177 protein-coding genes, 1 other RNA gene, 3 pseudogenes and 1 other annotated feature are annotated in these 168,200 nt (G+C 37.1%); of the genes and pseudogenes, 134 read left to right on the top strand and 47 right to left on the bottom strand.

Annotated features, from left to right (window positions below):
- Positions 1-235: 235 nt before the first annotated feature.
- The gene (locus tag ACFQ3N_RS19545) at positions 236-1,717 is read right to left on the bottom strand and encodes a glycine betaine uptake BCCT transporter (protein WP_390364772.1); all 1,482 of its coding nucleotides are present in this window, start codon (positions 1,715-1,717) and stop codon (positions 236-238) included.
- A gap of 187 nt (positions 1,718-1,904) precedes the next feature.
- Here ACFQ3N_RS19545 and ACFQ3N_RS19540 point away from each other — a divergent pair, with 187 nt between their 5' ends.
- On the top strand, positions 1,905-3,590 hold the full coding sequence (locus ACFQ3N_RS19540) for a diguanylate cyclase domain-containing protein (RefSeq protein ID WP_390364769.1): 1,686 nt from the start codon (positions 1,905-1,907) through the stop codon (positions 3,588-3,590).
- 58 nt (positions 3,591-3,648) lie between these two features.
- On the opposite strand, the gene ACFQ3N_RS19535 is transcribed toward ACFQ3N_RS19540, so the two are convergent.
- Complete coding sequence (locus ACFQ3N_RS19535; protein ID WP_390364767.1) at positions 3,649-3,786, bottom strand: hypothetical protein; 138 nt, start codon at positions 3,784-3,786, stop codon at positions 3,649-3,651.
- Between the two features lie 73 nt (positions 3,787-3,859).
- On the opposite strand from ACFQ3N_RS19535, the gene ACFQ3N_RS19530 reads away from it, so the two are divergent.
- From ACFQ3N_RS19530 to ACFQ3N_RS19520, 3 genes are all read left to right on the top strand, one after another.
- Positions 3,860-4,510 carry a YczE/YyaS/YitT family protein gene (locus ACFQ3N_RS19530; protein ID WP_390364765.1) on the top strand — a complete coding sequence of 217 codons (651 nt, stop codon included), beginning with the start codon at positions 3,860-3,862 and terminating at the stop codon, positions 4,508-4,510.
- A 38-nt stretch (positions 4,511-4,548) separates the two neighbouring features.
- Entirely contained in the window at positions 4,549-5,499 is a 951-nt protein-coding gene (locus ACFQ3N_RS19525) for a cation diffusion facilitator family transporter (RefSeq protein WP_390364763.1), read from the top strand.
- Between the two features lie 255 nt (positions 5,500-5,754).
- The gene (locus ACFQ3N_RS19520) at positions 5,755-6,420 is read left to right on the top strand and encodes a hypothetical protein (protein WP_390364761.1); all 666 of its coding nucleotides are present in this window, start codon (positions 5,755-5,757) and stop codon (positions 6,418-6,420) included.
- Between the two features lie 88 nt (positions 6,421-6,508).
- On the opposite strand, the gene ACFQ3N_RS19515 is transcribed toward ACFQ3N_RS19520, so the two are convergent.
- A complete protein-coding gene (locus tag ACFQ3N_RS19515) occupies positions 6,509-7,690 on the bottom strand; it encodes a putative glycoside hydrolase (protein WP_390364759.1) in 1,182 nt (393 codons plus the stop codon).
- 75 nt (positions 7,691-7,765) lie between these two features.
- A complete protein-coding gene (locus tag ACFQ3N_RS19510) occupies positions 7,766-7,903 on the bottom strand; it encodes a hypothetical protein (protein ID WP_390364757.1) in 138 nt (45 codons plus the stop codon).
- A 258-nt stretch (positions 7,904-8,161) separates the two neighbouring features.
- Here ACFQ3N_RS19510 and ACFQ3N_RS19505 point away from each other — a divergent pair, with 258 nt between their 5' ends.
- Both ACFQ3N_RS19505 and ACFQ3N_RS19500 read left to right on the top strand, forming a co-directional pair.
- Positions 8,162-9,622 (top strand): SulP family inorganic anion transporter, encoded by a 1,461-nt coding sequence (locus tag ACFQ3N_RS19505; protein ID WP_390364755.1) that lies wholly within the window; start codon positions 8,162-8,164, stop codon positions 9,620-9,622.
- A 48-nt stretch (positions 9,623-9,670) separates the two neighbouring features.
- Positions 9,671-10,087, top strand: coding sequence for a universal stress protein (locus tag ACFQ3N_RS19500; protein ID WP_390364753.1), 417 nt, complete (start codon positions 9,671-9,673; stop codon positions 10,085-10,087).
- Between the two features lie 43 nt (positions 10,088-10,130).
- Here ACFQ3N_RS19500 and ACFQ3N_RS19495 read toward each other — a convergent pair whose 3' ends face one another.
- Positions 10,131-11,246 carry an NAD(P)/FAD-dependent oxidoreductase gene (locus ACFQ3N_RS19495; RefSeq protein ID WP_390364751.1) on the bottom strand — a complete coding sequence of 372 codons (1,116 nt, stop codon included), beginning with the start codon at positions 11,244-11,246 and terminating at the stop codon, positions 10,131-10,133.
- 19 nt (positions 11,247-11,265) lie between these two features.
- Positions 11,266-11,718 (bottom strand): DinB family protein, encoded by a 453-nt coding sequence (locus ACFQ3N_RS19490; RefSeq protein ID WP_390364749.1) that lies wholly within the window; start codon positions 11,716-11,718, stop codon positions 11,266-11,268.
- A gap of 133 nt (positions 11,719-11,851) precedes the next feature.
- Between ACFQ3N_RS19490 and ACFQ3N_RS19485 the strand changes: the two genes are divergently transcribed.
- The 3 genes from ACFQ3N_RS19485 to ACFQ3N_RS19475 all read left to right on the top strand — a co-directional run bounded on the left by ACFQ3N_RS19485 (position 11,852) and on the right by ACFQ3N_RS19475 (position 14,077).
- Positions 11,852-12,409, top strand: a complete 558-nt coding sequence (locus ACFQ3N_RS19485) for a hypothetical protein (RefSeq protein ID WP_390364747.1) — start codon at positions 11,852-11,854, stop codon at positions 12,407-12,409.
- Between the two features lie 85 nt (positions 12,410-12,494).
- A complete protein-coding gene (locus ACFQ3N_RS19480) occupies positions 12,495-13,058 on the top strand; it encodes a hypothetical protein (protein WP_390364745.1) in 564 nt (187 codons plus the stop codon).
- Positions 13,059-13,147: 89 nt separating this feature from the next.
- Complete coding sequence (locus ACFQ3N_RS19475; RefSeq protein ID WP_390364743.1) at positions 13,148-14,077, top strand: manganese-dependent inorganic pyrophosphatase; 930 nt, start codon at positions 13,148-13,150, stop codon at positions 14,075-14,077.
- A 493-nt stretch (positions 14,078-14,570) separates the two neighbouring features.
- Here the strand turns inward: ACFQ3N_RS19475 and ACFQ3N_RS19470 are convergent, their stop codons facing one another.
- Positions 14,571-15,212 carry a DUF3267 domain-containing protein gene (locus tag ACFQ3N_RS19470; protein WP_390364741.1) on the bottom strand — a complete coding sequence of 214 codons (642 nt, stop codon included), beginning with the start codon at positions 15,210-15,212 and terminating at the stop codon, positions 14,571-14,573.
- A gap of 675 nt (positions 15,213-15,887) precedes the next feature.
- Complete coding sequence (locus ACFQ3N_RS19465; RefSeq protein ID WP_390364739.1) at positions 15,888-16,457, bottom strand: TetR/AcrR family transcriptional regulator; 570 nt, start codon at positions 16,455-16,457, stop codon at positions 15,888-15,890.
- 306 nt (positions 16,458-16,763) lie between these two features.
- Here ACFQ3N_RS19465 and ACFQ3N_RS19460 point away from each other — a divergent pair, with 306 nt between their 5' ends.
- From ACFQ3N_RS19460 to ACFQ3N_RS19450, 3 genes and pseudogenes are all read left to right on the top strand, one after another.
- Entirely contained in the window at positions 16,764-17,051 is a 288-nt protein-coding gene (locus tag ACFQ3N_RS19460; RefSeq protein WP_390364737.1) for a hypothetical protein, read from the top strand.
- 81 nt (positions 17,052-17,132) lie between these two features.
- Positions 17,133-18,044: a DsbA family protein gene (locus ACFQ3N_RS19455; protein ID WP_390364790.1), complete on the top strand. Its 912-nt coding sequence runs from the start codon at positions 17,133-17,135 to the stop codon at positions 18,042-18,044.
- Between the two features lie 68 nt (positions 18,045-18,112).
- Positions 18,113-18,363 (top strand): annotated as a pseudogene (locus ACFQ3N_RS19450) (monooxygenase).
- Positions 18,364-19,055: 692 nt separating this feature from the next.
- On the opposite strand, the gene ACFQ3N_RS19445 reads toward ACFQ3N_RS19450, so the two are convergent.
- The 5 genes from ACFQ3N_RS19445 to ACFQ3N_RS19425 form a co-directional block, all read right to left on the bottom strand.
- Complete coding sequence (locus ACFQ3N_RS19445; RefSeq protein WP_390364735.1) at positions 19,056-20,213, bottom strand: YkvI family membrane protein; 1,158 nt, start codon at positions 20,211-20,213, stop codon at positions 19,056-19,058.
- 96 nt (positions 20,214-20,309) lie between these two features.
- Positions 20,310-21,422, bottom strand: a complete 1,113-nt coding sequence (menC, locus tag ACFQ3N_RS19440; protein ID WP_390364788.1) for an o-succinylbenzoate synthase — start codon at positions 21,420-21,422, stop codon at positions 20,310-20,312.
- 43 nt (positions 21,423-21,465) lie between these two features.
- Positions 21,466-22,254 (bottom strand): GNAT family N-acetyltransferase, encoded by a 789-nt coding sequence (locus tag ACFQ3N_RS19435; RefSeq protein ID WP_390364733.1) that lies wholly within the window; start codon positions 22,252-22,254, stop codon positions 21,466-21,468.
- 13 nt (positions 22,255-22,267) lie between these two features.
- Entirely contained in the window at positions 22,268-23,401 is a 1,134-nt protein-coding gene (locus ACFQ3N_RS19430; RefSeq protein ID WP_390364731.1) for a M20 peptidase aminoacylase family protein, read from the bottom strand.
- Positions 23,402-23,426: 25 nt separating this feature from the next.
- The gene (locus ACFQ3N_RS19425) at positions 23,427-24,263 is read right to left on the bottom strand and encodes a MurR/RpiR family transcriptional regulator (RefSeq protein WP_390364729.1); all 837 of its coding nucleotides are present in this window, start codon (positions 24,261-24,263) and stop codon (positions 23,427-23,429) included.
- A gap of 467 nt (positions 24,264-24,730) precedes the next feature.
- Here ACFQ3N_RS19425 and mscL point away from each other — a divergent pair, with 467 nt between their 5' ends.
- From mscL to ACFQ3N_RS19405, 4 genes are all read left to right on the top strand, one after another.
- Complete coding sequence (gene mscL / locus ACFQ3N_RS19420; RefSeq protein WP_390364727.1) at positions 24,731-25,162, top strand: large conductance mechanosensitive channel protein MscL; 432 nt, start codon at positions 24,731-24,733, stop codon at positions 25,160-25,162.
- A 192-nt stretch (positions 25,163-25,354) separates the two neighbouring features.
- Positions 25,355-25,702 (top strand): DUF4260 domain-containing protein, encoded by a 348-nt coding sequence (locus tag ACFQ3N_RS19415; protein WP_390364787.1) that lies wholly within the window; start codon positions 25,355-25,357, stop codon positions 25,700-25,702.
- 139 nt (positions 25,703-25,841) lie between these two features.
- The gene (locus tag ACFQ3N_RS19410; RefSeq protein ID WP_390364725.1) at positions 25,842-26,330 is read left to right on the top strand and encodes a CotD family spore coat protein; all 489 of its coding nucleotides are present in this window, start codon (positions 25,842-25,844) and stop codon (positions 26,328-26,330) included.
- Between the two features lie 212 nt (positions 26,331-26,542).
- Positions 26,543-27,094 carry an SLOG family protein gene (locus ACFQ3N_RS19405; RefSeq protein WP_390364723.1) on the top strand — a complete coding sequence of 184 codons (552 nt, stop codon included), beginning with the start codon at positions 26,543-26,545 and terminating at the stop codon, positions 27,092-27,094.
- Here the strand turns inward: ACFQ3N_RS19405 and ACFQ3N_RS19400 are convergent.
- Entirely contained in the window at positions 27,082-27,261 is a 180-nt protein-coding gene (locus tag ACFQ3N_RS19400; protein WP_390364722.1) for a hypothetical protein, read from the bottom strand. The two genes, ACFQ3N_RS19405 and ACFQ3N_RS19400, sit on opposite strands and share 13 nt — an antisense overlap.
- Positions 27,262-27,599: 338 nt before the next feature.
- Between ACFQ3N_RS19400 and ACFQ3N_RS19395 the strand changes: the two genes are divergently transcribed.
- On the top strand, positions 27,600-27,752 hold the full coding sequence (locus ACFQ3N_RS19395) for a small acid-soluble spore protein P (RefSeq protein WP_390364720.1): 153 nt from the start codon (positions 27,600-27,602) through the stop codon (positions 27,750-27,752).
- Here the strand turns inward: ACFQ3N_RS19395 and ACFQ3N_RS19390 are convergent.
- On the bottom strand, positions 27,740-28,006 hold the full coding sequence (locus ACFQ3N_RS19390) for a hypothetical protein (protein WP_390364718.1): 267 nt from the start codon (positions 28,004-28,006) through the stop codon (positions 27,740-27,742). The two genes, ACFQ3N_RS19395 and ACFQ3N_RS19390, sit on opposite strands and share 13 nt — an antisense overlap.
- 216 nt (positions 28,007-28,222) lie before the next feature.
- Here ACFQ3N_RS19390 and ACFQ3N_RS19385 point away from each other — a divergent pair, with 216 nt between their 5' ends.
- The 14 genes and pseudogenes from ACFQ3N_RS19385 to ACFQ3N_RS19320 form a co-directional block, all read left to right on the top strand.
- On the top strand, positions 28,223-28,891 hold the full coding sequence (locus ACFQ3N_RS19385) for an SIMPL domain-containing protein (RefSeq protein ID WP_390364716.1): 669 nt from the start codon (positions 28,223-28,225) through the stop codon (positions 28,889-28,891).
- An 82-nt stretch (positions 28,892-28,973) separates the two neighbouring features.
- On the top strand, positions 28,974-29,330 hold the full coding sequence (locus ACFQ3N_RS19380; protein ID WP_390364714.1) for a DnaJ family domain-containing protein: 357 nt from the start codon (positions 28,974-28,976) through the stop codon (positions 29,328-29,330).
- A gap of 229 nt (positions 29,331-29,559) precedes the next feature.
- Positions 29,560-30,525, top strand: a complete 966-nt coding sequence (locus tag ACFQ3N_RS19375) for a nuclease-related domain-containing protein (protein ID WP_390364712.1) — start codon at positions 29,560-29,562, stop codon at positions 30,523-30,525.
- A gap of 307 nt (positions 30,526-30,832) precedes the next feature.
- Positions 30,833-31,612, top strand: coding sequence for an ABC transporter ATP-binding protein (locus tag ACFQ3N_RS19370; RefSeq protein WP_390364710.1), 780 nt, complete (start codon positions 30,833-30,835; stop codon positions 31,610-31,612).
- Entirely contained in the window at positions 31,609-33,372 is a 1,764-nt protein-coding gene (locus tag ACFQ3N_RS19365; RefSeq protein WP_390364708.1) for a putative ABC transporter permease subunit, read from the top strand. Before ACFQ3N_RS19370 ends, ACFQ3N_RS19365 begins: the two co-directional genes overlap by 4 nt.
- 20 nt (positions 33,373-33,392) lie before the next feature.
- A complete protein-coding gene (locus ACFQ3N_RS19360) occupies positions 33,393-33,593 on the top strand; it encodes a hypothetical protein (protein WP_390364706.1) in 201 nt (66 codons plus the stop codon).
- A 78-nt stretch (positions 33,594-33,671) separates the two neighbouring features.
- Entirely contained in the window at positions 33,672-34,208 is a 537-nt protein-coding gene (locus tag ACFQ3N_RS19355; RefSeq protein WP_390364704.1) for a GNAT family N-acetyltransferase, read from the top strand.
- Positions 34,208-34,591, top strand: a complete 384-nt coding sequence (locus ACFQ3N_RS19350; RefSeq protein ID WP_390364702.1) for a VOC family protein — start codon at positions 34,208-34,210, stop codon at positions 34,589-34,591. Before ACFQ3N_RS19355 ends, ACFQ3N_RS19350 begins: the two co-directional genes overlap by 1 nt.
- A 4-nt stretch (positions 34,592-34,595) precedes the next feature.
- Complete coding sequence (locus ACFQ3N_RS19345) at positions 34,596-35,000, top strand: VOC family protein (RefSeq protein WP_390364700.1); 405 nt, start codon at positions 34,596-34,598, stop codon at positions 34,998-35,000.
- A gap of 351 nt (positions 35,001-35,351) precedes the next feature.
- Entirely contained in the window at positions 35,352-35,846 is a 495-nt protein-coding gene (locus tag ACFQ3N_RS19340) for an NUDIX hydrolase (RefSeq protein ID WP_390364698.1), read from the top strand.
- Between the two features lie 15 nt (positions 35,847-35,861).
- Positions 35,862-36,332 (top strand): hypothetical protein, encoded by a 471-nt coding sequence (locus ACFQ3N_RS19335; protein ID WP_390364696.1) that lies wholly within the window; start codon positions 35,862-35,864, stop codon positions 36,330-36,332.
- Between the two features lie 405 nt (positions 36,333-36,737).
- Positions 36,738-37,427 carry a hypothetical protein gene (locus ACFQ3N_RS19330; protein WP_390364694.1) on the top strand — a complete coding sequence of 230 codons (690 nt, stop codon included), beginning with the start codon at positions 36,738-36,740 and terminating at the stop codon, positions 37,425-37,427.
- Positions 37,428-37,546: 119 nt separating this feature from the next.
- A complete protein-coding gene (gene safA / locus ACFQ3N_RS19325) occupies positions 37,547-38,146 on the top strand; it encodes a SafA/ExsA family spore coat assembly protein (protein ID WP_390364785.1) in 600 nt (199 codons plus the stop codon).
- 146 nt (positions 38,147-38,292) lie between these two features.
- Positions 38,293-38,470: pseudogene (locus ACFQ3N_RS19320) on the top strand (metallothiol transferase FosB); the annotation flags it as partial.
- 175 nt (positions 38,471-38,645) lie between these two features.
- On the opposite strand, the gene ACFQ3N_RS19315 reads toward ACFQ3N_RS19320, so the two are convergent.
- Complete coding sequence (locus ACFQ3N_RS19315; RefSeq protein WP_390364692.1) at positions 38,646-38,948, bottom strand: class I SAM-dependent methyltransferase; 303 nt, start codon at positions 38,946-38,948, stop codon at positions 38,646-38,648.
- Between the two features lie 126 nt (positions 38,949-39,074).
- On the opposite strand from ACFQ3N_RS19315, the gene ACFQ3N_RS19310 reads away from it, so the two are divergent.
- The 9 genes from ACFQ3N_RS19310 (at position 39,075) to cydC (ending at position 48,104) form a co-directional block, all read left to right on the top strand.
- Positions 39,075-39,974: a DMT family transporter gene (locus tag ACFQ3N_RS19310; RefSeq protein WP_390364690.1), complete on the top strand. Its 900-nt coding sequence runs from the start codon at positions 39,075-39,077 to the stop codon at positions 39,972-39,974.
- Positions 39,975-40,016: 42 nt separating this feature from the next.
- Positions 40,017-40,260: a binding site (T-box leader), on the top strand.
- 32 nt (positions 40,261-40,292) lie between these two features.
- Complete coding sequence (locus tag ACFQ3N_RS19305) at positions 40,293-41,507, top strand: MFS transporter (protein WP_390364783.1); 1,215 nt, start codon at positions 40,293-40,295, stop codon at positions 41,505-41,507.
- A gap of 66 nt (positions 41,508-41,573) precedes the next feature.
- The gene (locus ACFQ3N_RS19300) at positions 41,574-42,098 is read left to right on the top strand and encodes an RNA polymerase sigma factor (RefSeq protein WP_390364688.1); all 525 of its coding nucleotides are present in this window, start codon (positions 41,574-41,576) and stop codon (positions 42,096-42,098) included.
- On the top strand, positions 42,085-42,699 hold the full coding sequence (locus ACFQ3N_RS19295; protein WP_390364686.1) for a hypothetical protein: 615 nt from the start codon (positions 42,085-42,087) through the stop codon (positions 42,697-42,699). Before ACFQ3N_RS19300 ends, ACFQ3N_RS19295 begins: the two co-directional genes overlap by 14 nt.
- A gap of 25 nt (positions 42,700-42,724) precedes the next feature.
- The gene (locus tag ACFQ3N_RS19290; RefSeq protein ID WP_390364684.1) at positions 42,725-42,922 is read left to right on the top strand and encodes a hypothetical protein; all 198 of its coding nucleotides are present in this window, start codon (positions 42,725-42,727) and stop codon (positions 42,920-42,922) included.
- Positions 42,923-42,935: 13 nt separating this feature from the next.
- Positions 42,936-43,319, top strand: coding sequence for a VOC family protein (locus ACFQ3N_RS19285; protein WP_390364681.1), 384 nt, complete (start codon positions 42,936-42,938; stop codon positions 43,317-43,319).
- Positions 43,320-43,557: 238 nt separating this feature from the next.
- Entirely contained in the window at positions 43,558-44,340 is a 783-nt protein-coding gene (locus ACFQ3N_RS19280) for a hypothetical protein (RefSeq protein ID WP_390364679.1), read from the top strand.
- A 318-nt stretch (positions 44,341-44,658) separates the two neighbouring features.
- A complete protein-coding gene (cydD, locus tag ACFQ3N_RS19275) occupies positions 44,659-46,392 on the top strand; it encodes a thiol reductant ABC exporter subunit CydD (RefSeq protein WP_390364677.1) in 1,734 nt (577 codons plus the stop codon).
- On the top strand, positions 46,389-48,104 hold the full coding sequence (cydC, locus tag ACFQ3N_RS19270; protein ID WP_390364675.1) for a thiol reductant ABC exporter subunit CydC: 1,716 nt from the start codon (positions 46,389-46,391) through the stop codon (positions 48,102-48,104). The genes cydD and cydC overlap by 4 nt, the downstream gene beginning before the upstream one ends.
- A gap of 46 nt (positions 48,105-48,150) precedes the next feature.
- Here cydC and cydS read toward each other — a convergent pair whose 3' ends face one another.
- The 3 genes from cydS to ACFQ3N_RS19255 are packed head-to-tail and all read right to left on the bottom strand — an operon-like array spanning position 48,151 to position 50,611.
- Complete coding sequence (gene cydS, locus ACFQ3N_RS19265; protein ID WP_390364673.1) at positions 48,151-48,267, bottom strand: cytochrome bd oxidase small subunit CydS; 117 nt, start codon at positions 48,265-48,267, stop codon at positions 48,151-48,153.
- Positions 48,264-49,310 carry a cytochrome d ubiquinol oxidase subunit II gene (locus ACFQ3N_RS19260; RefSeq protein WP_390364671.1) on the bottom strand — a complete coding sequence of 349 codons (1,047 nt, stop codon included), beginning with the start codon at positions 49,308-49,310 and terminating at the stop codon, positions 48,264-48,266. The genes cydS and ACFQ3N_RS19260 overlap by 4 nt, the downstream gene beginning before the upstream one ends.
- Positions 49,307-50,611 carry a cytochrome ubiquinol oxidase subunit I gene (locus ACFQ3N_RS19255; RefSeq protein ID WP_390364781.1) on the bottom strand — a complete coding sequence of 435 codons (1,305 nt, stop codon included), beginning with the start codon at positions 50,609-50,611 and terminating at the stop codon, positions 49,307-49,309. Before ACFQ3N_RS19255 ends, ACFQ3N_RS19260 begins: the two co-directional genes overlap by 4 nt.
- 338 nt (positions 50,612-50,949) lie before the next feature.
- On the opposite strand from ACFQ3N_RS19255, the gene ACFQ3N_RS19250 reads away from it, so the two are divergent.
- The 5 genes from ACFQ3N_RS19250 to ACFQ3N_RS19230 all read left to right on the top strand — a co-directional run bounded on the left by ACFQ3N_RS19250 (position 50,950) and on the right by ACFQ3N_RS19230 (position 55,820).
- Positions 50,950-51,645, top strand: a complete 696-nt coding sequence (locus tag ACFQ3N_RS19250) for a CBS domain-containing protein (protein ID WP_390364669.1) — start codon at positions 50,950-50,952, stop codon at positions 51,643-51,645.
- Positions 51,646-51,728: 83 nt separating this feature from the next.
- Positions 51,729-53,096: an FAD-binding oxidoreductase gene (locus tag ACFQ3N_RS19245; protein ID WP_390364667.1), complete on the top strand. Its 1,368-nt coding sequence runs from the start codon at positions 51,729-51,731 to the stop codon at positions 53,094-53,096.
- 136 nt (positions 53,097-53,232) lie between these two features.
- Positions 53,233-54,150 (top strand): DUF7916 family protein, encoded by a 918-nt coding sequence (locus ACFQ3N_RS19240; protein ID WP_390364666.1) that lies wholly within the window; start codon positions 53,233-53,235, stop codon positions 54,148-54,150.
- A 292-nt stretch (positions 54,151-54,442) separates the two neighbouring features.
- Entirely contained in the window at positions 54,443-54,727 is a 285-nt protein-coding gene (locus ACFQ3N_RS19235; protein WP_390364664.1) for a hypothetical protein, read from the top strand.
- A 658-nt stretch (positions 54,728-55,385) separates the two neighbouring features.
- Positions 55,386-55,820 (top strand): universal stress protein, encoded by a 435-nt coding sequence (locus ACFQ3N_RS19230; RefSeq protein WP_390364662.1) that lies wholly within the window; start codon positions 55,386-55,388, stop codon positions 55,818-55,820.
- 90 nt (positions 55,821-55,910) lie between these two features.
- Here ACFQ3N_RS19230 and ACFQ3N_RS19225 read toward each other — a convergent pair whose 3' ends face one another.
- Both ACFQ3N_RS19225 and ACFQ3N_RS19220 read right to left on the bottom strand, forming a co-directional pair.
- Entirely contained in the window at positions 55,911-56,093 is a 183-nt protein-coding gene (locus ACFQ3N_RS19225) for a Spo0E family sporulation regulatory protein-aspartic acid phosphatase (protein ID WP_390364660.1), read from the bottom strand.
- 204 nt (positions 56,094-56,297) lie between these two features.
- On the bottom strand, positions 56,298-57,854 hold the full coding sequence (locus ACFQ3N_RS19220; RefSeq protein WP_390364658.1) for an ABC-F family ATP-binding cassette domain-containing protein: 1,557 nt from the start codon (positions 57,852-57,854) through the stop codon (positions 56,298-56,300).
- A gap of 170 nt (positions 57,855-58,024) precedes the next feature.
- Between ACFQ3N_RS19220 and ACFQ3N_RS19215 the strand changes: the two genes are divergently transcribed.
- From ACFQ3N_RS19215 to ACFQ3N_RS19130, 18 genes are all read left to right on the top strand, one after another.
- Positions 58,025-58,492, top strand: a complete 468-nt coding sequence (locus ACFQ3N_RS19215; protein WP_390364656.1) for a MarR family winged helix-turn-helix transcriptional regulator — start codon at positions 58,025-58,027, stop codon at positions 58,490-58,492.
- 22 nt (positions 58,493-58,514) lie between these two features.
- The gene (locus ACFQ3N_RS19210) at positions 58,515-59,492 is read left to right on the top strand and encodes a ring-cleaving dioxygenase (RefSeq protein ID WP_390364655.1); all 978 of its coding nucleotides are present in this window, start codon (positions 58,515-58,517) and stop codon (positions 59,490-59,492) included.
- A gap of 128 nt (positions 59,493-59,620) precedes the next feature.
- The gene (locus tag ACFQ3N_RS19205) at positions 59,621-61,102 is read left to right on the top strand and encodes an alkaline phosphatase family protein (RefSeq protein ID WP_390364653.1); all 1,482 of its coding nucleotides are present in this window, start codon (positions 59,621-59,623) and stop codon (positions 61,100-61,102) included.
- Between the two features lie 167 nt (positions 61,103-61,269).
- Positions 61,270-62,115: a protein-glutamine gamma-glutamyltransferase gene (locus ACFQ3N_RS19200; RefSeq protein WP_390364651.1), complete on the top strand. Its 846-nt coding sequence runs from the start codon at positions 61,270-61,272 to the stop codon at positions 62,113-62,115.
- A gap of 187 nt (positions 62,116-62,302) precedes the next feature.
- Entirely contained in the window at positions 62,303-63,118 is an 816-nt protein-coding gene (locus ACFQ3N_RS19195) for a YitT family protein (protein WP_390364650.1), read from the top strand.
- A 178-nt stretch (positions 63,119-63,296) separates the two neighbouring features.
- Positions 63,297-64,580, top strand: coding sequence for an IS110 family transposase (locus ACFQ3N_RS19190; RefSeq protein WP_390364648.1), 1,284 nt, complete (start codon positions 63,297-63,299; stop codon positions 64,578-64,580).
- Between the two features lie 1,003 nt (positions 64,581-65,583).
- Positions 65,584-66,030, top strand: coding sequence for a c-type cytochrome (locus ACFQ3N_RS19185; protein WP_390364646.1), 447 nt, complete (start codon positions 65,584-65,586; stop codon positions 66,028-66,030).
- An 18-nt stretch (positions 66,031-66,048) separates the two neighbouring features.
- Positions 66,049-67,911, top strand: a complete 1,863-nt coding sequence (gene nosZ, locus ACFQ3N_RS19180) for a Sec-dependent nitrous-oxide reductase (protein ID WP_390364644.1) — start codon at positions 66,049-66,051, stop codon at positions 67,909-67,911.
- A 79-nt stretch (positions 67,912-67,990) separates the two neighbouring features.
- Positions 67,991-68,557, top strand: coding sequence for a hypothetical protein (locus ACFQ3N_RS19175; RefSeq protein WP_390364642.1), 567 nt, complete (start codon positions 67,991-67,993; stop codon positions 68,555-68,557).
- Complete coding sequence (gene nosD, locus ACFQ3N_RS19170) at positions 68,550-69,863, top strand: nitrous oxide reductase family maturation protein NosD (RefSeq protein WP_390364640.1); 1,314 nt, start codon at positions 68,550-68,552, stop codon at positions 69,861-69,863. Before ACFQ3N_RS19175 ends, nosD begins: the two co-directional genes overlap by 8 nt.
- Before the next feature lie 28 nt (positions 69,864-69,891).
- Entirely contained in the window at positions 69,892-70,692 is an 801-nt protein-coding gene (locus ACFQ3N_RS19165; protein ID WP_390364779.1) for an ABC transporter permease, read from the top strand.
- Positions 70,685-71,356, top strand: a complete 672-nt coding sequence (locus ACFQ3N_RS19160) for an ABC transporter ATP-binding protein (RefSeq protein WP_390364638.1) — start codon at positions 70,685-70,687, stop codon at positions 71,354-71,356. The genes ACFQ3N_RS19165 and ACFQ3N_RS19160 overlap by 8 nt, the downstream gene beginning before the upstream one ends.
- Positions 71,353-71,985: a hypothetical protein gene (locus tag ACFQ3N_RS19155; RefSeq protein ID WP_390364636.1), complete on the top strand. Its 633-nt coding sequence runs from the start codon at positions 71,353-71,355 to the stop codon at positions 71,983-71,985. Before ACFQ3N_RS19160 ends, ACFQ3N_RS19155 begins: the two co-directional genes overlap by 4 nt.
- A gap of 363 nt (positions 71,986-72,348) precedes the next feature.
- The gene (locus ACFQ3N_RS19150; RefSeq protein WP_390364635.1) at positions 72,349-73,407 is read left to right on the top strand and encodes an LLM class flavin-dependent oxidoreductase; all 1,059 of its coding nucleotides are present in this window, start codon (positions 72,349-72,351) and stop codon (positions 73,405-73,407) included.
- Between the two features lie 11 nt (positions 73,408-73,418).
- Complete coding sequence (locus ACFQ3N_RS19145; RefSeq protein WP_390364633.1) at positions 73,419-73,985, top strand: NADPH-dependent FMN reductase; 567 nt, start codon at positions 73,419-73,421, stop codon at positions 73,983-73,985.
- Between the two features lie 666 nt (positions 73,986-74,651).
- Positions 74,652-76,469, top strand: coding sequence for a LysM peptidoglycan-binding domain-containing protein (locus ACFQ3N_RS19140; protein ID WP_390364631.1), 1,818 nt, complete (start codon positions 74,652-74,654; stop codon positions 76,467-76,469).
- 935 nt (positions 76,470-77,404) lie between these two features.
- The gene (locus ACFQ3N_RS19135) at positions 77,405-78,979 is read left to right on the top strand and encodes a BCCT family transporter (RefSeq protein ID WP_390364629.1); all 1,575 of its coding nucleotides are present in this window, start codon (positions 77,405-77,407) and stop codon (positions 78,977-78,979) included.
- Positions 78,980-79,139: 160 nt separating this feature from the next.
- The gene (locus ACFQ3N_RS19130) at positions 79,140-80,282 is read left to right on the top strand and encodes a PQQ-dependent sugar dehydrogenase (RefSeq protein WP_390364627.1); all 1,143 of its coding nucleotides are present in this window, start codon (positions 79,140-79,142) and stop codon (positions 80,280-80,282) included.
- Positions 80,283-80,336: 54 nt separating this feature from the next.
- On the opposite strand, the gene ACFQ3N_RS19125 is transcribed toward ACFQ3N_RS19130, so the two are convergent.
- The 4 genes from ACFQ3N_RS19125 to ACFQ3N_RS19110 form a co-directional block, all read right to left on the bottom strand.
- Complete coding sequence (locus ACFQ3N_RS19125) at positions 80,337-82,544, bottom strand: outer membrane protein assembly factor BamB family protein (RefSeq protein WP_390364777.1); 2,208 nt, start codon at positions 82,542-82,544, stop codon at positions 80,337-80,339.
- 379 nt (positions 82,545-82,923) lie between these two features.
- A complete protein-coding gene (locus ACFQ3N_RS19120) occupies positions 82,924-83,406 on the bottom strand; it encodes a YusW family protein (protein WP_390364625.1) in 483 nt (160 codons plus the stop codon).
- A gap of 392 nt (positions 83,407-83,798) precedes the next feature.
- Positions 83,799-84,011, bottom strand: coding sequence for a hypothetical protein (locus ACFQ3N_RS19115; RefSeq protein ID WP_390364623.1), 213 nt, complete (start codon positions 84,009-84,011; stop codon positions 83,799-83,801).
- The gene (locus ACFQ3N_RS19110) at positions 84,011-84,262 is read right to left on the bottom strand and encodes an AbrB/MazE/SpoVT family DNA-binding domain-containing protein (protein ID WP_390364621.1); all 252 of its coding nucleotides are present in this window, start codon (positions 84,260-84,262) and stop codon (positions 84,011-84,013) included. The genes ACFQ3N_RS19115 and ACFQ3N_RS19110 overlap by 1 nt, the downstream gene beginning before the upstream one ends.
- Before the next feature lie 122 nt (positions 84,263-84,384).
- Between ACFQ3N_RS19110 and ACFQ3N_RS19105 the strand changes: the two genes are divergently transcribed.
- Positions 84,385-84,600 carry a bacteriocin immunity protein gene (locus tag ACFQ3N_RS19105; RefSeq protein WP_390364619.1) on the top strand — a complete coding sequence of 72 codons (216 nt, stop codon included), beginning with the start codon at positions 84,385-84,387 and terminating at the stop codon, positions 84,598-84,600.
- A gap of 777 nt (positions 84,601-85,377) precedes the next feature.
- Complete coding sequence (locus ACFQ3N_RS19100; protein ID WP_390364617.1) at positions 85,378-85,911, top strand: lipoprotein; 534 nt, start codon at positions 85,378-85,380, stop codon at positions 85,909-85,911.
- Between the two features lie 339 nt (positions 85,912-86,250).
- Here the strand turns inward: ACFQ3N_RS19100 and ACFQ3N_RS19095 are convergent, their stop codons facing one another.
- Positions 86,251-86,487: a hypothetical protein gene (locus ACFQ3N_RS19095; RefSeq protein WP_390364615.1), complete on the bottom strand. Its 237-nt coding sequence runs from the start codon at positions 86,485-86,487 to the stop codon at positions 86,251-86,253.
- Positions 86,488-86,515: 28 nt separating this feature from the next.
- Positions 86,516-87,127: a flavin reductase family protein gene (locus ACFQ3N_RS19090; protein ID WP_390364614.1), complete on the bottom strand. Its 612-nt coding sequence runs from the start codon at positions 87,125-87,127 to the stop codon at positions 86,516-86,518.
- Between the two features lie 339 nt (positions 87,128-87,466).
- Here ACFQ3N_RS19090 and ACFQ3N_RS19085 point away from each other — a divergent pair, with 339 nt between their 5' ends.
- From ACFQ3N_RS19085 to ACFQ3N_RS18965, 25 genes are all read left to right on the top strand, one after another.
- A complete protein-coding gene (locus ACFQ3N_RS19085) occupies positions 87,467-88,507 on the top strand; it encodes a M14 family zinc carboxypeptidase (protein WP_390364612.1) in 1,041 nt (346 codons plus the stop codon).
- 154 nt (positions 88,508-88,661) lie between these two features.
- Positions 88,662-88,835 carry a hypothetical protein gene (locus ACFQ3N_RS19080; RefSeq protein WP_390364610.1) on the top strand — a complete coding sequence of 58 codons (174 nt, stop codon included), beginning with the start codon at positions 88,662-88,664 and terminating at the stop codon, positions 88,833-88,835.
- 17 nt (positions 88,836-88,852) lie between these two features.
- Positions 88,853-89,227 (top strand): hypothetical protein, encoded by a 375-nt coding sequence (locus ACFQ3N_RS19075; protein ID WP_390364608.1) that lies wholly within the window; start codon positions 88,853-88,855, stop codon positions 89,225-89,227.
- The gene (locus ACFQ3N_RS19070; protein WP_390364606.1) at positions 89,214-89,432 is read left to right on the top strand and encodes a hypothetical protein; all 219 of its coding nucleotides are present in this window, start codon (positions 89,214-89,216) and stop codon (positions 89,430-89,432) included. The genes ACFQ3N_RS19075 and ACFQ3N_RS19070 overlap by 14 nt, the downstream gene beginning before the upstream one ends.
- 217 nt (positions 89,433-89,649) lie before the next feature.
- Positions 89,650-90,687 carry an N-acetyl-gamma-glutamyl-phosphate reductase gene (gene argC / locus ACFQ3N_RS19065; RefSeq protein WP_390364604.1) on the top strand — a complete coding sequence of 346 codons (1,038 nt, stop codon included), beginning with the start codon at positions 89,650-89,652 and terminating at the stop codon, positions 90,685-90,687.
- A 21-nt stretch (positions 90,688-90,708) separates the two neighbouring features.
- The gene (gene argJ, locus ACFQ3N_RS19060) at positions 90,709-91,932 is read left to right on the top strand and encodes a bifunctional ornithine acetyltransferase/N-acetylglutamate synthase (RefSeq protein WP_390364602.1); all 1,224 of its coding nucleotides are present in this window, start codon (positions 90,709-90,711) and stop codon (positions 91,930-91,932) included.
- Complete coding sequence (argB, locus tag ACFQ3N_RS19055) at positions 91,895-92,701, top strand: acetylglutamate kinase (protein ID WP_390364601.1); 807 nt, start codon at positions 91,895-91,897, stop codon at positions 92,699-92,701. Before argJ ends, argB begins: the two co-directional genes overlap by 38 nt.
- On the top strand, positions 92,702-93,865 hold the full coding sequence (locus ACFQ3N_RS19050) for an acetylornithine transaminase (protein WP_390364599.1): 1,164 nt from the start codon (positions 92,702-92,704) through the stop codon (positions 93,863-93,865).
- A 125-nt stretch (positions 93,866-93,990) separates the two neighbouring features.
- Positions 93,991-94,809 (top strand): type II pantothenate kinase, encoded by an 819-nt coding sequence (gene coaW, locus ACFQ3N_RS19045; RefSeq protein ID WP_390364597.1) that lies wholly within the window; start codon positions 93,991-93,993, stop codon positions 94,807-94,809.
- A gap of 243 nt (positions 94,810-95,052) precedes the next feature.
- Complete coding sequence (locus tag ACFQ3N_RS19040; protein ID WP_390364595.1) at positions 95,053-96,672, top strand: PucR family transcriptional regulator; 1,620 nt, start codon at positions 95,053-95,055, stop codon at positions 96,670-96,672.
- Positions 96,673-96,824: 152 nt separating this feature from the next.
- Complete coding sequence (locus tag ACFQ3N_RS19035) at positions 96,825-98,024, top strand: M20 family metallopeptidase (RefSeq protein ID WP_390364593.1); 1,200 nt, start codon at positions 96,825-96,827, stop codon at positions 98,022-98,024.
- Between the two features lie 73 nt (positions 98,025-98,097).
- A complete protein-coding gene (locus ACFQ3N_RS19030) occupies positions 98,098-99,198 on the top strand; it encodes a DctP family TRAP transporter solute-binding subunit (protein WP_390364591.1) in 1,101 nt (366 codons plus the stop codon).
- Positions 99,199-99,266: 68 nt separating this feature from the next.
- On the top strand, positions 99,267-99,749 hold the full coding sequence (locus ACFQ3N_RS19025; RefSeq protein ID WP_390364589.1) for a TRAP transporter small permease: 483 nt from the start codon (positions 99,267-99,269) through the stop codon (positions 99,747-99,749).
- Between the two features lie 5 nt (positions 99,750-99,754).
- Entirely contained in the window at positions 99,755-101,029 is a 1,275-nt protein-coding gene (locus tag ACFQ3N_RS19020) for a TRAP transporter large permease (RefSeq protein ID WP_390364587.1), read from the top strand.
- Between the two features lie 32 nt (positions 101,030-101,061).
- A complete protein-coding gene (locus ACFQ3N_RS19015) occupies positions 101,062-101,382 on the top strand; it encodes a UxaA family hydrolase (protein ID WP_390364585.1) in 321 nt (106 codons plus the stop codon).
- Positions 101,379-102,578 (top strand): UxaA family hydrolase, encoded by a 1,200-nt coding sequence (locus ACFQ3N_RS19010; protein ID WP_390364584.1) that lies wholly within the window; start codon positions 101,379-101,381, stop codon positions 102,576-102,578. Before ACFQ3N_RS19015 ends, ACFQ3N_RS19010 begins: the two co-directional genes overlap by 4 nt.
- A complete protein-coding gene (locus ACFQ3N_RS19005) occupies positions 102,575-103,381 on the top strand; it encodes a sugar phosphate isomerase/epimerase family protein (RefSeq protein ID WP_390364582.1) in 807 nt (268 codons plus the stop codon). The genes ACFQ3N_RS19010 and ACFQ3N_RS19005 overlap by 4 nt, the downstream gene beginning before the upstream one ends.
- A gap of 60 nt (positions 103,382-103,441) precedes the next feature.
- Positions 103,442-104,194 carry a fumarylacetoacetate hydrolase family protein gene (locus ACFQ3N_RS19000; RefSeq protein ID WP_390364581.1) on the top strand — a complete coding sequence of 251 codons (753 nt, stop codon included), beginning with the start codon at positions 103,442-103,444 and terminating at the stop codon, positions 104,192-104,194.
- Positions 104,195-104,617: 423 nt separating this feature from the next.
- On the top strand, positions 104,618-105,226 hold the full coding sequence (locus ACFQ3N_RS18995) for a hypothetical protein (protein ID WP_390364579.1): 609 nt from the start codon (positions 104,618-104,620) through the stop codon (positions 105,224-105,226).
- Between the two features lie 111 nt (positions 105,227-105,337).
- Entirely contained in the window at positions 105,338-105,922 is a 585-nt protein-coding gene (locus ACFQ3N_RS18990; RefSeq protein WP_390364577.1) for a glyoxalase, read from the top strand.
- Positions 105,923-106,170: 248 nt separating this feature from the next.
- The gene (locus ACFQ3N_RS18985) at positions 106,171-106,872 is read left to right on the top strand and encodes a GntR family transcriptional regulator (protein ID WP_390364575.1); all 702 of its coding nucleotides are present in this window, start codon (positions 106,171-106,173) and stop codon (positions 106,870-106,872) included.
- Positions 106,873-106,960: 88 nt separating this feature from the next.
- Positions 106,961-108,160 carry a trans-sulfuration enzyme family protein gene (locus tag ACFQ3N_RS18980; RefSeq protein WP_390364573.1) on the top strand — a complete coding sequence of 400 codons (1,200 nt, stop codon included), beginning with the start codon at positions 106,961-106,963 and terminating at the stop codon, positions 108,158-108,160.
- 320 nt (positions 108,161-108,480) lie between these two features.
- Positions 108,481-109,407 (top strand): DUF4349 domain-containing protein, encoded by a 927-nt coding sequence (locus ACFQ3N_RS18975; protein WP_390364571.1) that lies wholly within the window; start codon positions 108,481-108,483, stop codon positions 109,405-109,407.
- A 154-nt stretch (positions 109,408-109,561) separates the two neighbouring features.
- Positions 109,562-109,891 carry a chaperone CsaA gene (csaA, locus tag ACFQ3N_RS18970; RefSeq protein ID WP_390364569.1) on the top strand — a complete coding sequence of 110 codons (330 nt, stop codon included), beginning with the start codon at positions 109,562-109,564 and terminating at the stop codon, positions 109,889-109,891.
- Between the two features lie 105 nt (positions 109,892-109,996).
- Positions 109,997-110,977, top strand: coding sequence for a DUF3231 family protein (locus ACFQ3N_RS18965; RefSeq protein ID WP_390364567.1), 981 nt, complete (start codon positions 109,997-109,999; stop codon positions 110,975-110,977).
- A 50-nt stretch (positions 110,978-111,027) separates the two neighbouring features.
- Here ACFQ3N_RS18965 and ACFQ3N_RS18960 read toward each other — a convergent pair whose 3' ends face one another.
- The gene (locus tag ACFQ3N_RS18960) at positions 111,028-111,564 is read right to left on the bottom strand and encodes a CBO0543 family protein (protein ID WP_390364565.1); all 537 of its coding nucleotides are present in this window, start codon (positions 111,562-111,564) and stop codon (positions 111,028-111,030) included.
- 138 nt (positions 111,565-111,702) lie between these two features.
- Here ACFQ3N_RS18960 and ACFQ3N_RS18955 point away from each other — a divergent pair, with 138 nt between their 5' ends.
- The 3 genes from ACFQ3N_RS18955 (at position 111,703) to ACFQ3N_RS18945 (ending at position 114,548) form a co-directional block, all read left to right on the top strand.
- Positions 111,703-112,491: a hypothetical protein gene (locus ACFQ3N_RS18955; protein WP_390364563.1), complete on the top strand. Its 789-nt coding sequence runs from the start codon at positions 111,703-111,705 to the stop codon at positions 112,489-112,491.
- A 5-nt stretch (positions 112,492-112,496) separates the two neighbouring features.
- Positions 112,497-112,958: a hypothetical protein gene (locus tag ACFQ3N_RS18950; protein ID WP_390364561.1), complete on the top strand. Its 462-nt coding sequence runs from the start codon at positions 112,497-112,499 to the stop codon at positions 112,956-112,958.
- Positions 112,959-113,135: 177 nt separating this feature from the next.
- Positions 113,136-114,548 carry a DHA2 family efflux MFS transporter permease subunit gene (locus tag ACFQ3N_RS18945; protein ID WP_390364560.1) on the top strand — a complete coding sequence of 471 codons (1,413 nt, stop codon included), beginning with the start codon at positions 113,136-113,138 and terminating at the stop codon, positions 114,546-114,548.
- A gap of 247 nt (positions 114,549-114,795) precedes the next feature.
- Here ACFQ3N_RS18945 and ACFQ3N_RS18940 read toward each other — a convergent pair whose 3' ends face one another.
- On the bottom strand, positions 114,796-115,395 hold the full coding sequence (locus ACFQ3N_RS18940) for a class I SAM-dependent methyltransferase (protein ID WP_390364559.1): 600 nt from the start codon (positions 115,393-115,395) through the stop codon (positions 114,796-114,798).
- 227 nt (positions 115,396-115,622) lie between these two features.
- Here ACFQ3N_RS18940 and ACFQ3N_RS18935 point away from each other — a divergent pair, with 227 nt between their 5' ends.
- Both ACFQ3N_RS18935 and nagE read left to right on the top strand, forming a co-directional pair.
- Positions 115,623-116,114: a PTS sugar transporter subunit IIA gene (locus ACFQ3N_RS18935; RefSeq protein ID WP_390364557.1), complete on the top strand. Its 492-nt coding sequence runs from the start codon at positions 115,623-115,625 to the stop codon at positions 116,112-116,114.
- A gap of 93 nt (positions 116,115-116,207) precedes the next feature.
- Complete coding sequence (gene nagE, locus ACFQ3N_RS18930; protein WP_390364555.1) at positions 116,208-117,656, top strand: N-acetylglucosamine-specific PTS transporter subunit IIBC; 1,449 nt, start codon at positions 116,208-116,210, stop codon at positions 117,654-117,656.
- Between the two features lie 76 nt (positions 117,657-117,732).
- Here nagE and ACFQ3N_RS18925 read toward each other — a convergent pair whose 3' ends face one another.
- From ACFQ3N_RS18925 to ACFQ3N_RS18915, 3 genes are all read right to left on the bottom strand, one after another.
- On the bottom strand, positions 117,733-119,568 hold the full coding sequence (locus ACFQ3N_RS18925) for a bifunctional diguanylate cyclase/phosphohydrolase (protein WP_390364553.1): 1,836 nt from the start codon (positions 119,566-119,568) through the stop codon (positions 117,733-117,735).
- A gap of 191 nt (positions 119,569-119,759) precedes the next feature.
- Positions 119,760-120,332, bottom strand: coding sequence for a DUF5317 domain-containing protein (locus tag ACFQ3N_RS18920; protein WP_390364551.1), 573 nt, complete (start codon positions 120,330-120,332; stop codon positions 119,760-119,762).
- A gap of 154 nt (positions 120,333-120,486) precedes the next feature.
- Positions 120,487-121,251 (bottom strand): NRDE family protein, encoded by a 765-nt coding sequence (locus tag ACFQ3N_RS18915; protein ID WP_390364776.1) that lies wholly within the window; start codon positions 121,249-121,251, stop codon positions 120,487-120,489.
- Between the two features lie 173 nt (positions 121,252-121,424).
- On the opposite strand from ACFQ3N_RS18915, the gene ACFQ3N_RS18910 reads away from it, so the two are divergent.
- Positions 121,425-122,429, top strand: coding sequence for a DUF3231 family protein (locus ACFQ3N_RS18910; RefSeq protein ID WP_390364549.1), 1,005 nt, complete (start codon positions 121,425-121,427; stop codon positions 122,427-122,429).
- Positions 122,430-122,561: 132 nt separating this feature from the next.
- Here the strand turns inward: ACFQ3N_RS18910 and ACFQ3N_RS18905 are convergent, their stop codons facing one another.
- From ACFQ3N_RS18905 to ACFQ3N_RS18895, 3 genes are all read right to left on the bottom strand, one after another.
- Positions 122,562-122,696, bottom strand: coding sequence for a YjcZ family sporulation protein (locus ACFQ3N_RS18905; protein ID WP_390364547.1), 135 nt, complete (start codon positions 122,694-122,696; stop codon positions 122,562-122,564).
- A gap of 71 nt (positions 122,697-122,767) precedes the next feature.
- Entirely contained in the window at positions 122,768-122,872 is a 105-nt protein-coding gene (locus ACFQ3N_RS18900) for a YjcZ family sporulation protein (protein WP_390364545.1), read from the bottom strand.
- Positions 122,873-123,077: 205 nt separating this feature from the next.
- Positions 123,078-123,413, bottom strand: a complete 336-nt coding sequence (locus ACFQ3N_RS18895) for a DUF3889 domain-containing protein (protein WP_390364543.1) — start codon at positions 123,411-123,413, stop codon at positions 123,078-123,080.
- Positions 123,414-123,504: 91 nt separating this feature from the next.
- On the opposite strand from ACFQ3N_RS18895, the gene ACFQ3N_RS18890 reads away from it, so the two are divergent.
- Positions 123,505-124,287: an HAD family hydrolase gene (locus ACFQ3N_RS18890; RefSeq protein ID WP_390364541.1), complete on the top strand. Its 783-nt coding sequence runs from the start codon at positions 123,505-123,507 to the stop codon at positions 124,285-124,287.
- A gap of 214 nt (positions 124,288-124,501) precedes the next feature.
- Here the strand turns inward: ACFQ3N_RS18890 and serA are convergent, their stop codons facing one another.
- The gene (serA, locus tag ACFQ3N_RS18885) at positions 124,502-126,088 is read right to left on the bottom strand and encodes a phosphoglycerate dehydrogenase (protein WP_390364539.1); all 1,587 of its coding nucleotides are present in this window, start codon (positions 126,086-126,088) and stop codon (positions 124,502-124,504) included.
- Between the two features lie 16 nt (positions 126,089-126,104).
- On the bottom strand, positions 126,105-127,253 hold the full coding sequence (locus ACFQ3N_RS18880) for a pyridoxal-phosphate-dependent aminotransferase family protein (protein WP_390364537.1): 1,149 nt from the start codon (positions 127,251-127,253) through the stop codon (positions 126,105-126,107).
- Between the two features lie 190 nt (positions 127,254-127,443).
- On the opposite strand from ACFQ3N_RS18880, the gene ACFQ3N_RS18875 reads away from it, so the two are divergent.
- The 3 genes from ACFQ3N_RS18875 (at position 127,444) to ACFQ3N_RS18865 (ending at position 129,501) form a co-directional block, all read left to right on the top strand.
- The gene (locus ACFQ3N_RS18875) at positions 127,444-128,361 is read left to right on the top strand and encodes an aldo/keto reductase (protein WP_390364535.1); all 918 of its coding nucleotides are present in this window, start codon (positions 127,444-127,446) and stop codon (positions 128,359-128,361) included.
- A gap of 313 nt (positions 128,362-128,674) precedes the next feature.
- Positions 128,675-128,902: a hypothetical protein gene (locus ACFQ3N_RS18870; protein WP_390364533.1), complete on the top strand. Its 228-nt coding sequence runs from the start codon at positions 128,675-128,677 to the stop codon at positions 128,900-128,902.
- 260 nt (positions 128,903-129,162) lie between these two features.
- The gene (locus ACFQ3N_RS18865) at positions 129,163-129,501 is read left to right on the top strand and encodes a small nuclear ribonucleoprotein (RefSeq protein ID WP_390364531.1); all 339 of its coding nucleotides are present in this window, start codon (positions 129,163-129,165) and stop codon (positions 129,499-129,501) included.
- Positions 129,502-129,737: 236 nt separating this feature from the next.
- Here the strand turns inward: ACFQ3N_RS18865 and ACFQ3N_RS18860 are convergent, their stop codons facing one another.
- Positions 129,738-130,046, bottom strand: a complete 309-nt coding sequence (locus ACFQ3N_RS18860; RefSeq protein ID WP_390364529.1) for a hypothetical protein — start codon at positions 130,044-130,046, stop codon at positions 129,738-129,740.
- A 1,195-nt stretch (positions 130,047-131,241) separates the two neighbouring features.
- Between ACFQ3N_RS18860 and ACFQ3N_RS18855 the strand changes: the two genes are divergently transcribed.
- The 13 genes from ACFQ3N_RS18855 (at position 131,242) to ACFQ3N_RS18795 (ending at position 142,300) form a co-directional block, all read left to right on the top strand.
- Positions 131,242-132,036, top strand: a complete 795-nt coding sequence (locus ACFQ3N_RS18855; RefSeq protein WP_390364527.1) for an HAD family hydrolase — start codon at positions 131,242-131,244, stop codon at positions 132,034-132,036.
- Positions 132,037-132,629: 593 nt separating this feature from the next.
- On the top strand, positions 132,630-133,070 hold the full coding sequence (locus ACFQ3N_RS18850; protein WP_390364525.1) for an SgcJ/EcaC family oxidoreductase: 441 nt from the start codon (positions 132,630-132,632) through the stop codon (positions 133,068-133,070).
- Between the two features lie 13 nt (positions 133,071-133,083).
- Positions 133,084-133,698, top strand: a complete 615-nt coding sequence (locus tag ACFQ3N_RS18845) for a 3'-5' exonuclease (RefSeq protein WP_390364523.1) — start codon at positions 133,084-133,086, stop codon at positions 133,696-133,698.
- 29 nt (positions 133,699-133,727) lie between these two features.
- The gene (locus ACFQ3N_RS18840) at positions 133,728-134,327 is read left to right on the top strand and encodes a short chain dehydrogenase (protein ID WP_390364521.1); all 600 of its coding nucleotides are present in this window, start codon (positions 133,728-133,730) and stop codon (positions 134,325-134,327) included.
- Between the two features lie 35 nt (positions 134,328-134,362).
- Entirely contained in the window at positions 134,363-134,581 is a 219-nt protein-coding gene (locus ACFQ3N_RS18835) for a YdbC family protein (RefSeq protein WP_390364519.1), read from the top strand.
- A 175-nt stretch (positions 134,582-134,756) separates the two neighbouring features.
- Complete coding sequence (locus ACFQ3N_RS18830; protein WP_390364517.1) at positions 134,757-135,743, top strand: LacI family DNA-binding transcriptional regulator; 987 nt, start codon at positions 134,757-134,759, stop codon at positions 135,741-135,743.
- A gap of 4 nt (positions 135,744-135,747) precedes the next feature.
- Entirely contained in the window at positions 135,748-136,641 is an 894-nt protein-coding gene (rbsK, locus tag ACFQ3N_RS18825) for a ribokinase (protein WP_390364514.1), read from the top strand.
- Positions 136,641-137,036 (top strand): D-ribose pyranase, encoded by a 396-nt coding sequence (rbsD, locus tag ACFQ3N_RS18820; protein ID WP_390364774.1) that lies wholly within the window; start codon positions 136,641-136,643, stop codon positions 137,034-137,036. Before rbsK ends, rbsD begins: the two co-directional genes overlap by 1 nt.
- Before the next feature lie 18 nt (positions 137,037-137,054).
- Positions 137,055-138,560 (top strand): sugar ABC transporter ATP-binding protein, encoded by a 1,506-nt coding sequence (locus tag ACFQ3N_RS18815; protein WP_390364512.1) that lies wholly within the window; start codon positions 137,055-137,057, stop codon positions 138,558-138,560.
- Positions 138,557-139,492, top strand: a complete 936-nt coding sequence (rbsC, locus tag ACFQ3N_RS18810; RefSeq protein WP_390364510.1) for a ribose ABC transporter permease — start codon at positions 138,557-138,559, stop codon at positions 139,490-139,492. The genes ACFQ3N_RS18815 and rbsC overlap by 4 nt, the downstream gene beginning before the upstream one ends.
- A 66-nt stretch (positions 139,493-139,558) precedes the next feature.
- Entirely contained in the window at positions 139,559-140,500 is a 942-nt protein-coding gene (rbsB, locus tag ACFQ3N_RS18805) for a ribose ABC transporter substrate-binding protein RbsB (RefSeq protein WP_390364508.1), read from the top strand.
- A gap of 321 nt (positions 140,501-140,821) precedes the next feature.
- On the top strand, positions 140,822-141,823 hold the full coding sequence (gene sppA, locus ACFQ3N_RS18800) for a signal peptide peptidase SppA (RefSeq protein ID WP_390364506.1): 1,002 nt from the start codon (positions 140,822-140,824) through the stop codon (positions 141,821-141,823).
- A 12-nt stretch (positions 141,824-141,835) separates the two neighbouring features.
- Positions 141,836-142,300 carry an RDD family protein gene (locus ACFQ3N_RS18795; protein WP_390364504.1) on the top strand — a complete coding sequence of 155 codons (465 nt, stop codon included), beginning with the start codon at positions 141,836-141,838 and terminating at the stop codon, positions 142,298-142,300.
- Positions 142,301-142,414: 114 nt separating this feature from the next.
- Here ACFQ3N_RS18795 and ACFQ3N_RS18790 read toward each other — a convergent pair whose 3' ends face one another.
- Both ACFQ3N_RS18790 and ACFQ3N_RS18785 read right to left on the bottom strand, forming a co-directional pair.
- Positions 142,415-142,918 carry a spore coat protein gene (locus ACFQ3N_RS18790; protein ID WP_390364502.1) on the bottom strand — a complete coding sequence of 168 codons (504 nt, stop codon included), beginning with the start codon at positions 142,916-142,918 and terminating at the stop codon, positions 142,415-142,417.
- A 127-nt stretch (positions 142,919-143,045) separates the two neighbouring features.
- Positions 143,046-143,150 carry a YjcZ family sporulation protein gene (locus ACFQ3N_RS18785; RefSeq protein ID WP_390364500.1) on the bottom strand — a complete coding sequence of 35 codons (105 nt, stop codon included), beginning with the start codon at positions 143,148-143,150 and terminating at the stop codon, positions 143,046-143,048.
- Positions 143,151-144,616: 1,466 nt separating this feature from the next.
- On the opposite strand from ACFQ3N_RS18785, the gene ACFQ3N_RS18780 reads away from it, so the two are divergent.
- The 9 genes from ACFQ3N_RS18780 (at position 144,617) to ACFQ3N_RS18740 (ending at position 153,865) form a co-directional block, all read left to right on the top strand.
- Positions 144,617-144,820 carry a DUF1657 domain-containing protein gene (locus ACFQ3N_RS18780; RefSeq protein WP_390364498.1) on the top strand — a complete coding sequence of 68 codons (204 nt, stop codon included), beginning with the start codon at positions 144,617-144,619 and terminating at the stop codon, positions 144,818-144,820.
- A 243-nt stretch (positions 144,821-145,063) separates the two neighbouring features.
- Positions 145,064-146,668: a fatty acyl-CoA synthetase gene (locus tag ACFQ3N_RS18775; protein ID WP_390364496.1), complete on the top strand. Its 1,605-nt coding sequence runs from the start codon at positions 145,064-145,066 to the stop codon at positions 146,666-146,668.
- Positions 146,669-147,039: 371 nt separating this feature from the next.
- Positions 147,040-147,180 (top strand): small, acid-soluble spore protein L, encoded by a 141-nt coding sequence (gene sspL / locus ACFQ3N_RS18770; protein WP_390364494.1) that lies wholly within the window; start codon positions 147,040-147,042, stop codon positions 147,178-147,180.
- Positions 147,181-147,206: 26 nt separating this feature from the next.
- Positions 147,207-147,458, top strand: a complete 252-nt coding sequence (locus ACFQ3N_RS18765; RefSeq protein ID WP_390364492.1) for a sporulation protein — start codon at positions 147,207-147,209, stop codon at positions 147,456-147,458.
- Between the two features lie 66 nt (positions 147,459-147,524).
- Positions 147,525-147,706, top strand: a non-coding RNA gene (ssrS, locus tag ACFQ3N_RS18760) — 6S RNA.
- A 542-nt stretch (positions 147,707-148,248) separates the two neighbouring features.
- On the top strand, positions 148,249-150,105 hold the full coding sequence (locus ACFQ3N_RS18755; protein ID WP_390364490.1) for a GAF domain-containing sensor histidine kinase: 1,857 nt from the start codon (positions 148,249-148,251) through the stop codon (positions 150,103-150,105).
- A complete protein-coding gene (locus tag ACFQ3N_RS18750) occupies positions 150,080-150,751 on the top strand; it encodes a response regulator (RefSeq protein WP_390364488.1) in 672 nt (223 codons plus the stop codon). Before ACFQ3N_RS18755 ends, ACFQ3N_RS18750 begins: the two co-directional genes overlap by 26 nt.
- Before the next feature lie 150 nt (positions 150,752-150,901).
- The gene (locus ACFQ3N_RS18745; RefSeq protein ID WP_390364486.1) at positions 150,902-153,349 is read left to right on the top strand and encodes a S8 family serine peptidase; all 2,448 of its coding nucleotides are present in this window, start codon (positions 150,902-150,904) and stop codon (positions 153,347-153,349) included.
- A gap of 144 nt (positions 153,350-153,493) precedes the next feature.
- Positions 153,494-153,865: a VOC family protein gene (locus ACFQ3N_RS18740; RefSeq protein ID WP_390364484.1), complete on the top strand. Its 372-nt coding sequence runs from the start codon at positions 153,494-153,496 to the stop codon at positions 153,863-153,865.
- Positions 153,866-153,907: 42 nt separating this feature from the next.
- On the opposite strand, the pseudogene ACFQ3N_RS18735 reads toward ACFQ3N_RS18740, so the two are convergent.
- Together ACFQ3N_RS18735 and ACFQ3N_RS18730 are read right to left on the bottom strand one after the other, a co-directional pair.
- Positions 153,908-154,081, bottom strand: a pseudogene (locus ACFQ3N_RS18735) (DUF4025 domain-containing protein).
- 248 nt (positions 154,082-154,329) lie between these two features.
- Positions 154,330-154,851 (bottom strand): nucleotidyltransferase family protein, encoded by a 522-nt coding sequence (locus ACFQ3N_RS18730; protein ID WP_390364482.1) that lies wholly within the window; start codon positions 154,849-154,851, stop codon positions 154,330-154,332.
- Between the two features lie 177 nt (positions 154,852-155,028).
- On the opposite strand from ACFQ3N_RS18730, the gene ACFQ3N_RS18725 reads away from it, so the two are divergent.
- A complete protein-coding gene (locus tag ACFQ3N_RS18725; RefSeq protein WP_390364480.1) occupies positions 155,029-156,474 on the top strand; it encodes an MDR family MFS transporter in 1,446 nt (481 codons plus the stop codon).
- Between the two features lie 465 nt (positions 156,475-156,939).
- Here ACFQ3N_RS18725 and thrB read toward each other — a convergent pair whose 3' ends face one another.
- The 4 genes from thrB to ACFQ3N_RS18705 all read right to left on the bottom strand — a co-directional run bounded on the left by thrB (position 156,940) and on the right by ACFQ3N_RS18705 (position 161,315).
- Positions 156,940-157,863: a homoserine kinase gene (gene thrB, locus ACFQ3N_RS18720; RefSeq protein ID WP_390364478.1), complete on the bottom strand. Its 924-nt coding sequence runs from the start codon at positions 157,861-157,863 to the stop codon at positions 156,940-156,942.
- Positions 157,860-158,921 (bottom strand): threonine synthase, encoded by a 1,062-nt coding sequence (thrC, locus tag ACFQ3N_RS18715; protein WP_390364476.1) that lies wholly within the window; start codon positions 158,919-158,921, stop codon positions 157,860-157,862. Before thrC ends, thrB begins: the two co-directional genes overlap by 4 nt.
- Entirely contained in the window at positions 158,918-160,219 is a 1,302-nt protein-coding gene (locus tag ACFQ3N_RS18710) for a homoserine dehydrogenase (protein ID WP_390364474.1), read from the bottom strand. Before ACFQ3N_RS18710 ends, thrC begins: the two co-directional genes overlap by 4 nt.
- A gap of 142 nt (positions 160,220-160,361) precedes the next feature.
- Entirely contained in the window at positions 160,362-161,315 is a 954-nt protein-coding gene (locus ACFQ3N_RS18705; protein ID WP_390364472.1) for a DMT family transporter, read from the bottom strand.
- 213 nt (positions 161,316-161,528) lie between these two features.
- Between ACFQ3N_RS18705 and ACFQ3N_RS18700 the strand changes: the two genes are divergently transcribed.
- From ACFQ3N_RS18700 to ACFQ3N_RS18680, 5 genes are all read left to right on the top strand, one after another.
- On the top strand, positions 161,529-162,500 hold the full coding sequence (locus ACFQ3N_RS18700) for a phosphotransferase enzyme family protein (protein ID WP_390364470.1): 972 nt from the start codon (positions 161,529-161,531) through the stop codon (positions 162,498-162,500).
- A gap of 13 nt (positions 162,501-162,513) precedes the next feature.
- On the top strand, positions 162,514-162,870 hold the full coding sequence (locus ACFQ3N_RS18695) for a hypothetical protein (RefSeq protein WP_390364468.1): 357 nt from the start codon (positions 162,514-162,516) through the stop codon (positions 162,868-162,870).
- Between the two features lie 138 nt (positions 162,871-163,008).
- On the top strand, positions 163,009-163,200 hold the full coding sequence (locus ACFQ3N_RS18690) for a hypothetical protein (protein WP_390364466.1): 192 nt from the start codon (positions 163,009-163,011) through the stop codon (positions 163,198-163,200).
- A 234-nt stretch (positions 163,201-163,434) separates the two neighbouring features.
- The gene (locus ACFQ3N_RS18685) at positions 163,435-163,614 is read left to right on the top strand and encodes a hypothetical protein (protein ID WP_390364464.1); all 180 of its coding nucleotides are present in this window, start codon (positions 163,435-163,437) and stop codon (positions 163,612-163,614) included.
- A gap of 41 nt (positions 163,615-163,655) precedes the next feature.
- Complete coding sequence (locus tag ACFQ3N_RS18680) at positions 163,656-164,423, top strand: alpha/beta hydrolase (RefSeq protein WP_390364463.1); 768 nt, start codon at positions 163,656-163,658, stop codon at positions 164,421-164,423.
- 87 nt (positions 164,424-164,510) lie between these two features.
- Here the strand turns inward: ACFQ3N_RS18680 and ACFQ3N_RS18675 are convergent, their stop codons facing one another.
- Positions 164,511-164,846, bottom strand: coding sequence for a DUF3889 domain-containing protein (locus tag ACFQ3N_RS18675; RefSeq protein WP_390364461.1), 336 nt, complete (start codon positions 164,844-164,846; stop codon positions 164,511-164,513).
- A gap of 146 nt (positions 164,847-164,992) precedes the next feature.
- Between ACFQ3N_RS18675 and ACFQ3N_RS18670 the strand changes: the two genes are divergently transcribed.
- The 6 genes from ACFQ3N_RS18670 to ACFQ3N_RS18645 all read left to right on the top strand — a co-directional run bounded on the left by ACFQ3N_RS18670 (position 164,993) and on the right by ACFQ3N_RS18645 (position 168,107).
- Positions 164,993-165,184, top strand: a complete 192-nt coding sequence (locus ACFQ3N_RS18670; RefSeq protein WP_390364459.1) for a hypothetical protein — start codon at positions 164,993-164,995, stop codon at positions 165,182-165,184.
- Positions 165,185-165,196: 12 nt separating this feature from the next.
- Positions 165,197-165,757 carry a sugar O-acetyltransferase gene (locus ACFQ3N_RS18665; protein WP_390364457.1) on the top strand — a complete coding sequence of 187 codons (561 nt, stop codon included), beginning with the start codon at positions 165,197-165,199 and terminating at the stop codon, positions 165,755-165,757.
- Positions 165,758-165,774: 17 nt separating this feature from the next.
- Positions 165,775-166,221 (top strand): hypothetical protein, encoded by a 447-nt coding sequence (locus ACFQ3N_RS18660; RefSeq protein WP_390364455.1) that lies wholly within the window; start codon positions 165,775-165,777, stop codon positions 166,219-166,221.
- A 13-nt stretch (positions 166,222-166,234) separates the two neighbouring features.
- Positions 166,235-166,567 carry a hypothetical protein gene (locus tag ACFQ3N_RS18655; RefSeq protein WP_390364453.1) on the top strand — a complete coding sequence of 111 codons (333 nt, stop codon included), beginning with the start codon at positions 166,235-166,237 and terminating at the stop codon, positions 166,565-166,567.
- Positions 166,568-166,599: 32 nt separating this feature from the next.
- Positions 166,600-167,190 (top strand): histidine phosphatase family protein, encoded by a 591-nt coding sequence (locus ACFQ3N_RS18650; protein ID WP_390364451.1) that lies wholly within the window; start codon positions 166,600-166,602, stop codon positions 167,188-167,190.
- Between the two features lie 230 nt (positions 167,191-167,420).
- Positions 167,421-168,107: a hypothetical protein gene (locus ACFQ3N_RS18645; RefSeq protein WP_390364450.1), complete on the top strand. Its 687-nt coding sequence runs from the start codon at positions 167,421-167,423 to the stop codon at positions 168,105-168,107.
- Positions 168,108-168,200: the final 93 nt, after the last annotated feature.

The raw sequence follows: 168,200 nt of genomic DNA, 5'->3' as shown, positions 1-168,200 counted from the left end.
AAAGCAAAAAGTGCTTAGCTTTAATTTCAGTTTATGCCTTAACTTGGAAGTATGAATAATTCAGGTTTATACTATATGTGAAGACTGTGAAGGAAAAGGAGAGGTAGAGAATAGACTCTTATTCCTTAGCTTTAAAAAGAAATGTCCGACATGTAGTGGAGAAGGAAGAAATGAAAATCAATTAAATACTGATTATTGAATAGGAAAGGAGCTACATTATAACTATGTAGCTCCTTTAATGTATTTTACCTTTATCTTTTCGTAATGTTTTATATAGAGAGTAAATCATAAGTAACATGATAATGGAGAACGGAAATGCTGCTGAAATTAATGCATTCTGTAAAGCTTGAAGGCCGCCTGTATATAAAAGAACTGCAGCTATCGCTGATTGGGCGATGCCCCATACAAACCGAACCATTGTCGGAGGATCTGAGGACCCGTTTGTCGTTTGCATACCTAATACAAAGGTAGCAGAATCAGCTGATGTGATGAAAAATGTACCAATTAGTAATACGGCCAATATAGATAAGATAAAACTAAAGGGAAGTTGATCAAACACTCCAAATAATACTTGTTCATCAGGAAGACTGGCGATATCTGCACCATTGTTTTGTGCTTGAATACCTGTTATACCAAATGTTGAGAACCAGAGGAAACTAACAACAGACGGAACAATTAATACACCTGATAAGAATTCACGAATGGTTCGTCCTTTTGATATTCGGGCAATGAAGATGCCGACAAACGGTGCCCATGCTATCCACCAAGCCCAAAAGAAGACAGTCCAGTTGGTAATCCATTGACGTTCATCATCATTGTTTGGCGAAATACGCACACTTTCTGTAGGCAGACTTTGAATGTATGCCCCGATAGTATCGGTAAAAGAATTTAAAATGTAAAGGGTTGGACCAATAATTAATGTAGCAAAAAAGAGAATACCAGATAGCCCCATATTGGCATTACTTAAGTATTTAATTCCTTTACTAAGGCCTGTGTAGGTGGAAATCATAAACAATACAGTTACAACGAAAATGATAATTAATTGTACCCAAAATTCGTTAGCTATACCAAACAAATAGGAGAAACCACCGTTGATCTGAGTCGCACCAAATCCTAATGTTGTCGCTACACCAACTATGGTTGCAAACACGGCAATGACATCAATTGCTTTTCCCCAGGCTCCATTCATTCGTTCACCAAAAATCGGTTCCAGTGTAGCACTTATTAGTCCAGGTTTATCGTGGCGAAATTTGAAATAAGCGAGCACTAGAGCAACAACTGCATAAATTGCCCAGGCATGAACGCCATAATGAAAGAATGTTATTCGCAATGAATCCTCAAGCGCCTCTGTTGTGCCAGGTTCAGCAAGTGGTGGAGTTTTGATATAGTGAGAAATAGGTGAAGCGGCACCGAAAAACACTAGTCCAATTCCCATGCCTGCACTGAATAACATCGCAAACCAGGTAGGATAGCTAAAATCTGGTTTATCATCAGGCTTGCCAAGCTTGAGTTTCCCATATGGACTGAATATAAGGTATAGGCAGAAGACGACAAACAGTGAAACGATTATTAAATAGTACCAGCCAAAGTGAATGGATATGTAGTTTTGAAGTGCAGCTGAATAGTTTTCAAAACGAACCGGAGCAATAGAACCCCAAACAGATAGAGCTAATGTAAGTGCCAAAGTAATATAAAAAACGGAAGTTACTTTTTTCATATAGGCCCCTCTTTCTGTATGTAGCTACATGAAGTAATACTTCCTTTAGTATTTCTCTAATAGGAAAGATATTATACGCAGTGAAAAAACTAGTAAAAAGGTACTAGAAAACATTTCTAATAAGTATATAATAGAAGTATGAAGATTATTTTTATAAAATTATAAATATTGAAGGGAGGAGTCAAGTGTGGACAGTGATAAAGGATTCTTTCTTAATAAAGTATTGATGAATGGCATAAAAGAAATGGTTTTTGTGATCAGTGTCGATAAAGATTCTAATTTTTTCTATAAATTTCTGAACCAAACAGTCTTGGAAAGAACTATTCTTACTAAAGATGTCATCGGGAAATCCATTCAAGAAGTATATCCAAAAAAAATAGCAGATCATTTAATAGAAAAATATACGGAAGTATTAAAAACTCAAGAAAGTCTCACATATGAAGATATCTATGAATCTTCATACGGCACTAAGCATTCTGAAACAACATTGACTCCTCTTTACGAAGAACAGGATAACGGCGTGTACATTGTTGCATTAGTAAAAGACATAACGAAAAGAAAACTTACAGAATTAAAAATACAACAATCAAGGGATGCTCTAGACATTAACAAACAAAAATATCGTTCCTTGTTTGATTACAATTTGGATGGCATTTTATCTATTGATTTAAATGGTAATATTTTAAATGGTAATAAAGCAGTCGAAACTGTTTTTGGATGTAAAGCAGAGGAATTTATTGATCGTCCATATTCAAAATTGATCACAAGTCAGAACTTAGAAGAAGCAGAACAAAGTTTTAAAGATGCGCTCAATGGCAAGCCAAAAAGCCGGCAACTAACCATACTCCATTCATCTGGTGAAACCATTGAGGTCATCATGAAATTTACTCCTATCATAGTAAATGAAGAAATAGTAGGGATTTATGGAATCTTTAAAGATATAAACGAACAAATAAAATTAGGCAGAAAATATAAGGAAAGTGAGGATCTGTCACGGATTATTACGGAAAACTCAAATGACCTAATCACCATTATTAATAGTGATTATGAAATCGTTTATGTTTCACCATCTTATAAAAAAGTTTTAGCGTTTGATGACACAGAATATATTAGGAATTCCTTTCTTCACAATGTTCACCAAGAGGATGCAAATGCCATACAAGAGTCGTTTGTCACGTCGATTAAAAATCATCAACCATGGAAAGAACAATTTAGACAAATGCACGGAAATGGAGATTGGATCTGGTCAGAGTTACATGGGTCGCCAGTTTATGATGAAAAAGATCGATTTGTCCATATGGTAGTTGTGTCAAGGAATATTACACTGCGTAAAGATTATGAACTAAAGCTTCAGTATATGGCTTACCATGATCCTTTAACTGAACTGCCTAATCGCCGTTTATTTATGGATCAATTAACATTACAGTTACAAAAGGTGATGGAAACAGATGATCGACTAGCTTTGATTATGATGGACTTAGATGAGTTTAAAAAGATAAATGACAAGTTTGGACATGATATGGGTGATAAAGTAATACAGGAATTTGGTAAACGAATTAATGAAATTATTCGTGATGAGGACATGCTGGCAAGACTTGGTGGAGATGAATTTATTGTTTTATTACCCGATATATCCTCAAGTGAAGATGTAGAAGAATTGGCCAAGCGAATCATTGATAATATGAATGAACCGTGGTGTGTAGATGGTCAAGTAGTAGTAACAACGACAAGTATGGGAATTGTCATTTCACCACCACAGAAATCTATAACACCGAATGATATTTGTAAATATGCTGACAAGGCACTTTATAATGCAAAAGAAGATGGTAAGAACAACTATAAAGTGTATGACTTTCAAGAAGTAGAAGCTTAGCCAGTTGAATTGGTTAAGCTTCGTTTTTCGCTTAAATGCCACTATTTAGTAAATGCAATCAGTAATTCATTAGATTAGGAATGATGCTTACTAATAAAATAGCCCACTCTCCTGTTACAATCGACAGAATGGTACAAATAATAGTAGTTATTCCAATAATACTAATTCCCAACATTAAGTTTACATTATCATTCATATTAAAACCTTGCATCTTCTTTTAAAATACTTCAATATAATGTTATTACATACACATTGAAAGAAGGATATATATGTTGATGATGACTCGCTGGTCCTTGTTCTTTTTGGGACTTATGGTATTTAGTTTAGGAATTACTATATCGATAAACGTCCAGCATTTAGGAATACACCCATGGGATGTATTAAATGTAGGACTTTATGAAAAAATAGGATTATCTATAGGTACATGGGCAATCATAATTGGGTTCATATTAATCATCGTTTCCTGGATTCTTGATAAGAGTTACATTAAGCTTGGTACATTTTTCAATGCCGTGCTCATTGGAGTGTTTGTTGATCTTTTTTTATGGCTTGATTTTTTACCTACAGCAAGTCACACGTGGACAGATTACCTCATTATTGTCACAGGAATTGTCATTATGGGTTTTGGCGGAGGCATGTATAATGCTGCAGGCGTTGGATCTGGCCCAAGAGATGGATTTATGTTATCGATTTCTGATAAATTAAATGCGCCAATCAGCAGGGTTCGAATTATTACGGAGAGTTCTGTATTAGTCATTGGTTTACTATTAGGTGGACCAGTTTTTGTATTTACGTTTATTTTTACATTTATTCAAAGTCCTATATTTCAACATTCTTATTACGCGTTTCGTAGATTTATTGATGACTTAGATAAGAAATTTGTCGATAAAGAACTGCCACATTCTAGAGCGAGTAGTTAATAAACCGTTATTAGTAAAATAATTGGGAGGCTAACTAAATGAGCCTGATGGAAAAGATTAAAAAGGGCAATACATCATCTGGGATAGCAGCACTCGGAAATACATTTTTAGTTATCATTAAAGCAATTGCTGCAGGACTTAGTGGAAGTGGTACGATGTTTGCCTCTGCTATGCATTCTTTAGCAGACGCTGTTAACCAGGGATTCGTATTTTTCGGAAGTGTACTGGCAGAGTTCCCATCATCTAAGCGGTTTCCTACTGGTTTTGGTCGTGTCATCAACATCTTTTGTATGGTGGCTGTTATTGTTGTAACTGTGATGGCGTATGAAACAATTATGAAAGGATGGCATTTAATTCAGGACCCGTCTGAAGCTAGTGACTTTCTTTTAAATATAATTGTTCTTATTGCAGCCCTTTTGATTGATGGGTTCATTTTATTTAAAGCAATGAAAGAAATCGCTAAAGAAACACACGCAGATAGCTCGAACGGAGTCATCCTAACCGCTTTTAAAGGTGTTGGAAAAGCATCCCCAGCGACACGACTTGTTTTTTACGAGGATTTAGTTGCAACATCTGGCGCTGTCCTTGCAATGATTGGAATTGTTATGGTTCAATTTTTTGAGATCCTTGTAGCGGACGGAGTCTTCACGATTATCATTGGTTTATTAATGGTTTACGTAGCCTTTCGAGTTGGTTATGACAATATGATTGGACTAATTGGCGTTGCAGCACCTGCAGATGTAGAAAATAAGCTTACTGGTTTGTTATTAGAGGATGAAATGGTTGTAGACATTTATCGCATTCGGATTATCCAGGAAGGCCGTATGTTTCATGTTGAAGGAACCGTTGAACTGAAGAAAGGCTTATCACTAGCGGATGCCGACGATATAAAATTTCGCCTAACCGACAAATTGCTGCGAACACCTGAGGTTGCGGATGTAGTCTTGGGAATTATAGAAGATGACGATAAGGAAAGTTGGAAAGAGTGAGGCAGGACAGGTGTAGCGCCTGTCTTTTTTTGTTGTCTTGATGCGTGAAGGTGGGTTTGATCATCAGAGCGGAAAATCGATCAAGAGCGCTGGGGTCGATTAAGAGAGTGGAAAATCGATCAAGAGCGCTGGGGTCGATTAAGAGAGTGGAAAATCGATCAAGAAAGCTGGGAATCGATCGACAGAGCGGTAAGTCGATCAGCAGAACGGAAAATCGATCGACAGCCCAGAAAATCGATCAAGCAACATCCGAAAATGATCAAGAGCAGTCCGTTTTCGATCAACAGAGTCGAAAATCGATCAAGAAAGCTGGAAATCGATCGACAAAGCGGAAAGTCGATCAGCAGAACGGAAAATCGATCGACAGCCCAGAAAATCGATCAAGCAACATCCGAAAATGATCAAGAGCAGTCCGTTTTCGATCAACAGAGTCGAAAATCGATCAAGAAGCCTGGAAATCGATCGACAGTCCAGAAAGTCGATCAAGCAACATCCGAAAATGATCAAGAGCAGTCCGCTTTCGATCAACAGAGTCGAAAATCGATCAAGAAAGCTGGAAATCGATCGACAAAGCGGAAAGTCGATCATCAGAACGGAAAATCGATCGACAGAGCGGAAAGTCGATCAGCAGAACGGAAAATCGATCGACAGCCCAGAAAATCGATCAAGCAACATCCGAAAATGATCAAGAGCAGTCCGCTTTCGATCAACAGAGTCGAAAATCGATCAAGAAAGCTGGAAATCGATCGACAAAGCGGAAATTCGATCAGCAGAACGGAAAATCGATCGACAGCCCAGAAAATCGATCAAGCAACATCCGAAAATGATCAAGAGCAGTCCGTTTTCGATCAACAGCGCAGGAAATCGATCAAGAGCGTGGAAAATCGATCGACAGCGCCAACATTCGAACAACGATGCTAAAAACTAATCATCAAGTAAGATAACTTTCACCAACATAAAAACGGGCCCATCTAATGGCCCGATTGAAAGTATGCAATTTTACTAAAGGTCACAACGACTCAAAAGTTAGCTTCGTATATTCATTCGATGCATTCCAAATTAAATATTGATTAATACCTTGTTCTTCTAGTGCCTGGATTTGATTTTGTACGTCCGTTTTGGTGTAATCACTTTTGAAATCAAAATCTTGAATCCATGGTCTTATTATTGCTGGCATTTTTCCAGTTGTTTTAAGGTTTTCATTCTTTTGGAGAGCATCTTTCATTGCGTTTGTCATTAAATCATAGGGGTGCTGGTCTGGATTATCTATTCCATAAGAATTCGGTGCATAATGTGATGGGTATGTCATGGGGGAAATATAATCCACGTGCGGTGATATCTTTTCCCATGTTTGTCCGATCCCCATATCATCTTCAGCAGTTGTTACTAGCCCAAAGACATCAGCTGAAACATATATGGGATGTTGCTCCAGTTGCTCTTTGGAAAACTTTAAAAAAGCAGAAATGTTATCATCTTTTTCGATTGCTGCTTTGTTGTCATAGGTTACTTCCTGTTCAACTTTTTTGGCATTTTCGGGGAACCGTACATAATCGTATTGGATTTCATCAAATCCGAAGTCTGCTACCTCCTGAGAAATAGTTGTAACATATTTCCAAACGTCTTTTTTATACGGATCTATCCACTTTACTCCAGTATCATTTTCCCATAAACTTCCATCTTTTCTTTTTAGTGCAAATTCATTCTTTTGTTCTGCTAAGTGTGGATCTTTAAACACGACAACCCTTGCAATTGTATATATGTCTTCCTCTTTCAGGCGTTGTACAAGTTTCTCCATATTTTTTACAGTGAAGTTGCTGTCTGCTCGGTTTTCATTAACCATTTCAATGTTTGAATCATATGTTAGCTTTCCGAAGTCATCTTTCACATCGATAACGACTGCGTTTAAATTAGTCGACTTGATAAGGTCAATAAATGTATTGATATTTTTATCCATTATAGAATATCGGTGAAGGTATATCCCTTTTACATCTCTTTTCTTAGGTTTCTCATCTGTTATATGTTGTTCATCTATTTGTATAAAATTCTTTGGTGATTCAGCAGTAAAATCTCTTTCCTTATGATCTAATTTCACCAATTCATCTTGGCTTTGGATTGTTTTATCCTCAGTTGGCATACATCCAGTAGTAAAAATAATGTTAAGCACTGAAAACAGCAAAATTATTCTTTTCATATTGATTCCACCTTTATCTATAAGGTGTACGTATGAATCAAAAATTATTTTGCCATAATCGGGAAAAAATATTATTTAGTGAAATTGCATGTCTCCTGTATTTTTGTCTATATCATGGTCAATCATGAGGTCTTGTAGCCAAACCCAGCTGAAAATCAAAGCAGCTGTTGTGACGATTACGATTAACAGAACGATAACCTTATTCTTCTGCACAGAAAACACTCCTTATTCTTTATAAGAATAGCGTAGCAAAACAATATAAAGGTGTAAATATTTTTCGGGGTTAACACTACGTTTATGATTAAAACTAGATATTTGAAGAAAAAAAGAGCATTTAAAAGCATGTGAGAAATGACTACGCTTACTCACGGTTTTGTAAAATTCATTTTGTATGGTATGATTCGGTGGTTGTTTACGGATAAGGCTTTATGAGAGCCAAGAAATACTATACTAATAGAAAGAGGTACAACATTGAGAATAAAACAACTTAAGCAAGAATGGTTTGGAAATGTTAGAGGAGATGTGTTGGCAGGAATTGTGGTTGCATTAGCACTAATCCCTGAGGCAATAGCCTTTTCCATTATCGCAGGAGTAGATCCAATGGTTGGACTCTATGCATCGTTTTGTATTGCAATAGTTATTGCATTTGTAGGTGGGCGTCCCGGGATGATTTCAGGAGCAACAGGAGCAATGGCGCTTCTAATGATCACATTAATTGCTGATCATGGATTACAATATCTATTAGCAGCTACAATCTTAACGGGAATAATTCAAATATTATTTGGAGTATTTAAACTAGCAAGTGTTATGAAATTCGTACCACGTTCGGTGATGGTCGGTTTTGTTAATGCATTAGCTATTTTAATTTTCACCTCACAACTTCAGCATTTTGTAGGTGAGACTTGGATTATGTATGCACTAGTAGGCCTAACGCTTGCAATTATATATATTTTACCACGTTTTACAAAAGCAATACCATCAACCCTAGTAGCTATTACTGTGGTAACAGCTATTGCAATTATAGGAAATATTGGAGTTCGGACGGTAGGGGACATGGGAACGTTAACCCAACAGTTGCCTGCATTCTTAATTCCATCTATACCATGGACGTTTGAAACATTAATGATTATTTTCCCATATTCTTTAGCTTTAGCGATTGTGGGATTACTAGAGTCATTGCTTACTGCAAACATTGTTGATGATGCGACTGATACGGAAAGTAATAAAAATAAAGAAAGTCGCGGGCAAGGAATTGCCAATGTCGCGACAGGGTTTTTCGGGGGAATGGCAGGTTGTGCGATGATTGGACAATCTGTTATAAACGTTAAATCTGGTGGTACCGGACGACTGTCTTCCTTAGTCTCAGGTGTGTGCCTCATGTTCTTAATCATCGTATTAGGTAGTGTGGTTGTACAGATCCCAATGGCAGCTTTAGCGGGTGTTATGATCATGGTTTCTATTGGTACATTTGATTGGTCATCAGTACGAAACCTTCACAAACTGCCAAGAACAGATGCAATTGTTATGGTTAGTACTGTTGCAATTGTAATTGTGACGCATGATTTATCCAAAGGTGTTCTTGCAGGTGTATTGCTAAGTGCCATATTCTTTGCAGCTAAAATTTCTAAGGTGAAGGTAACCGAGGAATTGATGTTTAAGGAACAGAAGAAACTTTACCGAGTGGAAGGTCAATTGTTCTTTGCATCTGTTAATGACTTCCCAGCAAAGTTTAATTTTAATGACTCTGTAAAAGAAGTGGAAATTGACTTGTCATATGCCCATTTATGGGATGATTCGGCAGTTGGTGCACTGGATAAAATTGAAATGAAATTTGAACAGAATAATATTGAAGTTCATTATTCCGGTTTAAATGATGCTAGTAAAAAATTAAAGAATAGCATTGGTGGTTTATCTAAAGCCTCTGGGCATTAATGTATGTTAGGATAAAAATATAATGCTAGATTCTTAAGAGGTGAGCTAATGTTTTCAAATATTTTGTTGGCTACAGACGGTTCAGAGCACTCAGTTCGATCTACGAATTATGCACTAGAACTTGCCGAAAAATTTGACGGTAAAATTGAAGTTTTATACGTTGTCGATGGGGATAAGTCAAAGTCTGATGTACTGCACCATGCAAACAAATTTGAAGTTGAAAAAAAACGTAAGGAAAAAATTAAATCGGTGGAGGATTTGCTTAAAGCCTCTGACGTAGAATATGATATTAATATTTTACACGGTGAAGCAGGACCGACAATTGTTTCCTTTGCAAATGAAAACGAGTTTGATTGTGTCGTTATTGGTAGTCGTGGACTAAATAATCTACAAACGTTTATTTTAGGAAGTGTCAGTCATAAAGTAGCGAAACGAGCAGACTGTCCGGTACTAATTGTAAAATAAGAAAAAGGGTGTGCCATTTAATTGGACACCCTTTTTGATTTTTTCATTTTACTGCACCTGCTACATCATAGTTGGAAATATCGATCTCCATTTTCTCATCCAATGCTAGCTTGGCTAGTTCTGAACCAATGTATGGCCCCATTGTCAGGCCTGATGCTCCTAGACCATTTGCTAGAAGTAGACCATTATATCCAGGAAGTGGACCAATTACAGGCAAAAATCCTGGCGTAAATGGACGGAATCCAACTCTCGTCTCGATAACAGTACTCTCAGCTAGTCCTGGAGCAAGTTTAAGAGCCCCAGATAAAATTTCATGAAGCCCACCAGCTGTAACACGCTTATCAAAACCAACGTGATCTTCATGAGTCGACCCGACAATAATTCGATGATCATCGGTTGTTAACATATATTGATTTGTAGGTGGTATGACGACAGGCCATTTAGCAGTATCCAAATCAGGGGCCTGTAAATGCATAATCTGTGCTTTTTGTGGAGTTACATCAAATTCTACCCCTAAGGGTGACAGTAATTCATTCATCCAAGCCCCCGATGTAGCAATTACAGAATCAGCTTTGATCGTTTCATCACCAATTGCTACACCAGTTATTTGAGCCCCAACATGTTCTAGACGAGCACCACCATATTTCATGGTTGCCCCGTGTTTCTGAGCCCCAAGTATCAGTGCATCTCGTAAAGCTCGGCCATCAACACGAGCGCCACCACTAACGTGAACGGAACCGAATCCTTCAGCAAGAAGCGGGAACCTTTTATGCGTTTCTGCTTCGTTTAGGAGTGTGATTTCTCCAATTTCTGGTGCATCTTCCCGGCGTTTTAGCGCTCTTTTTTCCATGTCCACTAATTTTGTTAGGTCCGTATGAAGACTAATCGCACCCACTTGAGAATACCCGGTTTCTGTCTCGCCATCATTCGCAAGTTCCTTAATCAAATCAGGGTATATTCGTGCCCCACCTTTGGCTAACTGGTACCATGCTTTGTTTCGTCGTTGTGATAGCCAAGGGCAGACAATTCCTGCAGCTGCATCTGTTGCTTGGCCTTTATCATTCCGGTCAACTATTACTACATCTGCGCCTCTTTTTGCTAATTGATATGCAGTGGATGCACCTAGGATTCCTGCACCAATTACAATATATTTTTTCATAAATTCATGTCCTCTTTGATTAGTTTTCGTTGACTACTCGTTTCATTGCCTTCATCTGTCCTAGATGCTCTGATTCGTGCTGTAGAATCATACGGAACACGTCACCATATGTTTTGAAATTTCCAAACGGTAATGTATAAGGAAGTGTTTTTTCAAAGAATTCATCTGATAATTGTTTGATCCGCGTTGCTTGTTCTTCTAAATTAGTAACAAGCTCATTTAAAGTTGGAACATCTTCCGACCAATCGGCTGGCTTTGTACCTGTTGCGAAAAGCGTATGGTAATGTTCTGGAATATTAGTTGATTGTGATGGAAATCCAAACAACAATCCTTCAGATGATACTAATACGTGGCCAATATGCCAACGTATGGTATTATTGAAGCTTTCCGGTTGAATATCTACTATTTTTTCATCAAGATTGTTTACAAAGGCTACTAGTGCAATTCTAGTTGAATCAAATTGCTTTAACATAAAATTCCCTCCAATTTATATTGTAATTCAACTATAAGAATATTAAACATAAATGTAAAATTACTTGTTTTACGAAATAAAGGGAAAAGTTTCCTTAATATAGAATTAATAAGGGGGAAAGGAGAGAGAATATATGAATGAAAATGTAGTAGCAAAAATATTATTTACTATTGGTGTTATCCAAATAGGTTTGGGATTGATTTTAGGATTTGCACTAGCAAATGTAAATACTAACCTAAATGGTTACTATCAATCAGTAATGGATTGGTCTTTATTTTTTGGTTGGGCATTTGGTGGATTTGTTTCTGGAATGTTGTTTATTGGATTTTATGAAATAATTAAATTACTTCATAAAATTAATGAAAAAATGCCTGCACCCAATAAAAATTCTACCACAAACAACGCTGCGCGGTACTTGGATACATTTAATCAAGTGAAACAGGAAGAAAGAACAGTCGATTGGAACCTAGGTGAATCAGACAAAGAGAAAGTCAATGAGCTATACGAAACCGAAGATATATTAGAAATTATACCATCACATTTGGAGAATTATTGCTTAGTAAAGCTTCAAAATACACATGGACAATACATAAGCATAGTTGATGTCGGTGGCTTTGGAGCACAGGAAATTCATGACGAGGAAACAAAACGGAGGATTATGGATTGGTATAATGGTAAGAATGAGATATAAATCCGGTGCTGATAATCCCTATACAATAAAATGTATATACATTTTGTTATACTAAAAACAGACAATAACATAAGGAGTGTCTTTTTTGGCTAAAAGAAAGTTTGGAATGGGATGGTTTGGGTGGACAATGATAAGTGTTATCCTAATTACGACTTTAGGTTCATTCTTATTTTTTGTTAATGTATTAGATCTTGATATTAATAACCTGTTTACTGATGACCAACAAGCTAGCGAAGAAACAACTGAAGAGCCTGCATCACAAGAAACGGTAGAAGAAGTGGAAAAGGTCCAGGATACGGTAGGTAAGGATCATGAAGATATTGGAGGATTTGTTTCTGAGATGCATGATTTTTATAATGATACGACTGGTTATGGAGGAATAAGTTCACTAGATTGGAATGAACAAGTAGAACAAGCAAAAACGATCGACCAAAAGCTTCAAGAAGAGATTCCAAATATAACAAGTGACGCTCTCCTAACCGATCTTCAAAATATACAAAATCTCGCTAGTAAAACTGTAGAAGAACAAAAATCAGAAAATGTACGGAATTTGCATCGTTTGTTTCACGACCTTGATATTGCGCTAAATAGCTATAATGGCTATGATAAAATCTGGGGCGTTACAGAAACACTTGAGCAAGTTAATTAAGTAAATTACTATTCAACATTTATACGATTATGGTAATCTTGTAGGTGGATTAGTTTTCATAAACAATTGTATGAGAAGGAGAATGGAACATGGACAAGACATTTATCTTTGGGCATAAAAATCCGGATACGGATACAATTTGTTCAGCTATCGCGTATGCTGACTTGAAAAATAAGTTAGGAATGAACGCTGAACCAGCTAGACTTGGATCAGTTAGTCAGGAAACACAGTACGCATTGGATCAATTCGGGGTAGAAGCTCCTCAGTTTATTGAAAAAGTACCTGAGGATATAAAAAATGTGATTTTGGTAGATCATAATGAATTTCAACAAAGCGTTGAAAACATAAAAGACGTACGAATTATCGAAGTGATTGACCACCACCGTGTATCAAACTTCGAAACAAAAGAACCACTTTATTTTCGTGCAGAGCCTGTTGGATGTACAGCAACTATTCTTAACAAGATGTATAAAGAGAACGGTATAGCCCTTGAAAAGGAAATTGCTGGATTATTAGTATCAGCGATTATATCTGATTCTTTATTATTAAAATCGCCAACATGTACACAAGTTGATATTGATGCGGCGCACGAACTCGCAGAAATAGCAGAAGTTGATCTGGATACATACGGATTGGAAATGCTAAAGGCTGGTGCAGATCTTAGTGATAAAACGGTTGCACAATTACTATCCATGGACGCAAAAGAATTTTCCATGGGTGATAGTAAAGTAGAAATTGCACAAGTTAACACCGTTGATCCAAGTGAAATTTATGCATTTCAGGATGAAGTTGAAACAGAAATCGCACAGATCATTAAAGATAAGGATCTCAAGTTATTCCTATTCGTTGTAACAGATATTTTAAACAACGACTCAGAAGTGCTAGCAAGTGGAGCTGGTGCTGATAAGGTTGAAAAGGCATTTGGTACAACACTTGAAAATAATAGAGCAGTATTAAAAGGTGTTGTTTCCCGTAAAAAACAAATCGTTACAGTATTAACTGAAGAATTCACAAAATAGTCCCTAGTAAGGGTAACGGGTTCCGTTTGCTATCACAAAACACAGAAGTACACTTTAAAATGCAACTAAATTTGTATAACTATTTGTATCGTATTTGTAGTGATATTTATAATTAATAATAAAAAATCTCAGTTCACTGAACTGAGATTTTACTTCTATTTATTTTCAAATGCTTATTTAAACTAAGCCCCCGTTAGCACAATGGAAGTCTTTTAATTATTAGTATGAAAAGAAAAGAAAAATACAAATATAAGAGTAATAACCAGAGCTTGGGCTAAACAAATAACTAAATCATTTTACCAAAGGGACTGACTCCATTTACGACCAGATAAGCTAAATAACCTAGCAATTAAAAAGCTACACAAACAAATACTAAAGAAAGTTATTATAAACCCTATTGTTGTCCCCCTCTAATTGCAAATAAATATGTCGAATAAAATTTAAGTTTCTTCAACTCTTCTACCAGTTACTTTAATAAGTCTGGGCTGTAAACTTAATATGCTGTAGTTTCATTATACTTATCGTTCTGTTTGTATTTCCAATAGGTCTTCGTTCCATTATTTATTAAAACTGTTTCTTTCGGCACTTGTGTTAATAAAAGAATGAGATTTAGTATATCTACAGAAGATGCCATAGAATTAAGTAGTATTAAGGCTTTGAGTGTAGGTGTTAGGATTCCTAAAAGACTTAGTGTGATTGGTAAGAGAATTGATATTATAATAAAAGGAGCCATCGTAACCAGTATATATCTTGATTTGGATATTTTTTCTTCCGTTAGTACATAACCACCAAACAGAGTAAGGCCAATAAATATTTTTTGTGATTTAATGAAGTTGGGAATAAACACCAAATGGAATAGTTCGTGAATAACTAAAAGTAAAAATATCCAGATAATTACACCCAAATTAAGTGTTATTGATATGGAATCAGAGGTTAGACCAAATTCATTTAAAGAAATAGTTGAGAAAGTATTTATCATACCTATGGTAATAAGTGCATTTAAAATCATTAAAGGAATGGATAATAGAATAGACATACCCAAACTTTTAGGCTCCTTCATTGGAAACCATTCGTTTTCAACTAAGTTTAAATGTGTTCTATCATCAGTCTTTGGCATTCTGTTTTGTATTTTCATAAAGGTTCTCCTTTTTATTAACAAATCTACTTAATATAGTTTATCCTTAGTTGAACTATTTTGTTAGTTCGATATCTCCATACTTTAACACTAACATAATATTCCAAATTCACTATTGAATTTTCCGATAAGAAAAGACGATCAAATTGATGATCGCCCTTTTTTAAAAACTCTTACATCCTTGAACGCAAGTAGGAAGGTTAGTTTTAGCTTGAACAAATATAAATGTTTTTCTTACTAAAAAAACAGCTAGTATCGGAATGAATATATAAATTCCTATTGTGAAAACAATTGCATATAGAATTGTATAGCCTATTACTATTAAAATCAGCGAAACTACAAATAAAGCCTTAACAGTTTGCCTGGACACATTCTTAAACCTCTTATTTTGATTTTCGAATTACCTCTTCCTCTTATTGAAATATACTACTGCGTTCACTCAATAAGAGCAGGCGGGAATTCACAATATCTACTTAAACTCTTGTACCAAATAGTTTAAGTGGATTCTTTCACAATGTTATATGCGATGTCACTATTACGAGGATTTAAAACTATATCCGAATCAATTTGTAAACATGCCACCCATTCATACACTGGTTCCAACCTCCACCAAATATTAATACATGAGTAAGAAGTATTTAATGATTTCATTTGCAACATATTTACTTGTACTTGTTAGTTTTTAGAACCAAAATCAATCCCAGACATTATATAAGGAATTGCTAATTTGATAAATTCTTCCGGTGGTATCTTATTACTATTTCTTCTCCATTCTACAGAAGCCCCGTAAATTCCCCAGCTTAATATGACAGCAGTAATTTTTAGAGCTTCATCCTCTTCAGTTTTATTTTGTTTTAACAACATTTTGTAAAAAACGATTTCGAGCTGTTCCCTAATAATACGAGCAATGGTATCTTCGTATCCTCTATGACAACGATTAGATAAAGACTTTTGGAAATTTGTGATTGCTATGAAGATACTAACCAACGCTTCTTCATTTAGTTCGTTATTTTGGTAGTAATCACAATCCAAATTAACTAACAATACTTCTGATAATACCTTTTCCAATAAGTCATATATATCTTCAAAATGGTAATAGAACGTGGCACGATTAATCATAGCCTCTGCTGTAATATCCTTAACGGTAATATCCTTGAATTCTTTTTTACTTGAAAGTTCCATGAAAGAATCCATGATTAATTTATGGGTACGTTGAATTCGGGGATCCGTCTTTGGTTGAGTCATGTTGATCTCCCTCCTACTTTTTAAACACTATCTTCAATTTGTTGTATAAGCAACATTTGCAACAAACTATTGGTGTTGTTGATTTTCATTATGTTATAAAATTTAATTGTAAGCAAATACTTAGCATGCATATCGATGTTTAATAAGCATACTTTGTTATACACATTTTTAGGAGGAATTAAATTGGCTAAAATCCATCGCAGATCAAAGAACAGAGGCTGAATTTGAGTTGGTGGATATTAAAGATTAAACCTTGATGGGTTTGTTTTTGTCACTCCGGGATATAACAAAGCAGTTACTTCTGAGTTGAAAGATGCCATCGATTATCTATATGTTGAGTGGAATAATATAGCTGCAGGAATTGTAAGTTATGGTTCTACTCTTGGAGTTACAGCAGCTAACCATTTGAGATTAATTCTAACTGTACCAAAACTTGCAACGGTAGGAACTCAACCAGCGCTTATTCTTTTTACTGATTTTGAAGAAATGAGAACCTTTAAACCTGCACCATTTCATGAAGAAACCGTTCAAACAATGTTAAATGAGGTCGTAGATTGGTCTACTGGATTGAAAATAATTTCAGGAATGATTTAAAGCAAGGGATAAGAGTTTTGCTTCTTTTTCCTCGCTTATTCTATAGAAATGGGGGGAAATGAATTGAAAAATAATAATAATATGATTTGTGATTTAGAAACAGGTGTATGCGGAGTAGCTGAAGGAGAGGAAATGGAGGTTATTGACTTCAACCAACCAAATAAATTGATTAATCTTTATTATGTGACGGATCCTATCTGTTCTCATTGCTGGGCGATTGAACCTGTACTTCGTCGTTTTGTTGAGCAGTATGGTGATTATTTTAACTTTCATACGGTTATGGGTGGTTTGCTGGAAAAATGGCATGACGGACCAATCGATCCTGCAAACGGCATTTATAAACCAGCTGATGTTGCTGGTCACTGGAGGGAAGTGGGAGAATATTCAAGAATGCCGATTGATGGGACTTTGATGATAGATAATCCAGTTCAGTCCTCCTACCCTCCCTCTCGTGTATTTAAGGTAATTCAAAAAAATCATAATGATGCTTTGGCATTTGAATATTTACGCCGTGCAAGAGAAGCTCTTTTCGCATTCAATCAAAATATTTCAGATGAATCCGTTATGATCGAAATCGTAAATAAAATTGGTCTTGATGGAGAAGCCATTCTAAATGAAGCTGAACAACCAATCGGACAACAATTATTGAATGAAGATTTTGATCTTACTAGAAGCTTAGGTGCCAGAGGTTTTCCTACCATTATCATGACCAATGAGGAAAATAAAGGCGTAAAAATAGTTGGAGGCCGTCCGTTTGAATATTATGTTGAAGGATTAAAACAAGTTTTAAATGTGGAAGAACTGAAGCCAAAACAACAACCATCTTTTTCTACCTTGCTTGAAAAGGAAAAGCTATTGTTTTCGAAGGAAATTGAAGTGATGTACGATGTTGAGAAATTGGATCTTAATGCTTTTATTGAAAAAGAGCTATCACCAAACAGCTATAAAACGAAGGAAATTCTAGGTGAATTATATTTTACAACGACAAAATAACAAGGAGGATGAAAATGGCATACGTATTACAAGTGGATTTTAAAATGCATGGCCCATCCGGAGATTAAATGGCAGATGCCTTTTCTGATTTAGCGAAAAGTATCAACGAAGAAGAAGGCTTTATGTGGAAAATTTGGACAGAAAGTCCCGAAACAAATGAAGCTGGTGGAATTTATATTTTCGAAACAAAAGAAGCAGCTGAAAATATATAGAAATGCATTCTAAAAGATTAGCTGGATTTGGAATATTAGATGTAAATGCAAAGATATTTGCCATTAATTCTAAACTTACTGAGATCACTAAAGGTCCAGTAAAATAAATAAAACTTTATTAACAGGTTTAGTATAATCACTAATCAAAGGGAATTCGAGTAGCTCAATTGCTATTCCTTTTCTATTTAAATCCTATTTCCTTCTTAAACTAAACTGCTTCTTATATACAGTATGGTTTTCCGTCGTCTTCAACGTAAGTAAAGTTACCAAAAATGCTAGATTTGTATCTTTGTAGAAGGATTATATACAGTCAGTATTTATAGTTTTCAACGTTAACAAACATAGGATTTTATTTGGAGAGGTGGGTATGATAGGCTTGGCTGCCTGATGAAACAACGGCTTTTAGCCTTTCAAGACAGATCATGCCCATAGAGGATCCAAGTATACCAGCGGCAAGGAAAGCTCCGGCAGCATTACATCGCACGCAGAAAATTGGTCTGTATTTTCAAGGAGTCTTCGTGTATTTCTGGTGTGTAGCTGTTTTTGCGATACATGGATGACAGCGGGAGGAAAGGTATAGGTGTGATTCTAAAAATGCGTCAGCATGAAGAAGCTCACTGGTGCGCGAAGTGTATTTCCAGAGCGGTAAGTTACGTCAGAGTTTATATCTATTCTCTCAAAAGGCAACAAACTCTACAAAAACAATCTTGTAAAAAAAGTGAGCTGAAAAGAAGCGTCGTTCTATCCTATATTCATCAAAGAACCCTGCACATTAATGTGCAGGGTTCTAATCAAATCTCTATAAATTACTAGCGTCTTCTTTTGCAGGAGTATCTTCCTCACGTTTAAAGAATAGCTTATACACACCAACTGTCAACAACGGTAGGGCAAAAACAGCAATCATCGCATATGCTAAGGCAGTATATCCTACAGCAATCAGATCGATGATTCCAACCTGTGACAGGATCATTGCTAGTACGAGTGTTCCAATTGCGATAATCCCTTTTTGGGCCGCTGTCAGAGACTTATTTGCAAGCTCCTCCATCTGGGATTCCAATCGATCAACAAATGCATGGATCATTCCAGAAGATGTTTCGATTAACGTCCACCCTACTACAATTCCAAAAATGACAATTACCCAAGTTGGAAAATCACTTAACATGACAAGCCAAGGAACTGAAGCACCTAATACATCTTCAGATGGATAATGTCCTAGCAGACTAAAGTAGGTTAAGAACCAAGGGAAAGTCATAAATACACCAGCGATAATACCGGAAATAACTGCTTCCTTACGTGCTTGCTGACGTTCAATCGTAAATAGTGTTGCTGGATAAACAGCCAGGTTATAACCTACATATAGAATCCCACTCCATAATACTATCCAAATAGAGACGTTATCAGGCATGAAACTAGTATCACCAGAGCTTAGAACTGCGGATGCGTCTTCCCATGTAGTTGAAATCACCATAATCGCGAAAATGAGATAACCAAACATTAGTGACAATGTACCAAATGTCTTAAATCGTTCGATAAGTCCTTTACCATAGAAGTTCAATACACCAACTACTGCTGTAATGAGTCCTACTCCAAGCCAATAATTCATACCAAGTGTATTGTTTAAAATTTCACCAGTTGCAGATGCCATGATTGCGATAATTAAGATGGCAAGTAATAAATAGACAATGTCAAATAAAAACCAAAAAGGACCAATAAGTTCTTTTAATAGAGTTCGATAATTGTATGCTTTAAATTTTCGAGCAAACTCAAATGTAAGAATTGCCATGACAGTAAAACCAACGAAGATAGCTAATCCACCAATCCAGCCAAGCGCGCCATACTTTGCACCAAACTCGACAATCTCTCGCCCAGTTGCGAAACCTCCTCCGATTAATACAGATTGTAAAATGATTGCGGGAAGAATGTATCTTCCAAATGCCCCTTCGAATAGGTTCTTCATAAAATATTTCTCCTTTCTAATTTAGGTATATTTTAAACAGAGATATACGTTTTTCTATGAAGTAAGCTTAAGAAGTCATCTCCAAGGAAACCAGTATTAGTTAAAATTAAATGTTTTTACATCCACTGCAAATTTTTCTAATGCTTCATCATCGATATCGTATCCGATTCCTGGTTTATCTGGTACGTTAATGACACCATCTTGCACGACAACTTCAGGCTTTATAATGTCTCTTTCCCAGTATCGTGATGATCCTGCAGTATCCCCGGGCAAAATAAATTGTGGCAACGTGGTTAATGCAATGTTATGTGCTCGTCCTATTCCGGCTTCTAACATGCCACCACACCAAACGGGAATACCATTGTCCTTACAATATTCGTGAATTCGTTTTGCTTCCGTAAGTCCACCGACTCGGCCAATTTTTATATTGATAATTTTGCAGCTGCCAAGCTGAATAGCTTTTCTGGTGTCTGAGAGAGAATGAATACTTTCATCTAAACAGATTGGTGTTTTCATTACTGCTTGCAGCTTGGCATGATCAACAATATCATCGTGTTCAAGTGGCTGTTCGATCATAGTTAAATTCAAATCGTCCAGTTGTTTTAAGTGATCAATATCTTTTAGCGTATATGCGGAATTAGCATCTGCCATAATTGGCGTGTCAGGAAAATGGTTACGTACCTCACGTAATACGTCAATATCCCAGCCAGGTTTGATTTTAATCTTGATTCGTTTATACCCTTTTTGGACGTAATGATCAATAGTCTGGAGTAAATCATCAACAGTAGGCTGGATGCCGATACTGATCCCAACGTCAATTTCAGTCTTTTTACCGCCAAGAGCTTGAGCGAGGGATATGTTTTTCTGTTTCGCATAAAGGTCCCAAACAGCACCTTCCAAAGCAGATTTAGCCATATTATTACGCTTGATTGGAGTGAAAAGTTCAGAGACCTCATCTGGATGCTCAATTTTATTTTCCTGTAATGTTTTAATTAAGAAGTCTTCCATTACATGTAAATTTGTCTGCACGGTTTCCTCGCTGTACCATGGGCTTGTAAACGCTACGGATTCGCCAAAACCACGATTTCCCTCATCATCTACAGCTTCTGTTACAAAGAATTCCTTATCTTGAAATGTGCCAAAGCTTGTTGTGAATGGATCGTTTAGACGCATCTTCAACTTGTGTAATTTTATCTGTTTTATTGGAATAGTCACTGTTATTACCTCCTGATTTTATAGCATATATCCTAAACTATTTTGAAAAATAGTAATAGCTTACATCATTTGAACCATCATGGATAAAATCTTTTGCCTGGTAACCTTCTGAATATAATGCCTGGAAAACCTTGCGTGTCTCATATCGCCAATTTTTTGCGAGCTGTATGTCTTGTTGCTTGATCAATTGGAAATGTGCAGGAACAGTGACAAACCAACCACCCTCATTTTTGGAAAAATTATTTGTGAAGGTATCTGTGACGACAGGGTGATCATTTTCTTTACGTAGTAATAATTTAGCTTCGTCAAAATGGATATCTTTTTTTGTTTGCTCTTTGTCCAGATTCCATTCAATTTTGATGCGGTCTGTAGGTAGTCCTTGGTTTAGCCCATCATCCATTGAACCATAATGATTTTCTTTATAATAAGCTCCATTAGCACCTAGTTTGTGTAAATTCAAATATGCATTAAGGCTTTCAAGTGGATCGAATGTCCACGTAATCTTGGTATAACCCAAACTTTTAGCAATATCGGCCTGTTTGAACTTCATCCGCATTCCGAGTCCACCTTTACGGTACGTGGATATTATTCCCAGCATATGCGAACAAAGATAAGCATTTTTACCGTCAAAGCCAGCAAAGCTATACAGGAAACCGATCATTTTTTCCTCCGTGAAAGCTCCTAAAATAATTCCACCATTATGCAAGGCTGTATGTGTCTGATGAACGGGAGTAGGGGGCATGTCCCATACGGCTTCCTCCACATGTTGCATGTCATGTAATTCGTCCATCGTGGTTAGCCGTCTGATTTCAATTTGCTCTGTCATGGATAAGCCTCCCTTATGCCTGGTTGTATTTTTTAACCGTTTTGATTAACGCATCTGTTACGATTTCAACTGCCGGTGGTATTGCATCGTGGTTAAACGTCATATCTGGATGATGAAGTCCTGGTTGTAGATTACATCCGATCGCAAGCATAGTTGCTTTTACATTAGGTCGTTTGATCGTGTAAAAATGAAAATCATCTCCACCAGTAGTGGTGATCATCGGTTCGAGTTTCTCCTCACCAACACATTCGATGATTGCCTCTCGCATAATCGAACTTGCTTCGTCATTAATTACCGCAGCAGCAACATTTGCACTCATTTTCAAATCCACTTTTACTTCGTGATAATCCGCAAGCATATTACTAATACGTTCCACCTTAGCCATCAAATCATCCATCGCTTCATTGGTTTGGGCACGCAAATCTAATGAAAATGTTGCAGAACCTGGAATGATATTAGCGTTTTTCCCGCCTGCTTGAAAGGATGTCATTTTAACCGAATGTGGAATCATAGGGTCGATATGTATACTGTTAATGTGCTGGAAAAATTCACTCCCCACTTGAATAGCATTTGCGTTTAAATGTGGGCGAGCACCATGGGCGTCTTCTCCGCGAATGGTACCTTCTAGGAATCTAGCTGCACCGTGTTGGATAGCAGGTGCAAATTGCTCATGTTGCAACTCTTGGATTGGTCTTAGGTGCATGCCATATAAAAAGTCGACATCATCAATTATCCCCTCCTCTACAAGAGTTAAAGCTCCATTTCCTTTTTCCTCTGCAGGTTGAAAAATAAACCGGAATGTACCATTGTCTGGATGTCCACCCTCTAACAAGGTTAGTAAAGATCCAATTGCAATAGTCATGTGAGAATCATGTCCACAGGAATGATTTCCCTGAAATGTACCGTTCACTTCCTGCCAAAGTGCATCAATATCTGCTCGTAACCCAACGACTGGTTTCCCTTGACCGACTTCAACCACTAAACCAGTGGAGTTTTTAAAGGTAGACACCCTGCATGCATACTCTTCGAATAAATTTTTAATATATTGGGTTGTTTCATATTCTTCCCAACTAATTTCCGGATGTTCATGTAAATGTCTGAATATATCTGTTAACGTAGGCGTTAATTTTTCAATAGTTGATTTCACGTATAAAAACTCCTTTCAATTGATATTATGGGAAAAAATCCTGTGCTTCAATAGAATCAAAACGTTCAACTCTTTCCTGGAAAGCTTCTGAATTTCGTAATGATATTGTTGAGACAATACTGTTCATTAATGAGAAGACAACAGGTGCAGCATCTAGTGTAGATTTTACATTTAATTGTACAGCTAACGTAAGATCCGAGAATTCTGTTATAGGAGCAAATGGAGAATCCGTGAATGCGATGACGAATGCTCCCTGTTGTTGAGCCAATTTTGCAATATGCACTGTTTCTACCGCATAACGGTGAAATGAAAAAGCTACAAAGACACTACGTTTCGTTAATTCACTGATACGTAGTAACACATCATCAACATTTGGTTGATAAAAACGGGTATTTCCAACTACGAGATCAAGTGCAAACGAGAACCAGCTAGCTAGTGCATGTGATGAGCGGACCCCCGAAATAAGTAACCGATCAGCATTAGCTATTCTAGTAACAGTTTCCTCAAGGTCCTGATCTGCTATTTGTTCTGTTAGTTTTAAAATATTATCCATATCGTTATGCATCATAGCTTTAATGGAGTGGTTATTTTCTGAGCGTTTCGTTTCGGCATAATCACTTAAACTACTTTTTTGAAAAAGATTGAACTGTACATCTTCTTGTAGCGCCTTGTAACCGGAATAACCAAGTGCATGACTAAATCGTATAACAGTTGTTTCACTTACGCCCATTCGTCTGCCAGCCTGGGCTGCCGAATGAATTGCGAAGATTTTTGGGTCATTAAAGACGTAGGTGGAAACCCTTTTAAACGCCTTCGAAAAAGTCGCTTGCTTTTTTTTAATTGAACTAAATATATGTTCCATACAGTCCTCCGCGGAGAAGTCATTTTTTAAGAAAAGAAGTGTTACCTTTATTTTAATATAAATATAAAGTGAATACTTTATTTAAAGAGTACTTTAGCACGTTTTGACTATTTCCGCAATATTAAATTTTTAAATAATTTACTAAAGGCAAATTAGCTAAGCTTGAAAAAATAATATGAGAAAATTTGATACGGTAGGAGGTATATCTTGCCATTGAGTAATTGGGAATTATGAAAGGAAAAATACCTGTTTTGAGTAAAAAGCCAAAGTTTTGGGTGTTTAGGCCAAAGTTATAGAGCAAAAGCCAAAGTTACCGTTCAAAAGCCAAAGTTCACAACACAAAAGCCAAAGTTCACAATTCCGCAACAGAGAATGTACTCCATCAAATTTCACCTTGCCACAAGTGTGCTATTCACCCAATCCATAACATATAAAAATAGTACAACCTATAATAGAGGGTGAGTCTTTTGTGGCCAGATTTTAAAGATTTTGCATTGAAAGGAAACGTAGTCGAACTCGCAGTTGCTGTTATCATCGGGACTGCATTCGGAAAAATTGTGACTTCACTAGTCGAGAATATCATGATGCCATTATTGGGAATCTTAATAGATGGGATTGACTTTACAAACTTAAAATATACCGTCAGAAGAGCAGAAATTTTGTATGGTGAGTTTATCCAGTCAGTATTTGATTTTGTAGTAATAGCCGTATCAATCTTTTTTTTCATACGTCTGATCAATAAGATCAGGGGCGACAAAGAAAAAGAACCTAAGCGTGACGCAAAGGAAGAACTACTTAAAGAAATAAGGGATTTATTAAAAAAACAACATAAAGGAAAAGTACCACAACATAAAAAGAAGGCAATTACGATTAAAATAAGTACGAAAAAGGAGAAATGAGGGAGAAATTTATACCACCGCAATTATTAGAAAACGTGGCTAACTGGCTACTTCATAGGTGGTGATTAAAAAAACAAATCAGGCAAGTAAATAATTGGCTCCGTAACAATGGTAAAAAAATGAGCCTGTTTATTATTCCAAAACATGCTGAGAAAATGATTGTTTGAAATTGGAGGTTAGGTGGTGAATACTATAAATAAAATATTTATACATATAGAAGGGCTGATGGTTTTATTAATAAGCACTTATTTTTATGCTGCTATGGATGCTAGTTGGTTACTTTTTATTCTGTTATTATTCGTACCAGACTTATCAATGCTTGGATACTTATTTAATAATGAAGTGGGTGCCATTATATATAACATTTTTCATTCCTATATTCTTCCCATACTAGTTGTGTTGATCGGGGTAACGTTTATAATTAGTTTTGTACTTATAATAGGATTGATATGGGTCGCTCATATTGGAATGGATAGAATGTTTGGCTATGGTCTGAAATACCCTACAGGTTTTAAAGATACGCATCTCCAACGATTATAAAAGGATTGGTCAGATATCCTATGATAAATCGGGCGCGATAATCATAGTCTTTTTCCTCAAAATAGGTAAATGCATTATACACCCCATAGTCATTTGCCATAGGTTAATAGTGTATCTATTTGAAGAAAGGGGATTATTTATGAGACACCATAGACCAGATTGTGGTCGTCCAAGACCGACAGATCGAGTCGTTTACCCTGTTAGAGAAAATGTTGTTCATAATTGTTTTGAGAATACGGTTGAGCACGTACATCCTTCTCATACGACAGTCATGAATCATCATCTAACTAGAAATAGGCATGTATACCCTCATTCCACTTCTGTTAGAAATACGTTTAACAGTGTTGATGAATATGGAGGATCCTTCCAAACACCTGGGAACGGGCCAGGAAGTCAAGTAGCAGGCGCAACCTCACCAGGATACGGGCCAGGAAGTCAAGTAGCAGGAGCAGCAACACCAGGATACGGACCAGGAAGTCAGGTGGCAGGCGCGACTTCACCAGGATACGGGCCAAGTAACCAAATGGTACCGGGATATGGACCTGGAAGTCAAGTAGCTGGTGCAGCAACACCAGGTTATCCAAGTGCCGGAATGAATCACTGGAAAAAACCAAATAAAGGGTGTTAATCTTAATGAGGAGCTGGCAGAGATCATGCCAGCTTTTTATTAGCAGATAAAAAAGTATAAAACTATCTTATCTGCATAAGTGCAACTAAGGCTTCTGCCATTAAAACTTGCACTCCAGAGCATAAGGGATTCTAAGAAAGCAAAGTACGCTTACTAAGAATCCCTTTAACGATAAGCCAATTTTTCTAACAATAGAAAGGTAACATATAATTATGAAAGTACTGACAATAACAGGATATAAACCAATGGAATTAGGTATTTTTAAAGAGGACGACCATAAGATAACGTTTATTAAAGCTGCGATTCAAAAGAAACTAATAGGTTTTATTGAAGACGGTTTAGAATGGGTCTTGATTTCTGGGCAAATGGGTGTTGAATTGTGGACTGCAGAAGTGATTATCGATTTACAAAAGACGTATGATATCAAATTTGCCATTATGCCGCCATTTGAAAACCAGGAAAGTCGCTGGCCTGAACAGCTTCAGGAAAAGTATCAAAAACTAACGATGGATGCAGATTTTTACAAACCTATTTACCAAGGTGACTATAAAGGAGCCTTTCAATTTAAAGCAAAAAATATGTGGCTTGTCGACAAGAGTGAGGCATGTCTTATTTTATTAGACGATGAAAATCCTGGAAGCAACCGGTTTTTATATGAACAAGCCAAGCAAACTGAAAATTATCCGATTTTTTTAATCACACCTGCAGACTTAGACGATATAGTGGAGGAATTACGCATGTCTGACCCTGATTATTGGGATTGATGACTTTCAGTAATAGAAAAAAGTAGGAATTTATCCTGCTTTATATCCAGACAGTGTTGGTTCATAAACCGAATCAGACAAGGTATCATACCAGCCCTTATAAAAGCTGAATCCACTGGAAAACTTGGTTCAATGTCACCAAACAGGGCAACACCATCTGGAATCACTTAATCTCCTCCATAAGCAATTACTTGTTCTGCATGTTTCAACCCCGTTGTCGTAGTCGGTAGCATCGCTAATATGCTTCTGATGGGTCCGTTGTGTCGCTAGTAAAGAAAATACTTAAAATTAAAGGGATTGTAATAACGAGAATTACTCCTACAATTGACCAAAATTGGTACTTACTCATTAAGAGCCTCCGTTGATACGTTAACTAGTGTATTTAGGGAAGGTAGGGATCATGTAGGCAAGAAATATGATTTACTTAAAATTTATGTAACAAAAATCCAATATGTTTTTTAAAAACGGACAAGCTAACGTGTATCAACGAAAGGGTGGTGTGATTATGGGTGGAAAACCAAAAGGACCTAAACAACAAGAGAACCCCAAGTTACCTAAAAGTCCAGAGCAACCACATGGTGAACCGTTAGATGGGTCACATAAGGTAAAAAATCGAAATCATTCACGACAAAAACATAATCCTGGTCACGATATGTAAAAAAAGGCAGCTGAGGGGCTGCCTTTTTGCTTATTCTTATTCCTCATCAATAACCCGTTCCAACTGTTTCGCTGTAGAAAAGATTCCATAATCACATCACCTTTTTCACCAACCTGTAATGACTGTCTGTACAAATTCTTGATCAAGTTCGTTAATGTTGCTACGCTTACACGACTAAGAATGGTATCCATATCAATTTGTTCAAACGATTGATCTAGTAACTGGTCGACAACCAATACGCTACTTTCCTTCATTTGAGCAATATAGCTTATTTCAACAATCCCTTCATTAGGTTCATCTGTACGAACACCGCCGTTACCTGTTCCGTAACCGAACTAATAACAATAAAAAATGCTTCATGGTGGATATTCCCCTTTATTATCTAGACGACTTTGTAAAAGATACGTTACAAATCAATAGGATCATTTCGTTATAATAGGCATATTATTTACTAAGGTGTAATGAGCTCCATGAAAGGTGGAATGGTTGTGTATTATCCCTATGTACAACAACATAATCGACAGCAATCCGGGATTATGAAGGTTACCGGGAATGGGAGTGTTTCAATTAAACCCCATATCGTTAATATTCAGTTGGAAGTTATAACTGAAAATGATACCCTTAGCCAAGCTCAACAAGAAAACGCTACTATTATGAATCAGGTCATCCAAGCTTTGCTACAGTTAGGAATTAATCGGGAAAATATTCAAACGGTTGGTTACACTATTAATCCTAGATATGATTATCCGGATGGCACTCAGGTTTTCAGAGGGTATGAGGTTAACAATACAATTAATGTAGAGATCACAGACATTAATCAGGCGGGGAACATGATCGATGTCGCAGTTGAAAACGGTGTAAACCGTGTATCGAATATTCAGTTCACGGTTCGAAATCGTGACATGTATTACCAACAAGCGTTACGTGCTGCTCTTGAAAATGCACAGGCCAAAGCACAAACCATTGCTGAGTCGATGCAGCTAAATCTGAATCCTGTCCCGGTTAAAATTTTTGAAAAAGTAAGTGAGGAGCCAATAACCTATAAAACGTTTGCTGCTACGGAACAAAGTATAGCGACACCAATTGAACCAGGCCAGATTATTATCGAAGCAAGAGTCGAAGCCGAATTCCAATATTAAGAGGAGAGAATCGTAAGTGGAGTCACTGTTGCAGGAGTTTTACTCTGAGAATAGAATACTATAGTGATGGGTGGTGCGTCCCATGGCGGACAAAAAAGAAGAATTTGAAGATAAACTACAGTACACAGATCACATGACCGAAATTATTAAGAAAGCGGAAAGAGAAGGACAATTTGATAACCTTCCTGGAAAAGGAAAGCCTCTCAAACTGCGCCAGGATTACCTTAACCCCGCTGAGAAGCAATTATATAAAACAATGAAGGATAATCACGTTTTGCCAAGATGGATAGAATTAGGAAATAAAATTGATAAGTTGAAGGACGACCTCGACAAGTTAGAAGGAAAAGAGAAGCGGAAGTTGATTAAAGAGGTAAATAAAAAGATTAAGGAATATAATTATGCCTGTCCTCCATCTTTGCAACGAAATGTTGTAGAGTAATTAGACCGGATTGGATGGATTTTTAGGCATAAAGCCAAAGTTTATAGTTGGAAGGCCAAAGTAATAATCACACTGGCCAAAGATTAGCAGGAAGTGGCCAAAGTTTACGCTTCAAAAGCCAAAGTTCACAATTAAAGATCACTTATTATTAAAATTTCCCGTGATTTTGCAGGAAATTTTTTTACTATAGCGAATATATATATAAATTAAATAAGAAAGGTAGTGAACCATGGAAGTCAAACCACGCGAAACCCCCGATCAAATGCTACACACCGAAGCGCTCGATAGACGACTAGACGAGAACCACAAATCCAAAAGAAAAGTCCACAAAAAGGCCAAGACCTTACGAAAAGGGTTCCAAGGCGAAGAATCACTCCATTTTATTCTCGGTTTTTTGGAAGAAGATAAGTATCATATACTTCACAATCTCCGTTTAAAAGATGTGTTTGGATTTTTCCAGATCGATACCCTAATTCTCTCAGCACAATTAAATTTAATCACAGAAGTTAAAAATTTTTTTGGAACGATAACCTACGATGGTATGGGCCAAACAATTCGAACAGCAAACGATAAAGAAGAAGGCTTCAAAAACCATGTGGAACAAGTCCGAATGCAGCATCTTCGATTATTGAGATGGCTTCGGCAATTTGATCTCCCACCAATTCCCCTTGAAAAGTTGGTTGTATACAGCGATCCTGGAACAATTATAAAAAACATAACCAACGACCCAGCCATCACCAACACCGTGATCCACAAAGAAAACCTCTTAACAAAAATAAACCAGTTTAATGCTATACACCAATCTAAAATCCTAAGTGATGAACAACTTCGCAAACTATCGTATGAATTGATTGCAGCACATACACCAGAAGATGTTGATGTGATGAAATTATACGAAGTCTCCAAAGATGATATAAAGCCAGGGGTTATCTGTCCATCATGCAATGCAATGCCGATGTCTAGAATATATGGGAAGTGGAAATGTGAACAGTGCGGAACCGAATCCAAAGATGCCCACATTGCTGCGTTAAAAGATTATTGCATATTAATTGGTAATACGATCAATAATCGAGAAGCAAGGGAATTCTTAATGTTGGATTCGATTTATATAACAAAAAAATTATTACAAAAAGAACAATTTACTCAAATTGGTTCAACCAGCGGGCGAAAGTATATACTAGAGTTTCAAAATTGATCAAAAGCCAAAGATTCTAACGAAAAGCTAAAGATTATGCCAAACTGGCCAAAGATCAGCAGGAAGTGGCCAAAGTTTATGGTTCAAAAGCCAAAGTTCACAATTACAACTCCCAAATCATGGATCAGGGCCTGTTCTTAGTAATTTATGCACAATTTCTTTTGAGCTCAACTAGATCCCTACATATTAACAACTCGCTAAATTGGGATTATAACACACCGTCTGCTAGAATATACCAAATCTACCCCATATAGTAAGAATATTTTGTTATAATAGTATAAATAGAGAAATATCAGGGGGAATAAACGTGAGTTCGCCTTCAATCAAGCTAACTGATTTAGCTAAGTCATATCGAAAACAAAAAGCGGTACATAATTTAAATTTAGAAGTAAATAAAGGTGAACTGTTTGGTTTTCTTGGTCCAAATGGTGCGGGTAAAACAACGACTATAAAGATGTTAACTGGGTTACTAGAACCTACTAGTGGAACAGCAGAGGTCAATGGAATCGATATTTGGAAACAACCAATACAGGCAAAAAAGAATATCGCTTATGTTCCAGATCAACCCAATTTATATCCCAAGTTAACGGGATGGGATTATTTGGAGTTTATTGCTTCTGTTTTTCATGTGCCAGAAGAAAAGTTCCAAGCAAAAGCTACTGAGCTGCTAAGTACTTTCAACTTAACAGATCAGGCTGATGATCTAATTGAAAGTTATTCACACGGAATGAAGCAAAAGATTGCGATCTGTGGTGCACTCGTTCATGAGCCGGAAGTGCTGTTCCTAGATGAACCTACTGTGGGCTTGGATCCGAAAAGCGCGAGGAGTCTTAAGAATTTGCTCCGTGAGCTTTGTGATAATGGGATGACTGCGTTTGTATCCACACATATTCTTGAAATCGCGGAACAGATGTGTGATCGTGTTGGGATTATTTTGGATGGAGACATTATCGCGTTAGGTACCATGAATGAACTAAAGAGTACAGATCAGAGCCTGGAGGATATTTTCCTGGAATTAACTGGTGGCGAGGATCAGGAAGCTTTGATTAATGAGATTTCCAAAGCAGATCAAGGTGACGCAAAATGATAAAAGTACTTTTAAGAAATCAGCGGAAAATTCTCATAAACACAGTCGGTTCCCAAAGTAAGAAGAATTACATACGTTATATTTTTACATTTGCTGTAATCTCAGTACTATTATATTTTTTATCCAAAGCTGTATGGTCGGTAGGAGAATCAATCACTCCACCTGTATTAGCCGGAATGCTATCATATGGATTTTTGATGATTATTGGTTTCATTATTTTACTGGGACTTCCGCAAGTATTTAAACATTTATACGCTGCAACCGATTTGGGGTTCCTATTTACCTTACCAATACCTACAAGACATATTTTTTGGGTGAAATATCTGCAGAGTTTTATCGGGATTCCGTTATTGAGTTTCCTCTTTTTTGTCGTTCCTTTATTTATCTATGGAATCCTAATTGGAGCGAATTTAGTATATTATCCCGTAGTAATTCTTGCTCTACTGTCTATAATCATCATCGGGCTTTCCGTTGCGTATTTATTTAATTTAGTTTTAATTCAGATTGTCCCGGCAAGTAAAGCGAATGAATTTATGACTGCAATGAGCGTTTTGTCGGGTATTTTTGTTTATTTAATGTTTATGATTCCGAATATGACAAACGAACGACCACTCAATGAAGTGCTTCTATCTGGACTTCCATTGTTCCCGGAATGGGTGCCAGTTAGTTGGGCAAGTGATGCGATTATTAGTGCTGCAACAGGTTCATTAGACTTGTTTCTGCCACTTGTGATGATCCTTTTGTTAGCTATAATAATCGTAGTCTTTACGGCTTCTTTAGTGGAAAAAGGATTTCGGACGGGCTGGATTCGCCTTAGTGAGGGTGGAGGGAAAAAGAAGAAAAAATCCAAAACGAAGATAACAGAGCATAAGTTACATCATCCAGTCGTCTCTATTGGAAAAAAAGAATGGTATGCGATTAAACGAGATATGCGGGAATGGTTAGTGTTTCTGCCCCTTATATTCTTTTTCGTTTTCGGTATTATGGGATTGTTAACGAGTGGTGCTAATTTAAGTGATTTGCAGGGGCCAAATCAAGTTTCTTGGCCGATTGCACAAGGAGTATTTTTGTTTATCTTTGCTATTTTTAATGGGCAGATGGCAGCATCATCCATTTCAAGAGAAGCATCGTCTTTATGGATATTACGAATTTTACCGTTGTCTGGAATACATATTGCGTTGGGGAAACTATGGATTAGTTGGTTAATTCCATTTGTACTATTAACGGCAGTTGAAATCGGAATCGGAATTTTCCTCGGTTGGACAGCAATCCAATTTGTAACTGGAATTTTAATGAAAGCAATCATAACAGCTGGGATAAGTGGAATAGGGCTGTGGCTTGGAACGATTGGCGCGAAGTATAACCCATCCAATCCTCAGAACAGGCTGAAATTCGGTACATCCATCATTTTATTAGTATTGTCATATGTCTATCTATTTCTCGCGTTTATTCCATATGTTCTATTAATCGTACCAGAGGAAGCGATTTCCTTTACAGCTGAAATAAGTAGCCATGCAGGTGGATTTATAGGAGTAATCGCTAGTATTGTATTCACGCTATTAACCTGGAAAGCGAGCTATCCCATTCTGATAGTGATTTGTGGAATAGTGGTTATGCTCGTCACTTCACTGGGAATAGCCGGTTTATGTACAATTGCTAGTGCTCGTAGAATTGATAGAGGCATCGAAATCGAAATGGTACAGGAATCAAGTTCAAAACCATTATTTAAAAATAAAAAACCAGGTGGAAGTTTGTACTAACTTCTTAAGGAGGAATCATAATGAGCTCATTCGCGTTTGGAGGGGTAATCATGTCACTTTTGTTGTATGCATTAGGATTATTTATTCTATATTTGGTAATTCAAGCAGCAGTAAGAAACGGAATTGATAATTCTGAGGTAGCAAAAATGATGCGTGAGAAATATGGGATCCAGAAGAATGAAGAGAAATTTTACCCAAAGGATGATTTGGATAAAAATTAAGAGGTAAATGGTGACTAATTAGGAAAACCAAGGAATACGGGATTTTTACCGAAATGGCCGTAAAGGAGGACAAACACATTGAAAATCAGAAAAGCTGCACTAACTGATGCTCCACATATCGCCAAAGTACATGTTGATAGCTGGCGTACTACATACAAAGATATTTTTCCACAGGAATATTTAAATAATCTATCATACGAGGAACGGACATCGTTTTTAGAAAAAAGTATACCACAGCAAGATGTATATGTTGCCGAGAATAATCAAGGTGAAATTGTTGGCTTTTCTGTTGGTGGATTAGAAAGAGAAGGGAAACATGAGGGCTATTTGGGAGAGTTATATGCCATTTATATTGTAGAAGAATATCAAGGAAATGGCATTGGCAAAGAGCTTGTAAAACCAGTCGTTGAACAACTTAAGCAGGTAGGGATAAACACGATGCTGATTTGGGTGTTGGAAGATAATGATGCGAGGTACTTCTATGAATCGATCGGTGGTAGGAAAATAGATACGGTTGAAGTGGAGATGGCTGGAGTAAAGGTAAACGAAACAGCCTATGGATGGGATGATTTAAAAAAGCAATTCAGTTTAGAGGAGGAAAGCAGGGATATATAGTGAACGTTAAAGAATTTGGCACTATTTTATTCGTTGAGCGGTATGACCAATGTGTAACGTTTTACCGAGATATACTTAAATTAGAAGTGAGAAACGTAAAGGATAGTTTAGTAACCTTTAACATTTCAAGTGGGTACTTAATGGTTGAAAAAGGTGGATTTGGTTCAGCTAATGAAAAAAATAGACAACAAAATCCGGTAGTGCTAAGGTTTGACGTCGACTCACTTGAGGAATCGATACAAGATTTAGAGGATCGTGGTGTTATTTTTAGCAATAGATACCTTGAATTTGATTGGGGTAAGATAGCCGTATTTCTTGATCCAGACGGTAACCGGATTGAATTAGGTGAAATTAATAAGACAAGTGGATCACACAAGGAGTGAGACAATGCAATTCAATGATTTTTCGACAGCACAAATTAGAATAGCACGTCCAACTGATAAATTTGATGAGGTAATCGATTTTTATGAAAAAGGTCTTGGTCTGAAACGTATAACAGATTTTGCTAATCATGATGGTTACACTGGTGTTATCTTGGGGTTGCCTAATGCTTCTTATCATCTGGAATTCACAAAACATGCCGAGGGAAGTCCGTGCCCAGCACCAACAGAAGATAATTTGTTCGTTTTTTATATACCTGAAATGAATGAGATTACTAACGTTGCAGAACGAATACATAAAATGGGCTACCCTGAAGTGTTACCTGAAAATAATTATTGGAAAGAAAAAGGAATTACAATCGAAGACCCTGATGGCTGGATAATCGTTTTAATGAACACGAACGGTATATAAGATAAGAAAAGAAGTTTTGAAAGATACTCTTTTAGACGATATTAAGCATACAAAAGATATTGAAACGATTATCAAAGGGGGAAGTCTGTATAAACAGGAAGAAATTTTAGAACACATTCCAAGTACGTGGTTTTAAAAGAAAGAGTTGAATCGTTCATCGGTGAGTTTAACACTGAAATCAAAAGTCGGGCGTCGAGTACTATGAATTCACATAAAGAATATGGCATACAAGCATAATTTTGGTAAGAAAAAAATGGAAACTGGTTCGTGGACAGCTATTGCAGTTGCAATAGCACTTGCGCTAGGACTATTTGACACAAGTAAGAAAAAGAAGAAATAAGGGAGAAAAAAATGCTGGCATACACAATTTGTTTCATAAAAAAAGGTGATGAAATTTTAATGTTAAATAGAGAAAAGTCCTCATGGATGGGGATGTGGAACGGCGTTGGAGGAAAAATCGAGAAGAATGAAACTCCGCATGATTGTATTTTACGAGAAATAAAAGAGGAGACTGGAATCCAAGTATCCAAGGTGGATTACAAAGGTCAGGTAACATGGCATGACGGTAAAATATATCTGGGGGGTATGCATACATATATGGTTGAACTTCCTGAAACATACGATTCCAAAGCACCAATTAAGACAGATGAAGGGATCCTTGACTGGAAAAAGGAATCATGGATTTTGGACGAAGAAAACCTTGGAGTCGTTGGTAATATAAAATACTTTCTACCCATTATGCTGAATGATTCTAATGTATATGATCATCAATTTGTATACGAAGGAATGAAAATTGTAGATTATCGTGCAGAAACTTTGAAGGAACAGGTTTTGTCTAACTACTAGAAAGGGGGCAGATCGATGAATCGTAAAAAGATATTACTTGGTGTTGCCGGTCTAGTTTTGTTAATAGTAGTTTCGAGTTTTGTGATGAACGCTGAAAATAAAGAGGACGACAAAGATGTAACGGAACACAACTATACGTATGTAGGAGAAAGCGAGAACTGGACAGCAGAATTCGAATTTGAAGGTAAAGAGACTTTTTATGAGGAAGATGGGACAAATAAATATAATGCTGAACATAATAGTCGCTTTGTCCTAACATATAAAGGTGATCTCAGTGAATTATCTGCATTAGAAAAAATAAGATATGGATACGAAACGCCGTCTAATGCAACTGAGATAGGAACCACATTTGATGAACCCCCTTCAGAGAAAATATTTACGATCAATGATTCAGGTAGTTCGATTGTATATGAAGATTCTGTGATTGAAGCCACCGTCGAATGGGGTGGAGAGAAGGAAACGTTTGAATTGAAAAACGATGATTAATCCCTTGAAAATTTCAAAACGCGGAATAAATGCTTATAAACACGGAATAACCCTTCAAAACCGCGGAATAAACACGTGATATCGCGGAATAAACATGTTAATCGCGGAGTAACCTCACCCAAACGCGGAATAACGGTTGCAATGAATTGATGTAAGAACTCTATTTATTGGAATTAGTGTTGCTGCAACAATACAAGCCCCCGACAACCTAATATTGGATTGACAACTGATGAAATAGCAATGCTTGTGATGTATTGATCAAGTTAAAAGTAGTTCTGGTTTTACTTATCACCAGACTTTACTTTGGGCAACAGGATTATTAGTTGGTTTTATAATGGTACTGTTTGTTGATGATCAATGGCTGTTTTTTCCCTTAGCATTATTTTTTTTTTTAGGAGAGATAACATGAATTTTTTAAAAATACTACTTATACTGTTGGTCATAACCATAGCATTAACAGCTTGTAACAAACCTTCCTTTCTCTGTCCTGGTGAAGCAATTGAATGGGTGGATTTGTTGATGATTGACGGTGTTAAATATTACCAGAGTCGTACAAACGAATATATTCCACTCGATAAAGGAGATTCAATTGGTGAAGTGACGTTTACCATGTCTGACAATGCATGTAGCGATCACGTCATGAAAAATGGCCATGCAGCTTATTTACCTAAAGGAACTACTGTTCATGAAGTGGAGGGATATCCTGCATCTTTCATGGTGTTAGCTAATGACAAGGTCTATTTAGTGGAAGAAAACAAACGCGCTGATACAGTTGAAGAGTTATATCCGATAGCGGACATGGTTAAAAAAATAAGTATCGTGAGCACAATAGATGGAAGTGAATTACATACGTTTTCGATGTCCTCCCAAACAACATTTTTAGATGCATGGATGTCTTTGGAATTAGAGGATAGAGATAAATTATACGATAATGGTTCTTTTGAAGGTGAACAAATGTTTTTGGAAATCCTATTAAAAAACGGAATTTCCATGAGAGTTGTCTACCGGGTCGAATCAAATACGTTCCATTTAGGAGCTATTGGAAACGATGAAATTAAGGCGATTTTGTTGAACGAGAAAACGAACATAGATTAAGGAATGAATGTAATACCTTATTATTTCCAAATTAACTAACATAACTTACACTTCTTTCGGTTAAGCTAAATTCGACGAAAGGAGTGAATGAAATAGTGAGAAAAATGGTCGTTTTTATGATGACGTTGTTAATGTCATTAAGTTTTTTACAACCAATTAACACGAGTGCACAGTCGACGGATACTTATACTGTTCAATGGGGTGACACGTTATGGGAGATATCGAGGAAATATAAAATAGGACTTTCCGAAATTATTAACGCCAATCCTCAATTTAATAATCCCGATTTGATTTACCCTGGTAACAAAGTATATGTTCCGTTAAAACAGGAAGTTAAATCAGTTGAACAGCAGGTAATTCAAATAACGAACCGATATCGATCTGAAAATGGATTATCACCGCTTTCAAATGATTGGCAACTGTCCAGAGTGGCGCGATATAAATCGGCAGATATGCGTGATAAAAGTTATTTCTCACATACATCACCAACTTATGGCTCCCCATTTAAAATGATGAAAGACTTCAATATATCTTATCAAAGGGCAGCTGAAAATATCGCAGCTGGACAACAAACTCCTGAAGATGTTGTCCGTTCCTGGATGAATAGCTCGGGACATAGAAAAAATATTTTAGATGCTAATATGACGCATATTGGTGTTGGTTATGCCGAGGGTGGAAGTTATTCGGTATACTGGACACAAATGTTCATAAGTAAATAAGTTATATGCCTTAGTGGTGCATGGGCTGCTAAGGCATATTTAATGCAACTGCATAACTACAATCGATTCCAAAAAGAAAAATGAGGCAACTATTTTTTATAAAATAATGCCACCTAAAAGTAATCTAGTAATAAGGGGAGAAAGTGATGAAAATTAATCATTTATTATTTCCTGTTTCAGATATAGATAAATCTATTACAGATGTTTTTGATGCTAAACTACTAGTTAAAGGTAAAAATACTGCCTACTTTGATCTGGATGGTATATGGCTGGCACTGCATGTTCCCTCGGAATGAAATTTACAGGTCGTATACACATATGGCATTAGAAGGAGTTAGAAGCCAAAGTTTACAAGCAAAAAGCCAAAGTTTTATATGAAGTGGCCAAAGTTATAGGTGAACAAGCCAAAGTTCACAGTTTAGAAGCCGAAGTTCATAACAATTTGGGCTGTTGAACGGGTTCACCAGCACAATTTCGTCAGAGCTAGAGACTGGAAGGTTCACTGCATCATATTAGAGGATATGTTAGATGCATTGCCGGTTTTGAAATGTAATTGGTCATAGTCATGACAATTTTGCTTTGCTCCCGCAATCATTGCTTCTGAAAAATCTACTCCTGTTATTTCTGGAATTCCTATGTCAGCTAAGGCTTTTGTGTAAATTCCACCACCACAGCCGATATCTACGGCTTGATTTGGACGTTTATAATCAAACAGTTTTTCGATAGTATCGATCCAGCTCTTATCCACAACTCGTCTGGTATATGATTGTTTGTTACAATTGTCGTGAAAATCAACTGGCATTATAATCACTCCTCTTAAATATAAGTGTACTTGTGAGCAGGATATATGAAAAATACTGTTTTTTAATCCAAAGTGATAATAGTATGTTATACACACGGAAGATTCAGATGAAGCATGGGGGTCTTTATGGTTTATCCTTATATATTAATGATTTTTGTGGTTATTTTTTATGCAGGTAATATTTTGATAGGAAAGGCTATTAACGAGTTGCCACCGTTTACGATTGCATTTTTGCGTTTGGTGGTAGCTTTTATTGTATTATTGCCGATCGGTTATAGAAAGGCCTGGCAATATCGTCTCAAATTTTTGGAATACAAGAAGCCATTTTTGGTGATGACGTTAACAGGTGTGACGTTTTTTAACACGATTATTTATGGAGCGCTACAATTTACCACTTCAACCAATGTAGCGGTTATCGAAACAGTTATTCCAGTGGCTACAGTCGCCTTAGGTGCTTTCCTCATAAAAGAGAAACTGCAACCACTTCAACTGGTTGGTATTTTTCTATCGTTATTTGGAGCTTTATGGGTCGTATTAAATGGTAATATAAGTAATCTCGCAACAATGGACTGGAATGTTGGGGACGGGATCATGGTTGGTGCTATTGTGTGCTGGGCAATTTATTCGATCCTGGTAAAACAATACCTTCATTTATTCCCACCATATGCAGCACTACTTGTCATGACGGGTGTTTCCGTTATCGTGTTGTTTCCAATTGTGGTAGCAGAGTGGTTTGTTACAGGTGTTCCTTCATTTGTACCAAGTAATCTCATGGGATTAGCTTATCTAGGAATCTTTCCGTCATTCATTGCATTAATTTTTTATAATCATAGTGTTGAAAAATTAGGTGCATCTCAAGCTGCTGTATTTATAAATTTCCTTCCAGTAGTTACGATGATCGGGGCTTCTATTTGGTTAGGTGAAGAAATGACAGGGATGAAAGTAATTGGTGCATGGACGGTAATCAGTGGTGTTTTATTAACGACGCAGATAAAAGCGAGAGATTACAACAAAGGTCTTTCATAACTAAAACAATTATGGTAATCTATTGTTTAATTAAATTACCGGTAAAAAACAATGAAGAGAAGAGTAGATACGGTTCACTCTTCCAAGAGAACTCCGGGAGCTGAAAAGGAGTATGTATGAGTGTATCGAAGCAAGTCTCTGAGTATTACATTGGAACCTATTAGGGGGTGGTGTGGCAGGAGCTCCTGTTATAGAGCTAGGGTATACAACGTACCTGATAAGTTTAATATAGTGATATATTAATAAACTGGGGTGGCACCACGACACGGCAAAACTCGTCCCCAAGACTTTAGGTCTTGGAGGCGGGTTTTTTTGGCTATAAAAAAGAGGTTGGAATCATGGAAATATCCATCCATTTTATTACTTGGTATTGGTGTCTCAAATGTTGGGGATTGGGTTTATTTAATTGCATTAAATTTAATTGTGCTAGATATGACAGGTTCACCACTCGCTGTTGCTGCACTTTATATACTGAAGCCACTTGCAACAATATGTACAAATGTATGGTCTGGTAGTTTTATAGATCGTTTAAATAAACGTAATCTAATGATTTATCTGGATATTTTTCGAGCCATTATGATTGCTATCCTTCCATCTCTAGCTTCTGTTTGGGCGATTTATGCTCTGGTATTTTTCATTAATATGGCAAGTGCTATATTTGAACCTACATCAATGTCATACATAACAAAATTAATACCAATTGCCGATCGGATACGATTTAACGCATTACGAAGCTTGATTGATTCTGGTGCTTTCTTAATTGGACCAGCGATAGCGGGGGTACTATTTATTATTGGTAATCCTGTTGTTGCGATTTACATCAATGCAATTGCTTTATTTTTATCAGGGAATATAACTTTCTTCATGCCAAACGTTGAAACTGGCATCAAACAGGAGAAAATGTCTCTTGCTATTCTCCGAGAAGACTGGCGTGTTGTTTCCCGTTTTAGTAGCCAACATATCTATGTCATGATTAGTTATTTCCTATTTAGCGGTATGATGGTTATGGCAACAGCGATAGATTCATTGGAAGCAGCATTTGCAAAGGAAGTATTGCACCTTTCTGATGGAAGTTATGGATTCCTCGTCAGTATTGCCGGAGCCGGCATTGTTGTTGGAGCAGTGATAAACACAGCTTTTGTGAAAAAAATATCTCTTAACCTGCTCATTGGTGCAGGATCATTATCTGTTTCACTCGGTTATATTATATACGCCTTTTCAGGTAGCTTTTTTGTAGCAGCAATAGGGTTTTTTATTCTTTCGTTCGCACTTGCTTTTGCAAATACAGGTTTCAATACTTTTTATCAAAACAATATTCCTGTTGAAGTAATGGGCAGAATTGGAAGTGTATATGGGTTTATGGAAGCAATATTAATTGTGATGGTGACATCTCTCATGGGAATAACAGCCCAACTATTTTCGATTCAAACCGTCGTTATTGTGGGAACCCTGATCATGTTTGGTGTGACCACAGCCCTATGTATATTTAGCAACACGAATCTGAAAGTAAAAAAATATAAACTGGTAAAATAAGGTGCAACTTTTAGAAGATTCATCCGTTGTAATAGTTAAGAAGACTTTGGTGGGGAGAGGAAACTTTTGGATCATGAATTTATCAAGAGACAAGTAAATGATTGGTATCATTTATATAATAACGATATTTATCAATATATATTTTTTATGATTGGTGATCATGACCAAGCAAGAGACTTAATGCAGGATACATTCCTTCGAGCGTATAACAATGGTGATTCATTTCAAGGGAATAACGCCAGGGGATGGTTATTTCGGATTGCTAGAAATATAACAATTGATTATATCAGAAAGAGAAAGCCAATTAGTTATATATTGGATACGATGCCAATTATGCATTCAAAGGAAACTACTCCAGAACAAATAGCTTTCTTAAATGAAACTCAAAGGGAGCTATATGACGCAATTGGAAAAATGAAACGTTCCTACCGTGATGTTATCATATTACGAAAAATCAAATCCTTCTCCATTCAAGAGACTGCAACCATTCTTGGATGGAATGAAAGTAAGGTTAAAACTACTTTATTTAGAGGAATAAAAGCTTTAAAGAAGGAACTGGTAAAGGAGGGGTATCAGCATGGAAAAGTTTGACGAAGAGTTTGATCGTGATTTAAGGTCGATGGACAATACCATACGTCTATCTGAAAACGAACAACAGTTAACACTCTCTCGGTTGAATGCAAAAATGAACTCCTCACAACCAAAGAAGGTTTTTGCGTATAAATATTATCTGTCTGCACTGACTGCTTTACTATTGTTTATCGTATTAAGCAGTTATTATATAAGCGAATCGAATCAAGGTGCAACTAATGTCCAACCTGATCCAGTGGTCATTTCCATACCAGAATTAAAAGAGCTCGGACTTACTCTTGAGCAGGAAAGCTCAACATTATGGAATATTACAAATGAAAATGAAGCTATTGTTGGTGAAGTAAGTATAGTAAGTTCAACTGAATATGAAAATAAGGAAAATAAGGAAGCGATATTTGAGAGTAAAGAGTTAACTGATGTTACATACCCAACCACTTTCATTCGCCAACACGTTAAAACAGATAATATTATACAGACTTTTTACTTTTATATGGATGTGGGTGATTCATATTCAAGCCCGTATATTCTCATAAAACTGCATACTCCTTTAGTTGAGGAAGATGATGCCTTTAAGGTCGTTGAAAGTTTTCAATTAGAATAATGATGGAAATGCTAGGGGTGATTTATTGATTTCGGATTTATTTTGGATCATATTTGTAGTTGTACTCATTGTTTTTCTGATTTTCCTCGATAGGCGAAAAACGAAAAGGAATCCACATCAATCTTATCGTGAAAAGACAGAACAGGAGAAAGAAGTAGAAAGACAAATTGCAAAAGAAAAAGGCCGTCGTCCAATGGGCGGTGGTGGTGCTGGTGGATTATGAATGGAGGCTTAACATGAAAATTAAAGTAACAAGTGTATTTGTAGATGATCAAGAAAGAGCGCATCAATTTTATACAGAAGTTCTCGGCTTTATTAAAAAAACAGACATACCTGCAGGAGACTTTAAGTGGCTAACGGTTGTCTCGCCAGAGGATCCAGAAGGTGTTGAGTTGCTACTTGAACCTAATGAAAACCCAGCTGCAAAAACGTACCAAAATACTATTTATGAAGAAGGTATTCCAACCACTTCATTTGCAGTTGATGACATCCAAAAGGAATACGAAAGATTGAAAAATGCAGGTGTGAAATTCACCACAGAACCAACCGAGGTCGGTCCGGTAACATTTGCTATATTTGATGACACGTGTGGGAATCTAATACAAATTTCACAGGTGTAATGACTATAATAAAAAAACCTGGAACTCCATAACGGGAACCGTTTCTATTATTAAACCAGAAATTGAAGTAAGAAAATGTATTTCAATCTTCATAGCAAATTACATCGTAAAGCATTTAGTGAAGCACAAAATCCTATACAATATAGAAATGGTCCAGATATATATACATAATTTTGTATACCCTCCTTGTTATCATTAGAAATGTAGAAGTTAAAAAATAACAAGGAGGCCATTCGAAATGAAGAAGCCATGGTATAAAAAGGTTTGGGTTTGGGTAGTTGCAGTTATAGTCATTATTGCAATAAGTACAGGAGATGCGGAGGAAGAAGCAGAAGCAGGAAATAAGACTGCTGCGGAAACAGATACAGAAGGATCTACTGAAGATGTAACTGAAGAAGACGTATCTCAAGAGCAGACAGAACCAGAGGAAAGTGAAGAAGAGCCAGAGAACGAAGCTGGGGAAGACCAGGAAGAAGTTGTAGAGGAAACACCACAGGAAAAAATGTTTAATCAAGTATTGACGTTAATGGATGAAGGATTAGCGTTTGATACCGGGTCATATGTTAAAGGAGATATTCCAGAAGGTGAATATGCTTTTATTTCATTTGACGGTAGCGGAAAATATTATGGTGAAACAGACAGCGCTGGAAACATTATAGACAATGAGAACTTTGATAGTTTTGGCTATGTGTATGTGCATGATGCGGATAATTTGGAAACACGCGGTGCCCTAATAAGTGTAGAAGCTTTCGATGACTTAGAGGTAAGTGGTGCCAAAGAAATATACGAAAAAATAAATAATGTTGAAGATTATAAGGGATCTGGAATGTATAAAGTCGGATATGATATCGAACCAAATCAATATACTATTGAAAGTATGGGCCAAGGATATGTAGCTGTGTTGTCTGGTCCAATCGGTGATAATGAGATTGTAAATAATGAAATCTTGAACGGCAAGTATAATGTAAATGTGTCCGATGGTCAGTTTTTGCAGATATCGAAGGGCGAAATTTTGGAATAAAACGAAAACTGCACACGATATAGATGGCATACCTTTGTAGTATGCCATTTATTTTTGTAGATAAAAAAGTATAAAACTTTCTTATCTACAAAAGTCCAACTAAGGCTTGGCGATAAGCCAAGGTTTCTAAAGAAATAATGATAGGTAGCAACATCAAGTATGACAGTTATGTTAAGGCAAGTACTGTTTATTTACTGGAAAAACACAATCATGTATACTTATGTGAAAGTATTCACTATTTAATGAGGATTAAACGGTAATAGTTTGTAAATTATAGATCTAAACAGAACTCATCATAGTTTCAGGGGGAACAGAAGTATGATTCAACTTAAAGAAATGGCGATGGCACAGAAAACGAAAGTATATCTTCTCGTTTCTTTTGCTATGCTTAGCGGAATAGTTATTATTGGACAGGCATATTATTTTGTTTCCATTGTCGACCGTATTTTTATTAAAGGTCAGTCATTTCAAGCTATATTACCACTTCTTTATGGGTTAATCGCCGTTCTCCTCGCAAGAGCAGCTCTTCATTATGCTCGTGGAACAGTAGGCGTTAAAATGTCTTCTAAGGTGAAAAGCGATTTACGAAAAGCACTTTTGGATAGGTTTTCAAGGAATCCTGTACAAGCATCTATTCAAGGACAATCTGGACAAAAAGTGAGTGTGATACTGGATGCTGTTGATGGAATAGATGATTACTTTCGCACCTATATTCCTCAGGTAATTCAGACGTCTATTATACCGATTATTATTCTTATCGTCGCTTTTACCCAAAACTTATACACGGGACTCATTATAATTGTGACAGCTCCATTTATTCCTATTTTTATGATCATAATTGGCAAAAAAACAAAAGACAAATCAGAAGAGCAGATGGATAAACTGGCAGCTTTTTCTGCAAAATTTTTAGATACGTTACAAGGGCTTTTAACACTCAAATTATTTGGCAAGGCAGATAAAGAAAAAGATACCATTAAAAAAAGCAGTCTCGGATTTCGGGATGCTACCATGGAAGTATTGAAGATTGCCTTCACCAATTCGTTGATGCTAGAGCTCATTTCGATGCTCAGTATGGGTTTGATTGCTCTCGAGGTTGCGATCAGACTAATCGTATTTCAGGATATTGCCTTTTTCACGGCATTTTTCATGCTGGTGCTCGCTCCGGAGTTTTATACAGCCTTGAAGGAACTTGGTAATGCATTTCATACTGGTAGGGGAAGTATGGGAGCAGCCCGAAAAATCGAAGCAGAGTTGACCGATTTAACTCCGCCTGTAAACTGGGGTGAAGCATCGTTACTTGATGAGGATACTCCACCTGAAATCCAATTAGCTGGTACTGGGTTTGCATACGGGGAAGACACTTTTGCATTAAAAAATATACATGCTAAGGTTCGCCCTTATGAACAAATAGCTATCGTTGGCAGAAGTGGTGCTGGTAAGTCGACCTTATTACATATGATTGCTGGTCTGCTGCCACTTTTAGAAGGAAAAATCCTCATAAATGGCAAACCACTTTTAGAGTACAAGGAAAAAGATTGGTTTGATCAGCTAAGTTACATTTCACAGGATCCTTATCTTTTTTCCGGAACGATTGCTGATAATATTGCAATAGGATCCAAAGAAAATGCTACCCAGAATGATGTGGAGCAAGCTGCTGAAAAAGCAGGAATATCCCGACTGGTGGCATCTCTTAAGGATGGATACGATACTGTAATCGGAGAGGCAGGAAGAGGACTCTCAGGAGGAGAAAAACAAAGGGTTGCTATCGCCAGAGCGTTCTTAAAAAAGCCAACAGTCATCTTATTTGATGAGCCAACAACAGGTCTTGATTTGGAAACAGAACACATTCTTCAAGCCTCCATGAAGGAATTGGCTCAGTCATCAACCATTATTACAGTTGCCCATCGTCTGCACACGATAAAAAATGCTGATAAGATTTTATTTATGGAGAATGGACAACTGGTTGCTTCTGGTACACATGAAAAGTTAATGGATTCAATAGAAACCTATCGCAGCATGGTGACAGTACAGCAAGGAGGGCGAGCGGAATGAAAGATTTAGGTCAAGTAATCAAACTGATTATGATGGAAAAAAGAGATGTCTTTCTATCCGTTTTGTTTGGCGTTATTACGGGGCTTGCTGCTGTTGGCTTATTTGCCTCAAGTGGGTATTTGATTTCAAAGGCCGCACTCGCACCGCCTCTGTATACACTTACTATTGTTATAGCCACCGTTAAACTGCTCGGTTTTACGCGTGCATTTAGCCGTTATGGGGAACGTTTGTTTTCACATCGTGCGACATTTACGATGCTTAGTAATTTACGCGTTTCATTTTATAAAAAAATAGAACCACTCGCACCAAATCTTCTACAGAAATATCGAAGCGGTGATCTGCTCTCGAGAATTGTTGGCGATGTGGAGACATTACAAAACTTCTTTTTACGTGTGGTTTATCCACCGATTGTATTAGTCATCGTCTTTTTAAGCACCATCCTATTTACGATGTTTTATGCTATTGAGATAGCACTGGTTTTGGCTTTAGGCTTAATTTTAACCACATTTGTTGTGCCTTTTCTGTTTACCATGGCACGCAGAAAAGTGGAGTGGAAAATGCGAAAGAGCCGTGGGGATTTTTCAACAGAGGTAACAGAATTTCTTTATGGTTTCCGGGATTTGAAAATTTACCAGCAGTTAGAAGGAAAAAAAGAGCAGTTAGTGGGATACTCGGATGATTATATTACAGAACAGGAACGAGAAGGGGTTCACCAGGTTTATAGTGATTCGGTGAACACGTTTGTGTCACTATTTATTTCCTGGTTGGTCATTGCTGTAGGAGCTTTTTTGGTTACAGAGGGACAGTTGGACGGTATTTTTCTAGCTATGCTCGTTATGATTTCTCTAACCGTGTTTGAAAATGCAGGTTCAATGGCCGTATTTCCAAGTCACCTGGAAGATAGTCGTCTTGCAGCTAAACGTCTTTATTCAGTTGTGGAAAGACCTGGTATCCTTCGTCCTGAAAACGCCAAACAACTTCCAAGTAACCAGCCGTATTCCATAGACGCAAAAGATATCAGTTTTTCCTTTTCAGATGAGCTCCGAAATACAATTAACCAGGCTTCGCTATCATTACCAGCAGGGTCAAACACAGCCATTGTTGGGCCAAGTGGATCTGGTAAATCAACTTTATTCGAGCTTTTTCTGAAAATGCATGAGCTTGAAAAAGGTGAAATCTGTCTTGATGGTATTCCAGCAGATCAACTATCCCAAGAAACCATTTGGGAAAATACAAATGTTGTCCTGCAAAAGAATCACTTCTTCTATGGTACGATTCGTGAAAATTTACTCCTGGCCAGAGAGGAGGCAAGTGATCTGGAAATGGAAGCAGTACTGAGTAACGTTTTGCTCGATCCATTTTCACTCGATGATCCTGTCCTGGAAAAAGGAGAAAACCTATCGGGCGGGGAAAAGCAACGATTAGCTATTGCCAGAGCAATGCTGAAAAATAGTTCCGTCTGGCTGCTTGATGAACCAACATCATCGATTGATGCACTGACAGAAGAAACGATCTATCGTCATCTATTCGAAAAAGCTAAAGACGATACCGTGGTGCTCATCAGTCATCGTTTAACTGGAATGGAGAACATGGATCAGATTATCGTGATGGAACAGGGTGAAATAATCGAAGTAGGTACATTTGAAGAATTGATGGATCTACAAGGGTACTTCTATCAGATGAAACAGATTGAAAAAAGCGTGTTTATGTAAATAAAAAAGGGCAATTCCAACGACTATGGAATGGCCCTTTTCCTATTTAAAAATCTTCTTGTGATTCTACTACTGCACCGTCCTTTAATGCTGCCCAAAACGCAAGTGCAATCGAGCCAATAAGGACGAGTGGGGGAGCAATAAATATAAAAAAGTCATTCATTTTCTCGAGCGCCCTCCTTCATAATTATCTTTCGATTTACCTTTTACGTAATCTTTATCAAATAAAAATAGTCTCATTAACAGATACAACGAAGGTATAAGTAAGGCAAATCCTGCAATGAAGGCAACAATCAGTGAGATTGCCATCGCTTCATTTGTAAAACTGTCATATATCGTCAGAAACGGATAAAGTAGATATGGATAGTGGGAAATACCATATCCATAAAAAGCAAATGCAAATTGCCCAATCAGCATTATAAATGCCAATCCATAGTTTTTCCGTATCCAGATCAGCCAAACGGTACCCATGAATAACAGGAAGGATACGCCGAATATCCACCACAGATCTAATAGTTGAGCGTAGTGTTCCTGGTTGTGGGAGCGTAATTCAAAAATGATTCCTCCTGCAGTAATAATGGTTGGTAGTGACCAAATTAATGCATATTTTCGCAGTAAGTTTGTAGCATCTGTATCACCTGCTTTATTGGCATACCACGTAAGAAAAACTGCGGATATATACAGTACAGCAGCTAGACTGAGTACGACTATACTCCAGGTTAAGGGACTCGTAAACAACTGCAAGTAATCTAACCTAGGCTCTCCATCAACCATCGAAACAAAGCCACCTTCAGATATCGTTAATACAATGGATAAAGAAGCGGGCAAGAATAATCCAGATAAACCGTACATGAACGCATATCCTTTATGACCTTTAGACCCATATGTTTCAAAAGCATAATAGGATCCGCGGATTGCTAGCAGTATAATCGCGATACTCACTGGGACAAGCAGCGTTGTTCCATAATAAAAGGCAGTTTTTGGAAAGAAACCAACGATCCCAACGAAGAAGAATACAAGAAATACATTAGTCACTTCCCATACTGGTGACAAATAACGCTGAATAATCTTTGTTAATATATGTTGTTTTCCGGTGAAGGAGCTGTATGCATTAAAGAATCCTGCTCCAAAGTCAATGGATGCGACAATGACATACCCAAACAGAAATGTCCACAGTACGGCAATTCCTATGATTTCGTAACTCATGTTTCTCCACCACCTTGTTCAGATAGTTCTTTTTCCACTGGGTTGTTGCGGAACATACGTCTTAGAATGACAACAGTACCCACTCCTAGAATGAAGTATAATCCTGCAAATAAGATAAGCATCAAGTCGACGTGTTCACTGGAGGTTGCTGCTTCAGATGTCAACATGATTCCTCTTAGTATCCAGGGCTGGCGACCAAACTCAGCCATCCACCAGCCTGCTTCAATAGCTAGGATAGAAAGTGGTCCACCCAGTACAAGTAGCCAGCGGAAAGGTTTGGTACTTACAAAAGCCCAACCACGTTTGACACCAATCCAGTAGACAAGTGCTAAAGCAACCATGCCCATACCTATGGTGACCATTAAATCGAATAAATAATGAATAAATAATGGTGGGGTTTCATCTTCTGGAAAATCGTTCAATCCGATTATTTCAGCAGAAGGGCTCCCGTGACCAAGTATGCTTAGTGCGTAGGGTATCTTAATAGCATACTGGGCTTCGTTATCTTCATCTAATACCCCGAAAAGAACAAGTGGTGCATAACCTTCTGTTTCAAAATGCCACTCAGCTGCAGCTAATTTTTCCGGTTGATATTCTGCTAAATATTTTCCAGAGAAGTCACCGATTAATGCAGCAGCAATTGCGAAAACAAGTCCGACTTTCATCGTTAAATAGAGGGCTTTTTTATAATAAATATGATTAGACCCCCTCACTAATCGAAAGGAAGCAATAGAAGCAAGGATAAATGCAGATGTCATAAATGCTGTTACAACTACGTGCGACACCTTAGTTGGTGTTGCAGCATTAAACATGGCATAAATTGGATTTACATTCGTAAAAGCTCCATTAGCGAAGTCAAAGCCTTGAGGTGCGTTCATAAATCCATTAACAGTTGTAATGAAAAACGCTGACATAGCAGCACCTATGGCAACAGGGATTAAAAGCATTAAATGCTTCCGTTGATCTTCAAAACGGTCCCATGTATATAAGTAAATCCCGAGGAAAATTGCTTCAAAAAAGAAAGCAAAAACTTCCATAAACAGTGGGAGAGCAATAACATTACCTGCTAATTCCATAAAGTTTGGCCATAATAAAGAGAGTTGAAGACCAATGGCAGTACCAGTTACAACTCCGACAGCAACAGTGACCACAAAACCACGTGCCCATCGCCGAGCCATTAAAATGTAGTGTTCATCATTTTTTTTGATTCCTACCCATTGCGCGATCATGATTAAGAGCGGAATACCAACCCCGACCGTCGCGTAAATAATATGGAAGGAAAGGGTAAGAAGTGTTAACATTCGGCTTGAAAATACGACATCATCGAAAAGCAAAGCCCATCTTCCTCCTTTATTTATAAATGTGCAGAAATGAGCATACGGAATTCTGCGAAAATAGGTTTAAAATCATTTGAGTGACATTTATCACACTATAATGTAATTCTACCCTAAAAAAGTGTCTAAGGAACCTCATATTTATGACAAATTTCTAACGTTTATGTCAATAATGTGTTTAACGGGTTATTTAATCTTAGAGCTAACCATCCCTAATTAAGACTGCCATGTAAATGCAAGTTCTAAAAGTATGCTATTATTATGGTTGTAGTGTACGGATAATATCATTCGGGAGAGATTCTATTATGCACACCAACTCGGAAAAATTTCTGACGACGTTTACGAGAATTGAAAAAGAACTAAAGTCGATGATGAGCCACGAAGATGCTGGTTTCTCAAGAATGGTGAAGATTTTACGTGATTACAATGGCATCGTAAAACGCTATGGTGATGATCTGTTGGAGTTTGCCGCACTACGAAATGCGATTGTACATAATAAAATTGATATGAGTTACGCAATCGCAGAGCCACATGACTCCGTTGTGAAACGAATAGAAGACATTGAAAGAGAATTAACACAGCCAGAAGAAGTAGTACCTTTATTTGCACGGAAAGTGTATACGTTTCAAGAGACGGAAACGTTATCAAGCTTGCTTAGGGTGGTTCATGAAAAAGCATTTTCTAAGTTTCCAATTTATAATGGAGAGGACTTCAAAGGTCTAATTACTCAAAAAGGGATTACTAACTGGATAGCCTCAAACGTCGAAACAGATGAATTACCAACTATGGAAACCACATTAAGTGAGGTATTACGTTTTGAAGAGAGAGGGAATTATAAATTCATTAAAAGCAATACAGCAGTTTTGGAAGCGGTAGCATTTTTTAGAGAGCAAATCGGCAGAGGAATACGTTTGGAAGCATTGCTTATTACGAGTAACGGTCAATCAACCGAAAAGCCTGCAGGAATTATAACGGCATGGGATATCTTAGAAATTCCTTAACGTTATACATTTTAAAACATATAGATTTATTGTAAAATTCATATAAAGACAATTAAACACATGAAGACACGGGGGAGATTTTAATGAAATTATTAGATGAGTTACAAAAAGCTTTAGCTGAAGATCGCGCGACGACCAATGAGACTATATTGGAACAACATAGTACAGATGAATCTTACCATACAGCACATTCACCAGATATAGTTGTTTTTCCAGAAAACACCGAAGAAGTTAGTGCTGTGATGAAGTTAGCTAATACGTATAAAACACCTGTTGTGCCTTACGGAGTAGGATCAAGTCTAGAAGGTAGTGTCATCCCTTATGAGGGTGGAATCGTAATTGATTTTTCATTGATGAATAAAATTTTAGAAATACGGGAGAGTGATTTCCTTGTTAAGGTGCAACCTGGTGTGACCAGATCACAATTAAACAAAGAGCTGAAAAAACACGGATTGTTCTTCACGGTAGACCCAGGAGCGGATGCGACATTAGGAGGTATGGCTGCCACAAATGCGAGTGGAACAACAGCAGTCAAATATGGAATTATGCGTGATCAGGTTCGTGATTTAGAGGTGATCCTAGCAGATGGTTCGGCTATCCATACTGGTAATATGTCTGCGAAATCATCTTCAGGCTATCATTTAAATGGACTTTTTGTTGGTTCTGAGGGAACACTTGGATGCTTTACGGAACTAACACTAAAAGTCTTAGGAATTCCAGAACATATTATGGCTGCCAGAGCTTCGTTTGAAAGTGTGGATGATGCAGTTAATGCGGTAATTGCTATATTGCAAGCAGGAGTACCTGTGGCGCGAGTTGAACTGGTTGATGATCATTCTATTAAGCAAATGAACCTTTTCAGTGATACATCATACAAGGAAGTTCCTACTATATTTCTGGAGCTTCATGGAAATGAGGCAGGCCTTAAACATGATGTAGAGTTTATGAACGAAATTGTTAATGATATGAATTGTAAGGAAATCGAGTTTGAATCAGATACAGCAGCCCGCAATCGACTGTGGGAAGCACGTCACAATGTAGCATACGCCTTTATTCATGGTCATCCAGGCCGGAAACAGATGGTAACTGATGTTTGTTTACCAATCTCAGAACTAGCTGGCGCCATTAAAGATGCTAGAGAAGCGGTTGAGGAGTCTGGCCTTGCCGGTGGGATTGTCGGACACGTCGGAGATGGAAATTATCATATTTTATTAATGATTGATGTAAATCAACCAGAGGAAATCGAAAAAGCTACCAAGGTTAATGAACGAATTGTTAACTATGCTTTAGCAAGAGGTGGTACATGCACAGGTGAACACGGGGTAGGGATCGGCAAACAGAAGTACCAGGAAAAAGAACACGGATCAGCTCTTGGTGTTATGCAAAATATAAAGCAGGCACTGGACCCTGAAGGTTTGTTGAACCCAGGAAAAATCATTAAGAATAAGTGATAAAGAAAGTAATTTGAATAAATGAAACCACTTCGACTGTAAGCTATCGGAGTGGTTTTTCAGCATGTAAGGAATAGTTAAAAATTCTTTCTTAGGAAACAATAAAAGGAATTCGAGTTAAAAAGGAGCGTAATCATTGAAACGTCTACTAAATTGTACAGCCTCAGATTTTCAAAAAATGAATGGATCACAGTTAACTCAAGCGATAGCAGCTTCTGAGGGGAGGACGATGATAGCTGAGGTGGTTTGTACATCAACTCCAATGTATCCTGGTATAACCAATGCGGAATTTGCTGCTGCATTTGGAGCAGATTTAATTCTGTTAAATCTATTTGATGTTAATGATCCCAACATCGAAGGGATTTCCCTTACAGAAACAGAAAACGTAATATCCGAGCTGAAAAAGTGGATTGGTAGACCTATTGGAATCAACCTTGAACCAGTAGATATGGATGCAAATCAAGCAGAAACGTTGGAAAACCTTCCAAAAGGACGTACAGCCCTACCTGATTCGTTGGAAAAAGCAAAACATCTTGATATTGATTTCGTCTGTTTTACAGGTAATCCTAAAACGGGGGTCACGAATGCGGCTATTTTAAAATCAATCGCACATGCTAAGGAGATTTTTCAGGATGAAATCATGATAATTGCCGGAAAAATGCATGGTGCTGGTGTCAAAACGGAGTCTGGAAGTGATATTGTAACTAGTGATGTTGTAACCCAATTTGTCCAATTGGGTGCGGATATTATTCTGCTTCCGTCTGTCGGTAGTGTGCCTGGTGCTACACTTGAAAAAACAGAGGAGTTAGTGCAAGTAGCTCATAACCAGGGTGCCTTAGCATTAACTGCAATTGGAACAAGCCAGGAAGGTGCTGAAAAAGAAACGATACAACAAATGGCGTTACATAATAAAATGGCAGGTGCGGATGCTCACCATATTGGTGATGCTGGTCTTAACGGAATTTCTGTACCTGAAAATATTATGGCGTATTCAATTGCAATTCGTGGAAAGCGTCACACCTATATGCGGATGGCAACATCTGTTAATAGATAGCTGTGTAATTAAAAGTCCTTTTATAGGTAACGGATTCCGCAAACATTAAAAATGTAACGTAAAACGCCCATCAATTTGTATGTTATTTTGATGGGTGTTTTTTGTTGTTGTAGATGTCTTAAATTTGTATACAGGGTATTCTGAATATTCATGTTGAAATATAAGTAGAGGTTGTGAACGATTACACTCAAATTAACTGGCAGGTTTATTCAATAAGAAGTCACAATAGAAATGGGCATTTACTGTAAACTATAATTAGACAAATAAATGTTCAACTTAAAGGAGGGATTACATGAGGAGATATTTGTTTTCGCTATTCTGTATGGTAATAAGTTTGACACTTTTATTAGGGTGTGATTCGGACCAATCTGCTGAAACAACCGGCTGGGAACTTACAATATATGAAACTGTCAACAACCTTGTTGGAGTAACGATGATTGTAAAGGAAGGAACAGTCTCCTCTACTGGATTGACTGTAATAGTTGAGAATAACTCCGACAAGCAATGTGTCTATGGTGAACCATTTTTGTTAGAAAAGAAAATTAAGGGAAAATGTTCCTATTGCCCTAGAAGATAACTACGGATTTAATGTATTGGCTATGATATAAAATGAAAAGAGCAAAATAGTGATTCGTCGAGTATAAGCAAATTACCGTGTAGCAGGCTTACGCATTACCAGCGGAAAAGAAAAATACTGCCTCTCCGCTATTTAGTATAGAAGTAGAAGTTAGAATAGGAGATTTTATATGGAGTGGTGGGCATGATAGCATTGAAAGCGTGAGCCAATATTCCTTGATGCTGGCGGATTGGCTCGTGAATCATCCCGCAGAGTCCCACTATATAGCGAGGAGCCAAAATACTGCACTCAAAAGTGTACCCTTTGGGCTTTTGCTAAAAAGGTATTTATTGCATTAACAGGGGCAATTGCCCAAGGAGAGCAGTCGCTTTTTGTGCAAACGAGGCAGATGATAGCGAACAAATTTTAAGCGGACTTCAGTGCACTTATTTGTGTCAAAAACAGTGATTTTTAAGGTCGAGCGGACACAGGGGACCTTATTTCATGAAAAAACAGTCTATTATTCCTAGAACTGTTACAAATAAGGTCCGCTGAGTCCGACAACAGCGATGAATATACATAATGAAAGAAAATAAGACCCAATGAGTCCGCAAAAAAGATAGGCTGTCTTAATATTCAAGCAGTGAGGTTTCTATTCAAGTAACGGGGTGCTACTTAGTTGAACAAGAAAATTCTCGTTGCTTATGATGGATCTCTTATGAGCAGACATGCGATTCAGGAAGCTAAGAGACAAGCAGCACACGTATCTGAAACAGAAGTTCACGTCATCACCGTTATAAAACCAACGGGTCCAAAAGCCAATGCAGCAGTAGCACGCAGTATTGAAAACGAACTGGCAGATCATTTTCAACCGCAAATGGAAAAAATCATGAAAGAATTTGAAGCAGAAGCGATACCAATTTTCACGCAGGTTATTTTTGATGACACAAACGAAAACGCAGGTGCAAAGCTTTGTGAATATGCAGAAGATAACAAGGTTGACTTAATTGTAGTTGGTAGTCGTGGTCTGGTAAACATTAAAGGGTTGTTTGTTGGAAGTGTGAGTAAAAAAATCCTAAATCACGCGACATGTCCAGTCTTTGTTATTAAATAAATATCTTCAGCTAAAACCAGCTTAACGGGTAAGCTGGTTTTGTGGTGTAATAGGAAAGTTTATGTCTGAATGCAAATTATTGTGGTTTATTTATTCATGTATCAAACTATTATTTACTAAATGTCGATTTAAAAGATCGTCAAGTTGTTGGCTGCAATTTACTGTCCTTTTATCTGCCAATCCATATTTCATACCTAGTTCAATCATTTCATTCTTTTTAAGGGTAATTGCCACTATTAAATCAGATCGTGTTTGTTCTATTACTTGGTACACTTTTTATCTTCCTCTCATTAATTATCAATGTTATAGGTAAATTGTCTCAAAGACAACAACGATATTTATTATGCTTAATTTCATGAAAATATTCAATAGGTTTTCCAAAAGAAGTCAAAAGATTACAAAATACGACATAGTTTTATAATAGTATAAAAGAGAGGGGCTCCGCAATTATATGGCGAAAAGCCCTCTCTCACGCTGTTAAAATACTTTAGTTGTCCAATCCTCACAATTCCAAACATCTGTGACAATGTCCTGATAGAATTCTGGTTCGTGTGAGATTAGAAGTACACTACCTTTATATTCTTTTAGAGCACGTTTTAGCTCTGCTTTTGCATCCACATCCAAGTGGTTAGTAGGCTCATCAAGTACAAGCAAGTTGGTTTCTTTATTAATTAATTTACAAAGACGTACTTTTGCTTTTTCGCCCCCACTTAACACTTTAACTTTACTTTCAATGTGTTTTCTAGTTAGACCACATTGTGCTAAGGACCGACGTACTTCTTGTTGGGTGAAATGGCGGAATTCCTCCCATATTTCTTCAATACAGGTTCTGTCGGTTGTTTCTTTTAATTCTTGTTCAAAGTAACCAATATGCAGGTTTTCACCTAGTTGGACAGAACCAGAAACAGGATTGATTTCACCAAGGATACTGCGTAAAAGAGTCGTTTTCCCGATTCCGTTTGCCCCTGATAATGCAATTTTTTGACCACGCTCCATCTCTAAGTTAAGTGATCTAGAGAGAGGTTCATCGTAACCGATAACAAGGTCCTTCGTTTCGAACAAGTACTTTCCCGGTGTCCGTGATTCCTTGAAGTGAAACCTTGGTTTCGGCTTTTCTGAATCCAGTTCAATGACATCCATTTTATCGAGTTTCTTTTGACGTGAAGTTGCCAATTTGCTCGTTGCCGCATTCGCTTTGTTTTTCGCGACAAAGGTTTTTAAACTAGCGATTTCTTTCTGCTGTTTTTTATAGGCGGACTCTAGTTGTTGTTTTTTCATATCATGTACGCGAAGAAATTCATTGTAATCGCCAGGATAACGTGTAAGCTGTTGATTTTCCATATGATAGATCAGATTTACAACACTATTTAAAAAAGGTATGTCATGCGAGATTAGAATAAAAGCATGATCATATTCAAGCAAATACTTTTTCAGCCATTCGATATGCTCTACGTCTAGATAGTTCGTTGGCTCATCAAGCAGCAAAATATCTGGTTTTTCTAGAAGTAGCTTGGCAAGCAATACTTTTGTACGTTGACCACCACTCAAATCATCAACCTCACGCTCTAATCCAATTTCATCCAGACCAAGGCCATTAGCTATTTCTTCCACTTTAGCGTCAATAGTGTAGAAATCATTGTTAGTTAGCGCTTCTTGAAGTTGACCGGTTTCTTCTAGTAATTCTTCTAATTCCTCAGGTCCGACGTCACCCATTTTCGCAAAAAGTTCGTTCATTTCTGTCTCGATATCAAACAGGTATTGAAATGCAGTTCTTAGAACGTCACGCATTGACATTCCTTCTTTTAAATCGGCATGCTGATCCAAGTAACCAATTCGTACACGTTTGGACCAAGTGATCGTACCCACATCTGGCTCTAGCTTATTCGTGATTATATTCATAAAAGAGGACTTACCTTCTCCGTTAGCACCAATAAGTCCGATATGTTCGCCTTTCAATAAACGAAAAGAAACGTCTTCAAAGATAGCTCTATCCCCGAATCCGTGCGTTAAATTATTAACTGTTAGTAAGCTCATGTAAAAAACACCTTTTCCTTCTGTAAGTTCACTTTTCCTATTATAAAGGTCTTTGACCAAAAGTGATAGTGGGGAAACGTGGATTTTTAAAAGTTGATTTGTTGACACTAGAAATTAAACTGTTATACAATTATCTCGAATTGAAGATATTTGAAAGGGAATGATAATTTTTGGATAAACAGGAAAACCAACAAATAGAAGAAGAATTATCATTAAAGTTATTTATTGTGTTGTCGCACGCCTTACAGTCCATTAAAAAGCGTGTGGAAGAAGACATAAGAAGCTATGGTCTTAATCCTACTGAGTTTGCAGTTCTGGAGTTAATTTATAGTAAAGGGGACCAACCAATCCAAAAAATTGGTGAAAAGGTCTTGATTGCAAGTAGCAGTATTACCTATGTGGTAGATAAATTAGAAAGGAAAAAGCTACTAAAGAGAATACCTTGTCCAACAGACCGACGGATCACTTATGCGGCAATCACTGCAGAGGGAACAAATAAAATGAATGAAATTTTTCCTAAACATAGGGAAGGTATTCATGAAATAGTTGGTGGATTAGATTCTGATGAAAAAGAATCTATAATTCAACAGTTAAAAAAATTAGGATACTATGCCGAAGAACTTTCTGTCGAAAAATAAAAAAATATTGGAGGAAGATAGCATGAACGAATTAAAAGGTTTACATCACGTAACAGCAATTACAAGCAGTGCTGAAAAAATTTATGATTTTTACACCTATGTTTTGGGGGTGCGATTAGTAAAGAAGACTGTTAACCAAGATGATATCCAAACATACCATTTATTTTTCGCAGACGATGTTGGTAGTGCTGGTACAGACATCACGTTTTTTGACTTTCCAGGCATACCAAAAGGTGTACATGGAACAAACGAAATTTCCAAAACATCTTTCCGGGTACCAAGTGACGCAGCATTAGATTATTGGGTGAAACGTTTTGACCGTCTTGAAGTAAAACATACCGGAATAAAACAGCAATTTGATAAGAATACACTTTCATTTGTTGACTTTGATGACCAAAACTACCAATTGATTTCTGATGAGAACAATGAAGGTGTTCCTGCAGGTAAGCCATGGCAAAAAGGGCCAATTCCTTTAGATTATGCCATTACAGGATTAGGGCCAATCTTTGTTCGTGTTTCTGAATTTGATTATTTTAAGGAACTGATGGAAAAAGTATTCCAGTTTAAAGAAAAAGATAAAGAGGATTCTTTTCATTTATTTGAAGTTGGTGAAGGCGGAAACGGGGCACAAGTAGTTGTGGAATATAATGCAATTCTTCCTCAAGCGAGACAAGGTTATGGGACAGTTCACCATGTGGCATTCCGTGCAGCGAACCGTTCAGAATTGGAGGAATGGATAAACCGATTGCAATCCTTCCGTATGCCAAACTCCGGTTATGTAGAACGGTATTATTTTGGATCATTGTACACGAAGGTTACATCACAAATTTTATTTGAAATTGCTACAGATGGCCCAGGATTTATGGAAGATGAACCATATGAAACACTTGGAGAGAAGTTATCATTACCTCCATTTTTAGAATCAAAACGGGAGGAAATTGAGAAAGCAGTTCGCTCCATTGATACAGTACGAAGCACAAAAGAATTTAGTAAAGAATAGTTGAATAGTTTGTTTTGTATGGCATATCGTAATGGATATGCCATTTTCTATGTATATATATGGTTCTAAATCAAAATATAACATAAGAAAAATATGTATATAGGAATATTTCAGTGAGGATGAATGCTATGGTTCAACACACACAATTAAAGAAACCAGTAATTTTATTGAACATCGATTCACTGATGTCCGAACCACTAGAACAGGCGATTCAAATAGGACGAGCTCCAGCCCTACAATTTTTGATGGAAAATGGTAACTATATCTCTAATATGGTTAGTTCGTTTCCAACCATGTCAGTTACGATTGACAGTAGTCTCTTAACAGGTACATATGCAGATAAACACCACATTCCAGGCTTAAACTGGTTTGATGCTTCTGAAAAAGAGATTATTAACTATGGGACTGGTTTTCGGGAAACGTTCAGGTTAGGTATGCGCCGGTCGATCCATAACATGCTCTATCGATTGAATAACGAGCACTTGAGTAATAAAGTGACTACCATCTATGAGGATTTGGCTGAAGCCGGGATTCCTTCTGCTTCGATTAACTCCTTTGTGTATCGTGGTAACACACCAAGAAAACTACGTGTTCCACGACTGCTCAGCACATTGACCCACTTTGAAGACGGCGAGTGGACAAGTGATGCTACATCCATTTTCTCGCTAGGTACTTTTTCGAAGTTAAGGTCGTGGGGTTTCCCAACCCAGGTTGCTGCCGGAAATTATAAATATACAGCTCGGGAGCTTCGACATTTAATACGTAAGAAGAAACTGCCGGAATTTACGTTTTGTATATTTCAGGATATGGATACCCGAGTTCATTTTAGAGGACCGATGGATATAAAAGGTATTGCCAAAATTGATCGGGAAATTCAAAAAATATTAAATATGTACCCAAGCTGGGAAGAAGCACTTAACCAGAATATATGGATGGTTTTGGGAGATAATGGTCATGCTCCAATGGGTTCCAAATACCGTAAGTTCATCATTGATTTACGCAAAATATTAAAGAAAAACCGTATTGCGCGAATTCAACGTCATGTCCACAAAAAGGATCAACTTGTCATATGTGTTAACCAGCGTATGGCTTATATTTATGTGCTGGACAAAAAACTTCCGCTTTCCACTATTACGGAACGATTAAAAAAAGATAAGCGGATCGATATCATTGCCTGGAAAAAAGAAAACGCTATTCATGTCGAATCCGGTATGCGGAAGGGATCTTTAGAATATAGGCCAAATGGAGAATATACCGATGATTATAAACAAACATGGAGTATTGATGGGGAGTGTGAGTTGTTAGATTTGAACGTGACAAATGACCGCAAATTATCCTATGGCGATTATCCAGATGGATTAGCTCGGTTATATAGCGTCTTACATTCTCACTCGGGTCGTATTATTGTCGTTAATGCTAAACCTGGTTGTGAATTTAAAGCCCAATCAACACCATTCCATCTTGGAGGCGCAGCACACGGTTCCTTACACAAACAAGAATCCCTTGTACCGTTAGTAATTGCAGGAACAAGTCTAAAGCCAGAATTTCCTCGTTTTGTCGATATGAAAGAATATATACTCCAGTTGATTTTGGATCAACATAAGGATTAATCCACCTAAGTGAAAAATACATGATATTAAAACTGATAGCCAGGGAAACTTCTTTAGTCAGGAGTTCCTGGCATTTTTACGCCACTATATATAAATTTAACAAGATTTCCAATCTATTCGAATAGGGTAGTAATAAATGCACTAAAATTGTTAGAAAGGGGTAAATAATGATTCAAATAGCAGGAGTACCTTTTCAACAAAGTGATATGTGGCCAGTTGAAAGTACTGGAAAAATGATTGTTCAATTGATGAATGAATCCCCGTTACTATACGCTTATCAATCCGTAAATGAGCTATCATTTGAACTTGTACTACGAGAAAGTATTATGACAAGTGCACAATTGATGAATCAAGGTGATGCAGAGTTTGCAACATTTGAAACATCCCGGTGTAATCCTCAATATTGGCAACTGACCATGTTCGGAGGATTTCAGCTTAAGCCAAACGTAAGACCAGCAGATGCAATCAATGACATATTCCTGAATAGTTCCCTGTATGCATTTGAATGTGCGGGAGCAATGCTCATTACCTATTATCACGCAGTATTACAAAATATTGGTGAATCTTCTTTTAATCAATTATTCTCTAACCTCTTTATATATAGTTGGCATTCTGACCCTGACCTCGGAATACATCTCTCTTTCTCGAACAACTTTCTACCAGGAGATGTGATCTATTTCAAGAATCCAGATTTTGATCCTCAAGCTTCCCAGTGGAGAGGCGAAAATGCTGTTGTTTTAGGAAATGGTCTATATTTTGGTCATGGACTGGGAATATTGACATCCGAGGGAATTATTGAATCACTGAATAGTGTGAGGAAACCAGGTGCAACCAGGTCTGCCTACCTAACAGATACAATAGCAAGACCGTCGTTTAAACGATTACAAAGGGTCTCGATGCAGCGGGATTACGTCTTGAACAAAATCCAATTTGTTATCATTACTCACAATGAAAGCTCCATTTCATATGACCGATATAAGCGTTTCCTAGATCAGATTTATAGGGGTGTTTAAGATCAAAATGCAAATTAAGCAATTAAAGAAGTAACCGCTATCCATTAATTATGGGGCGGTTACTTCTTTTTTCGTCGGTTAAACTATTTACAAGAAATATTTTCAAAACGATATTGACTTTTATTTTAATGACCACTAGAATTCAATAAGTGTTTTTATGAATGTACTGGATTGGAGTGTGATGTACATGTATCACCTATATAAATATGCTGTAATATTTGTATTTTCGATTGTCTTAGGGTTTGCTTTTAACGTATTCTTGCTCCCGCATGAAGTGTTAACAGGTGGAGTAACAGGTCTTGCGATGGTTTTTGGTCTACTTACTCCCTTAAACTCAGGTATTTGGCTTGTCATTTTAAATATCCCTATTTTAATTATTGGCTGGATGAAGTTAGGGAAGGAGTTTATATGGAACAGTATATTTTCTGTTCTTGTTACGTCACTTTCCATGCAGTATATCCCCATCGTTAAGATTACGGATGATGCACTTTTATCTGCTGTTTTCGGAGGAGTTATTGCAGGTATAAGTGTTGGCTTTATTATACGATTCTATGGTTCTACTGGAGGATTTGATGTCATTGGACTTGTTCTTACCCTTAAACGTGATATCCCGTTAGGTGGATTAATTTTCGGATTAAACAGTATTGTTGTGTTTGTATCTGGGTTCATATTTTCCTGGGATCTAGCTTTATATACGATGGCCTCAATCTACATTACCGGAATTCTTATCGACCGTGTCCATACACGGCATATAAAATTAAGTCTAATGGTAATAACAACTCGAGGAGAAGAGGTAAAGAATGAGCTAATTAAAAATCTAATTCGGGGTATTACCGTTATCGATGGGCAAGGCGCTTATTCTAATACTAACAGTAAAGTACTATATACAGTTATTACTCGTTATGAACTGGCGATAGTTAAATCACTGATTACAAGTACCGACCCTAAAGCGTTTGTTAGTATTAGCGAAACGGTTGAGGTTATAGGAAACTTTAGAAGATGAATATCGAAAAGAGGAAGGGTTCGCTACATTAGCGAGCTCTTTTCTTTTTGGCAGATAAGAAAGCATTCCTGTAATAAAGTAAAATGAGGATTGAACAAAAAAAGCCCCCTTGGTATGATACGAGGTGTCCACAGCTGATCAGCAAAAATGGACCCTTAAAAAACCAAGGAGGACTATCATGAATTATAAACAAAATGAAAAGATCTTACAACTAACAGACAAAACATTAATTATTGGAGTTGATATCGCCAAGCAAACTCACGTTGCACGTGCACAGGATTTTCGTGGAGTTCAATTTGGAAAACCATTATACCTTGAAAACTCAATGGAGGGTTTTCAAACGTTCAATCATTGGATGAATGAATTAACTGCCCAGCACAAAAAATCTGATGTTATTATCGGTATGGAGCCAACGGGCCATTACTGGCTGCCATTAGCTTATTGGCTAATGGAAAAGCGACTCAAAGTAGTCGTTGTAAACCCAGCACATGTTAAAAAGTCAAAAGAGTTGGATGACAATTCACCAACCAAAAATGATGTAAAAGATGCCAGAGTCATTTCACGCTTAATCCAAGACGGACGCTATTCTGAACCCCATCTACCAGAAGGGATCTATGCTGAGCTCCGCGAAGGCATGAACATGTATGAGCAATTAATGAAAGACCTTCAGGCCGTACAGGGGCGCGTTCATCAATGGATTGACAGATATTTCCCAGAATATACAACAGTCTTTGCAAAATGGGAAGGACAATCATCGATACAAGTATTAAAAATGGGCATGTTTCCGGATGAAATCGTGGAAACAGATGAAATGACAATACTTACGGAAATCCGTAAAGAGGTTAAAAGAGGAGTTGGATTGAAAAAGGTCCGACAATTAAAGGAGATTGCCCGTCATTCTATCGGTATCCAGGAAGGTAAAACCATGGCAAGGATGAAAATCAACACATTGATGGATCAGTATACCCTCCTTCATGAAAAAATTAGTGAAGTGTGGGAAATGATAGAAGGATTAACAAGCACCATTCCGGGTGTAAAGGAAATGACGGATATTAAAGGGATAGGAGATATCACGATAGCCGCATTCTTGGCAGAAGTAGGTAATTTAAATGATTACAATCATCCAGAACAGATCATTAAGTTAGCAGGGTTAAATCTAAAACTGGCAACGTCAGGAAAATGGAAGGGCAAAACAGTCATTACCAAAAGAGGCCGCCCAAAGTTGCGCGCACTGTTGTTTAAAGTCATTCTGCCATTAGTCAATCATAACCCCGCGTTTAAAGCATTACACGAGTATTTTACGACAAGAAAAGAAAATCCGTTGAAGAAAAAACAATCATTGATTGCACTGTGTTGTAAGTTAATTCGAATTTTGTTTACCGTAGGTAAGAAACAAGTAGCATTTAGTCCAGAAAGAATGTTAAATGATATTCCACATTTTCAATTACAAAGTGCAGCTTAATAACAATGTCACTAGTTTAACGAAGTTTTAAGAAGTTCATTTTATAATAGGATTACCAATAACATCTGAAGCACGGAGCAACCGGCAAATTTTTATACAATCGGGCAATGACCCTGTAAGAAAGCATCGCCGGCCCCCACTTCATGGATAGACCGAACGAAGGAATGTATGCGCAATTGACGCTGTGAGATGTGGGAGGGTTTGTCACCATGAGTATTGTGGGAATAGAAGGTGCGATTATAGCAGTATTAATTTCCATTTTTTTCAAAAAGAGAAGGATGGCTTATTAAGTGCACCCTTCTGCATTAAATTTTGTTCGTATACCAATTAAAGCGTTATTAATAAATCATAAATAAAATAAAATCCTAAGAAAAACAAAGAAAACAAGAGAAAACGTTAGTATGTAGAGGGAGTATAAAACTTCCTTATCTGCATAAGTGCAACTAGGCCATTCGCTATAAAGGCTTGGCGAATGCCAAGTTTTCTAACTAGTTAACTTGAAAGTTATGTATATTTATCCACAAAATCAGCCACGTCTAGCTTCACGTACAGGACAAGGAATGCTTCGACTACGAAACATCGTACGAAGAAAGAGCAAAATTCTTTTTCCCTTTACAATTGAGACATAAGCAGTTCGACACCGTATTATTAAGACATCTACACTACGCAACCAGCTTATACTTGTCGTGTCTTTATAGGGTGCTTCTAGCTTTTATTCACAGTTAGCAACTAAGGCGCACGCCTAAGGGGTGGTGATAAGCAAAGTTTCTAATTTCTTAGTTTCACCTGCCCATTAATCCCTAACCACTAATCCCAATTCAACTCTTAATTACTTCAAAAGTGTGATAGTTGATCACATTTTCACAAACTTCTCACGATCTAGTCACTGAACGTTGATAATCTATTAAAAGCAAAGTGATATAAATCACAGGTAGAGGGATCTATCGGGAATAGGCTAAATATATGAAATAAATACTTCATTTCTAACGAAGGAGGGATCAACATGAAAGTTAATATTCTTATTTTTATAATTGGGTTTATTGCAGCATTTGCTAGTGGATATTTAATTTTTGATGGACCAGAGCAATCGGCAGGATTAACAGCTAGTGAAACACCTTCAGATGCAGAAGAGGAAGAGCAGCAGTATGAAGGAATTGACAGTGCGGATTCTGAAGGTGCCACAACCATTCCTGTTGAAGCAGAAGCATTAGGTCAAAACAATTGCTTATCTTGCCATGCTGTTGAATCACTTGGCGCGGAGGGTGGAACAACTGGTCCAGATTTGTCACAGGCATTTAACGATGTGGAAGGAAAGCACAGGAAGTCATTGGATGAATTTTTACAGGAACCAACATCTGCAGTGATGTCTACAGTTATTGCGGATAATCCTTTAGAAGATGATGAGCGTAAACAAATAATCAAAGCACTACAAGAAGCAGCGGAAAATTAAATAGGAGGTGGCCTTATTATGACTAAAAATCGAATTATATCAGGTGTTTTAGGAGTTATGGCAGGTTTATTGGTAACTGTAATTTTCTTTGCAGATTTTAATCAGTCGGATAATACAGCGAATGCAGATAATAAAAGTAATGCACAAAAGGTCTATGTTGCACCAGGAGAACATGATGATTATTACTTAATGGCTTCAGGTGGTCATTCTGGGCAGTTGTTCGTATATGGATTACCGTCAATGCGATTAATACGACAGGTGCCGGTGTTTAGCCCGGACCCGGCAACTGGTTATGGGTTTGACGACAAAACAAAAGAAATGCTAAATGGATATAAATGGGGAGACTTTCACCATCCATCTATTTCTGAGACAGATGGAGAATATGACGGGCGAGCTCTTTTTGCTACAGATGTTGGGAATAACCGTGCAGCCTATGTGGATTTGGAAACGTTTCATACGACAGACATATTAGAAATCCCCAATATCGCAGGTCCGCACTGTGCGGCATTTGTAACACCAGACTCTGAGTATTTGTTCCTGCCAACGCGTTTTAGTGTTCCGTTGGGAGATGAGTTTACTGGACTGGATGAATATAGCGAGAAGTATAAAGGCGTTATGTCTGCGGTTAAACCAGATTTTGAAAACAATACATTAGAAGTTGCTTATCAAGTGATTTTACCACCTTGGGCATATGATCTTTCTGATGCTGGTAAAGGTGCTTCAGATGGTTGGGGATTCCTCTCAACCTATAATACAGAGGAAGCAACAACTACATTAGAAATTAATGCGTCTAAAAACGACCGTGACTATATCGTAATGTTTGATTGGGAGCAAATTTCTGAGGAAGTCGAAGCTGGAAATTATGAAGAATTAAATGGTACTAAAATGTTTGATCCAATAGAACATCCTGGGTCCGTATACTTAGTTCCTGCTCCTAAATCACCTCATGGAGTTGATGTAACACCTGATGGAGCGCATTTTATTGCAAATGGAAAATTATCACCAACAACTACTATGTTTAGTGTTGAAAAAGCATTTGAAGCAATTAAAAATGAGGATTTTCAAGGGGAAGCACAAGGGTTTCCAGTTCTCACGTATGAAAGTGTAGTCGATAAAGAAGTTGAAGTTGGCCTGGGACCACTTCATACACAGTTTGATGATAAAGGAAATGCATATACTACCCTTTTCATTGATTCACAAGTTGTTAAATGGAACTTAGAATCTGGAAAGGTAGTTGATAAAGAAGAGGTATCCTATTCACCTGGACATCTTGCAGCAGTTGAAGGGGATACTGCTAACCCTGGTGGTAATTGGCTCGTTTCCCTAAATAAAATTGCAAAAGATCAATACCTTTCCGTTGGTCCATCCCATCCAGAAAGCATGGACTTAATTGATATTAGTGGTGAAACAATGGAAGTGGTGGGATCTGCACCATCTCAACCAGAACCACATTACGCTCAAATTATTAATGCAGACAAAATTAAGACAACGGAAGTATTTGAAAAAGATGAAGGTCGTGAGAATGCCGTTTGGAATAAGGAGGATGCACATATTGAGCGAGACGGGGATGACGTTCATGTATATGGAATAGCAATGCGTTCTCAATTTGTTTTTGATGCAAACTCCGAAAGTCCTGATGCTGTAACGGTTAAAGAAGGAGATACAGTTCATTTCCATATTACTAATATTGATAGAGATCAGGATATTACGCATGGCATGGGAATAAATGGATATAATGAAAACTTTGAAATTCAGCCAGGCGAAACGAAGACATTGACAGTTGAAGCGGACGAATCGGGGACGTTCCCAATTTACTGCACCAATTTCTGTTCAGCGCTTCATCAGGAAATGACTGGATACTTACTAGTCGAACCTGAATAAATTTGAATAAAATTCAGAAAGGTGTAGCCACTGGTTGTTTACACCTTTCTAACCATTTAAGAGAGGGAGGGGTGAGGACATGAGACGTATAAGTATCAAGGGAATCATTGGACTTATTGTTTCGGGTGGACTCTTCTTAGCATCGATTTATCTACCGTGGTGGGCATTACGGTTAACCGCCCCGCAGTATAAAGAAGGACTATATATATGGGTCTATCCATATAAACTGGAAGGCGAGATAAACATTATAAATTCGCTGAATCATTATATAGGCATGGAAAATTTCGATGAGGCATCATTTCCGGAACTTGCCTATCTTCCCTATATTATAGGAGTGGTTGCATTAATTACAATGGTTGTTGCGCTCATACGTAGCCGCAAAATTTTAGCCGTTTGGACAGGAATTGTAATGATCCTTGCAGTGGTTGGAATATATGATATTTATCATTGGCTAAGTACATTTGGTAAAAACTTGGATCCAGCTGCTCCGATTGAAATTGAACCATTTATTCCACCAATTATCGGGACAAATCAACTAGCAAACTTTGAAACACTATCCTTTTTTTCATATGGAGCCATACTCGTTGGAACTGCTATATGCCTGTTATTACTTGTTTTATGGATGGGAAAAGAGCGTTATGAATAGAAAATTCGCAGCTGTACTGATTGGGTTATTCATGTTCGTTTTGTTTCCTGTGAGTATTAATGCAGAGGATGCACCTTCGATAAAGCAATTACTTGAAGAAGCTTCGAAAGGTGATGTTATTCAACTGAAAAATCATGTTTATGAAGAGGATGTCTTGATTAACAAAAAAGTAACAATAAAAGGAGCAGATGAAACGGTTATTAAAGGGACAGGAAATGGTGATGTCATAACCCTTTTACAAGATGGAGTCACGTTGGAAAATCTAACAATTACAAACAGTGGGTCGATTTTAGATTATGACTACGCTGGAATAAAGATCCATTCTGATGAAAACAACGTCATAGATAACAAGATTGAAAATAGTCTTCATGGAATTTATTTAAATAAATCTATTGAAAATAATTTGATTGGAAATACAATAACGGGAAATCAGACTATAAATCAATCGCGTCGGGGTAATGGTATCCATCTGTTCCACTCCTCAAGAAATAAAATCAAACAAAACATGATAAATGCAGCAAGAGATGGAATCTACTTTTCATTTGCTGAGCATAACCAAATAGATAGAAATCACATTACGAACAATCGTTACGGGCTTCATTATATGTATTCGGACTACAATGATTTTTTTCAAAATCAATTCTATGAAAATGTTGGTGGAGCGGCCATCATGTACTCGGATTATATTACGTTAAAGGAAAATAAGTTTTATGATCATCACGGACTGCAATCATTCGGAATACTTCTGCAAACAAGCAATGATATAGAATTGACAAACAATCAAATTCATTTTAATCAAAAAGGAATTTTTATGGATCAATCCAATAGAAATGTCATAAAAAAAAATCAAATTACCAATAACCGGATTGGCCTCGATATATGGGCGAGCTCCGTTGATAATACATTTACAAACAATCTTATTTCTCAAAACAATCTCACATATAGCTCAAACGGTGGTCAGGACCGAAATGCATGGAGCGAGAATGGAATTGGAAATGCATGGTCTGACCATAATGTAGTGGATTTAGATCAAAATGGAATCGCTGATAATCCCTTTATTTATGCTCCCTCCTATGGAAAGGTATTATCCGATCAGCCACTAGGTGCGTTGTTTTTGGATAGTCCTGCTTTACGTATATACGAAAAATGGAATCAACTAGTTGGTGTAGAAGACGGAAAACTGAAGGATCCAAACCCAATCCATGTGAAGCAGAAAACGCTATCCTCATTTCTATATGAATTACTGATAATCTTAATAACTGCGGGTTGCTTAGGGGTACTATACAAACGATTTAAACACGTGTAATAACAGAAAAGAGGCGATGGAATTGGTAATGATTTTAAAAGAATGGAAAGAATTTTATCGTAGTTCTCTACTCGTCATGACGTTTGGTCTTGTTGTGCTATTCGCTTGGTTTATTTTATTTCAGTATCGCGGGATGGATGTCCCTGTCTCATTTCGAACAGGCTTAGTACCAATATTTCAAACCTCATTATACTTTTTGCCTCTTTTAGCAACTGTTTATGGCGCTTTTTCCATGGTACTAGAAAAAAGCCAACGGACCTTGCCTATATTGCTGGCTAGAGGTATGACGATTCAGCAATTTGTTTTGCAAAAATTTCTTGCGTTGTTTTCAGCGTTTCTGCCAACAATAGCAACCGCCTATCTCGTTGCTATGATACCTGCAAAATTGGTTTTCGGAAGTATATCCATAAAAGAATTTGCACTTTTTATATTCTCGATAATTCTACTAACAGCTGTTTTTATCGCTATCGGCATTCTACTGGGTGCAATGATTAATCAAAAATTGACTTTAATTGGAGCTATTATCGGAATTTGGTTAGCACTTATTTATTTATTTGATCTTTTTCTCATGTACTGGTTGCCGTCAGTTTCTATGAATGATATAGCGGGATTTTCCATCATTTACTTTTTATCACCAGTGCATGCAGTCCAATATTTTCTGTTTGTGGAACTAAATGTTTATAAGCTTTCTGATTTAAGTGTCATTTACGAACAGTTTACGTTCCAGTCCACGTGGCTCGTTTTAATCAGTAATGTCTTGTTTTGGATTGGGATAGCAATTTGTGGGTCCATCTATGTATTAAAACGAAAGGGTGTCTCTCATGATTAAGATAGAAAATGCGACACAAATGTATCACTCGAACATAATCTTTGAACAAGTTAATTTTACAATTGATCGAGGCGAACGTGTGGCCATTGTTGGAAGAAATGGAGCTGGTAAAACAACTTTACTGCATGCACTAGTCGGCTTTTCCCGGTTAAAAGAAGGTAAGATCTCAATTGATGGAAAAGCTGTTCATCAACCGGCAGCATGGAAAGGAAAGCTCTCTTATTTACCTGAAAAATTTCAGTTATATTTACAGCTTTCTGTGGTGGAAAATGTGCAATATGTTGCTGATACGCTACGCATTCCTAAAAAAGAAGTAGAAGCAGTACTTAGACATACGAACATGTGGGATTACAAGGATAAACGTATTAGCCAAGTATCAAAAGGGATGCTGCAAAGGGTTGGATTAAGTGTCGCCCTTTTAGGAAAACCGGAGTGGGTTGTACTAGATGAGCCAACGTCAGGACTCGACCCTTTTGGAAGAAATGATATTTTGAAAATTATGGAAAATATAGGAACTTCTAACAGAAGCCTTTTATTTACAACCCATCATATGAATGAAGTAAACAAAATCGCTACACATGTTTTATATTTACATGATAAAAAGATTATTAAATTGGACGCAAATACATTTTTAGAACAATTTGAAAGGAGCATCTCATCGTGAAAAAATGGATGGTACTTATTCTATTATCATTTATATTATTTGGATGCACACAGGCTGAGGAAGCAGAAGAGCAGGAAACAGACGTATCAGATGAGCCTCCAGTAACGATAAAAAATATCAATCCTGAAGTAGAAGGGATAGTCGCACAAGTGGATGGTCATGAAATATTAGGCAAAAATATACAGTATGAAATGAAACGTCTTGAATTAATTTCTGTCCTACAGGGAGATGAAAACGAAGAAGAAGCAAGCTCTCCAAACGTAGCATTGCAGGAAATAATTCGAAATCATATGATTCATAAAATTGCCCGTGATGAAAATATTACAGTAGATGAGTCTGAACAACAAAAAAGAGTGGAGGATGTTCGACAGGGTGTTGAATCCAATGATGGATACGCCCGCGTTATGAAAGGAATCGACGAGGAACAATTTTGGTCCAGAGAAGAAGAGAGGTACGAACAGATAGTAGAAGCAGAAAAACTAATTGTAAAATTAATGGAAAATGTTAAAAAAGAGCATCCAAACTATGATGAAAAAGCGCTACGATTTGATGCACAGGAAGATTTGGATGAATTAATCCAACAAGAAGTAGTAGATGCCACAATTGAAATCTATGAAGAGGAAGGGTAAGTCAATCCTAGAAGAAGATTTTCTGTTTATTACAGAAGGTCTTTACTTTTTGGCAGATGAGAAAGTATAAGAACTTTCTTAGTTGCATAAGTGCAAATAGGTTATTCGTAATAAAGGCTTGCACTCCAAAGTATAAGGGCTTCTAAGAAAGCTAAGTACGCTTACCAAGAATCCCTTTAACGAATGCCAAGTTTTCTAAGAATTTTTGAAAGTATAAAGCCTTTCCACCTGCGCAAGCCATGTTTTCTAAAAGCAGTTCTCTTCTTTTATATACATAGCTATTTTATAATAGCAATACGCAGTTAATTGAAACAATCGATATAACTTTATACATAACAATTAATCAGAGAGGTTGAGACATAGATGGAGAAATATCGTATTGATCCAAGTGGAGGAATGGAATTTGGTTTATATACGTTGGGTGATCATATACCTAACCCGATGACGGGGGAACGAATTTCTGCTGGGCAGCGTATTCATGAAATTATTGAATTAGCGCAGCTTGCTGAGCAAGCAGGGATTGATTTTTTTAGTGTAGGGGAAAGCCATCAGGAGTACTTTACGACGCAAGCGCACTCTGTTGTGTTAGCAGCGCTTGCTCAAGCGACGGAGAAAATTAAATTGTCCAGTTCTTCTACCATTATCAGTACCTTGGATCCGGTCCGCGTATATGAGGATTTTGCGACGATTGATTTGATTTCAAAGGGACGTACCGAGATAGTTGCGGGTCGTGCATCAAGAGTAGGGAACTTTGAATTATTAGGCTATAGTCTTCGCGATTATGAAGAATTGTACGAGGAAAAATTAGATTTATTACTAAAAATTAATGAAGAGGAAATTGTTAATTGGAGTGGACAATTCCGTGCACCATTAAATAATGCGAAGGTTCTTCCACGTCCACAAAACGGCTCATTACCAATTTGGCGTGCAGTTGGCGGAACACCTGCTAGTGCCATTAAAGCAGGTAGTGCCGGTGTTCCTATGTTCCTTGCTCATTTAGGTGGACCAGCTACTATTTTCAAACGCTCTATTGATGCATATCGTGAGGCAGCAAGACGCAATGGCTTTGATTCATCGGAACTACCAATTTCAACTGCTGGTTTTTTCTATGCAGCTGAATCAACTCAGCAGGCACAACGTGAAACATATCCTTTTATAAACGAAGGGATGAAATTAACAAACGGGCAAGGGTTCCCGAAACAACACTTTGCACAGGGTGCCGATCCGCGTGATGTTATGAATATCGGTAGTCCACAGCAAATCATAGAAAAAATTCTCTACCAGCATGAGCTATTTGGCCATCAACGCTATATTGCACAAATGGATTTTGGTGGGGTCACATTTAATCATCTAAAGAAAAACATTGATCTGATTGGGGCAGAAATATTACCAGCTATTAAAAAATATACTGCTAAAGACTAGGGGGCATATGTATGAAGATCGTTGGTCTATCCGGTTCTAAAGTCGGATCCAAAACGCGAACAGCTATGAACTATACCATTAAAGCAATCAGTGAAACATATCCAGATGCCGAAACGATATTGATTGATTTAGCCGAGTACGATGTTCAGTTTAGTGATGGTCGAAATTACTTGGAATATGAAGGTGATACCAAATATGTTGCACAGACGATCATGCAAGCGGATGCCATTATAATCGGAACACCGATTTTTCAAGCGTCCATACCAGCAACATTAAAGAATATATTTGATTTGCTACCAGTGAACGCATTTCGCGATAAAATTGTCAGTATGCTTGTAACAGCAGGTTCGCCAAAGCATTACTTAATTGCTGAGCAACAATTAAAACCTATTTTGACATATATGAAAGCAGAAATTGTTCAGACGTACGTATTTATTGAAGAAGAGGATTTCTCTCGAAAAGAAATTATAAATGATGATGTGTTATTCCGAATTGACCGATTAGTTGAAGATACAGTGGTTCTAACAGAAACGTTTACAAACATTCGTGAAGCTAAAGAAGCAGAATACGATTTCTGATAGAGAAGTTGGTTTTCCTTGAAAAAATATATTTATTAAGGTGTTTTCGCACGCATTGATGCTTTTTCATCTTCATAGTTGATATATAATGCGACGTAACTTACCGCTCTGGAAATACACTTCACGCACCTTAGGGCGGCTGGTGAGCTTCTTCATGCTGACGCATTTTTAGAATCTCACCTATGCCTTTCCTTCCGCAGGACAAGGAAAGCTCCGGCAGCATTACATCGCACGCAGAAAATTGGTCTGTATTTTCAAGGAGTCTTCGTGTATTCCGGCTGCTAATATAGTGCTATCTGATAATTAATAGCAGCGTAGCGAGGTGACTCCTGCGGGAACAGCACGTGTTCGAAGACCCCGCTTAGATGCGCCTGCGTCTTCTAGTAACGCTTCGAAGTATGCTTACTCAGCGCAAGGGAACGAAGAAGATGATTCAAGTAGTACCCTGGCTGAGACCGTGCCCGCGGAAAGCATCCGGAGCGGGACGGCGGCAATAGCACAACTTATAGAAATCAACCAAGCGTTACGATGCATTATATATCTATTATCTATAAAAGCAACAAACTTTACGAAAAAGCCTTTATTAAAAACAGACAGGCATTTTTTACATGGTGTAACGATAGGTTGTAAGTAATGCATGGATAATTTGTTTTTGGAGGGGTAATGATGCAAACGTTTTATGTAGTCCGTCCGGGGGATACGGTGTACCAAATCGCAAGACGATGGGAATTGCCAGTTGAATCTGTTATTGATGCTAACAATTTAAGTCCACCATACACGATTTATGTCGGCCAACAGCTTTCTATTCCTCCTGGTGTTGATGTTATTCGGGTCAGACCAGGGGATACAGTTTTTAGGATTGCTCAATCTTTTGGAGTACCAATGTCCGTTATTTTTGAAGCAAACCAGCTTGTGCCTCCTTATATTTTGCAAGCCGGTCAATTGTTGAAAGTTCCTCCTGGTGTCCCTTATTATGTGGTCCAACCCGGGGATACATTGTATCAAATTGCAACCCGGTTTAATGTAGTAACGAGTGGGAGCAGCAATCCTGAGTTGATTCGGGAGGTAAACCAGCTTCCATCTAATACTATTTTTCCAGGGAACAAGTTGATTATACCTTACGCACCGAGCGGGGATTTGGGATTGATAGCCTATACATCAAACCGTGGAGGAAGCTATGATATATGGGTATATGACCCTAGTACAGGTGGGAATAGTCAAATTACAACTGGTTTAGGAGAGTCCATTTCCATTCCATTTTGGTCACCAGACAGTAGTAGAATTGCTTTTGTTGGGAATGATGGAATCTTGTACATTGTTTCGTTAGCTGAAGGTGAAACAGCTCGTATTGATCAGTTTGAGGATGGTTTAGGTGTATATATAAGTTGGTCGCCCGATGGTCTGAAAATAGCTTATAAGAAACAGGATGATATTATCTTGTACGATATCATGACTCACCAGGCTCAAAGAATAAATGAGCCAGGCGCAACAGACGTTCAATGGTTTCCAAGCGGGACGGAACTGCTTTTTCAAGCTCACGATGAATCTGGTGCCAGCCAACTTTTCAACATTCGAACAGATGGAACGAGTATTCGGCAAATCACCCAAAATACTGGTGGAGCGTTTAATACCGTTCGTCTTTCTCCTGATGGATCTTACGTATTGTATACTACTCCAGGGGTCAGCATCTCAATTATTTTCACTATAGAGCTTGCAACTGGAAACGTATCTGAAGTAAGAGGTGGACCACTTGCGAAAAATTACTTCCCAGTATGGTCGCCCGATTCATTGACAATTGCATATAGCGCTACTGCTTTTGAAGATGTTGGCTATTTTTCATTGGTTAGAACAACAGGTAGACAAGGGGATAACGATCGAACCAGAGCAATTTCCGATTGCTTTAGTACTCCTGTTACATGGTCAACCGATAGCCGAAAAATTGCTTATCTTTCAGGTTGTGATCAACAAGGGAAAGCTAGTGAGATGTGGTTATTTGATGTGTTACATTCTGTTCCAATACAATTAATAGAAGGTGTTTCTATTACGTCTTTACAGTGGTCTCCAACACCGATTTCTCTGAAACGAACCACCTATACCAATCATACGTACCATGTTCAATTTCAATATCCAGCACACTGGCGACAAGTAACAGATGAAAGATATGAAGGACCAGATGGTTTCTTCCAAATCTCAGCCATTTCCTCAGAAGAAACGCTTCATACCGTCTGCCAAAACGAGGCACAACACCCACTATTACCATACGGTTCTGAACCTCGCATAACTAAAACACAAATACAAAATCAAGAAGCATGCTTTATTTTCCCGTCAGAGGATCAGCCACAAGAAATGAGAAGTCAATCCGCTCTAATCGTCCGATACCCAATGCCAATTCAAATCGGAGATACAACTTATCAATACTTTATTCTTTGGGCAGATCAGGATCATCTGGATGAAATCAGCGCAACCCTGACGTTTTTGTTGTAAAATTTTAGATAAAAAAAGTAATCTCTATTCATTGATAATGGGGGGGATTGCTTTTTTGTTGGCTGTTTTCGTAAAGATTGATGCTTTTGAGAGAATAGTTATATAATGCGACGTAACTTAAAAACACGATCAGTACTCTGCTACCGCTGCGGAAAAATACTACAGAATAAAAAAGGTCCCCTTGGTGAGACAGCCTATCTTTTCTGTGGACTCATTGGACCTTATTTTCTTTCATTATGTATATTCATCGCTGTTGTCGGACTCAGCGGACCTTATTTGTAACAGTTCTAGGAGTAATAGACTGTTTTTTCATGCAATAAGATCCCCTGAGTCCGCTCGACCTTAAAAATCATTGTTTTGGATACAAATAAGGGCACTGGGGTCCGCTTAAAATTTCTCCGTCCATTATCTACCTCTTTTCACAAGAAGCGATTGCTCTTCTTGTGCCATCCATAAATATTCAGAATACCTTGTAGAATCAAGGGAAACGAAACGATTCCCAATTTATTGGTAAATTTATGTATGCTAATTTGCATCCGGATTTGTAGGTCAAAATGTAGACTGTTACCAAACAAATCGAGGGTACAAATCACACGACAATTATAATGGATTTTAAACAGTAAATTTCTATTATACCAACAAAAAATGCTCATCAAATTTGCATACAACTTGATGGGCATTTTACGTTACATTTTTAATGTTTGTGATAGGAAAAAGACCCCGTTAGCGAAAACAGCCTTTTTTTGAGAACCTACTAGTGCCGATGACGCCACAGGATAAGGAATAATTCTTTGATAACATCGGACGGAGAAAAGGCACTTTCGCTTTTGTTTGTATAATTTTCCATGTTTAGCTTAAGTTTATAACTATAATTACGTGGTAATAAATAATTGTGCTGTTAATTGCAGAAATTAAATGTAATTGGAGGTTCCTTAATGGATAGGAAGGGTAAAGGGTCGAGCAACAAGAAATTAATAGATTACAGAATATTTGCCCCATCGCTACTTATTATTATCGTAATCAGTACACTATTTTCGATGTATGAGGCTAGATCCCTTGAACTGTTGAATAGTATTTTTGATACGATTGTGGAAGTGTTTTCCTGGGGGTATATATGGTATGCAATCATACTGGTTGCCGCTGGTTTATTTCTGTCATTTTCCAAGTATGGAAATGTCGTATTAGGTGATCCAACAGAGAAGCCAAGGTTTACTTTGTTTGAATATTCATCGATTTTAATTGCCATGGGGCTAGGTTCTACGATTATGCGAACTGGGATGATTCAATGGACCTCGGTCGCAGCAGACCCTCCTTTTGGTGTCGAAGCTCAATCAACAGAAGCCTTGTTGTGGGGGAATTCCTACAGTATGTTTTTGTGGAGCTTCCAAGTGTTTGCTATCTTTGTAATGGCTGCACCTGCAATGGGGTATATTCTACACGTTCGAAAAAGACCTTTTATGCGGATATCAGAAGCTTGTCGTACTATTTTTGGAGATGATTTTACAGATGGCTTAGGCGGGAAAATACTAGATGTGACTTTTCTAGTAAGTATACTTACCGGTGCTGCTGTAACCTTAGGGTTAGGGGCGCCAATTGTTACCTATAACTTATCTGAACTATTTAATATCGAGATTACATTCGGATTGACGTTGATTGTAACCATTGTCTGGGTATTTTTATTTTCCATTAGTGCTTATTTAGGCATAGAACGAGGGATAAAGAAATTAAGTACCCTGAATATGTATATTGCCGGAGCGTTTGCCATATTTGTTCTGATAGCAGGTCCTGGTATATTTATTCTTAATTACTTTACAGATACTATTGGATTTTTATTATCGAATTATGTGGATATGTCCCTTTATACAAACTCTTTAGATATAGGGGGAACCAATCATATTAAAAGCTATACGGTATTTTGGTTTGCTTACAGTGCTACATGGGCAATGCTGCACAGTGTATTTGCTGCCAAGATATCCCGTGGCAGGACAATAAAAGAAATGATATTAACTTACCTGTTAGCTCCAACGCTTATTTCCTGGGTAGCAACTGGTGTCCTTGGAGGTCTTGGAGTCCACAGATTTCTTACAGGTGATGTTCCTGTAATGGATATTGTTCAAGAGGATTCAATGGCAGCCATACCGGCAATATTAGCATCTCTGCCATTATCAACGATTGCTATTTCCGTCTTTGTTGTAGTCGCATTGATTTTCTTGACGACAACACTAGATTCGACAACGTATACAATTGCATCTAATACGGGTACAGAAAATATGAGTAAAGCAGAACCTTCCAAATTGTTACGTATTATTGTTGCAGGAATAATCACCGTGATTGCGTTGATCTTAATGAGAATTGGTGGACTAGCTCCACTGGAAGTCCTCTCTGGTCTTATGGGGATACCAATTATTGTCATCCAGTTCCTAACCATTTACGCGGCTAAGAAAATGATGGATGAGGACCAGGCATGGATCAATAATGTGAGGAAAAGTAAAAAGCAGGAAAGTAAATAAATACAATTTATTAAAAGCATGTCGCCATATAAAGGTTGACATGCTTTTTTGACGACAGATTTAATAGGTAACGATAAATTTTTATAAGTGAGAATGGTTTAAATAGGAAGTTAATTGGCCACACTAATGAAGAAAATTCAAAATATTTCGAGGTGGTAATTTGAAAAGATCTATTTATTTTAGTTTACTAGGAATAATTGTACTAGTAGGACTTGTATTTTTAGTTAATACAGGTGATGACAACGGTGAATTGGATGAGGAAGACCAAGATGCGTATCAACAAGAGGCAACGGAAGTAGTAGGAGATATTGTTGAGGTAGTAAGAGCTGATGATGGAAGCATAAATGCGAACAATTTATTTATCCCCTGGACTATTAACAAAAATGGAAGTACGTTTTACATGAGTCAACGTGATGGAATGGTCATCGAAATCGATGGAGACTTCGGTTTGGTTGAGGTTCAGGATGTAGATGTTTCAGAAGAAATTCTACATGAAGGAGAGGGTGGATTTCTTGGGTTTACGCTAGCTCCACATTTTGAAACAACAAATAAGGCGTTTGCTTACCATACGTATCAAAAAGATGGCAAAACCCTGAATCGAATTGTTTCGTTAACCCTTAATGATTCTACCTGGCAAGAAGAGGATGTCCTTCTTGAGAACATTCCTGGTGGAGAAATTAATAATGGTGGAAGACTTCAAGTTGGTCCCGATGGAATGTTATATGCTACAACAGGTGACACTAGCCAACCAGACCTAGCACAGGAATTAGATAGTTTAGCTGGTAAAATATTAAGAATGGATCAAAATGGTGACGTTGCCGAAGATAATCCATTTGAAAATTCTTATGTTTTTTCGTACGGTCATCGGAACCCACAAGGATTTGCCTGGGATGATGAAGGAAATCTCTATAGTTCAGAGCATGGGGAATCTGGTCATGATGAACTTAATCTAATCGAAGCGGGACAAAACTATGGATGGCCTGTAATTCAAGGAGACGAGGAAGCAGATAACATGAAGAATCCAATCCATCATTCAGGTGAAGAAACATGGGCACCTTCAGGAATGGCATACAGTGATGGTGAACTTTATGTTGCATCCTTAGCTGGTTCAAAAATTTTCACGTATGATATTGAAAGTGAAATAGTTGGTGAATTTTTCGGCAATGTCGGAAGGTTACGAGATGTTTTAATCGAGGGTGATGCGTTATTTACGATTACTAATAATCATGATAATCGTGGAGACCCAAATGAAGAAGATGATCGACTAATTCATGTTCCTTTATCAGAAAAAGCTTCAAATTAATAAAAAGGAAGTTGTCCAATCCATTTATCGGACAACTTCCTTTTCTTTTTCATATTATCCGTCTTCTTCAGAAAGACTCATGATATACTCTGTCACAGCTTCAATTTCTTCTTCTGTTAGCTGTCCTTCAAATCCAGGCATACCACCACTGCCTTCTTTAATCTGTTGAATTAACTGTTCTCTATCCATGTTGGTGTTTTGTAAAGTTGGTCCATTATGACCGCCTGCACCTTCTGCACCGTGGCAAGATAAGCAATTATTCTCATACACTTTAACCCCTTCATCTACGGACACTTCACCTTTGTCTTCTTCTTTACCTTGATTGAAATCCATTTCTTCACTTACAGGTGAAGTAATAACGTCTTCTTCTGAAATATCTTCCAGTGATTCAAATTCCCCTTCTAAAGAAAAAGTATATATTTTGTCGCCATGCTGTGTTCCAGCGAGGGAATTACCAGCAGAGAAAATGGAAATATATTGTTTCCCATCGACTTCATAAGTGATTGGTGGCGCATTTGCACCCGCGTCTGTTTTAAACTCCCACACATGCTCACCATTGGTTGCATCGTATGCGATGATTCTTCCATCGTTATGCCCAGTGAAAATCAAGTTTCCAGCTGTTGTTAAAATACCACTATATGCAATGGTATCCCAATCATTTTGCCAAACAATTTTATTGGTTTTAATATCTAATGCAGTCACTGTACCTCGACTTGGTGATTGTTCAACAGGTTGCCATACACTTCCCAACCATTCCTTACCAAGTTCAAATTTATTTTCCTCATCTTCTGCATAATGTGCGTATGAAAAATAATTGTCGTTACCTAACACATAGAAGAGTTCTGTGTTTGGGTTATAGGCAGATGGTGGCCAGTTTGCTCCTCCTTGTGGTGATGGTTTTACGGTGACTGGTTCATCCCAAAAGGGCGTAAAAATATCCCCGTACTTTCCATCAAAATCATCAGGTAAATCTCGTTTTACATCTTCATCTGTAACTCCTTGCGGTACAAAGGCATCCCCGACTGGAAACGGCTGAGTAGGGGAGGTTTTTTGATTTTCATTTTGAGGTACAGGCTTTTCCTCTATACCAATGAGAGGTTCTCCGTTCGTTCGATCCAATATATAAACCCATCCCGTTTTACCTGCTTGAGCAATCCCTTTTTTCATTTCACCTTCCATTTCTACATCAAACAATACAACCGGATTAGCTAGGTCATAATCCCAAATGTCATGATGTATTTCCTGGAAATGCCATTCATATTCCCCAGTATTAGCATTTAAGGCCATGACAGAATCGGAGTATAAATTATCTCCCTCACGATTGCTTCCATCTAAATCAGGGGATGTATTCCCAGTTGCGAAATAAATAAGTCCTAATTCTGGATCAATCGCAGGTGTCTGCCATACAGGTGCTCCACCAGTTAACCAGTTTCTACTATCTTCCGGCCACGTTTCAGATCCTTGTTCACCTGGTGCTGGCAGTGTATAGCTTCTCCAGATTTGCCTGCCAATCTCTGCGTCATATGCTGCTACGTAGCCCCTAATTCCATATTCACCACCTGCGACTCCAGTATATACTTTCCCATCATAGAAAAGTGGAGCACTTGTGATGGTATATCCTTTTTCCCATTCATCAACTACAGTTTCCCATAATACTTCACCTGTTTCTTGATCCAAAGCAACCAGTCTTGCATCTAGCAAAGGAACAAATACTTTGCCATCTCCTAGTGCAACACCTCGGGTTGCCCACCCACAACAAAGCGTGTCCAGGTTTTCGGTGAGTTTAGGCTTGTACTCCCAAATAAATTCTCCTGTCGTTGCATTGATGGCAGTAACATGGTTATCTCCGGTAATATTAAACATCACTCCATCATACACAAGTGGAGTAGATTCACCAGAATATTTGAATTCAAGCCCGGTTCCCATACTAGTAACCCATTCTGCTTTTAAATCGCTGACATTGGAAGTGTCAATCCCTTCCAATGGGGAGTAACGGCCATTGAAAATATTCCCGCCGTTCGTTATCCAATTAACAGATGGTGGTTCAATTAGTTCTTCAGCAGAAAAATTTGGAGCAACTTCACCTGGATATTCCGTATGTTGAACTGAAAAGTGTTCGTTACCATCAGCATCATTTTGTTGTTCAATGTTTGGTTTTTCCTCTGTGTTTTCTTGTGTATCTTGTTCCTCAGGATCCGCCGTGTCATTGCCGGGATTTACGTATTGAATGATAAATAAACCAGCACTGATTATCAGTAACACTCCCAAGACTAATATCCATACATTTTTATTCCGCATATAATACACCTTTCTTTTCATACTAATTATGGATTTCTTCTTTTTAATTTGCCCGTGTATTTGGAAAATAATCTATATAAGGAGGTTGGGAAATATAGGAAGGATTTAAAGGTATAATTAGAAAACTCGGTTTAACGCCAAGCCTTAGTTGTACTTATGTAGATAAGAAGGTTTTCCTATCTACCTTAGAAAACTTGGCTTATCGCCAAGCCTTAATGGCGGAAGCCTTAGTTGCACTTATGCAGATAAGAAAGATTTATACTTTCTTATCTGCAAAAAAAGCATGAAAACAATTGTTTTCATGCCTTGAATTAAATCCTTATTAAGCTAAAAATCCACATCGTTACATTTCATTCATTTTAACTTCATATACTTTTTCTGTTCCATCCTTGAACGTTACTTGTAATTCAGCTTTTAAGAAATCCTCAGGTAGGTTAAACGTTTCTATAGATGTTGCAACAGCTTCCTCATCTGTCATGTCTGGATCCAATTTTAATTCTTTCACAATTGGAAACATAATATCAAAAGCAGCTGGTCCGCGTTCAGTCGTATCGTTAAATGGATTATAATACTCTGATTCCACTAGACCATCATCATTGTGAATTTCGCCTTCAAATTCTGTATCATCATATAAGACATCAAAGTCAATTGAAGAATAGTCCAACTCTTCCATATCTTTTACCATATCATTCATGGTGCTCATAGCTTCCTGACTTTCAACATCTGGATTTGATTTATTCTCGGATGAATCATCTTCCTCACCGTTACAAGCAGCAATAACCATAGCAGACATAAGAAATACAGCAAATAATACTATTTTTTTCATAGATAACACCTCCATAATTTTTCATTATAGTTGGCATTATGTCCTATATATTGGTTATATATTCACATTTTCATAGAAAAGTATGGTATTTTCACAGAGTTGCTGGGGGGAGAAACTTTCATTTTATCGAAAAAGAAAAACAGCATCAGTATCATTACATTAGGTATACCATAATCAAAAGTGTATAGATGAAGTAATAAAAACCTTTTTTCTTTATAAAGAACGTGTTAGAGTTTGATAAAGAACAAACAGTTTAAAAAAGTGATTTTTAGAGGGAGACGGTACAAAGTTGAAGAAGTTATACATGAATTTTTCAAAAGTAAACGAATTGTTAAATGGAAATATATCAATTTACTTAGATTTAGTTCGCGGGATAGCGGCTATTTTAGTAGTTATGGAACATTTAAGTTCAAGGTTATTTGTGGGTTATGGGAAATAGTTGGATAAGCATCACTACCAAACACGGATTGTTTTGGACGGTTAATAGCTGAATCAAGTAGGTTTGGATCTTTTACACCTAATGGTTCATCTGGGGAATATAGACGAATTTGTACCGTATTAATAGCAATCACTTGGTTTGTTGTAAGATAGATGACTTCATCCATTATCTGTTCACTAATCCTTTAAACGCTTTGTCATGCTCATTAATGACATCATTTAAAACATCCATGAATTCTACATCGACACCTTCAGGAAGTTTTACCTGCTCTTTTTTTCTCAGGACAATTTTTCCATCTTTAACTTCCACTTGAACATCATCACCATGTGCTAAGCCGACTTGTTTAAGTAATTCAGTAGGAAGAGTAATTCCAAAACTATTTCCAATCTTAGTAACTTTTCTTTCGAATTGTTCCAAAGGACCACATCCTTGTTATAATTGTTAGAACAATTATAACATATTAAAGTGAGTTAGAAAAAATATGTAGTATGGACTTAAACAAACGGGGGCTATTCTTTAAGAATTAGAGGTGAATTTGATTGAGGAATAGTCTGGATAAAAAAGCTCTAATCAAACTTGTAGAGAAAATATGTAAGGTTGAGGGTACGGAAGAGGAAATTGACAAGATGATTATTCAGTTAGAAAGAAATGTCCCTCATCCAGAAGTAAGTGACCTGATTTTTAATAATGAGGCAGAACTAACTCCAGAAGAAATAATAGAAAAGACATTAAACTATAAGTCAATACTATTTTGATTCCATTTAAGTAAACCAGCTAATAAGTGTTCAGTGCTTATCTTTAATAAGGTAAATTACATCCTTGTTCAATTGAGCAGAATAGTTGAAGAATGTTGATTGAATTTTTTATATGAGGTGGAAAAGTATAAAACGTTTTCTTATTGATTTATATTAACTTGGTACTAACTTTAATTTTCTGGGGATATAAAACTCCTTTAGAAATTAAGAGATTTAATCTATGAAGCCCCACTAGAGCTACTAGCTATATACTCCACGATATTCCCTAATTTTATAGGAATGATATTACGCTTGCCAACTTTGATCGTTCAAGAAGAGTAGTCGCTTCTTGTGTAAACGAGATAGATAATAGACGAGCGAACTTTAAGCGGACTCCAGTGCCCTTATTTGTGTCAAAAACAGTGATTTTTAAGGTTAAGCGGACTCAGGGGATCTTATTGCATAAAAAAACAGTCTATAACTCTGGAACTGTTACAAATAAGGTCTTCTGAGTCCGTCACCACGATAATTATGCATAATGAAAGGAAATAAGGTTCAATGAGTCCGCAGAAAAGATAGGCTGTCTTATGTCCAAGCAGTGTAATTTCTATTTAAGTAATGGGTGCTTTCCTTGAATAGGGAATAGAATTCACTCGCCACTAAAGACGCAGAAGAGTTTAATAAGATATTTTGAGCCAAATAGACCCAAAAGAAAATTGATTGTTTATGACAGAACTTTTTCAGACCCCAATCGTATATACAGTTAAGATATGGTTTTAATACCGAGGAGGTACTATTATGAAAAGAATATTGTTTTTGCTCTTTGCCATATTGTTAGTTAGTGCTTGTTCATCTCAAACAGATGGAGAAGGTGTTTCGTTTCAGGAGCAGGCTGACGATGAATTTGGCACTGATGTATATATCCCCCAACTTGAAGATTATTCTATCACATCGGTAGAAGTACAACACTTACCGCACGATGATAAGGATTTAGTTATTACGTATTCCGAGCAAGAGGGTGAATTGAAAGACGATCAATTTATAAACAAATACGAAAAAAATATGGATACTGATATATTATATGGAATTTATGACGGGGAACCTAATGCTTTCACGGTAACCTACAATGATAGAAGCGGTGGTTCTCAACCAAGTGAAACAAAGTCTTTTAATGGTATTGATGTAGAATATCACGAGGTTAAAAAGTTTCTGTTCGTTTATTTCAAGGTTGAGGAAGGTTCCTATTTAATTGACTTTAATCTAAACGAAGAACTATCTAAAGACAAAGCTTTTGAAATTGTCGATATGATAACTAGCAAAGTGAATCAATAGTATTATACTTGAATAAAAAACAAAAGGTACAAATTTAAACTTGTCCGTATTTAGATATAAGGACGATTACTTTGAAAAAGAAGAAATTTATAATACAGGAATGATTCTTCAGTGGTCTACAATTAGATAGATTTCTTCTTGAAGTAACTGGTGCTTTAGTTTAACAACGGATATTTAGAAAGAAAATGGCTTGGATATTTTTCCAAGCCATTTTTTACCGTGAATTTTACTGTGAATTTAATAGTGAAGGTTATGTGATTATACGTGAGATTTAACTTGTGATTCACTGTTTTGCACCTCACAAGTGAACCCGTTAGTTCCTCATCATGATAGTTATTATCAATTTGCAATTATTTGCTCCATTACTAGAGAAACTACACCTAAAAGTTGTTCGTTTTCGAATGCGCCAAAAGTATAAAAATAATCATCTTTAAACCTATTTTGATATTTTTCTAAGGAATAATCCTTTTCCTCTTCATAAGTAGATGAGAATGCCTCAAGATTTCTTTGTAATGCTTCAAGTCTTAGATTGAAATACTTCTCAGCATCGTTCGGAATTAGTTGTCTAATTTCCATCCATTAATTCCCCTTGAAATTAATATATTTATCTCAATTTTCGTTTGTCTACATGTCTATCCAACTTATATAAATTCTTGGTTTCGGAATACATATTTCCGGCTAACCTTCCAACTGGCTTTAGTTCTGCAATGTTAATTTTATAAGGTTCCATATAGAGTTTATCATCAATTCTAAAGTGAACGACGCGTCCTAATACCATATAGTTCGCACCCACTCCAATGACCTTTTCCAATGTACACTCCATATGGATAGGAGATTCTTTGACAGACATACAATCAATCTTAGCTGCTGGTATTGGAGTTAGCCCTATTTCTTCAAATTCACTAACATCTGGGGCAAAATCAGCAGCGGATTCATGCATTGCCTGAGCGATATCTTCTGTAACTACATTAATCGTAAACTCTTTATGATGTTCAATGTTCACAAGGGTATCCTTTTTTTCACCTTTGTGTTCTCCTAGTGAAAACATAATAATAGGTGGATCACTAGTTACTGCACTAAAGAAACTAAACGGAGCCACATTATGTACACCATATACACTTTTCGTAGAGACAAATGCAATTGGTCGTGGAACAATCATTCCTGTCATTAATTTATATAAATCCTTTGGGTTACAATCTTTAGAACTTATTTCCATTATTCATCCACCTCGTTTGGAAAGGACCAAGTATCGTTTACCAGAATTAATAAGCGAATTTCCTGGTCAGACGCTAATAGATTAATGATAGCATTGTGAATGAGTTATGAGAAATGAAAACGGATACTTTAATAGTGAGTATAAATATTAACACCGTACTAAAATGGTATGATGTCTAATTACCTGTATAAAATGAAATCCGAAATTTTCCTCATACTATCCACTCATAAACAAAATTTTACACATAAGACCTAATCTTCATTTTTAAAATAAATGCAGGGAATTGTCATTTTTTAGTGGAATGAATACATAACTCAAAAAATAGGAGGTTATGTATTCATGAGAAACAAGTTATTAACGCTAACGGTTACCGGAGCATTAGTACTCGGAGGTGTATCCATTTCATCACCAACCGTGAATGCTGTAGGGGAAGGTCCTAACTATGGAGGAAATGAGATGGTTAACAACTCTATCCTTCATACACATGAGGAACTGGTTGATTTCTTGCATAAGCAGGAGGCAAAACAGGATCACATGGAACTTGAAGTCATTGGACAATCAGTACAGGGACGTGATCTGCATTTAGTGAAATACATGCAGGACCCTGAAAATCCTACCATTCTATTTCTTACTCAACAGCACGGAAACGAAGCATTAACAACAGAGGGTGCTTTGGACTTTATTAAACATCTTGGGACTCAGAAGATGAAAGGTGTCCTTGATGGTGTAAATGTATTGGTAGTACCAAGGTTAAATGTGGATGGTGCTATGGGAGATGTTAATTTTTCATTAGATGATTATGTGGGAGACGGCGATTATAATTTAACACGCTATAATGCTGAACAGGTAGATCTGAATCGTGATCATGTTGATAGGATCCAGCCGGAAACAAAAGCATTACATGATAATGTAATGGGCGCCTATGATATCGACTATATGATTGATTTACATCACCAGGGTACACAAAGTGAGCGTGACGGTGATCTTGTATCAGGTTCCATTTTATATCCAACAACGGAAAATGCTGATCCTGATGTAGTTACGAAATCCAAACAATTGGGTGCAGTTGTTTTTGACGCCATTGACTCAAAAGGATGGGGTCATTTAGGTAAATATAACGGAGGATCTGCAGAAACGATTAGCCGTAATGGTATAGCAGTAGAGTATGGTATTTCTACATTGTTGTTTGAAATGCGTGGTATGGCCGACCATTATTATAAACCATACGCACTCGGCCAAAAAAGTAATGGGTATCTAATCAAACAGACAGTTGAAACGTTAGATGCTACTACTAGAGCTATTGCTGATGGATCTGTTAATGAGAAAGATGTATCTTTTTGGGATACCCTTTCTTACCAATCAACCCGGACAACTGAATAACAATTATAATATAAAGTCTCGTTTTGGCTTAAAGCCAAGGCGGGGCTTTTTTAATTTTGTTTTGATGATACTCTTGATGCAGCAGTTAGTGAAACTGGTTCAAGCTCCCTGACTGGGCTTGGATGGTCTGCATTTTTATTTTCAGCATTGGCCATTGTCAAAAGCAAAATTAGGCGGGATTCTTTTAATCGTTTCTGCTATTGGAGGTCTGATTAGTATTTCACTTTTCTATATAATTTCTGCTGTACTAATTGGAATAGCGGGTTTAATGGGGGTATTTAAGAAAGATAAGCCCCAAAATGCTTCAGAGGAAAAGGTTATATTATAAAAAAGGGGAGAATTATGTTGAAAACACTTTATAGTATATTAATGGCTACATTATTGGTAATGATTCTAACAGCTTGCGGTGAATCCGAGGTGCAAGGGGTTGATAACGCAAGTTCAGAAGGAAATAATGGTGCGGAAGCAACTGAAACGGATAATGCTGATGGTGAAGAGCCATCCGAAGAAGAGTCAGTGGAAGCAGAAGATAAAGTATACGGAACTGGTAAAACTGTTTCCATTGATGGTATGGAAATAACAATTGATCGTGCGTCCTGTGGAGAGCAAGGAGAATATACACCAGCGGAAAATGGAAATGTACTGCGTCTAGAAGTTAGCTTTCATAATGCTTCTGCAGAGAGTGGTTTTATAGATGATACCGAGTTTGAATGTTTATAACGCTGAAGGTACTGCGCTTGATAAGTATTTTGGAAGTGATGAAATGGATACAAACATGTTCAATTTCGATTTAAAGGAAGGTAAAAATGCTAGTGGAACGCTAGAATATGATGTGGCTGAATCAGAGTTCTTTGAAGTTTATTATGAGCCATCATTTACGTTGAAACCACAACGCAGAAATAATGTGGGAAATCCAAAGTTCTGATATTAAATAAAAAATGTTAATAAAGTGGAGCATGAGGCCAACATGGTATCATGCTCTCTTTTTTAGTTCAAAGTTAATGTAAATCCACTACTCGTGAACGATATTATTCTAATATTTTAAAAATTACCCCTTGACAGATAAACGCTTTAGGTGAATAATAGTATAAATATACATAAATATTTATTTTTATACATAAACAAGGAAGAGGTGATTCACATTGAAAATAGGAATTGTAGGGGTTACGGGATACGGTGGAATTGAACTATACCGTTTGTTAACAGCTCATCCAGATGTTGAAACAATTTCTCTATATTCCTCGTCACAAGCTGGGGGAACCATTAAAGACATATACAGTCACATGAATACAGTAACGAATCATCGATTACTAGATATTCAGCCTGAACAAATGAAGCGTGAGTTGGATGTCATTTTTCTTGCAGCACCTGCAGGAGTTTCGAGTGAGTTAACACCACAACTTTTAGGTGATAAAGCAAAAGTAATTGATTTGTCTGGAGATCTTCGTCTACACAACAGGAACACGTATTCACAATGGTATAAGAAAGAAGCAGCCCCAGATTCTGTGTTAGCACAAGCGGTGTATGGCCTTCCAGAGTGGAATAAAGAGAATATTGCCTCTGCAGATCTGATAGCCAATCCAGGTTGCTATCCAACTGCTGTTTTGCTTGGTTTAGGGCCATTAATGAGGAGCCACTCTGCTGATCCGAGCTCTATTATTATTGACGCAAAGTCAGGCGTATCAGGAGCAGGGAAGAATCCAAGTGCCATTACACATTTTGGCCATACACAAGAAAATTTTCAAATTTATAAAGTGAATGAGCATCAACATATCCCGGAAATTGAACAACAACTTACCGAGTGGAACGGTGCTGTAACACCTATTACGTTATCGACTCATTTGGTACCCATGACTAGAGGGATTATGGCGACGATGTATATGAAACTTCATGAAGAAATAACACTTCGTCAATTAGTTGAACAATACCAAGCGTATTATCAAGATCAACCGTTTGTTCGAGTTCGTGAAGAGGGAAATTTCCCTTGTACGAAAGATGTGTATGCATCCAATTACTGTGATATCTGTTTAGCATTGGATAATCGAACACGGCGGGTAACGGTAGTATCAGTAATTGATAATTTAATGAAAGGAGCAGCAAGTCAAGCTATTCAGAATATGAATTTAGTATGCGGCTTACGTGAAACAACAGGGCTGGAATATTTACCTGTTTATCCATAATAAAAGAGAGGAGGAAATGGTTTGGTTGAAACAACGAAAACGCAAGTTGAAATCGTAGAAGGAGGTACAGTTTTATCCCCCATTGGTTTTCAAGCAGCAGGTATTCATGGAAGATTGCGGAAAACGAGAAAAGACTTTGGACTATTGGTGAGCGACAAACCTGCTTCAGTTGCTGCTGTTTATACACAGAGTCATTTCCAAGCGCCTCCTCTAAAGGTCACTCAAGCAAGTATTGCCAAACAGCAAAAGCTTCAAGCAATTGTAGTTAACAGCGCTGTTGCTAATGCATGTACCGGTGAGCAAGGTCTATCGAATGCTTATAAAATGAGGGAAATGATATCAAGCCGTTTTGGATTTCCGGAAGAGTATGTTGCTGTGGCATCTACAGGTGTCATCGGAGTTCAGCTTCCAATGGACAAAATTTCTTATGGGTGTAAAACGATTGAACCAACTTCCTTTGGTGCAAGTGATTTTCAACAAGCAATTCTAACGACTGATACATGTGAAAAAGCTACCTGTTATAGGCTTACAGTTGACGGTAAAGTGGTCACAATCGGAGGCACTGCAAAAGGCTCAGGGATGATCCATCCAAATATGGCAACGATGTTAAGTTTTATTACTACTGATGCAACGATTGAATCAGAATACTTACAAGCAGCATTAAGTGTATGTGTCGATAAATCGTTTAACCAGATTACAGTGGATGGTGAAACATCGACCAATGACATGGTACTAACAATGGCAAATGGCAGTGTTGACCATAATCCACTATCTCCGGAGCATCCGGATTGGAACGTTTTTACAGAAGCACTTCAACTCGTCTGTGAAGATTTATCCAAAAAAATAGCAAAAGACGGAGAAGGCGCTACAAAGTTAATTGAAGTAAATGTGAGAGGAGCTAATAGCGTTTCAGATGCACAAATAATAGCAAAGAAAGTTGTTGGTTCAAGCCTTGTAAAGACAGCTGTTTACGGAAAGGACGCTAACTGGGGGAGAATTGTAGGAGCTATTGGGCACGCAGATGCCACGGTTCATCCAGATGATTGTGATATTTATATAGAAGGACAGCTAGTTTTCAGTAAAGGCACCCCATGTTCTTTTTCAGAGGAACAGGCAATAAAGGACTTATCGAAAGAAGAAGTCACGATTGACATTCACTTACATGAAGGTGATGGTATTGGAACGGCGTGGGGGTGCGATTTAACGTATGACTATGTCAAAATTAACGCCAGCTACCGAACCTAGTAAACCTATTATTGTGATTAAGCTTGGTGGTAGTATGATCGACCACCTTACAGATGCATTTTACAAAAGCTTTCATGATCTGCGCTTGCATTTTCACATTATTGTTGTCCATGGCGGAGGACCTTCGATTACATCCATGCTGAAGCGCCTTAATATAAAAAGTGAGTTTCATAACGGTCTCAGAAAAACAACAAAAGAGACCATGGAGGTTGTAAAAATGAGCTTGGCAGGAACAGTCAATGCGCAAATAACTTCAAGGCTTGCCGAACAACATATATATGCAATTGGATTAAAAGGTTCTGATTGTAATATGCTTACAGCTAGATTTGTTGATCAGAATAAACTTGGGTTTGTCGGTGAGGTGGTAAAAGTCGAATTGGATTTTCTCTATCGGTGTATGGAAGCAGGCTATATTCCAGTTATTGCACCACTTGGTAAGACACAGGACGGTCAAACGGTGAATATTAATGCTGATCTTGCAGCATCGGCTATTGCAAAAGGAGTCCTGGCTGAGAAATTATTATTTGTAACGGATGTACCGGGAATCTTACTTCAAGGAGATGTGGTAAACGAGACGACACCACAGGAAGTCCAAGAGCTTATTAATAATGGATCGATTCACGGTGGGATGATTCCAAAAGTCGAGTCAGCAGTATATGCATTGTCTGAGCATTTACAAGAAGTAATGATTGTCAGTGGTAAACGGGCATTAATGGAGGCAAATCGGATGACCGGAACTATAATTAGGAAAGAGAAAGGAATGTGTTGAATGAGTTTGTTTCCAACTTATAAACGATTTCCATTAACCATTGTATCTGGATCTGGCACAACGGTTATAGATAATAAAGGTAAGGAGTACTTAGATTTCGTATCAGGTATCGGTGTATGTAACTTAGGACACCGACCTCCTCACGTCCAAAAAGCGTTGGAAGAACAACTACACAATGTTTGGCATGTATCGAACTTGTACCAAATTCCCATCCAAAACGAGGCCGCCGAACTTCTTACAAGCACAACAAACCTTGACTATGTTTTCTTTTGTAATAGTGGTGCAGAAGCAAATGAAGCTGCCATTAAACTTGCGCGGAAACATACTTTTAAAGAAAAGATTCTAACGTTCAAACAATCTTTCCATGGCCGTACATTTGCAACGATGAGTGCTAGTGGTCAGGAAAAGGTTCATCAAGGATTTGGAACCTTATTGCCGACATTTGAGTATTTACCCTATAATGATACAAAAGCGGTTCAGGATGTTCAAGATGACCAGGTGGCTGCCATTATGGTGGAAGTTATCCAGGGTGAAGGTGGTGTCATCCAAGGAAATAAGGAATTTATGGAAGCAATCGAACAGAAATGTCGAGAGCTCGGTGCATTATTCATTATTGATGAAGTACAAACAGGAATCGGACGTACTGGAAAAGCGTTCGCCTATCAGCATTTTGGACTTGATCCGGATATTATAACTTCAGCAAAGGGACTAGGTAGTGGTTTTCCTGTTGGAGCTATGATTGGTAAGGAAAAGCTTGCTGAAACATTTTCTGCTGGCACACATGGGTCAACATTTGGTGGGAATCCTTTAGCCTCTGCTGCTATTAAAGCGACATTGGAAGTGATTTTTAAACCAGACTTTCTTCAATCAGTTATGGAAAAAGGGTATTTTTTCCAGGAATTGTTAAATGAAAAAATTGGTTCATTATCAGTTGTGAAAGAAATACGTGGGCACGGGCTGATGACCGGGATTGCTATTCATACAGAAGCACTTCCGGTTATTGATGAACTACGAGATCATCATTTGTTAGCGGTACCAGCTGGGCCTTTTGTGGTACGATTACTTCCACCATTAAATGTCTCTTATCAGGAAATGAAACGAGCAGTTGAAATCCTAGCAGAGGTTCTTGATCAGATCACGGACAAGACTATCAATTCAGATTAGAGTTGGTAGTCTTGTTGCATAAAACTAAAAAACTTCTATACTATTAGTAGATACGAATTGATCACTCATCTAGAGAAAATCGACTTAAATTCGTATTAATTCTAATAACTGTGAGGTCAACAAAAATGAATTCAACTAAAATAGGTATCGATGCTGGAGGTACACTAATTAAAGTAGTTTACCTAGAAAACGATACAATTTACTATGAGACATTTGCTGCACATAACTTGGAGGACGTGGTTTCATGGGTTTCTACTAGTTTCGATACCCCTGAAATATGTATCACTGGTGGGAAAAGTAAGGTGCTTGCAGGTAGATTTAAACTTTCTGTGAAAACGATCGTTGAGTTTGATGCAACAAGTAGAGGAATAGAGTTCCTAGCAAATCAACAAGGTCTTGCTTTGGGAAGCGATTTTATTTTTGCTAATATTGGTACTGGGACTTCTATTCATTATATGAATAATGGACAACAGCAACGAATCGGAGGCACTGGTGTTGGTGGTGGAACTTTACTAGGCTTGTCATATCTATTAACTGGAATGAATGACTTTAATGAGATTGTTCAACTCTCCCATACAGGTAATAGAGAATTGATCGACTTAAAAGTAAAAGATATTTTTGAAGGCGATGTTCCTCCTATTTCCGGAGATTTAACCGCTAGTAATTTTGGGAAAATAAATAACCTTTCACATGGTAAACCATCCTCATCTGACATGATTGCTTCTATTATTGGTCTTATTGGTGAAAATGTTGTTTCCATTTGTTCTCAAGTAGCGAGCGGCTATCATACAGACTCGATTGTTTACATAGGTTCGACGTTCCGTTCCAATCCGCTCCTTAAAAGAATTATTGAGGAATATACGACATTAAGAGAAAAGACTCCATTTTTCTTGGAGGATGGCGAATATAGTGGAGCAGTGGGTGCATTGTTAACACTAGATTAAGATTGGAAGGTGGTGTTTTGAGTTGTTGTTTGAAAATGATTAGTAAGTAAAGAAGGATAACACTATCAAAAAACAGAATTAATTTAATACTGAGTCAAACACCTAATTCTAATAATAGTTACTATTCAAGTTTCGCTAAATTATCTTAGTTTATTTCTATTCTTCATTTTAGTAACAAAAATTAAAATGTGACCCCGTTATGCCTAATGTTTTTAATGAATAAAATTTTTTGAGGGGGATAATATGATTGTTAAAATTAAAGATATTCTAAAAATGAGTGAAATGAAGGGAACAACCATATTAGCTGGACAAAATGGATTGGACCGCATTGTTGAGTCAACAACTGTGCTTGATGCTCCTGATGCTATCAAATGGTTAAAAGGAAAGGAGCTAGCTTTCACTTCTACATATCCATTATTAAATTCAGAAGAAAGACTAGATGTGATGATCCAAGAACTAGCTATACGAAATGTTTCAGGACTAGGCGTTAAGTTAAATCGTTATATGAAAAAGCTTCCAGATGAAATGATATCAGCAGCAAATGAATATAACTTTCCTATTATATGTTTACCGAATGAAAAAGCTTGGATTGATTTAATTACACCCATAATGTCTAAAATCCTTAAATTACGGACAAATAGACTAATTCGCTCAGAAGAGGTGAATAAATGTTTCACAAATGCACTTTTAGCTAATACCAGTGTAGAGGATATGCTTAAGCTTCTATACAAATATATAGAAAATCCCTTTTCAATATTTATATTATCTGATAATGAATTGCTGAACTATCCTAGTATGGAAGATAACCAGAATATAAAAGAAATTTTCCATCATTTTGATTATTATTTTGAAAACAAAACTAAAGTAATAAATAGTAAGCATAATATATTTAGGCTATATTTTGATCATATTACTTATATTATTTTTCCTCTTGAAAACAATTTAAAACAAGGTAAATATATCATTATCGAAGAATTTCTCAGAAAATTAAACTTGGAAGATATTGATTGTCTACTACATGCAAAAAACGCATTTCTTATCAAAGATCTAAACCAAAAATCTGAAAGAGAATTTAAAAAGAAAGATATGGATGGATTAATATCGCTGTTAGTATTTCACAAAGAAAATAATGACATACTCCAAATTCAACGAAAAGCTTGGGAGTTGGGGATTGAACTTCAGGACAAGTATTCTCTTATAGTAAGTACTACATCCGATAATAAGTCTTCTAAAAGGATATATGAAATTGTTGATCATTTTGACAAGATAAAACCAAAAGAACATATTATGATTGGTTTAGATAAACAGAACCAATTAATTATTCTACTTCCTATTCAAATTGAGGAAGAGAATGATGACTATAAAAAAGAAATAAATAATCTGTTACATGAAATATCCTCTCAACATGATAATATATCTCTAATTTCAGGAATAAGTCAGATTCACGATATTCAATCATTATCTTTGGCATATAATCAATCTATAAAGTCACTAGAATATGCAATTGACTTCATGGTAACTAAAAGTCATAATCAGTTTTATGACGATTTAGGTATCTACCGCCTCTTCTCAAACCCAATAATGCAAGATGAAGTTCAGAAATTTGTTTATGAACTGTTAACGCCATTAATTGAATATGACAATGAACATCGAAGCGATTTAATACATACTTTACAGATCTTCCTTCATAATAGAGGTAATTATCGTAAAACAGCTAAAGAAATGTTTGTTCATCATAACACAATTAGGTATCGCTTAAACACTATTAATGAATTGATAAAAAGTGATATTCATGAGTACCATACACAGTTACAGTTTAGTATCGCTCTCTTACTTTACCCCCAAAAAGATGATGACTCCTGACACTATGTGTACATGTAATCCAGCGCTTTGTAACAACCATACAAAATTATAGAAGAAAATCTATTTTAATGGTCAATAGTATTATTGTTAAAATTTTGCTAATATTATAAATAATATAAGTAGACTAAATAATCAATCAAAGGCGGATGAACATGATTAATGTAGAGAATTTAAACCTAGAAATTATAAGGCAGTGGATTCAAAAGCATAAACCAATTGAATTATTACAAGAGGCTATCCAATGCGATAGTGTTAATCCACCAGGGAATGTAATGGACTTTGTAAAAATAATACAAAGAACACTTTATTATTATGGAATAGAAACAGAGATTTATAGAAGTAACTTAGAGAAGGCAAATATAGTTGCAAAAGTTAAAGGTAAACATAAAGGCAAACGACTAATATTTAGTGGACATTTAGATACAGTTCCAATTGGTGAGAAAACTTGGGATCATTCGCCTTTTTCAGGGCACATTGAGAACGGAAAAATATATGGTAGAGGGTCTAGTGATATGAAAAGCGGACTAGTTGCTTTTATATATGCGATGATCTTTCTTAAATCTACACAAGCTTTATCAACAGGTGAATTAGTATTTATTGCAACCTTTGATGAAGAGACAGGAAGTTTAGGCGCGCAACAAATGATTAAAGAAGAACAGATCAATGAATTTGATGCGATGATTATTGGTGAGCCAACTGATAATGAAATTGTTACTTCTCATAAAGGTGCGCTATGGGTTAAAGTAGATAGTTTTGGAAAAACCGCACATGGGTCAATGCCAGAATCAGGTGTAAATGCCATAAACGGAATGAAGTCTTTCATCGATGATATTAGTGGAATTTCTCTTTTTAAAGACAATATTGATCAAGACATACTGACAAAGTCTACGATGGCTGTAACAATGATTGAAGGTGGAAGTAACTATAACGTTATACCGGATTACTGTACCTCAACGATTGATTTTCGTACAACACCAGATAAAAAAAACAGCGATATTTTAAACGCATTACATACTTATATATCGAACACAAGTAAAAAAGAAGATACCCCACATATTTCAATTAAACCAATTGTTAATTTAGCACCATTAAACACATTAGATAATACTGAAATAGTGAAAGTGACTAAGGATACTTTTTTTGAAATATACAATATTAATAAAATTACAAAGAGAATGAATTATTTTACAGATGGATCTGTGTTTTCTTCAATTTCTAGAAATATCATTATTCTTGGTCCAGGTGAACCTAGTCAAGCACACCAACCAAACGAATATGTAAATATTAAAAAGTTTAATCAGTCTATAGAATTATATATATCTATTGCAAAGAATTATTTAAAGTCAAGTTAGATACCTAAGGAGGCTTGGTAAGAATAACTTTTATTATTTAAGTTTCAAAAAAAACTGAACGAGGGGGATTAAAATGAAAATGAAAAATTCTAGATTATTATTTATTTCAACTCTACTATTGTTTTTTGGTGTAGCATTAATATTGGCTGGATGTGGATCTGAAGAAACGGAGGGAACAAATTCATCAAATGAATCTGAGGATTCCGGTGCCGAGAAAGAGGCCATAGATAGTAGTACAAATGTTGATACTGAAAAGGATCAGGAACAGTATGTACTAAAAGTTGGTCATGTTTTTGATACTAGTCATGCTTGGAATATTGCATTGGAAGGGTTGGCTGAAGATGTAGCGGAAGCAACAGATGGAAATGTAGAGATTCAAGTATACCCAAGTTCTCAATTAGGTGGGGATCGAGATGTGGCAGAAGGTTTACAATTAGGTACTGTTGAAATGGGGCTTTTTGGAACTGGAGCTTTACAATCTCTTGACAAGCGTATGATTGTTGAGGAGCTCCCATACGCATGGCCTACTAGAGAGCACGCATATGCAGCTGTAGATGGTGAATTAGGAGATGCATTGGCTGATGTACTTTTAGAATATGATATAGGAACACTAAGTTGGTGGGAAAGTGGTTATCGTCATATTACGAATTCGGTAACACCAATTAATTCCCCAAGCGATTTAGAAGGGATTAAATTGCGAGTACCAGAGGCGGAATTAAGAGTAGATACTTTTGAGGAGTTAGGTGCACTACCTACGCCAATGGCATTCTCAGAAGTATTCTATGGACTGCAACAAAATGTAGTACATGGTCAGGAAAATCCATTAGCAACTATTTATACCTCAAAGTTCCATGAAGTACAAGATCATTTAGCACTTTCTGGACATATATGGGGATCTGCGGTTCTAACTATATCTCAACAAACTATGAATGATCTCCCAAGTGAGTATCAAGAAATTCTTATTGAAAAAGCAGAAGTTTGGAAAGAGAAAGAACGCAAAATGATTCAGGAAAGTGATGAAGAAATGCTTGTAAAACTTAAAGAAGAAGGAATGCAGGTCACAGAACCGGATATTAAAGCATTTCAAGAAAAAGTTTCAGTTATTTGGGATCAATATGAAGATGAGTATGGAAAAGAGTTAGTAGATATTGTGAGAAAGTATTCTGAACAATAAATCATTTTATTGTAGATTCCCCATCTAATGATGGGGATCTACACATATTATTGTAAAGGAGTCTCAATGTGAGCAAGGTAAATAAAATTATTCTTAATATTATAAAGTGGATTATTGCTATTATGTTTATTCTATTAACACTTGTTATTTTTGTCCAAATAATTTCAAGATATTTTTTTGAATTTCCACTTGCATGGAGTGAAGAATTAGCTTTAACGTTAATGGTTTGGATAACATTCCTTGGGTCAGCTGTTGTTCTAGAAACTCATGATCATATTACAATAGATTTTCTAGTTGAGAAATTATCAGAACGAATGAAATCTTTGTTACGCTTAATTAACTTTGTTTTACTCTTTGCGCTATTTAGTATATTCGTCTTTGGTGGATGGATAATGATTGAAACTACGAAAAATTCTATAACACCAGGTATGCAAATATCTTCAGCTTGGCTATATGGCGGTGTTTTTACAGGGGGTATTTTACTCTCTATCACTACTCTTCGGCACTTTGTTTCAGAACTTAAAAGATTCGTTTCAATTTCAAAGGGGTGATTCCAATGATGAGTTTAACTCTATTCGGATTATTATTGTTGTTTATATTATTGAATATTCCTATTGCGTTTGCTATTGGACTATCATCCCTAGTGTATGTCTTAGTCAATGACATGAGTTTAGCACTTGTAGCTCAACGGGCGACTATGGGGGTATATTCTTACCCTTTTTTAGCACTTCCGCTATTCGTCTTTGCAGGGGTATTGATGGAACAAGGAGGTATTACTAGGCGATTAATGAGATTTGCTAATGCCTTAATAGGTCACATTAGAGGTGGACTTGCCTCTGTTACGGTTGTTAGTAGTGCACTATTTGGAACAATGTCAGGTTCTGCGCTTGGTGTAACAGCGGCAATAGGATCCATATTAATTCCACAAATGAAAAAATATAATTATCCTTCTCCATTTTCTGCAGCGCTACAAGGGTGTAGTGGTATTTTAGGGTCACTAATTCCACCTAGTTTGACCATGGTAATATTGGGAGCTACAGGTGGTATTTCTATAGGTGGGTTATTAATTGGTGGGTTGATTCCAGGAATTATTTTAACAGTATTACTTGTGATTGTATCTGTTATTATTAGTCGACGTCAGGGATTTGGTAAAGGGGAAAAAGCACCTTTCAGTGAGTTAACAATTTCATTTATTCATTCAATTCCGCCATTATTACTACCGGTAATTATATTAGGAGGGATACTAGGTGGAGTTGTGACTGTAACTGAAGCTGCAGTATTAGCAGTAATTTATGCATTTTTGTTATCTGTTGTTGTTTATAGAGAGTTACCTATAAAAAAAATTCCTCAGACTACGGTACAGGTTACTTTAATTTCGGTTCCAGTACTCATTATCATTGGTATTTCAAACTTATTTGGATGGATAATTACCATAGAACAGGTACCTCAGCATATAACATCCTTTTTTGTTAACGTTGCTCCAAATGAATGGGTTTTCTTGATCTTAATTAGTGCCTTTCTCTTATTCCTAGGTACATTCATGGAGAGTAATGCACTAATTATTATTTTAATACCTATACTAATGCCTGTTGTCATGCATTATGGTATAGACCCAATTCATTTTGGTGTGTTATTTGTAGTTAATTTATGCATAGGTTCAAATACCCCTCCACTTGGGGTTACTCTTATGACAGCATCTAAAATTGGTGGAGTAAATATAATGGAATCTTCAAAAGCAGTCATACCATTTTTAATTGCCATGGTAATTGTGCTGATTTTAACTATATTTATTCCACAATTATCAACGTTTTTGCCTCAGCTATTTTATTAATGTTAACCCATCATAAAAGGAGGAGAATGTAATTGAGTAAAACAGCGATACAGATCAAGGGAAGAGACCAGGTCGCCACTGCAGTGAACAAGTTATTACCACAGGAACAAGTGACAATTACTGGTGTAAATAAGCCGTATTATATAACAGTAAAAAGTACTATACCATTGGCACACAAAATTGCCATTTGTGATATAAAGAAAAATGAAATGATCTATAAATATGGTGAAGAAATAGGTATGGCAACAGAGCAAATCAAAGTCGGTGAGTATGTTCATGTTCATAATTGTTGGGGAACCAAGGCTCGACGTGATACTGCGGAAGTTCAACCAAATGGGGGGATCCAAGAATGAAAATTTCAGGATATCGTAGAGAAGATGGTTCATTTGGTATAAGAAATCACGTTTTGGTTATACCGACTGTATCATGTGTAAATCGAGTTGCAATGGATATAGTCAATAGGACAGAAGCAGTATCTTTTTTACATCCATACGGGTGTACATTTGACGCCGATGAAAACAAAATTACAGATGACACTTTTATTGGACATGGAAAAAATCCAAATGTTGGAGCAGTACTTATTGTTAGTTTAGGTTGTGAAACTGCTTCTGTCTCAAGGATAGTTAAAGAAATCAAGCAAACTGGAAAACCGGTAGAATTTATGATCGTCCAGCTTGCAGGAGGTTCAAGATCGACTACTAAGTTAGGAGTAGAGAAAGTTAATAGTTTACAAGAAAAATTAGGTAAACAGAAAAAAGTAGATGGAGACATGTCAGAAATAATTGTGGCTTTGGAATGTGGCTCCTCAGATGCGTTTTCAGGTATTTCTGCGAATCCAGCTGTGGGTGAAGCTTCAGATCTCATTGTTGAGCAAGGAGGTACAGTGGTTCTCTCAGAAGTGACTGAAATGGTAGGAGCAGAAAATGTACTTTCACGAAGGTCTAGAGATGAAAATATGAAAAAGGATTTATTAGAATTGATTTTGAAGTATGAGATAGAACTTTCTAAAACGACTGAGGATGATAGTGGTGTGTTTATATCCCCAGGAAATATAAAAGGTGGTTTAACGACTATTGAAGAAAAGTCCTTAGGGTGCATATACAAAGCGGGTACAACAACAATTAATCAAATTGTGAAATATGGGGAAAAACCGAGTGAAAAGGGTGTTATTATTATGGATACCCCAGGTTTTGATATTGCCTCTGTTACTGGAAAGGTGGCAGGTGGTGCTCAAATTGTCCTTTTTACGACCGGTAAAGGAACACCAACAGGGTCGCCTATTGCTCCAGTTCTTAAAATAAGTTCGAATAATGAAATATATGACAAATTAAGAGAAGATATCGATATTAGTGCTGGAGATGTCTTAGAAGGTAAGAAAACACTTAAAGAAGTAGGGAAGGAAATCCTAGGACTGATTTTAGATACTGTGAATGGAAAAGAGTCCAAGTCAGAATATTCGCAAATACAGGAGTTTTCCATCCCAAATGTAAGTGTTGTGAAAAAAGAGGCTATTCATGAGGAGCTAGAGAAAAGGAAGAAATCTATATGAAACTAGCATATATGTACGCAACACCTGATGTTAATCATTCAAATGTTACCGCCATACAGGGTGATATGTTTGAAACATTAACTTATATTCAAAAAATAGGTTATTCAGGAGTAGAATTGCTGGTCCGTGACCCTAGGGAAATTAATCAAAATCGATTGAAGGATATCATTTCAGAATTAAATCTTGATGTTCCTGCAATTTGTACCGGTGAAATATATGGTGAAGATAAGATCTCATTTGCAGATAATGATTCAAATATTCGAAAAGAAGCAATTGTTAGAATGAAAGCTACGATGGAAATGGCTAGGGATTTTAATGCAATGGTAAACATTGGTAGGCTTAGAGGTAGATATATTAATGGAATTCCCAAAATACAAACATTGCAATGGATGAAAGAAGCTATTAGTGAATGTGCGCATACCTACCCAGAAGTCCCTATTTTATTAGAGCCTGTAAACAGACAATATGCTAACTGTCTGTTAAATACAAAAGAAACACTAGAATTTGTAGAAGAACTAAATATACCGAGTCTTGGAATGATGCTTGATGTTGTTCATATGCTTTTCGAAGGCGAAAAATTAACTGAGACTTTTCAAATGGCAAAAAATCGCTTTTGGCATTTTCATATTAGTGATTCTGATAGGTATCCACCAGGCTACGGAGACTATGATATTAACATTATTATGAAATTACTAATTAAATCTGGATTTGACAAGTACGTCACAATAGAAAGTTTTCAAAAGCCAAACGCAATGTCGGCAATTAATAGAAGTTACGAAGTATTGGAGCAGCATTTTAACTAAATGTAAGTAGAATAAAATCATAACATACTGTTGAAAACATTTAACTAGGAGGAGAATTCAATGAAAATTGCTTACTATAAGTATAAAGATATTAATAGTTATGGCATTATAAGAGAAAACATTGTTTATCCAGTAATTGGAAACATTTTTAAAGACTTTGATACAGAGTCTGATGGAGTACCAGTGGATGAAGTGAAACTGCTTGCTCCGATCAGGCCAAGAAAGTTAGTTTGTGTAGGGTTAAATTATGAGTTACATGCTAAAGAATCGAAAATGGATATTCCGGATGAACCTATGATATTTATGTGTTCACCGGCTGCTATTATTGGAACTCAAGATACAATTGAATTAGATAATAAAAGTGATTGTATTGATTATGAGGCAGAGTTGGCTATAGTAATTAAAAAAGAAGGGAAAAATATTCTAGCAAGTCAATACCAAGACTACATTTTAGGATACACATGTGGCAATGATGTTTCTAACCGTGATTTACAAAAAAAGGATGGCCAATTTACACGAGCCAAATCTTTTGATACATACAAGCCTCTTGGACCATATATTGAGACAGAACTTAACCCTAATAAATTAGATATTAAACTTTGGCAAAATGGAGAAATGAAGCAGTCTTCAAATACAAGTGACATGATTTTTTCCGTAGATAAAATAATTGAATTTATATCACACATCATGACGTTAGAGCCTGGAGACGTGATATTAACTGGTACCCCTTCTGGCATAGGAAAGTTAGAAAAAGGGGATTTCATCAAAGTTGAAATTGAAAATATTGGTGAATTACTTAATGACGTAAAATAACTGGATATAACTGGAGAAATGCTACCAATATAGTAGCCTAAGATAGAACTAAATCTTTGTTGAAGGTACAGTTAAGAGTACTTAGATCTTTATCCGAATAGTGGAGTAAAAAACTCACTATTCGGTTTCTTTGTGGTTCTCTAAAAAGTCGTTGACTTCTGAATATTTCAGAACAACAAGTTAATAATTGATTTTGAAACTATAAAATCGCTATTGTTAAGTGTATATGAATTTTTTATAAATCTATAGGTAGTTGACCTAATAAAGTGTAAAATCATAAAAAATACAAGATGGTGTATTATTTAGTTATAAGCTAAAGGAAGGCAAAACTAAGAAGCATGACAAGCATTATTTTTGAACATGAATTACACGAAGGGGAATATCGAGACTGCTGGTTAATGGAGTATAAAAGAGGTGTAAGGTTTGGAAAATGAAATGTTGAATAGACAAGATTTATACGAAAAAGTAAAACTGGTTAAAGGGAAAGACTTTTTAACCATCGAAGATACTGAAGAGCTTAACACCGAAGAAATGTTATACCTTATTTCTCATCTTATTACCGATCCGTCTGTGAAAGAAATATCTAGTTTAAATATTCTCGTAAATAGTAAGTTTACCGACAGAGTAGATTTTTACTTGAAGAAAAATGATTTTCAGTTTGATGATGAATTAGTAACGGTTTTTAAGATACTTCAGCTGGATAACACAAGGGACAAAGGTTTTACGTTCAAGTCGTTGCATGAGGTATCAAGAGAAGATTTTATACATATATGGGAACAGACAGAACCAGGTACCGAAGATGAGGGAAGGTTGTTTTATTTTGGCTTGATTCCGTCTGAACGTGGAAAGGGCAAAAGTAAGTTACTTCATTTACAAGCCATACAGATGCTAGAAAGTGACTTGCATGCATCCTTCTACATCGGTTGTACAAGTAAAAATAACACACCCATGTTAAAAACGTTTATGAATAATGGATGTACAGAATTAAAGCGATATAGGGCGTATAAAAGAAAAACTGATATTGTTGGTTAAGAAATAATTGTATGAAAGGATTATAATAAAGTGGAAATAAAAAAAGTCTTCTTGAATACAGATAACCTTGAAAAGATGATACATTTTTACACAAAAACATTATGATTTGATATGGAAGCACATGCTGAAGGCAGGTTCTCCATAGTAGTTGGAAGTAGTGAGTTAGAGTTCGTTCAACGTGATAATGAAGGCTGCTTTTATCATTTCGCTTTTAATTTAGCAATTGGCCATTTTGAAGGAGCTAAGAAATATATTCAAAGTCGTGTTCCGCTAAATATCGAAGACAATAAGGATGAAGTATATTTTGAATATGCTAATGGTCGTGCATTTTACTTTGAGGATCCGTCTAACAATATAGTTGAATTTATTGTTAGAGAAAATTTTAGTGAAGAAATGAAGGGACCTTTCTCCATTAATAATCTATTAAATATAGCCGAAATTAGTTTGACTACTAATGATGTTCGTAAACATGGTAAAAAATTGACTGATCTTGGCATCCCTGAAAGAGACGGGGATGTGGTGGATCCTAACAGTTTAAACTTCATGGGGGAAAATGGGAGTTATTTGTTGTTAGGCCCGACAGGTAGGAAATGGTTGTTTTCCCAACAATTCTCCGTGCCTTATCCTATAACCATTACACTAGGGGATGGAAGGAGAATATGCTTGAATGAAAAAGGAGAATTAGAACTGTCCTGAAGAAATAGTAAACTAAGGGGAAGTCTGACATTAATTCGGTAATAGAGCGGAAATCACTTTTACTAGTGATAACGAAAGCAACTAAATAATTAGAGAAAAATGTTTTTTAAGTGTATTGACAATTCAAAATTTATAAATTAGTATAATGTACACAAACATTGTATACAAATAATGTATACAATGTTTGTGTACATTATTTTTTATACAGATATTATTTATATAAAAATTAAGACAAAGAAGGTAAATCAATGAATAATCAACTTAATCGTACATCATTAAAAGGCGTTTCTGCGAAAGACTATGCTTATTATGAAATTAAGCAACGGATCACAGAAGGAAAGTTGCATCCAGACCAACCTGTTATAGAAGAGGATATATCCTCAAAATTGAAAATCAGTCGTACACCTCTCCGCGGAGCTCTTGAAAGACTTGAATTTGAGAAACTGGTAGTGCGTCAGTCGAATGGAAGACTTAAAATAGCTCCAATTTCGGTAGAGGAGGTTAAAGAAATATTTAAAGTGCGATCCAAGCTAGAAGAAATTGCTGTTATTGAGGCAACTGAAAATGCTACTGACAATGATATTAGAATTTTATCTGAAATTGCTAGTAAGATTATGAATACTTCCAAAGACGGTAACATTGAAGATGTTTTATATTATGGGGCCAAGTTCCACTCCTACATCTATGATTTAAGCGGTAATAAAACTGTAAATAATTTTTTAGCTCAACTAAATGACCATATTCATAGATACCGTCGTTTAGTTCCTAAACAAAGTGTAGAACGGATTATTGAAGAAGGAGAGGAACATCAACTGATTTTAGATTGTATAGCTAATAAAGATACAGAAGGGGCTGAGCTTGCAATGAATAAACATATACAAAAAAGTCTATCCTCAGCCATTACAGCAATTGGTATTTATGAAAATAATAATGATAGCTCCATATGGTGATTAGGATTCAATAAACCACTTTTACTTAAAATGAAATGATTCTATAAAAATAGATAAAAAACATTAACTAGAAGGAGTTCAGCAAGTTATGATGACAAATTGGAAGTTTAACACCCTAGCTGTTCACAGCGAACAGAGCCCAGATGAAAAGTCAGGTGCTGTTTCGCAGCCAATCATACCAGCAGTGGCATATTCCTTTGAGGATGCAGATGCTGCAGTTGCAGTGGTTTCTGGCGAAATAGATGGAAGATATTACGGGAGATATGGTAATCCAACTACAAGAACACTTGAGAAAAAAATGGCAACTTTAGAAGGTGCGGAAGATGCTTTAGGTGTTAGTAGCGGAATGGCAGCAATTAGTATTGCATTGATGGCTCATCTTAGTTCGGGTGATCATGTAGTAGTTACTAAAGACGTATATGGAGGGACTCATAAATTCCTATCTACAATAGCTCCGAGGTATGGAATGGAGCATGACTTTGTGGATTGTACAAGTATGGCGTGTGTTGAAAGCGCTATAAAAGGTAATACACGTGCTGTTTATATTGAAACACCTTCGAACCCGAGTCTTACATTGATTGATATTAAAGCAGTTGCCAAAATTACAAAAAGACATAATATCGCTTTGATTGTAGATAACACGTTTATGACACCTTATTTACAAAAACCATTGGAACTTGGTGCAGACGTTGTTGTTCATAGTGCGACAAAATATTTAAATGGGCATGGAGATGTTGTTGCAGGAATTATTTGTGGTGAAAAGAAAGACATAGATTATATGCGCAAAGATGTAATGGGTGACCTTGGACAAAATCTTAATGCTTGGGAATCATTTTTAATCTTAAGAGGTATAAAAACATTGGGTATACGTTTAGAGAAACATTGTAGAAACGCACAAAAAGTAGCTGAATTTCTTGAGATGCATCCATTTGTTGATAAAGTATATTATCCTGGTTTAGAATCGCATCCACAACATTTGTTGGCAAAACAACAAATGAAAAAAATGGGTGGTATTGTATCCTTTGAAGTTAAAGGAGGTGTACAAGCAGGAAAAGACTTTATTAGTGCATTAAAAATCGCTTTGATATCTTTTAGTCTTGGTGACCCGGAAACTTTAGTGCAGCACCCAGCATCAATGACCCATTCATCCATTCCAGATGATTTACTTGCCGAATTTGGGATTGCAAAAGGATTAATTAGATTGTCTGTAGGGTTGGAAGATGTAGAGGACATAATTTCTGATTTAGAGCAAGCTTTATTGTCAGTTGCTGTTACAGTCAACAAATAATAAGGTTACTTAAACTAATAGGTGAAGTGACAGGGAAATTAGATTTAAGTTGTGGCGATGCTAGATTTGGATACGAATTTATTCAAATTTGTTAGAAGGAAAGGGTTCCCATAAAGGGGAGTGAGTTATTTCAACCTGTTATGTTTCTCGATTTCTACTCGTTGTACTATAAACTTCCATAATCATCACCTCGCTATTTTTCTATATTATTAGAATGAAATATTCAATAATTATAGAATTCCATTTTGTAGATTTTAACACACGTAACTTTTTTCAGTAAATTCCGTCTATATGTTAAAGAGAAGAATGGGGTGGTCAAGGTGAAAAAAGGGTTTCTTATTATGATTTTTATCAGTTTTAGTTTCCTGATGGTAGCTTGTAGTAACGACGAATCAAAAGATAGCGAGGCAAGTTATGATCGTGCTACGGAAGATGGTATGCAGGAGAAAAATAACAATTCGATAGGTGGAACAGATGATTCTGAGCAACAAGAAGCTGATTCCCAAGGTGAGGATGCATCTTCACAAGAAGGTGAAGTTAGTGAAATAGATCGAAAAATAATCTATACTGCTAACCTGCATATTGAAGTAAAAGAATATCAAGAAGCATTAACTGATATTCAGACCCGGGTTTCAGAGCGCGGTGGATACATCGTGGAATCAAATATGCACCAAAGTGACTCTGAAGGTGGCTCAACCAATGGGCAGATAACCGCTCGGATTCCCCAAGCACATTTTCAGGAATTTATTGATTTTGTCGAAGAAGGAAGCAGCAAAGTTTTGGAAAGCTCGAGTACAGGGGAGGACGTGACAGAAGAGTATGTTGATTTGGAATCACGCCTTAAATCAAAACGTGTTGTGGAGGAACGGTTACTTTCTTTTATGGAACAAGCAGAAGAAACGGAGGATCTGTTAACTATTTCTGACGATTTGGCAACCGTCCAGGAAGCGATTGAGGAAGTAACCGGTCGAATGAATTACTTGCAGAATAAAGCCGACTTAGCAACTGTTAGAATCCATATTCAAGAAAAGAATGTAACCATTTCCGGAATGAATGAAGGTGAGTTAAATACCTGGGAAAAAACCAAAGAACAATTTCTAAAAAGTATCAACTTTTTACTTTCCGCTTTTTCAGGCCTCTTCGTCTTCTTTATTGGAAACCTACCAGTCCTTATACTGTTAGGTAGCATTGGTCTGATTTCGATTTTAATAATTAAGAGGGTAAAAAAGCGTAACCAGAGAAATTGAAATAGAGGCACAATTCTTTATTGTTTTAGGACGTCTTCATTACTTAGTTATTAAAGAGTAAGGTATAACAATAAGATAAGGAGATTGAATAATCTTTTATTTTTTAATTCAGTATTGTAAAGTAAAGCTAACAGTAAAATAGGAGGTAGTTGACGTGGCAACAATTGAAGATTTTATGGAACTCGATATGCGTGTAGGTACAGTACTAAAAGCAGAGTCATTTCCGGAAGCTCGTAAACCCGCTATAAAATTGGAAGTCGATTTTGGTGAGTTGGGGGTTAAGCAATCATCAGCTCAAATAACCAAAAGGTATGAACCGGAACAACTAATTGGACGACAAGTGGTTGGAGTCGTAAATTTCCCACCGATGCGAGTTGCAGGATTTAAGTCAGAGGTGTTAGTAATAGGTGGGGTACCAGAACAAGATGACGTGGTACTGTTAAGACCTGATGAGCACGTTGAAAATGGCACACGTATTTCCTGATCATTTGCTTGTAAAAACGTACAGATAATGTGCGTTTTTTTATTGAATACTTCGTTTAATGTGGGGGAATATAACGCAAAACACCCATATTGGAGTGATTTTAATTTGGAAAATACATTAAATACTTCAGAGGTTACAAGTCTTTTTAATTCGTATCTTGGCAATAGCATGGCAGTAGGGGTTACAACATATTTTATTAAGACTGCAGAAGACCCACAAGTTATCTCGGTACTTGAGACTGCTTTGGATGTTGCTATTTTTAATACGCAGGAAGCTAAGAAGTTGTTAAATCAATTTGGACACCCCTCACCAGAAGTATTCACCGATGAAGATATCGATTTTAAAGCACCAGCTCTTTATAAAGATAATGTTATTCTATTTGTAAAATATATACTGGCACAAGATGCTGGACCAATTTATTCGGTTTCCTTTTCAGAATCTACAAGCTATGATGTTCGTCAGTACTACCTGGCCAGTTTAACAAAAACATCACATTTTATGAATGAACTTGTAGGGCTAATGGAGCAAAGAGGACTCTTTCATCCAAAGATATCCGTTCCGGTGCCGGAAAGTATTGGAAAAGTCCGTAAACAATCGTTTGTGGGTGGGTGGCTTTCTGGGGATCGTCCTTTAAATACTGCAGAGATTACCCAACTGGTGACCAACCATAGAAACCTGGAGCTTCAACACGAATTTTTAAGAAGTTTTGCTCAAGTCACTTCTTCAAAAGAATTGAAGGAACATTATAAACGTGGTGAGAAAATCGCTAAAAAGCAGATGGGAATTTTTCAATCTTTACTACAAGCATACAACTTACCTAACTTTCCAACATGGGAAAATGAAATTACAGACAGTACTGTTGCTCCATTTTCAGAACGTATTATGCTATATAAATTATCCGTTTTTGTGGCAGCGACTGTTTCGAGATATGGGACTTCACTAGGAACGATTATGAGAAAAGATATCGGAGTTGATTTTTCTCGATTAATGGCAGAGACAGCTTTATATGGCGAGGATACGTTAAATCTAATGATTAAATATGGCTTTTTAGACGAGTTTCCGATGGCGAAGGTTTTGCCTAAATAATTCGATTCGTGTTTATTTGATAGTAAGAACATACTGAGGAGTATGTTCTTTTATTTTAGAGAAACTTTATCTGCTAGCCATTTAACGAAAATACCAATTACTATATAAAAAGGACCGGAATACCAATGTTCCCAACGTAATTGCAAATACAAGTCGAATTTTATAAACATAGGTTCTACGACAAAAATAGCGAAAATGCTTACCAAGGTAAGCACAAATAAGAATAATCTCCACCGAATGAAGTACTGATATACAAGCATATATCCTACTGGAACAATAGCAAGATCTACTGGTTGAAATTGGTTTGAGAATGGTGTCAGAAGGTAAGGATAGGTCCATAAGGCTAATGAAAGACCGATATCATCCAACAATAATGCAATAAAACTTGTGATAAATCCAACAAATAAAATGGTTTTCACCCTACTTTTATCCACCAGAAATGCCCAAATTATCCATATGGCAATAGTTACACCAATTAAAAACCACCACTGATTAGAAAAAATAACATTCTCAAAATAGTGTTCTATTCGTAATTGGACTAACTTTTCATTAGTTTCTAAAACTTCGTTAAATATGGAAAATATCATAGAGGATGTTCACCTTTCTTAAAGGTACTGAGTAACTATATGTTTTGTTTTGCCATAATAAATATACATTCTAGAATAAACAACACCTATATGGCAAACCTAAAAAGGATTTGAAAATTCATGTAACAGGAGTTATATATGAATAATTATAGTAATAACAACACTGCTAGACGTTATACGGCACATGTAAGTATTCTTGGTACTACTCAACTCCATTTACGAAATCCGTATATTGTTGCATGGTGGAGTGCTGCTTTTCCTGGGTTTGGTCACTTACTTCTTTCAAAATACCTCCGAGGTTTTTCATTATTCATTTGGGAGGTAGTTGTTAATGTACAAGCTAAACTTAATTTAGGAATCGTTTATTCCCTTCAAGGTGATATAGATATGGCCATTAACGTATTAGACACGAGGTGGATTTTACTGTATATGCCAGTATATTTGTTTGGAATTTGGGATAGTTACCGAACAACAGTAGATATGAACAAAGTATACATTCTTGCAGCACGAGAAGAACATCGCTTCAATTCATTTAGTTTAGGTTCAATGGAAATTAATTATTTAGATAAACGAAATCCTGTAATAGCACTAATGTGGTCACTGTTTGTACCAGGTCTTGGACAGCTTTACATACACAGAGTTATTACAGCTTTCTTTGTCATTATTTGGTCTGTTATTTTTTTCTATTTTTCACATATTCTTGAGGCTGTACAGCTTTTTCTCGTAGGAGAAATCCATCAGGCTAACTCCGTTTTAAAACCACAATGGCTTCTTTTCTTACCTTCCATTTACGGTTTTGCTATTTATGACTCCTATATGAATACAGTTGAGAATAATAAACTTTTTGATAAAGAACAACGTCAATTTTTGAAAGAGAATTATCAAGACCCTGATTTTTCATTACTAAAAGGACAAAAAGTGAAGTGATAAATATGCAACTATTCTCAACGTTTGAAAATACCTTATTTTTAGAAATGGCTATTTCAACATTGGAAAAAAAAGGGGTTAAAAAAGAGAATATATATGCCGTTGCACTTGATAATCGAACTGAAGAACGAAATCTGTTTGATAGCATTCACAATTCAGATGGAACATCCATGATCGATATAGGGATAGCCCTTGCAACGGCTTTCTCTGTTATAGGAACAAGTATTGGATTCGAATTGGCTTGGGGGCCAATTTTCTGGGGGATCATGAGTGCGTTTATTGGTTTTGTCTTGGGTGTAGCTATAAGACTGTTTACAGAAAAGGTTCTTAAAAAACAAAAGAGGGTTTTAAGAGGAAAACAATCTGAAGTAATACTAATTGTTGACTGTGATGATAGCCAGGGTGAGCTTGTGGAAAATATTCTATGGGAACATCTTGCTTTAGGAGTCGCAAAAGTTAAAAAGTAGTTTTTAACAATATCTATCTAGGCGCTCACCAATAAAAGGGTTAGCGTCTACTTTTGTCTGAACTAATGCTTTTTCTTTTTGTATTTATCTGTTAAGATGTACTATTGTATTTGTTAGATATAGACGGAAAAATAAGTATAAGACTACGTTTAGGTAAGAAAGAAGGAAGTAAGAAATATGGTTGGAAATAATGATACACCTCAATCGAGGGAAACAATTAATAGAGTACCACTGATGATCGTATTAATTTCAGGGGCGTTTATTGCAATCTTGAATCAGACGCTACTAGGTACCGCACTTCCTCCGATAATGGAAGATTTGAATTTAAATGAAAATACAGTTCAATGGCTGCAATCCATTTTTATGCTTGTTAATGGTATTATGATACCTATTACAGCATTTTTAATTGCTCGGTTTACAACTAGAAGGTTATTTCTTACTGCTATGAGTATATTTGCTTTAGGGACGTTAATTTGTGCCCTCGCACCAAATTTCGCCTTTTTGATGGCGGGAAGAGTCCTTCAAGCTGGCGGTGCAGGTATTATGATGCCATTGATGCAGACAATATTGTTTCTTGTCTTTCCTATTGAAAAAAGGGGAGCAGCAATGGGTATGTTTGGTTTAGTTATTGCCTTCGCGCCGGCAATAGGACCGACATTGTCTGGTTACCTTGTGGAACATTACCCATGGAGAAGCCTATTTTATGTGGTTTTTCCTATTGCTATCATAGATATTATTGTTGCGTATATGATTCTTAAAAATGTTACGAAGCAGACCTTTCCAAGGGTTGATATCTTATCGATCATCCTGTCTACCTTAGGATTTGGTGGTTTGCTATATGGGTTTAGTACTGCTGGTAATGCTGGTTGGTTTAGTGAACATGTTATTATCTCGATGACTGTTGGTGCTATTTCGCTTGTTTGGTTTATCATCAGACAGTTAAAACTTGAACAGCCTATCCTTGAGTTTCGCGTATTTAAAAATAAAATCTTCACATTAACAACTGGCTTAGGTATGGTTGTTTTTATTGCAATGATCGGAGCAGCTGTCGTATTACCATTATTGATGCAAAATTTCTTAGGATTTTCACCAATGGTATCAGGGTTAGCACTATTACCAGGAGCCTTTTTAATGGGGATTATGAATCCAATAACAGGAAGACTGTTTGATAAATTTGGTGCTAGATGGTTGTCCATAATTGGTCTTTCCATCGTAGTTATTACTACCTTTATGTTTACCAACCTAACCATTCAAACTACGTTTACGTATATAGCAACCGTTAACGCGGCAAGAATGCTAGGTATTGCGATGGTTATGATGCCAGTAACAACAGCTGGGTTGAATCAGCTCCAGGATGATTTAATACCACATGGAACAGCCATGAACAATACGATGCGCCAAATAGCAGGAGCAGTTGGAACAGCACTATTAGTAACAGTTATGACAACCAGTGCAATTCCTGATGCAGGTGTAGAAGGACTCATTCATGGGGTTAATGTATCCTTTATCGTTGCAGGTATATTTGCTATCATTGGGCTTATATTAGCTTTCTTTATTAGAAAACCAGAGCCAAGAACGGAAACTTCCTAATAACAAAAACGACTATTTTTAAATAGTCGTTTTTGTTATCGTCTAGGAAATTATAAAATTAGGAGCCTGTGGATAATTTATTTACTGCTTAAGCCACGTCCAGCTCCAGCGCCCGTGCTGTTAGTGGGCTTCCTGATCCTCCTTACGATAAGTCAACATCGAATCGCTACCGCTCTTCGTGTTTCCTTTATCTCATGCGGATAAGTCCAGCCCATACGTCGCTAAACGGGCGCTTGCGCTTTTGTTATTACTTTTTTATAACGGCCTGTATGACATGTCCTAAGCCTGTATGTCTTGATCCTTCATTTCTCTCTGCTTCTCCGTAATAAAAGTGAATGCACGTATAGGGGAGAATCCAACTTAGAACGTCTATTGGGTCATATAAATACTTAAGTGTAGGCGGTCCACCTGTCTTATACATAAGTTGTGCGTCTGAATATACTTCAAAGATTATGTACCCACCTGGTTTTACGGATTCAATCATGCCTTCAATCATAAATTGCTGGTAGGTTTTTGGGATGTGTCCAAATACCATCACTGCTGCATCATATTGATTTGCACCAGCTTTTTCTTTTGTTAAATCAAGCGCAACAGTTTCCACGTTAACACTATTTTTCTTTGCCAACGTCTTTGTTTTTTCAAGGCCAACAGTTGAAAGATCAAAGGCAGTTACATCATGACCAAGTCTTGATAAATAGACGGCATTTCGTCCCTCTCCTTCAGCAAAACAACCAATGTTAGATTGCTCTGGAATTAGATAGCTCATCTTGTTTATAAAGACATTTTCTTCCTCTCCATACACAAAATCATCTTCAGAAAACCTGTTATTCCAATGTTCTTTTGCCATAGTCATAGTCTCCTTTATGGGAAGCGAATACTTACCTTAGCATAAGTATAAATCAAAATGTATAATAGCTAAACTTATTTTTAGGTTAGTCGTATTTTTAAAGACATTATATGGATTATTTGATGGTAATTTTGAACAAATGGGTAACTATAAACGATGAATAGATTAAATGATAAGTGGGTATGAGGTTTATGCTTATATTTTTAGTACGAAGGAGGAATGAATTTATGTTAAAAAATATGTTTAAAAAATCAAACCCAAAATCGGAAATTTACGCCCCGGTTAATGGGAAAATTGTTCCGATAGAGGATGTTCCAGATCCCGTTTTCAGTCAAAAAATGATGGGGGAAGGCATTGCCATTATTCCGAGTGAAGGTAAAGCCTATGCCCCGGTAGATGGGGAGGTTATCCAAATCCCGGATACAAAACATGCAATAGGAATACGCGCAGACGATGGCTCCGAGATTTTGATTCATATTGGCCTGGAGACGGTATCTTTAGATGGACAAGGTTTCAACGTGTTAGTTAATACAGGAGACACTGTTTCTGTGGGGCAACCACTTATGGAGTTTGATTTAGACTATATTAAAAACCACGCATCAGATATTATCACACCTATCGTAATTACCAATAGTAAGGATACAGACAAAAACTATACGATGACAGATGAAAAAGAAGGCAAGATAGGAGAAACAGTAATTATAACTGCTTCTAGTTGATGATGTTGACCTACGTATAGATTAATGGAATATAGGTGATTGTAAAAGGTACATGATTTTATAAAATTACGTTTTAATGAGGAGGAAATCAGCATGATGAAGTACTTGCAAAATCTCGGTCGCTCCTTGATGCTACCTGTAGCGGTATTACCTGCTGCTGCGATTCTAGTTGGTATCGGCAACTGGATTCTTGCATTTGATGAGGAAAATACGATAGCAACGTTCCTGACGAGTGGTGGTACAGCGATAATAGGCAACCTGGCTATTTTGTTTGCAGTCGGTGTTGCAATTGGCATGTCTAGGGAACAAGATGGAGCAGCAGGTTTGAGTGGGCTTGTTGCATTTTTAGTGATAACAACCATACTTTCAACAGATAATGTTGCCAGCTTACAAGGCATAGAAGCAGATAATGTTAATGCAGCTTTTGGAAGTATTGAAAATGTATTTATTGGAATTATTTCCGGTATTGTTGCATCCATTATGTACAATAGATTTAGTGAAGTAAGGTTACCGGATGCTTTGGCTTTCTTTAGTGGAAAGAGGCTTGTTCCGATTATGAGTGCAGGTGCCATGCTCATTGTCTCAGCGATTTTATTCTTTATCTGGCCTGTAATTTATTCAGGACTTGTGGCATTTGGAACAGGAATCATTGACTTAGGTTCAGTTGGCGCAGGTTTATATGGTTTCTTTAACAGGTTACTTATACCTACCGGGTTGCATCATGCGTTGAACTCCGTTTTTTGGTTTGATGTTGCCGGCATTAATGACATAGCAAAATTCTGGGATAGTGAAGGAGAAAAAGGAGTTACCGGACGTTATCTAGCAGGGTTTTTCCCAATCATGATGTTTGGTTTACCAGCAGCAGCATTGGCAATGTTCCACACAGCTAAAACAAAACGTAAAAAACAAGCAGCATCATTAATGATGGCAGCTGGGTTTGCTTCATTCTTTACGGGGGTAACGGAACCACTAGAATTCTCATTCATGTTCTTAGCTCCTGCATTATACGTAGTGCACGCAGCACTTACAGGGCTTTCGTTAATGATAGCTGCTATGTTTCAATGGACAGCTGGGTTTAGCTTTAGCGCAGGGTTTGTTGATTATATTTTAAGTTTGAGTGTACCCATAGCTAATATGCCACTTATGCTGATGGTTCAAGGTCTTGTATTTGCTGTCATATATTACTTCCTGTTCCGTTTCTTAATTCTTAAGTTTAATTTAAAAACGCCAGGACGAGAAGACGATGAAGAAGTTCAAGAAGCGGCTGAAGATACTGTAGAAGATGACGGACAGGATGATCTAGCAGTTATGGCAAAACAAATTTATGAAGGTTTAGGTGGAGATGAGAACGTTACAACAGTAGATAATTGTGTATCCCGTTTAAGACTGGAAGTAGAAGATATGGACGTAGTAGACCAAAATAAAATCAAAGCAACAGGTGTACCAGGTATCAATATTGTTGGAAAAAATAATATACAAGTAGTTGTCGGAACACAAGTCCAATTTGTTGCTGATGAAATAAGAAGATTACGTAAACGGTGATCATTAAAGACTGTGTACAATTAGCATTATAATGAAAGGTAAAAAGCGTGCTGGTTACATAACCAGCACGCTTCGCTTATTCACCAGAAGCGTTTACGGCTAAATCATCTTTGTAATGATTTTCTTTAATCATCTCTATAAATGGTTCGACATATTCTGGATCAAATTGAGTTCCTGCACATCTTCTCAGTTCAACAATAGCCTCATCAAATGTTCTTGTTTTTTGATAGGGCCTTTCAGTGGTCATTGCATCAAATGAATCAACTATACATAGAATTCGGGCCAGTTTTGGAATATTATATCCAGTCAACCCATGTGGGTAACCTTTACCATCAAAACGCTCGTGATGCAATTCTACAAGTGGTTCTAAATCATGTAAATGGGGGTGTTTGGAGATGATCTCTCTTCCCCAAACTACATGGTTTTTGACCATCTGCCACTCATTGTCCGTTAACTTCTCTTTCTTATTCAAAATTTCGCGTGGTATTTCAATTTTTCCAATATCATGAATTAGCGCACCAAGAATTAACGTTTTTCGCTCATAAATAGGTAATTCTAGTTTTAAACTAAATTCAGTCGCATATTGGTATACACGTTTACTATGTTGGTACGTGTACACATCTTTAGCTAAGAAAAAGTTGAGTGGCTGTTCAAGCCTTGCAATATTTTCTTCAATGTCTAATGAATGATCGGTCTTAATGCTTTCATCATAGATTCGAACCTGATTTTTCCCTTGAGCCTTGGCGTAATACATTGCTTGGTCTGCATGATCCAGTAATATAGATTTATCAAACGTACTTTCCGTATCAAACTGCGTTACCCCAGCTGAAAACGAAATACAGCCGTATGGCAGCACTTCTACACCCTCAAAATATGTATCATTTACTTTCTTTCTTAATTTATTGATAATCAAGAATGCCTCATGCTCATCAATACCGGGCATAATATATGTAAATTCTTCTCCACCATATCGTGCAACAAACCATCCATGCTTAATAGAGTCCTGTTTTAACATTTGTGCAATAAATTTTAATAGTTGATCTCCACGATAATGCCCGTACGTATCATTAAACTTTTTAAAATCATCTATATCAATTAGAGCTAGACACAGGAACTGATTAGTTTCTTTAGCCAGTTGACACTGCTCTTCTAATTTATCTTCAAAATAACCATGGTTATATAATCCAGTTAACTGATCTTTAATGGCACGCTTTTGTGCTTCATTATAATATTCATAATGCCTTTTGAAAGTGATCGATAGAAGGACGGCTATTACAAGAAATAAAAACAAACCGAAAACCTGATAATAAAAAATAAGTATACTTAGTACCATTGATATTAATAAATTTAAAGCATAAGAAGGGATTGCCACAACAAACATACTTTTAATTATTTTATTTATTCTTTCCTTGTTATTAATAGAGAAATAAATAGCAACATAGATAGTATTCACGAGCATAAAAATGCTAAGGCTAATAATATATGGGTATAAATTAGTTGGTTCAATTCTTCCGAAATCCCCACCAAATAAAATGAAAAAGTAGTATGCAATAGACAATGCTAATAAGTAATTACTAAAATTACCTATATGCTTGGAAAAATTCCTACCTTTATCATAAACATAATAAAATAAAGAGCTAATTAATAATATAAGTAAGCTAGTGTGAATACCAAATAAAAACAAACTGGATAGAAATAATGATGAGTCCATTGAGAAACCGTGTCCGGTTGGCATTAAACGGATTGTCCAAAAATAAAGGAGAACAGCCCCTCCGCTCATAGAGTAAATAATAATCCAATCATTGTAATCGTAAGTAACTGGACCATTTAGTATATTTAATAGGATCAGTAGAGCTATTATACTTACAGATACTTGGAAAATTATTAATTTGTTCTTTATGACCTTAGACATTAGCACCACAATCTTTCCTCTTTGATGTATGAAAACATAGGAAGAAGCTTGTAAGCTTCTTCCTATGACTCTTCTTTATATCTTCCACCCTGAAGTAAAAGATAAAACTAATGATACAATAATCGCTACATTAAATAATAATGCCTTTTTGTTCATATTTTTTCACCTCCTTTCAATTACAACTTTGAAAGTTAGGCTAATTTTTTTCCCTCTGTCTTTTCTTTACGATGAATAAGCATAACCTTTTGTATAAACAAGAAAACCCCAACATTCATTACAATATCACCAATACTTATAACTTGCTGTCTTGGGTATGGTGGTTGTAGCGGTAAGATATCTCCTAAAAATGGCAAAATAGTAGAATCTGTTAATAAGGCGTGTTTACCTGCTAGCCCACTTTTTAGCATTTCTATGTAATGTGGATCTAGCACTGCTGAAGCTTCTTCTGATACTGGCATTCTTCCGCCATTCACAGCCATAACTAGGAAATTTAAAAATACACCAACCAAAATAATTGTGAAGCCTTCGTGGTGGCGGTTAATCCATAAGAAAAACATCCCAATAATATATACAAACATAAAAAACTGGTTACTTATTGCTCCAACAAAGCCGAAATGATTTTGGGTGAAATATACAAATAGTTGTCCAACTATAAGGATAATAAATACCCAGCCGTATTTAAACTCAATTTCAGCTATTCCCTTTAGGCTTCCGCCCCTTAAGAAACCGATTAATAAGGAAAGAATAATCCCATCGTAAACCAAACATCCCACCTACTTCTGTTTATAAAATCAATAATTGAATTGTAACATATTTTTATGACAAGAAGTGTCAAATTTTAGAATGTTAGTAATATAATGGTTTACGCAATACATTATTTGTAATTGACTTAAAACAGGGATACGCTAGTTAGAAGAATTATTCTATCTGAAACAAAAATCGGTTCTCTTTTGTAAATTCACCTGTTTCATATAAGCGCTCAACAAAGGTCACATGATTATCCCGATCGATGAGTAATACAGTAGATGAACGAGTTCCATATTCAGGTGTTTTAATAAAAAGTGGGGATAAATTTCGCTCGAGGTCTAAACTCACACCTGTTTTAGGTAAGTTCTCTTCTTTGGCTTCTTCAGCATCTGATATGATATCAAATAATGCATCTGTTTCAAGTTCTTCATTTTCCATGAGGTAGTCTATTAGCATTCTCTTTCCTTTTGTCACTTTAGGCCATGGTGTGTTTAGAAAATGGTTACTTAGTCCATGAGTTCCAGGAATAATCTCGGATATAACGTCTTGTATATTATTATAATAGAACATCTGATTTGGATTTCCGACAATAACGTTGAAGCCTACATATTGATCTTTCTTCATTTTTAAAGCACGTAGAAATTCTTCAGGGCCATTGTTTCCTGATAAATAGTTTTTAACAATCTCCCCACGCGAATGTTTACCTGCAGCCATTTGATCTGGATCACGGAAATTTGTTAATGCGGCAATTTTTCCTTGTTTGGTAATTCCAAGCCATGTTCCCATTTGTACTAAATCTCTACCTGCTAGAATATCTGGTTCATTATCCCAGTACTGTGCAGGGGCAGTTGGCCGTTCATAAAATTCATCGCGATTCGCTGCAATAATTAATTTATAGGTTGGATGATCCTGAATTTGAAAATTGATTAAGCACATATCCAATCATTTCCCTTCTGCATACATTATACGAAAAAAGTGATTCGTATATCAAAACATCAACCTTATTATTACAGGCGGACAATATGGAACTTACAGGGATTTATAGTGTTTGTGTTGTATAATATTTCTTATATTTCTCATAATAAGCAATAGAGAATTGGAGGTTTATTATGAAAAAGGAACATAATGTGGAATTATCAGCAGCGGAACTAGCAAATCTATGGGGACAATATCAAAATGATACATTGTCAGTTTGTACCATCAAACACTTTCTGGCTAATATTGAAGATAAAGAGATAAAGAAGATCCTGGAATATGCTTTAGAATTATCAAATAAACATATTCAATTCCTGCACAAACTGTTTTCTGATGAAAAAATGGTAATCCCACAAGGCTTCACAGATGATGATGTTGTTGCACAAGCGCCTCGACTTTTCACAGATGGATTTTATCTTATCTACATACAAAATATGGGTAAGATCGGTATGGATATATACTCCTTAGCGTTAGCAAATTCAGCACGTTTAGATGTTAGTAAATATTTTACCGAGTGCTTGTATTCCTCAGCTGAACTATATAACCGGGCTAGTTCAGTTATGTTGGATAAAGGTATAATGATGAGGGCTCCACAAATTCCTAAATCGAAAAAGGTGGAATTCGTACAAAAGCAGAGTTTCTTAACGGGTTGGTTTAATCGGCGTAGACCGATTAACGCTTTAGAAATCTCACATATATATTTTAATTTATTACGGAACATTTTAGGAGAAGCTTTATTAACTGGGTATAGTCAGGTTGCAAAACTGGAGGAAGTTAGAAAGTATTTAATTCGTGGGAGAGATATTGCTTCTAAACATGTCGAAATATTTAATTCAGTTATGAGTGAAGAACTATTACCTAGTCCTTCTACCTGGATCACCCCACCAACGGATTCAACGGTTGCTCCATTTTCAGATAAACTAATGCTTTATCAGGTAACCAGTCTAAATGGTATTGGAATTGGTCATTATGGGGCAAGTCTTGGAGCAAGTATGAGAAGAGATCTAGCTTCTCACTATACGCGCATTTTAACCGAAATCGCTCAGTATTCCGAAGATGGCATTAACATAATGATTGATCAAGGTTGGTTGGAAAAACCACCGCATTCCGTAGATCGAAATCATTTAGCAAAAGATTAGTGCTTTATTAGAAAACTTGGCTTATCACCAAGCCTTAGTTGTATTTATGCAGTAGGGAATTTTTATACTCCCTAATCTATTAAAAAAACAGGCCCCACAATAAAAAAAGTGGGGCTTAGAGTTACCCCTAAGTTAACAGATAGTTGCACCAACAATAATTAATAAGATAAATAGGACCACGATTAACACAAATGGATCAATTCCTCGTCTAGCAGGAGCAGTATACCCGTGTCCGCATGGACCATAATCGCCTAATCCGTAGTTCATAAACCTCACCTCCTTTTTCTAGGTATTTAAGCAGAATAAAACTTTCCTAAGTCTTTTCGATAAGCCATTTTCTAATATCTAGCTCCAAAACCCCCAGCACCGACGATAATCAGAAGAATAAATAACACTACAATTAACGCGAATCCGCCACCTGCATAACCTGCATATTCACCCATTAACGAACACCTCCATTTATAAGTCTATATAGTATATAATTGAAGCGGAGAAAGGTAAGGGACAATAGCACAGAAACAAGCAATATTTAATAAAGGAAAACATATTAATTTGTCGAGGTGTTTATAATGAAATATCGAGCGAAAACAAAGACTATCTGATAAAATCGAGATAGTCTTTAAACGTTTTATGATTTTGTTTGAAGGGTTAATTTAAATCTTGAATTTCATCAAAATAGACATCAATAAGCTGTTCGGTGTCTGGGTTTACGAGTACATATGTGTGAATGGTTCTTTCCTCTCCACCTTCTGTTTCTAAAGTGAATTCAAAATTATATTGGACTCGTTCATCAGAAATAAACACACTGCCTTCGTATTCATAATCGACTAAATTTAGATCCGGAAACTGTTTACTTGTTTCTTCAACAGCAATTTTCCCCCACTTTGCATATTCGGGTTGCTGAGCATGAATAGTATTGATTGGAAATATCATAAGTAATAAGCCAAAAAAAGCTATTGCTTTTAGTAAGTTCATATGTTTCATGATAGATCCTCCTTTATGTTTTTTATTATAATTCTTCTAAGCCTGAATTTTATACTTATTTTTAGATAATCTCCGAAGGGAAGTTGATAAGATGATTAAAGCAATATTATTTGATCTGGATGACACACTGATTTGGGATAAAAAAAGTGTGAAGGAGGCTTTTAAAGCTACTTGTGAAATTGCTGCGAAAAAGTACGCTATCAATCCGGATAATTTGGAACAAAAGGTTCGGAAAAATGCCCGAGCATTGTACGCTTCTTACGAGACATATTCGTTTACTCAAATGATTGGAATAAATCCTTTTGAAGGCCTGTGGGGTGAATTTTCCAATGACGGTGAACCCTTTCGTAAACTAAAAGAGATTGCTCCTGATTATCAAAGGGAATCCTGGAAAAAAGGGTTAGAGGATTTAGGAGTTAATGATCCGGAATTCGGAGTTGAGTTGGCAAAGACATTTCCGGTTATGCGTAAGAAAATGGCTTTTGTATATGAGGAGACGTATAACGTATTGGATCAGCTAAAAGGAAATTATAACTTATTATTGTTAACAAATGGCTCACCTAGTTTACAACAAACAAAATTAGAGATTACCCCAAAGCTTAGGGGCTATTTTGACCATATTGTTATTTCCGGTGCGTTCGGGAGAGGTAAACCAGACCCAGCAATTTTCGATTATGCACGCGGGCTTCTTTCTGTAGAGAAGGGTGAGATGTTGATGGTGGGCGATAACCTACATACAGATGTTCTCGGTGCATCACGTTCAGGGATTGCGTCTGTCTGGGTTAACCGTGATCAAAAAGATCATAGTGAAGTAGCAGTACCGACATTTGAAATAGCACATTTGGAAGAACTTTTACAAATACTGGAAAGTTAAGCTGTTTTCGAGTAAGAATCTCGGAAGAAATCGGTTGAAATAGCAAAATGACTAGCTGAAGTACCAAATACTGATAAAACTCATAATTACTGATAAACCTTCGAAACTGCTGATAAATCCTAAAATTCGCTGATAAACGCAACAGACCTAATTTGCATGTAACCCAATCTAACGCAAAAGGCGAAATCACTGTGATTCCGCCTTGTTAAATATTCTACAGGTCAATTGCTGTTACATGATATATATCATCAAGCTTTTCCAGTTCATTCATTGCATCTTCGTCTAAATGTTTATCAATTTTCAACAGCATGATTGCCTCGCCACCGATGTCCGCCCGGTCCACTTGCATGGTTGCGATATTAATATCGTGCTGAGCTAAGAGATTTCCCATTCGCCCGATAACACCTGGTTGGTCCTGGTGATGGATGACGACGATATGACCATCAGGTATAACATCCACACTGTATTGATCGACCTTTACGATCCGTGGTCCTAAGCCATTTAATAATGTTCCAGAAACACGGCGGTTTTCCGTTTTTGTTTTTACTTCAACTGTAAGTAAATTAGTAAATCCCCGTGACTTGGAGGTTTTATGTTCGTGTATGGTTATTCCTTTTTTATTAGCTAAGTAAAGAGCATTTACGTCATTTACATGGTCGCCATGATAACGTTTTAACAGTCCTTTAACTGTATTTCTTGTTAATGGAGCTACTTCCATTTCAGATAGGTCACCAGAGTAATAAATATTTACTTCTTCTATAACATCCTGTGTTAAGTGAATGAGAAACGTTCCAAGATTTTCTGCTAAATGAAAATAAGGTTCGATTTTATTCATAATATCAGTTGGAACTGATGGAAAGTTAACCGGGTTTCTCACTAAATCACCTGAAAAAAAGCGAATAACATCCTCACTGACATCAACAGCAACACTTTCCTGTGCCTCGATGGTACTACCGCCAAGGTGTGGAGTAGCAATTACTTCTGGTAAGGTTAAAAGTTTATGGTCTAAAAATGGTTCCTCTTCAAAAACATCCATCGCAGCACCTGCTACCTTTTTCGAAACGATTGCTTCATATAAAGCTTCTTCATCTATAATACCTCCACGGGCACAATTGATAATTTGTACACCAGGCTTCATAAGTTCAAATGCTTCGGCATTAATGAGATGCTTGGTTTCCTTTAATAATGGTGTATGGACCGTGATGAAATCAGCCTCTTTTAACACATCTTGCACGGATCCGTAGCGAATGCCCATTTTATCAGCTTTTTCTTCTGTTAAAAATGGATCATATGCCATGATGTTCATTCGTTGCCCTTTAGCTCTTGAGGCAACTTCTGTACCAATTCTTCCGAGGCCGATAACCCCGAGTGTTTTATTTTTTAACTCAACACCTACATACTTCTTTCGATCCCATTGATGATTTTTAAGGGCATAATAGGCTTGTGGAATCTTTCTGGATAACGCCATAATCATAGCCATTGTATGCTCTGCTGCTGAGTTGGTATTTCCGTTTGGTGCATTAACTACAATGATGCCGTGTTCTGTCGCAGCATCAAGATCAATGTTATCTACCCCAACACCTGCGCGGCCTATAATTTTTAAATTGGCTGCTTTACTGATCAGTTCACGTGTTACTTGTGTTTGACTTCGGACAAGTAACGCGTCAAAATCAACAATTTGTTCTCCTAATACATCTGGTGTTAGGTCGGTCGCAACTTCAAAATGAATAGTTGGTGTAGTTCGAAGTACGTGAAGACCTTCCTCGCTAATTGGATCTGCAATTAATATTTTAAACGTCATTACGGCACCCCTTATTTTAATATCCTAAATATATTTCCTGTGCTGCTTGTGTTCCTTTACCAAGTTCAACTTGTTTACCAATTTTGTGTAAACCGAGTTCTATCACACTGATGGTCTGCAATACGTCTGCTGGTGAGCAATAACCCATGTGCCCAATCCGGAAAATTTCATCTTTCATATGCTGCTGGCCACCTGCTACAACCATTCCGAACTCTTTATAAAGAACATTCCTCAAGTCCTTCACTTGAAAATCGAATGGCTTAATTGCAGTCACGGTAGGAGAAGCAGCTTGATCGTTTGTGAGTAAGGGTATGTCCAGTGCTTTAAATGCAGCACGCGTCATCTGCATCATTTGTGTATGTCTTGTAAAAACTTGTTCAAGACCTTCTTCCTCAACAAGCTGGAGCACCTGTTCTAACCCAAATAATAGGGATCCAGCAGGAGTGAAGGGTGTTGAGTTATTTGCTAACTGATTCCGATATTTTTTAAAATCAAAATAAAAGCGAGGGTGCTCATTCTCTTCAATTACGTTCCATGCACGTTCACTGGCCGCGACAAATGTTAAACCACCAGGGAGCATCATTGCTTTTTGCGAACCTGTTACCAAGAGGTCAATTCCCCATTCATCCATTTTTGTTTCCACACCACCAACACAAGAAACACCGTCCACGATGAATAAAGCTTCCGAGTTGTTATGGACGACCTCAGCTAGCTCCGCAATCGGATTCAAGACACCAGTCGACGTCTCACAAAAGGTAGCAAACACCGCTGTAACTTTTGGGTATTTGTTAAGATATTCTTTTACAGACTCGGGTGTAACGGTTTTTCCCCATTCACTATCATAACGGTGAGTGTTTATTTGATAAGCCTCACAAATATTAACGAATCGTTCACCAAAGGAACCAGTTACAATAACTAATACTTCGTCATCCGGTTTGACGGCGTTGACAACAGCTGTCTCTAAGCCTGCTGTTCCACTTCCTGTCATAACGACAACATCTTGTGCGGTTCCAAATATTGGTTTAAGCTTGGGCTTTATCCGTTGTAGCAAATCTTTTGTCTCAGGAGCCCTGTGTCCAATCATCGGCTGGCTCATAGCACGTTGTACACTTGGAGGGATAGGGGTTGGTCCGGGTATTCTTAAGAGCTGTTGATCAGTTAGCATAATTGTTTCTCCTTCCTAGTATGAAGATAATGCACTCGGTACTTTATAAAATTATTATTTCTCAGCATAGCACACAGTTAGCCTTTGTCAATATATTTTGTCTATTTTAAAAAATGAAAACGCTTTATTGAGTAAGTTATTTTTTTTCAACGTGTTAAACTTGAATTATCATTCAAAAAGAGGTGTTCTTTTGAAAAAAATCAAATTAGGTAATAGTGGTTTGGAAGTAGGAGAAATTTCTTTAGGTTGTATGCGAATTAGTAATCTGCATAAAAAAGATGCTGGATATGTGATTGAAAATGCCATGGAATCAGGAATTGATTTGTTTGATCATGCTGATATTTATGGTGGAGGGAAATCAGAGGAAGTTTTTGCTGATGCGATTGATATGAGTACTTCTATTCGGGAAAAAATGGTTCTGCAGACGAAGTGCGGAATTCGTGATGGCTTTTTTGACTTTTCCAAGGAACATATCTTAGCGTCTGTTGATGGTAGCTTAAAAAGGTTACATACAGATTACATTGATATTTTGTTACTTCATCGGCCAGACGCTTTAGTGGAACCAGCGGAAGTAGCCGAAGCTTTTACGAAACTTAAAGCAAGTGGGAAAGTGCGTTATTTCGGAGTGAGTAATCAAAACCCAATGCAAATCGAACTTTTGAAAAAGCATTTAAAGGAAGACTTGATTGTGAATCAGATGCAATTCAGTCTTATGCATACACCGATGATAGACGCAGGATTAAATGTAAATATGCAACATGATGCAGCAGTTGTGCGCGATATCAATACGATTGAATATGCTAGGTTAAACGACATGACTGTTCAGGCGTGGTCACCGTTTCAATATGGGATGATAAGTGGCCCATTTGTAGGTAATGAGAAGTTTCCAAATGTAAATACTAAATTACAGGAAATTGCTACGAAAAAAGGAGTGACTGATTCTGCGATTGCAATTGCATGGATTTTACGTCACCCAGCAAAAATCCAACCAATTGTTGGCACCATGAATCCACAACGTTTAACAGACATAGTAAAAGCTTCTGATGTAGAATTAACGAGACAAGAATGGTATGAACTCTATCTTGCTGCTGGAAATGAGTTACCGTAATACATGACCAAAAGCTAGAAGCGCCTTGAAAGACACGACTCTGCTTAGGAATCGAGTGTCTAGGCGCTGGCTGATGAAAACGCCACGTCCTTGAAAAAGAAAAGTGCTTTTTCTTCGTGCGATGTTTCGCTGTCGAAGCATTCCTTGTCCTGTACGTCGAAGTTAGACGTGGCTGATTCTGTAGAAAATATACATAACTTTCAAGTTATATGCTTTCTTACTACTAAAAAAGTGGCATTTCCTAACGTGTATGAAACGGAAAATAATACACACAATACAGTGGTATCTTTAATTTTAAAAGGAGGAATAAGGCATGCCACAAAACCAACAAGCTCAAGCATTTCAGCAAATCGAACAAATTGCACAACAATTACAGCAACAGGAGCAACAGAATGCACAGCAACTTCAGCAACAGGCTCAACAACAACCAGGCGGGGCAGCTAACATGGGTCCACAACAACAAATGGCACAAAAAGAGCAAAATGCAGCACAACAGTTACAACAAATTCAACAATTATGTCAGCAAAATATGACTCCGTAATTTAGGGCGAGTCTTATTTTCTTCGGAATTTTTTAACAGAAGTATGAGGCTGAAAAAGATCTAGGTGATCCCAGGAACTTTGCCTGGGGTCATTTTTTTGGCAGGTAAGAAAGTATAAAACTTCCTTATCTGCATAAGTGCAACTAGGCCATTCGCTATAAAGGCTTGGCGAATGCCAAGTTTTCTAAATACTTTTTTCCTAAGTTTGTAACTTACTCCTTCTAGATGAATATCATGATTTTAAAAAGGAGATGAGTTAAATGACCCAAGAAAACTTCACAAGAAATTTAGAAGATGATTGTAGAAGGTACATGTATCATCATGTTGTTTTGACCTTTAGTGATGGTAGTTCTGTAGACGGAATTATTGAAGATGTGGATGGAAATCGTGTTACGGTGCTTGTTGGTGAAGATGTCATGGAACGAGAAGATAATGAATTAGATGATCGGCAGTTTTATGGCTATGGCCGCCCGCGTAGAAGGTTTAGACGCTTTAGACGTCAGTTTTTACCTCTGGCAGCATTAACAGCGTTATCACTACTACCTTATGCGCCATATCCTTATTATTATCCTCCTTACTACCCCTACCCATATTATTAAGTGATCTAAATGAAAGAGCTAGCACAACAGGTAAGGGCTCGGTTACCTATCGAAAAACTCGAAATCACACTATAAAATACATCTAAATTTGCCTATCTAATTGCATCGTATTTGTAGTGGTATTTGTAATTAAAATTAGAAAAATCTCAGTTTACTGAACTGAGATTTTTCTTATATTTATTTATTTTTATTAATTCTTCTTCAACTTAACGAACCCGTTTCTTTAAATTACTCCTCTAAATCCGAATTATTTCTGCTCCTTTTTTTGGTGGGTTAGATTCAAGTACATTTTGATTTTTATCGTAAAATACCTTAACTGTTTGACCTATTTTATATTCACCCTCACCAATACTATACCAAGAGCCATTATTTTCTCTAGCTATCTTCAATATTTCATCTTTGTTCTTCCCTTTAGTAAGTTCTTCTGTATTGTTGGGAATAACAAGAACATCCATCCTTTTGTAACCCTCATCTTGCCTAACAAGGCTAACTATTCCAATGTGCTCATCGTTTTTTTTAGTTCTATCTATTTCTTCATCTTCCATCTCTGCATTTGAATTATCCCCATAGGCAGATGGCAACAATATACTGGTTAATACTAAGATACCTTTTCTTTTAGAAAGGATGTTTCTAAAAGATTGTTGTTTTTGTCACAATGGATATAAACTGCGACGTAACTTTAGGCTTATTTCTAAGAACGCTCGCCATTGCTGCCGTCTGGGATCGCTACGGGCGGATGCTTTCCGCGGGCACGGCCTCAGCCTCCTCTAGAAAACCACTCTGCGGGGTCTTCGGACACGTGCTGTTCCCGCAGGAGTCACCGCCCTCCGCTCACCCTGACTGGTAAGGTGTTTTATTAATACTGATACAGTCCCACGACAGTAACGGAAATAACAGCGGAGGAAATACACGGAGACTCCTTGAAAATACAAACCAATTTTCTGCGTGCGATGTAATGTTGCCCCAGCTTTCCTTGTCCTGCGGGAAAGTGAAGACGCTCCAGACCCCACAGGGAAGCGATTTTTGCGAGCGAGGAGGCTCAGCGCGAGCCACGGAAAGCACAGTATTTTTCCGTAGCGGTAGCGGAGCACTGATCGTGTTTTAAAGTTATGTCGCATTATATATCAACTACGAGGATTAAATAGCAACAAAACTTACGAAATGAGCCTTTATAAAAATTGATAACAAAACTCCAATTATATATCCTAATAAAATTAATTGATCCTTTAACGAAATACATAATATTTTCATCGATATTCGTAGTATGGTAACCGAAGCGTTTCATATATTTACTATAAAAAGCCAATTGCATAATATGTTAAATTTTGTGTGGCTTAGTAGGTGTTTTCTCCACGAACTCTGTAAATATTTTTGAGAACATCCATCAACTAATTCCGCTAGTTTTTTGCTGGGATAACGCCTTCATTAAACACAAAACCTTAGTAACACATTAGTTCCCATGGTTTTAGCGATTACTCTTCTTGCTTTATCTCTTCATCACGATCTCTTTGATTGTTTTTTTCAACATATTATTTTTACACGATTTTTTCCTGTCTTTAATTCAAAAATACTCATCAATAATCCTACTACCAAACATATTGTTGATTATAACCATTATAATAATGCCAACATAAAATTCAGGTAAACATTAAAAAATTCATCTAAACAATACTATCAGTTAATCTTGCCTTTACATTCGGATGATACGATATAATTGATCAAAGGAAAAGAGGAGGCAAAATGAAAATGAATGCGCGCGCAATATTTATTGATATGGATGGAACGTTGCTAACGACTTCGAATGGAATTTCCCGGCGTAATGCTGAAGCAATTTACATGATAATAAATCAAGGAGTCAAAGTTTTTCTTGCAACGGGGCGCCAATATGAAATTACAGCCCCTTACCATGCGGCGCTTGGATTGCAAACTCCGATGATTTGTTTAAACGGAGCTTCTATTCACGATGGACGAACAGGAAAAGCGATTCAGATTAAACCGATCATGTTAAATGAGGAACGATTCCAACATGTGATTAGCGAATACCCTTGCAACGTTCTTGTACACACTACTACCGGGCTTTATTGCAAGCAAATGAGTACAGAAATAGATGACTGGACAAAACAAGGCCGAGTCCCACCAACTTACATCGGTGATTTGAGGAACGCGAACTATCGAGATGTGCTAAAATACAGTATTCGGACAGGTGGCCCTAGCTCGCATCTCTCGAATGTATTTACAGACGAAGGAAATGTCATTGATTGGAATGATGGGTTTGAAATTGTTGCTCATGGGGTTTCAAAATGGTCAGCCATTAAAACGTTACTGAGCGCCTATGGAATTAACCAAAGAGAAGTAGTTACAATAGGGGATGGCCCGAACGATATCCAAATGCTTCGTAATTCCGGAACAGGAGTCGCAATGGCCAACGCTACTCCTAAGGTCAAAGACGCAGCTGACATTGTCACCGGGCATTATCAAAACGACGGCCTTGCTGAATTTATTGAACACTACCTCGTCAATACTTTTATTGTTTAAAGTATGAGAGAGAAGAAAGGAAACACAAATTCACGTAACTGGAATAAGCAGAACCTTGCCGAATCGAAAATACGATTCGGATTTATAATGTTTAAAGGAACTAATTTTCACTGTATTAGTTTATCACATTACGATTTTTTTCTTCCATTAAGCTGCCCTCTTAGTATTCCTGTAGAGCGTTAAGGTTAGGTTTTCAAAAAATCAGCCCCCCCTTGATAAGATGATTATAGACAAACAAGTCAATTTTTAGGAGAAAGCATAATCCATGAATTCAGGACGCATAGATTCCTCAACTAAACTCGGAGAAATTATCTTCTGTAGCAAGTTTAACTACTCCCCGATTCTATACCATAACAATACATTTCCCCATGTACTTAATTCTAGAGTAATATCCATTGATAGTACTGTTGTTCCAAAAGCTGAAAAGACGTGAAAGGAAAGGGAGCAATTGCAAGCCTTCGCTTATCCCCCACACCCAAGGAGCTATTGTTATCTAACAAATAGGTGCACAAATTACACTATCATTTTAATTGATTGTGACAATTTGGTATGATAGGAAGTAGGAACGTTTGGGAAAAAAGGAGGGAAATTCCGTGAAAGATTTAGAAGCCAAGAAGATTAGCGGACTTTATGAAACGTTAATCGATGCATGGAACAAACGTGATGCAAGGAAAATGGCTGAACAGTATACAAAGACTGGGGAATCAATTGGTTTTGATGGAAGCATCATGACGGGAACTGGCGAAATAACCTCACAGCTCAATGAAATATTCAGTCAACATCCAACTCCACCATTTAATTCAAGAATTAAAGATATACGCTTTTTAGGAGAAGACAGTGCTATTTTACGCGCGATTGCAGGCATGATACCTCCTGGGAAGTCAGAACTAGATCCTGAATTGAATGCCCATCAAACACTTGTGGCAGTTAAGGAAAATAGTGAATGGAAAGTGGAACTATTTCAAAACACACCTGCACAATATCATGGAAGACCTGATTTAGTGGAGAGGTTTACCAAGGAATTAACAAGCTAAGGGGACAAAACTTATGAAGAATTTTGTTTCGATTGACTTTGAAACGGCAAATGAAAAACGAAACAGTCCATGCGCTATTGGTGTTGTAATAGCTAACAAAAATGGTATTGTAGATGAGTTTTATAGTTTAATAAATCCTATGATGTATTTTAGTGGGTTTAATACTTCTATACATAATATTAGAGAACATGATGTAAAAGACGCACCAACATTTGCTGAGTTGTGGCCAACGTTAAATAATTATTTATCTAAAAACCTCGTAATTGCCCATAATGCGAGTTTTGATATGAGTGTCATACGTCATACACTCGATTACTTTGATTTGCCCTATCCCGAAATGGAATATCTTTGTACGGCAAATATTTCAAAAAGGGTATGGCCGGATTTAATGAATCATAAACTAAATACGGTAGCAGCTTTTCAGGGGATTACCTTTGAACACCATCATGCCCTGGAGGATGCGCGTGTTGCAGCGCAAATTTTACAGAGAGCTTTTGTAGAGTATGGAACGGATGAAGTGGATGCGTTTATTCAGAAGTGTAATATATCAAAAGGGAAAATCTATGAACGTGGCTATGTTCCTCCGAAAGTGAAGCGAGTTAAACAGAGTAAGAAGCTATATTTGTAGTATACAAAAATAAAGGAGTGGTTTTGACGATGAAGGTACTTATTATAGGTGCAAGTGGAACTATTGGCAAAGCAATTACGAAAGAGTTTGAAAAAAAGCATGACGTTATTCGAGCAGGAAGAAATGGAGCGGATGTTTCAGTTGATAATACGTCCGTTGAAAGTATTATTGAAATGTATGATCAAGTTGGCAAAGTGGATGCTGTTGTAAACGCAGCAGGTGGCGCAAATTTTGCGTCCATTTCAGATTTAACACCTGAATTAAATGAAAAAGGAATTGAAAGCAAATTGAAAGGGCAAATAAATCTGGTTCTTATCGGAAAAGATTATGTAAAAGATGGTGGTAGTTTTACGTTAACTACTGGTGTAATGATGGATGATCCCATTCCATTAGGTGCGTCTGCCGCTATGGCCAATGGTGGGGTGAAGTCCTTTGTAAAAGCAGCTTCCATTGAAATGCCTAGAGGTATCAGGATAAATTGTGTGAGTCCTAATATCGTTCAAGAATCATGGGAGAAATTAGGTGGCTTCTTTGCGGGGTTTGAACCAGTTCCGGCAATCCGTGTAGCACGTGCTTTTGTGAAAAGTGTGGAAGGAGCACAGACCGGTCAGAATTATGAAGTCTATTAACAAGCAATGATAATATTCTAGTTGGAGGAAATAATATGGCTGAATTAAAGTATGAAATAATCAAAACAGTAGCTGTTCTTTCGGAATCACCAAAAGGTTGGACAAAAGAGCTTAACCTAGTAAGTTGGAACGGGCGAGATCCTAAATACGACTTACGTGATTGGGCACCAGGAAAAGAAAAAATGGGAAAAGGTGTAACCCTAACTAAAGAGGACCTCAATCATTTAAAGACGGTGCTGAATGAGATGAATTAAATACCAAAAATGTAAGATTTTTCAACTAGTAATCTGTTGACATATCTATGTAAACGCTTTATCATAAAAATGTAACGGGTTACATGTAGGTATTTCAACGGTCTCTTTTTTATTTTATTTTTTGTGTAACGGGTTACATAAATGCATTAACTACCTAAATAATGGATGTGAATTCATGACGACTATTAAAGATGTTGCCAAACATGCTGAGGTATCTGTTGCGACTGTTTCTCGAGTTCTGAATAATAATGGATATGTAAATTCGGCTACCAAAGAACGAGTCAAACGATCGATCGACCAATTAAATTACCGGCCAAACGATGTAGCACGAAGTCTGTTTAAAGGCCGTTCAAAAATGATTGCTTTATTTGTGCCAGATATCATGAACCCTTATTTCCCTGAGTTAGCTCGAGCGGTAGAGGACGTTACAAATCGTCATGGATATACATTTGTACTTTGCAATACAGACGATGAAATCGAAAAGGAATTAACGTATTTAAATGCGCTTCAGCAAAAGTCTATTGATGGATTCATTATCGTTTCAAGTACGATCACCGAAGAGCATATTGAAAATGTAAATGTTCCCATTATTGCGCTTGACCGAATTTTAAGCGCAAATTTATCATCTGTTACGGTTAACAATCGTGAAGGTGGAAGAGAAGCTACTGAATATCTGAAATCACTAGGATGCTTACGAATTGCACATATTTCCGGTCCAGAGAATGCTAGTAACACAACGGAACGGATGCGAGGATATTTAGATGTAGTGAAGAATGAGGATTGGTTTTTATCCAGCTATGTTGTGTCAGGTGGATATAACTTTGATAAAGCAAAGGAAGTTACTATAAATCTATTAAAAAATAATCCAGAGGTCGATGGTATTTTTGTAGCAAATGACTTGATGGGAGTAGGCGCTATGAAGGCAGCTCAATCATTGGGTATACGCGTACCAGAAGATCTCTCAATTATAGCGTTTGATGGAATTACATTAGGCGAAACCACGAGTCCATCTTTAACAACGATGGCACAACCAATTTATGATATTGGTGCACGTGCTGCCGAAATGCTTATCGAGCAAGTTAATGATAGGGAATTACCAAGAAAGACAGAGGAATTTTCAGTGAAGCTAGTGGAACGACAATCAACAAAAGTAAGGAGCTAATACCATGGGTGAGAAACCAGCCGTTTGTATCGTAGGAAGTATCAATATGGATTTAACGATTACAACGAATAAGATGCCGATGCAAGGTGAAACAGTACTGGGAAATGATTTCGCTACGTATCCTGGTGGGAAAGGTGCCAACCAAGCTGTTGCAGCTGCAAGGCTTGGAGCAAATGTAAATATGATAGGTGCCGTCGGAAACGATTCTTTTGGCAAAACACTCTTAAATCATTTGGGCGCAGAAGGAGTAAATGTTGAGGGAATCATCACAAACACTGATCAACCAACAGGAATAGCAAATATTATTCTTTCGGAAGATGACAATCGAATTATTGTAGCACCTGGAGCAAACAATGGTGTCGTTTCAGCTTTAATTGAAAAGCATCGTGAACTTATTAAACAAAGTGATGTTGTATTGTTACAACTTGAAATACCAATGGAAGCAGTAGTTCATACCTTAAAACTGGCTAATGAATTAAATGTACCAGTTATTGTTAATCCAGCACCATATCAAACGTTGCCAGATGCGTTATTAACTAATGCAGCCTTTTTAACGCCGAATGATATTGAAGTTGAATCCATAAAAAAAGAAACACTTTACGACTCCATTCAAGAAAAACTTATTGTGACACAAGGTGATCAAGGAGTTCAGTTTTTTGATAATGGTAAGAAGCAACATGTGCCTAGTCATCAGGTGGTAGTGAAAGATACAACTGGAGCCGGAGATACATTCAATGGTGCACTTGCAACACAAGTTGGTAAAGGAATTCCACTCAAGCAAGCAGTCGAATTTGCAAATGCAGCAGCAGCTTTATCGATTACGAAATTAGGAGCACAAAGTGGAATGCCACAAAAACAAGCAGTAGAGCAATTTTTACTAGAAAGGTCTGATTCGTGATGAAAAAGACAGGAATGTTAAATCGAGAAATTACAGCAGTTCTTGCAAAACTAGGTCATACAGATTCGATTATTATTGCGGATTGCGGATTGCCAATCCCAGATCAATCAACGTGTATTGATTTATCAATTAGCCTTGGAACACCTAGTTTCACTTCTGTATTGAAAGCGGTATCCGATGATATGGAGATTGAAGAAATAACGCTCGCAAATGAAATAAAACATAGTAATACCACGTTACATGATAATTTGATGGATAACTATTCGGATATACCAATGACCTACATTTCCCATGAAGCATTAAAACAGAAATTGAAAGATGCAAAAGCAATTATCCGAACTGGAGAAGCATCACCATACGCAAATGTCATATTACAATCTGGCGTAATTTTTTAAGTGGAAGAGGTGAGGAAGTTGGGTAAAACACCTTTTGTCGAGATGACAAACATTGATAAATCATTTTCCGGTAATCAAGTATTAAAGAATGTTCATTTTGAAGTGATGCATGGCGAAATTCATGCACTAATGGGGGAAAATGGTGCAGGGAAGTCAACACTTGTGAAAGTTCTGACTGGTATTCACCAAAGGGATAACGGGGTTATTAAAATAGATGGTGAAGAAGTTCATTTCTCTAGTCCAAAGGAAGCGGAAGAAAAAGGGATCGTCGTTATTCATCAAGAGTTAAATATAATTCCGCATCTATCCGTTACAGAGAATATGTTCCTTGGTAAACAGCTTACGTATGGGAAAACGGGTGTTTTAAAACAAAAGGAAATGAAAAATAGAACGGAACAAAGTTTGAAGAAATTAGGGGTTACGAATATACATCCTGATGATACAGCGGGAGATCTTTCGGTTGGGAAGCAGCAAATGATTGAAATTGCTCGTGCTTTAGCAACAAATGCTGAGATGATTGTAATGGACGAGCCAACTGCAGCACTTACTGATCGTGAAATTAGAAATTTATTTAATGTCGTACATGCATTAAGAGATCAAGGTGTAAGTATTATTTATATTTCTCACCGAATGGAAGAAATCTTCGAGATTTGTGATCGTATTACCGTATTACGTGATGGTCAATATATTGGCAATGAATATATAGCAGAAACCTCATTTAAGGAAATTGTAAAAATGATGGTCGGTCGTGAACTTGGTGAACGTTTTCCACCTAAAGATAATTCGATAGGTGATGTTATTTTAGAAGTTGAGAGTCTTACACGCACTGGTTATTTTGACAATATCAGTTTTGAAGTAAGAAAAGGAGAGGTGCTTGGTGTAGCTGGGTTGATGGGTGCTGGGCGAACAGAAATCATGGAGGCTATCTTCGGTTTTCATAAGAAAGATAATGGCATAGTTAAAATAAACGGGAAGCCATTAAATATCAAACATCCTCATGACGCTGTGAAGGCAGGTCTTGGTTATATCACGGAAGATCGAAAAGCAAAAGGATTGGTAATTGACGCATCAATCCGTGAAAATATTTCGCTGACTAATTTGGAACTTGTTTCCAAAAATGGCGTTATTTCTGGTGCAAAGGAAAAAGAACTAGTTGAAAAATTGATTAAACGTCTTCATGTTCGAACCACTGGCGGAGATCAAGAAGTAAAGTCCTTAAGTGGGGGTAATCAACAAAAAGTAGTCATCGCAAAATGGTTAGGCATCCAACCGAAAGTTCTTATATTAGATGAGCCTACACGAGGGGTTGACGTTGGTGCAAAACAGGAAATATACACGATTATGAATGAACTAACCAAAAACGGAGTAGCCATTATTATGATTTCCTCAGAATTACCCGAGGTCTTAGGTGTAAGTGATCGTATTATGGTTATGCATGAGGGGAAAACGACCAGATTCTTAAACCGTGAGGAAGCTACTCAGGAGAAAATTATGACTGCCGCGACAGGAGGAGAAAGAGCATGAAGCGAATAAATATCAATAATTTTGCTAAAATCGGTCCACTTCTTGGTCTGATTGTCATTACGATTATTTTAGGAATTTTAAGTGAGAACTTTTTCACGCTTAATAATATTTTTAATCTACTAAGACAAGTTTCTGTAAACGCGCTAATTGCTTTTGGTATGACGTTTGTTATTTTAACCGCGGGTATTGATTTATCAGTTGGTTCGATTTTGGCATTGGGTAGTGCACTTACTGCTGGTTTGTTAACAAGTGGAATGGATCCGATGTTAGCGGTTTTTGTAGGGTTACTTATTGGACTAGCATTGGGAGCAGTTAACGGGTTAATTATTACAAAAGGAAAAGTTGCTCCATTTATTGCAACACTAGCTACGATGACGATTTATCGCGGGGTAACACTAGTTTATACAGATGGTAGGCCGATTACTGGGCTATCAGATAGCTTTTCATTTGAAATGATCGGTAAAGGATATGTTTTTGGTGTTCCATTTCCCGCTGTACTAATGATAGTTATTTTTCTTATTTTATTCTTTGTGCTCCGCAGTACGGTGTTTGGCCGTCAAGTATACGCTGTTGGTGGTAATGAAGAAGCATCAACCTTATCAGGAATTAAAGCAGACCGTGTGAAGATTTGGGTATATTCCCTTACTGGTATGCTTTCTGTTTTAGCAGGGATTATTATTACGAGTCGTTTGAACTCTGCACAACCAACAGCAGGGAGTATGTATGAGTTGGATGCCATTGCGGCTGTTGTTATTGGTGGAACGAGTTTAGCAGGTGGTCGAGGAAGAATTGTAGGAACATTAATTGGTGCTCTAATTATTGGAGTAATTGACAATGGGCTTAATCTATTGAATGTATCGTCATTCTATCAACAAATTGTTAAAGGTAGCGTTATCGTGTTAGCTGTCTTACTTGATCGCAAATCCAAATAGTTGACTCCGATGTTTTAATAAACATCGTTTCATATATAAATATAAAAATTAAGGGAGGAAATACAGATGAGTAAATGGTTAAAGTTTTTAGGTTTAGTAGCGGTATTGCTACTTGTATTAGGAGCATGTTCTACAGATGCACCCGGATCAGATGAGGAAGAAGGCGAGGATGAAGCTACAGGAGATGAAAGTGTGAAAATTGGACTTTCAATTTCAACACTGAACAACCCTTTCTTTGTAACACTACGTGATGGTGCAGAAGCTGCTGCAGATGAAGCAGGTTATGAAATTACTACTTCTGATGCACAAAATGATGCATCTACACAGCTTAGTGATATTGAAGATTTAATCCAACAAGATATTGATGTTCTATTGGTAAACCCAGTTGACTCGGATGCTGTCGCTTCAGCAATCGAGTTAGCAAATGATGCTGATATCCCAGTTATCACAGTGGATAGAAGTTCAGAAGGCGGAGAAGTTGTTACCCATATAGCTTCCGATAACGTAGCTGGTGGCGAGATGGCAGGAGATTTCATCGCAGAACAACTTAGTGATGAAGGAAATGTAGTTGAATTAGAAGGTATTGCCGGTGCTTCTGCTACACGTGAACGTGGCGAAGGGTTTCATAATGTCGTTGATGCAATTGATGGTATTGAAGTAGTTGCAAATCAATCTGCTAACTTTGACAGAACAGAAGGATTATCTGTAATGGAAAACATTATTCAAAGTACAGGTGATATTCAAGCAGTTTTTGCTCACAATGATGAAATGGCACTTGGTGCAATGGAAGCATTAGCAGGACAAGGTCTGCTAGAAGATGTAATTGTTGTCGGATTCGATGCTACAGATGATGCAGTAGCTGCTGTTGAAGAAGGACGTATGGATGCAACAGTTGCTCAACAACCAGAATTGATTGGACAAAATGCAATAGATGCTGCAGGAAAAATAGCAAATGGTGAATCCGTTGATGAGTTTATTCCTGTTGAATTACAGTTAGTAACCGAATAAACGTAAATTTTTTGATGAATCAGGTTATCCTAAAAGGGTGACCTGATTTTTTTACGAGTAAAGAAAGTATAACTTGAAAGTTTTGTACATTTATCTACAGAATCGGCCACGTCCAGCTCCAGAGCTTAGACACTCGGGGACATTAAGCAGTTCGACTTGGGTGAATTCATCCACACTACGCGACCTGCTTATGCTTGTCGTGTCTTTCAAGGCGCTTCTAGCTTTTGTTCCCGGGATTTTAACTTCGATAAATTCGTAAACAAAAGTAAAATAATGTATTATTTAGGAAGAATATTTTAACAAAAGATGGAGGACATACATATGAACAAGAAACGTTGGGTCGCACTAATTGTTGCAGCAGGGCTATTATTTGCTTCATTGGGTTTTCAGTTTGTAACAAGTGTTGTTACCGCTGACTTTGAATCGTTGTTAAATTTTACAGAGGATGATGGTGATTTTAATGAGAAGGTAATCGAAGAAGGTTCAGGTACCAGTAAAATAGCAGTACTTCACTTAAATGGGGTTATTCAGGACACTACTCCTAGCTCATTAATCAATACGAACTCGTATAACCATAAACGATTTTTGGACATGCTGGATGAAGCTGCAGAAGACCGTAACGTCAACGGAATTATTCTACGCGTGAACACACCTGGTGGAGGTGTTGTGGAAAGTGCAGAAATCCACGATAAAATAGTTGAAGTACAGGAAGAATATGAGAAGCCAGTCTATGTTTCAATGGGGAACACAGCAGCATCAGGCGGGTATTATATTGCTGCTCCAGCTGATAAAATTATTGCTCATAACGCCACACTTACCGGATCGATTGGTGTTATTATGGAAAGCTTTAATTTTGCTGAATTCGCTGATGAACATGGTATTGACTTTAACACGATAAAAAGTGGTGAGTACAAGGATATAATGTCAATGTCACGAGAAATGACAGATGATGAGCGTGATATCTTACAAACCATGATTGATGATATGTATGCTGACTTTGTACAGGTAATTGTCGATGGTCGAAGTATGTCAGAAGATCGTGTGCGAGAACTAGGTGATGGTCGCGTGTATACAGGTGCACAAGCACAAGAGGTAGAACTTGTCGATGAACTTGGTTCGTTAAATGATACCATTGCCATGATGAAAGAAGAACAAGAATTGGGAAATGCACAAGTTATTGAATATGAACGAGGAATGGGTATTGATCAATTCCTTGGCGGATCTATAAAAAGCATGTTTGGTTCTGATTCGGATTTAATTGGCATCAAAGATCTGTTACGGGAAAATAATGCGCCACGTGCGATGTATTTATATTCTAAATAAGGGGGTGTCGTTATGAGTGAAGAGCAAGTTGAATATACTTCAACGCCAACTGCAGACAGACGATATGCAGGGTTTTGGATGCGCTTTTGGGCGTATTTGGCTGATTTAGTTATTGTATTTAGTATAAACGGCATCCTGTTTATTCCGTTTAAATTTATTAATGATGGTGCTAGTTTGGATATTGGATTTTGGACTGTCACCGGAATACTGGGATCTATTGTACTGTATCTTTACTTTTTATTAATGACAAAGTGGCTCGGTCAAACATTAGGGAAAATGATATTTGGCTTAAAAGTAATACGAGAAGATAGAGAGTCATTACAGTGGAGTGATCTTCTTTTCAGAGAAGTAGTAGGAAGATTTATTCACCGAATATTTTTTATAGGTGTGCTTTTGTATGTTTTTGTTGCATTTACCACACATAAGCAAGGCATTCATGACATGATTGGAAGCACACGTGTAGTTTTTGATGAATGAAATAATGTAATGTATGCGGATTATATTGCATAATAGTCAAGTCAACTTTGTCACGAACGCCGCACTAGTATACAAAAGCGTATCCCAGAACAGTATCTGGGATACGCTTAAATATTAATACTTCATTTTTAATGCCATATGGGCATTTTTTATATCGTTTTTTAATAATTTTTCCATATTATAGGATGGGTAAAGTCCTTTTTTATACATATATGCATATACCAACGCGTGCGTTTGAATTGCTTTTTGCAGTTGTTTGGTTAATGTTTCTCTTAAAACTGGTGTGGCTGTTTCAGTGATCGCTATGGCATAGTTACGTACAGCTGTTTTGAAAAAGGCTAATAGGTCACCAGCATAAAATGCGGCACCCACGTTTCTTGTATCAAATTCCTCATCTTCTCTTGGTGCAGATTTAAAAAATTGAAGTAGTTCGGTAATGTTTTGTTCAAGTGCTTTTATGGAATTAACATATAGCGTACGGAGCTCGGCATCTTGAATTTCTCCGACCGATTTTTTCATTTTCATTAATCCAACTGATTGAAATGCCACAAGCTCATGAATTTCCAGTGTTTCGTGATATGCAAGATGATTAGGGTAATTCCTTGAAGACGTATCCATTATTCTCCTCCTCTAAAATTAGTCATTTTCACTATATTCATCCAATGTGTTAATGCTACTGAGAAGGTATAATTTGGGCGCTTTTCTATGTAAATCCCCCACGATAGTGAGGGCTTTCTAATTAAAGTTAGTATCCACCGTAACCGCCGTAAGAAGTACCAACTATAATTAGTAGAATAAACAAAACAACTATTAACGCAAAGCCGCCTCCGCTTGCATATCCTCCACTCATTAGAAACCCTCTCCTTTCAAAATGTTTTGTAAGGCCCTTACCATTTTATATTATGTAAAGAATTATTTTTTTGATTGTACATAGGTCTATAAAACGTTGCAGTATGGCACACAGAAATTCGTGAAAATCTAGTTTTTATATTTTAGACTGTTTCTAAAGATTGTTGTTTTTGTCAAAATAGATGTATGATGCGTCGTAACGCTTGGTTGATTTCTATAAGTTGTGCTATTGCCGCCGTCCGGGATCACTCCGGGAGGGTGCTTTCCGCGGGCACGGTCTCAGCCAGGGTACTACTTGAATCATCTTCTTCGTTCCCTTGCGCTGAGGAAGCATACCTCGAAGCGTTACTAGAAGACGCAGGCGCATCTAAGAGGGGTCTTCGAACACGTGCTGTTCCCGCAGGAGTCACCTCCCTTCGCTCACCCTGACTGGTAAAGCTGCATTATAAGTTTTTTCTCGCTACGCTGCTATTAATTATCAGATAGCACTATATTAGCAGCCGGAATACACGAAGACTCCTTGAAAATACAAACCAATTTTCTGCGTGCGATGTATGATGCCCCAGCTTTCCTTGTCCTGCTAAATTAGTACTGTGGGACCAGTTGATACATAGAAGCAATGGTTTGAATTGCTTCCTGGGGGCGGCTATAAGTGGATAATATCCTTTTTTCGAAGGTAAGGAAAGTATAAAATTTTGGTACTATAAAGTTTCTTGTCAGCAAGAGCCATGTCTAGCTCCAGCGCCCAACCACTCGCGACATAAGCAATCCGTCTTGCGAAAGGAAAAACCACCTTTCTCCAGCCGTTTTGCTTATGCGGTCGTGTCTTTCAGGGCGCTTGCGCTTTTCTTATCATGTATTGCCAAACTTCATAAGCATGTCGATTGCTATTTAAAAATGAATTCTCCTAAAAACTGCGTAAGTCAGGTTTTGCACATTCAACAGCTGATGTCGCATAGTTTTTGGCAGAACTTTTTTGACCTAGATAGGCTAATGATTCCACGGTCGTTTAGTTGTTGTACATTCGTCCTTGGCATAATTCGTTCTCGAGTGCTTGCGTAAATGATTCTAGTTCAGGATTTAGAACATCTGGTGTAAATTTTGAAATATCGGGAGTGGATTGATTTTGAACAAATTCGACTTTTAAATTGTAGTCTTTTAAAGGAAATTGTCTCTGGAGCATTTTCTTTAGTTCCGGATCTTGAGCTATTAATATAACTAGCCATACACGAGACCGTGTTATAACAACCAGAAGAAGTTCACTTAAATCGTTTAATTAATGGGATGCTAATTGCATGGATATCCTCCTTGGTACAAACGGGAGGGATATATATCATTAAGTCAGAGGAAATAGATTCACTAAAAAAATTTTGTGAACGAAATAAGCAATAACCATATTTTTTCATGTAAAAATCCTAATACAAAAACCATTAATGGAAATTATAAAATCGTAGGGAGGTGACGATATTGACAGTAGGAACTAAAATGCAACAAACCATTGCGAGTTGTGAAAGCACTCTTGCCAATCTACACAGCTTTGCATTAGATACTGATGATCAAAACGCAAAGCAAATGTATAAAAACATGGCTCAACAGCAGGAAACTGTACTTAACAACTTAAATGCTCGGTTGCAATACATGCAATCAGAGGAGCCTCAGTATAAACAATAATAGTTAATTTTTTAGTAGATAAGAAAGTATAAAACTTTCTTATCTACATAAGTGCAACTAAGGCATTCTCCATTAAGGCTGGCGATAAGCCAAGTTTTCTAAGAAAAAGATCATCCTTGATGGTCTTTTTTCTATGTTATTTGATTAACTGTTGCGATTTTAGGTTATCTGAAATAAAATAAAAGAAAGAATATTCAGTCCAATGAGTCATCTAAACTATCATTTGGGGAGTGGTAATACAAAATGAACACAGAAGCAAATGTACAAGATGGACTTAACGAAATGTTGAAACGAGCAAGACGGAATACACTTGGAGATTTACTTGCACGGACGCGTGATCGAACGCCTGATAAATTCGCAGTTACGTATGATGGGCAGCGTTTGAATTATGCAGAACTGGATAATTTGGTAAATCAGACGGCCCGTGCATTCCTGGCTGACGGTATGGAAAAGAACGATATGGTCGTTGTAATGTCCAAAAACAGTCTGGATTTTGTTGTCGTGAATTTTGCCCTTGCTCGAATTGGCGCGGTCATGATTCCGATTAATTACATGTTATCTGTTGAAGATGTGCGGTATATTTTGGAGCATGCTGAGGTTAACGGATTTATTGCTTCAGATGAATTTGCGGTAGTTTTGGATCATTCAGCAGGTAGACTTGAAATTAAGCACCGCTATTTGATGGATGTTTTAGGTAGGTATGATGGTGAACTTTCGTCCTGGGTTCCGTTATCACTAGCACGTGAAGGAAAATCTGCTGCTTTTGTTGACGCGGATATTGAAGATGACGATCTAGCACATGTTTTGTATACAAGTGGAACGGAATCACGTCCAAAAGGGGTTATGCTTTCACATAAATCAATCATTAGTGAGTATGTCAGCAGTATTGTGGATGGAAGAATGTCCTCTGATGATGTAGCGATCCATGCGCTTCCGTTATATCATAGTGCACAGCTCCATGTCTTTTTAGGACCGAGTGTGTATGTGGGTTCAAGCGGTATTATTTTAGGTGCCGCTAATCCTGAAGTGATTTTAAAAACAATTGAGGAAGAGGGAGCAACCCAGCTTTTTGCACCACCAACTGTGTGGATCGCGTTGTTAAGACATCCAGATTTTGATAAGCGAAATTTATCAACCCTGGAAAAATGCTATTACGGTGCAGCCATAATGCCAAGAGAGATTTTAAAAGAACTCGCTGAACGTTTACCGAATGCACGATTTTGGAATTTTTATGGACAAACAGAAGTGGCACCACTTGCAACGGCATTACAACCAGAAGATCAATTACGAAAACTTGGTTCAGCAGGTGTGGCCACATTGAATGTACAGACGAAAATTGTTGATGACCAAGATTATGAAGTTGAACGTGGTGAAATAGGAGAGATTGTTCACCGTACACCACATGCGATGAAAGGATATTTACATGACCCGGAAAAAACGGCAGAAGCATTCCGCGGTGGCTGGTTTCACAGTGGTGACTTAGGTGTAATGGATGAAGAAGGCTATATTACTATTATTGACCGAAAAAAAGACATGATCAATACAGGTGGGGTAAACGTATCTAGTCGTGAGGTGGAAGAAACGATCTATCAAATGGATGGCGTATCTGAGGTCGCAGTGATCAGTATCCCTGACGCATACTGGATTGAAGCTGTCACCGCAATTATTGTACCCAAAGAAGGTGCAAGCTTAACAGAAAAGGATGTCATAGAATTTTGCCAAGCACGATTGTCTAAGTTTAAGGCACCAAAACATGTTGACTTTGCCAAAGAGCTACCAAAGAATCCGAGTGGAAAAGTACTGAAGCGCGCACTGAGAGATCAGTATGAGGAAATACCGAAGAAGTAGATAATATTTAATTATAAGTGGGGATGCCATTAAATATGGTATTCCTTTTTTGCTTAGGAAATTAAAAAATTTGGAGCCTGTGGATAATTTATTGACTGTGTAAGCCGCGTCCATCTCCAGCACCCAACGACTAGTGGGCTTCCTGATCCTCCTTACGATAAGTCAACATCGATTCGCTAACGCTCTTCGTGTTTCCTATATCTCATGCGGATTTGGAAGATCGACTAACTTCGCCGCTTTGCGCGGCAACGTCGACCCACCCGCGATGCGCGGGCGCAGCCCATACGTCGTTAAACGGACGCTTACGATTTTGTTCCTTAGTTGGATAAAATACTAAAAAAATAGTAACACTATCTACTGGAGGTGTTTCTATGAGTTCCAAAAATGATAATAGAAATAAACGACGGGTCCAATCAAGTGTTAATCCTCAAGGTTTATCCGAGGATGTCGCTGATCAGCGGCCTAAATCACAATTAGAGGATCGGACGAAAAAGAAGAATACAAAAATATAAGCACATAAACTTTTAGGTGAAAAAGGGTGAGTAGCATCGATTATACATTAGATTACTTACGTGAATCTTTGGCAAATTATATCGATAATGACATGTGCCAGCAGATTTATGGTAAGCTTGATCAGTATAAAAATGAAGGTGAATTTGTAAGAGATTTGGACGAAGAAGAAATTGCATATTTAAATGATGTCGTAAAAAAAGAATTAGATTATGCTAAAAACGTCCAAAATGATGTACGTGTACAAGAGCTAACGGAGGTATATGAATTACTTTTGTAAAAATTTTCTTGTAAGAGTGGGCAAAATTCCCATTGATAATATGGCGATTAGGGTATATGATATAAACATAAGCTACAATGTACGTATTTACTTAAGTTTTAACCTCTAACATATGAATAGGGAGTTTTACATCGAAGCTCTAATGTCGGGCCTCCACGAGAGGAAGACAGGAAGGTTTCTGCAAACACCCACTTTGCGAAGTGGTGGTTTAAAACTTACTATGATAATACGGCAATTGTGGCTGTTTAATATTTAAATGGCAGACCAGCTTCTTATGGAGGCTGGTCTTTTTGTGTAATAATGAAATTATAAATTAGGAGCCTGTGGATAATTTATTGACTGTTTAAGCCACGTCCAGATCCAGCGCCTAGACACTCGGGGACATTAAGCAGTTCGACTTGGTAAAGGCATCCACACTACGCGACCTGCTTATGCTTGTCGTGTCTTTCAAGGCACTTCTAGCTTTTGTTCGCAGGTAAAAAAGTATAAAACTTCCTTATCCGCATAAGTGCAACTGGGCCATTCGCCATAAAGGCTTGGCGAATGCCCAGATTTCTAAATGTTAAGACTACCAAGTTAGTTCTTTAGTACTATCGAAATAGCCCTTTTAGTGAATAGGAATTTCTAGTTTAGTTTGTCAAAATAGTAATACAAACCATCTCGGTTTGGGTCTAGATTGGTTAGTGAGATAGCTCATTCGACTAGTCTAGACTTTTAAATTGTTTAATTATTTGGCGTATTCATAAACTTGGATTAGAATAAACTATATAGTGTGAGAGAGGTGAATTAAATGAATTCACAACAGCTTAGACAGAGGAAAGAGACAAATGCAAAAGTATTTATGGCTATGGTATCAGTCATAGGCCTAATCCTTTTTCTAATACATATATTTCAATTACAATCCCCCCAGGATCCAATTATATTACTATTATTTGTTGTTTTTCTAGCAATTTGCGATTACTATCCGATTCCCGTGTGGAAAGGGAATACAACGATAAATTTTCCAATTATATTTACTTTGTATTTAATCTTTGGGCTTAGTTATACAATTGTCGTATATGGTTTTGTATCTCTTTTGGTGAATGTAATTAATCGAAGGCCAATTCGAATAATCTTTTTTAACCCCGCTCAACTCATTTTAAGTTTCTTTATCTCCGTACAGGTTACACAACTAGTTGAGCCTATAATTTCATTCAATTCCACTATTATGGATGGATTTATTTATTATGGAATTCTTCTTCTGTTTTTTCACTTTTTAAATAATTTAATTGTGGACAGTGTATTATGGTTGCGCCCACAAACCTACCCATTTCAATCATGGAAACAAAAAACATTATCTGAATTAAATAGTGGGTTTATTTCCTTAGGGTATGGATTTATGTTTTTTTTACTTGGTAGTCAGAATCGTGGTGAGATTGATGTCTTTACCTTTTTCTTCTTCTTTTCGCCTCTAGTAGGAATTTCACTATTAAGTGCTGTGATCTTTCGGCTAAGGAGGGAGAAGAACAGACTAAAGGCGCTGTTTTCCATAACTTCTGAGTTAAATACTATGGTACCAACAGAAGATTTCTTAAAAGTTCTGAAAACAAGCTTCCAGGATTTTATTGAAGTTGATGCAGCTGCTTTATGGATTAAGGAAGGTTCCGAATGGAATAACCGGTATGTGCAAGGGGAAGTGAAAAATGTAAGATCATTGTCAAAAGAGGAAATTGTTGAATTAGAAAGAGTCAGTAAACCTGTTTTATATGATAATCGTAAAAATGATATAGGAATTGCTTCAGCATATTTTGAAGCTAACCTAAAGTCGTTTGTGTATATTCCACTTACAATTGAAGGTGAAATCGTTGGGATGTTTATTGTTGCCAGAAGTCGGACTAAAAGCTTTGGAGAAGATGATATTAACTCGACTACAGCAATTGCAAATCAATTAGCAATCATCTTAAAGACAAGAACACTTATTCAAGAAAAGGAAAAACGGATATTACTGGAAGAGAGAAACCGTATAGCAAGGGAGATTCATGATGGTGTTGCACAATCATTGGCTGGAGCCGTAATGAATTTAGAAACAGCTGAAAGGAAATTTCAAGATAAACCAGCTGAAACGTTAAATATCATATCTGGAAGCATCTCAAAACTACGAATCAGCTTAAAAGAAATTCGCCAATCTATCTATGCGCTTCGACCTTATCCTACTGATCGGATTGGTTTAATTCCTGCTATTGAAAAGAAAATAGGAGAAATTAGTAACTATTATGACGTTCAAGTAAAGTTTGAAGTAAGAGGTGATGAAGAAACCTTAAGCTCGATGACGGAAAAAGTGTTATTCGAAGTGTTTCAGGAAAGTATTACAAACAGTATCAAACATAGTGAGACCACAAAAATTGATGTCCTTTTAAGTTATCAGGCCGAACAAATTTTGTTACGAATAAAAGACTATGGTGTTGGTTTTTCGTTATTTCAAGAGATGATTAAAGCAAAGAATACCTCGCATTTCGGAATAATAAACATGAATGAGTCTATCGAGAAGATTAGTGGATCACTGCAAATTGATAGTAATGAAGGAGAAGGAACAGAGATTTCTATAATCATTCCGAAAATGGGATTCGAAGGGGAGAGTGTATATGATAAACGTCATGTTAGTCGATGACCATGCTGTGTTACGTGACGGATTGAAAAATATTATTGAACTTGAGCAGGATATTAAGGTGGTAGGTGAAGCAACTTCTGGAAATGATGCACTAGCTAAAATTAAGGATTTGAACCCTGATATTGTAATCATGGATATCAATTTACCAAATCGAAACGGAATTGAAGTTACGGAGATTTTAAAACAGAAATATCCTGGCATAAAAATATGCATTTTAACCATGTATAGCCACGATGAATATTTTTTGGCATCGATTAGAATAGGTGCAGATGGATACTTGTTAAAAGATTCTCCATCTGAGCAGGTTGTTGAGGCAATTAGAACGATAGCAAACGGGGAATCCGTTATTCATCCCTCCCTGACGAAGAAGTTGTTATCCTTTCATCAACAAAAAAATGAAAACGAATCGGAACAATCAAGTGAATTAAGTGAACGCGAGAAGGATGTTCTGATGTGTTTATTGGAAGGGTTAAGTAATAAACAAATCGCAGAAAAACTTTTTATAAGCGATAAAACGGTAAAAGTCCATGTAAGTAAAATTTTTAAAAAGTTAAATGTAAAAAGCAGGTCACAAGTTATTATTCATGCGGTACAAAATCAACTTATTCCTATTCCTCAAATACGAACAGAGGAAGATGAGAAGTGAATTTAAGTAGTAGTTGATTACTACTTTTGTATGATTATAAGATAGTTCTTTAAATACTGCTTTTACAACCTTTGCTCAATTCAAAATGGGTCTTCTCTGATTCATAATAGAGTTGTATGTTAATTCTATTTAAATTAGGAGGAGAATTACGTGAAGAAACTAATCCAATTTACATTCATGGTAGGTTTATTCGTTTCGCTTTTATTTTATGGCTTAGGTAATGTCGACGCTACAACAAACTCGGTTGCTATTGATCCACAACTAGAAGACGCAATAGCAAACGGTAATTCTGAATTTCAAGTTATTGTGACGTTTCAGGGTGATGAGGAACCAACAACGGAAAATTTAGATCTCTTAGGTGAGCTGGGTATTACGAAAGGAGTTTCTCTTACCTCGTTACCAATGGTTGCTACGATCGTAACAAAAGAACAAGTTGAAGCTCTAAAAGATAGTGATAATGTCCGTTCGGTCTACTTAAATCGTGAACTGAAGTATTTGAACGCAGATTCGACTGATCTAACGGGTGTTAACAAGGTTCGTACGGATGATCAGATGAGAAGTGAAAACGGAGGTCTTCCTGTTTCAGGTGACGGGGTAGGTGTTGTAGTGAATGATAGTGGTGTTGACGGTACGCATCAAGATCACGAATTTGGCAAAAACCTAGTCCAAAATGTAGCGGCTAACGCAAATTTAAATAGCTTAGCACCAGAACTATTGCCAATTACGTATGTAGAGGACGTACCAAATACGGATTCAAATTCAGGACATGGAACGCATGTTGCCGGTACAGTCGGTGGTACTGGTGAAATGTCTGGTGGTAAGTATGAAGGTGTCGCTCCAGGTGCTGATCTTATCGGCTATGGATCTGGTGCAGCGTTATTCATTTTAGATGCTGTTGGTGGATTTGACTATGCGATCACACATCAATCAGAATACGATATTCGTGTCATTACGAACTCTTGGGGTTCATCAGGTGATTTTGACCCGAATGACCCTGTAAATATTGCTAGTAAAAAAGCATTTGACCGTGGAATTACAGTACTGTTTGCTGCTGGGAATTCAGGTCCTGGAGAAGATACACATAATCCATATGCAAAAGCTCCATGGGTAATATCTGTCGCTGCAGGTGAAAAAGATGGTACGTTAGCTGACTTTTCATCCCGTGGTACACAAGGTGTAGGAGGAGATTTTGAAGTAGACGGTGAGTCATGGACTTGGAAAGATGAGCCAGCTGTGACTGCACCAGGTGTGGATATTATTTCTACACGTGTAATTGCTCCTGTTTCATCATTAGCAATTGACCAAGATGCAGAGTTAATTGAAACTGCATATTTACCGTATTATACATCCATGAGTGGAACATCAATGGCTACACCACACGTTGCAGGGATAGTAGCCTTAATGTTAGAAGCAAATCCAGCATTGTCTCCATCAGAGGTGAAGGAAATTTTACAACAAACAGCAACAAATATGCCAGGCTATGAATCCTGGGAAGCTGGTGCAGGATATGTTAATGCATATGCAGCAGTGGATGTAGCTTTTGATACAACGAAAGAATATGGAAGTACCTTAAATATGAACCAAACATTTAATAGTAATGTCGATTCGTCGACAACACGTGAAAATTTTGAGGTGGACTATAATCCATTAACATTAGTTTCAGACAATAGTTATTCTTTTGAAGTGGCAGAAGGAATGGGGAGTGTGGTAGCAAAGGTTGATGGTAAAGGATTACTTGAAGAGACAGGTAATCCCATTAATTTAGTTCTGATTGCTCCAGATGGTACGGAGTATAGCTCAGGTATTAGTGTGTTATTTACATTATATTGGGATCGTACAGTATCCGTAAATGCTCCAATACCAGGTACGTGGACAGCAGAAATCCGTGGCTTAAGAGGTGCTGAGGAGAACCCTCTTGGTGTAGCTTTACCGGAAACAGTTCAAGGAACTTTAGCCTTTACAGAGGTAAGTGGTTATTCTGGATTGGATGATATAAGTGAGGATCCAGCATCTTCTGCTATCCAAATGGGGGTAAAAGAACGATTGTTTGATGGTTATGAAAATGGTAAGTTTATGCCAGAAATGAAGTTAACGCGCGGCGAATTAGCTAAATACTTAGTTATGGGTGCTGGAATTCGCCAGTCCTTGCCAGATGAAGGTTCATCAGCTTATGTTTCTGCTGTATTGGAACAAGGATCAGCATTAAAAGATAAACAGCACGTACAGAATGGCGTTATGTTAGCAGATTCGAATGACGACTTTAAACCGAATCAGAGTGTCACTAGAGCCGAACTTGCGTATTCACTTGTTCAAAGCCTAGGGTTGGAGGATATGGCGCAAAATGTTGAAGGAGATGTAACCGTTCAATATAGGGATGAACGTATTCCTGTAGATGATGCTGGAGATATTCCCAAAGAATTCAAGGGATATGTACAATTAGCGTTAGATTTGAATATTATTAATGCTAATTTCAATGTTGATCAAGGACCTTATGATCTTGAGCCAACAATTACAGCAACGTTCTCACCAGAAAAAGAAGTTAAACGTGGTGATTTTGCTGTAGCAATGACACGTTATTTTAACGCATTTTTTCAATAAGTAATCGCAGACCAGCTTCTTATGGAGGCTGGTCTTTTTGTGTAGGTATAAGTAAAACTTTACATTCATGATATAAAATTAGTATTATACTTTATTGGATTAACCGATTAGAATGTACCTATACTTATCAAGGGAGGAATTGGGATGTCTTTTTTGTACGAAACAGTTGATCATGTGCAGTTGGCAGCGCCCGTTGGTAGTGAGGAATCTGCTCGTAATTTTTATCGTGATGTTTTAGGTTTTGAAGAAGTTGAGAAACCAGAAAAGTTGGCTAAAAATGGTGGCGTGTGGTTTCAATCAGGAACCATTCATATACATATTGGTGTGGAAGAATCCTTTGTTCCTGCTCAAAAAGCTCATCCAGCGATTCGGGTGAAAAATATAGAAGAGTTAAAGCAATATTTAAATGAAAGTAGTGTAACAGTTAAAGTAGATGAACGGCTCCCAGGTGCAAATCGATTTTACGTCTCAGACCCGTTTGGTAATCGAATAGAGTTCTTGGAATGGGCAACATAAAAAAAGGAAAGGGAGAACCTATTGTTGGCTCTCCCGGTTCCACTATTTTAATTTTCGATCTATCGTTCCCTCAAAATAATCATCGGATACCTGTTAGTGTGTTTCGGCCAACCCCTGCTCAATTTGTGTTTTCCCTTTGTAATCGGATACTTCATAATTCTTCTCAGCTACTCTAGCGCTATCTTCAGGATCGACCTTATTACGTTTCTTTGGCATGCTAAACCCTCCATTATAGTGGTTTTTCATTCTTATTATGAACTGATAATGGTTTAACACATCATCCTTTATTTACCAGTACTAGCACTTCACAATACTTTTCCCTGATAGCGGACAGTTGAAACTGTAGAATGAATTAGCCATTCAAAAGGCTGTTTTCGTAAAGCGACTGCCCGGAGTGGAACTCACGACGTTGCTGTTACGTCGCATTATATAGCAATTATGAAGATAAAAAGCAACAATCTGTGCTAAAACAGCCATTCAAAATAACGAACCCTATCCCACCTGCCATCCCATTTCTTAGTACGAATTCGCTCTTCAAAAATTTGCAGACGTTCTTTTGAGGCCAGGATATAAGGTGTTGGTTTTACTATCATATGTAATACATCTTCAACACCATGAGGCGCAGTCAACATCAGATTACCATCATTTTTCAGCTTTATACCTAATGCTGTTGCAGTTTCAGGGAATTTAGAGATCGCATCTACTGTACTGGTGTAGGGTTCCACATTATTTCGTACATGCATTCGTGCCTCGTTTTTTAGTGACCATCGAACACCTGGCAATGTATCATAAAGCTCTTTTTCTAATCGCTTTTCCTCTTGCTCATTCCCATTCGTTTTATCAAAATACACTACATCAATATCAGGTAGAGGAGTTCGTTTTTCAAATCCATGCAGAACATCCCATATTTTAGATCGTACAAACCCTGCACAGATCCACCAATCTGGTAAATCAAGTTCGCGTGCAGTTTTTAATATATCCATCATCCATACGTCTTCCTCTATAGCACTGGTTATATCATTTACGTTTTTAATAAGATTTATCTCCCTTTTTCTGTGGTAGAATAAAAATAATGTAATCACTATGAATAAATGCTATTCTAGATTATGGAAAGCGTCAAACTAAAAAGATTTAAACAGCAAGGTTCAAGGGGATGACTATAAGTGAAACAGGATCAACCAGATATTCAACAGATAAATAAATTTCCAATCGTAGCTGTTTTGCTTTCGGGTGCGTTCTTAGCTATTTTAAATCAAACATTGCTGGCAACCGCAATACCCCCGATTATGGAAGATTTGAATCTTACCGAAAATACAGCCCAATGGTTAACAACGATATTTATGCTAGTGAATGGGATCATGATACCTATCACTGCTTTTTTAATTGAAACATTTACAACAAGAAGACTACTTATAACCGCGATGTCACTATTTGCAGTTGGTACATTGATATGTGCAATTGCTCCGAACTTCTTTATACTAATGACTGGTAGAGTAGTACAAGCTTCAGGAGCAGGTATCATGCTCCCACTAATGATGACGGTGTTCTTTTTAATTTTTCCGATTGAAAAACGCGGGGCAGCAATGGGAATTGTTGGTTTAGTGATTTCATTTGCTCCTGCAATAGGCCCTACACTTTCCGGTTGGGTTGTGGAGCATTATCCATGGCGGGCTATGTTTTATATTATTTTCCCGTTAGCTATTATTGATATCATTTTTGCATATTACGTTATGAAAAATGTAACGACTAGAAGTTTTCCAAAAGTTGATATACTATCGATTTTATTGTCGACATTAGGGTTTGGTGGTTTATTGTATGGGTTTAGTAGTGCAGGTGATAATGGCTGGTCAAGTACTATTGTTGTTCTTTCACTTGTAATAGGAACAATTTCACTTTTAACCTTCATATTGCGTCAATTTAAACTTTTACAACCTATTTTGGAGTTCCGTGTTTTTAAATATAAAACATTTACCATCACAACAGCAATTGGTATGATCGTGTTTATGGCACTAATTGGTGCGGAGACAATTCTTCCTATTTATATGCAAAACATGGCTGGATTTTCTCCTATGGAATCAGGAATGATGATTATGCCAGGGGCTTTATTGATGGGAGTTATGTCGCCATTTACAGGTAGAATTTACGATCGGTATGGTGCGCGCTGGCTTGTTATCGGTGGATTAACGATCATGACAATAACAACCTTCATGTTTACCAATTTAACAATCGATACATCATTAACGTATCTTACTATTGTTTTTGCCATTCGTATGCTTGGAATATCCATGGTGATGATGCCAGCAACTACCGCAGGCTTAAATCAATTACCAACAAGATTAATCGCACACGGTACTGCGATGAATAATACCATGCGCCAGGTTGCTGCATCAATCGGAACAGCCATTTTGGTAACGGTTATGACAGCTTCTGCATTAGATACTGGTTCGAATGCTGATCCCAATAAAATAATTCACGGTGTTAATGTCGCTTTTTATGTGGCGACAGCATTATCAATAATTGCTCTTGTATTGTCTTTTTATATTAAAGGGACGACTCCTGCTGAGGATCGTGCTGAGATGAGTAGATTAGAAGAAGCAGAAATACAGTAGCGTAATTAGGATTTAGGGGAAGCATGTGAGATGAAAAAGCGTTTAACATACGGCTATAGTTCCTTATTCACGGGGATGCCGATGAGCTTATTCCAACAGAAATTGCTGATGCTACTGGTAGAGATAATGAGCTATGATCGTACCAGATGCAGGTCATACGAAAGCATATGATATAGCAACAATAGAGCTTCAAGATCGTTTGCAAGAGTTTATGGATAAAGTTATAGACGAGTAATTTATGTGATTCTCTAAAGTTCACAAAAATAACTGCTATCCCAAATGGGGTAGCAGTTATTTTGTTGATTAGGAGCCTGTGGTAAATTAATAACTTGTTTAAGCCACGTCCAGCTCCGACGTACAGGATAAGGAATACTTCAACAGCGAAACATCGCACGCAGAAAAAGTGTTTCACTTTTTCGAGGAAGTGGCGAACTAAGCCTGTAAGGGCGCTTCTAGCTTTTGTTCTTATTCTGCAGTCATTCTCAATGGCTTTTCGCAATGAGATACCTGAAGTCCGTGGTGGTCAATTTTTAAGGGCGCGATATCATATTGTGGTAGCATTGCCTTCATTTGCGCTGCTATTTGATTTCCTTGCCCTTTTGGAACAAAGGAGATCATCGCTGAACCAGCCCCGCTAATAACTGTTCCATAGGCACCAAGTTTTTTTGCTTCTACTTTAATTTCATCATAATTTGGGATGAGTTCTGCACGATATGGTTCATGGAATAAATCCTTCTCCATCATCCTTCCTGCAAGCAAATAATCTCCTGACACAAAGGCAGCTATCATCATATTACTGATCCCACTTGCTGTTGTAGCATTTTTCCTTGAAAAACTTGCTGGGAGCAAATTTCTAGCTGTTTCTGTACTCATTTTAAAATCAGGTATATATAGGACCACATCCAAATCAAGTGGTGGCATTTCAAAGTAGTCTATTTCTCCATCACCTGTATTAGCAGTAATTAAAAATCCGCCAAATATGATGGGAGCTGCATTATCAGGATGTCCTTCTAGTACAGTAGCGTGGTTCAATTTTTGTTCGAGTGTTAAGGAAAGACTACACAACTGATTTGCAAGCTCAATACCAGCGATAACTGCAGAGGCGCTACTTCCAAGCCCACGTGCTAATGGAATTTCGCTATCTACTTCCACTTTACATGGTGGAAGAACATGATTGTACACCTCAGCAATTTGTTTAGCTGCATGGTAAATAAAGTGATCCTCATAATGTGAAACGAAAGGAAGATGGCTTGAGTGATGCACAAATTCCCATGTTTCTTGTTTTGTTACATGTAGAGATAAATACCTGCTTAAGGCGATGCCTGCTGAATCAAAACCAGGCCCAATGTTTGCTGAACTAGCCGGAATGGTAATGGTGAACATATTCATGTCTTCATCACATCTTCAATATAATTGATAACAGTGTCTTCATCGTTTGGTAGTGATACGGGTTCCACTTTCAATTGGTCAATTGCTGTTTGTGGATCTTTCAATCCATTACCTGTGAGAACAGCTACCACTTTACTTCCTGGCTCAATGACACCTTTTTTGCATTGTTTGATGAGACCAGCAATTGATGCACACGATGCTGGTTCTGCAAAAATACCTTCTTTACGTGTCAGTAGTTGATAGGCTTCTAAAATCTCATCATCTGTAACAGAATCAATGATTCCTGCTGATTCATCTCTAGCGCTAGTAGCAAGATCCCAGCTTGCAGGGTTCCCGATTCGGATTGCTGTTGCAATGGTTTCCGGTTCGTGGAAGACTTTATTTTTCACAATTGCCGCTGCTCCTTCAGCTTCAAATCCGAACATCTTAGGAAGTCCTGTTTTGTTTTCTATGTTATATTCTTTAAAACCTTTCCAGTATGCACTGATGTTTCCGGCGTTTCCAACGGGAATTGCCAGGATATCCGGAGCTGAACCTAGCTGATCACAAACTTCGAAAGCAGCTGTCTTTTGACCCTCAAGCCGATATGGATTCACCGAATTGACTAATGTCACCGGGGCGTTTTCACTTACTCGTTGTACCATTTTCAGGGCATTGTCAAAATTGCCATCAATTTCGACGATCTCCGCACCATATATCATAGCTTGTGCTAGTTTACCCAGAGCTATCTTTCCTTTAGGAATGACAATGATTGCCCGTAATCCAGCTCTTGCTGCGTATGCAGCAGCTGAAGCAGAAGTATTACCAGTAGAAGCACAAATAATCGATTTACTTCCTTCTTCAACTGCTTTTGCAACCGCCATGACCATTCCTCTATCTTTGAATGAACCTGTCGGGTTAGCTCCTTCTACTTTACCGTAAAGTTCTATACCTAACTCTTTTGATAGTTTCTGTAAATGAATAAGTGGTGTATTACCCTCATAAAGCGTTAGCTCTGGTGTTAATTTCGTTACTGGTAAGTAGGATTGATATTTTTTCAGTAACCCTCGCCAAATCATTGATCTGCATCTCCTTCAACTCTATAGTGACTTTTTACTTCTTTTACAACGTCCAGACTTTTAAGTTTTTCTAGCGCTTCTTCAAATTTCAACAAAGATGTTTGATGGGTTACAAATACTATCTCTGCAAGTTCCTCTTTTATGAACGGCGTTTGCAGAATTCGTTCAAAGCTGATATGAAGATTGTTAAACAAAGTTGAGATGGTTGAAAAAGCACCAACTTCATCTTTAACATGTAACCTGAAATAAAATTTACCAAAGGATTCATCAGGAGTTGTTAGCTCTTTTTTGAACAAGGGTTTTATGTGACGTCGACCGTTAACCCCTAACCTGATATTTTTAACGACCGCAACAACATCTGACATAACCGCAGTTGCTGTTGGTAAACTACCAGCTCCTGGCCCATAAAACATGGTTTCTCCTACAGCATCTCCGTATACGTAAACAGCGTTGTACTCATTTTTCACACCGGCCAATGGATGATTTCTGGAAAGAAGTGTGGGCTGCACATGTGCTTCCAATTTATGTTCGTGAATTTGCGCATAACCAATTAACTTCATCATGTAGCCAAGTTTTTTCCCATACTGTAAATCTTCCAATTGAATATCGGAAATTCCACTTACTTCAACATCTTCTAAATCAACGTTCGTGTAAAATGCCAGTCGGGCCAAAATAGCCATTTTTCGTGCTGCATCTAAACCGCCAACATCTGCTGTGGGATCGGCCTCTGCAAAACCAAGTTCTTTTGCTTCCTGAAGCGCACTTTCATAAGATACGCCATCACAATCCATTTTCGTTAAAATATAATTGGTTGTTCCATTAACAATTCCCATTATTTTTTGAATTCTGTCTGAAACAAGTCCTTCTGTTAATCCTCGAAGAATTGGGATACCACCAGCAACACTTGCTTCGTAAAATAAATCACATCCGTTTCGGCTTGCTGCTTCCTGAAGTGCAGGTCCGTGTAAAGCAATTAGATCTTTGTTGGCAGTTACAATATGTTTTTTTGCCTCAAATGCTTTTAATATATGACGGCGAGCTTCTTCAATTCCACCCATAACTTCTACGATGACATCAATATCTGGATCTTGAAGTACGTCATCGGGATTTGTGGTGAGGTATGTATCTCCAATATCAACATTGCGTGCTTTCTCCAGGTCACGCACTAAGGCACTCTTCACATTTACGTTACAGCCTAGTTGATGTGCAAGCTCCTCTTGATGACTTTCAATGAGCTTAATAACCCCGGACCCAACTACTCCTAAACCTAATAAACCGACTGATACATTACTTTCCATGTCCTCACCCCTTGTTGTCCTTTTCAAAAGGACTTTTGTTTAACTGTGATAGACATTATAAACCTGCAAGTAAATTATATCAAGACCTTTTTACAATCTTGTTGAATGTTTTGTAAAGGAAAACGGGCACTTGCGCTTTCGTTTATTCTCCGGATACGTTTCGACACACGGCCAACTTCTTCCGATTTACTAATGAGGAAACAACACTATGCAGAATCATTCCTATAATAACTAGCGTCATTCCGATAAATGAAATGATGCTAGGTATTGGTGTACTTAATAGTAAAATTTCCCCAAATAAAACAAATACGACTTCTCCTGATTGTGTAGCTTCTATACCAGCTAACTTCTGGTTATCATGATTAACTAGTTCTGTTGCATAAAAGAACAATACGGTTGCGATAATACCTGACGAAACAGCAACAATAAAAGTTTGCAGTATTTGATGAGAGTTTGGTAGTTCGTGAGCGGCAATTCCATAAATGGATAGTAAGATCCAAAATGGCATGGAAGCAATGGTCATACCGAGTATCCGTTGAAATGTATTCAACTCTCCATTAACAACTTGCATCATTTTACGATTACCAAGTGGATAGGCAAACGCAGAAATAATTAATGGTACAACGCACAGAACCACACTCATAATTGGCACTGAAGATGCGTGCTCAAACTGCATCACAAATACACCAGCTAGAATAATCATGGAAATAAATACACCCTGCACGGGTATGCGCTGCTTTACTTTTTTGTTTAAAAATGGAACAAGTAATGATCCTGCAATAATCGTTAGCTGAAACGTTGCAGCAACTAGCCAGCCGGGTCCATAAATAGTTGCAAATGTAAGTGGAGCATAAAATAATCCGAAACCAATCGTACTCCAAATGAGCCATGGAAGCGGGTTGTTTTTCAGGTGTGTGATAACCGGTTTAACGTTTCGCTTGTAGCCGACAATGATTAATAACATCGGCAACATAAACATAAATCGTAAAGAAGCACTCCACACCCAGCTTCCACCCTCTAACTCCATAGACCGATTCAAAATAAATGTAACTGAAAAAAATATAGCCGATAATAATCCGATCAAAATAGCTTTCATTATATTTCACCTCACTTTAGCAATAATACCAAAGATTTGGAAAAAGGGTATTTCAATTAGTATAATTAATAATTACCATGAAAGTAATGCACCCTTTCATATAGTAATATCGATTGTCATGTTAGATAGGGGGCATTTTTAAATAAATGAAGGAAAATTGAATTTTATGACGAAAGTCTAGATATAACCATAATTATTTATTTGGAGGAAATAATGGATCCTAATATAATCATAAAACACACCTTAATTGATGCATCATATATACAAAAATTAGTAGTTGATTGTAATATTTCTCCGATTGTTCAATGTGATTTTTTAGCTAGAGGATTAAATGATACCTATATCATAACTACAGAGAATGACATCTACATTTTCAGGTTATACCGACATGGCTGGAGAAATAAATCAGCCATCCTATTTGAGTTAAACGCCATTACCCAGCTGCATGAAAAAGGAGCTAGCGTTTCTTTTCCTTTTAGAAATAATGATGCTGACTATTTGTTTGAAATAGAGGCACCAGAAGGATTGCGCTATGGTGTATTGTTTTCGTATGCAAAAGGTGAACGGCCGCAAATTAATGAAGAAAATTCTAAATCAATTGGGGCCGCACTTGGGAAATTACATAAGCAATCTTCCTCGTTTCATTTAAACTATGAACGTGGATTTGATATAGATATCAATCATCTACTGGACGAACCGGTGTCATACATATCGCCATTAATTAATACGTATTTAGGAAGTGAAGCGGATCAATCGATGAAGGATATTGTCGAGGAAGTCAAGACTGAGCTTTCGACAAAGGAATTAGAAATAGGATTTTGCCATGGAGATTTTCATAATCATAACATGCATATTCATAATGGAGAACTCGAAATATTTGATTTTGATTGTTCTGCTGTGGGTTACCGTGCTTATGATGTTGCGGTATCGTGGTGGAATTTGAAAAATAATTACAGCAGTAAGGAAAAAGAATGTTGGGATGCATTTTTAACTGGCTATCAAGCACAACGTAGTTTGACAGAAGACGATTTACAGAGTTTGCCTCTATTCATAACAGCAAGAAGAATTTGGCTCCTAGGTACCATGACCCAAAATGATGATGTGTGGGGTACGAATTGGGTGAATGAGCGGACACTGGAATTTTTTATTCTACAACTAAAAACCGATAGATTGAAAGAAAGGTAATGGGGAGATCAGTATGAAACGAAATGTAAGTATTTTATTGTTGCTTATTGTGGGCATTGTAGGTGTGTGCATTTTTTTATCTTCAAACACACCTGATGAGCGTGATTTCGTACAATGGTTTGAAGAAAATTATGATATCACATGTCATGATAATGATTGCAGCGTGATTGACAAAAAACTTGAGGATGACGGTGAATCGAAGGAAACTAGATTGGTACGTTCAGAAGGATATTATTCACCAGGTACGTTTACCATGAAAATGAAGCGATTGTACCGTGGTGAGGAGGACCAAGGAGATATATTTTCGATTGAAGTAGAAGGGTTTAACGGTAACTTTGAGGTTATTGAAGAGTCAGAAACTATCGGGTGATTGTTGGAAGGGAAATTCCTTTATGAAACTATAATACTTGTATTTACTAATTACTGACTATTTTTCAGAATTACCATAAATAAAGTGGCAAAAAAAGAAAATAGAGGGGGCTCTTTAGTTATCTAGAAGGAGGAACACATGGTGAATACTTTTAAAAGGGTATTATTTTTGTGTGTAGTTTCGTTATTCCTAACTGGCTGTACTTCACAGTTTGACATCAACGAATCAGATGTTACAGAAATAAGGGTTTCGGAATTTGATGAATTTGGTAGTGTTATTGATGAGGATTATAATTCTTATACTAGTGAAGAAAAAATTGAGATTTTGTAGATGCATTAAATTCGTCTAAGAAAGAAGATGGGGTAGTTGATATAAGACGAGGTGATTTTGATATTAGTATTATTTCTAGTGACGATGACTCAAAAGAATTTCACTTATGGCTCACAGAAAATGGTGATCACGGGACAATTATGAGTGTTCGGGATACGCATACTATTTATACACTGAAGGCAGACTCGGTGGAAAAATTACAAGCTATATTGTTTGATTAACAAGGAGGGAAGTATGGATTATATTTTCAGTGGTTTCATTATATTTGTATTGTTTTTAACGCTAATGAAGATAATCAAAGGGAAAAAGGTGTCAGGTGAAGAAAGCTACACACCTGTCAGTGATATTTATGGAGGTCATGTTAATCATCAATCCAAACAGCCACCAGTAGAAACGACAAGAAGGGCTCGTTAAGAAGAAGTAGATTACTTAACTAATCGAGAGGAGAATGACTAATGAATGAAAACCATCCAGTAATGAAGAATGCTGAGGAATTTTATTTTGCTGGAAATGATGTAGGAGTACTGATTAGTCATGGTTTTACCGGGACAACGCAAAGTATGTTTGATGTGGGAAAGCGTATTGCTGAGGAAGGTTATACGGTTTTGGGCCCAAGACTCACAGGGCATGGCACACATCCTGAAGATATGGAGAGAGCAACATATAAGAATTGGATTGCCGATGTGGAAGCTGGATTAGAAAAGGTAAAAGAATCGTGCTCTACTATTTTTGTTGTTGGGTTATCGATGGGAGGGACTTTGGCGCTTTATCTGGCAGAGAATCATCCTGAAATCACTGGTATTGTGCCGATCAATGCTGCCACTAGTATGCCTGAACTGGGTAAAAACTTTAACGACTTACAAGCGGTGGATATTCGGTTTGTCGATGGAATCGGATCAGATATTAAAATGGAGGGTGTAGAAGAACTTGCCTACCCCCAAACCCCAGTAAAAGCAATGGGGGAAATCCTATCGTTAATGGAAATAGTTAGAGGGAATTTAAAAAACATAACTGCACCAGCACTAATTTTTTCATCAATTGTAGATCATGTTGTACCACCTGAGAACTCCACTGAAATTTACAATGGAATTTCATCGGAGCAAAAATCATTTGTACAGATGGAAAATAGTTATCATGTGGCAACATTGGATAATGACAAAGAATTAATCGCTGAAAAATGCATTCAATTTATACGTGAGCAAGTAAAGTGCGTTTCAACGTAACTAGTAACATTCCGATACTGATAATGTTAGGGTGGGATAAACTTCACTTAGATTATCCCACTTGACGCTATGTTAGCCTTTGGTGAGTTATCTTGAAGTCTCCGTAAATGTAATACTAAGAACCTCCTCTGTGTCTGTATGGAACTCGATGTTTACAAAGACTCCAAATTCTTTATCCTCTCCTTTAAGCCACAACTTGAATTTTTCAATGGTAGAATCCTCTTTTTTCTCAACTCCTCTATGTAGGTAATCGATTATGTCGGCTTCAGGGTATTTTGACTTGGTTTCTTCCGTAGCAAGCTTGCCCCATTTTGCATAGGAAGGAACACCTTGTTCAGCATAAGATTCATGTTGAATGGTCGATATTATAGTAACAGAAACCAGTAAAATAGCTGCAGTAATTGAAAATAGTAAATTTCGCACCCTATTGCCCTCCTTTTGTAGTAGGATGTGTCATATAGGAACTACTATTCAATAACGCATTCATACAAATTGTTGGAGCGTGCAACGTCGATTGACGGCGTGTGAGTTCGATCAACAGCGAAGGATTCGATCGATAGGTTAAAAAATTGATCAAGAACAGTAGGAAATCGATCAACAGGGCAAAGAATCGATCAATAGGTCAAAAAATTGATCAAGAACAGTGGGAAACCGATCAAGAAAAGCCCATTATCGATCAACAGAGTGGTAAATCGATCAACAGGGCAAAGAATCGATCAACAAACCTGGAATATCTTAAAATAATGTACATAAAAGCTTAAAGGAGTTTAATCATGAAAACAGAAAAAGAAAAAATGATAAGTGGTGAGCTGTATAGTCCTGCCGATGCACAATTAGAGGAAGAACGTAATATAGTACGAAATATACTAGCTACGTTAACTAGTCATGAATATGAAACAGATCTGTCCAAGCGCACCGAACTTTTAAAAGAATTATTCGGTACGACAGGAGAAAGTATACTTGTGGAATCTAGTTTCCAGTGTGATTATGGCTACAACATTCATGTCGGTGAAAATTTCTATTGTAATTTTAATTGTGTGATATTAGATGTTTGTGAAGTGAGAATTGGAGACAACTGTTTTATCGCACCAGGAGTACATATATATGCTGCAACGCATCCGATAGATCCACAAGAACGAATTTCAGGGAAAGAGTATGGAAAGCCTGTCACCATTGGTAATAATGTTTGGATTGGCGGTGGATCGATTATCAATCCTGGTATCCATATAGGTGATAATGTAGTTATCGGTTCAGGATCTGTAGTAACAAAAGATGTTCCGGATAATGTGGTGATCGGTGGCAATCCTGCAAAGGTCATAAAGGTAATTGACTAACAAAAAGGAGAACAACGATGACTAAATATAAAAATGAAATAATATTGGTACTAATACCATTTGTTTATGGATTACTAGCCAATTTAACTGACTCAACCCTGTTAACCCCTGTACTTACGCAAATTATTTTTCTGCTTTTCTGGTATTTGGTAGGTGTTAAGTTTGCGAAATTAAATAAAGATAAAATAACAAGCTTTTTATATGGAAATAGTATTTGGGGATTGTCTTTTTTGGTTTTTATATGGCAATTTATCCTATTGGACGATAATAGTAGAAACTTTTTCTTGGCAGGAGTTTCACAGTATTATATGTTTCCATTTATCTGGATAGGTAGAGAATTAACAGTAATGTTTATAGATGTCTATCATGGGACTACTATTATGCTGTTAGCCTATTTAAGTATGCTCGTCATATTCCTGCTAGGGTTTAGTTATGGCTGGATGAAAGAAAAGTTATATTCATGAAGGAGGGGCTGAGATGTTCCGCATCATTACTCAGAATATATTATCTTTTCTAGTTGCGTCTCTTCTGTTTTATTTAATTGTAATCAATGCAGATTTTTTATATCTAATCATTACCGCCCCAGGTATGTTTTTATTGGATCTGTTTGGCATTAATTTTCATGAGTTGGGAGTAATCAGGGTAATCTTACAAATTATTTTTCTAATTATAATTTTCATTTTAACCTACCTATTTATGGTTAAATTTAATGAATGGTTAGAGAAGAATATGTTCAATATTTATTTGTTGCAAGTATGTAGTATCTGGATTTTGTTCGGAATTGTTCATTATTTGTTTTGGTTAAAGTAAAAAATACTAAAATTTTATAGGAGTTAATAGATATGACTACAATTTGTTTGATAAGACATGGGGAAACCGAATGGAACGCCCAAGGGAAAATACAAGGAAGAACGAATACGTCATTAAACACAAGAGGGATTCAACAGGCTGAGGAGTGTAGGGATTTTGTCAAAGATTCTACCTGGGACATCATCATAACAAGTCCGCTTAAGCGTGCCATGCAAACGGCACAGATTATAAACAAATCGTTGAATGTCCCACTCATTGAAATGGAAGATTTTAAAGAACGCTCTTTTGGTGATGCGGAGGGGATGACATTAAAGGAAAGAATGTCAGTTTATCCAAATAAAGTCTATCCAAATGAAGAAAAAATGGGGTCGCTGAACAAACGTGTCATGGCAGGGATCCAAAAAATCAATCAACAATATGGCCAAAGTAAAGTATTGCTTGTTGCACATGGAGCGGTTATAAGTTCTATTCTCTCAAACCTGTCGGAGGGTGAGATAGGAACAGGAAAGACAAAACTAATTAATGCCTGTATAAGCAATATTCATTTTCATGATGATCAATGGCAGGTAAGAGACTATAATCAGGTAACACACCTGTCAGATTATGATGGGAGAGAGAGCTGAAACGGGTGTTTGCTGATAAACTAGTAACATATGCTGATAATATGTAAAATTCGCTGATAAAAGCTTAAAAATGCTGATAAAACTCATTATTTGCTGATAAATACCCAAATTTCGCTGATAAACTAAAACTGAGATCTATAAGGGGGAATTGGTACTACTGGATTTCTCTTTTTCGTATTGATCCAAGGGTTGATGCATAACTAGGATAGGGTGAAAAGGTGGGAAGTGATATGACAAGTCTTATTTATCGAAAAATAATAACTACCTTTGCAACCACAGCCCTCTTCTCCATTGGGTTAGCTTTTCAATATGCAGGTTACTCGCAAATTGGGTATAATCAGGGAAATCAGTTGATGGGCTGGTCTCTTTTCTATGGAATATATGTAGGGGCTATTATTCTAGTTTATGGTAATCTGGTATCGCTCGCTATCGAGTATGTACAACGAAAATGGTTTACACATCTCAATTGGCTTTTCATTTTATTGCATGGAATTTTCGGGTTAGCTAATGGCATATTATTTCAACAATGGGTTTTTGCCCTAATGGGTATGGTAGTGGCATTAACATATGCTTGTATAGATAGATGGATATATAGTAGAGTTTCAAAAGAAAAAAGTATGAAGTTATTTATTCTCATTCCTATTCTCATTTATGTGGTATCATGGGGAATTCTTCAAGTGATCTCACCACCGATGCCACCATTTACAAAGGAAGATGCTGTTGAATTTGCTACTTCTAAAGAAGGAACAGTTATAGACACATTTCCTGATAAAATTGGTGAAAGTTCCGAGGTCATTAACGGTTATCAAGTTAAAAGAGAAACCAGTGTAAAAGAAATAGGAGGTGAAACATATATGGTTACATTTACTGAAACATGGCAGAAAGGAAAGGAAGAAGGCTCATGGATCCTTTCTTAGCAGATAAGAAAGTATAAATCTTTCTTATCTGCATAAGTGCAACTAAGGCTTCCGGAGCGACCGAGCATAGGTCGTGTAATTTAGCAGGTGCGA

Origin of the sequence: Virgibacillus byunsanensis (assembly GCF_042675965.1) — a bacterium.
GTDB classification, from domain to species: domain Bacteria; phylum Bacillota; class Bacilli; order Bacillales; family Amphibacillaceae; genus Virgibacillus_R; species Virgibacillus_R byunsanensis.
Note: the sequence above shows the minus strand (reverse complement) of the source record. Positions and strands in the feature narration are given on the sequence as shown.

Coding starts and splice junctions, on each gene's coding strand:
- ACFQ3N_RS18935 (WP_390364557.1), top strand. CDS start 115,623: ATGTTAAAAAATATGTTTAAAAAATCAAACCCAAAATCGGAAATTTAC.
- ACFQ3N_RS19135 (WP_390364629.1), top strand. CDS start 77,405: ATGGATAGGAAGGGTAAAGGGTCGAGCAACAAGAAATTAATAGATTAC.
- ACFQ3N_RS19160 (WP_390364638.1), top strand. CDS start 70,685: ATGATTAAGATAGAAAATGCGACACAAATGTATCACTCGAACATAATC.
- ACFQ3N_RS19315 (WP_390364692.1), bottom strand. CDS start 38,948: ATGCCAGTTGATTTTCACGACAATTGTAACAAACAATCATATACCAGA.
- ACFQ3N_RS19500 (WP_390364753.1), top strand. CDS start 9,671: ATGTTTTCAAATATTTTGTTGGCTACAGACGGTTCAGAGCACTCAGTT.
- ACFQ3N_RS18855 (WP_390364527.1), top strand. CDS start 131,242: ATGAAAATGAATGCGCGCGCAATATTTATTGATATGGATGGAACGTTG.
- ACFQ3N_RS19525 (WP_390364763.1), top strand. CDS start 4,549: ATGAGCCTGATGGAAAAGATTAAAAAGGGCAATACATCATCTGGGATA.
- ACFQ3N_RS19220 (WP_390364658.1), bottom strand. CDS start 57,854: ATGAGCTTACTAACAGTTAATAATTTAACGCACGGATTCGGGGATAGA.
- ACFQ3N_RS19120 (WP_390364625.1), bottom strand. CDS start 83,406: ATGAAAAAAATAGTATTATTTGCTGTATTTCTTATGTCTGCTATGGTT.
- ACFQ3N_RS18775 (WP_390364496.1), top strand. CDS start 145,064: ATGAACACAGAAGCAAATGTACAAGATGGACTTAACGAAATGTTGAAA.
- ACFQ3N_RS18940 (WP_390364559.1), bottom strand. CDS start 115,395: ATGGCAAAAGAACATTGGAATAACAGGTTTTCTGAAGATGATTTTGTG.
- ACFQ3N_RS19435 (WP_390364733.1), bottom strand. CDS start 22,254: ATGACAGAGCAAATTGAAATCAGACGGCTAACCACGATGGACGAATTA.
- ACFQ3N_RS19485 (WP_390364747.1), top strand. CDS start 11,852: ATGAATGAAAATGTAGTAGCAAAAATATTATTTACTATTGGTGTTATC.
- ACFQ3N_RS19255 (WP_390364781.1), bottom strand. CDS start 50,611: ATGTTAACACTTCTTACCCTTTCCTTCCATATTATTTACGCGACGGTC.
- thrC (WP_390364476.1), bottom strand. CDS start 158,921: ATGATTTGGCGAGGGTTACTGAAAAAATATCAATCCTACTTACCAGTA.
- ACFQ3N_RS18990 (WP_390364577.1), top strand. CDS start 105,338: ATGGAAGCACATGCTGAAGGCAGGTTCTCCATAGTAGTTGGAAGTAGT.
- ACFQ3N_RS19340 (WP_390364698.1), top strand. CDS start 35,352: ATGCTGGCATACACAATTTGTTTCATAAAAAAAGGTGATGAAATTTTA.
- ACFQ3N_RS19365 (WP_390364708.1), top strand. CDS start 31,609: ATGATAAAAGTACTTTTAAGAAATCAGCGGAAAATTCTCATAAACACA.
- ACFQ3N_RS19285 (WP_390364681.1), top strand. CDS start 42,936: ATGAAAATTAAAGTAACAAGTGTATTTGTAGATGATCAAGAAAGAGCG.
- ACFQ3N_RS19000 (WP_390364581.1), top strand. CDS start 103,442: ATGAAAATTGCTTACTATAAGTATAAAGATATTAATAGTTATGGCATT.
- ACFQ3N_RS19030 (WP_390364591.1), top strand. CDS start 98,098: ATGAAAATGAAAAATTCTAGATTATTATTTATTTCAACTCTACTATTG.
- safA (WP_390364785.1), top strand. CDS start 37,547: ATGACGTTGTTAATGTCATTAAGTTTTTTACAACCAATTAACACGAGT.
- ACFQ3N_RS18785 (WP_390364500.1), bottom strand. CDS start 143,150: ATGAGTGGAGGATATGCAAGCGGAGGCGGCTTTGCGTTAATAGTTGTT.
- ACFQ3N_RS19475 (WP_390364743.1), top strand. CDS start 13,148: ATGGACAAGACATTTATCTTTGGGCATAAAAATCCGGATACGGATACA.
- ACFQ3N_RS19345 (WP_390364700.1), top strand. CDS start 34,596: ATGCAATTCAATGATTTTTCGACAGCACAAATTAGAATAGCACGTCCA.
- ACFQ3N_RS19140 (WP_390364631.1), top strand. CDS start 74,652: ATGCAAACGTTTTATGTAGTCCGTCCGGGGGATACGGTGTACCAAATC.
- ACFQ3N_RS19425 (WP_390364729.1), bottom strand. CDS start 24,263: ATGGAACATATATTTAGTTCAATTAAAAAAAAGCAAGCGACTTTTTCG.
- ACFQ3N_RS19280 (WP_390364679.1), top strand. CDS start 43,558: ATGAAGAAGCCATGGTATAAAAAGGTTTGGGTTTGGGTAGTTGCAGTT.
- ACFQ3N_RS18860 (WP_390364529.1), bottom strand. CDS start 130,046: ATGGAAGATGAAGAAATAGATAGAACTAAAAAAAACGATGAGCACATT.
- ACFQ3N_RS19150 (WP_390364635.1), top strand. CDS start 72,349: ATGGAGAAATATCGTATTGATCCAAGTGGAGGAATGGAATTTGGTTTA.
- ACFQ3N_RS18685 (WP_390364464.1), top strand. CDS start 163,435: ATGGATTATATTTTCAGTGGTTTCATTATATTTGTATTGTTTTTAACG.
- cydS (WP_390364673.1), bottom strand. CDS start 48,267: ATGAATGACTTTTTTATATTTATTGCTCCCCCACTCGTCCTTATTGGC.
- ACFQ3N_RS19260 (WP_390364671.1), bottom strand. CDS start 49,310: ATGAGTTACGAAATCATAGGAATTGCCGTACTGTGGACATTTCTGTTT.
- ACFQ3N_RS19190 (WP_390364648.1), top strand. CDS start 63,297: ATGAATTATAAACAAAATGAAAAGATCTTACAACTAACAGACAAAACA.
- ACFQ3N_RS18985 (WP_390364575.1), top strand. CDS start 106,171: ATGAATAATCAACTTAATCGTACATCATTAAAAGGCGTTTCTGCGAAA.
- ACFQ3N_RS19310 (WP_390364690.1), top strand. CDS start 39,075: ATGGTTTATCCTTATATATTAATGATTTTTGTGGTTATTTTTTATGCA.
- ACFQ3N_RS18900 (WP_390364545.1), bottom strand. CDS start 122,872: ATGGGTGAATATGCAGGTTATGCAGGTGGCGGATTCGCGTTAATTGTA.
- ACFQ3N_RS18955 (WP_390364563.1), top strand. CDS start 111,703: ATGAATAATTATAGTAATAACAACACTGCTAGACGTTATACGGCACAT.
- ACFQ3N_RS19200 (WP_390364651.1), top strand. CDS start 61,270: ATGATTCAAATAGCAGGAGTACCTTTTCAACAAAGTGATATGTGGCCA.
- ACFQ3N_RS18890 (WP_390364541.1), top strand. CDS start 123,505: ATGATTAAAGCAATATTATTTGATCTGGATGACACACTGATTTGGGAT.
- ACFQ3N_RS19195 (WP_390364650.1), top strand. CDS start 62,303: ATGTATCACCTATATAAATATGCTGTAATATTTGTATTTTCGATTGTC.
- ACFQ3N_RS18960 (WP_390364565.1), bottom strand. CDS start 111,564: ATGATATTTTCCATATTTAACGAAGTTTTAGAAACTAATGAAAAGTTA.
- ACFQ3N_RS19095 (WP_390364615.1), bottom strand. CDS start 86,487: ATGGAAATTAGACAACTAATTCCGAACGATGCTGAGAAGTATTTCAAT.
- nosZ (WP_390364644.1), top strand. CDS start 66,049: ATGACTAAAAATCGAATTATATCAGGTGTTTTAGGAGTTATGGCAGGT.
- ACFQ3N_RS19085 (WP_390364612.1), top strand. CDS start 87,467: ATGAGAAACAAGTTATTAACGCTAACGGTTACCGGAGCATTAGTACTC.
- ACFQ3N_RS18880 (WP_390364537.1), bottom strand. CDS start 127,253: ATGCTAACTGATCAACAGCTCTTAAGAATACCCGGACCAACCCCTATC.
- ACFQ3N_RS18910 (WP_390364549.1), top strand. CDS start 121,425: ATGAAAAAGGAACATAATGTGGAATTATCAGCAGCGGAACTAGCAAAT.
- ACFQ3N_RS19530 (WP_390364765.1), top strand. CDS start 3,860: ATGTTGATGATGACTCGCTGGTCCTTGTTCTTTTTGGGACTTATGGTA.
- ACFQ3N_RS19115 (WP_390364623.1), bottom strand. CDS start 84,011: ATGGATGAAGTCATCTATCTTACAACAAACCAAGTGATTGCTATTAAT.
- ACFQ3N_RS19250 (WP_390364669.1), top strand. CDS start 50,950: ATGCACACCAACTCGGAAAAATTTCTGACGACGTTTACGAGAATTGAA.
- ACFQ3N_RS19035 (WP_390364593.1), top strand. CDS start 96,825: ATGATTAATGTAGAGAATTTAAACCTAGAAATTATAAGGCAGTGGATT.
- ACFQ3N_RS18690 (WP_390364466.1), top strand. CDS start 163,009: ATGGTGAATACTTTTAAAAGGGTATTATTTTTGTGTGTAGTTTCGTTA.
- ACFQ3N_RS19375 (WP_390364712.1), top strand. CDS start 29,560: ATGGAAGTCAAACCACGCGAAACCCCCGATCAAATGCTACACACCGAA.
- ACFQ3N_RS18895 (WP_390364543.1), bottom strand. CDS start 123,413: ATGAAACATATGAACTTACTAAAAGCAATAGCTTTTTTTGGCTTATTA.
- ACFQ3N_RS19545 (WP_390364772.1), bottom strand. CDS start 1,717: ATGAAAAAAGTAACTTCCGTTTTTTATATTACTTTGGCACTTACATTA.
- ACFQ3N_RS18705 (WP_390364472.1), bottom strand. CDS start 161,315: ATGAAAGCTATTTTGATCGGATTATTATCGGCTATATTTTTTTCAGTT.
- ACFQ3N_RS19010 (WP_390364584.1), top strand. CDS start 101,379: ATGAAAATTTCAGGATATCGTAGAGAAGATGGTTCATTTGGTATAAGA.
- ACFQ3N_RS19390 (WP_390364718.1), bottom strand. CDS start 28,006: ATGAAGGAAAGTAGCGTATTGGTTGTCGACCAGTTACTAGATCAATCG.
- ACFQ3N_RS18700 (WP_390364470.1), top strand. CDS start 161,529: ATGGATCCTAATATAATCATAAAACACACCTTAATTGATGCATCATAT.
- ACFQ3N_RS19395 (WP_390364720.1), top strand. CDS start 27,600: ATGGGTGGAAAACCAAAAGGACCTAAACAACAAGAGAACCCCAAGTTA.
- ACFQ3N_RS18845 (WP_390364523.1), top strand. CDS start 133,084: ATGAAGAATTTTGTTTCGATTGACTTTGAAACGGCAAATGAAAAACGA.
- ACFQ3N_RS19100 (WP_390364617.1), top strand. CDS start 85,378: ATGAAAAGAATATTGTTTTTGCTCTTTGCCATATTGTTAGTTAGTGCT.
- ACFQ3N_RS18750 (WP_390364488.1), top strand. CDS start 150,080: ATGATAAACGTCATGTTAGTCGATGACCATGCTGTGTTACGTGACGGA.
- ACFQ3N_RS19470 (WP_390364741.1), bottom strand. CDS start 15,212: ATGAAAATACAAAACAGAATGCCAAAGACTGATGATAGAACACATTTA.
- serA (WP_390364539.1), bottom strand. CDS start 126,088: ATGACGTTTAAAATATTAATTGCAGATCCAATTAGCGAGGAAGGTCTT.
- ACFQ3N_RS19175 (WP_390364642.1), top strand. CDS start 67,991: ATGAGACGTATAAGTATCAAGGGAATCATTGGACTTATTGTTTCGGGT.
- ACFQ3N_RS19020 (WP_390364587.1), top strand. CDS start 99,755: ATGATGAGTTTAACTCTATTCGGATTATTATTGTTGTTTATATTATTG.
- ACFQ3N_RS18835 (WP_390364519.1), top strand. CDS start 134,363: ATGGCTGAATTAAAGTATGAAATAATCAAAACAGTAGCTGTTCTTTCG.
- rbsC (WP_390364510.1), top strand. CDS start 138,557: ATGAAGCGAATAAATATCAATAATTTTGCTAAAATCGGTCCACTTCTT.
- ACFQ3N_RS19360 (WP_390364706.1), top strand. CDS start 33,393: ATGAGCTCATTCGCGTTTGGAGGGGTAATCATGTCACTTTTGTTGTAT.
- ACFQ3N_RS19245 (WP_390364667.1), top strand. CDS start 51,729: ATGAAATTATTAGATGAGTTACAAAAAGCTTTAGCTGAAGATCGCGCG.
- rbsK (WP_390364514.1), top strand. CDS start 135,748: ATGGGTGAGAAACCAGCCGTTTGTATCGTAGGAAGTATCAATATGGAT.
- ACFQ3N_RS19520 (WP_390364761.1), top strand. CDS start 5,755: ATGATCAAGAGCAGTCCGTTTTCGATCAACAGAGTCGAAAATCGATCA.
- ACFQ3N_RS18740 (WP_390364484.1), top strand. CDS start 153,494: ATGTCTTTTTTGTACGAAACAGTTGATCATGTGCAGTTGGCAGCGCCC.
- ACFQ3N_RS18840 (WP_390364521.1), top strand. CDS start 133,728: ATGAAGGTACTTATTATAGGTGCAAGTGGAACTATTGGCAAAGCAATT.
- ACFQ3N_RS19495 (WP_390364751.1), bottom strand. CDS start 11,246: ATGAAAAAATATATTGTAATTGGTGCAGGAATCCTAGGTGCATCCACT.
- ACFQ3N_RS19005 (WP_390364582.1), top strand. CDS start 102,575: ATGAAACTAGCATATATGTACGCAACACCTGATGTTAATCATTCAAAT.
- ACFQ3N_RS19235 (WP_390364664.1), top strand. CDS start 54,443: ATGAGGAGATATTTGTTTTCGCTATTCTGTATGGTAATAAGTTTGACA.
- ACFQ3N_RS19165 (WP_390364779.1), top strand. CDS start 69,892: ATGATTTTAAAAGAATGGAAAGAATTTTATCGTAGTTCTCTACTCGTC.
- coaW (WP_390364597.1), top strand. CDS start 93,991: ATGAATTCAACTAAAATAGGTATCGATGCTGGAGGTACACTAATTAAA.
- ACFQ3N_RS18945 (WP_390364560.1), top strand. CDS start 113,136: ATGGTTGGAAATAATGATACACCTCAATCGAGGGAAACAATTAATAGA.
- ACFQ3N_RS18980 (WP_390364573.1), top strand. CDS start 106,961: ATGATGACAAATTGGAAGTTTAACACCCTAGCTGTTCACAGCGAACAG.
- ACFQ3N_RS19185 (WP_390364646.1), top strand. CDS start 65,584: ATGAAAGTTAATATTCTTATTTTTATAATTGGGTTTATTGCAGCATTT.
- ACFQ3N_RS18950 (WP_390364561.1), top strand. CDS start 112,497: ATGCAACTATTCTCAACGTTTGAAAATACCTTATTTTTAGAAATGGCT.
- ACFQ3N_RS18790 (WP_390364502.1), bottom strand. CDS start 142,918: ATGGATACGTCTTCAAGGAATTACCCTAATCATCTTGCATATCACGAA.
- rbsD (WP_390364774.1), top strand. CDS start 136,641: ATGAAAAAGACAGGAATGTTAAATCGAGAAATTACAGCAGTTCTTGCA.
- ACFQ3N_RS19050 (WP_390364599.1), top strand. CDS start 92,702: ATGAGTTTGTTTCCAACTTATAAACGATTTCCATTAACCATTGTATCT.
- ACFQ3N_RS18680 (WP_390364463.1), top strand. CDS start 163,656: ATGAATGAAAACCATCCAGTAATGAAGAATGCTGAGGAATTTTATTTT.
- ACFQ3N_RS18710 (WP_390364474.1), bottom strand. CDS start 160,219: ATGGAAAGTAATGTATCAGTCGGTTTATTAGGTTTAGGAGTAGTTGGG.
- cydD (WP_390364677.1), top strand. CDS start 44,659: ATGATTCAACTTAAAGAAATGGCGATGGCACAGAAAACGAAAGTATAT.
- ACFQ3N_RS18645 (WP_390364450.1), top strand. CDS start 167,421: ATGACAAGTCTTATTTATCGAAAAATAATAACTACCTTTGCAACCACA.
- argB (WP_390364601.1), top strand. CDS start 91,895: ATGACTATGTCAAAATTAACGCCAGCTACCGAACCTAGTAAACCTATT.
- ACFQ3N_RS19445 (WP_390364735.1), bottom strand. CDS start 20,213: ATGAAGAACCTATTCGAAGGGGCATTTGGAAGATACATTCTTCCCGCA.
- ACFQ3N_RS19040 (WP_390364595.1), top strand. CDS start 95,053: ATGATTGTTAAAATTAAAGATATTCTAAAAATGAGTGAAATGAAGGGA.
- ACFQ3N_RS18925 (WP_390364553.1), bottom strand. CDS start 119,568: ATGTCTAAGGTCATAAAGAACAAATTAATAATTTTCCAAGTATCTGTA.
- ACFQ3N_RS19295 (WP_390364686.1), top strand. CDS start 42,085: ATGGAAAAGTTTGACGAAGAGTTTGATCGTGATTTAAGGTCGATGGAC.
- ACFQ3N_RS19405 (WP_390364723.1), top strand. CDS start 26,543: ATGAAAGTACTGACAATAACAGGATATAAACCAATGGAATTAGGTATT.
- ACFQ3N_RS18870 (WP_390364533.1), top strand. CDS start 128,675: ATGCCACAAAACCAACAAGCTCAAGCATTTCAGCAAATCGAACAAATT.
- ACFQ3N_RS19210 (WP_390364655.1), top strand. CDS start 58,515: ATGAACGAATTAAAAGGTTTACATCACGTAACAGCAATTACAAGCAGT.
- nagE (WP_390364555.1), top strand. CDS start 116,208: ATGATGAAGTACTTGCAAAATCTCGGTCGCTCCTTGATGCTACCTGTA.
- nosD (WP_390364640.1), top strand. CDS start 68,550: ATGAATAGAAAATTCGCAGCTGTACTGATTGGGTTATTCATGTTCGTT.
- ACFQ3N_RS19145 (WP_390364633.1), top strand. CDS start 73,419: ATGAAGATCGTTGGTCTATCCGGTTCTAAAGTCGGATCCAAAACGCGA.
- ACFQ3N_RS18650 (WP_390364451.1), top strand. CDS start 166,600: ATGACTACAATTTGTTTGATAAGACATGGGGAAACCGAATGGAACGCC.
- ACFQ3N_RS18830 (WP_390364517.1), top strand. CDS start 134,757: ATGACGACTATTAAAGATGTTGCCAAACATGCTGAGGTATCTGTTGCG.
- ACFQ3N_RS19380 (WP_390364714.1), top strand. CDS start 28,974: ATGGCGGACAAAAAAGAAGAATTTGAAGATAAACTACAGTACACAGAT.
- sppA (WP_390364506.1), top strand. CDS start 140,822: ATGAACAAGAAACGTTGGGTCGCACTAATTGTTGCAGCAGGGCTATTA.
- ACFQ3N_RS19330 (WP_390364694.1), top strand. CDS start 36,738: ATGAATTTTTTAAAAATACTACTTATACTGTTGGTCATAACCATAGCA.
- ACFQ3N_RS18915 (WP_390364776.1), bottom strand. CDS start 121,251: ATGTGCTTAATCAATTTTCAAATTCAGGATCATCCAACCTATAAATTA.
- cydC (WP_390364675.1), top strand. CDS start 46,389: ATGAAAGATTTAGGTCAAGTAATCAAACTGATTATGATGGAAAAAAGA.
- ACFQ3N_RS19465 (WP_390364739.1), bottom strand. CDS start 16,457: ATGACTCAACCAAAGACGGATCCCCGAATTCAACGTACCCATAAATTA.
- ACFQ3N_RS19490 (WP_390364749.1), bottom strand. CDS start 11,718: ATGTTAAAGCAATTTGATTCAACTAGAATTGCACTAGTAGCCTTTGTA.
- ACFQ3N_RS19205 (WP_390364653.1), top strand. CDS start 59,621: ATGGTTCAACACACACAATTAAAGAAACCAGTAATTTTATTGAACATC.
- ACFQ3N_RS19335 (WP_390364696.1), top strand. CDS start 35,862: ATGAATCGTAAAAAGATATTACTTGGTGTTGCCGGTCTAGTTTTGTTA.
- ACFQ3N_RS18795 (WP_390364504.1), top strand. CDS start 141,836: ATGAGTGAAGAGCAAGTTGAATATACTTCAACGCCAACTGCAGACAGA.
- ACFQ3N_RS19535 (WP_390364767.1), bottom strand. CDS start 3,786: ATGAATGATAATGTAAACTTAATGTTGGGAATTAGTATTATTGGAATA.
- ACFQ3N_RS18755 (WP_390364490.1), top strand. CDS start 148,249: ATGAATTCACAACAGCTTAGACAGAGGAAAGAGACAAATGCAAAAGTA.
- ACFQ3N_RS18695 (WP_390364468.1), top strand. CDS start 162,514: ATGAAACGAAATGTAAGTATTTTATTGTTGCTTATTGTGGGCATTGTA.
- rbsB (WP_390364508.1), top strand. CDS start 139,559: ATGAGTAAATGGTTAAAGTTTTTAGGTTTAGTAGCGGTATTGCTACTT.
- ACFQ3N_RS19455 (WP_390364790.1), top strand. CDS start 17,133: ATGATTTGTGATTTAGAAACAGGTGTATGCGGAGTAGCTGAAGGAGAG.
- ACFQ3N_RS18865 (WP_390364531.1), top strand. CDS start 129,163: ATGACCCAAGAAAACTTCACAAGAAATTTAGAAGATGATTGTAGAAGG.
- ACFQ3N_RS19515 (WP_390364759.1), bottom strand. CDS start 7,690: ATGAAAAGAATAATTTTGCTGTTTTCAGTGCTTAACATTATTTTTACT.
- thrB (WP_390364478.1), bottom strand. CDS start 157,863: ATGAATATGTTCACCATTACCATTCCGGCTAGTTCAGCAAACATTGGG.
- ACFQ3N_RS18730 (WP_390364482.1), bottom strand. CDS start 154,851: ATGATGGATATATTAAAAACTGCACGCGAACTTGATTTACCAGATTGG.
- ACFQ3N_RS19090 (WP_390364614.1), bottom strand. CDS start 87,127: ATGGAAATAAGTTCTAAAGATTGTAACCCAAAGGATTTATATAAATTA.
- ACFQ3N_RS19385 (WP_390364716.1), top strand. CDS start 28,223: ATGAAAGGTGGAATGGTTGTGTATTATCCCTATGTACAACAACATAAT.
- ACFQ3N_RS19410 (WP_390364725.1), top strand. CDS start 25,842: ATGAGACACCATAGACCAGATTGTGGTCGTCCAAGACCGACAGATCGA.
- ACFQ3N_RS18655 (WP_390364453.1), top strand. CDS start 166,235: ATGTTCCGCATCATTACTCAGAATATATTATCTTTTCTAGTTGCGTCT.
- ACFQ3N_RS18905 (WP_390364547.1), bottom strand. CDS start 122,696: ATGAACTACGGATTAGGCGATTATGGTCCATGCGGACACGGGTATACT.
- ACFQ3N_RS18665 (WP_390364457.1), top strand. CDS start 165,197: ATGAAAACAGAAAAAGAAAAAATGATAAGTGGTGAGCTGTATAGTCCT.
- ACFQ3N_RS18660 (WP_390364455.1), top strand. CDS start 165,775: ATGACTAAATATAAAAATGAAATAATATTGGTACTAATACCATTTGTT.
- sspL (WP_390364494.1), top strand. CDS start 147,040: ATGAGTTCCAAAAATGATAATAGAAATAAACGACGGGTCCAATCAAGT.